Raw genomic sequence first — 230,686 nt, 5'->3', positions numbered from 1 at the left:
GGGTTGCATAGATGTCGTAGCCGAGCTTCTCGAACTTCTCAGCGATCGGAATTGCCTCCTGCTTGTCAGCCGGACGGACGGAAATGACGACCTTGCCGGTCTTCTTGTGCATGGCAAAGCCAGCACCGAGCAGACCCTTGTACAGAGCTTCCTTGAAGTCCTTGGCAACGCCCAGAACCTCACCGGTCGACTTCATCTCAGGTCCGAGCTGGGTGTCCAGATCACGCAGCTTCTGGAAGGAGAAGACCGGGACCTTGACTGCGTAGTAATCGCGCTCGGGGTACAGACCGGTGCCGAACTCCATGTCGCGCAGCTTCTCGCCGAACATGCAGCGGGTTGCCAGATCGATCATCGGAACGCCGGTGATCTTGGAGATATAGGGCACGGTACGGGACGAACGGGGGTTAACCTCGATGATATAGACCTGATTGTTGTACAGAACGAACTGGATATTGACCAGACCCAGAACCTTGAGGCTCTTAGCCAGCGCACGGGTATAGCGGATGATGGTGTCCTTATGCTTGGACGAAATGTGCAAGGACGGATACATGGAAATCGAGTCACCAGAGTGTACACCGGCACGCTCAAAGTGCTCCATGATACCCGGAATCAGGATGTCCTCGCCGTCGCAGATTGCGTCGACCTCGATCTCCTGACCCATCATATACTTATCGACGAGTACCGGGTTCTCGACCTTATGACGGGTGATGACCTGCATATACTCGCGGATATCCTGCTCGCTGTATGCGATTTCCATACCCTGACCGCCCAGAACGTAGGACGGACGAACGAGAACCGGGTAACCCAGACGGTCAGCAACGCTGACAGCCTCTTCCTCGGTAAATACGGTCTCTCCCTTGGGACGCGGAATGCCGCACTCTTCCAGGATCTCGTCGAACTTTTCACGGTCTTCTGCCGCGTCGATCGACCAAGCCTGGGTGCCCAGAATCGGCACGCCCAGCTTTTCCAGATGTGCTGCCAGGTTGATGGCGGTCTGACCGCCGAACTGTACGATCGCTGCGTCGGGCTTCTCGGCGTTGACAACACCTTCGACGTCCTCGGGCGTCAGCGGCTCGAAGTACAGACGATCAGCGGTGTCAAAGTCGGTGGAAACGGTCTCGGGGTTGTTGTTGATGATAATGGTCTCACAGCCCAGCTCCTTGAGTGCCCAGACAGAGTGAACCGAGCAGTAGTCGAACTCGATACCCTGACCGATACGGATGGGACCGGAACCCAAAACCAGTACCTTCTTCTTGCCGGTGGACGGCTTGACCTCGTTTTCGTCGTCAAAGGTCGAGTAGTAGTACGGGGTCTCAGCGTCGAACTCTGCTGCACAGGTATCAACCGTCTTGTAGACCGGCAGGCGCTTGAGTGCACCGACCTGCTTACCGGACAGCTGCTCGATGGTCTTGTCGAGGAAGCCCATCTTTTTCGCGCGCAGGTACAGCTCCTCATTCAGCTCGGAAGCCTCAGCCAGCTCGTGCTCCATGTCTACAATGTTCTTGTAGCCGTGCAGGAACCAGGTGTCGATCATGGTGATGTCGTGGATCTCGTCGATGGTCATGATGCCGCGGCGCAATGCCTCGCAGATGACCAGCAGACGCTCGTCGTTGACCTTAGCAACACCGGCCTTGATCTCCTCATCCGACCAAGTCTTGAGCTTGGGCATGATGAAGCTGTCCAGCTTCATTTCAACGCCGCGGATGGCCTTCATCATGGCCTGCTCGAAGGACGGTGCAATCGCCATGACCTCACCGGTCGCCTTCATCTGGGTACCGAGCGAGTTGTCTGCGTAAACGAACTTATCAAACGGCCAGCGCGGGAACTTGGCAACGATATAGTCGAGGGTCGGCTCGAAGCAAGCGTAAGTCTTGCCGGTGACCGCGTTCATGATCTCGTCCAGACCGTAGCCGATTGCAATCTTGGCGGTAACCTTTGCGATCGGGAAGCCGGTCGCCTTGGATGCCAGTGCAGACGAACGGGAAACGCGGGGGTTTACCTCGATGACTGCGTACTCGAAAGAGTTCGGGTTCAGTGCGTACTGTACGTTACAGCCGCCCTCGATGCCCAGCTCGGTGATGATGTTGAGCGCAGAGGTGCGCAGCATCTGGTATTCCTTGTCGGACAGGGTCTGGCTGGGTGCGACAACGACCGAGTCACCGGTGTGTACGCCGACCGGGTCAACGTTCTCCATGTTACAGATGGTGATGGCGTTGCCCTTGCTGTCGCGCATGACCTCATACTCGACTTCCTTCCAGCCTGCGATGCACTTCTCGACCAGGATCTCGTCGACACGGGAGTACATGATACCGGTCGCTGCGATCTCGCGCAGCTGCTCCCAGGTGTACGCGATACCGCCGCCGGTACCGCCTAGGGTGTATGCCGGACGGATGATGACCGGCAGACCGATCTCCTCGGTGAATGCAACCGCATCCTCGACCGTGTGTACGACCTTGGAAGCGATGCACGGCTCGCCGATCTTCTCCATGGTGTCCTTGAACATCTGGCGGTCTTCGGCCTTAGCGATGGTGTCCGGGTTTGCGCCCAGCAGCTTAACGCCGTACTCGTCGAGGAAACCGTCAGCGGACAGGTCCATTGCCAGATTCAGACCGGTCTGACCGCCGAGATTGGGGATCAGGGAGTCCGGACGCTCTTTCTTGATGATCTCCTTGACCGCGTCCAGGGTCATCGGCTCAATATATACCTTGTCAGCCATGGCCTTATCGGTCATGATGGTTGCCGGGTTGGAGTTTACCAGAACGACCTCCAGACCCTCTTCACGCAGGGCACGACATGCCTGAGTGCCTGCGTAGTCGAACTCGGCCGCCTGACCGATGACGATGGGGCCGGAGCCCAGTACCATGACTTTGTGGATATCTTTTCTCAGCGGCATTAGAACTGGCCTCCCTTGTGCTTGTCAATGTTTTCGAGGAATCGGTCGAACAGGTACGAGGTATCCTGCGGACCGGGGCAGACCTCGGGGTGATACTGCACGGTGAAGATGGGCTTGCCGATGTGCTCGACACCCTCGACCGTGCCGTCATTCAGGTTGACAAAGCGCACGCGTGCAATCGCCGGGTCAATGGTGTCGCCAACGACCGCGTAGCCGTGGTTCTGGCTGGTGATATAGGTGCGGTCTTCGTCGAGATCCTTGACCGGGTGGTTGACACCGCGGTGACCAAAGCGCATCTTCTCGGTCTTGGCATCGATGGCCAGTGCCATGAGCTGATGGCCCAGGCAGATACCGAAGATGGGCAGACCGGACGCGATGAGCTTTTTGAGCTCTTCTACAATGCCGACGTTTTCAGCCGGGTCGCCAGGGCCGTTCGACAGCATGATGCCGTCGTAACCGGCAGCCAGAATGTCCTCTGCCTTGGTAAAGCCGGGCAGGACGGTGACCTCACAGCCGCGCTTGCAAAGTTCACGGACGATATTGTACTTGACGCCGAAGTCCATCAGACCGATGCGGTACTTGCGCTCGCCCTGTGCCGGGTGTACCTCGGTCTCAGAAAGCGTAACCGACTTAACCGCATCCTTGACGACGTAAGACTTCATTTCCTCGATGGTCTTCTCGTCGGGCTCGTGGCCTTCGGTATAGATGACACCGTTCATAACGCCGCTGTTGCGCAGGATACGGGTCAGGCGTCGGGTGTCGATGCCCTGCAGGCCGACCACCTTCTGCTCCTTGAGATAGGCGTCCAGGCTCTTCTGGCAGCGAAAGTTCGAGGGATATTCACACATTTCACGCATGATATAGCCCGAAACCCAGCTCTTCTTGGACTCGCCGTCGTCGAAGTTGATGCCATAGTTACCAACCAGGGGGTAAGTCATGCACACCGTCTGGCCATAGTAAGACGGGTCGGTCAGAACCTCCTGATAACCGGCCATACCCGTATTGAATACGACCTCGCCGATGCTGCATCCCTCATAGCCGGCAGCCTTACCCTCGAACAGGGTACCGTCGGCGAGCAGCAGATACGCTTTCTTCAAATCTATCGTCACTCCTTGCAAACTTTACGATGGGGAAAGGGGAAAAATGGTTTAGCGGATGGCAGACACGATGTCGTCACGCATACGGATGGCCTCTGCGCGTGCAGCCTCCATGAAGTCTGCGCCGTCCTTGCCGGTCTTCTTCCAAGCGCACATGATACCGCGGGAAGAGTTTACGATTGCACCCAGACCGTCATTGTTGAAGGCATTTGCGATATCCTTTGCGGTCGCGCCCTGTGCACCGTAGCCCGGTACGAGGAAATATGCCTTGGGGATGATGGAACGGATGATCTTCTGCTCTTCGGGGTAGGTTGCGCCGACAACCGCACCAACCTGATTGTAGCCGGACGGAGTGTCCAGACCCTCACCCCACTTCGCAAACTGCTCTGCTACGCGAACAAAGAGCGGCTTGCCCTCCATGTCGCGGTTCTGGAACTCACCGGAAGACGGGTTGGAGGTCTTAACCAGAATATAGATGGCCTTCTCGCGTGCGCGGCACTCCTTCAGGAAGGGCTCGATGCCGTCGGTACCGAGGTAAGCGTTGACCGTGCAGGAATCTGCATTGTAAACCGGCAGCTCCTTGTCGCCGACCTTGGTGCAGCCCAGATATGCCTCAGCGTAAGCCGATGCGGTTGCGCCGATGTCGTTGCGCTTGATGTCAGCGATGACATACATGCCCTTCTCGTGCGCATAGTCGATGGTATTCTTGAGCACTTCTGCACCCTTGGGACCGAGCAGCTCATAGTATGCTGCCTGCGGCTTGATTGCGGGTACGATGTCGTGCAGGGCATCGATCAGGCTGATGTTGAACTGCTGCATGGCAGCCGCTGCTGCCTCCAGGGTTTCGCCGTAGCGCTCAACGCACTGGGATACAATAAAGGACGGAATATACTCCAGGCGTGCGTCCAGACCGGCAACAGTCGGGTTGTTCTTCTGGCGGATGCATTCAACGAGTTTTTGTACAGACATGATTTGTCTCCTTTCACACGGGCCGGAAGGCTGTCCGGCGCTGGTTGATGACTTTTATGAGAATCGACTTGCTATATTGGAATCTTACTCTGACGCGGCAGTCCCGGACTGCTTGACGATGGTCACCCGGTCTTCCCCGTCGGTCTCACGCAGACTGACGCATACGCGCTCGTTCTGGGAGGTCGGCAGGTTTTTGCCGACATAATCGGGTCGGATGGGCAGCTCTCGATGACCGCGGTCAATGAGGACAGCCAACTGGATGCGAGCGGCGCGTCCCATGTGGGACACCGCTTCGATGGCAGCGCGTACCGAGCGACCGGTATAGAGCACATCGTCCACGATGACCACCGTGCACCCGGCAAGACCGGGAATGTCGGGCAGCACCGGGGGCGCTGTGTGGGGCAGATCGTCGCGGAAGGGGCCGATGTCGAGCGGCAGGACGGGCGGGCGGAAGCCCTCGACCTCGCCGAGCTTATCTGCGATGCGTTCGGCCAGCGGTACGCCACGCGTCTGAATCCCGGCGAGCAGCAAACTGCGGCTGCCATGATTTTTCTCGATGATCTCAAACGCGATGCGGGTCAGCGCACGGCGGACGGCTGCTTCGTCCATGATTTCTGCTGTCTGCTGTAACACTGGCATACTCCTTTCCTGCTTATGGCACAAAAAAAGCTTCCTGCCCAAAGGCAAGAAGCCGCACGAAGCCATGCCTTGTGTGCGAATCTGGTGACACAAGACAATTTTTGCTCTCATTCGATCGTTCAGGCACTTTGGGAACTCACGGGTTCCGATTAAAAGTCTGATTACAGTTGTTCACTTATCGTTTGTATTATTATATCCTAGAATACCCGGTTCTGTAAACCGCCATTCTTACAAAAGCCAAACGAAATTGCTCGAAATTTTGTAAAATTTCGGCAACTAAAGAAATTTTGTTAGGTCATCGTAAATTTTTTCTGATTTTCCAAGGGCTAAATCACGGTCTGTACCGCCATACTAACAGCAAAAGGAGCGTGAAAAAACATGAAACTGACCCCCATTCTGTCCAGCATGGCCGCCGGTATGGCCGTCGGCGCAATCGCCTCTGCAATGGCTTCGAGCGCAATGTCCAGTCCGTCTGTCAAGCGCAGCGTCAAACAGGCCGCAAATCAGGTGACCAATACCGCAAAGCACATGGGCGATATGTTCTGATTTCCCCGATCTCAAGACCCTCCATCCGAAATCACGTGAAAAGAGGACGTTTACCCAAACGTCCTCTTTTTCTATCCCTGTCTCATGCGCAGTTTATCCCAAAGCGGAATGAGCCATGCACCGCAGGCGTTTCCCAGCGAACAAACGAGCAAAAATACGATGATTTTTCCAATCATTCCCTGCTGTACACCAAGCATCAGATAAAACATATCGGCGACCACGTGCTCAAACCCAGCAAGGATGAAAGCCGGGACGCAGAGTAAAATGCCGACAAACCGACCGAAATCTCCCTGCCAGGTGCGGAAGTGATCGACCGCAATGTACATGAGCAGACCGCACATCACGCCGAGCAGAAAGATCTGCACTGGAGACTCGGACAGCTTGCGTGCCGTCAGCTCACACGCCATCTCCCGATAGGCCGGTTTTGCATACGCAACCGCCAACGCCGTTACCGCACATCCAACGAGGTTTCCCAGCCAGATGACCAGCAGTTCCCCGATACAGACCATTCGATCATGCCGCGTCACTAGATACCCAACGCGGCCGGTAAATAACGCCATGCCACGGGTACAAATCGTGAAGAGCGCTACCGAAAACAGCACGGCTCCAAACGGTATCTTTCCGCTTCCCAGATAAATGGCACCGCTCACACCGATGAGCAGTCCGGCCAGTATGGACGAAACCAGTAATTCCAATTTTTTCACAGGCTGTGCACCTCCGCCGGTCTTTTTTTCTTATCCTATCACAGCTATACCGTGCTTGGCAACCACGGTTGACGGTGCCGTCCCACATTTGTATAATAAAGACCAGAACAGGAGGCAATCCACATGGATCTTACATATCAGGCCGGTGCGCTGTGCGACGTTCTGCGCGACCGCCAGCCGATCATTCACTGTATCACCAACTATGTGACAATCAACGACTGCGCAAACGCAGCCCTCGCCATCGGCGCATCTCCTATTATGGCCGATTCACCAGAGGAGGCCGACGCGGTGACCACACATGCGCAGGCGCTTGTCCTTAATATTGGTCAGCTGTCGCCGCGCAAGCTGGACGCTATGCTGCTGGCCGGTGCTCAGGCCAACCGCATGGGCATCCCGGTCGTACTCGACCCCGTGGGCGTAGGTGTATCCGCGCTGCGCACCTCGGCTGTGCGTCAGCTTCTGGAAACCGTCCATATTTCCATCCTGCGCTGCAACCGCTCGGAAGCCGCCTGCATTTATGGCATGCACGTCAACCAGCACGGCATCGACAGCGATCACTCCATTTCCATTTCGGACGGCGAAGCGCTGGCACGCGCACTCGCGGCACGCTATCACTGCACGGTTGCGCTGACCGGCGAAACCGACCTTGTCGCAAATGCCTTTCATCTATATCGACTGGAAGGCGGTCACAAAATGCTGTCCCGCGTCACCGGTATGGGCTGCATCGCTACCGTCCTGTGCGCCGCATTCGCAGCCGCTTCCGACGATCATTTACCTGCCGCGATTGCTGCACTGGGCGCAATCTCTGCCGCCGGCGAAATCGCTTTTGAGAAAGCCGGACATCTCGGTACAGGCAGCTTTCACATCGCGGTCATCGATGCGCTGAGCCAGATGGACGCGCAGACACTGTCTTCTCATCTCAAACTCACGGAGGTATCCCATGCGGACACTCAATGACCTGACCGGCTTTATCTTCGATCTGGACGGTACCCTGCTCGACTCCCTTTGGGTGTGGAGCGAAGTGGATGAAGTATTCCTGTCCCGCCGCGGTCTGCCCATCCTCCCCGACTATGCACAGTCCATCGCGCACCTCGGCTTTGCCGATGCCGCACGCTATACCATTGACCGCTTTGGCCTGGACGAAACACCCGAACAGCTCATGCAGGAATGGTATGACCTTGCCCACGCCGCTTACCGTGACCGCGTACCGCTCAAACCATACGCCGAAGAATTTCTGCGCAAACTTTGTGCACAGGGTGTGCATATCTCGGCGGCAACCTCATCCGAACCCGAACTGGTTCTGCCCTGTCTGGATCGTCTGGGCATCACCGGATTGTTCGACAATATCACAACCATCCACGAAGTGAACTGCGATAAGTCCTCCCCAGATATCTATCTGCTGGCTGCTGAGCGTATGGGCATTGTACCGAACCAGTGCGCCGTCTTTGAAGATATCCTGCGCGGTATCCAGAGCGCAAAATCTGCCGGTTTCTATACGGTTGCGGTGGAAGAACCCGCATCGGCACTCGATCAAATCGAAATCGAACACACCGCCGACCGCTATATCCACTCTTTCGCTGAACTACTCTAAACCACCGCAGCCCATAAACGGGTCCGGGCCTGCGGCCCGGCGCGGTCCAGCCGCGCAGGCTGGTCCGTCCAGGTGAAGCTTGGTCGCCGTCCGCAGACGGCGAAATCCCCTTTGAAATCCGGTGTCCGCCCCGGATTTCAAAAATACTTACCCAACAAAAAACCGCCCTCTCGGGCGGTTTTTCTTGCTTATCATCGGTTTACGTCGTATGATCGGGCATTCCTTCCCAGATGCGTCCAACACTCCATAACTTCAGCCCACCTTCATCGGTAAACTGATGCATGGTAATATAGACCTCTCCGCCATCCGGGAACGTCACCTTGAGATCTTGGTCAACTCCCTGACCAACCACAATCTGCTCACCAACGCGCGTCACCGGATACGTTTCCTCATCATAGAACATACAAATCGCCGCACGCAGCGCGTCTTCCGGTGTCTGGAATTTATCCGAGCGTTCCCGCATGTATTCCATGTCCGGGTTCACCATCAGCCCGGACACATCATCCGGATACAGCTGCAAAAACTGCTCTCGCGTCAAGCTGTCATCCCACGTCGCCTGCAATGCATCGCATCCGGTCACAACCGGGATGCCATCCTGCTCGCCCACGGTCAAACGCTCGGCATAACGGTACTGCTCCCCACCAGCTTCCAACTGATACACTACGGTCACACTGTCCTCGGTCAGGTCTCGCAGCATCCAGTCGGTCACATCCGGGCTGGAACCCCAGCCAATCTTCCAGAAAATGCGCAGATGATTGCCAAGCTGCTCCTGATCCTGTACAAACTGCTGCTGTAATGCCGTGCTCATAAACGGATAGCGGAACAGTGCATTTTCACGCAGATAGCCTTCCGCCCACTGATTTGCCGCCTGAATGACCGGCACAAACTGCGTCAGGTGTTCCTGCGGCTCGTTGTTTTCCGGCTCGACCACACCAGTCAAACGATAGCTGTCCGAACCTTCAACCGGATTATACTGCGGCTCATACTGGAAATAGATCATCGTGCCGTCGGCAAATTCATAAATAACCGCATCATCGCCCACATTGTACCGTCCGCCGGCAACCGGGAAATTCATATAGACAAGCGCTTCGGGCGAAGCAGCAGACACAGGCCGCTCAGGCATGCCGAGCCCAATGACATCATCTGCCGTCCAGCAAATCATATCCGGGTCATCCAGAACCATGGCCTGATCGATCGTGCAGTCGGCAATGCGCAAGCTGTCATCCTGCCAGCCAAAATTCAGCGTCTGCACCTGCGTGATGCCGCTGAACCAGGTTCGAGTTGTCTTTCCGCTTGCTGGCTCTGCCGGTTTACCATGCACGCGAACGGTCACTGTGCCAGTCTCGGCATCGACCGTATATTCAGCCTTGTCCGCAGTCATACCCATCGGCAGATTATTCAGCTCCATCAGCTTTTGCGCATCACTGTCCGCATACCAGCTGATATACTCTTCAAACATGGCCATCATGTCTTTGCCAAGCAAGGTCTTGGCCTGCTCTGCCGAGAGACCATCCACCTGTGCATTACACCAGCGCTGTGCCAATGCCTCCATCTGCTTCTGCGTCTCGGCATCGACCGGCTTTGCATCCTTCTGCACGGCCGTCCAGCGGTCAAACTTCCAGCCGTCTCCTTCTGGTCTGGTCAAAATGGAAATCTCCTGTCCATTGAAGAAGGTATAGTGGAACGTGGTCTCTCCCTGCTTTTCCAGTCGTCCACCGGTCAGTCCCAGCAGGGTTTCGATCTGTCCCGCTGCATCGTCCAGCATGGCCGGGCCGGTTTCGGGCAGACCCAGATCGCCATAGAGCATCTGGAAGGTGTCCAGATCGCGCACGCTGCACACGTCGGTCGGCTGCATGGTGCATGCCGCATCCACACTGTCCACATCCACTTTCAGCACGCCATCCTCCCGGATGAACTGCATCCACTGTACGGTATGCTGGTCAGGTACGGCCAGCGAGCTATGCAGTGCCTGCGACCAGTTTTTGACCACATACGCGCCTGCCCGCTCGGCATCGGGATAAACCGCATACGCCGTCACGTGCGGGTTGGCCTCAAGCAGTATCTTCTGCATTTCCTCCTGTGTGCGAGACGCAGAAACCTCCTTGGGCAAAACCGTAGTCAGCGTCTGTACATCTCCGTCCACAATCGCCTGTAAATAGGTCTCGGCTGTTGTGCGGATCTCCTGTTCGAGGGCCGCATTTTCCGTTCCCTTAGGCGTGACGGCAAAGCATCCGCCGACCAGTGTGAGTGCAAATGCAGCTGTCAGAATGAGCGCCACGCCGCGGCGCTTTTTATTGGGGCTAAATAACGCCTGCAAACGGGTTTTCATGGCTTTTCCTCCTCCCGTCAGTCTGGTTGTGAGCATGGTGCCGCCATACATCCGGCGAGCGACATCATTTAAGATACACTGTCCGTACTGTCTCTTTGCATCGGTGTCCAGTCCGTGCACGACCGACTGGTCACACGCGATCTCGAGATCCTGTGCGCCCTGCCACGTGAGCAGATGCACAACCGGATTGAACCAGTGCACGCACCGTGCAAGCAGAAAGACCATCTTGCACAGCACATCCTTATGCTTTGCGTGTGTAAGTTCATGCCGTAAGATGAGCGGCGCATCGGCAAGCGGAATACCGCCCTTGGGCAGGAGCAAAACCGGATGCACGAGTCCCACCAACATCGGCCCATCGGCCTCCGGTGTCTGCCGCAGCGGAATGCGCTGCCGCAGTCCCAGCCGTTCGCGCTCGCTCTCATAAATGCGCAGCAGTTCCGGGTCGCGCACATCACGCGCCGTGCAGCGCACGCGACGCACAAACCGCCGATAAGACAGCATAGAGCCTGCCAAAAATGCAGCTGCTCCAACCGCCCACACAAGCGCCAGAATTTCGTCAAACGCAATGGATTTCTGCGCCTCAGCGGTCACGATCGTCCCGGCAGGCATCCAATGCCGCTCGACGATCGGCTGCGGCTCTGCGATAACCGATTCGTTTTCCGTCCCGCTCGTCTCCGGGACGCTCTCACCCGTCTGCATCGTCTGCACCTCGACCAAGGTCGTCCGTGGTGTGACCTGAACGGGTGCGTCGGGAAAGCTATTCTGTACCGGAACAAGCAGCCGGACGGCAAAGATCACCCACAACGCACAGACCACTCTTGCCGGATACCGTCGGCGCAGAACAGCGCACAGGAGCAGGATGGGCAGCAATACCACCGAGGTGGTCAGGCTGACCTGAATGAGATTCCAAAAGATGGTCGTCATCTCTCATCCCTCCCCTGTTCGTCCAGAAAATCACGCAGTTCGTCGAGGTCTTCCCGGGTCAGCGCACCGGTGTGGGACAGCGACGCAACCAGATCACGCACCGAGCCCCGATAAAACCTGCGCAGCAGACTGACACTCTCGCGCTCTCCATAGTCATCCTGACTAACAAGCGGCGTGTAGACATTCATTTTCCCCTGCTTGTCACACTGTAAAAACCCTTTTTCACACAGTCTGGACAAAAAAGTCAGCACCGATGTTGTCTTCCACCGGTCAGCTAGGCGTTCGGTCACCCAGGCAGACGGCACCGGGCGCTCGGGTGCGCTCCAGACCTCCTGCATCACGGCCAGTTCGGCATCGGGCAGGCGTTTGGTCTCTCGCATATCTTCACCTCCTACATTTGTAGAACTTCTTAGGTTGGCTTTATTCTACATCCGTAGAATATGAAAGTCAAGCGCCTGCGGATGACAATACGGATACAAGAAAACCCGCAGGCGACCAAACTCGCTTGCGGGCTTTCCAGGGGAAATATTAAAGATAGGATTATGCCTGTTTCATGTCCCAGAGCTTGGCATCACCTGTGCCGCTCGTCCAGCGTACCCCCCAGGACGTGGGATAGCACCGGGTGGACATGCAGGTCGCGCCGCCGTCAACGAACACCTCAACCGACGAGGTATCGGCCAAAATGCGCAGGCTCATGGGAGCCGCACAGTGTGCAACGCGCGTGGTACGGCCTGCGCCGCCCTGCGGCACGGACAGGGTCAGTACCCCATCCTGCCAGTGCAGGCGTACGCTGTCGTGGATGGTCAGGTCAAACGGCTGGCCTGCGGTCTGATACTGCAGGTCAAAGGTCTTGACCGACTCGCTCACACCCGGTGTGACGGATAACTGCCGCAGCGTGCCGTGCAGTGCATTCAGCTCCGGAACCGGATTGCGCAGAATCTTGCCATCCTTTGCCGTCAGGACACAGGGTACGGTCATGCAGTGCTGCCAACCGTACGCCGTGGTGGGATTGGTATACTCTGCATCGGGCATACCCATCCAACCAAACTGAATGCGGCGGGTGCCGTCCAGGAAGGACTGGGGCGCGTAGAAGTCAAAGCCCTTGTCCAGCGCCTGGAACTCACCCAGTGTACAATCTCCGCGGAAATCCACATACAGCGGGAAATAACCGCAGGCGTAAACATTCTGGAAGCGGTCGTCAGTCTGTGCAACGCCCTGCGGCGATACGCACAGGAACCACTGACCATCGATCTCAAACAGATCGGGACACTCCCACATATAGCCGAAAATCTCAGGCGTGGTGATGGTGTTGCAGTGCGTCCAATGAATCTTATCCTCGGACTGGAAAATCAGCACTTCACCGCGATCTTCCAGCGTACGCGCACCCTGCACCATATAATACTTGCCGTCCATCTTCCATACCTTGGGATCGCGGACATGGCAGGTCAGACCGGCCGGATAGTCCTTGTTTTCCATCAGGCACTGCTTGGATGCCATAGTCTCGCCATCCTCAGAGATCGCCAGACAGGTATTGTGTCCGCGGCCGGTACGGATGTAATCATGGTCACCCTCGTGTTTGACGTTGCCGGTGTAATACAGGTACATCTTGCCGTCCTCGATGTAAGCCGAACCCGAGTAGACACCGTGGATATCATAGGGCTGATCGGGACAGAGCAGGATGGGCAGGTACTCCCAATGCACCAGATCACGGCTCTTGCAATGACCCCAGTGCTTGACACCGCCCGTGCAATCGAACGGGCCGTACTGGAAGAAGACATGGTAGTCTTCTCCGTACTTGCACAGGCCGTTCGGATCGTTGAGCCAGCCGGTCGGCGGCTGAATGTGGAAGGTCAGTCTGTGCGGGTCCTGGGCGGCCTTGGGGCCGTCCTCCCGCTCGACGCGTGCCGCCATACGCAGCAGGTCGCGCTGTAATGCATTGCTCATGTAAAAACTCTCCTTGTTCAGCGGCGCAGCGTCAGCAGCTGATCGCCCACCTGAACCGTACCAAAGTGACGATCAACCGAAGCAAAGTCCTCGCCGTTGGTGACGATGATTGCGGTGATGGTCTTGTATCCGGCAGCGCGGATGCCGTCCATGTCGAACGTCAGCAGGGTATCGCCTGCCTTGACGCGCTGGCCTTCGGTGACCGAGCCGGTGAAGCACTTGCCGCCCAGTTCTACCGTGTCTACACCGACATGGATGAGCAGCTCTGCGCCGTTATCGCAGGACAGGCCAACTGCGTGACCCATCTGTGCGCTGATAGTTGCGTCGCAGGGTGCGACAACCTTGCCGACCGTGGGCTCGATAGCGATGCCGGGGCCGAGCACTTCCTGTGCGAAGGTCTCGTCGCCGGTTTCGGTGAGCGATACTGCATTGCCGGTCAGCGGTGCAGTGATGGTCAGATCGTTTGCAATTCCCGCTGCCTTGGGTGCAGCTTCCACTGCCGGGGTGGATTCAGACGACTGCTGCGGTGCAGCCGGTGCGGTCTGGGGCTGGATCTGCTCGGGCTTGAGGCCGAACAGCCAGGACAGAACGAAGGCAACCGCTGCTGCAATCAGCATTGCGATGATGTACTGTACCGGACGGTGCAGGTGCAGCAGGATACCGAAGATACCGGTAACGCCGGTGCCGGTTGCGCCCAGACCAACGATCGAGGCGTACAGTGCACCGCATGCACCACCGATCGAACCGGCGATGAAGGGACGCAGGAAGCGCAGGTTGACACCGAAGATTGCAGGCTCGGTGATGCCCATGAATGCGGACAGAGAAGCCGGAAGCGCCATAGACTTGAGCTTCTTGTCACGGGTGCGCAGCGCAACTGCCAGAGCAGCTGCACCCTGTGCAACGTTTGCTGCCGATGCCAACGGCAGCCAGTAGGTCAGACCGTAGGTGCCGAGCTGACCAAGGTCGATGATGGTGTACATGTGGTGGATACCCGAAACGACCGTTGTCGCATACAGGCCGCCCATGACAAACGAGCCGAGGCCGAACGGAATGGCGATCAGCCACTGGATACCATTGATGATATGGGTCTCGATGGTGGTAAAGACCGGGCCAATCGCTGCCAGAGTCAGATAACCGGTGACGAAAACCGAGACCAGAGGCGTGACGAACAGGTCGAACATCGGCGGTACAACCTTGTGCAGACGCTTCTCGATGAAGCACATCAGCCATACCGCAATCATAACCGGGATAACGTGACCCTGATAGCCGACCAGCGGAATTTCATACAATCCACCGAATACCGGCTGCATGGTCTGAACGCCGTCTGTTGCGACCGTCCATGCGTTCTGCAGGTTGGGGTGAATCATAATCATACCGATAACCGCACCGAGGAAGGGGTTACCGCCGAATACCTTGGCTGCCGAATATGCAATCAGGATGGGCAGGAAGGTGTACGCCGTGTTGGCAAACAGCGTTGCAAACACATAGATCGAACTGCCGGTATCAATGTGTGCAAAACCGTTGTTGTTCATAAAGTTCAGGGCATCCATGATACCCATGAGGAAGCCCGAAGCAACGATTGCCGGGATGATGGGAACGAAGATATCGCCCAGGGTCTTGATGAACCGCTGGAACCAGTTGCCCTTCTGTGCTGCGGCAGCCTTGACGTCTTCCTTGCTGCCTGCCGTGATGCCGCCCTCCTTGACGAAAGCGTCAAACACCTTGTTTACAATGCCTGTGCCGAAGATGATCTGTAACTGACCCTGTGCCTCAAAGACGCCCTTGACGCCTTCACCGTTCTCCAAAGCCTGTTTGTTGACCTTCTTGTTGTCCGCAATGACCAACCGCAACCGGGTGGCACAGTGCGCCGCTGAGACTACATTTTCTTTGCCGCCAATTGCCGCAAGTACGTCCTTGGCTGCCTTCTGGTAATCCATCGTGACACTCCTTTCAAGTTTTCAAATTTCTTTCACCCTGTAATGTGGAATCGATTCCACATCCTATGCAATTATAATAGCACTCCTACTCCCTTCTGTAAATGGGACATATCTTCCAAACTTTACCCGGTCACTTTGCGCACTTTGACGGCTTCACGGGCAAATCGCGCAATTTAGCACACATCTATTTGTGAAAAATGCAAAAAAGACGGCTGCATCCCATTTTACAGGAATGCAGCCGATATTTCTTTTGTTGTTTTAGTGACCGGTGCTCTCTCTGCGCACGATTTCGTATCCAAGCTTGATCTGCTGGTGCATATCCACGCCATCACGGATGATCTCCAACAGGATTCTCGCCGCTTCTTCACCGCTCTTTTCATAAAAATAGTGTGCAGTTGTCAATTTTGGACGAACCAGTCCGGAAATTCGTGCATGACCGACACCTACGACCTTAACCTCGTCCGGCATCTTGATTCCCGCCTCATGCAGAGCTTCCATCGCGCCGATCGCTATGGAATCGGTTGCGCAAAAAATACCGTCAAATGCAGTCCCATTCTGCAAGAGATTCCGGCACGCCTCGGTGCCGCTCTCGACCGAGAAGTCACAGGTCTGCATCAGTGCGTCGTCCGCCGGTATCTCTGCCTCTGCAAGGGCTTCCAGAAAACCGTGCCGACGTGCCAGACCGGCCGCCTTATCGCGCGTTGTGACACCAAAATAGGCAATCTTGCGACATCCCGCTTCAATGAGTTCGGTGGTCAACGCGTGCGCTGCGCCCTGATCGTCGTGATACACACAGGAAGCGTCCGACAGGCACTGTCCCTCAACCACGACAGGCACCTGACATTCTCGAATGGCTTTGCGGTGTGCTGGCGTGAGCATGGTCGCAACCAGCAAAATACCGTCCACACGTCCTTTGCGGAATACTTCCAGATATTCCAGTTCTTTTTCTGCGTGGTTGTCGGTGTTGGCCAGCAAAAGCTGGAACCGGCTGTCACCCAGCACACGCGAAATACCGCGCACGATGCGTCCGATCGACTCGGAGTTGATACGCGGCAGAATGACACCAATCAGACCGCTCTGTCCGGTACGCAGCATCTGTGCCTGTCTGGACGGCACATAACCGGTCTCCTCGATCACGCAACGAATGGCTTCCCGCTTTTCTGCGCTCACATATCCGTCGTTGAGATAGCGCGACACAGCGGTCTTGGAAACGCCCGCACGGGCAGCGATTTCCGCAATCGTCATGCTTTCCCCTCCTTTTTTCCTCTCCATTCTCTCTTACTTCGACATTATTTTTATTTTAACATGCCCAGCCGCCGCCGTCAAACCAGCCCTTCCCCACCAGAACTTTTCCCGCTTTCCATTGCTTTTATCGCGCTGTCCTGTTAAAATGGAGGTAACAATTTCCGGTTTTCTTTCGAGGAGACCGGGCGGCGTGCGCCGCCAATTCCCATACTGGAGGTTTTTTCTTATGTATACACCCATCCGGCTGCCAAAATTGCTGATGCCGCGCGAAGGAATCGACCTGTCCAAGTGGGCGGTTATCGCGTGTGACCAATACACATCCCAGCCCGATTACTGGAACAATGCCGACGCGATTGTCGGTGATGCGCCCTCCACCCTGCGCCTGACGCTGCCCGAAGTCTATCTCGAACAGCCCGACGTCAAGGAGCGCACGGCAAAGATTCAGGATGCCATGCTGCGCTATCAGCAGGACGGCACGCTGACCGAGTACGAACCGGGTATGATGCTGGTCGAGCGCACCACCAAGTCGGGCACGCGCCGCGGCGTTGTCCTGTCCTTCGATCTGGAGGCGTACGACTATCAGGCTGGTTCCCAGTCGCTCATCCGTCCGACCGAAAAGACGGTCGTCGAGCGCATTCCGCCTCGTCTGGCTGTCCGTGAGGGTGCATCGCTCGAACTGCCCCACATCATGCTGCTGATCGACGATCCCGACCGCAAGGTCATTGAGCCGCTGTTTGCCGACAAGGACGCATTCCGCAAGGCATACGACACCGACCTTATGCTGGACGGCGGCCACCTGTCCGGCTGGTTCGTGCCCGAAGGCAAGGAGACCGCCGCACTGATCGAGCGTCTGAACGGTCTGGCCGATCCCGAGACCTTCAACAAGAAGTATGGCCTGACCGGCGAACACGCTGTTCTGCCCTACGCTGTCGGCGACGGCAACCACTCGATGGCAACCGCAAAGGCAAACTGGGAGCGCATCAAGCAGGGTCTGTCCGAGGAAGAGCGTCAGGATCATCCCGCACGCTTTGTACTGGCTGAGGTCGTCAACATCCACGACGACAGCCTGGAAATCGAGGGCATCCACCGCGTCCTGTTCCACATCCACCCGCGTGAGGTCTTCCAGGCTGCGGACGATTTCTTCCGTCTGCACGGCGGCATGGCTTACTGCGGCGATCCCAAGAGCGCACCGAGCACGAACGTCCAGTCCTTCCCGTGCATGTTCCACGGTGAGCAGGTCACCCTGTGCATCGTTGACTCGCCCTGGGCTCTGCCGGTCGCAACCCTGCAAAACTTCCTGGATGATTTCCTGGAGAAGAACCCCAAGTCGCATATCGATTACATCCACGGCGCAGACGTTGTTCGTGAACTGTCTCAGGATGCGCGCAATATGGGCTTCCTGCTGCCTGACCCGGCTAAGGAAGACCTGTTCCGTGGTGTCATTCTGGATGGCGTCCTGCCGCGTAAGACCTTCTCCATGGGCGAAGCACAGGAGAAGCGTTATTACATGGAGGCACGCAAGATTGTAAAGTAAACCACCGCACCCCTAATTGAAGTTTCGATCAAACCTTTTCAAAGGTTTGCGGAGTCTTGAGGCAGAGCCTCAAGTCGCCATCCGCAGATGGCGAAACTCTCCTCTTGATTTTCGCAAAGCGAAAATCAACCAAAAGAGAAAATAAAAGCGCGTCCTGCAGCCCGTAGGCCACTATCCTCATTCTCACGCCGTGCGTGAGTAAAAGGAGTGTGACGCGCAATCTGTGGAAAGACCGTCCTTTCGGACGGTCTTTCCCTTTTGTTTGTTTTGGTTGAAACCCGGGCCGGATGCCGGGTTTCAAAAGGGGATTTCGTGTCCTGCGGGACACGACTCAGGGCGCTGCCCTGAGAACCTGCAGCCTTTCGAGAAAGGCTGGCGAAAGCTTTATTTCGCCTGCGGGCGGGATCAGACGACCGCAAGACGCTTCATTTCTTTTCCCGATAAAAAACCTGTTCCTTCTTGATAAACGCGGTCATATACTCTGCATCTCTCCACTGGGACTGGAACGATTCCAAGGTTTCCAGAAAATCCTTCTGATCTTCCACCGGAACGCTCACGCGGCTCTCCCACTGGCTTTCATCCAAATTCAGCGGTTTTTCAAACACATCGCCGGTACGATTGGGCCAGCGCTCGTCATCGCCGCCATGCACATGATAGCGGTAAATAGTCGGCGTATAGTCTGCCATCTGATCAATCGCCGCACGGACAAACAGCGGTGCCGCTGCATGATCGCCGTGTACATCATCCTCATTCGTGACATAGATCGTACCTGGTCGGATATCCTCAAGCACACCACGCACGTCTGCAAGCACAGCCAGACGGGTATACGCCGCATGTGCACCCCAATGCGCAAGGTGATATTCCTTTCCACCGTCCGGGTGATAGGTATGTGCGCCGACATGCGACGGAACCAGCGTCTGATCGCCTTCCTGCCACAGTCTCCACAGGAAACTGACCTCACGCGGCATACCGGTATCTGCATAGCCCAGTGCGATCATGTGGTCTTCGGGTACACCCAGATGGGTCAGCGCCTTGCGGCTCTCGTGCCAGCGCGTTTTCGCCACTTCCGCACCCTCATAGTCACCATTGGTCAGAAAAACGACATAGGTATGCTCGGGCTGCTGACGAATGATCTCATACGCACCCAAAATCTCATCGTCCTGATGCGGTGCAAAAATTACAATATCCTGCTGCATATTTTGCAACACCTCTCTTGCCTTATTGTACCGCCATTATACCCGCGCCGGGTGCATGTGCGCAAGTCAATTTTTGTTTCCTGCAATCCACTTAAGCAAGGAAAAGAAAAAGACCGCTGAACGAATCAGCGGTCTTTTCAGTGGCAGCCGGACAAGGATTCGAACCCAGACAAACAGAGTCAGAGTCTGTCGTGCTACCATTACACAATCCGGCTATCAAGCGCCGCTCTCTCAAGCGGCGTATTTTATTATAAATGCACTCGTTCAAAAAGTCAAGCCTTTTTTGAAAAATTTTTTAAGACTCTTCTTCCTGCGAATCGTACTGTCCAAGCACGCTGTCCATAAGCTGTACCAGTTCCAGAACACTGCGGAACGGCGTGACCGCGCGGTCATCCATCCACTGGATGTTGCCCTGCCAGCTGGCATTCTGTCGGAACAGGACACTCAGACGAAAGCTTGCAATCGGCTTGTCTGCGTTCACGCTCTTGTGCGCAGTCGTCACACGATGCGCGGTTCCCGCCTTAAAGCTGCGCATACTGGTCGCACGCGGCGGAAATACCATGGAGTCGAGCAGCTCTTCCACCAGAAAAATCATCTGGGTCAGGTTGGAAAAATAGCGTCTGCCCTTAAAAAATGCGTTTTCCAGATAGCCTTCCAAGTTCTTGCCCTCATAGGACAGGATATGGATGATGCTGGTTTTCATCTCATAAGGCACAAATTGTTCGGTCGTCATATCTGTTCTTCTCTCCTGTCTATCTGCTGGGTTGTGCGCGCTCTATTTATTTACCGTCCCATACGCCGTGCGAGCTGCTCGGGTGTCATTGCGCAGCGCAGAGCGGTCTCCGCCGTAATGCGTCCGGCCTTGTACAGCCGTAAAATGGACTCGTCCATCGAAATCATGCCCTCAGCCGCCGAGGTCTGAATGACCTGATCGATCTGGTGGATACGGCTGTCGCGAATCATGCTGCGAATCGCGTTATTGAGATGCATGATCTCGAATGCCGGTGCCTGACCGCCGCCAATCGTGGGCAGAAGCTGCTGCGAAATAACCGTGCGCAGCACCATTGCCAGCTGTACGCGGATCTGCTGCTGCTGGTTGGGCGGGAATACGTCGATGATACGGTCCATCGTATTGACCGCACCCACGGTATGCAGCGTAGAAATAACCAAGTGTCCCGTTTCCGCTGCGGTCATAGCAATGCGGATGGTATCCAGATCTCGCATCTCACCGAGCATAATGACATCCGGTGCCTGACGTAGACTGGCACGCAGAGCGGTCACATAACTGTCAGTATCGGTCGCAAGCTCGCGCTGGCTGACGATACTCTTGACGTCGCGATGCAGATACTCGATCGGGTCTTCGATCGTGATGATATGTGCGCTGCGCGTGCGGTTGATGGCATCGGTAATACAAGCCATCGTGGTCGACTTACCGCCGCCCGCCGGACCAGTAACCAGTACAAGACCGCGCGTCATCGTGGCGATCTTCATGACCTCATCCGGAATTTCCATCTGTTCACGATCGGGCACCGAAAAGCTGACCGTTCGAATGACTGCCGCGAGCGAACCGCGCTGACGATACGCGCTGACACGGAATCTCGCCAGATTCTTGACCGAAATCGAAAAATCATCGTCACCCGTCTGCAAGAAGTGTTCCATCGACCGTCCTGCCAGCGTATACAACGCCGAAACCAGCTCATTTGCACGCTCCGGCATGACCTTTTCCTCATTTTCCGGTACAATCTCACCGTCGATCTTGAACGACACCGGCATACCGGAAACGATAAACACATCGGACGCTTTTTTATCCATCGCGCGTCCGAGATATTCCAAGATCAGTTCCATAAACAGTCTCCTCCTTACACTACGCTGCGCCGCCGTCCCAGACGGCAATCGACTGATCGGCCTGCCAGTCTCCGCTGTATGTCAGCTCCCATTTAAGAATATCATAGCTTTGATTTTGAAGCAAGAGGATGACCGAAAGGGTCTGATTTTCGCCCGCTGGGACGAAAAAAATTGCCTGCTGACCTTCTGCGTCGTTCGTATATGCAATCGCAATTCCATCGATTTCCTGCGCTCTGCTTCCCTGTCCGAGCTGCGCGGCAATCGCAGTCGCCTGCGCGTCGGCTGCATAGTAATCGGCTGTGTGCTGCGCAGTCGCCTGTGCCAGTTTGGACTCACCCACTGCAGTCGACAGCGTGAGCACCGAAAAGACCGTCAAACACAAGACCGCAAAGATCATTACCAGCGACACCGCGCCGCTGACCGTTCCGCCCCGCCTCATGGCTGCACCTCCGCTGCCAGCTGCAAGGCAAACAAGGTCTCATCGCTGCCCGTTTGCTGCACAGACAAATCTGCTTTGCGGTAACCTTCGGCAGGCTGCTGCGTAATGGTCATCTGGTATTCTCCCTCCGCCTGTACCGGCTGCCAGTCGCTGTCAAACCAGAGCACCAGCGCACCGTCTTCCGTGCAGGTGCCGTCCAAGTCCTGCGCCAGTCGCTCCAAATCTCCCTGTACCGTCTTGTATCGCTCGGCCGTGTTCTGCGACACGGTCACGGCCTGTCCCAGCGCCGCGCTGTCACGCGATACGCGATCAGCCTGCACGAACAATCCCACACAAATCGCCGCACACAGCGCGAAAACACCGACGGCGATCACAAGTTCAATCACCAAAAGCCCCGATCTACTGCTGCGCACGGTCATCCACCTCACTTCTCAGATTGATATACGCCTGCTGTGTCCGACCGCTCGCATCGGTATACACAAGTTCCAGCCCACCGTCTGCCGCCTGCGCGGTCAGCTGCCGGGCTTCCACGATGGGTGTGCCCTCAGCGGGCGAAAAATCATTCAGATTGCTGCAAAACAGTTCCATGAGCTGACCGTCATAGACGTAAAGCGCGGTCACATAGCGCTCACCGTCATATTCCTGTGCCAGCACAACGGCATCTACACCACCGAACTTCTGCACAGATACGCCATCTGCATGGTCATTCGCATGAATCTTTGCCGTAATGTAAGACACGCCCACGCGCTGCGCTGCACTGTCCTCGACGCGCTGCTGCACGCCGCGGTAAACTCTGGCACCCATCACCAGCGTCAAAAGCATGGTCATGGCAAACAGACAGGTCAAAATGAGCGCAGCAATCATGCTGCCGCCGCCCCGCTTCATGGCTGACCTCCAATCTGGATCACCGTGATGTCCGGCATGATGTTGGACGCGAACACCTCATAAAACACCGCATAGTTCTCTTCATCGACCATCGCGCCATAGTGTTCCTTGAGGTATTCGTAGCTCTCGGGGTATGCACCTTCGACCGCGTAACAGCTCACCGCCGCACGGCGTACAGCCTGCTCTGCCAGCAGTCGGCCTTCCTCACCCGAGGATGCAGCCGTCTGGCGCACGCCCTGCACCATCCAGACCGCTGCGGCGACAAAGACGCACACGCCAATCACACCGGACAGCCAACCTCTCTTTTTGGGTCTCATGCTGCGTCTCCTCCCTTAACCGATGGTGGACATGACGCTCATGAGCGGCAGCATGACCGACAGCAAGATCACACCGGCAAGCAGCGCGGTCAAAATAACAATGGTCGGCTCGATCGCACCGATGTAGCCATCGATCCGACGCAGGGTATCTTCCTGCATACGCTCTGCGACCTGTTCCAGCGTCTCAGCCATCGAACCGGTGCGCTCGGACAGCGCAAGCAGACGGCCATCACGTGCGGAAAACAGACCGCTCTCGGACAATGCCTGTGCAGTGCTGCCGCCGTCGGCGATCTTCTGGACGCACAGCGCGGTCTTTTCATCGATCTGCTTGGCACCACCGCACAGCTTTCCAGCCAGTTCGGCCGCCTCGTCCATCATCAGGCCACTCGCTGCCGCCATCGCCATCGCAGACGCGAAACGTGCTGCCGCAATCTGGCCAAATACACCGCGTCCACCCAGATGGAAGCGCACAAAGCCGGTCACACGCGCCCGCAGTACCGGTACGAGCAGCACGATCAGTGCCAGCACAACTACAACGCCCAGCACAATCGCGATACCCAGTCCCGCACCGCTCAACACCTGTCCGATGTGCATCAGACGGGCTGCCATCGGCGACATCTGTACGCCAATCTGTGCAAAGACGCGGCTGAATACCGGCAGAACCTGCGTAATCAGCAGAAAGACAACCGCCAGCATGACACAGAACAGGGCAATCGGTACCGCAAACGCACGACGGACATCATCGATCATACGATCCTGTCTGGTATAGTGCGCGGAAAGCGCGGGCAGTACGTCCTGCAGCCGTCCGGTCTGCTCGGCCAGCGCGACCATATCGGTCATGTAGTCGGGAAAGGCTTCGGTCTGCCGCATGGCCTGCGCGAGCGGCATGCCTTCCTCTGCATGCGCACACAGCGGTGCAAGCCACGCCTTGGTGCGTCGATCGGTCTCATCCTCCAACAGCATGTTCAGTCCGTCGGCAATCGGCAGACCGGACTGCACCAGCTGATACAGTTCCTGACAGAAAATCGCCAGTTCTGCCGCCGGAATCTTGCTCTGTTTGCTCAAAATACAACTCCCCTTATATCAAAGATATTTGTGTATCATCCCAAGCGCGCACAGGCGGGCACAGTTCCAACCGTACCCGCCCAATGCATCCTATTTTAATATAAGTATTTCGCCTGATAGTTAGCGCCGTTGCCAATGTACTTCATAATTGCCTGACTGGAATTGTTGCTGGACGCGAACGTCGGGTCCATGAGCTTCCACTCCTGTCCGTCAAAGTAGATGGCTGCATCAATCCAGCCCTCTTCCTCGGAATATACATTGATCCACGCGTGATAGACCGAACCGGTATAGCCAACAACCAGCTTGGTCGGAACCTCCTGACTGCGCAGCATGGCCGACATCAGCGCTGCATAGTCAAAGCAAATGCCCTTCTTCTTTGCCAGTACTTGATCGATGTCGGGCAGGTAACCACTCTGCACCTTAGCAGCCAGCAGACGGTCATAACTGATGTTCTGTACGACATAATCATAAATGGTCTTCACCTTTTCCAGGTTATCGGTCATGCCTGCGGTCAGTTCAGCCGCCAGGGCCACCGCCTGGCTGTCTTCGGTGTAGTTTACGTACTGATTGGGACGCAGGAAGGGTGCAAACTCATCCTTGAGCGTCACCTCAAAGGAGGTCGAAAGCTCCTTGCTGTACTTGGTGTCCTGAATGTTCTTAAACACCTCGACCGTGTACTTGCCATTGCCGTCGGACAGTGGGAAGGTCTCATAGGTGTCGTTGCCAGTCAGATTGTACGTGTACGTCGTACCGCTCGGGCCAGTGACGCGCACCTTGAGCTTCTTGTCCGTATTTCCAAACTTAACCATGATGTATCCATCGGTCTTATTGGACATATCCACAGTTGCCGAGCCCGACTTCTTGACACTGCTGCCCGAGGCAACCGGTGTCAAAACTGTGCTCACAGCCGGCGATCCGCTCAGCGGAACACTGTCATCAATCAGGCCGCCCAGATCAACGGTCTCGCCCTCTTCCGCCTGCTGTACCTGTTCGCTCTGCGCCGTGCTCTGATCATCCTGCGCCGTGCCGCACGCAGTCAAGGTTCCTGCCGCCAACAGCAGCGCCGCAATCATTCTCTTCATCTTCATTGTGCCTTCTATCCTTTCCAATGCAAAATTTCTGTAAAATAAAGGTTATATTTTTTGTGTCACTAAATTCATTTTTATAAATCATAACACCTTTTTATATTTTTGTAAAGATTTTCTGTTTGTACCTTTATCACAGATTTTTTCCATTGTTCCCCTGTATTTCTATTATTTTATCACCACATTCTTATGAATTCAAGCAAATCCGCATAATCACGCAATATTTCAGCTTTTGTTACACATAAATATGCTATATTCTGCTTTCGCGCTCATACCTATCCTGCAAATAATGATATGGCATCGAACATTGTATATACTTTGAAACAATCATTTGCAATTTTGCAATATTGATAACCTCTTTCTCTCCATTGGGCTTAAATCCACACTCAATCGGCACATCACGCACTTTGACAACATGCACAGAATATGGCATAATAATACTATATTTGGTTATGCCAACCGCATATTACTGACAATTCCTGACTTGTCAGTTTAGCTGAGAAAGAGCGTATAAGAAATGACAAATAAGAATCAACTACAATCCATAAAAGATCCTCAACGAAAAATCCGAAATATGACCCTTATAGTAGCCTGTACCATAGGGTTCTTCGTGGTCACCGCAGTTGTTCTGCTCACACTGCTCAATCACGTCATGCTTCAGCAGACGCGGCAATATCTCGGAGAGATTTCCAACCAGTGCCGGACGGCGATTGAAAAGCAAATCGAAGGCGATTTGCTGACCATTCAAGGCGTCTCGGCGTTTTTTGATGATACGCTGGATGAACAGAGTATCATCGAGCGTCTGGAAACTGAAAACAACCGCAATTCCTTCATTCGTATGAGCTATATCGATCGAGACTATCGGGCAACCGTGGTTGATATCGACGGTTCGGTCTATACCGATGTCGATATGTCCGATCAGCCAGTCATCGAAGCAGCCATGAACGGTACGTTGGGACTGTCCGACATTATGCACGATCGTCTGGCCGACAAAGATATCGTTCTGTACGCGACTCCGGTCTATCAGGACGATGAGATTGTCGGTGTTATGGGAGCCACTCGCTCGGTGGACTCTTTTTCCACCATTATCCAGCAGCCGCTGTTCGGCACGCATGGACTTAATCTAGTCATTCGCCAGAACGGTGAAGCCATTCTGGCACTCGATGAGATCTTGCAGGAACAAGGCAACTTCCTGGAAATGATCAACTTCGACAGCCAGACCCGTAAAAAACTCGAGCAGGCCATTGCCACGCAGAGCGCCTACACGTTCTCGTTTGAGGATTCCGGACGGCAATACTGGGGAACCATCAACACGCTTGGCTATAACGACTGGTATTTGGTGAGCGTGGTTCCTGCCTACTACATCAATCAGGGCTATCAGCAGATGATGTTTGTGTTCATCGTGACCATTCTGCTGCTGATCGTAGTGTTCTCGTTCCTTCTGCTCTACACCAATCACATCCGCCATGTCAGCACCCAACGCATCGAGCACCTGGCATATTACGATGACATCACCGGCGCGTATAACACCCATAAATTTATGGAACTCGCTGCCGCACGTCTGAGTGAAGATAAAAACTATGCGCTGGTCCTGCTCGACCTGCACGGATTTAAGTTTATCAACGCCTCCTTCGGCTTTTCGGTCGGTGACCGTCTGCTGTGCGGTGTATCCGATATTCTCTCTCGTGCGCTCGGTGCAGATGAAATTTACTATCACCGTTTTGCCGATCAGTTTGGCTTCCTTCTGCACACACAGGATGAATCGGTCATCCGCAAGCGTGTCACCGCAATCATGGATGCAATCAGCGCCTTCGAGCTGGTTCCGGGCGACAGCCACCCCATTCACTGCTATTGCGGTATCAAGGTCAATCAGCACGATTCCAAGGAACTGAACATCGGCCTGATGCAGGACCGTGCCGCAGCTGCACTGGCACAGGTCAAGAACCTGCACGGCAACCACCTTGCTTTCTACGATCACACCCTGCTTGAGCGTGCTCAGCATAAAAACCATATCGAACAGCACATGCACGCTGCGCTGCGCAATCGCGAATTTATCGCTTACCTGCAGCCCAAATACGACCTGCACGCCGAACAGATCGTCAGTGCTGAAGCACTGGTGCGCTGGCAAAGACCGGATGGTTCGCTGGTACCGCCTGGAGACTTCATCCCGATCTTCGAGCAAAACGGCTTCATCACCCAGCTTGATCTGTATATCTTCGAAGAGGTATGCCGTACCCAGCGCCGCTGGCTGGACGAGGGACTTCCCATCGTTCCGATCTCGGTCAATCAGTCCCGTCTGCTGTTTTATCAGAAAAACTATCTGGAGACCGTTCACGGACTGGTATCCAAGTATGACCTTGACCCCAAGTATATCATCATCGAGGTCACCGAGAGCCTTGCAACCAACAAGGCAGAAGAAATCGCATCGGTCATTTCCGGACTGCATACGCTGGGCTTCTCGGTATCTATGGACGACTTTGGTTCGGGTTACTCTTCGCTCAATGTCCTGCGTAAACTGTCCATTGACGAACTCAAACTGGATCGTGATTTTCTGTCCTCGACCGAACTGGAAGCCCGAAGCCGCATCATTCTGCGCAATATTCTGGAACTGGCACGCGAGCTGCACATCACTACCGTATGTGAGGGTGTCGAAACTCGCATCCAAGCCGATCAGCTCCGAGATATGGGTTGTGACATTGCCCAGGGCTACTTCTTCTCCCGCCCAATCGACATCGAATCCTTTACCAAGCTGGCATTCGGCACCGAATAAGCACAAAAAAAGCTCCGCTGCACGCGGAGCTTTTGCTTTTTATTTCTTCTGTTCCAAAAATCCTTCACCGTAAACCTCACTGGTCTCGGTAATCATAACAAAGGCATTCTCGTCCACCTCATGTGCGGCAGACCGTACTTTAAACGCCTGGGATTTATTGCACGCGCACAGCAAAACCTGTCGCTCGGAACCCGTATAGGTACCGATGGCGCGAATCAGCGTAGAACCCCGGTCAATCGCATTGGCAATCTTATCAGCAACCTCCTGTCCGTGATCGCTAATGATGATAATAAGCTTACCAGCACCGACACCGTACATGATCTTGTCAATCACGATCGAAGTCACGCCGGTGGCTACGATACCATACAGCACCGAATCAATGTTGCCAAATACCGGCCAACCCATCAAAATAATGATGAGGTCAATAATCATGGTAACCGCACCGAGCGACATGTGCGGCCGCAGAACCTTGACCGACATGGTGAGAAAGTCAGTGCCGCCGGATGACGAACCGCGCATATACAGCACGGCCAGACCGGCTCCGAGGAAAATACCCGAATATAGAGCAGCCAGCAGCGGACTACCGGTATACGGAGGCGAAACCGCAGGCAGTAAAAAGTCCACGAACAGTGTGCATACAATCATAGAACGCAGGCTTTTAAACAAAAACCGTTTTCCAAGCAGTCGGAAGCTGAGCAAAATAACCGGAATGTTGAATACCAGCGTCATAATACCGATGGGAAGTCCCCACAGATGATGGGTAATCAGCGCCAGACCGGATAATCCACCCGGTGCAAAATTAGCCGTCTTCGCAAAGGTATAGATACCCAGCGCGTAAAACAGGCCGCCGGCTATATCGGCCAGCACATCCCACATCAACTCTTTTGTCTGCTTTTTCAACAGCAACCACCTCCTGTGTCACAGACATATCCTATCGCAAGTCAGCCGTTCTGTCAATCCTGCCCCCTCGATTCGTGCCCTTACGTTCAAAAAAGTATACCTCGAAAGCCTTTACAAAAGCATACCCGTTTGCTATAATAAATAAGCACAAGCGTCCGTAGTTCAATTGGATAGAGCGTCAGATTCCGGTTCTGAATGTTGGGGGTTCGAGTCCCTTCGGGCGTGCCAAAAAGTCCTTGATCTCATCTTCACGATGGTTTCAAGGACTTTTTTTATTTATAAAATTTCTCTTTCCCATGAAAAAACGAAAGGCACCCCGACCACACGGCCGGGATGCCTTTCTTCAGAAAAGGGATTGTTTAATTTTGTTTATTTTATGCACTGAGATCTACCGAATGCAGTGTATCCACGCCCTCAGCTTCTAGTACCAGTACAATACCGTTATCGTCCAGCATCGCATAGTATCCGCCATTGCCGTCAGAAGCACCAATGGTGATGGTATAAGATGCAGTACCGTCCTCGGTCGTATAGCTGACCTTAAGGGTCTGCGGTGCATCCAGACCATAAGTCTGCTTACGTGCGGTATCGGTCACACCATAGTCAGCACACGACAGGACGTACAGATTACGCACAGCATTGAGGAAGGTGTCCATTGTGCTGTCCTGTTCGATCGTGCGCGTGCCCGATGCGTCGGTGATCTGCCACTTGGTGACTTCCTCTTCTTCGGTCTCGTCCTCGCTGTCAGACGCCTCGCTCGCCTCACTCTCGTCGGCAGAAGCAGTCTCCTCTTCGAGCACACGAGTCACCGTGGTATCTCCCCAAACGATTTCGGTCAGGGAATCCTCGGTTGCATACGGGATATTCTCGTACTCAATCCAACCATTCAAACCCTGATCAAGGCCCTCAGGCAGGTAAGCCGTCGTTGCATAGACCGTATCGTTTGCCTTCAAATAGGTCACGCTATCCTGCACGCTGGCGGTCACAGTCACGGTTTGGTTGCCATCGGACAACTCCATCGTATAGTCCGGGGCATCCAGTCCGTAATCAGCATCGGCGTCCGGATTGTCCAGCTTGCGGTCGGCCGTGATCTCTTCGATCTCGTCGACAAACTCCTGCACCGCCGTGCTATCGATCGGACAAGCCGCGTCATCGGCATAACTCCACGCATCGTCGGTCTTGGTCAGATGCCATGTACCCTCTGTGTTGGTGTAAGTCAGGTCTGTGACATCCAGATCGGTCAGTTCCTCGATTGCGACCGTCTCTTCTTCCTCGGTTTGCTGTCCTGCCAGTGCAATATACGCGCCGCCCAGCACGATAAATGCCGCGGCTGCGATACAAAGATTTCTCGTTTGCTTTTTCATACCCGTCTCCTTCTGCGCAGCCAGTGTGCCAGTCCGACACCGAGCACGCCGAGCGGGATGATGGCAATGAACAGCATACCCCATGCACCTGCGCCGGTAATGAGGTTATACGAGGTCGAAAGCGACTTGGCCGGAATGGAAATGTTGCTGACATCGTCAAAGTTTGCGGTCACAGCGTTCATAAACAGATCCTGATTGCTCAGGTTGCTAAACTGACCGATGATGCTGTCGTCGATCAGGCTGGCCGGCAGAACGCACATGGTCGCGGTCTGAGTCTCCGTCTCTTCTGTGGTTTCTTCGGTCGTCTCATCGGCTGCCGCATCGTTGGAAGTCTCATCGGTGGTTTCCGTGGTTTCTCCACTCTCCGCTGTTACCTCCTGCTGTGCAATCGCACCCAGCAGATACTGTCCCTGGGTCTGACCTTCGTTGGTCACCAGATAGCCATTCGTACTGGTCTGCATCACCGTGCTGAGCGTTACATTCTCAACGGTCGGGTCGGTCTCAAGCATACCTACCGCGTTATACAGCAGAATCAGGGAATCGCTCGTCATATCAGCCGTGATCGACGTACCGGTATAGATCTCTGGGAAGATGTCATAGCCGTTGCTGTAATAGCGCTCAGCATCGGCAATATAGCCGTTCTGGCGCTGCATGCCGTAGGCTGCAAGCAGTGCATTGAGGTTGGGCTGGTCATTCTCGGTCTGCGCGAGCAGGATGATGACGTTTCCGCCCTTGGCCATATAGTCCTTGATGGCCTGGGTTTCGGTTGCGTCCAGATCCTTCTGCGGTGCGTTGATCACCAGCAGATCGCAGTCTTCCGGAATGCCGCCGTCTACGACCAGATTGACCGTATCAGTGCTCAGATTGGCCTTATCAATGGCATCCTGAATACTCGAGCCCAGCGACTGTTCACCGTGTCCCTCGGTCGTGTAGATGACATGATCGGTCGGCGCGGATACGCTGACGATGGCTGCGGTCAGCTGACCTTCGCCGTCGAACGAATCCTCAACCGCTTCGTAGCTGTACATGGAATACGTGTGTGTGATGATCTCGCTGAACAGGATATTGCGGCTCTCGCCGGTCGCCTCACACGAGACAACGACTGTGCCGTCCTCGGCACCCAATTCCTGCGCCTCTGCCGGATGCAGTACCGGGTCTACCGTCTCAACCGAAATATGGCTGGACAGCGATGCGTACTCGTCCACCAGACGCTGAATACGGGTATCCAGTGAGTCCGGCTGAGAGACGATGGTCAGGGTGACATCCTCGCTCAGTTCCTCCATCGCCGTTTTGGTCGTGTCACCGATCTCAAACAAGCTGTTGCTGGTCAAATCCAGCATGCGGGTACTGGTCGGCAGCAGTCCCACCAGCATATTGACAACAATCAGAATGGCCAGCACGATGGCGGTCATACCTGCACTGTACGAACCATGCCGGAAACCGGCTGCGTGCAACGACTGCTTAATGGCAGCACCCGACGGACGCGGCAGAGACAGATGAATGCGTCTGTCCTGCGGTTTGGTCTGCGGCTCGGTCTGGCCTGCCTCATTCTGTTTCTTTCTCCCGAACATGTTATGCCCACCTCCGCTTCTGTAACGACTGCACGGTCAGGAAAACGCCAAAGAACGCCAGGCTGAGATAGCGTACAACCGCGGTCAAATCAAGCAGGCGGTAGTTTGCCAGCTCGACAAAGCCGGTATAGACGTCAAAGGTTCCCAACGTCTTGGCCATCAGTCCTTCAAACGTCGTGCTGCTGACCAGATATGCGATGATGAGCGCTACGGTCAGGATGACAAACACACCGACCGCAACATAGGGATTGCGTGCAAGCGCGTAGTAGAGAGCGGCAAGCAGGGCAACAATCACAATCATGCCGATGAGGTTGCCGCGCGCGCTGGTCGGGAAATACTCAGCCAGTGCATCCCACAGATAGAGCACGAGCAGTACGCCGAAGCTGGCAACCGCAGCAATGAGCTGGCTCTCGGTGATCGAAGACAGGAACATGCCAATGGCGATGTATGCACAGCCCAGCAGGAAGTACAAGCCAATCGCCGCCCAGTCACTTCCAAGGCTTGCCGTACCACCGGTCATGATAATCAGCGGGCATAAACAAAACAGCAGACACGGGATGGCGAACACTGCCACCATTGCAAAATACTTGCCCAAAACGATATCCCAGACCGTAACCGGTGCGGACAGCATGAGCTGTTCGGCATGGCTGTGACGATCTTCCGCAAAAGACTTCATGGTGAGAATGGGGACTGCAACCATGAGCATAAACAGCATATTTCCGATCGTGGCCGAAAAATACGGGTAGCCGTTGACCAGATTCAAAACCATAAAGTAAATGCCTGTCACCGCGGTCAGCACCGCGATAAACACCGGGCCGAGCATGGTTTGAAAGTACGAGCGTACTTCACGTGAAAAAATGGCTTTCATGCGCCCGCCTCCTCTCGCTCAAGAACCAGTTCTGCATCGGTATGGTCATCGGTCAGCTCGAGGAAGATTTCCTCAAGCGATGCCTTTTCCCGCTCGAGCTTGAGAATGGGCTTCTTCGCCTCGGCGCACGCATAGAAGAAATCCTCGGTGACGCGGTCGTCCACCGCGCCGAAGCGCAGTTCGGTTTGACCGGCACGTGCACCTGCGCTGATTTCAACCGGAATGCCGGGCAGCATCGCGCTGCACAGTGTGCGCATCTCTTCCGGCGTTGCCCGCACGCTTGCGCACAGTGCACCGCCTGCGTGCAGCTGCGCCTCCAGATTTTCCGGGGTATCGCTCGCGACCAGCTTGCCGTGAGAGAGAATAAAAATGTAGTCACAGACCGCGCTGACCTCGGACAGGATATGCGAGCTCAAAATCACGACATGCTCTTCGCGCAGCGAGCGGATGAGGTCGCGGATCTCGAGAATCTGTCTGGGGTCAAGACCGACGGTCGGCTCATCGAGGATGACAACATCCGGATTGCCAAGCAAGGTTGCGGCCAGTCCCACGCGCTGCCGATAGCCCTTGGACAGCGTGCGGATCAGGTGATCCTGCTCTTCCAGCAGGCCGGTCTTGTTCATCGCCTGCACCACTTGCTGTAACTGTTCGAGTCTGGGGACTTTCTTGAGCTTTGCCGCAAAAGTCAGATATTCTCGCACAGTCATCTCCGGGTAGAGCGGCGGCAGCTCGGGCAGATAGCCGATGCGCTGTTTGACCTTTTCCGGCTCCTGCTGCAAGTCCATACCGTCCACGATGACCGTGCCGCTGGTCGGTGCCAGACAGCCTGTCATAATGTTCATCGTCGTACTTTTTCCTGCGCCATTCGGCCCGAGAAAGCCGTAAATCTGCCCTTTCTCTGCCGAAAAGCTCAAGTGGTCGACCGCCAGATAACCGCCGTACCGCTTGACCAAATCTTGTACTTCAATCATTTTGGGGTTCCTCCCTCCGTAGTCCTTATGGCTATCTTATCGTTCAATTAAGGAGATTGGATGACCGCTCTATGTACAATCCGGGTAGATTGTGTGTACATTATAAGGCGTTTCGGCAACAAAAAAAGGAACTCCACAAAAGTGGAGTTCCGGTACTATGCATTTAGTTTTCCGTATCCCAACCGGGCACATGATCTTCATCGTGCCAGTAGTCGAGTTCTTCCGGCTTCATGCCAATGTGACTTGCGAAGAATACAGGGTCCTTGCCCTCCTTGCGCTGACGGTCGTAGTCGGCCAGCACCTTGAGCGCCTGATTGCCCAATACCAGAATGGCAAAGATGTTCACGATCGCCATGCAGCCCATCAGGATGTCTGCAAGGTTCCAAACCGTGTCAAAGCTTGCCTGGGCGCCAAGGAAAATAGCAGCAAGACAGGTCAAACGGAAGACAAACAGCAGGCGCTTGTCGTCCTTGATAAAGCGCAGGTTGGACTCGGTGTAGTAGTAGTTGCCCACCAGACTGGAGAATGCGAAGAAGAAAATCGCAATGGTGATGAACAGGATACCAATCGGGCCGAAGGTGCCGCTGACTGCGTCCTGAACATAGGTGATGTCCTGCGAAACCGGTACACCGGAAACCATCAGGATCATCGCGGTGGTCGAGCAGATAACCAGCGTGTCAAGGAATACCGACAGCGTCTGGATCAGACCCTGCTTTGCCGGGTGAGAGACAGCTGCCGAAGCCGCCGCGTTGGGTGCAGAACCCATACCAGCCTCGTTGGAGAACAATCCCTTCTTGATACCGGTTACGACCGCACTGCCGGCAAAACCGCCGACGATTGCCTGTGCGTCAAATGCCTGGCTGAAGATCTCCTTGAATACGCCGGGAACAGCCGACAGATGGGTGAAGATCATAACCAGACCAATCAGAATATAACCGCCTGCCATAATGGGAACGATGACCGAGGTGATGAAACCGATACGGTGTACGCCGCCGAAGATAACCAGACCGGTCAGCGCCGCTATGACGATACCAATGATCATCGGCCACATGCTGTTATCAAAATCCGGGATATAGAACTTGATTGCGGTTGCAATGTTGTAAGTCTGAAGGCCGTTAAAGCCGTAAGCAAAGCAGGCAATCAGAAAGACCGAGAACAGGCATCCGAGCCAGCGTTTGCCGATACCGCGCTGGATATAGTACGCCGGGCCGCCGCGGAAGGAATCACCGTCCTTGACCTTGTAGAGCTGGGCGAGTGTAGACTCGATAAATGCGGATGCGCCGCCGATGACTGCCATCAGCCACATCCAGAACACCGCACCCGGGCCGCCGGTTGCAATTGCCGCCGCAATGCCCGCGATGTTGCCCGTACCAACACGCGAAGCGGTGGAAATCATAAGGGCCTGGAAGGATGATACCTGTTTGACACCGTCATCATCGCGCGACTTCTCCTTGAGGATGCGCATAACGTCGCCGATGCGCCGGATCTGGACAAAACCCGTCCGGATGGTGAAGTATACACCCGATCCGATCAGCAAAAAGATCAGAATGTAGGTGTACATGAAGTTGTTCAAGCTTCCTAAATACTCGTTCAGCATTCAGTTCCTCCTATCTTTTTTCCGTGCATAGTACATCTATCATACAGGAAAGCCGGAAAAATTACAAGGATGAATCAATTATCTTCTTTAGCTTGTCCGAAAAACTGGCAAAGTATCCGAACCCGGACAAAGTTTTCTAGCCAAAGCATACAAAAAGAGCCCTGCATTTTGCAGGACTCTTTGTCAGATTCATGCGGAGGTCAGCCGCAGAATAATCACTGGAATTCCTCGATCGACTTGCTGATCGTGTGTGCAATCGGCTTCCACTCGATCTTGCGGAAGAGTGCGACAATCGCGATCGGGATGTAGGTGAAGATAAACAGCGGGAAGGTGAAGGTGTAAAGCACCTTGCGCGCTGCCGTGGTGTTGATGTGCTTCCACTCGGTGATTACCGTAACCGCGCCGAAGAACAGCAGGGTCAGATAAAATCCGCCGAAGGAGGACAGAATAGACGACAGGGTGACGCGAACCACGCTGACTGCCACCGGTGTGCTCAGCAGTGCGCTGACCAGCAGGAAAGCGTTGACCGCAACCGAAGCCAGCGTCAGAAGCATGGCCGGTGCAACGGTCATCAGCATGTCGTAGCACGAGAAGCTGCGGCGCTTCACCACACCGCCGAACAGCTTGCGTCCGTAGCGTGCGAATACCTGATAGAAGCCCTTCGACCAGCGCAGACGCTGATTCCAGGACTGTTCAAAGGTGACCGGCTGCTCGTCATAGAGCACAGCGGTCGAACAGTAGCCCACACGCTCGCCCTCGCAGGCGCAGTCGATGGAGAACTGGATATCCTCGGTCAGCAGATGATACTTCCAGCCGCCGCGTGCACGCAGTACATCGCAAGCAACCAGGAAACCGGTGCCGGACACCGCACAGTTGGTGCCCAGGATCATACGCGAATTGTTCAGGAACTTGGATTCACGCAGGAACCACAGTGCGCTGCCTGCCGAGATCCAGTTCGAGTCGAAATTCTTGGAATTTCGGTAGCTGGTGATGACGCGATAGCCGCTGTCAAAGACCTTGTTCATCTCGGCCACGTAGTTGCGGTCGAGCAGATTGTCGGCATCGAAAATGAAGTAGCCTTCATAGCCTGCCGATGCGTATTCCTTCTCAATGCGCTGGAATGCGTAGTCGAGCGCATATCCCTTGCCGACCTCGGTGCGGTTGAAGCGCTTGAATACAATCGCGCCCGCGCGTTCGGCAACCTCTGCGGTATCGTCGGTGCAGTTATCCGCAACCACGAATACGTCTAAGAGTTCTGCTGGGTAATTTTGCATTTTTATGCTGCGCACCAGTTCGCTGATCACTGCCCGCTCATTGCGTGCGGAAATGATGGCCGCAAACTTGTGCTGTTTCTTTGCCTCAGGCATGGGCATACGCTTGCGATCGTGCCAGAGCGCTGCGACGACATAGAACAGCTGATAGGCATAGAACACGGTGAACAATGCAAAAATCAGCAGGTTGAACCCTTGTATGAACTGTAACACTTTAATTCCTCCAAATGGCCCCGCCATATCCGGCTCCGGCAGCGTTTGCCGTGCCTAATTGTACAATCCTCAATCTTTTCCGCCTGATATTATACCATTTATTTGCGCAGAGGCAACAAGCATTTGTGCCAAAAGCGCACCATAAAAATGACAAAGTATCGGCAAGTTGTGCATTGCATTTTTGAAATCCAGATGAACCGCACAGATAGCGGTCTGATTTTCGCCAATTTCTCGCGTCGTTCTTATCCATTATGCACAAATCCCTGTTTTCATTTTGTCTCCTGCACAGACTGCGCAGACGGTCGATTTTTGCCGGTCACGGCCGACAGCACGATACCCAAAATGACACCAACGATGGCCGGCACCACCCAGCCCAGGCTGTCCCCATAGAAGGGCAGCATGCGCAGCGCACCCATGCCGGGCAGCGCAACGCCAAGACCGTCGAGCGATGCCAGCACGCTGACAACACCGGTCAGCAGGATGGACACCGGATAAATGAGCGTAAAGCGTCCGATGAACGGATGCGCGAATGCCAGCGCGATGAGCACGATGGCGACCGGATAAATGGCACCCAGCACCGGAACCGATACCTTGAGGATTTGGTTTAAGCCAATGTTCGAAATGAGCATGCTGACCACAGCAAAGAATACCGCCCAGGTTCGATAGCCCCAGAACGGGAAGATCTTGGTGAAATAGTCGCTGCAGCACGAAATCAGGCCGATGCAGGTGTTGAGGCAGGCGATGGCAAAGATGAGCGCCAGAATGATAAGTCCACCCTGCCCGAACAGTTCGAGCACGATCGAACGCAGCACCTCGGTGCCGTTTGCCGCACCCGAAAAGATGGTGCCCGACTGCACACCGATGTAGGTCAATGCGCTGTAAACGGCCAACAGAACGATACCCGCCAGCACGCCCGCGCGGCAGGTTTCTCCGACCACCAACCGGTTATCTTCCACGCCTTTTGCCCGGATATTGAGGGCAATGATAAAACCAAAATTAAGCGCTGCAATGGTGTCCATGGTCTGGTAACCTTCTAAGAAACCGGTAACGGCAGGGTTCTTGACATACGCACCCACAGCCTCACCCGGTGCATCAAAGGTATGCAGCAGGCAGCCGACAAAGACGACCAGAATGAGTGTCAGCAGCGCAGGGCCAAGCAGCTTGCCCAATCGATCGGTCAGCTTGTCCGGTCGGAGCGCCAGTGCCAGCGCAACCGCAAAAAATACGATCGAATAGATCAGCTGCGCCGTGCCATTGGAAATTCCTTCGGGCAAAAACGGTACGGCCGCAATCTCAAACGAAGTCGTCGCCGTACGCGGGATGGCCAAGCAGGGACCGATGGACAGATAAATTAAAAAGGTAAAGACCGACGCGAAGATCGGATGGACACGTCCGGCCAGAACGGGCAGACCGTCCGACTTTGCGACCGCAATAACACCCAGCATGGGCAGGCCGACCGCACTCACGCAAAAGCCGATGAGCGCCGGAATGGCCGACGTGCCGGCCTGTTCACCCAGAAACGGCGGAAAAATCAGATTGCCCGCTCCAAAAAACATGGAAAACAGCGTCAGACCGACCAGCAGGCGCGATTGTACATTTAATTTCATTCGTTGGTTCTCCCTTGCGCATCCGCGCAGTCCTGTAAATATTCGGTGCGGCTTTTGGACAGACACACCTCATCAAAAATTCTGCCGTCCCAGGTACGAGATGCCGCGCGCAGTCTGCCCTCGTATCGCATGCCGAGCTTTTCCAGCACGCGCTGAGAACGAGTATTGTCGGCATAATAGTACGCCGAGATGAGCTGTACCCCCATCTCCTCAAAAGCCTCAGCACAGACGACCTTTGCGGCCTCGGTCGCATAGCCCAGTCCCCAATACGGGGTACCCAGCCAGTAGCCCAGCATGCGAGCGTTGGGATTGTCTCGCTTGGGGTCAGCCATCAGGCCGATGGCGCCGATCAGACGACGGTCGAATCCGCGCACGATTGCCCAGGTATCCGTCCCCATAAAGACCGTGCGCAGCACGTCCTCGCTTTCCTGCACGCTCTCATGCGGTTTCCAGTCGGTCAGACGGCTGACCTCGGGATCACTGCACAGCTCATAGAGCGCCGGTGCGTCATCCATCGTAAACGGGCGCAGGCACAGACGGTCGGTCGCCAGATATGTCAGACCAGCGATTTGATGCAGGGCATCGCCCAGTGCGTCGATGATAATGTCTGCCGGGGTCAAATCCTGATTGCCCGAATCCGGGTTGCGCAGCGCAATACAGGTCATGCCTGCCGCCTTGGCTGCGCGCACGCCGTTGGACGAGTCCTCGATGACGATGCAGTCTTCGGGCGGCACGCTCATGTGCGCCGCTGCCTGCAAAAAGATGTCGGGTGCGGGCTTGGGATGCTCCACGGTCTCGCCTGAGATCAAAAATTCAAAGCAGCCGTCCAGACCGAGTGCCGTAACGACTTCGGTGATCTCGTACATAGGCGAGGACGAAGCCACCGCCATGCGATAGCCGCGACGCGCCAGTGCGCGCACAAGCTCGGGCGAACCGTCGACCGGGGTATGTCCGCGTTCTTTCAAAAATTCGATCTTTTGCTGGGTGTAGGCCTGATGCAGTGCATCGGTCTGGCCGTTCAGTCCAAAGTCACGATCGAGCGTGCTCCAGAAAAAAGTCGTGGTCGAACCGATGAATTGGGTGTAATATCCCCAGTCCATCGTCCGCCCGACTGCGCGGTCGAGTACTCGGTTGAGCGCCTCATAATGCATGCGCTCGGTGGCGACCAGCACGCCGTCCATATCAAACAGGATGGTTTTCATAGTTTTTCCACTCCTTTCTCTCTTCTTCCGATTTGATTTCACTTTATCATACAACATTTTTATGCGATACGCCATAGCCTGCACCACTTTTCGTATACTTGCATAAGAATGAGATATCTGAGAGTTTTTTTACGCTGATTTTTGCATCAAGGAGGCACCAATCTATGCCAAGCATCTACTTATCTCCCAGCACACAGGAGTTTAACCTGTTCTATGACGGCGCGGGCAGCGAAGAATATTATATGAACCTAATTGCCGACGCGATGGAACCTTATTTGACCGCTTCGGGCATTGTCTACACCCGCAACACGCCGGAAATGACCGCAGCCACCTCCATCCTCGCCTCCAATGCCGGAACCTACGACGCACATGTCGCTCTGCACTCCAACGCCGCACCCGAAAGCCTTGCGGGAAAGCTGCGCGGCATCGACATCTATTATTATCCCGGTTCCGAGCGCAGCCGTCGTCTGGCTGATGCCATGGTCGCCCAACTGCGCGAGATCTACCCCCTGCCCGACAAGGTACAGGCACGCCCGACCACCTCGATCGGTGAAGTCTCCCGCACCCGTGCCCCGGCTGTGCTGGCCGAACTGGGCTATCACGACAACCCGGACGATGCGGCCTGGATTCGCTCCAACATCGTCCCCATCGCCCGCCGTCTGGTCATGGCATTGACCAACTATTTCGGCATTCCCTTCTTAGAGCCCGAACCCATCCTGAGCGCGACGGTCGATCTGGGATTCGGCAATCTCAACATTCGCTCCCGTCCCTCACTCGCCGCACCCATTATCGGTCAGGCGCCGGACGGTGCACAGGTCAGCGTACTCGGCTCGTGGAACGGCTGGTATGTCATCCGCTACGGCAACATTGAGGGCTACGCCCGCTCGGAATACATCACGCTCAATTACTCCTGATCCCTGTTCACTTTTCCGCCGACTTCCTGCCCATGCTCTGCCTTTGTTCTGTTCTTTTTGCACAAAAACGCAGATTTTACCGATTCATCCCCAAAAAGTATTCTTGCAAATTGTCATCCCCTGTCGTATAATAATGTACACTATGGAGGTGGATCGGAATGTACAAGATTCTTGAAAAAAAGACACTCAATGCAAATACCAAGCAAATGGTCATTGACGCGCCGCACGTTGCCAAGAAGGCACAGCCGGGTCAGTTCATCATCCTGCGCGTGGATGAGGACGGCGAGCGCATCCCGCTGACCATCGCTTCTTACGATCGCGAAAAGGGCACGATCATGATTATTTTCCAGGAGGTCGGCGCTACCACCAAGAAGCTCGGCCTGCTGAATGAGGGCGACTGCCTGCACGACTTTGTTGGTCCGCTCGGCCGCGCATCCGAACTGGAAGGCCTCAAGAAGGTCGCTGTTGTCGGCGGCGGTCTGGGCTGCGCGATCGCTTACCCGCAGGCAAAGGCGCTGCACGAGATGGGCGCTGAAGTCGATCTGATCGCTGGCTTCCGCAACAAGGACATCATCATTCTGGAAGACGAAATGCGTGCTGCCTGCACCAACCTGCATCTGGTCACCGATGACGGTTCCAACGGCCGCAAGGCGCTGGTTACCCAGGTGCTCAAGGAGCTCATCGACGCAGGCAATCAGTACGATGCTGTCATCGCCATCGGCCCCATGATTATGATGAAGTTCGTCGCTGAGACCACCCGTCCCTACGGCATCAAGACCATCGTCTCCATGAACTCGACCATGGTTGACGGTACCGGCATGTGCGGCGGCTGCCGTCTGTCGGTCGGCGGCGAGATCAAGTTCGCCTGTGTAGACGGTCCGGACTTCGACGGCCATCTGGTCGACTTCGACGAGTCCATGCGCCGCAGCGCGATGTATAAAAAGCAGGAGGCTCACGCCGTCGAGGCACACGAGTGCAACCTGCACAAGATGGAGGTCAAGTAATCATGGCGAATATGTCTCTCACCAAGGTCCCGATGCCCGAACAGGACCCCAACGTCCGCAATAAAAACTTCGAGGAAGTTGCAACCGGCTATACCGCTGAAATGGCAATCGAGGAGGCAACCCGCTGCCTCAACTGCAAGAACAAGCCCTGCGTCTCCGGCTGTCCGGTCGGCGTACAGATTCCTGAGTTTATCGCTCTGGTCGCAGAGGGCAAGTTCCTCGAGGCCGCTGCCAAGATCAAGGAAACCTCCGCGCTGCCCGCTGTCTGCGGTCGTGTCTGCCCGCAGGAAAGCCAGTGTGAGTGCAAGTGCGTCCGCGCCATCAAGGGCGAAGCAGTCGGCATCGGCCGTCTGGAGCGCTTTGTCGCAGACTATGCGATGGCACACGACACCGCTGAGATCGTAAAGCCCGAGCCCAACGGTCACAAGGTCGCTGTCGTCGGTGCTGGCCCTGCCGGTCTGACCTGCGCAGGTGATCTGGCACGCAAGGGCTACGCTGTCACCGTCTTTGAGGCACTGCACACCGCTGGCGGCGTTCTGATGTACGGTATTCCGGAATTCCGTCTGCCCAAGGCCATCGTGCAGAAGGAGATCGACAACCTCAAGGCGCTGGGCGTTGAGTTCGTCCTGAACTTCGTTGTCGGTCGTTCCGAGACCATCGACGATCTGTTTGCAGACGGCTACGAGGCCATCTTCGTCGGCTCCGGCGCTGGTCTGCCCACCTTCATGCACGTTCCGGGCGAGAACTACAACGGCGTTTACTCGGCAAACGAGTACCTGACCCGTGTAAACCTGATGAAGGCTTACAAGGAAGACGCTGCAACCCCGATTCTGCGTGCAAAGCGCGTCGCAGTCGTTGGCGGCGGCAACGTTGCCATGGACGCAGCTCGTTCGGCAAAGCGCATGGGCGCAGAGGAAGTTTACATCGTATACCGCCGCGGAGAGGCTGAGCTGCCCGCACGTCTGGAAGAGATCCACCACGCCAAGGAAGAGGGCATCGTCTTCAAGTTCCTGACCGCTCCGGTCGAGGTTCTGGGCGATCCCGATACTTATCTGGTTACCGGCATGAAGTGCCAGCAGATGGAGCTCGGTGAGCCCGACGCATCCGGCCGCCGTCGTCCGGTACCGGTAGAAGGTTCCGAGTTCGTTCTGGATCTGGACGCTGTCATCGTGGCAATCGGCACCAGCCCCAACCCGCTGATCCGCTCGACCACTCCGGGTCTCGAGACCAACAAGCGCGGCTGCATCGTAGCCGACGACGAGCACGGTATCACCTCCAAGGATGGTGTATTCGCTGGCGGCGACGCAGTCACCGGTGCAGCAACCGTTATTCTGGCAATGGGTGCCGGCAAGCGTGCTGCGGCTGCAATGGACGAGTACGTTCAGAACAAGAACAAGTAATTTCCCCGTTTGGGTCACAAAAAAGCAGAGGCAAAATCGCCTCTGCTTTTCTTTTTGTATGAAAAATCAGTATGCAATGACTTCGTAGCCGTCATCGGTGACCAATACCTGAATTTCCCACTGTGCCGACGGCAGTTCGTCGTCGGTATAGATCGTCCAGCCGTTGTCACTGTCCTGGAAAATGTCAGGCGCACCCATGTTGACCATGGGCTCAATGGTAAACATCATACCGGGTGCCATTACCATACCGGTGCCGGCCTTGGATGTATAGCTGACCCACGGGTCTTCGTGGAACTCCAGACCCACGCCGTGACCGCCGATCTCACGTACGACCGAGTAGCCGTTGGCCTTGGCGTGATCGTTGACCGCCTGACCGACATCGCCCAGCAGACCAAAGGGCTTGACCTGTTCGAGACCCTTCTCGACGCATTCCTTTGCCACACGCACCAGCTTCTCCCACTCAGGCAGTACCTTGCCAATGCAGAACATACGCGAGGAATCCGAGTAGTAGCCGCCTACGATGGTAGACACATCGACATTGATGATATCGCCGTCTTGCAGAATGAGTTCCTCGGACGGAATGCCGTGGCAGACCTGATTGTTTACCGAAGTGCACACGCTCTTGGGGAATCCCTCAAAGCCCAGCGGTGCAGGAACACCACCGAGGCGCAAGGTCTCCTCGTATACCCAGCGGTCGATCTCAGCCGTCGAGATACCCGCGCGGATATGCTCTGCGACGTAATCGAGCACGGCAATATTGACCTTTGCACTGCGGCGAATGCCCTCGATCTGCTCCGGGGTCTTGATGAGCTTATGCGGCGGGATGACATGGCCTTCCGCTTTGAGTGCAGACAGCTTTTCATCAAAATCCGCGTGGCATTTCTTATATTTCTTGCCGCTGCCGCACCAGCAAGCGTCATTTCTTCCAAGTTCTGACATGATCGCAACACCTTTCCTATCAGATCACGGACGCAGCTGCGCCCAGAAAAACGGAGAACCGGCACAGCAGCCGGTTCCCCTTCCATTCAAACTTAGAGCAGATGCGCACGCAGTTCCTCGCCGGACTGAGCGCACAGGTAAGCCGGTGCGATATCCAGCATAGTCTTGCCGCCGGTCTGACCTTCCTTGTTCATGCGGTAAGCCGCACGTGCACAGGCAACCAGAACCGAGCCGGTGAACTCGGGGTTGGAGTCCAGCTTGAGGCTGTACTCGATGATGTGCTTGCGGGAACCGTCACCAGTCTTGCCGGCACGGATGACAAAGCCGCCGTGCGGCAGGCCTGCATGGTCGCGCTGCAGCTCTTCCTCAGAGATAAAGTGTACGGTGGTCTCGTACTCGTCGAAGTAGTTGGGCATGGTCTTGATCTCGTTCTCGATGCGAGCCAGATCTGCGCCTTCCTCTGCAACAACGAAGCACTCACGGGTGTGCTTGTCGCGGGTGGTCAGCTCGGGATTCTTGCCAGCGCGAACCGCCTCAACCGCAGACTCTACCGGGCAGGTGTACTGACGTGCATCCTTAACGCCCTCGATGCGACGGATCGCATCCGAGTGACCCTGGCTGACACCACGGCCCCAGAAGGTGTAGTCCTTGCCCTCAGGCAGGATTGCGTTTGCGTAGACACGGTTGAGCGAGAACATACCCGGGTCCCAACCGCAGGAGATCAGGCCGATCTTGCCAGCCTTCTTCGCAGCTGCATCAACGGCTGCAAAGTGCTCCGGAATATGTGCATGGGTGTCGAAGCTGTCGACGACGTTGAACATCTCGGCATACTTGGGGGTCATCTTGGGCAGGTCGGTTGCGCTGCCGCCGCAGATGATCATAACGTCGATCTGCTCCTTCATCTTCTCTGCGTCATCGGTGTGATATACCGGCGCACCAGATGCGACCTTGAGCGAAGCCGGATCGCGGCGGGTGAATACGCCGACGAGTTCCATATCAGCGTTCTGAGCCAGTGCGGACTCTACGCCGCGGCCCAGGTTGCCGTAACCTAAAATACCAACTTTAATCATTGTTCATCTCTCGCTTCCATATAGATTTGAACCGACCGTTCCTCAGAACGGCGGTATGGATTGCATTCTGTTTTTATTATACCGCATTTCACAAAAATGGAAAACGGCTGTGTGTTAGTCAAAGAAAACAAATTTTACTATACGAAAACGGTCATTCTTGTCAGAATTGAAAAGCGTGTCTGATCTACGATTATAAAGTCATCAATCTGATGATTTTTCAGTGATTTGTCGTCGTGTTTTCAGATGGTGGACTTCTCTTTGCGGTCGCTGAGCACGGTGACCAAGACCGCGCCCAGTACGCATACACAGCCCAGTGTGCTGCGCAGGTTCATGCGTTCCCCGAGGAACAATGCGCCCGATACCACGCTGCCGATGGGCTCAAACAGGCAGAAAATGGCAGCCGTCGGCGCACCAAGCACCTGAATACCGCGCTGGAGCAGCCAAAATGCCACAAACGAAGTGCACATGGCGATGATGAAGGTATAGAGCATGGCGCGCGGCGGCAGAACAAAGACAATCTGGTGCGGAATCTGGTCGACAATCAACACGGCAAGGGCGTTAAACAGGCCCATATAGCAGGCAACCTTAGTGCCGTTCATGTTGCGCAGATCGGTCTTGTCCATGCCGGTCAGGTAGCAGGCGTAGGTCACTGCCGAGGCCAGCGCCAAAACCAGACCGGGTACTGCGTCCGCACCGGCTTTGTCGGCAAACAGCATCACGCCGACCAGTGCAATGACCAGCGCTGCAATCTTTTCCCGTTTGAGCTTCTCGCGGAAAACCACAAAGCACAAAACTGCGGTCACCATCGGATACATGAAGTGCAGCGTTGTCGCCGTGCCGACCGAGATATAGGCATAGGACTGATAGAGCATGAAGGTAGTCGACGCACGAAACGCAACGCCGACGAGCAGCATGAGCCCCAGTTCCTTTTTGGTCAGGCCGAACGGAATCTTTTTGACCAGCATGACGATGAGCAGCACGGGTACGACCAGCAGGTTGCGATAAAAGGTCAATGTATTGGCATTACTGCCCATATCGAACGTCTGGCTGGCCAGTACGGGTGTGACACCGAATAGCAGTGCTGAGATGACGGTATACAGCACGCCGCGTGCCTTGTGTGCGCGGAATGCGCGATCGGATAGCATTGGTGTGTTCATATCGTTTCCCCTTTTTCCTTCTTTCACACCATTATAACGCACCCATTTCCGTCCTGCAATCATCATTTCACGCGCTTGCCAACTGCCGTCGTGACGTGCTACAATGACAGCAGACAGCCCGAGAAAGGATGACCCTGAATGGATCTCACATTATTAGAAAAACAGAGCTTTTGGCCGCATTTATCGCCCGAAGACCAGCAGCGCGTGCGTGAACAGGCATTGACCGCGCACTTCTCCGCCGGACAAGCCGTAAAGATGGGCAGCTGCAACTGTATCGGCCCGCTGTTTGTCGTGCGCGGCATCCTGCGGGTCTATCTGCTCAGTCAGGACGGACGCGAGGCCACGATCTACCGTCTGCGTCAGAACGATGCCTGCATGCTGTCGGCTTCCTGCGTGCTCTCGGCGATTACCTTTGATGTACAGATCGACGCCGAAACCGACTGTGACCTCATCATTATCCCCACCTCGTTGTTCTCCGATCTCATGTCGCATAATCTGTACGTAGAGAACTATGTGTATCGCAGCAGCACCGAGCGCCTGTCCGATCTCATCCAGGCCGTTGAGCGCATGTTCTTCCTGACCCTGCGCCAGCGTGTCGCCGCTTTCCTGATTGATGAATCGTCGAGCACGGGCAGCGATCATGTGACGCTGACACAAGAACAGCTCGCCAAAGCCATCGGTTCGGCGCGCGAGGCGGTCAGCCGTATTTTAAAACAGCTTTCCGCCGACGGCAGCATTGAAGTCTCGCGCGGCGGCATTCGCATTCTGAATAAGAGCCTGCTGTACGCAGAATTGCAGGCTGCCGATCTCTGATTCGGTCGAAAAAGTGAAAAAAACTGTGTTTGGTGGTTAAACTTTGCGTGCGTCTATGGTATAATACATTTGATAAAGAGAGTTAATCGCATTTATGCCGTCAGTCCCCGACTGACGATCCAATAGAAAGGAAGATTCCCTTATGACCAAACAGGAACGTGCGCTGGAAATCATCGAGCGCCTCAAGCGTGAATACCCCGACGCGACCTGCACGCTCGACTATAACGAGGGTTGGAAACTGCTGGTCAGCCTGCGTCTGGCTGCACAGTGCACCGACGCACGCGTCAATGTTGTTGTAGAAAAATTGTACGAAAAGTTCCCCGATGTTGCTTCTCTGGCCGCGGCAGATGTGGACGAGATTGAAAAGATCGTCCATCCCTGCGGACTGGGCCCGAGCAAGGCGCGCGATATCAGTGCCTGCATGAAGGTACTGCATGACCAGTACGACTGCGGCATCCCGCAGACCTTCGAAGAACTGCTCAAACTGCCCGGTGTGGGACGTAAGAGCGCCAATCTGGTGATGGGTGACGTGTTCGGCAAGCCCGCCATCGTGACCGACACCCACTGCATCCGACTGGTCAACCGCATGGGACTGGTCGACGGCATCAAGGAGCCCAAAAAGGTCGAGATGGCGCTGTGGAAGATCATTCCGCCCGAGGAAGGCAGCGACTTCTGTCACCGTCTGGTCTATCATGGCCGTGATGTCTGCACCGCACGCACCAAGCCGCACTGTGAAATGTGCTGTCTGCGCGATATCTGCCCGCAGATTGGTGTATAATTAAATAAAAACAGATCGCCCGCTCGGCACTTGTCCGAACGGGCGATTTTCATTTATTCGGGATGATAAATTTGGAAACTGTCCTTGCCGCGGCGTTTGACCGCATAGAGTGCGGCATCCGCCTTGGGATACAGCTCGGCAAAGGTCGTACCGTCTATGGGTGCACGTGCGACACCGATCGACGCACTGATCGACAGCGAGGTATCTCCCTGCGTGTAGGTCTTGCGCAGGGCCTGTCCCAGCGCACCGGTCAGCTTTTCGATCACCGCATCGCTGTCCAGATGCTTGAGCAGGATGACAAACTCGTCACCGCCCAGACGCGCGATCAGGTCGTCCCGTCGGAACTGATGACGCAGCGCATCGGCTACATCGCGCAGCACCTCGTCGCCCTTGGTATGACCCATGGTATCGTTGATCTCCTTGAAGTGGTCAAGATCCAGAATCAGGAAGGCCTGCATGCGCTCGGGCTCGCTTCCCAAGTACAGATCGACCCATTCCTCGAAGGTCTCACGGTTAAACAAGCCGGTCAGGAAATCGTGCTGCGAGCGGCGGCTCAGATGAATGGCCTGCTGCCGACGGCGCTCGATCTCCATATCCTTCTGTTTCTGCTCCTCGTAGTTTTCCAGAACACCGACCACGCGCGTGTCTGCGCCCAGTCGATAAACGTCGAGCAGCATGACCTTAAACCAAGTCATCTCACCGAACATGCGCAGCTGTACAATCTCCGGTTCTCCGGTCTTGGCGCGCATCAGGTCGGCATAGGTTTTCTGGTAAGTACCATAACAGGTTGCATCCAGTTTTTCCTGCGCAAACAGTACAGACGGTCGGATATCCGCAAGATTCAGCGTATAGTTTCCACCTTCAAAGCGCGGACTGTGCAAAATAACCTCATGCTTGGGCAAATCGGCTTCGAACGGAATATCCTTGGTCTTTTGGAGCACTAGCTGGAACATACGATTGTGCACTTCCAGTGTGGTGTTTTTGTCGCGGATCATATAGTAGACACGTCCGATGTAGAGCAGCGGAATCAACGCGCCCGCGAGCAAGCACAAGAGAATCTGCACCAGCATGTGCAGCGAAATCTGCCGCATCGAGCTGGCATATTCGGTAATGTTCTGCTCGGGCAGCGCAGAAAAGACATACCATTGGTTGATGCCGATGGGCTGATAGCTGACATAGCGGCCATCGTCTTCATATGTACAGTAAAACGTGCCGCTTTCTCCCTGATGCATGTTCTCTGCGATCTTGTCGGCTGTCGTGGTATCGTGGTAGTCATACCGTTCCAGTTCGGTCCACAAGTCGGTACTGCCATCTGCCCACGCGTCTGCACTGTTGGACCGGGTAATATAATTTCCCTGACTGTCAACAATCTGGAAATAGCAGTCGCCCTCGGTCTCCCACTCAACGTCGTACAGGATATCTTCAATCAGATACCGTCCATACAGTATGCCTGCAATTTCCCCGCGCTGATGCATCGGGATTGCCAGCAAGAGGTATGGTTGTCCTTCCTTATTATAAGCAGTATCCGAAATATAGCGATTGCCCGCCAATACCTCCTGAACAAACTGTACATCATAGATATTGGCTGCTTTGCCGTTGATATTACGCGCATTTCCCTGCAGATCAACAACGCCCATGTCGGAAAAGTCGGTCTTGGTTACAACCAATTCCAGCTTCTCCATCACGCCGTCTTCGAGCAACTCCTGTTCGGGTTCAATGAGAATCTCAGCGTTCTCCAGAATCTGAAAACATGACTTGATTTTTGTATCAAAGGTTCGGGTGAAATATCCGGCAAGCTGGCTGACGCTGGACATATTTTGCGCATAAATCACCTGATACATTTTTTTGCTGAAGTGAAAAAAGGACAGCGTCGTGAGCACGGCAATGACCGCCAGACCTAACGCAGTCAGGCCGACAATCTGCCGCAGATTGGTTCTCAAAAAAGAGGTGCGCACGTCGGGATGTGTCCGCTGCATACCGGCCCTCCTTTCAAGCTCGGAAAAAATGTGTTGAATTTGTAGTTACACCTACATTATAGCGTTTTTCTGTATCCAACGCAAGAGACGTCTGCACATAAAAATACAAATTTTATCCGCAGTAAGTCCCGGGAATTGCTGAAAACGGTCTGTTTTTTGTCGATTGTCTCAAAATTACTCAAAACGGTTGCATAAACAACCATTTTGCGCCACAAAGTCCCCTTCCCGACACTTGTCCGACCACTTCCCGACAGGCGATTTCTGGCCGTGCCGGTTCTGCCCGACAGTTTGGTTTCTTTTCTGCATGACATTTTGCACAAACTGTGATAGGATAAAAGCATGGAAACACATCCACATACAAGATTAGAAAGGAATCGGTTGCATTGGCGATCAATAAACATATGCAGGCAGCGCTCAGACTTCTGTCTTATCCCGCTGCCGCAGACCTCGAAAAGGTCTATAAAATTGAGCGTGCTCTGTACACGCTCAAATCCTCGCCGCTCTCTCCCCTGTATCACCTGTGGGACCAAAAGATCGAGTCCATCGACGGTACGCCCATCCGAGTACGCATCTACACCCCCAAACAGCAGACCAGCAGTCAGCTGCTGTTGTTTTTCCACGGCGGCGGCTGGGTGTTTGAGAGCGTGGACACCTACAATCAGGTTTGCAAAGCGCTGGCCAAGGCAACCGGTTGCCGGATTGCCTCGGTGGAGTACCGCCGCGCCCCTGAGTTTCCCTTCCCGGTCGGTTTGGAGGACTGTTACGCAGCAGCCAAGGCCATTTACGCCAATCCCGAACAGTTTGGCGTGCAGCCCGAGGATATCACCCTCATCGGCGACAGTGCCGGCGGCAATCTGACCGCTGCGGTCTCGCTTTTGGCGCGTGACCGAGGTGATTTTACGGTCAGCCAACAGATTTTGATTTATCCGGCAACGGCTGCCGATCACTCGGAGTCCTCTCCCTTCCCGTCTGTACACGAGAACGGCGAGGGATATCTGCTGACCTCCTACCGTGTGCAGGAGTTTATGCGCCTGTACGCCGGTCAGGACGACAGTGCATTTACAAATCCGTACTTTGCACCGCTTTTGATGAAAGATCTCAGCCATCAGCCGCGCACGCTGGTCATCACAGCCGAGTTTGACCCGCTGCGCGACGAGGGCGAAGCCTATGCCGCTGCGCTCTCCCGTGCCGGTGCGCAGGTTTATCTGCACCGCATGCCCGATGCCCTGCATGGCTTTATTTCCCTGCCCGCTCGCTTCGTGCAGGTACAGCGCGCGCACGCGCTCATTGCAAAATTTTTGGGAGTTGATACCGTATGCGCAGACAACACAAACCGGACTGGTACCGGTTGGACAACGCAGCTAAAATTTTCCCGCCGACGGTTCACGGGGCGGACACCGCGGTCTTCCGACTGACCTGCGAGCTGACCCAGACGGTCGAACCGGCCGTCCTGCAAGCCGCACTCGACCGCACGGTCGAGCAGTACCCCAATCTGCGGACGGTACTGCGGCGCGGTGTGTTTTGGTACTATTTAGAGCAGACCGAACGCCATGCTCGTGTCGTACCTGAGCATGCTCCGCCGTGCTCACCGCTCTACGAGGACAGCCGTTCTTCTCTGTTCGAAGTCAGCTATTGGAAAAATAAGATCAATTTTGATGTGTTCCACGTCGTTGCGGACGGTGCGGGCGCCATCGAAATGCTGCAGACACTGGTGACCGAATATGTGTCGCTTGCGCACGATTTAGACCTGTGCCAGCCGCCCAGAGCCGCGATGGATGAGCGCATGGAGGATGGTTTTCAGAAATACTATAAGTCGGACGGACGCAGCAGCAAGCGCGAACGCAAGCCGCGTGCCTATCGCCTGCCCCACCGCGGCGGTGATCTCAAGGTTTATGAGGGTGTGTGTGATGTCAAGCAGGTGCTGGACGCTGCCCATCGGTACAATACGACGCTGACCGTCTATCTGGCCGCTGTCATGTTCCAGGCAATTCACGGCGGTATGTATGTCCGTGACCGCAAAAAGCCGGTCGTGCTCACCGTCCCGGTCGATCTGCGCTCTTACTTTCCCTCGCACACTGCGCGTAACTTTTTCAGCATCATCCGCGCTTCTTACGCATTCAACGAGCGCAGCGGTGAATTTTCCGACATTTTGGAGCAGACCGCTGCCGCGTTCAAGCGCGAACTGACTGCGGAAAATCTGGCTGCACGACTCAACACACTGGCAGCGCTTGAGCATAACTTCCTCCTGCGTCCCATTCCGCTCTTTATCAAATATCCGGTCTTGCTGCTGTCCGGCTTGATTTCCGACGTTGGCGAGACGGCTGCACTGTCCAATATCGGTAAATTCCAGCTGCCCGACGCGGTCGCACCCTATGTCAAGGGATTCGGCGTTTTTGTCGGTACCGATGCCCTTCAGCTGTGTACTTGCAGCTACAACGGACAGCTTCATCTGGGCTTTACCACCACCATGCGTGACCCGTCGGTCATTCGCCGCGTCTTTGCACGTCTGACGCAGGACGGCGTCTCGCTTGAAGTCCGCAGCAACACCATGTACGGGGAGGGATCGTAAATGCAATATTGTCCGCTGTGTCAGGTCAAGGTTGCAGGCAGCAAGCGCTGCTGTCCGCTGTGCCGCGGCAAGCTGACCGGTGAACCTGACCCGCAAAGTGAGATTTTCCCGCAGGTTGTCGCCCCGTACCGTCGGGCTCGTGTTGCGCGGCGCATCATCACGCTGTGCGTGCTCATCGTGATTGCCTGTTCCATTCAGGTCGAGACCATTTGGCATCCCTCGAGCAACTGGCCCTATCTGGTCATTGCCGCATCGCTGTGCGCATGGCTGGCTGTCATGCTCGGCATTTCCCGCCGTCGTCTGCTCATGCAGAACCTGACCGCGCAGGCGCTGCTGTTTTCCATTTTGTCAGTTGCGTGGGACATTGGCACCGGCTGGCACGCCTGGTCGATTGAGTGGGTAATTCCCATCCTGCTACTCGGCGGTGTCGGTGTGCTGCTCCTTCTGAAACTCATTCTGCGTGTCCCGATGGTGGATGCGGTTGGCTGGATTGGTGTGCTGTCCATTCTGGGATGGATTGCGCCGATTGTGCTTATGCTGCTCGATAAAGTGCAGGTCAAGCTGCCCAGCATGATTTGTTCGGGTGGTTCGTTCCTCACCCTGGTGATACTTGTGGTATTTTTCCACCGGTACATGCGTGATGAGGCTGCGAGAAGATTTCATTTGTAACAATTACAAAATAGAAAAAGTCCGCAGAAGCATTCTGCGGACTTTTGGTTTTTGCGCCATCTGAAGATGGCGCTTTTGTTTTTAGTTTGGTTGAAACCCGGGACGGACACCGGGTTTCAAAAGGGGATTCCGGACTCTGCGGAGTCCGGCTCAGGGCGCTGCCCTGAGAACCCGCAGCCTTTCGAGAAAGGCTGGCGAAACTTTCAATATTGGGTGCGGAGATTATTTTAAGAAGCCTGCGATGATACGCTCTTCTGCTTCCTCAGCGGTCAGACCAAGCGTTTCCAGTTTGAGCAGCTGTTCACCTGCGATCTTACCGATGGCTGCCTCGTGAATCAGCTGTGCATCCAGATGGGTTGCATCGAGTGCGGGCTGTGCATTGACGCGACCATGATCGGCCAAAATAGCATCACATGCCGAGTGACCGGTGCAGCGGTTATTGCCGCGGATGGAGGAGACAAACTCCTGATAGGACTCACCCTTTGCGACCGAGCGCGAAACCACGTCAGCCGAGCAATCCTCGCCGTCCAGCGACACGTCAAACACAGTCTTAGCCCATTCCTTGCCATCGGTCAGGATGCGTTCACGCACGATGAGCTTTGCACCCTTCTCCAGCTTACCGGTCGTGCTGCGCTCGGACACATCTACGCCGCGCAGCTGCACGGTATCCATCTCGAGGACAGCGTTTTCCTTCAAATAGATATCGGTGATGGGGTCGATGCGCTTGAGGCTGCCCGTACCCGTACCGATATGCTTTTCCTGATACAGGACATGTGCACCCGGCTCGAGGAAAAAGCGGTGAATACCGTTGTGACGGGCTTCGCCTTCATTATCCGCGTGTACGCCGCAGCCTGCGACGATCACGACATCGGCATCTGCACCGACAAAGAAATCGTTATATACCAGATCATTGACGTCGCTATGGGTGACGCAGGCCGGGATATATACGGTCTCGCCCTTGGTACCCGGATCGATGCGGATATCCAGACCAGGCTTTCCGTCTTCCTTGGATGTGATCTTAATGTGCTCAGACGACTGTCGTCCAGCGCACTGACCATCCTCACGGATGTTAAACGCGCCCTTAAAGGAGCCCTTGAAATCTGCGACCAGGCGCAGAAGCTGTTCGGTTACGTTATTCATACGGAAGCACGCTCCTTTCCAAGCGGACAGCGCGGCGTGGACTCATCGGCCAGCAGCATGGGCAGAATGAGCGAAGCCGGGCCGGCCTGACGGACACGGCCGTCGGCAATGACAACGATCTCGTCTGCGATGGACAGAATACGCTCCTGATGCGAGATAACGAGCAGCGTGCTCTGACGGGACGCACGCAGATCCTGGAAGGTCTCGACCAGACGTGCAAAGCTCCACAGGTCGATACCGGCTTCAGGCTCGTCGAAGATGCACAGCGGTGCACGGCGTGCCAGAACAGACGCGATCTCGACGCGCTTCATCTCACCGCCCGACAGGCCGGAATCCAGCTCACGACCGATATACTCATCGGCGCACAGACCGACGCGGCCGAGCAGATCGCACAGTTCATCCTCGCTCAGTTCGTGTCCGGCTGCGATTTCCAGCAGATCACGCACGGTCAGTCCCTTAAAGCGCACCGGCTGCTGGAAGGCATAGGCAATGCCCAGACGTGCACGCTCGGTGATATTGAGATTAGAAATGTCCTTGCCGTCAAAAATAATCTTACCCGAAGTCTGGGTATGCAGTCCGGCGACGAGCTTTGCAAGCGATGTCTTGCCGCCGCCATTCGGGCCGGTGACAACGACCAGCTTGCCGTCTTTCGCGGTCAGACTGACGTCCTTGACGATATCGGTTCCGTCCGGCAGCGACCAGGCCAGATGTTCCAGGGTCAGCATATAATCAAACGCCTCCTATGTTGGCTGTAAATTTCTGCTCTTCTATTATAATTGAGCAGTCATTCATATGTCAAGCGACACCGCTCGGCAGAATGGACAAAAATAGACGATTGTGGTATCATATCCCTGTCAAAAGCAATTCGACCACGGGCAGGGCTTTCCTCTGCCTCAATTTTTCACATAGAAACGAAGGTGTAACACAATGGAAAACATCATTATTATTGGTTCCGGCCCTGCGGGTGCTGCGGCAGCGCTGTACGCTGCGCGTGCAGGACTCAAGCCTCTCCTGCTGTCGCAAGGCATGGGTGCGCTGGAAAAAGCCGAGCGAATTGAGAACTTTTACGGCATCCAGCCCATGAGCGGTGCCGAGCTGCACGCACAGGGCGAAGCACAGGCCGAGGCGCTGGGCGCACGCATCGTGCGCACCCAGGTTCTGGGTGTCTCGGGATTTGACACCTACACGGTAACCACGACCGACGGCGCTTATGAGGCCATCGCGGTCATTCTGGCGACCGGTGTCAAGCGTGCCGCACCGCCGATTGCCGGTCTGCGTGAGCTCGACGGCCGCGGCGTGAGCTATTGCGCCGTATGCGACGCCTTTTTCTACCGCGGCAAGCGCGTTGCCGTGCTGGGCAGCGGTGATTACGCACTGAGCGAGGCCGAAGAACTGGGCATGGCTGGTTCGGTCACCATTCTGACCGGCGGTGCTCCCCAGACCTTCAGCAAGCCCTGCCCCTACCCGCTGGACACCCGCCCGATCGAGGCGATTGTCGGCGAAGAACAGGTGGAGGGCGTGCGCTTTGCCGACGGTGAGACTCTCCCGCTCGACGGTGTGTTTATCGCACTGGGCACGGCAGGCGGCAGCGAGATGGCACGACGCATCGGCGCAGCACTCGACGAAAAGGGCAACGTGCAGGTAGACCGCGAGATGCAGACCGCTCTGCCCGGTCTGTTCGCCGCAGGCGACTGCACGGGCGGCCTGCTTCAGGTCGCCAAGGCCGTACACGACGGCACGGTTGCCGGTCTGTCTGCCATCCAGTACGTCCGCACCTATCGCAAGAACCATCCCGAACTGTGACTTGGTCACGGATAAATCCATACGAATGCGGTATACTGATACCAACATCAGGAAAGACTGATTGCAAAGATTGTAATTTACAGACCGAAAAGGAGTCGATAGATATGGCAAAGCAGATCACCAAGCAGAACTTTGAGCAGGAAGTTGTAAACGCAGGCAGCCCCATCCTTCTGGACTTTTGGGCAACCTGGTGCGGTCCCTGCCAGCGTCAGGGCCCGATCATTGACCAGATGGCAGCAGACGGCCTGAACGTCGGCAAGATCAACGTTGACGAGCAGCCCGAACTGGCTCAGCACTTCCGCGTTATGAGCATCCCCACCCTGGTTATTGTCAAGAACGGCAAGGAAGTACAGCGTGCAGTTGGCCTGCATGCCCGCGAGCAGCTGGAAGAAATGCTGCGTAACGCATAAACCATCCTGAGATACAACAAAAGCCGGACATTTGTCCGGCTTTTTCTCATTTATTCAGCTTGATCGTCTATCTTTTTTGTTAAAACCAGCACGGTTTCTACATGTTTTGTGCGCGGGAACAAGTCAAACGCCCGCGCGGTCTGCGCATAATAGCCGTACTCGGCAAAACGCTTGAGATCACGCGCCAGCGTTGCCGGATCACAGGAAACATAGACGACCTTAGGCGGCTGCATGCGCGCGATGGCCTCCACTGCCTGTTCGTCCAGTCCCTTGCGCGGCGGGTCGACGGTCAGCACGTCCGGGCGCTCTCCCCGCTCGGCCAGCATCATAGCTGCCTGACCGGCATCGGCACAGATAAAGGACACATTTTCCACGCCGTTGCGTGCGGCATTCTCCTTCGCATTCTCGATGGCCTCGGGAACGATCTCGACACCGATGACCTTGCCTGCCTTGGCAGCCAGCGCAAGCGTAATCGTACCCGCACCGCAGTACAGGTCAACGACTGTCTCGCCGCCGTGCAGGTCGGCCAGTTCCAGTGCGCGCGCATACAGCTTTTCGGTCTGGGCGTGATTGACCTGATAGAAAGCATGCGGCGACAGCTGGAACACGTTGCCGCACAGGCTGTCCTGCAAGACCGGCTCACCCCACAGCGTAACAGTATGCTGTCCCAAAATGACGTTATCGCCGCGCTTATTGATATTGACCACGATACCGACCAGCGACGGTTCAGCCTTGGTCAGACGTTCGATCAGATCATCCGCCGCAGGCAGCTTGCTGCGCGTGGCAATCAGGCACAGATGAGTTTCTCCGCTGACCGCACCCGTGCGCACATAGATATGCCGGATGAGTCCCTTTCCGGTCTTTTCGTCGTATGCGATCACGTTATGCGCGTCCATCCATGCACAGACAGCAGCCGCCAGACGGTCAGCCCGCTCGGACTGAATTAAACAGCGGTCGGTCTTGACGATATCGTGACTGTGCGGACGGTAAAAACCCGTGTAGGTGCCGTGTGCATCCTGTCCGACCGGATACTGCGCCTTGTTGCGGTAATGCGTCGTCTCGTCCGCGCCGGTGATGCCGTCCAGAATACCCGGTGTACCGCCCAGATGGGACAGCGCATCATCTACCTTTTTGAACTTAGCGCGCAGTTCGGCCTCGTAGGAAATGTGCTGGAAGCAGCAGCCGCCGCACTTTCCCGCAACCGGACAAGCCGGCTCGATGCGGTCGCGCGAAGGGATGATGACGCGATCCAGTCGGCCAAAGGCCATGCGCTTGTTGACCTTGACGATGCGGATGTCGCACTGGTCACCGACCGCGGTATTGGGTACGAAAACTGCCATGCCCTCGATCCGCGCGACACCGCTGCCCTCAGCTGTGTAGTCCACGATCTCTGCGCGGTAAATTTTGTTTTTTTGTATTGCCATGGTGGGTCTCCTTCTATCCTGTGCTCGATTCGGCACGGATGTGTAAGGTTCCGGCCGTTTATCTGGTCATTGCTCCAAAAAGTGTGATAGGATCAGCAATATTATAGCATATCGCCCGCCAAATAGCCAGACAGCAAAAAGCCCGGATCGTATCAGATCCGGGCTTTTCATGTACTTAGACCTTGGGCAGCAGTTCCTGTTCGATGGCAACATCGACCGTCAGGCCGGAGAAGCCAACCGCAGCGAATGCATCGATAAAGCGGGTCGCCGAAGCAACCAGCAGCGAAATATTATCTGCGACAAAGGTGATGACCTTTTCGAGGTCCAGGCTGGCATCAACCAGCGTGTTATGCTTGAGGTAAATCTGACCAGCAGGCTGGAAGAAGCCAAACTGACCGAGTGCGGAAAAGTCGTTGCAGTAACGGCAAGCCTTTTCTACCTGTGCCTGATTCTGCTCGGGCACGTTGTTAAAAAGGGTGACAAAGAACTGCAGCAGGCCGCTGTTCTCATCGGGAAGCGAAATCGGAATGAAGCACGCCTCAATCGTTGCCTCCTTGGCAACCTTTCCCAGACGCTGGCTCTCAGCGCGCAGCATCAGCGGGGTGTGTTCGGTCTGCTCGATGAGCTCGGAACGGAAACCGTTCTGACCCAGCACATCGTTCATGCAGCCTAAAATCTGTTTCTGCTTATTTGCGTCCATGGGTTATCCTTTCTTAATACCAATATCGGTGCGGAAATGTGCCTTCTCAAAGTGAATCTTGTGCACATCCGCATACGCCTTCTGGATGGCCTCATCCAGAGTCGGCGCAGTTGCAGTCACGCCCAGTACGCGGCCGCCGCTCGTCACGATCTGGCCGTCCTTCAGGCTGGTGCCCGCATGGAAGACAAAGGAGTCGGTCACATCGTCAAGACCGGTAATTACCTTGCCCTTTTCGTATGCCTTGGGGTAGCCGCCCGATGCCATGACCACGCAGCAAGCTGCGTCGTCCTTCCACTTGATGTCGATTTCTTCCAGCTTCTCGTCGATGACCGCGTTAAAGATATCGTACAGGTCGGAGTCCAGTCGGGACAGCACAGCCTGGGTCTCGGGATCGCCAAAACGTGCATTGTACTCGATGACCTTGGGGCCCTTGGGGGTCAGCATGAGACCAAAGTACAGAACGCCCTTGAACGGACGGCCTTCGGCTGCCATCGCGGCAACGGTGGGCTTGAAAATGGTCTCCATGCACTGTGCAGCGATGTCCTCAGTGTAGAAACGAGAGGGCGAGAATGCGCCCATACCGCCGGTGTTCGGGCCTTCGTCGTGATCGTAAGCACGCTTGTGATCCTGCGCCGAGGGCATGGTCTTGAGGTGCTTGCCGTCAACGAATGCCAGAACCGACACTTCGGGACCGGTCAGGTATTCCTCGATGACCACGCGCGCGCCTGCGCCGCCGAATGCGCCGCCGTCGATCGCGTCCTTGACTGCCGCAATGGCGTCTTCTTCGGTCATCGCAACCGTAACACCCTTGCCGAGTGCCAAACCGTCAGCCTTGACGACGATCGGTGCGCCCTGCTCCTTGATGTATGCGATGGCAGATGCAGAGTCCTCGAATACCGCATAACCCGCGGTCGGAATGCCATACTTGTGCATGAGGTCCTTGGCAAAGGACTTGGAGCCCTCGATCACGGCTGCGTTCTTGCGCGGGCCAAAGGCGCGGATACCAGCTGCCTCGAGCGCATCAACCATACCGAGTGCCAGCGGGTCATCGGGTGCAACCATAACCAGATCGGACTGGTTTGCCTTGGCAAAAGCAACTACGCCGTCAATGTCAGTGGCCTTGATGTCCACGCACTCTGCAACCTGCGCAATACCGCCGTTGCCGGGTGCGCACCAGATTTTATCTACCTTGGGGCTCTTCGCGAGCGTCACGCAGATGGCGTGCTCACGTCCGCCGCCGCCGATTACCAGAACTTTCATTGATGTTCCTCCTTTTTCCGGGTAAACAGACCCATCAGGGTGCAGGCTGCACAGACCAGTGCAAAAACGCATGAGAGCAGCAGATCAATCTGTCGACCGACCTGCACAAGCCCGGTCAGCGATACGATTTCCAGCACGGCAAACACACCTACTGCAATCGTACTGTATACGTTCGCGCGGTGCATCCAGACATTGCCGTCCTGCTGCAAGGCTGCGGTGCCGTTGGCGATACCGATATAGCCGAGCAGGCGTGCGATCCATGCAAATGAGCCTGTCCAGTGGGAGGCCACCAGTAAAACAAAGCCGAGCAGGCAGCTCTTCCCACCTGTTTTCCGATCCATAACCTGTTTGTTCTCCTTCTATAACAACAGAGCGGGTAATCCCGCTCTGTTTTGGTTTGGTGCATCGTCAGACCTTACGGTCTGCAATCTTTTAGTGATGGAACAGGCGCGCACCGGTGAACGACATGACAATGCCGTACTTGTTTGCGGTCATGATGACATGATCGTCGCGGATGGAGCCGCCCGGCTGTACGATATACTGTACACCGGACTTGCGTGCGCGCTCAACGTTGTCACCAAACGGGAAGAACGCGTCCGAACCGACGGTCACACCGGTCTGGGTAGCGATCCACGCCTGCTTTTCCTCGCGGGTCAGCACTTCGGGCTTGACCTTAAAGGTATTCTGCCAAACGCCCTCTGCCAGAACATCCTCGTACTCGTCCGAGATATAGATATCGATGGCGTTATCACGGTCGGGACGGCGGATACCGTCGACAAACTGCAGACCCATTACCTTGGGATGCTGGCGCAGATACCAGTTATCTGCCTTCTGGCCTGCCAGACGGGTGCAGTGGATACGGCTCTGCTGACCAGCGCCAACACCGATGGTCTGACCGTTCTTAACATAGCAGACCGAGTTGGACTGGGTGTACTTGAGCGTGATGAGCGAAACGATCATATCACGCTTTGCCTCGTCGGTCAACTCCTTATTGTCGGTAACGATGTTGTTCAGCATGTCAGCATCGATCTTGAGGTCGTTGTGACCCTGCTCGAAGGTGATGCCGAATACGTCACGACGCTCGATGGCCTTGGGCTCGTAGTTCGCGTCGATCTTGACGACGTTGTAACCACCCTTGCGCTTGGTCTTGAGGATAGCAAGGGCTTCGTCGGTGTAGCCGGGTGCGATGATGCCGTCGGATACTTCGACTGCCAGCAGGCGTGCGGTGTCTGCGTCGCACTCATCGGACAGAGCAACCCAGTCGCCGTAAGAGCACAGACGGTCGGCACCGCGTGCACGTGCGTATGCGCATGCGATGGGTGACAGCTCACCCTCAACAAAGTAGATGGCCTTTTCGGTATCGCTCAGCGGATAGCCCAGCGCTGCACCAGCGGGCGAAACATGCTTAAACGATGCCGCAGCCGGATAACCGGTCGCCGCCTTGAGCTCGCGCACGAGCTGCCAGGAGTTGAATGCATCCAGGAAATTGATATAGCCCGGACGGCCGTTGAGCACCTCGATGGGCAGCTCTCCCTCGTCCATAAAGATACGTGCGGGCTTCTGATTGGGGTTACAGCCGTATTTCAGCTCTAATTCTTTCATGTTTTTGCTGCCTCCGCTTACTTCTGATGCTTGTTCTTGATGACGGTCTGGGTCTCGCCGGTCTTGCGGTTGATGTAGCGCACAAAGAGCGAAATCTTATTGTTCTCGTCCAGTGCATTCCACAGCTGATCGGCATAGGTGTCGATGGGGGTATCCTCGACAAGGACGCACTTAGGCTCACCGCGGAAGAAGGGCAGCGGGTTGCCGTCGCACATGTAGGTATGAATGAAGTGACCGCGTCCCTTGACCGGCTTGTCATACTCGAAGAAGAAGCGCTTGCAGGCATCCGGGTCGCTGTGGAAGTACTTGAGGATGGACAGCGCGTAGGAACCGTCTTCGTTCATCACCGCAGAGATACGGGAGGTGAAGTTGGGCTCGTCGGGCTCGAAGCGACGGGTGCGCAGTGCATCAATGTAGCTCTTGCCCTCGGCCAGTGCGTCACGGATGGTGTCGGTCTGGTCACCGTTGGTCACGATGGTGCGGCCGCCGTAAACACGTACCGGATGGTAGATGATGAGCGACGGGTCGGAGCACTTGGAGGGGTCGAATGCCTCGGTGCGGATGCCGTCCTCGGTCTCGGTGAATACACGGTTGCGGCTGTTTTCGCTGCGGCCCATGATGAAATATACCATAACCGAGGTGTCACCGTCGGGCGTGGTACCCATCATCAGGCCACGGCCGGGATAGGTATTGCCTTCCAGCTCTTCTGTGATATGAAAAACGTTGGAAAAATCGGAAACGAACATGCTAGACATAGAAAATGCCCCTTTCAGTTATCATTCAATGGTCACACGGTCATCTTGAACGTGCAGCTTGCCCTGACAGAACAGACTGACCGCACGCGGCAGCAGAATGTGTTCGGCCTGCGCCATGACGCGTTTTTGCAGCGTTTCGGGGGTATCGTCCGGCTCGATCTCGACCGCCTTTTGCAGAATGATCGCGCCGCCATCCACGACCTCGGAGACAAAGTGCACGGTCGCACCGGTCACCTTGACGCCCTTGCGCAGTGCAGCTTCGTGCACGCGCAGGCCGTAGAATCCCTCGCCGCAGAAGGACGGGATGAGGGACGGATGGACGTTGATGATCTGATTTTGCCATTTGTGGCAGAAGGAATCGGGCAGGACGGTCATAAAGCCGGCCAGCACGATCAGGCCGATACCGCGTGCCGTCAGCTTTTCATGCAGCGCCGCACCGTACTGCTCGGCGTCCGCGAAATCGCGGCGGCGCAGCACGTCGGTCTCGATTCCCGCCTTGGCCGCGCGCTCGAGTGCGTACGCGTCCGGGTTGGACGAGAGCACAAAGTCCAGCTTGCCGTCCTTGATCTCACCGCGCGCCTGTGCGTCGATGAGGGCCTGCAAGTTGGTGCCGCCGCCCGAGACGAGAACTGCTATCTTGGTCATATCGCTCTCCCCTTCTCGTCTTATCGCAGCTGGATACCCTTTTCACCGGTCACGCACTCACCGATGATGTAGCCAGTCTCGCCTGCGGCTGCGATGGCAGCGAGCGCCTTGTCTGCGTCTTCCTTGGCAACTGCCATGACCAGACCCAGACCCATATTGAAGGTGTTGTACATATCGCGCTCCGGGATGTTGCCAGCCTTCTGAATGACGCGGAAGATGGGCAGAACGGGAGCAGCTGCCTGCTCGATGGAAGCGCAGATATTGTTCGGCAGCATACGCGGAATGTTCTCATAGAAACCGCCGCCGGTGATGTGGCTGATGCCCTTGACATCCACGCCGTTCTCCAGCAGGGTGTTGACCGTCTTGACGTAGATCTTGGTCGGGGTCAGCAGTGCTTCACCGATGGTCATGCCCAGCTCGTCGCTGTAACGCATGACCGACTTCTCATTGACACCCAGGGTCTTGCGCACGAGCGAATAGCCGTTGGAGTGTACGCCGGAAGAAGCGACACCGATCAGCACGTCGCCAGCCTGCATGCGGCTGCCGTCGATCATCTTGGGCTTGTCGACCATACCAACCGAGAAGCCTGCAACATCGTACTCGTCCTCGGGATAGAAACCGGGCATCTCAGCCGTCTCGCCGCCGATCAGCGCACAGCCTGCCTGACGGCAGCCCTCAGCGATACCGATGACGATGTTTGCGACGCGCTCGGGAACATTCTTGCCGACTGCGATGTAGTCGAGGAAGAACAGGGGCTTTGCACCGCAGCAAGCGATATCATTGACGCACATTGCAACGCAGTCGATGCCGATGGTGTCATGCTTATTCATCAGGAAGGCCAGCTTGAGCTTGGTGCCCACGCCGTCGGTGCCGGAAACCAGCACCGGCTCCTGCATTCCCTTGAAATCGGGTGCGAACAGACCGCCGAAACCGCCCAGGGTACCGATTACGCCCTTGGTAAAGGTGCTCTCGACGTGGGGCTTCATAAGCTTGACAGCCTCATAACCTGCAACCACGTCAACGCCTGCGGCTTTATAACTTTCAGAACGACTCTCGATCATAAAAATCTCCCTTCAAAATCATGCAGGGCCTATCGGCCCGGTACGGACGGCAGAAAACGCTGCCATCCGTCCTCTCTCTGACCAAATCTTACTGAATTTCCATCTCAAAAATGTTTTTTTCTACGCTCTCAGGTACCGGCATGGGATAAACGCCGGTAAAGCAAGCGTCACAGAAGGAGCACTTTGCGCCGACTGCAATCTTGTTTGCCGCCTCGACCGACAGGAAGCCCAGCGAGTCAACACCGATGATCTTGCGCATCTCCTCGACCGTGCGGTTATGTGCCAGCAGCTGATCGCGGTCGGGAATGTCGGTGCCGAAGAAGCAGGGATGACGGAACGGCGGTGCGGAGATACGCATGTGTACTTCCTTTGCGCCTGCGTCGCGGATGAGCTTGACCAGACGAGCCACCGTGGTACCACGCACGATGGAGTCATCAACCATGACGACGCGCTTGCCCTCAACCGTGCGGCGCAGTGCGTTGAGCTTCAGACGTACCGAGCGCTCACGCTTGTCCTGACCAGGCTGGATGAAGGTACGGCCAATATAACGATTCTTAATCAGACCCACGCCGTAGGGAATGCCTGAATACTTGGCATAACCGATCGCGGCAGGGATACCGGAGTCCGGGACACCGATGACGACATCGGCCTCGACCGGGTGCTCCTCGCACAGATAACGTCCGGCCTCCTGGCGAGCTTCGTCGACCGAAGCGCCGTCGATGACCGAGTCGGGACGTGCAAAATAAATATACTCAAAAACGCAGGCTGCGCTCTTCTCTCGAATGCCGCAGTGCAGCGAGCGAACCTCGCCCTTATCGACAACAACGACCTCGCCCGGCTCGATATCGCGGACGAACTCTGCGCCCAGCGCATCCAGTGCGCACGACTCAGACGCGAAGATGACCGCGCCGTCCTCGCGCTTGCCCATGCACAGCGGACGCATGCCGCGCGGGTCACGAGCTGCGATGAGCTTGCGGGGAGACATGACGACGATGGAATACGCGCCGATGATCTCCTTCATGGCCTCGACGACCGCCGCCTCGATGGACGGGGTGATCAGGCGCTTGCGCACGATGGCATAGACCAGCGCCTCGGTGTCCGAAGTCGAGCGGAAGATACCGCCGCCCATCTCCATCTGTCGGCGCAGCTCAGGTGCGTTGACCAGATTGCCGTTATGTGCAACGGCCAGATTGCCCTTGACGTGGGTGATTGCCAGGGGCTGCGCGTTCTCACGCGAGGGCTGACCGGTGGTCGAGTAGCGGACATGGCCGATCGCCATATTGCCCTGCATGCCGTCCAGAATCTTCTGGTTAAAGACGTCGTTTACCAGACCGACGTCCTTGTGGCAGCGAATCACGCCCTTATTGCACACGGCGATGCCGCAGGCCTCCTGACCGCGGTGCTGAAGGGCGAAGAGTGCGGTATATGCCTCGTGTGCCGGGCTAGCCGGTACGCCTTCGGGTACATAGATACCGAATACGCCGCATTCCTCGTGAACCGCGTCGCTATCAAACGGCGTGCGCGGCAGCTTCTTCATTTTATACTTCATGCTTTTCTGCAACCTCTTAAAACAAACATATCAGGTGGAAAGAAAGGGAGCGTTCCAGCGGCCGCAGGTCGCCGAAACGCATCCGATTGTTTTTCCGTGTTCTGCTCTTACTTGCCCATGACGCGGCGCATGATCTCCTGGTATGCCTCCTCGACACCGCCCAGGTCACGACGGAAACGGTCCTTGTCCAGCTTCTCGCCGGTGGTCTTATCCCACAGGCGGCAGGTGTCGGGAGAGATCTCGTCAGCCAGAATGATCTTGCCGTCCGGAGTCTTACCGAACTCCAGCTTGAAGTCAACCAGAGTGACGTTCAGGTGATCGAAGTAATCCTTCATGACCTCGTTTACCTTGAATGCCATTGCCTTGATCTCATTGATCTCGTCCTCGGTTGCCAGACCCAGAGCCAGTGCATGGTAATCGTTGATCAGCGGATCGCCCAGATCGTCGTTCTTGTAGGAGAACTCAATGGTCGGTGCCTTGAACACGATGCCTTCCTCAACGCCGTAGCGCTTTGCGAAGGAACCAGCGGAAATGTTGCGGATGATAACCTCGAGCGGTACGATGGAAACCTTCTTGACGACGGTCTCACGCTCGGAGAGCTGCTCAACGAAATGAGTCGGTACGCCCTGCTGCTCGAGCAGCTGGAACATGTGATTAGACATGACGTTGTTGATAACGCCCTTGCCCGCAATCTGACCCTTCTTCTGGCCGTTGAATGCGGTCGCATCGTCCTTGTAATCTACAATGTACAGATTCGGATCGTCGGTTGCGAATACCTTCTTAGCCTTGCCTTCGTACAGCTGTTCTTTCTTCTGCATGATTCCATTCTCCTTTTATATCTGGTAAATTAAAAAAAGCAAATTGATCGACCCCGGTGCGCTCAGGCGAACTGTGCGCGTACCTTTTCGTCCTTGGCAGCAACCTCATCGGCCATGTCTGCCTTAAACTTGGTCAGCTGATCGGAAAGTGCTGCATCCTCGATTGCCAGCATCTGTACTGCCAGGATCGCAGCGTTATCTGCACCGTCTACTGCAACGCAGGCAACCGGAATGCCCTTGGGCATCTGCACCATGGAAAGCAGGCTGTCCAGTCCGCCCATCATCGAGGTCTTGATCGGTACGCCGATGACCGGAAGCGTGGTATACGCCGCGATGACGCCGCCCAGATGTGCTGCCTTGCCGGCCGCCGCGATGATCACGCCGAAGCCGTCTGCGCGGGCATTCTTTGCCAGCGTCTCAGCTGCTGCCGGGGTGCGATGGGCCGAAACGACGCGCACTTCATAGGGTACACCGAACGCATCGAGTCGCTTCATGCAGCCTTCCATAACCGACAGATCGCTGTCCGACCCCATGACGATACAAACCTTTTTCATAAGTTTCCTCCTGGCTCCAAAAAATCTTTTTTGCCTAAAAAATAAAATGCAGGCGCGGTTCTTCACCGCTTCCTGCATTTATTCTTAAAAGTATGCAATTCTGCCCTGAAAGCCTGCACGATGGGCTAAGAAGACCGTGCTTTTGGGTACGAAGGTGCGACCGCAGGACGGTTTTGAACCGTTCAGCCAAACATAATTCATGCCGTCACGACCTTTCCCCACGGAATCCGGGCAGTTTATGGAAAACCATTGGTTTCCTCTTGATTCTATTGTACATACCCGGTTCGGGTTTTGCAAGAGAGGTTACCAAAAATCGTACAATTCCACAAAAACGTCCGGACCGCACGCGGTCAGGTTGGTGCGAAACGACTTACCGTCCGGCCTCTGCCGCCTCGATGAGCGCAGCCGCACCGCGGCTGTTCTCGTGCTCACGCTCGCGCAGCAGGGCTGCAGTGGCACGCACTTCCTCGTCGAGCTTGCCCGAGACGCACTCATCGATCAGCGGGCGCAGCTTGTCCGCCGTGACTTCTTCGATCTGAATGCAGGTACGCGAACCGATATATTTGAGGAAGCCGTCGACCTTGATGTCGTAGCTCATACCGATGACCGGTACGCCGCGGCCAGCCGAGAACATCAGCGAGTGCAGACGGATGCCGATGACCGTCTTCATGCGTGCGAGCATGCCGATGGTCTCCTCGATGGGCAGACGGCGCTCGACCATATAATGCGGACAGTGCAGACGGTCAGCGATCATACGCGCCGGGGTCAGGTCGCTCGGGAACTCAATGGGTACAAAAACTGGGATGAGTCCATAGGTCTCGTATGCGTACTCTGCCGCCTTGACGATCTCGTCCGCGACCGCTTCCAAACCGTTCCAGCTGCGCAGACCAAAGCCCAGATACTTGCCGTCCACCGGAATGCCCAGATCTTCCATCACCTGATCCATCTGCGCCTCGCTTGCCGGGTGCAGAATGATGGTCGGGTCAGCTGCCAGCTTGATCTCGGGTTCTACAATGCCCATGCGGGTCAGCTCACCGCGGGACAGGTCATCACGCAGCGTGATGAGGTCGACCGAGCGGTTGATCGTGCGGGTCGTGTGCCTGCGGTTGCCCGGTCGGCGGATGGGGCCGATGCCGCAGCCGTACATCATAACCTTACAGCCCAGCTTTTTGGCTGCATCGAGCGTAAACAGGTAATATTTGAGCGACCGGGTCGAGGTCACGTCCTGCATGAGGCTGCCGCCGCCGTTGATGTAGAGCACCGAATGGCAGAATCGCCACAGCACGGCAAAAATATTGAAGGTGTACACCGCATTGGTGCGATAGAGCAGACGGGTCTCGTCCGGACGGCGCGACATGACCGTGATCGGACGGTCGGGGTCATAAGCGCGCATTTCCTGCACGATACCGCGCAGAATCGCATCGTCACCCGCGTTGCCCTTGCCGTACGCACCGCAAATCACAATACCGTCGCGTCGGGTCTTGGGCTTGTGATACAGGCGCAGCAGCTTCTCATAGTTGGCTTCCTGCGTGCGGCACATGGTGTCGAGCGAGTATTCACGCGTCGCCTTCTCATACAGACGATCGGCAAACAGCTTGCGGCGTGCCGGGTCTTTGCCAAACTTGATGAGCTGCTGGGTCAGCGTCTCGTGGTCACGCGGCTGGAAGATATAGCCGTTTTCACCCGAGTCAATCAGCTCGCTCATACCGCCGACATCCGAGCAGATGGTCGCACAGTGCTCCAGAACGCCCTCCAAAATGGAGTACGGGAAGGTCTCGGACACCGAGGTCAACAGGTTGATATCCATGGACGCAAAAAACTCGTTGACCGGCGATACCCAACCGCAGAACGTCACACGGTCGGCAACGCCCAGGTCTTTCGCCAGATCGCGCAGCATTTTTTCGTCCTCGCCATCGCCCGCGATGAACAGACGCAGCTGGGGCACTTCCTTGACCGCTCCTGCAAAGCCACGCACACAGGTTGCGATATCCTTGACCGCGGTCAGACGCGCAGCAATGCCGCACAGCACATCGTCGGGCGCGATATCTACGTCCCAGTGTTCCTTGCAGTAAGCCGCACGGTCAACACCCTGCATCGGATTGCCGAAATCCATACCATTATAGATGGTGAAAATCTTTTCCGGGTTGAAGCCGCGCGAAATGAGCGTGCGCGCCATACGGTCAGCGACCGCCTGATGGAAGTCCAGAAAGCGCAGCGCGATGGTGTTTGCCAGACCGTTTGTCCACTGCTTGAGCGGATTGCCCAGATAGTCATAGCGATAGTCGGAGTGTACGGTGGTCAGTACCGGAATGTTCATCTTCTTGCCGCGCAGCATCGCACCGACCAGATTGGCCTTGCCGCCGTGACAGTGAATGACGTCAGGCTTAAAGTCCGCGATGATCTTGCGCACCTCATCCCGGCAGTACAGCGGGTTAAAACTCGGAATGACGCGCACGTTGATGCCGTTCTTTGCGGCTTCACGCGGGAACGGGCCGTCGCGGAATGAGATCAGCATGACCTCGTTGCGCTCACGCAGCGCCTGAATGAGCGTCATAATATGGGTCTTTGCGCCGCCGACATCGCCGCCGCCCATCATTTGTAAAATTCTCATGCAGTTCCTCCATGATTGTTTTCTCGTATCCATACCCTATTATACACAATTCCTGCCCGATTGCAATTTCTGTCCCGAGGTGTTATACTAAAAAACAATCAAAAACCTCTGTCCGACACAAAGGATGGTGTATTATGAATTATCGAACCGCTTATTGGCTGTCTATTTTCCTGTGGCTTGCCGGATTCATTCTCCTGATTCTCGGAGGCATTTCCGCGCTTAGCGCACGCGTCCAATGGCCGATGTATCTGGGGTTTCTTGCAATCGTTGCAGGCATCGCAACCGACTTGCTGTTCTACCGCTGTCCGCACTGCGGTAAATCTCTAATCAGTGTCCGGGGTTCGATTCCTTCCTTCTGCCCATTTTGCGGTCGGCCGCTTGATTAGACTATGTTTCAAAAAGGATTCTGCCCATGTCTGAAAAAAACACGATGACGCGCAACGCCATGTTGTTTTTGCCCGCCAAGCTCGCCGAGGGCGTGCTGCTCATGGCGATGTCGTCGCTCTACTCGCACATCCTGACCAAATCGGCGGTTGGTCTGTTCAACGCGACCAACATGATGGTCAACTTTACTTTTCTGCTCATCGCGGCGTGGATGTCCAACTCCAATACCCGCTATGTGGCCGAAGAGTACAAGAAAGACCGGGCTGCCCGCCTGTTCTCGACCATCGCCCCCATCTATGTCCTGCTGTGTGCGGTGACCGGTGCGGTCTGTATCGGTATCTACCTGTTTACACGTGAGACCTATTATCTGCTCGGCGCGGTCATGTTCTGTACCTACTCGGCGTTTACGGTGCTCAACAACACGATGGTACAGCTGTCCATCATCCGTCCGGCCATCATCCTGAGTCTGACTTCGGCTTCACTCAAGCTGCTGCTCGCCATTCTGTTTGTCGGCGGCAAGTCGGGCTTTGACTCCCCGACACCGGCACTTCTGGCAAACATTCTGGCCGACGGCATCGGCTCCATCGGTGCGGTCATTGCGCTGGGTATGCCCCACGTTGTCCGTCTGCGCCGATTCTCGCAGGAAATGCTCAAAAAGCTGCTGGCGTTTGGTGTACCGCTCATGGGCGTTGCACTGTGCACGGCACTTCTGAACCTGATCGACCGTTTTCTGGTTCTTGGTATCTATGGCGACGAGGTATTCGCGGTCTACTCGAGCAACGTGTCCATTCCGTCGTCCATTTTCAACATGCTGTCGGTCGGCGTACTGCGCGGTGTCTATCCCGCTGTACTGCGCGCATGGCGCGAGTCCGGACGAGACGAAGCCCGCGGACTGCTCAACGCCGGTGTGCGTCTGTACATGCTGGTCGCCTTCCCGGCTGCCTTCGGTCTGACCGCAGTTGCGCTGCCGTTTACCCGCGTGTTCTTCGCCTCGGGCTATGATGCCGGTGCACCGGCCATCGGTCTGATGAGCTTTACCATGGTCTTTATGGGTCTGACCGAGTACGCAAACAAGGGCTTTGAGCTCGAGCAGAACACCCGACCGGTCATCTTAAACAGCGCGCTCGCCACCATCATCAAGATCGTGTCCAGCGTCGTCCTCATCCGTGCCATGGGCTTTATGGGTGGTGCGGTCGGCTCGGTCATCGCACTCGCGTCCTACTTCCTCATCACGTCCATCCGCGTGCGCCGCTACTTCATGTGGCATGTGTCCATGAAGTCCTTCCTGCGCATCTTCATCTCGGCTGCCCTGTGCGGTGTGGTTGCATTCGCCTGCACCCTGCTGCCGATGGGCAACCTGTTCCGTCTGATCATCGCCATTGCAGCCGGTGGTCTGACCTATCTCGTCTGCATCGTCCTGTCGGGTGAGGCACGCGAGGAAATGACAATGCTCGTCAAAAAGCTGCATCGTTCGTGAGATTTCGCTTGAAAAGTGTTGAGACAAATGTTATGATAGATATTAACCTAATTTCTTACTTTGACAAATTTCAAACACATACAATTTCCGGGGGTAATGATTGATGCAGTTATTGGAAAATGCCATTTTGGAACGCGGCCGCGTCAAGGACGGCGATGTGCTCAAGGTCGACGCTTTCCTCAATCATCAGATGGACGTTTCGCTGATCAATGAACTGGGCAAGGAGTTCTTCCGCCGCTTCGGTGACCGTGGCGTCACCAAAATCCTGACCATCGAGGCTTCCGGCATCGGAATCGCATGCATCACCGCGCAGCATTTTGGTGTTCCGGTGGTATTCGCCAAGAAAACACAGTCGCGCAACATCGACGGTGAAGTCCTGACCTCGCAGGTCACCTCCTTCACCCACCAGCGCAACTACGACATCATCGTTTCCGCCCGCTTCCTCAGCCCGGACGATCGCGTTCTGCTCATCGATGACTTCCTCGCCAAGGGCAGCGCCATGCTGGGCCTGATCTCGCTCGTGCGCCAGTCGGGTGCAACCATCGTCGGCGCTGGCATCTGCATCGAAAAGGGCTTCGATGTCGGCGGCAAGGCCATTCGCGATCTCGGCATCGATGTGCAGTCGCTCGCTGTCATCAAGGAAATGCGCGACGGCCACATCGTCTTCGATCACGATACCGCCGCAGACTGATCTTCTCAGATCTCCAAGGGGTTTCCGGTTTGGAAGCCCCTTTTTGTGCGTATTTTTTTGCCTTTGGGCTTGATAACACGGGCATTTGTCTATATAATAAGAAAGTAACATTTTTTGAAAATCATAAATCCAGATAGAGAGGCGTAAACACTATGGAGTTTATCAGCACCCCCAAGCAGTATATCGACGCGGTCGAGGATGCTGCCGCTTCGGTCGGCAAGTCTGTCTCCTTCCGCGGCACCGTGCACCGCGTGCGCGATATGTCCGATTTTGCCTTTGTCGTTGTCCGCGTCAACCGCGGCCTGATTCAGTGCATGTTCTCGGGCGAGATCGATGGCATGACCAAGGCCGACATCAAGGACGGCATGGTCGTCGAGGTTTCGGGCAACGTGCGCGAAGAGCCCCGTGCAGAGCACGGCTTTGAGGTCGTTCTGACTTCGGTTCGCATTCTGTCCCGTCCTGCTGAGCAGATCCCGGTTCCGCTGGGCAAGAAGTACCTGGGCATGACCCTGGACGCCGAGCTGCCGCTCCGTCCCATCACCCTGCGTCATCCCCGCAAGCAGGCGATCTTCCGCATTCAGGCTGCCATCGCAGACGGCTTTGCAGAATACATGATCAGCCAGGGCTTCACCCACATCCACACCCCCAAGATCGTTTCTGCCGGTGCTGAGGGCGGTGCGAACATCTTCAAGCTCGACTACTTCGGTCAGCAGGCTTACCTCGCACAGTCCCCGCAGTTCTACAAGCAGTACACTGCTGGTATCTTCGGCCGCGTCTTCGAGATCGGCAACGTATACCGCGCTGAGCGTCACAACACCTCCCGTCACTTAAACGAGTACATCGGTCTGGACTTCGAGATGGCTTACATCGATTCCATGTACGATGTCATGGAGATGGAGACCGGTATGCTCAAGTACGTCATCGAGTACGTACAGAAGCACTGCAAGGAAGAGCTCGAAATGCTGGGCTCCAAGCTGCCGGTCATCGACAAGATCCCGACCGTCACCTTCACCGAGGCTAAGGAGATCATGCTCGAGAAGTTCGGTCACAAGTCTAAGAACCGCTATGACCTCAACCCCGACGAGGAAGTTATGATGTGCCAGTGGGCAGAAGAGACCTACGGCTCTGAGTTCGTCTTCGTCACTCACTTCCCCTCTGCAAAGCGCCCGTTCTACGCAATGGACGATGCAGAGAACCCCAAGTTTGCTCTGTCGTTCGACCTGCTGTTCCGCGGTCTGGAAATCACCACCGGCGGTCAGCGTATCCACGACTACCACGAGCAGGTCAAGAAGCTCGAGGATCGCAAGATGGACGTCTCGCTCTTCGAGTCCTTCCTGATCATGCACAAGTACGGCATGCCGCCGCACGGTGGTCTGGGTATCGGCCTCGAGCGTCTGACCATGCAGCTGCTCGGCCAGAAGAATATCCGCGAGGCTTCCATGTTCCCGCGCGATATGACCCGTCTGGAGCCGTAAAATCTCATACACCGATCCAAAAATCCGCTGGGCTTCCAGCGGATTTTTTTGTCACTTGTGACCACTTGTCTGCCCTTGCCCGTGCACATGCGTGATACCCAAAGTTCACACAATCGACACATTTCCGGTTTCTGTAAACATCGGCCAAAATGTAGGAAAAGTCTTTTCAAATTGCATTGAAACTCCAATTTTCCGGTGCTATACTTGTCCTCGCTGGCGTGAAACACAGATTTTCACGCAATTTTAACGCAACCAAATCAGGAAAAGGGGTAATCCAAATGCATAAGCACAGCAGAGTTTTTGCCGGTGTACTCGGCGCCGCACTGGTCGCCGGTTCGATCTCTCCGGCATTCGCCGCAGACTACAACGACGGCAGCGTCATCGGCAATCAGGCCGACTGGAACGCCTGGGTCGAGGAGTGGAAAACGGTCGCAACCGACTACACCAAGGTTTCTCTGACCCCCGGTGCAGACGAAACCCAGCTGAACTTTGCCTGGTACAGCAAAGATGAGTCCGGCAAGCAGGCAACGCCTGTCGTGCACTTCGGCACCGACAAGAACGCACTGACCGCTTACACCGGCAAGGCTTCCGCAGTCGACACCAGCCTCACCGACGGCGTCGCTTACCACACCAATCAGGTAACCGTCACCGGCCTCAAGGAAAACACCACTTACTACTACACCGTTGAGAAGAACGGCGTACAGACCGAGCCTGTTGTCTACAAGACCGGCAGCTTCTCCAACGTCAAAATGCTGTATGTCGGTGACCCGCAGGTCGGCGCATCCAAGGGTCAGACTCAGGGCAGCGACGCACTGGTCGCAGATGCAGGCGCTGCAAACACCGCAGCCCGCAACGACAGCTTTGGCTGGAACCGCACGCTGGAAATCGCAACCGCACAGAACCCCGACCTGAACTTCATCATTTCGGCCGGTGACCAGGTCAACAAGACCGGTAAGGCAAAGGAAGAGGAGTACGCTGGTTATCTCGATCCGGATGCACTGGCTTCCCTGCCGGTTGCAACCACCATCGGCAACCACGATTCGCTCAACGCCGACTATGACTACCACTTCAACAACCCGAACGAGACCGACAACGGTCAGACCGAAGCCGGCGGCGACTACTACTACTCTTACGGCCCGGGCCTGTTCATCGTGCTCAACACCAACAACTACAACGCTGCTGAGCATGCACAGACCATCGAGGAAGCAACCAAGGCTTACCCGGATGCCGCATGGCGCATCGTAACCATCCATCAGGATATTTACGGCTCTGGCTACGATCATTCGGACACCGACGGTATGATCCTGCGCACCCAGCTGACCCCCATCTTTGACCAGTACGACATCGACGTTGTTCTCCAGGGTCACGACCACACGTACAGCCGCACCAAGCTGCTCTACGGCGACGGTCAGGAGCATGACAGCTACTCCATGCCGCTCAACGAGGACGGTTCCGACTACGACTGGGATCACGCAAAGAATGTTGAGACCGGCGAGCTGTACACCCTGTGGCCGGAAGACGGTGACGCAGAGGGTCAGGCTTCCAAGCAGGCATTCGTCGACGGCAACCAGTGCTATACGATCGAGGATACCACCGGCAACACGGTTGTCAATCCCGAGGGTACCCTGTACATGACCGCAAACTCGGCTTCGGGCTCCAAGTTCTACGAGCTCATTGCCACCCAGCAGGACTATGTCGCAGTCCGCAGCCAGAACTGGCTGCCCAGCTACTCGGTCATTAACCTGAGCGAGGACGCTTTCTCCATCGACACCTACCAGATCACCGAGTCCGGCAAGACCGAGAAGATCGACGAGACCTTCACCATCCGCAAGGATGACACCCAGCCCGAGACCCCGGTACAGACCAACATGACCCGCGCAGACGTTGTCACTGCACTCTACGAGGCAGCTGGCAAGCCGTCGGTTGATGCCGTCGCACACTTCTCCGATGTCGCATCCGACGCTTCCTACGCAACCTCTGTCGCATGGGCTGCACAGCAGGGCATCGTAATCGGCAACGGTGACGGTACCTTCAAGCCCGAGGCTTCCATCACCCGCGAAGAGCTGGCTGTTCTGTTCTACCAGTACGCACAGAAGACCGGCAAGGAAGTTTCGGCTGACGCTTCCAAGCTGAGCGCATGCGCAGACAGCGCAGCCGTTTCCACCTGGGCAAAGGACGGCGCAGCTTACGCCCTGACCGCCGGTGTCCTGACCGCCAAGGACGGCGCTTTCCAGCCGACCGGTACGGTAACCGCTGACGATCTGGCCGCAGCGCTGGCAGCACTCTAATCCGGTTCAAATCCCTTTTTTATCATTCTCCTTTGGCCTCCGCCCCTCGGATGGCCAGCCGCCCCGCAAGGGTCTGACCCCTGCGGGGCGGTTTTTCCATAGTCACCATGAAAGCGAGGATCTTCCCGATGAAAACCGACTCTCTTGCAGCCCGCATCCTGCGCCGCTGGGCGCCTCCCCTGCTGCTACTCATCCTGTTTTTGGGCTTTGTCGTCCACATCAATCAGGTGGACAAGGTCGAGCTGATTGCCCGAACCGGTCAGACCTTTGAAAAAGGTGTGGTCACCGAGATCTTACAGGACAACTTGCAGCCGGACGGCAGCCGCGTGGGTGAACAGCGCGTCAAGGTACGCATGACCACCGGTGTGCGCGAGGGTCAGGAGATCGAAACCACGAGCAGCTCGGGTTATCTGTTCGGTGCGGGCTGCACTGAGGGCATGAAGGTCATCGTGATGCAGAGCGTCGCGGGTGACACCACGATTTCCAGCGTCTACTCGCAGGATCGCGGCATGGTCATCGTGATTTTCGCCGCACTCTATCTGGTCGTCCTGTGTCTGGTCGGCGGCAAACAGGGTGTCAAAGGTGCGCTGGGACTGATCTTCACCTTCCTGTGCATTCTGTACGTCTATCTGCCGCTCGTGTACAAGGGATGGTCTCCCTTCTGGGTGTCGGTTCTGGTCTGTGTCATCACCACCGCAGTGACGCTCTACCTCATCGGCGGCCCGACCAAAAAGACGCTCATCGCCACCGGCGGTACGGTGGCCGGTGTCATCATCGCCGGTATCTCGGCCTCGCTTTTCAGTCTGGCATCGGGTATCACGGGATGGAATGTCTCGGACATTGAAAGCCTGCTGACGCTGTCCAACACCAGCGGTGTTCAGGTCGGCGGTCTGCTGTTCTCCGGTCTGCTCATTTCCAGTCTGGGCGCGGTCATGGACGTTGCCATGTCCATTTGCAGCGCCATCGGTGAGCTGTACGCCCACGACCCCAGTCTGTCCCGTCGTGCGCTCTTCCGCGCCGGTATGCACGTCGGACGCGACATGATGGGCACCGACAGCAACACCCTCATTCTGGCCTTTGCCGGCGGCAGCATCAGCATGCTGGTGCTCAATTACGCCTACGATCTGCCGCTCTTACAGGTACTCAACTCCAACAACATCGGCATTGCCGTCATGCAGGGTCTGTCCGGCAGCTTCGGCATCGTGCTCGCCGTACCGGTCACCGTTCTGCTCGCCGTCCTGCTCTACCCGCACGGCAAGCAGCCGGAGACTTCCAAAGAAGCATGAAAAAACGCCCGGAGGGATTTGATTCCTTCCGGGCGTCTTGTATATGCGGGAAAATTATTCCTCGATCTCGAGGTAGTCAGCCAGATCCTTGAACAGAGCGGTCGGGTCAACGTCGTCCTCGACAACGATCTGCAGGGGCTCGTTCAGAGACAGCAGGAACATACCAAGCAGGGACTTTGCATCTACCTGGCCGGACTTACCGAAAATCCAAATGTCGTAGCTGTATCGGGATACGATCTGGTTAATCTTCTGAATGTCTTCAGTATTTTTTACTTTAATCTTTCTGGTCATGGAATGTTAGCCTCCTTTAAAGCTTGTTCTGATGATCTCTGCTTCCATTATAGTATGAGTCCACCAAAAAAGGAAGTATTTTTTTGCGAAAAACCTATTTTTGTCAAAGGCTTGCCCGGAAGCAGATGAAACCCTTTTCTTTTGTACTTATTGCACAATATAATTGTAAACTTTTTGTGCATAACGCCATGTCAGAAAGTGACATCTTATGGTTCATGCCGTTTGAGCCATACCGATACGATACCACAGAGCAGACCGCCCGTCGCATACACCGCCGCAGCGACCCGCCCGACATCGCTTCTGCCGTTGCCATTGCCAAGGAACAGGTACAGCAGGAAAATAATGGTTGCCGCCATCATAATAATGCCGCACAGTCTGCCCGCCAGAATGTCCCGCGGGTCACTCTGCGCTTTCTCCTCCTCGATCACCGCCTGATTGTACGATTCCTCGACCTGATACTTGGCGTGATCGAGTGCGCCATAGACCAGAAGCCCCACGCCGACCGCTACCAGGACAAGCCCAGCACCGTCCGCCAGCTCTCCGAACACATAATCAGCGGCAATCCAGACGAGCAGCGCGGACAACAGCAGACCGATGCCGCAGACGATGAAGATGGGAAAACGTCGGCGTGCAGCCGCCAACACCTCGGGTGTATAGAAGGGTTCAATGTGCGGATGCTCTTGCTGGTACTGACCGTGCCAGATGCCCGACAGAACCAAGATCAGCACGCCCGGAATCACCAGCGCAAACAGCGCCAGTCCGGCAAGGTCAAACCGCGTACTGATGAGCGCATCCAGCATAGCCGCACCAGCCACGCCCAGAATACACAGCGTCACGCCCACCGAGATCATGCGCGTGCGTCGATTCATGTGACGGTCATACCCTTCGGTGTCCGTGCGCTTTTTCTCGCACACGCTGCCCTGCAGCAAGGTGTCCAAATCGCATCCGAACATGCGGCTGATCTGCAAAATTTTTTCAAGTTCTGGAAAGCCGTTATCCGACTCCCACTTGGACACCGACTGCCGAGTCACTTCCAATTTTTCTGCGAACTGCTCCTGTGTCATACCGCTCTCGGTGCGCAGGAACCTGAGATTTTCTCCAAAGCTCATGTGCTCGCCTCCTTGTGTTTTGTGCCTCTATCTTACCGTTTTCCTCGTGCAACTTCCAGAAAATCCGCGTTGCGTTTGCGTTTTTCCATGTAAACTTTGGGTTGCACCGCATTTTTTGCATGGTTTTCTCTCCCCATCATACCACAAATGCGCCAGCACCAAAAGAGACAAAAAAGACCGCCTTCCACGAAGGAAAGCGGTCTGATGTAATCAGCGGATAAAGTTGGTAAAGGTACGCTTGTGGGTCTCGGGCGGATCGATCTTGCCCTTGGCTGCATCGATGACCTTGACCGTCCATGCGATATTGCGTGCCAGCTTGGCCACAACTTCCAGACCCTCGGTGTCCTGCTGTACCTCGCCCGGGTCTGCGCCGTGTACGGCACCCCAGTAATCCGAGGTCACAATCAGCATCTCCATAGCGTCCATGGTGCCCAGCAGCTGCTGGTAGGTCTCCATACCGCCCGAACGGCGCAGGGTGCACAGCGCAGCGCCGACCTTGTGGTGCAGCTGGTTGTCGCCGCAGCCAGCCGCCAGCATCAGACGGTCGAGCACACACTTCATGCTGCCTGCGATACCGCCGTGATAAACCGGGGATGCCAGCACGATGCCGTCGGCCTCGATGCACTTGTCGATGATCTCGTTGACCATATCACCGGTCTGGACACAGTGCAGCGAGCCGGTGTTCAGGCAGTGATAGCACGCCATGCAGGGCTTGACGTTTGCGCCCGGCTGGAGTACCTCGAACTCGATGCCTTCGCGCTCGAACTCCTTGGCCATGACCTCCAGGCACTGTGCAGTGTTGCCGCCCTTGCGGGGCGATCCATTGATGGCTACAACTTTCATCTCTTTATCCTCCATCATTGAAAAAAATCATAAAGCGCGGCTGCCCGCGCAACCATATCAATCGGTCTTGTGCTGCCGTTCCTCGTCCAGCACATGATTGAGCACACCGCCCAGAATGAGCGTCGTGCTGGTCAGATACAACCAGAGCATGAGTACGATAATCGCACCGATCGAGCCGTACAGAATGCTGTAACGACCCATATTGTCCACATAGTAGGCAAAGCAGCGCGTGAGTACGACCCAGCCGACAAGCGACACACCAGCGCCCGGCAGGGCATCCCGCCAGCGGATGTGCACCGGCGGTACCAGACTGTACAGCACGATCAAAAATCCCAGCGCAATGACAATCGCAACCGGATAGGACAGGTAATGCAGCCGGGTTGCTCCGGCTTCCAACATGGGGAACCATCGGGTGATGATCTCCAAAAAGCGCTGTCCGACCACAATCAGCAGAATGCTCATGCCCATCAGCAGCAGCAAACCAGCAGTCAGAATCAGCGAAATCATAACCGTACCCACCGGCCCGCGGTGCGGCTCGTTGCGATAAATACGCTGCATCGAGTAAATGATCGATCGCACCGCACGCGACAGAAAATACAGCGTCAGCGCACTGCCGACCATCAAAGGCTGTACCGCATCCTTGCTGCCCAGATAATTGAGGTAGCTCAGTACGATGTCCTGCACATCATCAGGCAGGAACCTGGTTGCATCCAGAATGGTGACCTCGGAAAAGTTTGCCATACCAAGCAAAGAGTTAAGCACCATGAGCAGCGGAAAGAGGGAAAAAAGCAGAAAAAATGCCAGTTCTGCCGCAGCATGCGACACGCCATCCTTAAAATATCGCTCAATCAGCTGCACCAAAACGCGCAGCGGTCCCCGGAATCTCCTGTGCATGGGTCACCGCCTTTCTTCCCATTATTTTACCAGCTTGCCGACCGTTTGACAAGGCATATCCTGTCGCCCGGTCTTTGTCTTGTAATTTGTCTCTATTTATGATAGGATGAAACCATCGAACATGATTTCGCACGATAAGGAGGCCGTCCCATGCTCGTCGATATCCCCTACGATCCCGCGCACACCTGCTGTTTTTCCGGCAGCCGACCGGAAAAATTAGGCTTTGACTGGCAGCGCGAACCCTATTTTTTCGACGTTCTGCGTACCGATCTGCGCACGGCCATCCGTCACGCGGTTGATCTGGAATATCGCCGGTTTATCACCGGCATGAGCCGTGGATTCGACCTTTGGGCAGCCGAGGAAGTCATAAATTTGCAGCGTGAATTCCCCCATCTTGAGCTTATCTGTGCCCTGCCCTTTCACGGTATGTCATCTCACTGGGAACCCTACTGGCGTGAAATGTTCACACGCGCACACGAGGGCGCAGACTACGAAGTGTACCTGTCCGACCGTTTCCTGCCCGGATGCTACCACGCACGCGACAACTATATGGTGCAGCAATCCAGCCGAGTCATCTGCTGGAACAACGGCACCTCGGGCGGCACCGCCTACACTTGCAAATACGCCGAGCGGCGCGGTGTCACGCTCGACAACATTCACCGCCCCTATTATAGCCTTTCCTCCATGCCGTAAACACAGCACCGGATAGTCTGTGTATTTGTGCATAAATCATACATCAGGCAAAAAAAGATCCCAGACCGAATGGTCTGGGATCTTCTCGTTTTCTTACTTGTTCAGAACGGTCTGGATGTAGTTCTTTGCAACATTCAGAACGTATTCCTGGCAAGCGGAACCGGTCTCCGGATTGAAGTCCTCACCGTAGATACCGGTGTTGGACAGAATGCGGATGCCCAGATACGGTACATCATAGGTCTTGCAGACCTGTGCAACCGAGTTGGACTCCATCTCCTCACAGGAAGAGCCGTTCAGCTCGTGCAGGAACAGCATGCGGTCGATCTGGTTGTTCCACTCGTCGCTCGACGAGATCACGCCCTTGACAACCTTGCCCTTGTTGTAGGTCTCTGCGACTGCCTGTGCGCAGTTGAGCAGAGTCTCATCGCCCGGATACTTGACTTCCTTAACGAAGGTCTTCTGGTTCTTGTCGTATGCGTAAACGCCATTCATGGTCATAGCCTTGTAGTCTACGCCTGCGCCCTTGGCAGAAGCCTCGGTCATCCAAGCAGCGGACGGAACGGTGGTCTCACCCAGAACGATGTCGAAGGTGTGCAGCTCGGGATCGTGGCCGCCAGAAGTACCCTGGTTGATGACTGCTACAGGGTTAAAGTACTCCATTGCCAGAGCGGTCGAAGCGCCTGCATTGGCCAGACCCTGCTCGGTGCGGGATACGACAACCGGGTAGCCGTCCAGCTGACCTGCAACATAGTACCACTGGCCGATGGTGTACTCGGTGGTGTCGGTCAGTGCCTTGACCATATCCTGCATCTCGATGTCCATTGCACCCTGGAGCAGGATCGGACGCTTGTCCGACTTGTAGTCAACAACAACCGCAGCGTCAGCCTTCTGTACGTCCTGCTTCTTGAGCACGTTGTCGATGTAGGTCTTTGCAACGGTCAGAACGTATTCCTGGCAAGCCGGGCCGCTCTCCGGGTTGAAGTCCTCGCCGTAGATACCGGTATTGGACAGGATGCGGATACCCAGGAAGGGTACGTCGTAGGTCTGGCAGATCTGTGCAACTGCGTTGGTCTCCATCTCCTCGGTGGAAGAGCCCCACAGCTCGTTGAGGTACAGCATGCGGTCGATCTGGTTGTTCCAGGAGTCAGCAGAAGAGATAACACCGGTCACAACCTTGCCCTTGGTGTAGGTATCAGCAACCGACTGTGCGGTCTCGAGCAGGGTCTTGTCTGCCTTGTACTCGAACTTCTTAACGAAGGTCTTCTGATCCTTGTCGTATGCGTAAACGCCAGCGGGCTCGATTGCCTTGTAGTCTACGCCTGCGCCCTCAGCCGATGCAACCGACTTGGTAGCCGATGCCGGAACGCTGGTCTCACCCAGAACGATGTCGAAGGTGTGCAGCTCGGGATCGTGGCCGCCAGAAGTACCCTGGTTGATGACTGCGATCGGGTCAAAGTGCTGCATTGCCAGTGCAGTGGTAACTGCTGCATTGGAAATACCCTGCTCGGTACGGGATACAACAACCGGATAGCCGCCCAGCATACCGCGTACGAAGTGATAGTTGTCGATGTCAACGGTCTCGGCATCGGTCAGCGCCTTGACCATGTCCTGCATCTCGATGTCCATTGCGCCCTGGAGCAGCAGCGGACGTGCATTCTCATAGCCGGTAACAACGGTTTCACCCTTTGCTGCCAGCGTAACGGTCAGGCTTGCCTCGTCCCATGCAACGTCGTAGTCCATTGCCTCAGCCAGGAAGCGAACCGGTGCGTAAGTACGGTTATCCTTCTGTACGGCAGCGGTGTCCATGGTCAGCTCCTCGGTCACCGGGTCCTTGCCCTCTTCGGTGACGACGTGCTGGTACTTGTTGGAATCGATGGTGAAGACGACCGATTCATTGCCGCGGGTAAAGGTCGCGGTCTTGGCTTCCTCGTTCCATGCGACTTCCAGATCCATCGCGTTTGCAATGGTGCGCAGCGGCGTCATGGTGCGGTCGTTCTCGTCCTGGTACGGCATACCGAGCTCGTCGTTGAATACAACGGCCTCATATTCCCCCGTGGTCTTGTCCTGTACGCGGACCGAAATGCCTGCCTTCTGGGTATCGTCTGCCGCAAATGCAGACATCGTGCCCATACCAGCCAGCATCGAGACCGACAGAACGCCGGATACGATCTTCTGGATCTTCATTCTTACATCCTCCTTATTGTCTGGACAAATTTGTCCACGTGGGGTACATTATAGGCGAAAAATATTGTTTCTGCAATGCGGTTTCTCAAATTTTGTCATTTTTACAACGATTTTGAATTGGTCAGACAATAAAAATTTGCATAAACTTGCTTTTTTCACAATTTTTTTGTGCAAGTCGTATGATCTTATCCCACGCTGTTTAAAAAGTCGGTCAGCTCGGCCGCCAGACGCGCGGGCGCCTGCTCGTTGACCTCATGCCCCACGCCTGCAACCCAGTGCAGCTCGGCTGTTTTCACACGGCTGGCCAGCTCCTGCGCCGCCTTTTGATTGGCACGATCTTTTCCACCGCACAAAATCCGAACCGGAATGTCAATCTGCTGCAATTTGCGGGTGAAATCCAGCTGCATCATCGAACGGGTCAGCCTGCGCATCTGCTGCCGGTCCAGTCCGGTTTCTTCGAACGCCGATGCAGGCAAAAGCCGAAAGATAAAGTCCTGCATGACCATGAGCCGTTTGGGCATGCGGTATTGCGGCGCAATCAGGCACAGCGCACCAACCTTTTGCGGATGCTCCAAGGTATAGTGCAGCGCGAGCACCGCACCGAGAGACAGTCCGCACAGCGCAAACGGTGCGTCAAACTGGGCACAATAGGACGCAAACTCTCGATACAAGTCATCATATGTACCGTCTTGAAAAAATTCCGACAGATTGGGCTGTTCGGTGTGTATCTGTTCGGGTAAATGTTCGCGCACCTTGTCCCACGCGGATGCCTGTTGTCCAAGTCCATGCAGCAGCAAGCAGTTCATCGTTTTCCCTTCCTTTCCGATACAAAAAAGCCCCGCAAAGCGTTTGCTCCGCAGGGCTTGATTCATGCTATTTGTTTCTGTTTGTTCAGTCTACCTTGACCGTCCAGCCCATATCGTCCGGGATCTTGCCCCACTGGATACCGGTCAGCGTATCGTACAGCTTGTGGGTGATCTCACCGATCTTGCCGTCATTGATGTAAGCGACATCGCCCTCGTAGCGCAGCTCACCAACCGGAGAGATGACAGCCGCAGTACCGGTGCCGAAGACTTCCTCGAGCTTGCCTTCCTTGGATGCCTTCATGACATCAGCGATGGGCAGTCGCTCCTCGGAAACCGGGATGCCCCACTTCTTGAGCAGCTCAATGCACGACATACGGGTAACACCGGGCAGAACGGTACCAACGCAGGGAGCAGTGTAAACCGTGCCGTCGATCTTAAAGAAGCAGTTCATGGAGCCGACTTCCTCAACGTACTTATGCTCAACGCCATCCAGCCACAGGGTCTGCTCGTAGCCCAGATCGTGCGCCTTGACCTGCGAAATCAGCGAAGCTGCGTAGTTACCGCCGCACTTGGTAAAGCCGGTACCGCCCGGGCATGCACGGGTGTACTCGTCCTCGACGAAGATCTTAACCGGGTTGATGCCGGTGGAGTAGTACGCGCCAACCGGCGAGCAGATGATGATAAACTGATGGGTTGCCGACGGACGAACGCCCAGATGCGGCTCGGTCGCAATGACAAACGGACGGATGTACAGACTGGTGCCCTCCTGATGGGGTACCCAATCCTCGTCGGTCTTGACCAGCGCCTTGACTGCCTGAATAAAGTCCTCGGTCGACAGCGACGGCAGGCACATACGATGGTTGGTGTTCTGCATACGCTCTGCGTTGCGGTCGGGACGGAACAGCTGCACCGAACCGTCGGGCAGACGGTATGCCTTCATGCCCTCAAAGGACTCCATTGCATAGTGCAGAACCATGGCAGCCGGGTCGAGTGCGAGCGGCTGATAGGGCACGATGCGTGCGTCATGCCATCCCTGACCCTCGGTGTGGTCAACGATGAACATGTGGTCGGTGTAGTATTTGCCAAAGCCCAGAGCCGATTCGTCGGGCTTTTCTTTCTTGTTCTGGGTCAGTTCGTAGCGGATGTCGAGCATGATAATTTCACTCTTTTCTGTTAAACTATGGTAAAGGATTGTTTTTATTTTATCCCTTTTTATTTGACTTTTCAAGTGCAATTTTCGTTTTTTTCATAGATGTTGTTCGGAATCATCGGAAAGCTGTTCGTCTTTTCCGGTCTCTTCCCAATGTTCCAGCCGCCAGGCTTGCCACCAATTCCCTAAGAACAGGCAGATCAGACCGGCACAAATAAGCAATACGGAAATCCGGCTGATTTCCGTGGATTCCGTGTTCATCCCCAGCAGTAAGCCAATCATTGCAGGCACCGCACCAAAGAAGGGAATGGCCGGCGCAAAAATTCCCCATCGGCGGCGGTCGGCTTCTTGCATCTGACGCTTATGGCACTTATAGATGGCGTAATCAGTCTCGATCTGTGCTTCCTCCTCGTCACTCATGCCATCCATCTGGCGTTTTTGCCAAATGCCATACAGGATGACACTGAGCAGCGCAGCACCAAGGAGCAGACCTGCGAGCACACGTACAACGGATACAATCGGCAATAGCATCACCAGTATGCCGTCTAAGAGCAACAGCAGCAAGCCCAGCCAGGGCATGACCGGTGCAAAGGCTCCGAACTGCCCACGACAATACCACTGTGCAGCATACGCCCGGAACGCATTTTCTTCATGCTTCTCCTCAGGAATCGCATCGGGCAGCGTACGTACCCACATGACAATCGCAACTAAAATGTAGGTGACCCCATCACGGTTATCTGCCAGCAGATTCTTAACCCCATAGGCAATCATTGCACCGCCAAACAACAGGTGCAAAATCAGCTCTTTCCAGCTTCTCACCTTCATATCGTGCACCGCCCTTCTCTTAACCGAGATCAGCTATGATTTCTTCTTGCGCGGTGCGGGCAGCTCCTCATACATCGCCCGCAGCAAATCGGCCAACTGCTCCCGGTCTTCCAGATTTTCCACCAACAGCATGGCCTTTGCGCCCTCATACGGGACAGCGAGCGGCGCGTCGGGCAGACATACTTTGGCTGCACGCACCGGTTTTACCAGCAAACGGTCATCATAGATACCGCCTACGATCTTGCCGCGATAGTACAGGATAAATTCTCCCATCATCGCACGGTATGTAATCTCTTGGAGTTCGGACAACTGTTCCAGAACAAAATCAAGATATGTTTTGCTCGATGCCATGACGCACCTCTCTTTCTTTGACCCTATTCTATCACACCCCCTGCCCTGCTGCAAGGCTGGTCGTTGCGCCCCAATGACTGCCGTGTTATAATGATGATATCTATGAGCCAAAGGAGGAACCTACGCATGAAACGCCCGCTCAGCCGGCTCATCTGCCTGATTTTGTGTATTCTTTTGACCTGCGGCTGTCTGTTTACCACCAGCTTTGCCGCAAACGATGATATCACCCTGACCGCGGTCAACGATTCCTTTTTACCCCTCTCGTCCTCGACGATGCCCGTCCGCCGCGGCGGCGCACAGTACGTGCCCTATTCGGTCTTTTCGGGTACGCTGGGCATCTCAGGGTCTTACAATTCGTCCGATCAAGTGCTCACCCTGTCCAATGGCGAGACCTCGCTGCGCTTTGACCTCAGCCGCGGTACGGTATACGATCAGAACATGAACAGCTACACCACTCCGGCCTACTGGATTAACAGCACCATCTATGTACCGGTCAAGCTGGTGTGCGGCAAGTTCAATCTGACCTACTCCAACATCCCGGCCGCCGCCCCCATCCTGCGTATCTGCAACAGCTCGGCTTCGCTGTCCGACTCGTCCTTTGTGTCCTCTTCGACCAACACCATCCGCAGTATGCTGGACGCGTACAATGGCCAGAGCAGCGGCTCGTCCGGTTCGTCCCGTCCCTCGGGGTCGGACAGCGACGCCATTCCCACGCCCATCGACCCCACCACCGGTCAGCCCACCGACACCCCGGTTATGAAGCCCAGCGCGGTTTATCTGGCCTATGTCGGTGCACCGGGTAAGAATACCGAAGCCATTTTGGATGCGCTGGACGCCGCAGGCATGAAAGCTGCATTTTTCGTCCCCGCAGACGGCACGACACTGGATGAAGATTTGCTGCGCCAGATCGTCGGACGCGGTCACACGGTCGGCTTCACCCTGCTGTCCTCGGCACTGACCATGCCCGAAAAGCTGCGCGTCGCCAACGACACCCTGTTCCACGCGACCGGCACGGTCAGCCATCTGGTCTGCATCTCGGACGGCTCGGAACACCTGAGCGCGACCCAGCAGCAGGAACTTCTGGACAGTGGCTACCGTCTCTGGGATGCCTCGCTGGACAGCCGTGACCACTCGTACGGCCCTGCTGCTGCCGCGCAGACGGTCACAACCGCACTCAGCCAGACCACGGCACCGGTTGTCATCCGCATGGGACAGTACACCGCGACCGCACGCACGACCGAACTGGTCTGCGCCTATCTGAGTACCTACTCCATCCCCGTTCAGACCATTACTTTCACCCGTTCCCCGGTCAACAACATCACCTAACCCGCGCTTCTAACACAATTCCACCGTCGAATCTGCGAAAATTCGGTCGTGCTGGAAAAAATATAGACCGTATATCCCTCCTGTGCTGTTGGGCAAACTTCCTGTAAGAAGACAAGCCAGGAGGGATTTGTCATGCAAAGCAAAGTGGAAATCTGCGGTGTCAATACCGCGTCCCTGACCGTCATCCCAGCAAACGAGATGACCGATCTGCTGCGACAGGCGCACGACGGCAATACCGCAGCGCGGGAAAAACTCATCCGTGGAAATCTCCGTCTGGTGCTCTCGGTCATCCAGCGTTTTCACGGACGCAGCGAGTCGGTGGACGATCTGTTTCAGGTCGGCTGCATCGGTCTGATCAAATCCATCGACAATTTTAATTGTGATCTCAATGTGCGCTTTTCTACCTACGCTGTGCCCATGATTATCGGTGAAATTCGCCGTTACCTGCGCGATAACAGCGCAATCCGCGTCTCGCGCTCCATGCGGGACACCGCTTATCGTGCCCTGCAAGCCAAAGAAGCATTCATCCGCGAGCACCAGCGCGAACCCACCATCACAGAACTTGCCAAGGCACTCGACATGAAAAAAGAAGACGTTGTATTCGCACTCGACGCCATCTCCGACCCGGTCTCACTCTATGAACCGGTCTGGGGCGAGGAAGGCGACGCACTGTGCGTCATGGATCAGGTGGGCGATACCAAAAACACCGATGAGCATTGGCTCAATCAAATCGCACTGAAAGAAGCCATCAGCAGCCTGTCCGAGCGCGAAAAGCGCATCGTCCACATGCGCTTTTTCGAGGGCAGAACCCAGATGGAAGTCGCGTCCGCTATTCATATCTCACAGGCACAGGTGTCTCGTCTGGAAAAAGGCGCACTCGCCAGAATCCGCAAACAAATTTAAAGCACCGTATTTTCCCGCCGCAGGCGAAACCAAAACAAAGACCGTCCGATCGGACGGTCTTTTATGTTTCCTCATCTTCAAAATAAAACAAGTCTTCGAACTTCTTATCCAACGCAATGCATAAAACCAGCGCCAACTTAGCAGTCGGGTTAAACTGTCCGGTCTCGATCGAGCTGATCGTCTGACGGGATACACCCACCAATTCCGCAAGCGCACCCTGTGACAGGTTTTTTTCCGCCCGCGCCGCTTTGAGACGGTTTTTTAAAATCAGCTGATCGTCCATTTTCTCACGCTCCTATGAGATATTTTACCAGATTATAAATCAATAAAGCAAGAGACACCGCAAAAATCCAGATCTGCGACTTCTGCCCGCGGATGACCCACCGATACAGCGCACAGCCTGTGCTGGTGCACCAGAACATCGCCAGAATATCATGGTATTCCTCGCCGTGTACAAATTTCCATGCCAGCAGAAAGATACCGACCAGCATCGTGATGAGCACGCTGAACGACTCGCCTTCTATGCGAATCTGACGCTCCATTTCGTCCTGATTTTTGTTCTCTTTCCGGCTCTTTTCCAAAATGCGTTCCTTGTCCATGATAATCCTCCTATCTCAGTGTGTGCCAAGTTTTCTTGACATCATTAGAATAACACTGCCAAGTTTACTTGTCAACAGTTTTTTGACAAGTTTTCTTGACATTCGGAGCCAGATACAAAACCGAGATTTATACATGCAAATCTGTGTTATTTAACAGTTTTATAACACATTCTACGACATATCATGCTATATTGGTATTTATGCTAAAATACGATCATGTCAGGAGCTATGTTATGTCTGATTTCTTTATGCGCTGCGACACCCCACACCCACAAGCCTTTTCCATGCTGGATACCGGACATGTATTCCTTTTGCTGGTGTCCTTGCTGGTACTCTCTCTGCTGCTGTTCTGGACTGCACACGCACCCAAGCGCACACAGCACCGTCTGCTGTATGCGGCCAGTGTGCTCGTTCCTCTCTTGGAGCTCTCGCACTCGGTCTGGATGTACCTGACCGGCACCACACGCCTCGTCCAGCTGCTTCCCCTGCATCTGTGCGGTCTGCAAAGTCTGTTTATTCCGCTCTCGATCTTTACGCGATTCTCGGTCTTTAAGGACTTTGTATTCGCAACTTCCCTGCTTGGCGGTATCTTTGGTACCGTGCTCCCGGCAGGTGTAGCCGACTATTACCCGCTGTTCTCCTTCCAGACCATCCAGACAATCATGCTGCACGGCCTGCTGATCTACGTGCCGCTGGCACAGATTTTGTCCGGACGGCATCGTCCCGATCTGCACCGCTTCCACCACGTCCTGTGCCTGTTCCTCGCCGTTGTGTTTGTGGTCGGTTTTATCGATTTCCACTTTGATCAAAACTATATGTTCCTCTTTGCGCCCCCGGAAGGCACGCCGCTGGTATGGGTATTTGACGCATTCGGACGACAGATCTATCTGCTTATCACTTTCCTGCTTTTGAGCAGTGCAAGCGTCCTCGTTCATCTCCCCTTCTGCCGCCGGGCTGCGCTTCCCGTTCATTCTCATCAGCATAATTAAGTGCAAATAAAAAACCTGCCAAGCGGCAGGTTTTTTTTGATTTCTGCGCCGTCTGCGGACGGCGCTTTTGATTCTTTTTTTGGTTGATTTTCGCAAAGCAAAAATCAAAAAGGGAATTTCGCATCCTGCGGGATGCGACTCAGGGCGCTGCCCTGAGAACCTGCAAACCTTTGAAAAGGTTTGATCGAAACTTTATTTTGCCTGAGAGCGGGATTTTTCCTTACAGTGTGATCTGCGGATTGGGCAAATCCTCATCCTTCAAAATCGCACCGATCGACGGAATAGTACGAGACAAATAACGCTTGGGATCGCTCAGACCGGCCTCTTCAGTGCGCACAGCGCGGGTAATCGTATGCTTTGCACGCAGTACCATGACCTGAACGCCCTGAGTCGAGCGTGTTGCCTTGATATCCAGCATACCCGCTCGCATAGTCATCGCACGATTTGCCGTCGAGAACAGCGTCAGCTCGGTCTCCTCGTCCACCGGATAGAAGAACGCAACCGCGGGCGACTTATCCGAATATGCACCGGTCAGGCGGCGGCGATTGGTCTTGGTCTCAAAGCTCTCGAGCGAGAATCTTGCGGCCTTACCGTTTTCAAATACAATCACCATGCTGCTCTTGTAGTCACCCGGCAGGAGTGCGAATACCGGCGTCTCGCCCTCGTCCATGCCCAGCTTTGCGGGCAGGTAATCGCCGAGCACTGATGCCTTGCAGTCGTCGAAATCATGCAGCCGCGCCTTATACGCTTGCTGCTTGTTGGTCAGGAACATGATCTCGGTCTTGTTGGTGGTCTCGGTCTCCCAGATCACCGCGTCGCCGTCCTTGAGCTTGTGCTCGGCTGACATACGCCACGAAGCCGGGGTAATCTTCTTGAAGTAGCCGTCACGCGTCATAAAGACAAGTACCGGATAATCCTCAATGTGGTCGGTCTCGTCGAAGGACTTGACCGCACCCGCGCTCACGATCTCGGAATGGCGCGGTGCGGGATACTTCTTGATGACCGCTTCCAGTTCCTTGACGATGATATTGCGAATCTTGGCCGGGCTGCCCACGATACTCTCGAGCTTCTGAATCTCAGCCGCCAGTGCCTCGGTCTCCTGGGTGCGCTTTAAGATATATTCCTTGTTGATGTGACGCAGCTTGATCTCGGCAATAAACTCGGCCTGCGCTTCATCAATGCCGAAGCCGATCATCAGGTTGGGAATGACCTCTGCGTCCTCCTCGGTCTCGCGGATAATCTGAATGGCGCGGTCGATATCGAGCAGAATCTTTTTCAGACCTTCGAGCAGGTGCAGCTTATTCTTCTTGCGGTTCAGGTCAAAGTACACGCGGCGGCGAACACAGCCCGCACGCCATGCCGTCCACTCGTCGAGCAGTTCACGCACGCCCAGCACGCGGGGCATACCCTCGATGAGCACGTTAAAGTTGCACGAGCACGAGTCCATCAGCGGAGTCAGACGGAACAGTCGATCCATGAGCTTGTCCGGGTCGGTGCCGCGCTTTAAGTCAATGGCGATCTTGAGGCCGCTCAGATCGGACTCATCTCGAATATCGGAGATCTCGCGAATCTTACCCGCCTTGACCAGCTCGGCTACCTTGTCAATGATGGCCTCGATGGTGGTCGTATACGGAATCTCAGTGATCTCGATAAGGTTCTCTTTCTTCAAATACTGCCACTTGCCGCGCACCTTGAACGAGCCGCGTCCGGTCTCGTAGATCTTGCGCATCTCGGCCTCGTCCAGGATGATCTCACCGCCGGTCGGGAAATCGGGCGCGGGCAAGGTGGTCATAATGTCATGTTCGGGGTCTTTGATGCAGGCGATCGCCGTACGGCACACCTCGTGCAGGTTAAAGCCGCAGAACGACGACGCCATACCGACCGCGATACCAGTATTGGCCGAGACCAGAATATTCGGGAAGGTGGTCGGCAGCAGGGTCGGCTCCTTCATGGTGCCGTCGTAGTTGTCGATCATATCGACCGCGTCGCAGTCGATATCCCGGAACAGCTCGATACAGAACGCGTCCAGCTTGGCCTCGGTGTAACGCGGTGCAGCGTATGCCATATCACGCGAGTACACCTTGCCAAAGTTACCCTTGGAGTCGACAAACGGCGTCAGAAGCGACTCGTTGCCGCGGGTCAGACGGACCATGGTCTCGTAAATGGCCGCGTCGCCGTGCGGATTTAACTTCATGGTCTCACCGACGATGTTGGCCGACTTGGTGCGGTTTCCGGTCAGCAGACCTTTTTTATACATGGTATAGAGCAGCTTGCGGTGGGAGGGCTTAAAGCCGTCGATCTCCGGGATGGCACGCGACACGATAACGCTCATAGCATAGGGCATATAGTTTGTGCGCAGCGTCTCGGTGATGGGCTGCAGCGTCGGTTCGAGCGGCGGTTCCACCGGGCGTTTCTGGGTGATTTCTTTCTTTTTCGCCACGAAAAACGGGCCTCCTTGTTCTATCATAGCTGCCGCCTGCCGTTTCCGGCTGCGGCGCATGGTGCAAATTGGGGAAAAAACTGCCGCAAGCGCGGCAGTTCATACACAGGCATTAAGAGATATCCGCGAAATCCAGGTACTGTGCACCGTTCTCCGCGATGTACTCCTTACGTCCCGACAGGTTATCGCCCAGCAGCAGTTCAAACATGTCTGCGGTCGCCTGCGCATCCTCGGGGGTAATGCGAATGAGTCTGCGGGATGCCGGGTTCATGGTGGTTTCCCACATCATGTCGGCCTCGTTCTCACCCAGACCCTTGGAGCGCTGGATATTGACCTTCTTGCCTGCCAGCTTTTTGAGAATGACCGCCTTTTCGGCATCGTCGAACGCAAAATAGGTCTTGTCCTTGCAGGTGATCTCATAGAGCGGAGACTCTGCAATGTAGACGAAGCCCTGTTCGATGAGCGTCGGCATGAGGCGATAGATCATGGTCAGAATGAGCGTGCGGATCTGGAAGCCGTCCACGTCGGCATCGGTACAGATGATGACCTTGTTCCAGCGCAGACCAGCCAGATCGAAGGCGGACAGGTCTTTGTTCGCCTTGGTGCGCACTTCGACACCGCAGCCCAGCACGCGGATGAGGTCGGTGATGATATCATTCTTAAAAATCTTATCAAAATCAGCCTTGAGGCAGTTCAAAATCTTACCGCGCACGGGCATGATCGCCTGAAATTCCGAGTCACGTCCCTGCTTACACGAGCCGAGCGCCGAATCGCCCTCGACGATGTACAGCTCACGGCGCGAAGTGTCCTTGGTACGGCAGTCGACGAACTTCTGCACGCGGTTGGCCACGTCCAGACTGCCCGACAGCTTCTTCTTGATGTTCAGACGGGCACGCTCGGCCTGCTCACGGCTGCGCTTGTTGATGAGCACCTGCTCGGCAATCTTATCGGCCTCGTCCTTGTTCTCGATGAAGTAAATCTCCAGATTTTCCTTCAAGAACTCGGTCGTCGCCTCCTGCACAAAGCGGTTGGTGATGGCCTTCTTGGTCTGGTTCTCGTAGGACGTCTGGGTCGAGAAGCAGTTAGTGACCAGAATGAGTGCGTCCGCGATATCCTGGAAGGTCACACGGCTCTCGTTCTTCTGGTATTTGTTGTTCTGCTTGAGGTAAGCGTCAATAGCCGAGACAAAGGCCGAGCGCACGGCCTTATCGGGTGCACCGCCATATTCCAGCCACGACGAGTTGTGATAATACTCGGTGCGCGCGCCTGCTCGCGAGAAGCAGAACGCACACGACAGCTTGACGCGGTATTCTTCCTTGTCTGCGCGGTCGCGTCCCTGACGCTCGGCCTGATAGAACTGCACCGAGGTCAGCGCCTGCTCGCCTGCCAGCTCGGAGACATAGTCCACGATACCATTCTGATAGCAGAACTCGGTCGTCTCGAACTTGCTGCCGCTCTGGTCGCGCAGAACGAAAATCAGACCGGCATTGACCACAGCCTGACGCTTGAGCACGTCCGTATAGTAGTCGAGCGGAATGTTGATATCGGTAAAGACCTCAAGGTCGGGTCGCCAGTGGGTGCGCGTACCGGTCTTTTTGCTGCTGCACGGGGTCTTGATAAAGCCCTCGGGCGTACCGGTCTTGTTCTCACCCTTCTCAAAGTGCAGTTTGTACTCAAATCCGTCGCGCCACACGGTCACGTCCATATATTCGGACGAATACTGGGTCGCACAGGTGCCCAGACCGTTCAGGCCCAGCGAGAACTCATAGTTCTGTCCCTGATTGTTCTTGTACTTGCCGCCTGCGTACAGCTCGCAGAAGACCAGTTCCCAGTTATAGCGCTCCTCGTTGGGGTTCCACTCGATCGGGATACCGCGTCCCATGTCCTCGACCTCGATCGAGCCGTCGGCGTATCTTGTGACCGTGATCTTGTGACCATAGCCCTCACGCGCCTCGTCAATGGAGTTGGATAAAATTTCAAAGACAGAATGTTCGCAGCCCTCCAAGCCATCCGAGCCGAAAATAACGCCCGGACGCTTGCGCACGCGGTCGGCGCCCTTGAGGGAGGAAATACTGTCGTTGCCGTATTGGTTTTTTGCTTTGGCCATAATATGACACTACTCCTGTTTTTGATTCACAATTGGTTCTATTATATGCCATCTCAGCCATTTTTGTCAAATGGGATGTACTTTTTTGCCCTTCCTTGCCGTATGTTCTATCAAATCCTGCACCTTTCTAATATTCCTTCCCTGCCCTGCCGCACAGTATGCGAGGGCGTAAAAAAAGTTCAACGCCCGAACCTTGCGGCTCGGGCGCTGAACTCAAAAAGTAAGGATGAAAAAAGAAGGGGGATAGAAAGAAAAAGGTATCATGAAAGGAGTAGGTCACTCCTGGGGTTGGCATTGCCTTGCTCCGGCCGTACAGGGGGAATGCACGGCCGAAAGGCAATTTTGAAGGGGTAAGAAAAAAGTAGGGGGATTGGGGTAATCAGCCAGGAACGAAAAGATGGGGGAAATCTCTTGTTCTTGACTGTCTCTATTGTATCTTAACATTGTGTCGGAATCTTGTCGGAATTATGACAGATTTTTTAACGTTCTATGAAGATTTTATGAACGGAAAAAAGCAAAACACCGAAGTACGAAATGTACTTCGGTGTTGTCAAGAAAGCTTTCTTATCTGAACTTACGCTTCTTAGCGCGAGCAGCCTCAGACTTCTTACGGCGCTTTACGCTCGGGCTCTCATAATGCTCACGCTTGCGGAGCTCGGAAAGCACACCAGCCTTTGCACAGGAACGCTTGAATCTTCTCAGAGCGCTGTCCAGAGACTCGTTTTCCTTGATATGGACTTCCGACATCGTTTTCCCTCCCTCCGCGCGTTCGGCTATATCCAGAACGCTTGCGCTTCTATTAGGCGGTTCCGTTTGCTTTGAAACGGGCAAACCCATCCCAATAAAACCGTAAGATTATTATACTGAATCGCCGGTATTCTGTCAAGAGTAAATTTCAAAGAAATCCGATCTTACAAAATTTTATTTTACGACCAGATTGATGATCTTATTCTTAACGACGATGGTCTTGACGATATTCTTGCCGGCAACGGCATTCTTGACCTTCTCGTCTGCCAGTGCGGTATCGATTGCCAGCTGCTGCTCGCAGTCCATGGGCAGCTTGACGGTCGACTTGAGCTTACCGTTGACCTGTACGCCGATCTCGATGGAGGACTCGACGGTCTTGGACTCGTCGAATACCGGCCAGCTCTCGAGCGACAGCACGGTGTCATGACCCAGCATCTGCCACAGCTCTTCGGTGACGTGCGGTGCAAAGGGGTTTGCCAGCTTGAGCAGGGTCTCGTACTCTGCACGATTGACGCCCTTGTCGTAGAACTGGTTGACCAGGCTCATCAGCGCTGCAATTGCAGTATTGTTCTTGAGGTTCTCGATATCCTCGCCGACCTTCTTGATGGTCTTGTGGATAATGGTCTCGTTCTCCTCGGTGTAAGCGTCGCCGTCCTTGACCTGCTCGTACAGGTTCCAGATACGCTCGACGAAGCGGCGGCAGCCCTTGATCGAGGTGGACGACCACGGTGCAGCCTTCTCAAAGTCACCGATGAACATCTCGTACAGACGCATGGTATCTGCGCCGTAGGTCTCGACGATCTCGTCGGGATTTACGACGTTGCCGCGGGACTTGGACATCTTCTCGCCGTTCTCGCCCAGAATCATGCCGTGCGAGGTGCGCTTTGCGTAGGGCTCCTTGGTGGGCACAACGCCGATATCGTACAGGAACTTATGCCAGAAACGGCTGTACAGCAGGTGCAGCGTGGTGTGCTCCATACCGCCGTTGTACCAGTCTACCGGGCTCCAGTACTCCAGTGCTTCCTTGGAGCACAGCTCCTTGTCGTTGTGCGGGTCCATGTAGCGCAGGAAGTACCAGGACGAACCAGCCCACTGGGGCATGGTGTCGGTCTCGCGCTTTGCCGGACCGCCGCAGCACGGGCAGGTGGTATTGACCCAATCGGTCATCTTAGCCAGCGGGGACTCGCCGTTCTCGGTCGGCTCGTAGGAATCGACCTCGGGCAGAGTCAGCGGCAGCTGATCTTCGGGCAGCGGAACAAAACCGCACTTTTCACAGTGTACGATCGGGATGGGTTCGCCCCAGTAACGCTGACGGGAGAATACCCAGTCACGCAGCTTGTAGTTAACCTTCTGGTGACCGATGCCCTTCTCTTCCAGCCATGCGATCATCGCCGGGATAGCATCCTTGACCGTCTTGCCGTCCAGGAAGCCGGAATGTACCAGAATACCGGTCTCGTCCTTTGCGGTGAATGCAGCCTTCTGCACGTCCTCGCCGCCTGCTACGACCTCGATAATCTCGCAGCCGAACTTCTTTGCAAACTCCCAGTCACGGTCGTCGTGTGCCGGTACTGCCATGATGGCGCCGGTGCCGTAGCTCATCAGAACGTAGTCCGATACGAAAATCGGGATTTCCTTATCGTTGACCGGATTGATCGCACGCACGCCTTCCAGACGTACGCCGGTCTTGTCCTTGTTCAGCTCGGTACGCTCGAAGTCGGACTTGCGTGCTGCTTCTTCACGGTAAGCGCGAACATCCTCGATGTTAGACAGCTTGTCTGCCCACTTCTCGATTGCCGGATGCTCGGGCGAGATAACCATGTAGGTTGCGCCGAACAGGGTGTCCGGACGGGTGGTGTAAACGGTCAGGGTGTCGCCCTCGGTGGTCTTGAAGTCGACCTCAGCACCAGTCGAACGGCCGATCCAGTTCTTCTGCTGGGTCTTGACGCGCTCGATGTAGTCTACGTCGTCCAGATCGTCGATCAGACGCTGTGCGTACTTGGTGATGGCCAGCATCCACTGGCTCTTGGTCTTGCGGACAACCTCGGAGCCACAGCGCTCACATACGCCATTTACGACTTCCTCGTTTGCCAGAACACACTTACAGGAGGTGCACCAGTTGACTGCCATCTCCTTCTTGTATGCCAGACCCTTCTTGAACAGCTGGAGGAAGATCCACTGGGTCCACTTGTAGTAGTTCGGATCGGTGGTGTTGATCTCACGCGACCAGTCGAAGGACAGACCGAGCGACTTGAGCTGGCTCTTGAAGCGTGCGACGTTGTTCTTGGTGACCTCTGCCGGATGAATGTGGTTCTTGATAGCAAAGTTCTCGGTGGGCAGGCCGAATGCGTCCCAACCCATCGGGTAGAGCACGTTATAGCCCTGCATGCGCTTCTTGCGCGCTGCGATATCAAGCGCGGTGTAGGAACGCGGATGGCCTACGTGCAGACCCATGCCGGACGGGTACGGGAACTCGACCAGCGCATAGAACTTGGGCTTTGTGTAATCATTGGGCGCGACGAAGCATTCCTTCTCGTCCCAAATCTGCTGCCATTTTGCTTCGACAGCCTTGTGATCGTACTTATTCAACGGTATAACCCCCAATGCTTTCATCGGGCGGCACGGCTTCACCCGTACCGCCCGCTGCAAAATCTAAAATAAATTACTGAACTTCCTCGTCCTGCACGCCCAGCTCCTTGAGCGAAATCGGCGTGCCATCCTTCCACAGGTTCTCCAGATTGTAGAACTTGCGTGCCTCGGGTACGAATACGTGCACCAGAACGCTGCCGTAGTCGAGCAGAATCCAGGTCGAGGACTCAAAGCCCTCGATGTGGTGCGGGGTGATGTCGTGGTCGTACTTGAGGTGATATTCTACGCTGTCTGCCAGCGCCTTAACCTGGGTGGTCGAGGTCGCGGTGCAGATGACGAAATACTCGGTCAAAGAGGTCAGGTGCTCAACGTGCAGAACGTCGATCTCCTTGCCCTTGCGCTCCAAAAGCGCCTCACAGATATATCTTGCTGTCTCCTGTGCGTTCATTTACGCTCTCCTTTTTATCAATCTTATGCTTCCGGGTCTCCTGCGACCGGAGCCTCGGGCTCCGGCTCGGACGGGGTGGACTGACTGCTGTCAGAACCCGCGTCCGAAGAAGATCCGCTTGTATTGCTGTCCGAACCGGTGTCCGAGCCGCTGCTCGATCCACCGCTCGATTCACTGTCCGAGGAATCCGAGGAGCTATCCTCGCCGCTGCCCGAATCGGACGACGACTCCGAATCGCTGTTATCCGACGAGCTGCTGCTGTCAGACGAGGAATTATCCTCCGAATCCGAGGTATCCGTGCTGCCGCTGCTCTCGCTGTCCGGCTCTTCGGTCTCCTCGTCTGCCTCTTCCTGTCCGCTGTAATCGTACTCATCTTCCTCGCTCGAGGTATTCTCGCGGCGTACGCCGTCCGGCGGGGACTCGATGACATCCAGCGACGTGATGGGCTTATCATACGGGTTAAAGTAGGTGTTTACAAGCTCGAGCGTCTCTGCCTCGTTCGGGAAGAAGAAAGACAGATAAGCGTCGCTGCCTGCATACGAGCTTGCCGGATAGCCCGGCAGGGTAAACATCTGGATGTTTGCGGTATCTACCTGCATGGCCTGATTTGCCATCCAGACGATCTCACCCAGAGTCAGATCGGTCTTTACATTGTTGAACACCGCTTCGGCAATGGGCTTTGCCTTGAGGATATTCTCGGGCTTTAAGATCTGCTCGGCCAGATACTTGAGGAACTCCTGCTGCTTCTGAATACGGCTCTCATCGCCGCCGTCATAGCCCTCGGTCTGCAGATAAGTGTAACCGGGATCGTTATGACGCCAGCGCAGGAACTCAACGACCTGCTCGCCGTTCATGTGCTGCATACCAGGTTCAAAGTAGATATACAGATCCTGTACCGGATCGTTGTAGATCATCTTAAACGGTACGTTGTAATCGATGCCGCCGATGGCGTCAACGATCTGCGCGATGCCGTCGAAGTTGACGACGATATACTTATCCGGTGTAAATCCGATGACTTTTTTAACTTCCTTTAAGGTATTGTCAATATCCTGATGCGAACCGTAAGCCGCGTTGATCTTGCGGCTCGCGCCCGTGCGGTTATTGTTGCACATGACGTCACGCGGGATATTGAGTACATTGACCTTATGGTTCTTGGTATCAAAACCGACGACCATCATGTTATCGGTACGGGTCTCATCGATATCGGTTGCGCACACGAGGAAGGTAAAGTAATCGCTGATGCGCTGGCCGGGATCGACGGTCACCGCGTCACCATTTTCGGTGTCGACGATGGTCTTGTCGTTCTCGTGTACCTTGATCTCGGGCGGCTTGATAAAGTGCACGGCAGCAAAGGCTGCGCCCGCAAGCAGAAAAGCGATGATGGCAAAAATCAGCAGAACCATGCTCTTTTTGCTGCTTTTCTTCCCTTTTCCCTTGGTCTTTTTCCCGCCTCCTCCAGCGTCCTGAACATCGGTCAGATGATAGTCCGGATCGCCGTCATAAGGGGTATAAACGGACACATCTTTTTTCTTCTTCTTGTCTTTTTTGCTCCGTTTGCTGGCTTTGCTGCCAAAGATCTTCATGCTTTTTACACTCCGCTTCCTTCCGCGCCAAACTTGCGCTGTACGCCTTGCCGAATGAGCGCATTGCGGGCAGCCATGGTATCGGGATGGATGAGTTTCCCGCGGCTGAGCAGATCGTAGAGCGACTGATCGAAGCAGTACAGCAGCGCTTCATCGATATCGGTCTTGGCCAGTTCTCTGGCAGGCTCTACGCCGTCAAAATCCCGTGTTTCCTCGATGTAATCGGCAAGATAGATGATTTTGTCGAGCAGCGTCATGTCTGCTTTGCCGGTCGTATGGCAGGCGATGGCATCGACGATATCCTGCGGTGCGCCGTACTCATGCTGAGCGATGGCGGCGGCTGTTTTGCCGTGCAGCATTTTCCACTCGATTTTTTCGATATCACAGGGTATTATACCGTATTTATCGCATAAATACAACTGTTCTTCTTTAGAAAGTCGTTTTGTTATGTCATGCAGCAGTGCCGCGAAAGCGGCTTTTTCCACGTCTCCGCCGAACCGTTCAGCGAGCATTTTGGCCGCTCGCTCACAGCCGAGCGTATGAGTATAGCGATAGCCGGACAGACGAGATAAGATGGACTGTCGTTCGAGTTCTGTACATAACATAACAAAAACCGCCTTTCAAACTGTCATTTTATTCGGAAATTTTTCATATAACCGATTTTCCCGGATGTATGCCGCAACCGGCGGCGGGGTCATTTGTTCAAAGAAGCCGATGCGGCGCACGTCGGTCGACGAGAGCGGAAGCACCGGGGCATCGATGAGCGAAATTTTTGCGTTCATCGTGTGCCGCAAGAGCTCTGCCTTATCGCGCAGCGCCTGCTGATCGTTCACATCGCGTGCGACCACGGCCAGACGTGCCAGACGCGCGATTTCCTCGGGTGCACGCCAGCACACGTCGAAGGACAACAGCATATCGGTGCCAACGATCAGGGTCAGGTCGTCATATCCCGCATCGTGCAGCGCGTGCAGGGTGTCGACCGTATAGCTCGCACCGCCGCGGCGCACTTCGATGTCGCACAGCTCGGCCCAGTCATACGGCTCGGCCATCAGGCGCACCATCTCGCACCGCTGCTGGGCCGTCGCGCTGCCCTCGGGAATCTTCTTGTGCGGCGGCAGGTTGGTCGGGATGAAGAGCACCCGGTCCAGTCCGAGTGCCTCCCGCACGTGCTTTGCCGCGGCCAGATGACCGTTGTGCGGCGGGTTGAACGTCCCGCCGAGCACTCCTGTCTTCATCGCTTACTTCTCCAGTACGATCTTGCGCTTGTCCGGATCGGAGGACTGGCGGTACAGCACAAACTTGGTGCCGATGCACTGTACACCGTCGGCTCCGGTCGCCTCGCACAGCGCCTCGGATACGGTCTTGGGCGTGAGCATCGCGTTTTCGAGCACCTTGCCCTTGACCAGCTCATGGTTCTCCAGCAGAACCTCGAGCTGAGAGATGACACCGTCGGTCACGCCATCCTTGCCGATGTGCAGGGTGACGGCCAGGGGGTTGGATAACTTGCGCAGATATGCGCGCTGTTTACTGGTCAGCATAAATTTTTCTCCTGTTTTCGTAAATTATTTGAGTCGTTTGCTCAGGGCGTTCGCCAGCTTTTGCAGCGCACGTCCCCGATGGGAAATCTGATTTTTGGTCTGCTGGGACAGCTCGCCAAACGTACAGTCGTATTCGCGTACATAGAACAGTGGATCGTAGCCGAAGCCACCCGTGCCGTGCAGCTCGGTCAGGATCTCACCCTCGCACTCGCCGCGCACGTTGATTTCCTGTCCGTCGGGCAGCACGCAGCAGATTGCGCACACAAAACGCGCCTGCCGCTCGCACTCGTCAATGTGCTCCATGTTCTTGAGCAGGAACAGGTTGCGGTCGTTGTCCGTGCCCGGGCAGTACCGTGCCGAGTAGACACCCGGCGCACCGTCCAGTGCGTCAACTTCCAGTCCGGAATCGTCCGCAATGGCGGGCAGTCCGGTGTGTGCATGTGCTGCAAGCGCCTTGATCCGCGCGTTCTCCTCGAACGTAGTGCCGTCCTCAGCCGGTTCCGGAGCATCGTCGGGCAGAGCCACAACTTCGATGCCCAGTCCACCCAGAATGGCCGACAGCTCGTCCAGTTTCTTCTTGTTATGAGACGCCAATACAAACCGCATGATTTAGTCCTCCATTGCCGCACGCTGCGCCGCGCACAGCACTGCGTTGCCCGTGCTGCCCAGTGCCAAAAGCTGGGTCAGCTCGTCCTTGCTGAACGGTCTTCCCTCACCTGTGCCCTGAATCTCGACGAACTCGCCCGAGCCGGTCATAATGAGGTTACAGTCTACAATCGCGTGAGAGTCCTCGGCATAATTGAGGTCGAGGACAGCCTCATCCTCGAAAATACCGGCAGAAACCGCCGATACGGTGTCGGTCAGCGGCATTTTTTCAATCACACCGCTGTCGACCAGCTTCTTGCAGGCAATCCACAGGGCGACATAGCCGCCAGTGATGGACGCGCAACGCGTACCGCCGTCGGCCTGAATAACATCGCAGTCTACCACGATCTGACGCTCGCCCAGTGCCTCACGATCGACGACCGCACGCAGCGCACGTCCGATCAGGCGCTGAATCTCAGCCGAGCGGCCATTGAGCTTGAGCTTGGAAATGTCACGCGGCGAGCGCGTGTTGGTCGCGCGCGGCAGCATGGAATACTCGGCGGTGACCCAGCCAAGGCCGGTGTCTTTGAGGAAGGGTGGTACCTTCTCCTCGACCGTCGCGTTGCAGATAACCTTAGTGTTGCCGCAGGAAATCAGTACCGATCCCTCTGCATGCATGGTGAAATCCTTGATGATCTGAATGGGGCGCATCTCGTCTGCGCGTCTTCCGTCTGGCCTTGTCATGATTCCATATCCTCCACGGGAGGCAGCAGCGCCTCCAGAAATTCCGAACGATTAAAGTCCATCAGGTCGTCGATGCCCTCACCGACACCGACCAGCTTGACCGGGACACCCAAACCTGCCGAGATGGCAACCACGATACCGCCCTTGGCCGTGCCGTCGAGCTTGGTCAGGATGATACCGGTGAGCTTTGCCACCTTGTTGAACGACTCAGCCTGATAGACCGCGTTCTGACCGGTGGTGGCATCCAGCACCAGCAGGGTCTCGCGTGCTGCGCCGGGCAGCTCACGGTCGATGATGCGGTCAATCTTGCCCAGCTCGTTCATCAGGTTCTGCTTGTTGTGCAGACGGCCTGCGGTGTCGATGATGATGACATCCGAGCCGCGTGCTTTGGCTGCCGCGATCGAGTCAAAAACAACCGCTGCCGGGTCGGAACCCTCGCCGTGGCGCACGATGTCGGCACCTGCGCGCTTGGCCCAGATCTCGAGCTGATCGGCTGCCGCTGCGCGGAAGGTATCGGCTGCCGACAGCATGACCTTCTTGCCCTCTGCCACATAGCGGGAAGCAATCTTGCCGATGGACGTGGTCTTGCCCACGCCATTGACGCCGATGACCAGGATGACCGCCGGCTTGGTGTCCAGATGCAGCTCGGTGTCGTGGTCCATCATGTCGGACAGCACGTCCTTGAGTACACAGCGCAGCGCAAGCGGGGTATCGATGCGCTGATGCTTTGCGATGTCTTCCACCTTCTCGGTGGCCTCGGCTGCGACCGTCGCGCCGATGTCGGACAGAATGAGCGCCTCTTCGAGCTGCTCGAGCGAGTCGGCATCGATCTTGACGAAGGTGCTCATGATGTCGCTGAACTGCTCGCTCACCGCGTCGGTGGTGCGCTTGAGTCCTTGCTTGATCTTATCAAAAAATCCCATATTTTTACTCCTTTACGGATATTTTTAAGCGATAGTCCCCTGGAATTTGCGCTCGGCCTCGGCCAGATTGAGCATCAGCATACGCGACACGCCCTGCTCCTGCATGGTCACGCCGTAGAGCATGTCGGCCTCCTCCATCGTACCGCGTCGGTGCGTGATGGCGATGAACTGGGTCGCACCCGACAGGCGGCGCAGATACTGCGCGTATCTGGCGACGTTCACATCGTCCAGTGCGGCCTCGATCTCGTCGAGCACACAGAACGGTGTCGGACGCACCTTGAGGATGGCAAAGTAGAGCGCGATGGCGACAAATGCCTTTTCACCGCCCGACAGCAGGGTGATGGTCTTGACCGCCTTGCCCGGCGGGCTGACCTTGATGTCGATGCCGCAGTTTAGGATATCTGAGGTGTCGGCCAGCTGCAATTCGGCATGACCGCCGCCAAAGATCTCGGTGAAGGTCTCACCGAAATAGTGGTTGAGCTTGGCAAACTCCGAGGCAAAAATCTCCTTCATGCGCACGGTCAGCTCGTCAATGACCTTTTGCAGCTCGCGCTGCGCGGTCTCCAGATCGTCCTTCTGCGTGCGCAGGAATTCAAAGCGTTCGGTCAGCGCAGCGTAAGCCTGCGGCGCGTCCAAGTTGACGTTGCCCAGCGTGCGCATCTGCGTGCGCAGCGTATCGGCCTGACTGCGCGCCGCGGCCGGGTCGGGCAGTTCGATCCGAATGGCTTCCGCCGGGGTCGGTGTCAGCTCGTAAGTCTCCCACATCTTATCCAAGATCTGGGTCTCCTCGTTTTTCAGCTGCACGCCCAGTGCCGTCAAGCGACCATTTTCCCGCTCGAGCGACAAAATCTCATCGTTTCGGCTCTGCGCCTGCCGGTCGACCTTGGTGCGCTCGGCCTCGATGCGCATGCGCTGGTCGCTTTGCGCCCGCAACAGCTCGTGCAGACGGTCAAGATCCTGTCCGCCGTCCTGCTGCATCTGCCGTGCTTCGGCCAGCTGCTGCCGCATCTGCTCGGCTTCCTGCTCAAATCGCACGACTGCCTGCTCGCTCGCATTCAGTCCAGCCGCCATTTCACTGCGCAGACGTTCCAGATTTTCAGCCGCACGCTGTTCGGCGGCAAATTCGGTACGATTTTCCGCCTGCGCGGTGCGTACCTGCTGCATCTGCATGATGCAGTCGTCGTGCGCAGCCTCCCAGGCATTCTGGCGCTCGTCCAGCGTCTGCCGTTCGGCGGCAATCTGCGCGAGCGCCGCCGCACAATCGGACAACCGCTGTTCGGTGTCCGCGATGGCCTGCTCATATTGTGCCCGGGCTGCGTCCAAATTGTCGCGCTCGAGTCGGAAACCTTCCAATCGGGTGCGCAGGCTGTCCACCTTGGCACCGCGCTGTGCGACCACCGTCTGCAAGCGCGTGTGCTCCTGCTGTTGGTTCGCGCGTTCGCCCTCGATGGCACGGCGGTCATACTCAACCGCGGCCAGCTCACTTTTGGCAGTATGTACCGCCTGCTCGGCCTGCTGTCTGGTCTGCTCCAGCTCTTTGGCCTTGGTTTCCAGCGTGTGCAGCTGGGACTCACGCGCCAGCACGCCGGTCGATTTGGACATCGAACCGCCGGTCATCGCACCGCCTGCCTGGATGGTCTGGCCGTCCAAAGTGACGATACGGAAACGGTTGTGGTATTTTTTCGCAATGTTCAGCGCCGCGTCCATGTCCTCGGCCACGACCGTACGCGCAAGCAGGTTCTGCACAACGGCACGATATGCAGCCGAACTTTCAACCAGCTGATCGGCCGTACCGCACACACCGGGACAGGTTTCCAGTCCGCTCTCCTTGAGACTCATAGGACGGATGGTATCGAGCGGCAAGAAAGTAGCGCGGCCGCCGTCGGTGCGTTTGAGGTACTCAATCGCCCGCTTGCCGTCCTGCGGCGTGTCCACGACAATATGGGACGCCGCCGCACCCAGTGCCGTTTCGATCGCTGTGATAAACTTAGGTGATACGGTAATCAGCTCGGACACCGGGCCATGAATGCCGGTCATCCGACCGCTGTCGGCCTGCTGCATGATGCGCTTGACCGCACGCGAAAAGCCCTCGTAATCGCGCTTCATCTCGCGCAGCATGCGGATACGGTTGCCGGTGTCGGTGACCTCTGCGGTCACAGCTGCCAGCGCTGCGGTACGCTCTTCGACCTTCTTCTGTCGAATCTCAGCCTTGCGCGCCACGCCTGCCAGCTGATTTTCCGCCATTTCCAGCGCCTGACAGCAGGCATCCAGCGCATTTTGCTCGGCAAGCAGGGCTTGCTGCTCGGTTTCGAGCTGCTGCTCGGCCTGTTCGATGTCCTGTGCAATATTGCCCTTGCGGCTGTCCATGCCCGAAAGTCCGGTCTGCGCCGCGGTACGGTCGAGTTCGGCGGCAAAGCGCGCCTTTTCCTGCGCATCCTGACGGATTTGCAAGGCTTCCCGCTCACGCCGCAGCGTCTCGGCCTGCTGCTGGGCATCTGCTTCCTGCGCCTCTAAATCGCGCAGTGTGTCGATATATCCCTCATACGCCGCTTGCAGGACGGCCTGCCGTGCGGCATGTTCGGCGGTCTGCGCGTCCAGCGTGCCCGCCTGCTCATTCTGTCTGGCGCACTCGCGGCGAGCGCGCTCGATGTTGTCTGCGTTATTTTTGAGATTGGCCTCAAGCACCGCGCACCGGCTGGCCAGATCGGCGCAGCTCTGCTCGGCCGTGCGAATCTGCTGGCGCAGATCGTCGGCTGCGGCATCGGCACGGTGCAGCGCATTTGTCAGCTGCTCGGACTGTGCGTACAGCTCGGCCTGCGCGCTCTTGGCGGCATCCAGCTGCGCGCTGCACTGTGCGGCATCAGTCTGGTTCTTGTCCATCTCGCCTCGCAGACCGGTCAGACGTTCGAGCCACAGCGACACCTCGAGTGCGCGCAGCTCATCGCGCAGGCTGAGATACTGCTGTGCCTTATCGGCCTGCTCTTTGAGCGGCCCTGCCTGATTTTCCAGCTCGGTATACACATCCCGGATGCGTACCAGATTGTCCTCGGTGGCTTCCAGCCGCCGGGTGGCCTCCTCCTTGCGATAGCGGAACTTGGTCACGCCAGCCGCTTCCTCAAAGATTTCGCGGCGATCCTCGCTTTTGAGCGACAGAATCTCGTCAATGCGTCCCTGTCCGATGATGGAGTAGCCGTCCCGTCCCAGGCCGGTATCCATGAACAGTTCGTGGATGTCCTTGAGACGGCAGGGCTTTTTATTCAGTGCATATTCACTCTCGCCCGAGCGGTAATACCGCCGGGTGACCATGATCTCAGTATAATCCGAGCGAAAAACATGCTCGGCATTGTCCAGAATCAGCGACACTTCGGCAAAGCCGACCGGTCGGCGCTTCTGGGTACCGCTGAAGATGACGTCTTCCATCTTGGCGCCGCGCAGGCTGCGGGTGGACTGTTCACCCAACACCCAACGGATGGCGTCCGAGATGTTGGACTTGCCGCTGCCGTTGGGGCCAACGATGGCGGTCAGTCCACCGGCGAAGCGGATCTCGGTGCGGTCAGGAAAGGATTTGAATCCCTGAAGGATCAAACTTTTTAATATCATGCAATAACCCCATACAGGTATAGTTTCAGTTAGTATAATTTTATCACCAATCGACCGGTGAAGCAATGCGCAGACGGCATATTTTGCGGTTTGTTCAAAACCTTTGCCCGGACTTGACCGATTCGCATTTCACCATACAGAACGATACACGAAAAAAGACCAACCGTTTTGGCTGGTCTTTTGCAGCTTTTTTCCTGTTTACGCCTTGCGTACGCCCATCAGCTCGAGCGCCTGCTTGGCCGCCATCTGCTCGGCTTCCTTCTTGCTCCGACCGGTGCCCTGCGCGAAAACATTGCTGTTGAGCAGCAGCTCCATGGTGAACACCTTGGCGTGATCGGGGCCGCTCTCGCCTGCCAGACGGTATTCGAGGGTCTCCTGACGGTTTTTCTGCACGATCTCCTGCAGCTGGGTCTTGTAGTCGGTGAACGCACCGCCCTTGCGTGCTTCCTCGGCCTTGCGCGGGATGAAGCTGAGCACAAATGCGCGGGCAGGCTCGATGCCGCCGTCGAGGTAGATTGCGCCGAGCAGTGCCTCGACCGCATCTGCCAGGATGGACGGGCGCTGTCTGCCGCCTCCCTGCTCCTCGCCGTGACCCAGGCAGATCTCCTTGTCAATGCCAAGCTCCTGGGCGATTTCATACAGTGCATGTTCACATACCACCGCCGCGCGCAGCTTGGTCAGCTGACCTTCGGGCAGTTCGGGGAAGTGGTTGTAAAGATAGTCGGCTGTGACAAAGCCGAGTACGGAATCGCCGAGAAACTCGAGCCGTTCATTGTTCTGCAAATGCCGCATACGCTGCTCGTTGGCGTAAGACGAATGGGTCATCGCCTTGCGAAACAGAGCCGGATTGCGGAATCGGTAGCCGATTCGATCCTGTAACATAACGTCTCCCTTTCTATTTTCCTCGTATTTTTTGGATTACAAGGCCGGAACCCGCAGGTCCCGGCCCGTTTTTTATTCGTCGTCCTGAGCGCCGATCAGATCGACCACATCGCCGACCGTTCGAATCGAGCGTGCGGCTTCCTCACCGATCTCGCCCACGTCAAATTCTTCCTCCAGGGCCATCATCATCTCGACAAGATCGAGCGAATCTGCACCCAGATCTTCTTCAAAGGAAGTCTCCAGCGTGATCGTTTCCGGTTCTACACCGAACTGCTCGCTGAGCAGCTCACAAAGCCGTTCAAATACCATGGTTTCGCCTCCTCACCTGTCTCAAGATATTTTGATGATAGTGAGGATTTGAGCGCTTGTCAACCCCTTTTGAAAAAATTGCAAAGAGGAACTTTATTCAGCGGTCATGTGCTGGACGTTCTGCTCGATCGCCTCGATCATGCCGCTCTTTTTGTACTCGATCGCCTGACGGATGGCGTTCATAAACGCGGTCTCATTGGACGAGCCATGCGCCTTGATAACCGGACGGGAAATACCGATGAAGGGCGCACCGCCTACCGCATCCTGATCGAACAGCGAGCGGAAATCATCCATGCCCTTCTTGCAGGCCAGATAGGCAAGCTTTGTGCCCAGATTTGCGGTAAAGACATCCTTGATGGCACCCGCCATAAACTTTGCAACGCCCTCGATGGTCTTGAGCATGACATTGCCCGCAAAACCGTCGCAGACAGCGACATCGCACGCGCCCAGCGGTACATCACGACCCTCGACGTTGCCGACAAAGTTAATATGACCGGCCTCGCCTGCCGCCTTGAGCAGTGCATAGGCTTCGCGGCGCAGCGGGTCACCCTTGGAGTCCTCCGAACCGTTGTTGACCAGACCGACACGCGGGTTTGCGATGCCCTTGATCTTCTGCATGTAGAGCGAACCCATCACGCCAAACTGCAGGAGATATTCGGGAGTGCACTCGGTGTTTGCGCCTGCATCGATCAGCAGTACCTGACCGCCCTTGCAGGGCATGACCGGTGCGACCGCACCGCGGCGCACGCCCTTGATGCGCTTGCAGAACAGGGTTGCACCCGACAGCAGCGCACCGGTCGAACCAGCGCTGACAATCGCGTCAGCCTCGCCCTTCTTGACCAGATTGAGTGCCACTGCCATGGAAGACCGCGGCTTTGCACGCAGAACGGTGGCCGGGTCGTCGTGCATGTCTACCAGATCGGGTGCATGCAGGATGGTGATACCCGGGGTGTTCTCAGCATTGTGCGCCTTGAGTACCTCGCGAATCTTATCCTCCTGTCCGACCAGAATGATTTCCTCGTGGTAGTTCTGTGCGGCACGCACCGCACCGCAGACAACGGCCTCGGGCGCGTTGTCGCCGCCCATCGCGTCTACTGCAATCTTCATCTCAGCTCAAACTCCTTTTTCATGGTGTCGATCACTTCGAGCGCACGCTCGGAGATTTTTGCATTTTTCTCGCGCTTGCCGCGAATCTTATAGCCCAGCGGGTCGATGATGCCAAAGTTGATGTTCATGGGCTGGAACTTTGCCACGGTCTCGTTGGAAATGTAGCGGCCCAGTGCACCGATGGCGGTTGTCGACGGGAAGTCGGGCGCGTCCTTGCCCAGAATCTTGCAGGCAGTCGCCAGACCAGCCAGGAAGCCCGAAGCGTTGGACTCCATATATCCCTCAACACCGGTCATCTGTCCGGCAAAGCGGATACGCGGGTCGGCACGCAGGGCAAAGTTATGATCGAGCAGACGCGGCGAGTCCAGGAAGGTATTGCGGTGCATGACACCGTAGCGCACAAACTCGGCATTTCTCAGCGCCGGAATCATGGTAAAGATGCGCTTCTGCTCACCCCACTTGAGGTGGGTCTGGCAGCCGACCAGATTGTACAGGCTGCCCTGCGCGTTATCACGGCGCAGCTGAAGTACAGCGTAGGGATCGCGTCCGGTCTTGGGGTCGGGCAGACCGACCGGCTTCAAGATACCGAAGAGCAGGGTGTCGTGTCCGCGGCGTGCGTTGACCTCGATGGGCATGCAGCCCTCAAAGACCAGCTTGTCCTCAAAGCCGTGCACCTCAGCCTCTTCGGCTGTGGTCAGTGCTTCCCAGAACGCGTCGAACTCCTCGCGGGTAAACGGGCAGTTGATGTAGTCCGGGGTACCCTTGTCGTAGCGCGATGCAAAATAAGCGTGCTCCATGTCGATGGACTCAAAGGTCACGATGGGCGCTGCCGCATCGAAAAAGTGCAGGAAATCACCGCCAACGCGGGCATGGATGGCATCAAACAGCGCATCTGAGGTCAGCGGACCGGTTGCCACGATGACTTCGCCCTCTGCCGGCAGTTCGGTCACCTCACCGGGTACAACTGTGATATTGGGATGGTTTCGGATGTGCTCGGTGACGCGGCGTGCAAAGGCTTCACGGTCAACCGCGAGTGCACCGCCCGCTTCAACCTGGGTCTCGTCCGCGCAGCGCACGACCAGACCGCCCAGACGGCGCAGCTCTTCCTTGAGCAGGCCGGATGCGTTGGTCAGCTCGTTCGAGCGCAGCGAATTGGAGCAGACCAGCTCGGCAAAGTCCGCCGAATGGTGCGCCGGGGTCATCTTGTCGGGCTTCATCTCGTGGAGCTCGACCGCGATGCCGCGCTCGGCCAGCTGCCAAGCCGCCTCACAGCCGGCCAGACCGGCTCCGATTACTGTCACTTTGTTCATACTTCCTCCGTCTCCGCCTTCTTCGTGGTCTTGCGGGTGGTCTTCTTCTGCGGTTCCTCACCCTCAGCCGCTGCCTTCTTGGTCGTCCGACGGGTGGTCTTCTTGGGCTCTTCGCCCTCAGCAGTCTCGGCCTTCTTGGTCGTCTTACGGGTGGTCTTCTTGGGCTCTTCGCCCTCAGCAGTCTCGGCCTTCTTTGTCGTCTTACGGGTGGTCTTCTTCTTGGGCTCCTCACCCTCAGCCGCTGCCTTCTTGGTCGTCTTACGGGTGGCCTTCTTCTTGGGTTCCTCGCCCTCGGCATCTTCGGCCTTCTTGGTCTTGCGCGTCGTCTTTTTGGTCTTCTTCTCAGCTTCTTCGGCTTCCTTGGCCGCTGCACGCTCTGCCGCCTTAGCTGCACGCGCTTCACGGCGCTGACGATTCTTTTCGGCCTCCTCAGGCGATACGCCTTCCTTGACCAACTCCTTATAGGTACAGCCCTCACGCAGGCACACGTCGGTGACTTCCTTGGAATCGCGGTCGGTGTGACGGAACAGCGACGAGTCGCAGACTGGGCACTTGGTCTTGAGCGGCTTATCCCAGGTGATAAACTGGCAGGTCGGGTAGGTCTCGCACGAGTAGTAAACATAGCCGCGTGCAGACTTTTTCTTAACGACCTTCGCGCCGCAGGTCGGACAGGATGCACCGGTATCCTCGCTCATGGGTTTGGTGTTGGTGCACTCCGGGAAGCCCGGGCAAGCCAGGAACTTGCCGAATCGGCCCGACTTAATGACCATCTTACGGCCGCACTTCTCGCAGACAACGTCGGTTTCCTCGTCCGGGATCTTGATGCGGGTCTTGTCCAGATCCTTCTCAGCCTGCTCGAGTGCACCGGCAAAGCCATCATAGAAGGTGTGCAGCAGCTGCACATAAGCGACCTTACCCGCTTCGACTTCGTCAAGCTGGTTTTCCATGTTTGCGGTGAACTCGTAGTCGGCCACCGACTTGAATTTATCGACCAGCAGACCGGTGACGCCCTCGCCGAGCGGGGTCGGACGCAGGCTGCGGTTTTCCTTGCTGACATAATCGCGGTCAATGATGGTCGCGATGGTCGGTGCATAGGTGGACGGACGGCCGATGCCCTTCTCCTCCATCGCACGGATGAGCGAAGCCTCGGTGTAGCGTGCAGGCGGCTGGGTGAAGTGCTGTGCCGGGTCGATCTTGTCCGCCGTCAGGCTGTCGCCCTCATCAAATGCGGGCAGCGGCTTGCCGGACTCACTCTTTTCGCCCTTCTCGCTCTGCTTATCATCATCGGTGCTCTCCTCGTAGACCGCAGTAAAGCCCGGGAAGGCAACCGTATGACCGGACGCACGGAAAATATGTCCTTCGCTCGTGATATCAGCCGAAATGGTGTCCAGAATCGCGTCTGCCATCTGGCAGGCAACAAAACGCGACCAGATGAGCTTATAGAGCTTGTACTGGTCAGGGGTCAGCTGGTCGCGTACTGCCTCGGGCTCGATCTCGACGTTGGACGGACGAATGGCTTCGTGCGCGTCCTGTGCTGCGCCCTTGGTCTTAAATACGCGCGGCTTGCCCGGATAGAACTGCTCGCCGTAGCGCTTCTGAATGTATGCAGCAGCGGCAGCGGTTGCCTCGTCGGACAGACGGAGCGAGTCGGTACGCATGTAGGTGATTAGACCGGTCAGGCCGTACTCGCCGCCCAGCTCAACGCCTTCGTACAGTTCCTGTGCTACGCTCATGGTGCGTCTGGGCACCATATTGAGCTTGCGCGATGCTTCCTGCTGCAAGGTGGACGTTGTAAACGGAGGTGCAGCCGACTTTTTCTTCTTGCCTTTCTTGATGGTGGACACGAGGAACGGCTTGCCGGTGACCTCGTCCACGATCTTGCGGGTCTGTTCCTCATTTTTCAGCTCGACCTTGCCGTCAGGCTCGCCATAGTAGCGCGCGGTGAAAGTGCCGCCTGCCTGTGTGCGCAGAACGGCCTCGATCGACCAGTATTCCTCGGGCTGGAACGCACGGATTTCCTGCTCACGATCGACAACCAGACGGGTTGCGACCGACTGGACACGTCCAGCCGACAGGCCGCGCTTGACCTTGCGCCACAGGAAGGGTGACAGACGATAGCCGACGATGCGGTCGAGGATGCGGCGCGCCTGCTGCGCGTCGACCAGATCAACGTCGATATCGCGCGGATGCTCGATACCGTAGTGCACGCCCTTCTTGGTGATCTCGTTGAAGGTCACGCGCTTGTATTCTCCGTCCTTGAGATTCAACAGGCTCTTAAGATGCCAGGAAATCGCCTCACCCTCACGGTCGGGGTCGGTCGCCAGATAAACAAAGTCTGCTTCCTTGGCAGCCTTGCGCAGTTCGGAGATGATTTTATCTTTTCCCTCAATGGGGCCGTATTCCGGTTCAAAATCGTGCTCGAGATCGACACCCATGGTCTTTCTCGGCAGGTCACGCAGATGTCCCATCGAGGCTTTGACCACATAGTCGCTGCCCAGATACTTGCCAATGGTCTTTGCCTTGGCCGGGGACTCTACGATTACCAGTTTGGACATAGTATTCCTCCACTCATGTGTTTCTATCGGAAACGGGGCAAAAATGCCCTCGAAAGTGTTCAAAAGTTAAGGTTTTCGCACAGACTGCACCGTCCGCCCTTGTGCTGGGCGATGCCGTCCAGCTCGAGCAGCACCAATGCGGCCGCGACCTCGGAAGCTGGCAGGCCGGTGGCCTCGCTGACCGCGTCGACCGTGTCCGCGCCCGCTGCGATCGCCTCGGCAACCGCACGTTCGCTGCCGCTCAGTCCCTCGGGGATGCGCGGCCGAGCGGTTTTCGGCGGCTCGGGTTCCGGTACAATCGGTAAATCGGGAATTTTCAGTGGTTCTAACGGCGCAGGTTCGGGTTGTTTGCGTCGCTGAATGACCTGATAAGGGCGCACCGGCGTATCGTCCCACATGCTGTCCTTGTGATCGTCCCGCAAAAATACCGTGCGCACAACGCCTGCATTGGGCTTTTGGCGCAGCATGGGCGCAAGCGCGTCCACAATATCCATCGGGCCGGTCACCAGACGGGCGCACTCGTCGCGAATCAGGCGATTACAGCCCGCCGAACCGGGTACATCGAGCGGTCCGGGCACAGCAAAGACCTCCCTGCCCTGCTCAAAAGCCTGTCGGGCAGAGATGAGCGCACCCGAGTGCAGCGGTGCCTCGACGATCAGCGTCGCCGCGGCCAGTCCACTCATGATGCGGTTGCGGATGGGAAAGCGAAAGCCTTCATTCGGTGTACCGGGTGGGTTCTCACTGATGACCGCACCGGCCAGCATGATATCGCCCATCAGGTACTTATTTTCGGGTGGATAGCACAGGTCAACACCGCCGGCCAGCACGGCAACCGTCGTGCCGTCGGCTTTCAGACAGCCGCGATGGGCTGCGGTGTCGATACCGCGTGCCATGCCCGAAATCACGGTAAATCCGGCCTTGGCCAGCGCCGCGCCGAAGCGCTCTGCCATGCGCAGACCGTAAGCCGAACACGACCGCGTCCCGACGATGGTCACGCCCGGTGCGCGGTCAAAATCGGGCAGTGTTCCCCGGACGTACAGCACAGCCGGCGGATCGGCGATCTCGCGCAGGCGGTCGGGGTAAGCACTGTCCTCTATGGTGATGATTTGAATTTTCTTTTGCTCGCAGACGCGCAGAATGTCCTCTGCGCGGGAGAGATCCTTGTCACACAGCGCATTGATCTGACGGGGTTTGAGTCCGGTCTGCATGAGCTGCTCGCGTGTCGCACCGTACAAAAATTCCGGTGTGCCGAACGAGGTGGTCAGCTTGCGGATGGTCTCGGCGCCCAGATCGTCCCGGGTGGTCAGCCACAGCCAGTATACGCGCTTTGACATGGTTTATCCTCCTTTTTTAGTCATCTCCCAGATCAGAATGGCCGCGGCAACACCCGCATTGAGCGATTCGGCGCGTCCAGCCATGGGAATGATGAGCTTGTGATCACACAGGTCGAGTGCGGCCTGTGTCACGCCGTTGCCCTCGTTGCCGATGATGACCGCCGAGCGTTCGGGCAGTCCTTCGGGCGGCAGCGGGACGCTGTCGGGCTCGAGCGCTGCGGCATAGACCGGGACGCCATGCTGCTGCAAAGCATCGATGGCCTCGGCAAGCGGCATCTGACAGACCGGCTGCCGGAAGGCCGCGCCCATGGTCGCACGGACGACCTTGGGTGCGGTCGGGTCGGTGCAGCCCTCGCACAGGATGACCAGATCGAGCGCGAATGCGTCGGCGGTGCGCAGGATGGTGCCCAGATTGCCCGGGTCTTGCAGACCGTCGAGCAGGACAGCGCGGCGCACAGACGAGAAATCGACCGTCTGACGCACCGGTCTCTCGCACGAGAACAGCACACCCTGCGGGGTCTCGACATCGGTTGCCAGGTCAAACAGCGCTTTCTCTGCCGTCAGGAGCGACGCGCCCTGCGCCGCTGCACGCGCCAGCAGTGCATCATCGCACGCCGTACCTGCACGCACGAGCACCGCACCCACCCGGATGTCCGAGTCCAGCGCTTCGCCCAGCATTTTTTCGCCCTCGCAGACCATCTCACCGGTCTTGAGGCGATATTTCTTTTCTCGCGCCAGCCGTGCGAGGTGTTTGAGCGTCGCATTCTGGCGGCTTGTGATCGCAGTAAACTCCATGTAACCTCTTGAATGAAAACAATATGCCGAAAGCCTGCGGGTTGATGCACAACACGCAGGCTTACTATCGGTTCTCAGTACTTGCCGCAGGGCGGTTAATACAGCTTAGCGCCTGCCGGAATGCGGTCGTCTACCATCAGCAGGTTGAGTCCCTCGTGTCCGTCCTCCTCGTGGACGGCCGAGATCAGCATACCGCACGAATCAATACCCATCATCTTGCGCGGCGGCAGGTTTACGATCGCGATGGCGGTCTTGCCGATCAGCGCTTCGGGTTCATAATACTCATGGATGCCGCTCAGGATGACACGGTCGGTACCGGTACCGTCATCCAGAACGAACTTGAGCAGCTTCTTGCTCTTGGGCACGGCCTCACAGTGCTTGATCTTGACCGCACGGAAGTCCGACTTGGAGAAGGTGTCGAAGTCGACCTCGGTCTCAAACAGCGGCTCGATCTTGACCTTGGAGAAGTCGGGCTTAGCAACTTCTGCCGATGCCTCGGTGGCAGCAGCAGCCGGTGCAGCCGGCTTTTCAGCCTCTGCCGAGCGCTCGCCAGCCAGCGGCTTCATGGTGGGGAACAGCAGTACGTCACGAATGGAAGCCGAGTCGGTCAGGAACATAACCAGACGGTCGATGCCCATGCCCATACCACCCGTGGGCGGCATGCCGTACTCGAGTGCGGTGACAAAATCGGTATCCATCATATTTGCCTCATCGTCGCCAGCCTCGCGCAGAGCAACCTGACGCTCAAAGCGCTGACGCTGATCGATGGGGTCGTTGAGTTCGGAGAATGCGTTGCACAGCTCACGGCCGTAAACAAAGCACTCAAAACGCTCGGTCAGGCGCGGGTCAGATGCCTTGCGCTTGGCCAGCGGCGAAATCTCAACCGGGTAATCGGTGATAAAGGTCGGCTGAATGAGGTTCTCCTCAACATACTCGTCGTAGCACTGTGCCAGCAGGTCGCCCCAGCTGTCCTTGTTCTTCTCGATCTCCAGACCGCGTGCCTTGACAGCTTCGAGTGCCTCTTCCGGGCTCATTGCCATGAAGTCCAGACCGGAATACTCCTTGACTGCGTCTGCCATGGTCATGCGCTTCCAGCCCTTGGAGAAGTCCAGCTCGGTACCCTGGTAGGTGACCTTGGTGGTGCCCAGAACCTTCTCGCAGACATGTACGACCATATCCTCGGTGATGTCCATCATGCCCTGATAGTCGGTGTATGCCTGATACAGCTCGATGGTGGTGAACTCCGGGTTGTGGCGGGTGTCCATGCCCTCGTTGCGGAAGATACGGCCGATCTCGTAGACCTGCTCGAGGCCGCCGACGATCAGACGCTTGAGGTGCAGCTCGGTTGCAATACGCATGTACATGTCGATGTCCAGCGCATTGTGATGGGTGATGAACGGACGTGCTGCCGCACCGCCCGGGATGGTGTTGAGGCAGGGAGTCTCAACTTCCATGAAGCCGCGGCCATCCATAAAGCGGCGGATCTCACGCACGATTGCCGAGCGCTTCTCGAAGGTGTCACGTACCTCGGGGTTGATGATAAGGTCAACGTAACGCTGACGGTAGCGCATATCGGTGTCCTTCAGACCGTGCCACTTCTCGGGCAGCGGAATGAGGTTCTTGGACAGCAGGGTCAGCTCGGTCACCTTGACCGAGATCTCACCCTTCTGGGTGCGGAATACCTCGCCGGCGATACCGATGAGGTCACCGATGTCCATCTTCTTAAAGCCCTTGTAAACGTCCTCGCCCAGTGCGTCACGGGTGACATACAGCTGGAGACGGCCATAGCGGTCGGACAGGTCTGCAAAGGATGCCTTGCCCATGATGCGCTTGGACATCATACGGCCAGCCAGACGGACGGTCTGACCCTCCATCTCTTCAAAGCGGTCCTTGATATCGGTGGTGAAATTGGTGCGGTCAAAGCGTACCTGCTCAAAGGGGTCTGCACCAGCTTCCTGAAGCTCGCGCAGCTTATCGCGGCGGATGCGCAGCAGTTCGTTGAGCTCTGCCTGCGTCGGCTCGGCTGCCGGCGCGTTCTTCTGTTCGTTTGCCATGTTCGATCTTTCCCCTTTTCTGTCTTACTTGATGATTTCGATGACCTTATACTGGATGGTGCCGGCCGGTGCCTCGACCTCAACGATCTGACCAACCTTCTTACCCAGTACAGCCTTGCCGAACGGAGACTCGTCCGAAATCTTGCCGTCCATCGGGTCAGCTTCCTGCGAGCCGACAAAGTGGTACTCCTCCACCTCGCCGAACTCTACGTCCTCTACCTTGAAACGGCAGCCGGGGGAAACCTCGTCCTGACCGTACATATCGTCGGTGATGACAACAGCGTGTGCAATGATATTCTCGACCTCAGCGATACGGGAATAGAGCTTGCCCTGCTCGTTCTTTGCCTCATCGTACTCAGAGTTCTCGGACAGGTCACCAAACGAGCGTGCTTCCTTGATCTGCTCGGCGACCTCCTTCTCACGGACGGTTTTGAGATATTCCAGTTCTTCCTTGAGCTTATCCAAGCTTTCCTGCGTCAGTTTAAATTCCTTCGCCATGTGACAAATCCCTCTCTATGATAAATTTTTGGGTATTAAACCTATGGAAACCATTACACCTTATTATATGGACTCACAATCACGATGTCAAGCGAGCCGGGATGAAGTTTCCGAACTTTTTGCATTTTTACCAGTTTACACGCGACGTTTTTGCCCGTACTTTTACGCCTTTCGCTAAGATAGCGCATTTCGTGCAGCGATGAGCTGATCGTCGTCTTCCGGGGCGAGGAAATAGAAATCCTGCGCCTTTTCTGCTGGCAGATCGACCGAAATATCGGGCGTGACACCGGTACCGATCAGGCTTTTGCCCTGCGGGGTAAAGTATTCGTTGTCCGACAGGCGTAGCGCCGAGCCGTCCGACAGCGGATAGGTGCGCTGGGAATAGCCCTTGCCGATGGTCTGCTCGCCAACAACGATGGCCTTGCCGTACTCCTGCAAGGCGGCAGCGAAGAACTCGGCTGCCGAGATCGAGTCGGCGTTGACCAGTACGGCCATGGGCAGATCGAGTGCTTCCGCGTCCGAGGAGTACACCTTTTCCGTGCCGTCCTTGGCGCGCAGGGTCATAATCGTGCCCTCGGGCAGCAGCGGATCGAGCATGTTGGCCAGCACCTCGACCGATCCGCCCGGATCGTTGCGCACGTCAAAGATCAGCTTCTGTGCACCCTGGTCCAGCAGCTCATTCAGCACCTTCTCAAACTGCTCGTCGGCGTGCTGGTGGAAGTTGTAAATGTAGATGTAGCCGGTCGTGTCGTCGAGCATCTTTCCGGTTACCATAGTTGCAGTGACCTCGCGCCGCTCGATGGCCAGAGTCTCGGTCTCGCCGGTGTCCGCGTGCCGGATCATCACCTGTGCGTCGGTGCCCTCATCGCCCGCAATCGCGTCGATGACCGCCTGATAGCCGTCCTTTTCCAGCGTCTTGTCTCCCGCACCGACGATCTCATCGCCGTGCTTGAGTCCGGCCTCCTCTGCGCCCGAACCCTCGTACACTTCGATGATGCGCAGACGGTTTTCCTGCTGATCATACGTCGTGTACACACCGATGCCGAAAGCCTGTCCTTCGAGCGAGGTGGTATAACTCTCGTACTCCTCCTTGGACATGTAGCTGCTCCAGCGGTCGCCCACGCCGGTGACAAAGCCCACACAGGCCATATCGACCGCATCCTGCACGTCGTACTCGCCTACATACAGGTCATCTACCCGCTCGCGAATCTCTCCGAGTTTGCCATAAATGGCGTTATTGGCTTCATAGTCGGGCAATTTGTTCTGATAATAGCGATTCATCACCAGATAGGACGCATTGAACGCGGTCGCCGCGCTCAGCACACACAGCACGACCGCTGTGCCCTTGGAAATGCCTTTGCTCATGCCTTTGCTGTTTCCTTTCGCTTTATTTTGTACAGACAGACAAAACCGGGGATAGAGGATAGCCCCCTTTCCCCGGTTTGTGTGATTGTGCTTAGATTACGGGCTGACGTAGTCGAGCGGATCGACGACAGAACCGTTGCGGTAAACCTCGAAGTGCAGGTGGTTGCCCGTCGAGTTACCGGTCGAGCCGACCGTACCGATCTGCTGACCGGCTGCAACCGTGTCACCAACCGATACCATACGGCGGGTCATGTGCGCATACGCGGTCATCAGACCACCGCCGTGGCTGATTACAACATAGTTGCCGTAGGACGACGACAGGTAGCTCTTGACGACCGTACCCGATGCCGCCGCAATGATCGGATTACCCTTACCCGATGCGATGTCAATGCCCTTATGTCCGCTCTGCCATACACCGGTAATCGGGCTGACACGTCCGCCGAAATACGAGCTGATGTATGTATAGGTCGGACACGGCCAGATCATCGAACCCGAGCCGCCGCTCGAATAGCTTGCACTCGACGAAGAAGACGAGGACGAGCTCGAAGACGAAGACGACGAAGACTGCTTCTTCTTTGCCGCAGCCGCAGCAGCTGCCGCTGCTTCCTGACGGGACAGCTCTGCGATCTCGTCGCTGATCTGTTCCTGCTCAGCTGCCAGCTGATCGCTGACCTTCTGTGCATACGCACTGTCGTTTTCAACCTTGGCCAGCAGCTCGGTCAGTTCGGCCTTATCGTCCTCCAGGCCCTGCTTTTCTTCCTCCAGGGACTGCTTGTACTCCTGCTGCTGCTTGCGGTCGGATTCCAGCGACTTCTCCATCTCCTGAATGCTGTCGCGGATGGCGGTATACTCACCGACAACGCCCTTGTCGTAGTCCATGATCTGGCTGACGATCTCGATGTTGTCCAGCATATCGCCGAAGCTCTCCGAGTTGAGCACGACTTCCATATAGGAAGTATCGCCGTTCTCATACATGACACGAATGCGCGTCTCAAACAGTTCCTGCTTTTCTTCAAGATCCTTTTCGGCCTGCTTGAGGTTTGCCTTGGTCTCCTCGATGGACTCGGTCAGCGCGTCAATCGCCTGCTCGGTCGCATCAATTTCCTGCTCGGTCAGGTTAATCTTGTTGTTGAGTGTTCCAATCTGCCCCGTATAGTTATCCTTCTGCTCTTCATATTCGGCAAGCTTTGCCTCGACCTCTGCCTTCTGGCTCTTGATATCGGCCAGCTTATTGTTCAGTTCGGTCTTGCTCGCAGCCATCGCCATACTCAGCGCACCGAAGATGGTCGAACCGATCATCAGTACAGCCAATACCCCCGCAATGATGGCTGCAATGATGCGGTTTCGTTTTTTGTGGTACATGGGAACTCGCTCTCCTTGCTGAAAATTAGTTGAAGTAGTTCATCGGATTTACAGTCGAACCGCCGACATACACCTCAAAATGCAGGTGCGGGCCGGTTGAGTTGCCGGTCGATCCGACCGTGCCGACCTGCTGGCCGGCTGCGACGCGCTCTCCGACCGAAACCAGACGGCGTGTCATATGCGCATACGCTGTCATCACGCCACCCCCATGACTGATGACAACATAGTTGCCGTAAGAAGAAGAAAAATAGCTCTTGACGACCGTACCCGATGCCGCCGCAATGACCGGATTGCCGCTCGATGCCGAGATATCCAGTCCCTTATGCAGCTTGCGTGTGCCGCTGATCGGATGGGTACGATAGCCGTAAGGCGAGCTGATACGGTTGTACGACGGGCAGGGCCAGGTCATCGAACCGCTGTACACCTTACCGCCGCCTCCGCCGCCGCTCGAAGAAACCGCAGCTGCTTCCTGCCGGGACAGCTCCGCGATCTCGTCGTTGATCTGTTCCTGTTCGCGCAGCATGCGCTCGGCCTCGGCCTTTTTCAGCTCGATGTTACTGTCAACCTTGGCCTTGAGTGCCTTGTACTCCTTTTTCTGCGCTTCGATCTCTTCGTACGCGACCTTGAGATCGTCGGCGTAGTCCTGCTGCTGCTTGCGGTCGGACTCCAGCGAAGCCTTCTGCTGCTCGATGCTGAGCTTCAATGCCTTGTACTCCTCAACGACCTTTTTGTCGTAGTCCATGATCTGGCTGACGATTTCCATGTGGCTGAGCATATCGGAAAAATTCTCCGAGCTGAGCAGCACTTCCATGTAAGTCGTGTCGCCATTCTCGTACATGACACGAATGCGCGTCTCGAACAGCTCCTGCTTGTCGTCCAGCTCCTTGACCGTCTCGTCCAGTTCGACCTGCTTTTCCTCGATGTCCTCGGTCAGCGTGTCTATGATCTTCTGGGTGGTGTTGAGCTGGGCACGGGTGGACTGAATCTGATAGTCCAGCGCCGCAATCTTTTCGCTGTACTTCTCGGCCTCGCCCTCGAGTGCCTTGACCGCTGCATTCGCCTCGGCTCTCGCGCTTTTGAGCTCTGCCAGTCGGTTTTGCAGCTGGCTCTTGCTCGCGGCCTCCGCGGTCGGCATGGAACCCGTTCCGGGCAGCATGCCTGCCATCAGCGCCGCGATGATACCGGCTGCCGTGATTTTTCGGATGGTCTTATTCACTGGCCAGTCCCCTTATACATCCATAAATCTGCGGATGGTCAGAGACGAACCGCCCACGCCGACGATCACGCCTGCACCGGCAAAGATACCCAATACGTAGAACATCAGGCCCTGGAACTCTGCCATGGTGAACTGCGGCAGGTTGTCCAGAATGAAGCCGGACAGCTGCTCGTACAGCGCCCATTCCAGACCGAATGCAATCGCACCGGCCAGCAGGCCAAGCACCAGACCCTCGATGACGAACGGCCAGCGAATGAACCAGTTGGTCGCGCCGACCATCTTCTGAATGGAAATCTCGCGGCGGCGTGCCAACATGGCCAGCTTAACCGTATTCGCGATGATAAAGATCGAGATCAGACCCAGTGCGACAACCAGAGTAACCGAAATTGCCTGGAACATGCGCTGGAGCTGGATGAGGCGTGCGACAACTTCCTCGTTTGCCACGGCATTGCCGATGCCGTCCACGCTCTCGAGCGCTGCCTTGGTCGCTGCGACCTTGGACGGGTCCTTCATGGTGATGTGGAAGGCGTCGCGCAACGGGTTGTTGGAGGAATCAAAGCCGTCGAGCAGGTCGGCATTCTCGCCCAGCTCCTCGCGGTACTCCTCCAAAGCGGTGTCCTTGTCCTCAAACTCCGCCTTTGCGACGTTATCGACCTGTAATATGGTCTTTTCCATATCACGCGCCTCTTCGGTCGTGTACGTATCTTCGATATAAACAACGATCTCACTCTCGTTCTGGAGCTTGACGATGTTTAAGTTAATGTCATAGGAAATGAGTGCGGTCGTGCCGGTGATAATCAGACAGACCACGATCACACTGACTGCTGCAAAGCTCATAAAGCCATGCAGAAAAATATTCCGGAAGCCTTCCTTGAGGAAGTATCCGATACTACTCTTCTTCATACGTGTAATACCCACCTGTCTGGTCGCTGGCGACTTCGCCCTTGTTGATCATAATAACGCGCTTGCCGAACTGGTCAACCAGCTCTTTTGCGTGGGTTACGATGAGGACGGTGGTGCCAAGTTCGTTGATCTTCTCGAAAAGGACCATCAGTTCGAGCGAACGCTCGGGGTCCAGGTTGCCCGTGGGCTCGTCCGCGATGATGACGCGGGGGTTATTGACCAGTGCACGCGCGATTGCGACACGCTGCTGCTCACCACCCGACAGCTCGACCGGACGGCAGTCTTCCTTGCCGATCAGTCCAACCAGCTCGAGCACATAGGGCACGCGGTTTTTGATGGCCTTGCCCGACGCACCGATGGCGCGCATGGCGAAAGCGACGTTTTCATAAACCGTCTTGTTTTCGATCAGACGGAAATCCTGATAGACAACGCCGAGCGTACGGCGCAGATAAGGAATCTCACGCTTTTTGATCTTGCCAATGTTAAAGTTGTTGACGAGGACGCGGCCTTCGACCGGACGTACCTCGGCAGTCAGCATTTTGATGATTGTGGATTTGCCCGAGCCCGACGCGCCGACCAGAAAGACGAACTCGCCTTCCTCGATGCGGAACGTGACTTTGTTGAGCGCGCGGCAGCCATTGTCATACACCATGCTGGCTTCTTTTACGCTAATCACGGTTCAGTTTCCCTCCCTTTCCTGTGTGCAGTCTACCACTTCTGATAGACGTAATCCGCCCGGGATTTGTTCCCAACTCCCAGGCGAAAAACAGATTTTTGTTGAATTTTTAGAAGTTGCCTTCCTCACGGCTGGACAGGTATTTGCGTACCATGAGCGCAACCTTGAACACAATTGCATGGTCGAATTCACGCAGGTCGAGGCCGGTCAGCTTCTTGATCTTTTCCAGACGATAGACCAGCGTATTGCGGTGTACGAACAGCTTACGCGAGGTCTCGGATACGTTCAGGTTGTTCTCGAAGAACTTCTGGATAGTAAACAGCGTCTCCTGGTCGAGCGAGTCGATCGAACCGCGCTTGAATACCTCGGTCAGGAACATTTCGCACAGGGTGGTCGGCAGCTGATAGATCAGACGGCCGATGCCCAGGTTTTCAAAGCTGACGATGGACTTCTCGGTGTCGAATACGCCGCCGACTTCAATGGCGATCTGTGCCTCCTTGAAGGACTTTGCGATGTCCTTCATCTGAGAGGAAATCGAACCGATACCGATGATGCACTTGACGAGCAGCTCGGACGACAGAGCCTCCTCAATCTGCTTTGCCAGCTTGATGAGGTCCTTGGGCTCGCTGCTTGCCTTGACTTCCTTGACCACAACGATGTCGGACTCGCTGATATGCAGGACGAAATCACGCTGCTTGTCCGGGAACAGACCGGAAATCACGTCGATTGCCGCAATGTCCACACGCTCGAGCTGGCGCACCAGGAAGACCACGCGCGGCACATCGTTTCCGAAGTGCAGCTCACGCGACTTGATGTAAATATCACCCGGCAGGATGTTGTCCAGAATGATATTCTTGACAAAGGTTGCCTTGTCGTGCTTTTCGTCGTACAGCGTCTTGATGTTGTTGATCGCGACCGAAGCCAGTGCGCATACCGAGCGCGCAAGCTCATCCTCGCCCTGTACGAATACTGCGTACTCGAAACGGGTCGAACGGTCAGCGACCGAGCGGTAGGTATATCCGCCGAAACGAATCATATCACCCGCGTAGCCCAGTTCGGTCACTGCGTCCTCACGCATCTCACCGATGCGGGGCAGATCGGTACAAGCGATAACCGCACCGGTTGCATCTACGATACCGATTGTGCGATCCACCGTATCCTTCATCTGCAGAATAATCGACTGGAACAATCTGGAAGCCATATCCATCACCTTTCCCTTTTTTGAAGATCAATCTTTTTTCCGCCCGTAACCTGTGTGCTGTATCTGCCGCCGCACGCTTCGGCAACCTATACAACAAAAGATTTCTCATTCTATCTTTTTTAAGAAATTATACCACAGGTTCGTCCATTTTTACACAAAAATTTTCATGAATCTTTGTATATTTTTCCAATCCGACGCAAAATCCCATATTTTTGCGTCAACTGCCACCCGAAACTGCCGCAAAAAGCGCCGCAATTTCTTCTTCGGTCAGCGGCCGATACTGCCCGCGCGCCAGTGCCGCGTCCAGCACAAGCGGCCCCATGGACAGTCGCTCGAGTGCCTCGACATGCCCGCCGACAGCGGCGACCATGCGCTTGACCTGATGGTACTTGCCCTCGCGCAGCACAACGAACACCTCGGTCAGACCGTCCGGCTGCACCGCTCCCACGGTCAGCTCGGCCGGACGGCATTTTGTCCCGTCCCCAAGCGTCAGACCGTTCGAGAACTGCTGTACCGCGTCATCTGCCAGTGTGCCCGACACCAGCGCCCGATACCGCTTGTCCACATGTCTGCGCGGCGAGGTCAGTGCGTGATTGAGTGCACCGTCATCGGTCAGGAGCAGCAGGCCCTCGGTGTCCTTATCCAGCCGTCCGACTGGTGCCAGACCGTCGCGCTCACGCTCGGGCAGCAAACTCAAGACCGTTTGCTGGGCCGCGTCCTCGGTTGCCGAGATCACGCCCATCGGTTTGTTGAGCATAAAATACCGCTCGCGGCGCGCACGCAGCGCCACACCGTCGACACAGATGGTGTCCACGTCGGCATCCACCTTGCAAGCCGGATCGCGGCAGGCTGCACCGTTGACCGTGACTCGTCCGGCACGAATGAGGCCGCCCACTTCCTTGCGGCTGCCCGCACCGCGGCTCGCCAGCATCTTATCCAGACGCTCCCGCGCCATGCACATCCCTTCCTTTCCTCAGATACACATAGCGTACCACTTTTTTGCACTTTGCACAATAGCTCCAGCAAAAAAAACCGAATTTCTTCGCTCACTCTTGTTAGTTTTTTACAACGCCTCTGCTTACCTTCCACAAACATGCACAAAATCCTTCAGGTATTTTTTACGATTTGACCGGCTCGTTTGGTGTAACCATAGCGGAAATTTCCGGTAAAACAGCGAAAAGCCAGACCGATTTTTCCGGTCTGGCTCGCATTTTTTCGCGATTATTCGCCCTCGGACGGTGTCTGCGTCTGATCGCCCGCCGAACGATCTGTAACCGCTCGGACAAAACCGTCTGCATCTTCCGAGCAGATATCCGCCGCGATTAAGTTGTCCCGGTAGAGCACCAGATTGGCCGTGACCCCGGTTTCTCCGCTTGGGTCGTTGCGCACCTGATAGACGTACAGCTGGCATTTCCTGCCCTGATAGCGGGTCAGATCCAGCCCCTGTGTCTTTTGCAGTTCATTGTAGCTCTGGTAGGCCGCGTCGAAGGTATCCGGGATGCGCACGTCCTGTTCGGACACCGGGTTTTCATCGACTTCCCAGCCATATCCCCGCAAAAATGCCACGCGGTCATCGTTCGTCTTGAGCTTACACGAGATACTGACCTCGGCTGCCGTGCTGGCGGTATCCGCTTCCCCGCCCAACAGCCAACAGCCCGCACCCACCACCATCGCACAGACCGCCAGCAGGCCGACTACCAGTTTTCTGCGGGTCAGTTTGGTCGCATACATTACCATAAATCCCAACGCCTCCCATCGCGTATCCTTACCACAAAGATATGGACGGGCAGGCCGATTTAGAACCACAAAAAAGAAGGACATCCACTGTTTTGGATGCCCTTCTTGCAAATCCCGTGCAGGCCGTGCGCTGCCCGCACGGAATCAGGGGGACTTTTTTGTAATCAGACTCAGTCGCCCAGTGCCTCCAGGCGAGCCTTGTTGTCGGCGATGACCTTCTCCTGTACCGGAGCCGGTGCCTCGTCGTAGCGGATGAACTCGGACTCGAACGAGCCGCGGCCCTGAGTCATCGAGCGCAGGGTGATGGCATAGTCAGACAGCTCTGCCATCGGTGCCTCGGCTAGAATCTCCTGCTTGCCGCCGTCAACCGGGTTCATACCCATGATACGGCCGCGGCGCTTGTTCAGATCGCCGATGACATCGCCCATGTAAGCGTCCGGAATCAGAACCTTGAGCGAGCAGATGGGCTCAAGCAGAACCGGGGATGCCTGCGGGATACCAGCCTTGTATGCCAGACGAGCAGCCATCTTGAAGGACAGCTCGTTGGAGTCGACATCGTGGTAAGAACCGTCGGTCAGGGTAGCCTTCAGGCCGACCAGCGGATAGCCAGCCAGCACACCGTGCTCCATGGCCTCGCGGATGCCCTTTTCAACTGCCGGCCAGAAGTTCTTCGGAACCGAACCGCCGAAGATGCTCTCTGCAAAGACGAAATCCTGATCCATGCAGGGCTCGAAGTCCATCTTGACGTGACCATACTGACCATGACCGCCCGACTGCTTCTTGTGCTTGCCTTCAACCGATACCTTTTTGCGGATCTTCTCGCGGTACGGCACGATGGGCTTGGACAGCTCGACCTCAACGCCGAACTTGTTCTTGAGCTTGGAGCAGATCACATCCAGATGGATATCGCCCATGCCCGAGATCAGCATCTGCTTGGTCTCGGTGTTGTACTCGGTGGAGAAGGACGGGTCTTCGTCGCGCAGACGAGCCAGACCGGTTGCGAGCTTTTCTTCGTTGCCCTTATTCTTGGGTGCGATGCCCTGTGCATAGCACGGCTTGGGCGGCTGTACCGGGTCGAGGTTGACCTTACGAACCGACATAGACAGCGTATCGCCAGTCTTGGTGGTTACGAGCTTTGCAACTGCGCCGATATCGCCGCAACCGATTTCGGTGACCTCGGTGGTCTTCTTGCCGCAGATCTCGTAGATATGTGCCATCTTCTCGTTGGCATCTGCACGGCGGTTTACCAGAGTCATATCCTGCTTAACCGAACCGGAGAATACCTTGAAGTAAGAGAATCTGCCGTACTGGTCGGCAACCGTCTTGAAGATCATAGCTACAGTCGAGCCGTTGGGCGTGCAGTTAATCTCGATCAGCTCGCCCTTCTCGTCCTCGCAGACCTCAACCGGTGCTTCGTCGGGAGACGGCATGTAATCGGCAATGCCCTTGAGCAGTGCGTAAGAACCGATACCGGTTGCAGCGGTGCCGCAGAATACCGGTGCGATGACCAGGTCCTTGACGCCCTGACGGATGCCGGCGATCAGCTCTTCGTCCGAGAACTCTTCGCCTGCGAAGTAGCGCTCCATCAGCTCTTCGGACAGCTCTGCAACGTTCTCGCACAGTGCTGCGCGGTGCTGATCGATACGGTCTACCATGTTCTCCGGGATCGGGATCTCGACGCGCTTGGTGCCGTCCATGCGGTATGCCTTGCGGATTACACAGTCGACAACGCCGACGGTATCACGATTGCCCTCGAAGATGGGCACGACGATCGGGCAAACCGAAACGCCGAACTGCTTCTGCAGCTTATGCAGCGAAGTATAGTAATCGGAGTTTTCCTCATCGATCTTGGAGATGTAGAACATGCGGGGCATCTTGCGCTCTTCCGCACGCGCCCATGCCTTCTCGGTGCCGACACCGGGGCCGGACTTACCGGTTGCAACGATCAGCGCGGACTCGGACACGCGCAGTGCCTGATTGACCTCGTTTTCGAAATCGAAGAAGCCTGGGGTGTCGAGCAGGTTGATCTTGCAGTCGTTCCATACGACCGGTGCAACGGCGGTCGAGATGGAGAACTGGCGCTTGATCTCTTCGGGGTCGAAATCACATACGGTATTTCCATCGGGTACCTTACCGACGCGGTCGGTAACCCCGGCGGTGAATAACAGGCTCTCGACCAGCGAGGTCTTACCGTCGCCGCCGTGACCCATGATGCATACGTTTCGGATCTTGTTTACCGGAAATGTCGCCATAATTACACACTCTCCTGCCATTTTGTTCTTTCGCTTGCGCACATTGGAGTCGATTACTCCTTGTTCGTAATTATAACCCACTATCGCGAGAATTGCAACCGATTTTTTATGCAGTATGCACATTTTTACTGAGATATGAAAAACACCGCCCTTTCGGACGGTGTTTTTTTGCACAATTTTTACTTCTTAAAGTCCCTTTCTGGTATGGAAAGTGACAAAAAACGACGGAATGTACCAGAGAATGAGATAAAGCAGCACATTTCTCGGCGTGACCGCCTCAGGATGGCCGGTGAAGGCCAGATAGAACATCAGAAGCAGGCCGCAGATGCCACCGACCGCACCCAAAATCAGGTTGGAGCGCATTGCGCCGGACAGCTTGTCTGCCGACTGGTGTACCTGTGCAAAGGGCACAATGCCGTCGCGCGACAGGATTGCGCAGACACGGTCGCCCATGGTGTAGGCAGACGAGGTCACGGCAGCGACACGGTCGGAAGCGACCTCACCGATGCGTCCGCGGCGGGTCTCGAACATCTTCTGCACCATCTCAGGCGAGATGTTGAAGTCACGGGTTGCCAGCTCGGGCATCACCTTGAGGCGAATGAGTGCCTGCAAAGCGCTGAAGGTCTGTGCGTTGGAGTGATAGGTCAGCTGGATGACACCCGCAGGCTGGCCGTTGATAACCACATAGACACCGGTCTCGACATCTCTGCCCTTCTTGGGCTCCTGTACCGGCATGCCCATGCGTGCCATGTACGCAGCTGTGCCGACCAGTACGGTATCCGCACCGATCTCGCCCGACAGACCGCCCATATCGTAGACCTTGATGTTGGTCGCACGTGCCGGACGACCGTACTGCTCACGCAGCGCCTCGGCCAGCAGCTTGCCGATCTCCATGTCGTAGCCGTCGGTGACGGCAACTGCATAGGACAGCAGCTTTTCCGGGGTGTAGCCGCTGTGTGCGCGCACCTCGGTGATGGTGACCGTTCCACCCGGGAACAGATCGGTGTCCTGAATGACCGCACGGCGTGCCTTGCGCACGCGGAATGCGGCCTGACCGCCTGCCAGGGCTGCGCCCTCGGACAGCAGACGGCGGGAAACATGGTAGTAAGCACGGCCAAACGCGCACAGGATGGGCAGCGGGCTGACGATGGTCAGCATGGCCGACAGATTCCAGAAGAAGTAGCTGATATCCTGACGTACCAGCGAGACGACAACCGACAGCACAATGCAGGCTGCCAGCATGATGGGTGCGTAGACCTTGGCAAAGCGCTCGGTTGCGTCCGGACGCTCGAGCTCACGCTGGAACTCGGTGCGGTCGCTCAGGCGCGACTTGACCGTGCGGCGGGCATGGTCGTTGCTGTCATGGTGATAGTAGACACCCATCGGGTTTTCGTGCAGGGTGAGTGCCTTGTATGCACGTGCACGGCCTGCACAGCGGTTCTTCTCCTCGCGGATGGCTGCGTACAGCAGCAGGATGCAGATGGAGGAGTACGGCAGAACGCCAGCCCAACCGCCGATGATGAAGGACATACAGTGCAGAATGGTGGCCATATTGGCAATCGCGACGAGCGAAGCGCGGTCAGCCTTGCCGGTGACCAGATTGTAGAAGCCCGAACCGACCACGTCAATGCCGATCAGCATGGCGATAATCTCAAAACCGACCTGTACGAGCATGAACAGGCGCGGATTGGAAGCGAAGCTGATGAGGCTGGGCATGGGCAGAGCCAAACTCTCGGCCATGGTCAGATAAAGCGAAATCAGACCCAGAATCAGCACCGGAATGGCGCGTCGTCCAAGGTTCTTGGAACGGCGATTGTTCAGCACCATGGCCTTGCTCGGTTCGATCAGCTCTACATCGTCCTCGTCCTCATCGCGCATACGTGCCGCCTGACGGGGCATCTGCTGCTGTGCTGCCGGACGCTGCTGCGCACGGACAGGCTCTCCCTCCTGCTCTGCCTGCGCAGGCTGTGCTGCCTGCTGTGCGCTCTTGCGCTGCACGCGAATTTCCTGCTGCTGCATGCCGGACGCCGTGCGCGGTACACTGCTCTGTGCAGCCGGGCGTGCCGCCTGCTGCTTGGATGCAAACTGCGGGGGTGTTGTCGCGTGTGCCGCGTGCTCAGCGTTGGCCTCGTCGACCACACCGCTGACCTCGGCTAAAATATCGTCCAGATTAAACGTGCGCCCACCGCTTGTGTTGCGGCTCTCCTGCGCCTGCGGCGCTGCCGCAGCCTCGGCCTTCACCTGGCTCTTGGGCTCGGGCACATCCTCGCCGAGCAGCTTACGAATGTCGTTAAGCTCGGCGGTATCGAATTTGTTGCTCATTTCTCTCCTCACTTCCCATAAGTCCGACGGCGAACGGCCTCAAACAGCAGTACTGCCGCCGCATTTGATGCGTTGAGCGAATTGACCTTGCCACGCATCGGAATGCTCACAATAAAATCACACTTCTGGCGCACCAGACGGCTGATACCCTCGCCCTCGGAACCGATTACGATGGCGGTCGGGCCGGCAAAATCGGCCTCATACAGGCCAACCGTGCCGTCAGCCTCGGCACCAAACACCCACACGCCGCGCTCCTTGAGCTCGTCAATGAGTCCGGCGAGGTTGACCGTCTTGTGCACGGGCATATAGGCCAGCGCACCGGCCGATGCGCGTGCCGCAACCGCGGTCAGACCAGCTGCGCGACGCTTGGGGATAATCACACCGTGTGCGCCTGCGGTCTCAGCCGATCGGATGATCGCGCCCAGATTGTGCGGGTCTGCGATGCCGTCGCAGATGACGAACATCGGCGCCTCTCCCTTATCCGCCGCGTTCTGAAACAGGTCGTCAAGGCTCGCATAAGCGTGTGCCGCTGCCTGCGCGATGACACCCTGGTGATTGCCGGTCGTGCTCATGCCGTCCAGCTTGCGTCGGTCGCACTCGACCACCGGTACCCCGCGCGACTTTGCCAGCGCGATGATATCGCCCATGCGTGCGCCCTGTGCCACGAATACTTTATCGCAATCCTGACCGGATCGCAAAAGCTCGGTCACCGCGTTGCGGCCCTCGAGCAGATTATTATCTTCGTCCGCTTCCCGATTGGGACGGAATTTTTTTCCATTCGGATTGTGCATCTCAAATTCTCCTAAAAATAGAATTTCCAGTCTGGTTTTTATTATAGCACACCCGATTCGGCTGGTTCAATGTCCATTCGATGAATTCATCAAATTGTTACCTGTTTGCCTTCCGATACGGCAAAAATACCCCGATACGCACAAAAAGACGGCTCCCAAAACAGGAGCCGTCCCCGCTTGCCTTCCGGTTTCCCGGAAAGGGCAATCCGATGCCGCGCAGCCGGGGGTCGACTGCCGCTGCAAGGGTATATTTTCTTACATGTTGAAGAACTTCTGATGGATCGCACGGACTGCCTTTTCGCTGTCCGCCTCGTTGATGAGAACCGAGATCTTGATCTCAGAAGTGGAGATCATACGAATGTTGATGCCGGCGCTTGCCAGAGCCTCGAACATCATCGCAGCAACGCCCGGGTTGGAAGCCATACCAGCGCCAACGATGGAGACCTTTGCAACGGTGGTGTTGATGGAAACGTCTTCGAAGTCCAGGCCTTCCTTGTTTGCGTTCAGGATCTTGCCGACTTCCTCAGCCTTATCCTCGGGGATGGTGAAGGTGATGGACTTGCGGCCCTTCTGACCAACCGACTGCAGGATAATGTCAATATTAACCTTGTGCTTTGCCAGGAGCGAGAATACCTTAAACGCTACGCCCGGCTCGTCGGGCAGGTTGATAATCGCCACGCGGGCGCAGTTATTGTCACGGGCTACGCCGCTTACATTCATTTTCTCCATGTCAGAACCCTCCTTGACTTTGGTACCCGGATTGCGGGTAAAGCTGGACACGACTTCCAGATCGACGTTGTACTTCTTAGCCATTTCGACCGAGCGATTGTGCAGAACCTGCGCGCCCAGCGTTGCCAGTTCGAGCATCTCATCATAAGTGATTGCTTCGAGCTTGCGTGCGTCGGGAACGAGGCGCGGGTCAGCGGTGTAGACACCGTCTACGTCGGTGTAGATCTGGCACAGGTCTGCGCCGAGCGAAGCTGCAATGGCAACCGCGGTCGTATCCGAACCGCCGCGGCCGAGCGTCGTGATGTCGTCCTGCTTGTTGATGCCCTGGAAGCCGGCGACGATGACGATACGGTTGCGGTCCAGCTCAGAGCGGATGCGCTCTGCGGTCACCTTGCGGATGCGTGCCTCGGAGTAGTTGATATCGGTCTCGATACCTGCCTGCCAGCCGGTCAGCGAGATGACCGGGAAGCCCAGCTTCTGAATCGCCATCGCCAGAAGCGCCATAGAGATCTGCTCGCCTGCCGACAGCAGAACGTCCATCTCGCGCTTGGACGGGCGGTCGTTGAGCTCGGCCGCCTTGGCGATGAAGTCATCGGTCGTGTCACCCTGTGCAGACACGACGACAACCACCTGGTTGCCCGCCTTGTATGTAGAAGTAACGATGTCCGCAACGTTTTGCAAACGTCCGGTATTGGCGACCGATGTGCCGCCGAACTTCTGTACAATCAAACTCATTTTCTTTCGTATCCTCCTCCGGGACCTGTCTGCCAGTCAGACGGGCCCTTACGATGCAAAATTAGAACCGGGTTACGGTTGCGCCGACCTCATCACAGGTCAGGCGAATGGGCGTCCAGTGCGGGAAGTTCTGTTCGCAGTACATCTGCGCACGGGACAGGTAGGTCTTATCCGCAGAATCGACCACCGCAATGATGGACGGGCCCGCGCCCGAGATGAACGCACCGAGTGCGCCCATGCACTTGGCTGCGTGCACGACATCCCGGCCGCCCGGGATCAGATCAAAGCGGTACGGCTGGTGCAGGCAGTCGCCGACCGCCACGCCGACGTTTTCCAGCTTACCGGTCGTGAGAGAGCCGGCGAGCAGGGCTGCACGCGCCAGATTGAAGACCGCGTCATGATGCGCGACCTTCTGCGGCAGAGCTGCACGCGCCTTTTCGGTGGACAGCTCAAAGTCCGGAATAAAGGTGATAAAGTCGACCGTACCGTTCATGGGTACGCGCACGCTCCACACCTTGCCATACTCGAGCAGCGCGACACAGAAGCCGCCCAGGATGGCCGGGGTCGAGTTATCCGGATGTCCCTCGATGGATGCCGCCAAGTCGATGATGTTCTCCTGGCTGAGCGGGTCACCGAGCAGCGCGTTTGCGCCCAGAATACCGGCGACCGTGCAGGCCGACGAAGAGCCCAGACCGCGGGTCTGCGGAATTGCGCAGTCCTCGACGATCTTTAGGCCGCTCAGCGGCTTGCCACAGATATCATACACCTTTTTGGCGCATTGGTAAATCAAATTATTTTCATCTTTCGGAATATCGTCACCTCGCACATCTGTGATGTCGATATGATCGGATTCTTCCATCGTAATGACGTTATAGAGGTCGAGTGCGATGCCGATGCTGTCGTAGCCCGAGCCCATATTCGCACTCGTCGCCGGTACCTTGACCGTTACTCCCATCTGTCTTTTCCTCCTTCTGCTCACAGTACACGCATCGCGCCTTCAGCCTGCGGCAGCTTCTCACGCAGCTCGGCTGCGGTCATGGGCACGGTCAGCGCCGCACCTGCGACCGTCTTGGCTGCAAGCTCTGCCGGTACTTCGCCGCGCACGTACCATGCGCTCTCCAGCTGATCGATGGGCAGCAGCAGCTTCTGCGAGCCGTCGCCCCACTCGACCGGACGGCGCTTCTCGCGGTGTGCGATGGCGTCCATCATGTCAGCAACGACAGCCGAAGCGGTTGCATGCTTGCCTGCGCCCTGACCGTAGAACATGACCTCACCGACCATGTTTCCGGTTACAAGGATGCCGTTGAATACGTCTTCGACGCAAGCCAGCGGGCTGGTCTTGGGTACCAGATGGGGTGCAACAAATGCAAAGATCTTGCCCGACTCGGTGCGCTTTGCGCGGCCGATGAGCTTGATGACATAGCCAAGTTCGCTTGCAGCGGCAACGTCACCCAGCGTAATGCCGCTGATGCCCTGGCAGGAAACTTCGTCCGGATCGATCTTGTCGCCGAACGCCAGGTCGGACAAAATGCAGATCTTACGGCAAGCGTCGTGGCCCTCGATGTCGGCGGTCGGATCGTTCTCCGCATAGCCCATCTTCTGTGCCTGACGCAGTGCGTCGTCAAACGCAACGCCGTTGTGAATCATCTGGCTGAGGATATAGTTCGTTGTTCCGTTGAGAATGCCGCAGATCTCCTCGATCTGGTTGGCTGCGAGGCACTGCATCATCGGGCGAATGAGTGGGATACCGCCGCCGACCGATGCCTCAAACAGGTAGTTTACGTTGTGCTCCTTGGCCAGTGCCAGCAGTTCTTCACCGTGGACTGCGACCAGCTCCTTGTTGGAGGTGCACACGCTCTTGCCTGCCTTCAGGCAGCGCTTGGAAAACTCATAGGCTGCACCCACGCCGCCCATGACCTCTGCAACGACGCAGACTTCAGGATCGTTCTCGATGACCGAGAAGTCGGTCACAAACTTATCTGCATAGGACAGCTTGGAGAAGTCGCGCAGATCGAGTACATACTTGACCTCGACTTCCTCGCCGACCGCCTTTGCGATCTGTGCAGCATTCTGTGCAAAGACATCATAAACGCCCGACCCGACCGTGCCGTGACCCATGATTGCAACTTTTAACATAACGAAATCCTCCCTTTATGATTATTCACTTGCCACCACTTCAATATGCAGGACGCCGTCAAGCGCCTCCGCGCGCTGCATGAGCGCGTCTACCGTGCACTTCATCTCTTCGGTGCGTGCGGCAATGGTAACGGCTGCCTGACCGCTCATGGGAATGCTCTGATTGATCGTCAGGAGGTTGGCGCCCACGCGGGCGAACAGCCCCAGGATGCTCGAGAGCACACCCGGCCGGTCGGAGAGCATGAGGTGGAAGGTGATAATACGGTCATGCGCCGCCTCGTAGAAGGGGCGAATGCCGTCTTTATACTTGTAGTATGCCGACCGCGACAGGCCTACACTCTGCGCGGCTTCACTTGCGGTGCGGACGCGGCCGGCCTTGAGCGCGGCGTTTGCCCGGACGACTTTCTGAAATACCTCGGGCAGCAGCGCACGCTCCACAAGGTAGTATTTGGGTTCATTTTCCATGTTGTCCTCCATGCAAATACATCTGTCTTTCTCGCGCTTCATAAGCATACCATAGAATGCCCGCGAATGCAAGTGCGTTTTCAAGTTTTTCCACATTTTTTCGCGGATTTTTTTGCGTATCACCGGATATTGCAGACATTTTCTTTCGTACGCTTACTTGTTTTAGTGAAATGAAGTGCAAAACCTGCCTGGCGGACGATTTTTTTGTGCAAAATGTCTACGGACATTTGTGCGCACCAAACGCACACAAAAAAAGCACGCATTCAGTCATATGACCGAATGCGTGCCTGTGTGATTTTGTGTCTTACAGACCGAGTTCCTCATCCTTGGATTCGGGAATGGATGCTTCTTCCTGCGGCTTTGCAGGTTCAGCGGTCTCGGGCTGCTTGTCGAGCTGCACCTTGTTTGCCGTGCCCTTGAGCTCAGCCTCGGACGGGGCAACCCGATCGGGTACGTCCTCGCCGTTGTACAGCTTGCGGAAGGTATCGCCGTCCAGGGTCTCGTTGCGCAGCAGATACTCGGCAACGCGCGTCATCTGCTCGAGATTGTCCTCCAGCAGCTTGCGGCAGCGGGTATTTGCCTCCTGAATCAGGCGATGGATTTCCTCGTCGATCTCAGCAGCCTTGGCATCCGAATAGCCCTTGCCTGCGGCAAAGTCACGGCCAAGGAAGATCTCGCCGCCCTGTACGTCATAGTCGACCGGGCCGATCTTATCGCTGAAACCGTAGTTGATGACCATTGCACGCGCCATTGCGGTCGCCTGCTTGATGTCACCGTAAGCACCCGTGCTCACGTCGTCCATGGTCAGCTCCTCGGCAACACGGCCAGCCAGGCAGACAACCAGATAGTCTTCCATGTAGCGGCGGGTGCGGTATGCCTTGTCCTCCTCGGGCAGCGGCATGGTGAAGCCGCCTGCACCGTTGGAACGCGGAATGATGGTGACGTGGTGAACCGGGTCCTGCGTGGGCAGAACGTGGAAGGCAATGGCATGACCGGCCTCATGGTAAGCGGTCAGCTTCTTGTCCTCGTAGTTTACCACATGGGTCTTCTTCTCAACACCCATAACGACCTTGAGCAGCGACTGCTCAATCTCCTCGAGGGTGATGAACTTCTTGTTGCGGCGGGCAGCCAGCAGCGCTGCCTCGTTGAGCAGGTTTTCCAGATCGGCACCGGTAAAGCCGGCAGTCGTCTGGGCGATGGACTTGAAGTTTACGTCCGGGTCAAACTGCTTGCCGCGTGCGTGTACCTTAAGGATGGCCTCACGACCGATGACATCAGGTGCACCGACGTAGACCTGACGGTCGAAACGACCGGGACGCAGCAGCGCGTTATCCAGAATGTCCTTACGGTTGGTCGCTGCGATGACGATAACGCCCTCGTTTGCACCGAAGCCGTCCATCTCGACGAGCAGCTGGTTGAGCGTCTGCTCGCGCTCGTCGTGACCGCCGCCAAGGCCAGCGCCGCGCTGACGGCCAACCGCGTCGATCTCATCGATGAACACGATCGCCGGTGCGTTCTTCTTGGCCTGCTCGAACAGGTCACGGACACGGGATGCGCCGACACCGACATACAGCTCGACGAAGTCCGAACCGGAAATGGACAGGAACGGCACGCCGGCCTCGCCTGCAACCGCCTTGGCAATCAGCGTTTTACCGGTACCCGGAGGGCCCACCAGCAGAACACCCTTGGGAATGCGTGCGCCGATATCGATAAACTTCTTGGGGTCCTTGAGGAACTCGACGATCTCCTGGAGCTCTGCCTTTTCCTCGTCTGCACCGGCTACGTCGGCAAAAGTGACCTTTTTCTTGTCATCGCTCGCCATCTTAACACGGGCACGGCCAAACTGCATCGGATTGCCGCCGCCTCCGCCCTGCTTGTTCATCATAAAATACCACAGCAGGCCGAACAGAACGAGGACGATCAGATAGGGCACAAAGCTTGCCCACCAGGGCATCTCGACCGTCTTGTAGGTATACTCCTTGAGGATGCCGGCATCCTTCTGCTCGCGGATGGTCTGACCGAGGTCAGCGTAGAAGATGTCGCGATAGGGCACCTTCGCGGTGACGCGGGTCTTGCTCTCATCGTTCAGCTCCAGCGTGAGCGTTGTGTCGTTGTAGGTGAATTTCTCAACCTTTTGTTCCTCGAACAGTGTCACAACCGTGGAGTACGGTACTTCCTGACTCTTGTTGCCCACGCTCAGCATATAGCTGACCGCGCTCAACAGCAGCAGGATAATGATCAGATAAAGGCCGAAGCCTTTCATTTTCCCTCTCAAATTGGTTTCCAACTCTCCTTTCATGTACGCGCCCGGACGGGCGCACGGTCATTCGCCGCCGTAGACAGACGGCTTGAGAATGCCGATATACGGCAGGTTACGATATTTCTCCGCATAGTCCAGACCGTAGCCGACGACAAATGCGTCAGGAATCTCAAAGCCCAGATAATCGACCGGAACGTCGACCTTGCGGCGCTCGGGCTTGGACAGAAGCGTACACAGGCGGATGGATGCCGCGCCGCGTGCCTTCAGAATCTTCATCAGGAAACTGAGCGTCACGCCGGAATCCAGAATATCCTCGACGATGATCAGATGACGACCGTCGATCTTGCTGCCGATGTCCTTGATGATCTGTACTTCGCCCGTGGTCTTGGTGCCCGCGCCGTAGCTCGAGACCGCCATAAAGTCCACGTTGCAGGGAATGGTGATCTTGCGGGTCAGGTCAGCCATGAAGACGTAGGAACCCTTGAGCACGCTGACGACCAGCGGGTTCTTGTCCTCGTAGTCCGCACTGATGCGTGCGCCCAGCTCTGCGACCTTATCGGCCAGCTGCTGCTCGGAAAATAATACTTCCTGAATGTCGTTTCTCATCATCTTTATAACCCCTCAAAACGGAATTCGAGTATCTTACCGCCGCGCGGAACGCGGCTTTGGTCTATGCCGACCCCCTGGGCCAGGATGACCCCGTTCTGGTCGGCGATCACAGCCAGGCGGCTGCGCACTGACAGCGGTACGGACAAATCGGCAAAGAGCCGCTTGAGCTGCCGTGCACCGCGTGCCCCGGGGAGCGTCAGCCGATCTCCGGGTGCCGCCGGGCGGACGGCCAGCGTACCAAAATGTATTGTACCACAATCTGCCAGAAAAGTATCGCACGTTTTGTGAAAAACTTCGCCTGGTTTTTTTGTGTTTACAGTCAATATGGTGGATGAATCCCACAACCGGCCGCGAAACCCGTCGAACAGAGGCACGGACGCGCGTTCCGGTTCAAACAGAATGCGCAGTCTGCCCTGCTCGCGGTAAGCGCGAAAGCCTGCGGGTAAATTGCAGCACCGGTCACCGCCCGGCGCAAGCAGTCCGGTCATCAGACCGATGTGCCGCTCGGACACCTGCTGCATGGGCACGCCTGCACGGCGCAGGAGTGCGGTAAGCATGCGGCTCTGGATGGCCGGAAGCTGATCGAAGGCGGCAAGTGCAATGCCTTCCGACGGACTTCCCTGCCCCAGTGCACGCTCGGCTAGGATACACAGTGCGTCGTCATCCCGGCGCAGCTGCTCGGCCAGCCGGATGGCCGCACCGGTGCAGCCCGGGTTCACCGTGCGCAGTGCGGGTACGACCGTGTGCCGGATGCGGTTGCGGGTGTAGTCGAGTGACAAATTGCTGCTGTCCACGACGAAGTCCTGTCCGAGGCCGGACAGGTACGCCTCGACCTCGGCACGGGTCGCCGTCCACAGCGGGCGAACGATCTCGCCGCGCACGGGCGGAATGCCCGCCATGCCGCGCGTTCCCGTCCCGCGTGCCAGATGAAAGAGCATGGTCTCCAGATTGTCGTCCGCTGTGTGCGCGGTTGCAATCCGGGTGATGCCCTGCCGTGCAGCGCAGCCCGACAGACGTGCATAGCGCAGCTTGCGTGCCGCGGTCTCCACACTCTCGCCGGTCTGGGCGGCATAGGCCGTCGCGTCCTCGCGCTCGAGTGTGAGCGGTACGTCCAGTTTTATGCACAGGCTGTGGACAAAATCCGCATCCCGCTCGGACTCCTCTCCGCGCAGACAGTGATTTAAGTGGTACGCCCGGACGGGATAGCCCAGCGCACGCAGCACGCACACCAGTGCCACCGAATCCGCACCGCCCGACAGCGCAGCCAGAACCGGCTGTCCGGGACGTAACATATCATACCGCGCAATGGTGTGTGCGGCTTGTTGTTCCAGGTTCATGAGTGAATCCGATCACGCGACGAGAACGTCGTATACTGGCCGATCCATTGCAGCTCGACCGTGCCGGTTGCACCGTGACGGTTCTTCGCCAGAATGATTTCAGCGACATTTTTGTCGTCGCTCTCGGCGTCGTAGTAGTCATCGCGATAGATAAACATAACGATGTCGGCATCCTGCTCGATCGCGCCCGATTCTCGCAGGTCGGACAGCATGGGACGCTTGTCGGCACGCTGCTCGGCCGCACGGGACAGCTGGGACAGGCAGACGACCGGAACATTGAGCTCCTTTGCCATAATTTTCAGGCTTCGGGAGATCTCCGCAACTTCCTGTACGCGGTTCTCGCTGCGCTTGCCGCCCGACTGCATCAGCTGGATGTAGTCAATGACGATCAGGCCAAGGTTTTCGCCCAGTCTGCGGCACTTTGCCTTGATCTCAGCGACGGTAATGGCCGGGTTGTCATCTACATACAGATGGGTCTTGGCCAGCACGCTGGTCGCGCGGGCAATTTTAATCCAGTCATCCTGGTTGAGACTGCCCGTCTTGAGCTTGTGCGAGTCCAGCAGCGCTTCACTCGCCAGAAAACGGGAAGCCAGCTGGTCTTTGCTCATCTCAAGCTGGAAGACAACCACGTCCTTGCCCGAGGACTTGGCCGCATTGAGCGCGATGTTGAGCGCGAATGCGGTCTTGCCCATACCGGGACGAGCCGCGACCAGAATGAGATCAGATTTGTTGAGGCCGGTCAGCGCAACGTCCAGGTCGCGGAAACCGGTCGACAGACCGGGGATATCGCTGTCCGAGCGGCTGCGCTCATCGAGCTGTGCATACAGGTCCATGATGACCGACTTGAGCGGAGATAAGCCCTTGATCTCGCGTCCCTGACGCACCGAGTAGATCTTCTGCTCGGCAAGCTCGGCCACCTCTGCCGCCGAACCGCCGCCGCTGAACGCCAGATTCTGAATTTCAGCACCGGCGTTTGCGATGGCGCGCAGCATGCTCTTGTCGCGCACGATGGATGCGTATTCCTTGACGTTTGCCGAGGTCGGGGTGACTTCCATCAGCTGCATGAGGTATGCGCGTCCGCCGGCCTCGTCGTAATAGCCCTGCGCCTTGAGTCGATCGAGTACGGTGACCGGGTCGATCTTGAGCGCGGTGTTAAACATGGAGTAAATGGTCTCGAAGATGCGCTGGTGCTCCTCGGCATAAAAGTCCTCGGGGCGCAGCAGTTCGATGACCTCGGCAATGCAGGCCGGGTCGATCAGCATGGAGCCGATGACCGCCTGCTCTGCCTCCAGACTTTGCGGCAGCTGCCGTGCGAGCAGTTCGTCTGCCACGATATCTTACGCCTCCACGACGTCTACGGTGATCTCCGCGACGATTTCCGGATACAGCTTGGCCTTGACGATGGTGGTGCCGAAGGTCTTGATCTGCTCCATAACGATCTTATTCTTGGGAATGTCCATGCCGTGCTGGGTCTTGAGGCACTCGGATACTTCCTTTGCAGTAACTGCGCCGAACAGACGGCCGCCTGCACCGCCCTTGGCCGAAACCTTGACGCGAACGGTCTTGAGCTTTGCAGCGTACTCCTGTGCGGCAGCCTTCTCGACCGCTGCGCGATGTGCAGCAGCCTCATCGGCCTGACGCTTGAGATTCAGGTTGTCAGCGGTTGCAGCGACAGCCAGACCGCGGGGCAGCAGGAAGTTTCTGCCGTAGCCCTCGCTGACCTCGATCATGTCGCCCTTCTTGCCCTGACCCTTGACGTCCGCTTTCAGAATGACTTTCATTGTGTGTTCCTCCGTGGTATTGATAAGAATTTTAAGCTGTGTAAATGCCATCAAATGGATGGTCAGTCATTGTTCTGCTCATCCTGCTGATAGCGTTGGATGGCGCTGAGCGTGTCGACTTCGACCTCTCGCACCGATCCGTGCATGATCTGCGCACCGGCAGACGAGTGATTGCCGCCGCCGCCCAGATACTCCATAATAAGCTGTACGTTGACCGTACCGTCCGAGCGTGCCGAGACCAGCACATCGTCGCCGCTTGGGAAGACAACGATGGACGATCGCACGCCGTTGATGCCGAGCAGGCTGTCCGCCGCCTTGGCTGCGGTCACGCGGTCAACCTGATCCTTGGTGACTGCCAGAACGATGCCGTCCCCGCAGTCTCGTGCGCCTGCGATGATACGCTGACGCGCGATATATTCGTCAAAGCTGCACTGGAACAGCTTCATGACCTCGCTCATGTCCGCACCTACACGCTTTAAGTAGGCAGCGGCTTCAAAGGTGCGCACACCGGTCTTGACCGTAAAGCCCTTGGTATCCAGATAGATACCGGCGAGCATGCACTCGGCCTCGGCCTTCATGACCTCGCTGGTGGGCACCATGTACTGTAACATCTCACTGACCAGTTCACAGGTCGAAGATGCGTAAGGCTCATGCAGATTGAGCGCAAAATTCTCGATGTAGTTGGCCGCACGACGATGATGGTCGATGACGGCAACCTTGTTGATGGACTCCAGAAGCGGCTGGGATTCCACATAATCCGGCCGGTTAGTATCGACCACGATGAGCAGCGTATTGAAATCGCAGCGCACCATCGCGTCATCGGGCGAAATGAGGATATCCTGATACTCGGGCACGGCTGTGATCTTGTTGATCAGGTCGTGCGCCATGTTGCGCTCCTGATTGATGACGATATGCACGGGCTTGTCCCGATGGCGCACCGCGCAGGCCATACCGACGGCTGCGCCGAATGCGTCCATATCGCTCATCTTGTGACCCATAATCATAACACTCGACGAGTCGCGAATGAGCTGTACAAGTGCGTTTGCAACCACGCGCGACTTGACCTTGGTGCGCTTTTCCAGCTCCTTGGACAGTCCGCCGAAGAAATCGAAGTTATAGCGGGTCTTGATGACCGCCTGGTCACCGCCGCGTGACAGCGCCATATCCAGCGCGACACCGGCGTTTCTCCAGTTTTCCTCGTAGCTCTCGCCGTCCTTGCCGATACCGATGGACAGGGTCGCCAGAACGCCTGCACGGCTCTGAATCTGGCGCACACTCTCGAGTACGCTGAACTTCTTCTGCTGAAGTTTGGCAAAGTCGTTTTCTTCCAGCACAAAGACGTACTTATCACGGTCGTACTTGCGCAGAAGTGCGCGGCTCTCCTTGGTCCATTCGCTGATCTTCTTGTCGATGTCAGCCAGAATGCTGGACTTTTCCGAGTCGGTCGCGTCCTTCATCAGCTCCTCGTAGTTGTCAATGGAGATGATGGCGACCACCGGACGGCTGCGCATGTACGCGTCGCGCAGCTCGATGAGCTCGGTGCACGGCACCAGATAAATGAGCATAAGGGTTTCGCCCGCGTGGTCTTCTCCCGATGCGAGCAGGTTGCCGAACACCCAAAAGATATTCTTTCCGATTCGCACCTCACCCGGGTACTGCGCCTTGCCCTCGACCAGCCAATGCGTCTCGAATTCGGGTGCCAGATCGGTCAGCTTCTCGTTGAGTGCTGAATCGAAATGCCCGGTCGCTTCGCAAAATGCGTCGTTTGTCCAAACGATCTCACCGGTTGCCGCCTGTGCGATGGCGGTCGGCATGGGGAACCGGGTGATAGACGGATGGGTCGCGCTGTCGATCGAGAGTGTTACGGTCTGCATGTACCGAATGATATCACGCCGGCGGGTGCGTTCCCGATACTGGTAGAGCAGGAACAGTAAAGCGTCCAACGCAACGCCGGTGACTGCGAACGGAACCGAGATATAGGCGCAGGCGAGCGCAAACAGCAGGAAAACAATAAAATAAAACTGATGTCCGGGCTGTAAGAGCTTTTTTAATCGCTTATCCAAAGCAGATGCCCTCCGTTACACATAATTATACAGATACAGTATACCAAAACCCTTGCGTAAAGTAAATGAGAAGTTGTCTTCTCTTTTGGAATATGTTAAGGTAATATGGTAGTTTACTTCTCAGGAGGATTTTTTATCATGCAGTTTTCGTTTTATCATACCAATTATAATGTGCGTGACCTCGACCGCTCGATCGCGTTCTATCAGGAAGCGCTGGGCCTGACCGAGCAGCGCCGCATCAACGCGGAGGATGGTTCGTTTATCATCGTGTACCTGGGCGACGGTGTTTCTCCCTTCCAGCTCGAGCTGACCTGGCTGCGCGACTGGGATCGTGCGTACAATCTGGGCGACAACGAGTTCCATCTGGCCTTCCACGTGGACGATTACGAGGCAGCACATGCAAAGCATCAGGAGATGGGCTGCATCTGCTTTGAAAACCCGGCAATGGGCATTTACTTCATCAACGATCCCGACGGATACTGGCTGGAAGTCGTTCCGCAGAACAAGTAACAGAAAAAAAGGTCATGTCGAAAAAGACATGACCTTTTTATTATATCCATATTATTTTTACAGCTTGCGATAGCCGCGCGGGGTGACAATCGCGTCGAGCGGGATACCCGCCGCGCAGGCCGGGCAGTTCTTGCCGTGGGCGCAGGTCTGATAGTTGGGGAAATCCGCACCGGTAAACAGGCTGACCACCGGTTTGCCGTCCAGCTCGGAGATATTGGAGAACAGTGCAGCGTTGCCCACAACGTGACCTCCGTAGTATTCCACGCACTCGGCGATCTGGCTGAGCGTCTGACCGGTCGAAGCCGAGGCCACCATGACAAAGACCGCCTTGCCGTCGATCATCGGGCGCAGATTGTCCGCAAAAATAAACTGGCCGTTGATGTTGGAATCGGGCTCGACCAAAAACAGGTCACGGCCGGTATTCATGCTCGAGAGCGACTCGCGGGTCAGCTCCTGCGCCAAATATGCGCCAATGTACTCGGTGCCCTCCAGACACAAAATGGTGTCCACCGGCATACCGGCCATGCGTGCGGCAAAACTGCGCGCCGCCGTCATCGCCAGACTCTGTTTATGCTTTAAGTCGGACATATCAATATAATAATTGATATGAGAGTGGTTGGTCGCAAAATGTCCCGGAATCGCATCGGCATACAGTCGGGATTTGACTTTGGAAAGCACACAAATAGGCTGCTGCATGGAAAAACCACCTTTCACTGTCCGTCTCTGAATTGTCTATATTTCTCTCTTATTATACTGCGTCCCCTGTTGCTTGACAACCGGTTATCCCTTGCGGTATAGATGAATCTGGAAGCTGATGGGCGTGGTCAGAGCGTCCCGATGGAGCAGGCGGTCGGCTGCCTCCTTGGGTGTCTTCCACGCATACGGGGTCATTTGATAGAGTGCGGCAATGTCCTGCGGGTCGGTCAGCGTGATGGTATCTTCTACGCACACCTCCCGCTCGAAGGTCAGACCGGGAAGGTCACGAATTTCGGTGGGATTTTCGTAGGGCTTTTGGTACAGCACTTCCTTCATGCCCCACAGGTGACGCGCGCCCGGTGTGACCGTGAGCAGCGTCCCACCCGGACGGAGTACGCGTGCAAACTCCTCGGCGCACATGGGGGCGAACAGGTGCAGCACCAGATCGACCGACGCGTCGGCCAGCGGCAGCTCGAACAGGCTGGCGATAGCAAAATCACCGCGCGGACAGGTGCGTCCGGCATGGCGCAGGGCGTAACGTGACAGATCGATACCGGCCAGACGGGCATCCGGGCAGGCATCCAGCACCGCACGGGTGTACCATCCCTCGCCGCAGCCTGCGTCCAGAATATCCTGCGGTGCACAGTCCGCTGCCAGCTTGGCAACCGTATCGCGCAGCGGCCCGTACCAGTTGCCCTCCAAAAATCGCGTGCGTGCCTGACACATCGCCGCGCTGTCGCCCGGGTCGCTGCTGCCCCGGCGATGCTGGCGCAGCAGGTGGACATATCCCCCGCGTGCCGCACGGTCAAAGCAATGTCCCTTGGGGCATCGGGCGTTTTTCTCGTCAAATGTCAACGGCTGTCCACACACCGAACAGCACAGTAAACTCTCTTTCATGGATTCCGCTTCCTTTCCAGCAGCACATCCAGCATCTCTTCTCCCGGTGTCAGCGGCAGATTGCTGGTGTGCATCTCGTCAAATATCCCACCTGCCGCAGATGTCCGGCTGTCGTAGAGTAAAAACGGTACCGGGTCGGCGGTATGGGTGCGCAGCGAAATGGGCGTCGGGTGATCGGGCAGAACGAGCAGACGGTAATCGACTGCGTTCTCGTCCAGCCAGCCGGTCAACGGGGTCAGCAGTCTGCGGTCGAAATACTCAATGGATGCGACCTTTTCGGGCAGACTGCCCGCGTGTCCGGCCTCGTCGGGCGCCTCGGTGTGTACAAATACAAAGTCCATCCCCTGCCGGGTCAGTGCATCGAAGGTGGCAAACGCCTTGCCCTCCCAGTTGGTGTGCAGCGTGCCGTCGGCGTGGGGCACGTTCAGCCATTCCAGCCCCATACCGCGTGCAATCCCCCGCACAAGCGGTACGCCGCCGGTCGCAGCACCGCGCAGGCCGGTGCACGTCGTGAAATCGGGCAGCACTGGGGTCGGCCCTCCGCCCCAGAACCAGACCGCGTTTGCAGGCAGTTTGCCCTGCGCCTTGCGCTCAAGGTTGACCGGATGCGCGTCCAGCACCTCGCGTGCCGCGTAGTACAGGCGTTCGAGGTCGTCGTCCTCAGGCTGGCAGGTGCGCAGATCGCACCCCAGCAGTCCGTCGGGTGAACCCCCGCCCGGGTGTTCCCGTCCGCGACGCAGCAAAAACGCGCGATACCCTGAACCGGGCACAAAACGGTGTGTATCATCCCCCAGCGCATCCTCCAGCGCATCGATGAGCTGGGCAGCCTCCTCGTCGGTCAGTCCGCCGCCATCGTGCGCGACCAGCCGGTCGCCATCCAGCGAGACAAAATTGCAGCGCAGCGCGGTGCAGCCGTCCAGATCAATCCCGCACGCCATCGCCTCAATGGCAGCGCGTCCGCTGCTGCACGCCGAACGCGGTGCACCGAGCAGGGTCAGCAGCGCACTCTGACTGCCCGGAATGCAGCCGGGTGGAATCAGGCACGTCCGTCCGATCACCGCACGGGCAGATAACCGCGCAAGGCACGGGGTATTGGCATAGCCGAGCGGCGTCATCCCGCATATCGCGGGCAGGTCGGCGCAGCCGTCGGCCAGTGCGATGATATATTTCAAATTTGACACCTGCTTTCTGTCTCCCAGGATGGTTGCTATCGTTATATTATATCGAATCTGGTTATTTTGTCCAGTATTTCCGTGCTTTCTGACACTTGACATTCATCGGGCGACAAGCTATGATAGACCCATCAACGCTTTTACATGATTTCGGCTGGTTCTCCGTGCTGCTTTTTCGCATGCTCGGGATTTTTATTTCGGCAATCGGCCAGAGATAGGAGATCTTATCTGCTATGAGCAAAACAAAACGCTTCCGCCTGTCCGCGCTGTCCTCCACGCAGATTATCCTGCTCGGATACGCGGCCATCATTCTGTTTGGTGCGATTTTGCTGTCCACGCCGCTCGCTTCCCAAGCGCGTGTCTGGACCTCTTTCCCGGATGCGCTGTTCACGGCGACTTCGGCCACCTGCGTGACCGGTCTGATCGTCGTACCGACCGCAACCTACTGGTCGCTGTTCGGTCAGCTCATCATCATCGGCCTCATCCAGATCGGCGGTATGGGCTTTCTGACCATGGCGGTCATGATTTTTGTGGTCAGCGGCAAGCGCATCGGCCTGCGCCAGCGATTCACCATGCAGGAATCCATCGGTGCACCCGCGCTGGGTGGCATTGTTCGACTGACCCGCTTTATCTTCAAGGGTGTTCTGCTGTTTGAGAGCATCGGTGCGATCATTCTTGCGACCCGCTTTATCCCCATGCTCGGCCCGGTGCGCGGTATCTATTACTCCATCTTTCACTCGATCTCGGCATTCTGCAACGCGGGCTTCGACCTCATGGCGGGTGTCGCCGGTGAGGGCTCCATCACCTACTTCGTATCCGACCCGGTGGTCAACATCACCATTATGCTGCTCATCATCATCGGCGGTCTGGGCTTCTTCGTCTGGGAAGATCTTTACCTGCACCATTTCCGTCTGGGACGCTGCCGTCTGCACACCAAGATCGTGCTTTTGATCTCCATTCTGCTGCTGACCATTCCGTCGCTCATGATCTTCTTCTTTGACCGCAACGTCGAAGCATTTTCTTATCTGAGCACGCCCGAGCGTCTGATGGCCTCGTTCTTCCAGTCCACCTCGGCGCGTACGGCTGGTTTTAACACCATTGACCTGAACATGATGACCCACCCGACCAAGATGGTTATGATTATGCTCATGCTCATCGGCGGTTCGTCGGGTTCGACCGCGGGCGGCATGAAGACCACCACCATCGCTACCCTTTTCCTGTGCATCCGCTCGTCTATGACCCGTGAAAACGAGCTGCGTGCCTTTGGCCGCCGTCTGGACGACAGCTGTCTGCGCAGTGCGGTCACCATCTTCTTCAGCTACATCTGTCTGTTTATGGGCGGTGCTATGCTGCTGACTCAGTTTGACGGAGTACCTATGATCAGCGCGATGTTCGAGACTTCATCCGCCGTCGCAACGGTCGGTCTGTCGCTCGGCATCACGCCCGGCCTCAGCCTGCCGTCTCAGCTCGTCCTCATCTTCCTGATGTTCTTCGGACGCGTCGGCTGTCTGACTATGGTATACGCGTTTGCCGAGTCCCATCACACAAACGCCGGTGTCAGCCGTCTGCCGCTGGAAAAGATCGCGGTTGGCTGATCTTGCATACAAAACAAAAAGCGACTGCCTGTGCAGTCGCTTTTTTTCATACCATTTCGGGCGTAATGACCGTGGTGGACACATATTTGACCGAAGTACGCGGCTTGCGGTCGTGCATGAGCAGGTCGTAGAGCATCATAATCGCCTCATAGACCTGGGCGGAAAACTCCTGTTCCAGCACGAAATCCAGTCGTCCGCCGCGCAGCATTTTGCGGTTGGTCGGAGTCAGGTCATTTGCAATGACGTGGATGTGACGGCGTACATGCGCCTGTGTGATGCCGTCGAGGCAGCCCAAAACGTTCTCGGTACTCATATAAATACCGGTCACGGTCGGGTGACTGCGCACATAGCGCATAACCGTGTCGTGCGTCAGGTCATATCGCTCGTAGCACTCGACGATCTCAAAGCGGTCGGACGTGTAGCCCAGTTCTCCCAGACGGCTGCAAAAGCCATCCACACGGCGGCGATGGAACTCCATGTTGCCGGTGACAATCAGGATATTGCCCTGCCCTGCCATTGCCATGTGCATCAGACCACCCGCGATGCGTCCGCACTGAATCTGGTTCTGTCCGACAAAGCACAGGCGGGCAGACTGCGGGATGTCCGAGTTATAAGTCATGACCGGGATACCAGCATCCTGAAAGCGGGCAAGTTCGGCCTGCATGACCACGTTATCAGGTGCATTGATGACCAGTCCGCGCACGCCCTGCTCGAGCAGCGCCTCGCAGCGCTTGATATATTCCTCGTTCGAGCGGCTGCGCAGCTCCTCGACCACCAGCCTGACCTCATGCGTGCCCAGCAGACGCGCAGCCTGGCTGATACCTCGTCGGGTCTGTTCGGTAAAGTAGGGCAATTCCCACTGGGGCACGATGACCCCGATGCGCAGCGCCGGGCTGTCGCTCTCGCTGGGTGCAATCCGGTATCCCATCTCCCGCGCAATGCGCTGCACCCTTGCGCGGACTGCCGGATTGACATGCGCACGGTTATTGATGACACGGTCGACCGTGCCGCGCGACACGCCAGCCGCCGCCGCAATCGACCGGATGGTCGGTTTGTTGGATTTCATCTGTCCATCCCCTGTCTGTCTTGGTCGGTGGACGACCGCTTCCAGGCCGTCCCGAATGTCTCCAGTATAGCACAAACCCGATTTTGGCACAAGGCACGGAAAACATTTCACCCGCTCGGGCGTTCTCTTGTCGCGTTCGACAAAAGAAAAGGGGCGCATCGGGCAAGTTTCACGAACTTGCAAAGAGCCGTTGACATCCCTGTTTTGGTGCGATAAAATAAGAATAAAGAAGGATTTACCCGAGTTTTTACCTATATTTTGTACACAATTTACCCCTGTATTTTTTCACTGGAGGTCATGAAAATATGAGGAAGATCAAGGTTGGTATCGCAGGTCTTGGCCGTCTGGGCAAGGTACACGCAAACAATATCGCATACAAGATTCCGAACGCTGATCTGACCGCAGCTTGCTCGATCGTTCCGGCTGAGCTGGAATACGCAAAGGAAAAGCTGGGTGTCACCGATGTTTACACCGATTTCCGCGAGATGCTGGAAAAGGCTGACATCGACGCAGTTGCAATCGTTACCACTTCGTCCGAGCACTGCTGGCAGATCGAGGCCGCTCTGGACGCTGGCAAGCATGTATTCTCCGACAAGCCGCTGGGCGTTGACGTTGCACAGTGCAAGCAGGCTGAGAAGGCTGTTGAGCGCCATCCCGACCTGACCTTTATGCTGGGCTTTATGCGCCGCTACGACAAGTCCTACGCTTACGCAAAGAAGAAGATCGAAGAGGGCGCAATCGGTACTCCCTACATGGTTAAGGCAACCGGCATCGACCCCGAGGCACACGTTGAGGGCGCAATCAAGTTTGCTGCAACCTCCGGCGGTATCTTCCTCGACATGGCAATCCATGACATCGACCTGATGCGCTGGTTCCTGGGCTGCGAGGCAACCGAGGTCTTCGCACAGGGCTGCACCTTCAAGCATCCGGAATTCCAGCAGGTTGGCGACGACGAGACCGCTATGGCTTGCTACAAGTTCGAAAACGGTGCAATGGGCTTCGTTCATGTTGGCCGTACCGCTCCGCACGGTTACCATGTTGAGACCGAGATCATCGGTACCGAGGGCTCGATCCGCATTTCCGCAATCCCGGAGAAGAACCAGGCTATGATCTTTGATGTACACGGTGCTGTTACCGAGTGCGTTGGCTCCTTCCCCGAGCGCTTCGACGAGGCATATCTGCTCGAGATGCAGGAGTTCATCGACTGCGTATGCGAAGGCAAGCAGCCGGGCGTCAATGTATACGACGGTACCAAGTCCACGGCAATCGGCTATGCAACCACCGAAGCATGGAAGACCGGTAAGATCGTTAAAATCGGCTAAACGACCACACGGCCGCCTCATACTCGGGGTGGCCTGATTTTTTTCGCGATACTGTGCGTTCCGCGCATGTACATGCATATACTCTCTTTTTGTGAAACCGACTGTGCAGACAGTCGGTTTTGCATTTTTGTCCATCCTGTGATATGCTGAAGAAAAAGAAGGCGCTGCCCTTTGGGGCGGCAGACTGGAGGAAGCAAAAATGGAAACGATTGAACAACAGGTGCGGGAGTTGTTCTGTTGGCTGTGCCAGACGCCGCACCCGTCCGGCGAGGAAGCTGCGCTGCGCGAGCGCATTGCCGACCGTCTGCGCGGTCTGGGACTGCATCCGTGGGCAGATACGCGCGGCAATCTGGTCTGTGACCTGCCCGGTCGGGAAGGCGCACCGCTGACCGCTGTACAGGCACATATTGACATGGTCTGCGCGGTGGGAAGTCCCGATTACGTGCCCAGCCGTGACCCCATCCGTCCGATTGTACGCGATGGTTTTCTGTGTACGGCGGGTGAATCTTCATTGGGCGCTGACTGCGGCGCAGGTGCTGCGGTCATGCTGTGGCTGGCTGAGCATCCTGCTCCCCAACGTCCCCCGCTGCGCCTGCTGTTCACGGTCGACGAGGAAGTCGGTCTGGGCGGCGCACGCGATCTTGACCCGGCGTGCGTGGATGGGGTGCGCTATCTCATCAATACCGACGGTTTCCACTGGGGACGTATTGTCATCGGCTCGGCCGGCGGTGTGCGTGAGCACTTCACCCGTGCACTGACCCATTCCAACGCACCCGAACTGCCCAACGGACGCGCTTATCGACTCAAAATCAGCGGTCTGCGCGGCGGACATTCGGGGTTTGACATTGGCAAGACCCGCGCCAATGCGCTAATTTTGCTCGGTGAACTGCTGCGCGAAACCCGTATGGAATCGCCGTTTGCCCTGATTGACCTGTCGGGCGGCACGGCGTTCAACGCTATCCCCTACGAGGCAACCGCGGATATTCTGACCATCGCCCCGGCACAGGATGCCATCGAGCAGATTTGGGACAAGATCTATGCACGAATCCAGAAAAATGACCCGGATGCACGACTGGAAATCCAAGATATCGACATCCCCAGCCGTGTCTGGAGCGGCGACACCGCAAGCGGTCTGCTGACCGTGCTCGGCGGTTTTGCCGACGGCGTATACGCAAGGCACCCGTCCGGTGTCGTGTCGGACTCGTCCAATCTGGGACATATCTACTATAAAGACGGTATGGTGTGCCTGGATGCCATGCTGCGCTGTATGGATGCACAGGCTGAACAAGCATTGCAGCTCAGTCATCGCACCGTGTGCGCGATGTGCGGATTTGCCGGTCAGATTGTCAGCCGCTACCCTGCTTGGCCTGCACAGGACAATGGCACTTTACAGACATTGGCCGCACAGTGCTACTTGGACGCCACCGGACAGGAGGCTGAAGTTACTGTGCAGCATGTCGGTCTGGAACCGTCTCACCTGCTTGCGAAGAATGAGCAAATGGAGTGTATTTGCGTGGGTATGGAACTGCTGGACTGTCATTCTCCGCAGGAACGTTGGAAATTGGACACGATTGAGCCGTTTGTGGAGATGATTCAGCGATTGCTGAGCCGCCTCAGCACTGCACCGCAGCCTTAATTAAAGTTTTCGCCGGCCTTTTTCAAAAGGCCGCAGGTTCTCAGGGCAGAGCCCTGAGGCGCGGCTCGCAAGCCGCGAAACTCCCCTTTTGAAACCCGGTGTCCGACCCGGGTTTCAACCCAAACGTACCAAATAGAAAGACCGTCCTGTTGGACGGTCTTTTCCTTTTGTTTATTTTGGTTGATTTTCCCGATGGGAAAATCAAAGAAGATTCCGCTCGCTGCGGCGAGCGGCTCAGGGCTCTGCCCTGAGAACCCGCAGCCTTTGAAAAGGCTGGCGAAACTTTCATTTCGCCCCGGGCGGGAATCCGTTACTCGCTTACAGCTGCGAGAAGATTTCTCCGATCGCGCCGTGAATCACCAAATTGGCCTTGGCATCTGCCGAGGTCGGAGTCTTATTGACCAATACCAACTTTTTACCCCGATAATAATGAATCAGGCTGGCAGCCGGGTAAACGGCAAGTGAAGTGCCGCCAATGATCAAAATATCCGCGTTCTGGATGTATGCAAGGCTCTTATCCAGTGTATACTCGTCAAGCGATTCCTCATAGAGCACAACATCGGGCTTAATGATACCGCCGCAGGTGCAGCGCGGTACACCGGTACCCTGTGCGATCTCCTCCACGCCGTACGGCTTACGGCAGCGCATGCAATAATTGCGATGCACCGAGCCATGCAGCTCCAGAACTTCCTTAGAACCTGCTTTCTGGTGCAGTCCGTCAATGTTCTGGGTGATGACCGCACGCAGTTTGCCCTGCTGTTCCCACTCAGCGAGTTTCCGGTGAGCGGCGTTAGGCTGTGCGTCCAGACACAGCATTTTATCGCGATAGAAGCGGTAAAACTCCTCGGTCTGCGCCATGAAAAATGTATGTGACAGAATGGTCTCGGGCGGATAGTCGTATTTCTGGTTGTACAGACCGTCTACCGAGCGGAAATCCGGGATGCCCGACTCGGTGCTCACGCCTGCACCGCCAAAGAAAACGATATTGTCCGACTGGTCAACCCAGCTTTTGAGTGTTGCAATCTGCTCGTTCATCGGACGCAGCCCTCCTTTTTGTGCGATGATGCGAATTATTCGGTGATGGTGATGAGGTTTTCCTTACGCGGTGCCGGAGTGCTCTCCTTGGCAGCGTAACCCAGTGCGATCGAGCCGATGACGATGTAGTCCTCGGGCACGCCGTAACGGGTCAGCAGCGGACGGATGGTCGGGTCATCGGTCAGCGGACGCAGCTGGTTAATCCAGCAGGTTGCCAGACCGAGCGAATGTGCTGCGAGCAGCATGGTCTGAATGGCAGCCGAGCCGTCCGGGAATGCGTGGATCTCGTCGCGCTTGTAGGACACGATAATATGGCAGGGTGCACCGTAGAAATTATACGCCGGGCCGCGGTTGTCAGCCTCTGCGACTGCACGCGCCAGTTCCAGGCACTTATCCGCGTTGCGGATGGCCGAAAAATGCCACAGCTGCTTGCCCATACCGGTCGGAGCCCACAGGCCGGCTTCCAGAATGGTCTCGAGGTCTTCACGGCTGACCTGCTGGGAAGTAAACGCACGGGTAGAACGGCGTGCGTGGATGGCGGAAAGAACTTCGTTCATCGGATAAACCTCCTAAATTCATGTGGTAATAAATACAGTATAGCCTGCCGGATATCGGATTTCAAGCCAAGGTGCACAAAATTACGGAAAGGGGCAAAATCTCTGGTGTTGCGCGCGAAAACATGATATAATATACCTTGATTCGTAATAATGTGATTTGGAGGAACTATGATTACCGTATCCAACGTCAGCTTGAACTTCAGCGGCGAACCGCTGTTCAAAGAAGTCAACGTCAAATTCACCGAGGGCAACTGCTACGGCGTCATCGGCGCAAACGGCGCAGGCAAGTCCACCTTCCTGAAAATCCTGTCGGGCGAGCTGGACTCGACGACGGGCGATGTTTCCATCAAACCCGGTACGCGCATGTCCGTGCTCAAGCAGGACCATTTCGCGTACGACGATTTCACCGTTCTGGACACCATCATCCAGGGCAATCCACGCCTGTATCAGATCATGCAGGAAAAGGACGAGATCTACTCCCACGATCCCTTCACCGAGGAAGACGGCAACCGTGCCGCTGAGCTCGAAGCCGAGTTCGCCGAGATGGACGGCTGGAACGCCGACACCGAGGCAAGCCAGCTGCTCGAGGGTCTGGGTCTGAACTCCGCAGAAGTGCTTTACCGTCCCCTGCGCACCCTGCAGGACTCGGAAAAGGTCAAGGTTCTGCTTGCACAGGCGCTGTTCGGTCATCCCGACATTCTGCTGCTCGACGAGCCCACCAACCATCTGGACGTCGATGCAATCCACTGGCTGGAAGACTTCCTGCTCGACTTTGAGGGCACGGTCATCGTCGTTTCGCATGACCGTCACTTCCTGAACAACGTTTGTACCCACATCGTTGATATCGACTACGGAAAGGTACAGATCTACGTCGGTAACTACGAGTTCTGGTACGAGTCCTCTCAGATGGTTCAGCGCATGATTCGCGATCAGAACCGCAAGAACGAGGAAAAGATCAAGGAACTGCAAAACTTCATCCAACGCTTCTCGGCCAACAAGTCCAAGTCCCGTCAGGCGACCAGCCGCAAGAAGCTGATCGAAAAGCTGACCGTTGAGGAGCTGCCCGCTTCCTCCCGCCGCTATCCCTGGGTTGGTTTCACCATGGACCGCGAGGCCGGCAAGGACATTCTGGAGGTTAAGGGCATTTCCAAGACCATCGACGGCGTAAAGGTACTGAACGATGTATCTTTCATCGTGCGCAAGGGCGATAAGATCGGCTTTATCTCGGAAAACGAACTTGCCATGACCACCCTGTTCCAGATTCTCATGGGCGAAATGGAGCCCGACGAGGGTACGTTCAAGTGGGGCGTTTCCACCTCCCAGTCCTATTTCCCCAAGGATAACTCGGAGTTCTTCAACGGCCACACTGAGAACATGCTCGACTGGCTGGCGCCCTACTCCAAGGACACGCTGGAGTCCACCCTGCGCGGCTTCCTCGGCCGTATGCTGTTCTCGGGCAACGATGTGTACAAGCCGGTTAACGTCCTGTCCGGTGGTGAGAAGGTGCGCATGATGCTCTCGCGCATGATGCTCTTCGGCTCTAACGTTCTGGTCATCGACCAGCCCACCAACCACCTCGATCTGGAATCCATCACCGCGGTCAACAACGGTGTCGCAGACTTCAAGGGCAACGTTCTGCTCGCCACCCACGACCACGAGTTTATGAACACCATCGCCAACCGCATCATTGAACTGCGCGAGGACGGCGTACTGGACAAGGAATGCACCTACGACGAGTTCCTGGAATTCCGTTCCCAGTACCAGAAGCGCGCATAAAAGGAGGCATCCTTATGGCAAAAGCGGTCATTGAATGTCCGCACTGCAAGCAGGAGTGCACCCGCACTCCGCTGACTCGCATCAGCCCCGACCGTGACCCGTCGGTGCGCAAAAAAGTACAGGACTTATCTCTCTTCCGCTGGAAGTGCCCCAACTGCGGTACCACCATGCTGGTCGAAGACCCCTGTCTGTATCACGATATTTCCGGTCAGTTCATGGTCTGGCTCGCGCCCGACGGCAAAAAGCCCGAGACCGGCAAGTTCGACCCGCTCGCAGGCTATACCCTGCGCTACGTGGACGATCTGAACACCTTCCGCGAAAAGATCAACATTCTGGAACGCGGTCTGGACGATCGCGCGGTCGAACTGATGAAATTCATCCTGTTCTTACAGCTCCAGCACGATCTGGACGTCGTCGAGCTGGTCTTCCACGACCTCGACGAGCGCACGGCAGAGTTCCGCTTTGCAGCGGTGCTGTCCGACGGCGCAGAACAGTACATCGCCATGCCCGGACTGACCTATCAGCGCATTTTGCAGGACGTGACCGAACGCCTGTACACCCCGCGCGACTTTGTCAAGATTGACACCGAATGGGCGGCAGAAGCACTCGAGCTGCTGCACGCCGAATAAAGGCAAAAAAACAGGGACGGCGTAAGCCGTCCCACCCTTGCCGCACAGTCCTGCGCGGTATGTTTTTTTATAACGGGAAGATGAAATGTCCGATCAGTCCCCCTGCGATGGCAAATACCAGCGTGGCGAAGATGATCTTGCGCGCGTGTCTGCGTCCATTCTCGTTGCCGAACAGAATCATATAGCCAAAGCCCGCACCGGTCGACAGACCGGCAATCAGACTGCCCATGCTGATGACACCGGTCGTGTACAGCTGGGTCAGCACAACCGACACCGCACAGCTTGGAATCAGGCCGATAATCGCGCAGATGATGGGCTGGAACACGCTGTCCTTGAGCATAAGCGTTGCCAAGCGGTCGGTTCCAATGCCATGAATGGCAAACTCAAGAACAAAGGTAATCACCAGAAGCAGAATGGTCGTCTCAAGCGTGCGTCCGAGGATGCCGCGAATGGGTCCATGATCGCAGCCACAGCCGCAGCCGTCGCCCATATCAAGCTCGATCTCATAATTCTGGTTCTTCTGCCGTCCCCACACAAAGCGCAGCACATAGCCGCCGACGACGGCAAGTACAAATTTCGAGCCAAACAGAATGGCAATCTCGGTGCCCGATGCACCCTCAGAGAGCAGGATGGGCAGCGCCTCATCCGACGTCGCCAGAAAGACCGCGACCAGGGTTGCCGGAGCCAGATAACCGTCGGAAAACAGCGCGGCAGCCGCTGCGGAAAATCCGCACTGCGGGACAAGTCCGGCCAAAGCGCCGACCACAGGGCCGAACTCGGCCGACTTTTCGAGTAGCGCCGGCGTCGAGCGCAGACGGTTTTCGATCCAGTAGAGCAGCGCGTAGACGACAATCAGGATCGGAATGGCCTGCACAACATCGGTTACTGTATGCTCAAAGGCATGTTCCAGAGCATGTAGCATGTGTTTTCATTCCACCTCACAATTAAGTTCCATCAACTTTGTTTTTCTATACGGTCTTTCATTATATCACAGCCGACCTGTGCTTTACAAGTTAGTCAAGGGCAATTTGCTGTGAATATCCATAATTTTGTTAAAAACTGCTGGAAATCCGGCATTTATGATAGGAGTATCCATGAGATTTCAAGATTTAAAGATTGATGAAGCGATCTTGAAGGCCATCCGTGAGATCGGTTACGACCAGCCGACCCCGATTCAGGAAAAGGCCATCCCGATCGTTCTGGAAGGGCACGACCTTTTGGGCTGTGCGCAGACCGGAACGGGCAAGACCGCTGCGTTCTCCATCCCCATGTTACAGCGTATGGGTCGCCCGCAGGAGGGCGAAGCACGCCCGGTGCGCGGTCTGATCCTGACCCCGACCCGCGAGCTTGCGTTACAGATTTACGAGAATCTGTGCCAGTATGGCCGCTATCTCGGCCGTATTTCGGCGGTCATCTTTGGCGGTGTGTCCCAGAATCCGCAGGTCGAAGCCATCCAGAATGGCGCCGACATTCTGGTCGCAACCCCCGGCCGTCTGTGGGATCTGATGGGTCAGAAGCTGGTCGACATCAGCACGGTTGAGTGCTTTGTCCTGGACGAGGCCGACCGCATGCTGGACATGGGCTTTATCAACGATGTCAAGCGCATTCTGAAGTTCCTGCCCAAGAAGCGTCAGACCCTGCTGTTCTCGGCAACCATGCCCGAGGAGATCGCCGAGCTGGCCAACAACATGCTGCACAAGCCGCGCCATGTATCCATCGTTCCGGCTGCAACCCCGGTCGAGCTGATCGAGCAGGGCGTATACTTCACCGACAAAAAGGCCAAGCGTGACCTGCTGCGCGCCGTGCTCGAAGAGCGCTCGCTGCCCCAGACGCTGGTCTTTACCCGCACCAAGCACGGTGCCGACCGCGTTGCGCGTGACCTGTCCCGCGCAGGCATCGCGGCCAAGTCCATCCACGGCGACAAGTCGCAGAACGCCCGTCAGAACGCGCTCAAGCAGTTCAAGGACTACAAGATCCCGGTACTGGTTGCGACCGACATCGCCGCACGCGGCATTGACATCAACGAACTGCCGCTGGTCATCAACTTCGACCTGCCCAACGTCCCCGAGACCTACGTGCACCGCATCGGCCGTACCGGCCGTGCCGGTCAGGAGGGCACCGCGCTGTCGTTCTGTGACCCGTCCGAGCTGCCCTACCTCAAGGACATCGAGGAGCTGACCCGCGTCGCCATTCCCGCACTCGAACCGCCCACAGGCATCGAGATGGCCGAGGCACAGACCGCTGCACGCTATGTGCGTCACGATCCCACGCTGCCGCCCGAGAAGCCTGCAAAGCAGGACAAAAAGGCAAAGTCCAACAACCGCCGCGGCAAGAAGAAGTCTGCCGAGCCGGCACCGGTCAAGGCAGAGCCGCGCCAGCAGGGACGCAAGAACGAGAGCGCAAAGGCCACCGCAAAGCCGGTACAGAAGGCCGAGTCTGCATCCAAGATGCAGCCCACAAACACACGCGGCAAGAAGCGCACCAACAACCTGTCTGCCGCCAATACACGCAAGAAAGCCGCTCCGGCTGAGCTGCCCGCACGCGAGCCCACAAGCACCCGCGCTGCGGTCAAGACCGCTCCCCCGCGCCGCAAGAGCGCTGGACGCGGCGGCCGTCCGATCATCGAGCCCGCTTACGAGAACATCACCACCATGCACCAGTCGTCGCGCAAGGGCGGCAATCGCCGCGGCCGACGCGAGGACGTTGAGACCCGCGTGGACGTGATGACCCCGCCTTCCGGCCGTCCGCTGGCGCCGAGCACGGCGGCTCGTATCCGCGCTAAGGTCGAGGCCAAGCTGGCCGAGCGCCGCGCCGCCCAGTCTTCGGGCACTTCGGCACAGTCCCGCGCCAAAAAGCAGGGCAAAGTGCAGCGCAAGCCGCAGACCCGTTCCGGTCGCGGCCGCGCACGCGGTTAATTCCCATCCCCGCTAGAGAGAGAGGAGTAAGCACATGAGCGTGTCACGGCGGATCAAGCTGTTTTTCACCATTATCATCCTGTTGGGACTGACGGTGTTCTACCCGTTTGTCGTTTACACCAGCAATCCCTTTGTCAGCGAACTGCGCACCCTTTGGATCTCCACGGCCATGGAGACCATGACCCATCAGTGGTTGGCAACCGCGTTCTTCCCCGCTGATATGGTCAGCGAGGTCGTGGGCGCCCGTCAGGCACTCTTTGAGAGCCAGAAGGATATCCAGTCCATCTGGGGTCAGGATGGCCAGACTGCCACCGACAAGGTCGATACCAACCTCAGCCCGGAAGATCAGTTCTACGCCCTGTTCGAGGAAATCGACCGCGCAAGCTGTGAGGCATTCTTCGCGGAAAATCCGCGTTACATAGAGGACGGTTACGACAAGATCAACATGGACTGGTGTGAAAAGGGTGAAGACACCGGCATCGTCACCAAGCAGGGTGACAAGGTTGTTGCCATCAACACGGAAAAGAGCCTGATGATCGTGCGTCTGGAACGCGAGGGTCTGCTGGGTACCGAGTACAATGGTTATCTGGCGGTCGTCAAGGACCCGTCCCGCGTGGAACTCGGCCTGTGCCGCGGCATGGGCAAGCGCGAAGGTCAGCGTATTGCCGATCTGGCCGACTACAACGAGGCCATTCTGGGCATCAACGCCTCGGGCTTCATCGACAACGGTGAGGTTGCTGAAGGCGGTACGCCCTACGGTTACGTCAAACACGACGGTGAGCTCATCCAGGGCGCATTCGGTCACGGTTACAAGATCATCGGTTTCGACGACCAGCACCGCTTCCTGATCGGTGACACCACCACCGCAGAGCAGATGGTCGACGCGGTCGAGTTTGGTCCGGCACTGATCGTCAACGGACAGAAGATCGAAGAGCTTGGCTCGGTCGAGAGCTTGCAGCCCCGTACCGCCATCGGTCAAACCGAAGATCTCACCGTGCTGATGCTGGTTATCAACGGACGCGGTCAGGGCAGCTCGATGGGCTGCCGCGGCGTCGATCTGCGCGACATTCTGTGGGATTACGGCGCTGTACAGGCCTGCAATCTGGACGGTGGCTCGTCCTCGGTTATGTACTATCAGGGACGCGTCATCAGCTCGCCCACCACGTCGACCAACAACCCTGAAGGCCGTCGACTGCCCAATGCCTTTATCGTCAAGTAAAGCGGTATGAAAAAAGAGGACTGTTTCCAGTCCTCTTTTTGTTTGCTCTCTTTTGCGGTTACAGAACGAACCAGAATACCACCAGATAATGCGCGACGCTTCCGGCCAGCACAAACAGGTGGAACAGCTCATGGAATCCCAAAACCTGCGACAGATTGGGCTTTTTCAAAATATAGATCACGCCGCCGATGGTGTACGACAAACCGCCGATCGCCAAGAGCGTGATGGCCGGTGCGGGCATGGACAGAACCACGTCAAAGCGGAAAATCACCGCCCAGCCCATCAGCAAATACAGGATGGTTCCCAGAAAGCGCGGTGCGTCAATCCAGATGAGCTTGACCGCGATGCCAAACAGCGCAATGCCCCAGATGACCGCGAGGAACAGGTACGAGCCCGGTGCCTGCATGTACTTGAGCACGATGGGCGTGTAACTGCCCGCGATGAGTACATAGATCATGCTGTGATCGAGCTTTTTGAGCACGCGCAGTACCTGCTCACCTGCTCGGGCGTAGTGATAGACCGCGCTGGCGCTGTACAGCGCGATGAGCGACAGGCCAAACAGCAGCACGGACAGCGCGGTCAATGCGTCCACACCTTTTGTCACAGCGCGTATGAGCATGATTGCCAGACCGCACGCGGCTGCAATCGCTCCGACAAAGTGTGAATAACTGGAAAACGGCTCGCGCGCCTTGATCAATATTCTTGGCATACAGGTTCCCTCCCGGAATCTCAATTACATAGTTTTAAAAACCATATTCTATCTTTTATATTACCACATTTCATTAAGATTGCAACTACCCTCTTGCAGTTTTTTTCACCTTGCGCTACAATGATAATGAGCTACGAGAGGGGGATCTCTATGAAACAGCTATCCGAACTGCTCGAAACCGTCCTGCACGACCGGGATATTACGCCCGATGCTGTGCCTGCATTGGACTTATATATGGATCAGGTTTTGACTCTGTTCAATGAGGGTCTTCAGGAAAACAAGCGCCATCCGGGCGACAAACTGCTGACCAAAACCATGATCAACAACTATTCCAAGGAAAAAATCCTGCTGCCGGTCAAAGGCAAAAAATACACCCGCCAGCACATCATTCAGATGCTGTGCATCTATCAGCTCAAGCAGATGTTGTCTCTGGCCGACGTCAAAGCGCTGATCGGACGCAATGACGTGGACTTTGAAGCCTGCTTCAACCGTTTTTTGGCGCGTAAAGATCATTTGCGCGACTCCATTCCCGAGCGTCTGACCGCCGATCTGGACATCGACCTGTCCGACCCCAACGAAGTCCTGACCTTCTGCCTGACCCTGTCCGCGACCGCGACCTACATGCAGCGACTGTGCCAGCAGATCATCGACGCACGCGCCGAGGCGCAGGAATAGTACATCAACACAGGAGCGGTATACCGTTCCTGTGTTTTCATGCGATAATATTTAGACAATCATCAAAATAACTGTTGACAAAACACAGCTTGTGTCCTATCATTTAGACAAAGATCGAAATATTATAGGAGGCGATCCTATGGGCTTTCAACAGACCTTTAAAGCGCTGTCCGATCCCACCCGCCGCGATATCCTGCGCCTGCTGCGCGATGGCCCACTCTCTGCCGGCGAAATCACGGCGCATTTCAACATTTCAGCCGCCACGATCTCACACCATCTGGCCATCTTACGCGATGCCGGGCTGGTGCTGGATGACAAGCGCGGCAAGTTCATTTACTACGAACTCAATCTCTCAGTCGTCGACGAGATTCTCGGCTGGCTGTCCGCTCTGAAAGGAGACGATTCCCAATGAAACGCATTCCAAAAATGCAGATTTTGGTATGGGTACTGGCCATCGTGCCCATCATCCTGACCGCTGTATTTTACCCCCGTCTGCCCGCATCCATTCCGATGCAGTGGGATTTCGGCGGTGAAGTGGGCTATGAACCCAAGTGGCATTTGTTCATCATCGCGGCACTGGCACCGCTGTTCGCCGTTCTCTTCCCGCTGATGCCCAAAATCGACCCCCGACGCAAAAGCTATGACAAGTTCGCACCCTCCTATCTGCTGTTTCAGGTGATGATGATGCTGTTTGTCATCCTCATGGTCGGTATCGTGCTGATCGAGAGTCTGCGTCCGGGCAGCGTCCGCGTCGGACGCACCATCTGCCTGTTCCTCGGCGTACTTTTTGCCGTCATCGGTAATATGATGCCCAAATTCCGTCAAAATTACTTTTGCGGCATCAAAACGCCCTGGACGTATGCCGATGAAGTCGTATGGACGCGCACGCACCGTTTGGCTGGACGGCTCATGTTCGCCGCCGGTCTGCTCGGCATCGTCTCTGCCTTCCTTCCCGGTGATGTGCTCATGGCGGTCGTATTCTTTGTCCCGCTCATCATCTCTGTCGTGGTTCCCGTTCTGATGAGCTATATCTGGTATCGCCAGCGGCACCCGCAAAATTAACGCATGATGCGGCATAAATCATCCGGTCTTTTTCCTGCGCTCGGCAGGATAAGAGGTGCCAATTTTTCAGGATTTCCTGCATTTTTCGCTTGGCCAGCCGGTAAAAAATGAATTTTCTCCTGCATAAGAAAAGTTTTTTAGGCAATTTGCATGATTATCCAGCACTCTCCCCGGTCGATTTTATCATTTCTTTCACTGTTTATCACGCAAAAGAAATTGATTCTAACCGGTTTGCGTGATAAAATAAAGGCATTCAAGAGAACCTGTTCGGATGCAGGGTGCATCCCAAAGCCAATCTATGGAGGTCGAAAATTATGTTCAAGAGCGAATATCTCAATCGCGTTTACGAAGGTCTGGCTGCACGCAATGCACATGAGCCGGAGTTCCTGCAGGCTGTACGTGAGGTCTTCGAGTCCCTCGAGCCGGTCGTTGCTGCACGTCCCGAAATCGAGAAGAACGGCATCATCGAGCGCATCGTTGAGCCCGAGCGCATCGTAAACTTCCGTGTTTCGTGGGTAGACGACGCTGGTAAGGTACAGGTAAACCGCGGCTGGCGTATCCAGTTTAACTCCGCAATCGGTCCCTACAAGGGCGGTCTGCGTCTGCATCCCTCTGTTAACCAGTCCATCATCAAGTTCCTGGGCTTTGAGCAGATCTTCAAGAATAGCCTGACCGGCCTGCCCATGGGCGGCGGCAAGGGCGGTTCCGACTTCGACCCCAAGGGCAAGAGCGACAACGAGATCATGCGCTTCTGCCAGTCCTTTATGACCGAGCTCCAGCGCCACATCGGTCCTGACACCGACGTTCCGGCTGGCGATATCGGCACCGGCGCACGTGAGATCGGCTACATGTTCGGTCAGTACAAGCGCCTGCGCAACGAGTTCACCGGTGTTCTGACCGGTAAGGGCCTGTCCTACGGCGGCTCTCTGGCTCGTACCGAGGCTACCGGCTACGGCGTTTGCTACTACATGAAGGAAATGCTGGCTGATATGGGCGAGTCCTTCGAGGGCAAGAAGGTCGTCATCTCCGGTTCGGGTAACGTTGCAATCTACGCTTGCCAGAAGGCTACTCAGCTCGGCGGCAAGGTCATCGCAATGAGCGACTCCAACGGCTATATCGTTGACGAGAACGGCATCGACTACAAGGTTATGCAGGAGATCAAGGAAGTCAAGCGTGCTCGCATCAAGACCTACCTCGACTACGTTCCCACCGCAAAGTATGTCGAAGGCTGCCGCGGCATCTGGTCTGTTGCCTGCGATATCGCGCTCCCCTGCGCTACGCAGAACGAGCTCAACGGCGACGAGGCCAAGACCCTGATTGCAAACGGCGTTAAGGCTGTCGCTGAGGGTGCTAACATGCCCTCTACTCCTGAGGCTGTTGAGGCATTCCAGGCTGCCGGCGTAAAGTTCGGCCCGGCAAAGGCTGCAAACGCAGGCGGTGTCGCTACCTCCGGTCTGGAGATGAGCCAGAACAGCCAGCGTCTGTCCTGGACCTTCGACGAGGTTGATGCAAAGCTGCATGACATCATGGTCAACATCTACAAGTCCTGTAAGGATGCTGCTGCTCGTTACGGCATGGAAGGCAACCTGGTTGCTGGTGCAAACATCGCTGGCTTCGAGAAGGTTTGCGACGCTATGCTGTGGCAGGGTATTGCATACTAATCCAAAGCGAGACCCAAAATTCCCATTGGATATACCAAGAGGAGAAGATCGACATCGATCTTCTCCTCTTTTTTGTTACTTATCAGTGTTGGTTTTCTGGCTCTTACTGTTTCTTATATCCGCACTTCGGGCAGACACCGTGCTCATTGAGTGCGATACCGCACAGCGGGCAGCGGTCGATCTGGTTGTGGGTGCTGAAGTCTGCCGAGGCTGCGTTGACACCGCTGGTAAAGGTGATCTTTGCAATATTCAGCTTATCCTTGAGCAGATCATAGACAATCTTGATCATGCCCTCTACGGTCAGCGTCTCCTTGGTGACCACCAGACGGCATTCCGGGTAAGCGGTTGCCAGCTCGGTCTTGAATGCCGGACCCTTCATCTGGTTCTGCGGTGCGCCGTCGCGGATGCCCTGCTCCTCGTATACCTTGAGCACCGCCGGCAGCAGCGGATCGTCCTCGCGCAGGATCAGTGCATGGTCAAAATTCTTGAGCACTTCCCAAGCGGTCTTCTGAATCTCGTTGCACGGGAAAACCATATTTACGCCGGGCTCTACCGAATCTTCTACCTCAATGGTCAAAACGCCGGTATGTCCGTGGAGATACTGGGCTTCTCCCTTGAATCCGTAAAATCTGTGGGCGTACTGCAAATCCAAAGTTGTGATACTTCTCATGGTATAGTCCTCCTTATTGTTATTCTGAGCCGTAGCTCTTGCGGACGAAGTGAAGTGTTGGATTCACCTCGGGCTTCCTTTTCAATATTGATAATCAATATTATCTTTGACAATAATATACCTGATCTTTTCCAGTTTGTCAACCGCTTTTTGAGAATTTTTCTCATTTACTTTTTTGCGTATAAAAACCTATGTTTTATGCATCAAAGATGCCACAACCGGGCTTTATTGGAAGAAAAACAAAAAAGTCCCCGGGTCGATTGCTCGACTCGGGGACTCTTATTACTTCGATCTTACAGCAGTTCCTTCTGATGGGTTGCGTACAGATACTCGTCGATGGTATTGATGATGCGATCTTCAACCAGCTCGACCGGATCGTTGACCAGCAGGCCCTCACGTACCTTGGTGTACTGGATGGGCATGAACTGGCTGAGCAGGTTGAGCGGGATGCCCAGCGTGCGCAGGTTGGAGATCAAGCGTTCCTTGGCAGCCTCAACAGCCGGGGTCGGCATGTAGTAACGGCAGCGGTCGGAGAACGAATACTTGCGCTTCATGCGCAGCTCGAGCTCGGTGCCCTGGTAGTGCTTGCGCCAGTGCTTGCCTTCCTTGAGCATCTCAGCCTCAAGTGCATCCTGGAAGCCGCTGGGGGTGATGTCGGTGCCGTAAATCAGCTCCTTCTCGATGTTCTCGAGTGCAAACATACCCTCGCGCATTGCAAAGGTCAGAGCCGGGCCAACCTTCAGGATGCCGACGCCGTCCTCGACCAGCTCGCGCAGCTTGATCTTGGTCTGGTAGTCGGTCGAGTGACCTTCAAATACCAGATTCGGGAATTCCTGAATGGAAGCCATCAGATCCTTTGCCTTCTCACGGTCGTACTCGGTGCAGCCGCTGTCCTTCTCCTCGACACCGGGCTGTACAACAACGCCGATGACGTTGTCCCAAGCTTCGTCCAGACCCTGCTCACGGAATGCCTTCTCAAAGGTTGCAACCGTGTTCTTGAAGTCCTCAACCTTGGTGACCTGTACGCCCTGATCGACTGCGCCAACAGCGCCGCCCGGGATCGGAACCTCACTGCCGACGATGTAGACCGGTGCGATCGCGTCCGGGTCGCTCTCGAGCAGCTTGTGGTAGGTGTCCTGTGCCACACGTGCCAGACGTGCGCCGCGCTTTGCGATGGTCTCGTCGCTCAGGCGGGTGTTCGGATCGTCAGAAGCGACCTTCATGCTGGTGTCAATGTGAATCTTGGTGAAGCCAGCGCCGACATAGTGGCGGATGAGCTCCTCAGCGTTCTCCATTGCCTGTGCCTCATCCATGCCGGCAAAGGTCAGCGGGCCCAGATGGTCGCCGCCCAAGAACAGACGCTTGGGATCAAAACCGACCTTGTCTGCGATGCCCAGTACGAAGTTCTTGAAATCCAGCGGGGTCATACCGGTGTAGCCGCCGTTCTGGTCACACTGGTTTGCCGTGCTCTCGATCAGCACGCACGAGCCGTCGCTCTTGCCGCGCTTGAGTGCAGCCTCAATAACATAGCCGTTTGCGCTGCATACCGAATAAATACCTACGTTCTTGCCCTGTTTCTGCAGTTCTACGATCTTCTTCAGCGGATTATGATTCATCATAATCACTCCTTCCCAAATTTTTGATGCGGTCACGGAACGCATCTGCGTCCCTTTGATTTTTTCATCCCGGCACTTGCAAAAGCGCAGACAGTCCGGGTATTTTATGCTATACTATTGATGTTGAAAATCCACCTTGTGTCTTTTCAAATTCACAGAAAAGAGGTCATTTATTATGCCATTGGTTACAACCAAAGAAATGCTCCTGCGTGCGCAGGCCGGTCACTATGCGGTCGGTGCATTCAATGTAGAAAACATGGAGATGGTGATGGCAGTCGTGCAGGCGGCTGAGGAAAGCCGCGCGCCGGTCATCATGCAGACCACTCCGTCCACCGTCAAGTACGCCGGTCTGGACTACTACCTTGCAATGGCCAAGGCGGCCGCAGAGCGTGCAACCGTTCCGGTTGCCATGCACCTCGATCACGGTGACAGCTTCGAGCTGGCCATGCAGGCACTGCGCACCGGCTACACCTCCATCATGATCGACGGCTCGCATGACTCCTTCGAGGACAACATCGCCCTCACCCGCCGCGTCACCGACGCCTGCGCACCCTCCGGTGTTCCGGTCGAGGCCGAGCTCGGCAAGGTCGGCGGCAAGGAAGACGATCTGGAAGGCGGCGACGGCAACCCGTTCACCGATCCCCAGCAGGCCAAGGAGTTCGTTGAGCGCACCGGTGTCGACTCGCTGGCAGTTGCCATCGGCACGGCACACGGTCTGTACAAGGGCGTGCCCAAGCTGGACTTTGACCGTCTGAGCGCCATCCGCGAGCTGGTTTCCATCCCGCTGGTACTGCACGGTGCATCCGGTGTGCCGGACGAGGCCGTTCGCGAGTCCATCCGCCGTGGCATCTGCAAGGTAAACTTTGCCACCGAGCTGCGCATCGCGTTCAGCGACGGTGTTAAGAAGTACCTCGCAGAAGATCCCGACGCATTCGACCCCAAGAAGTACTGCAAGGTCGGACGTGCCAACGTTGTGGCACTGGTCAAGGAGAAAATCGCTCTGTGCGGCTCGAACGGCCAAGCTTAAACAGATGTTTTACGAAAAAACCATCGTTTTTACGATGGTTTTTTCTTTTTTCACTTCATTTTGGAAAGTGCAACCATGTGCAGGATACTGCAATACAGACCAACAACGGCCAGCAAACCGCTGAGCACGTTGAGTCCCATAGAGTACTGCTCCATGTACGCATTGAGCACGATCAGCACCGCAAACAGCAGATACAGCACCGCCAGCGCGATGACCTTGCTGCGGCTCTTATTATCAATGATGTACTGCAGCGATGAGACACGGCGCTCAAAGTCTACATCCTCCGCAACTTCCAGCTTTTTGAGGTAAGACATGCGGAAGTAAACCTCGACCAGAACGGCGGTGATCACACCGGCCAGAACGGCCTGTGTCCAGGACAGGAAGGTGCCTGCACACAGGATGGCCGCGAACAGAATGATGACAAAGCGGTTCTGGAAGAACAGCATGCGGTTCTCATTCTGCTTGTGAATCAGATAACCCTGTTTGGTCAGTCGATCATAGTAGATCGTGCGCTTACGTTTATCGGTATAGACATTGCGCCCGGACAGGCGAATGGTCTCATGCGGTGTCGATTTCTTTCTACCCTTACTCATTTATTCCCCATCCAACATGCTTTTTCCTGCGCAGTAGGTCTGTACGACCTCGTAATCGCGATCCAGAACAACCAGATCGGCATCCAGACCAACCTTGATCGAGCCCTTGCGGTCAGCAACACGCAGGCACTCTGCCGGGTTCTTGGTGCAGGAATTGATTGCGGTCTCGATCGGAACCATAGCCTCCTCGATCAGCAGGCGCAGGCCCTTGTTGATGCACAGGGTGGAACCTGCCAGACCCTTGGTCGAGGTCAGGTGTGCGCTGCCGTCGGGGTAAATCTCGATCTCGTTGCCGCCGAACAGGAACTTGGAGCCTGCCGGCGAACCCTTTGCCATGAGGGCATCGCTGACCATCATGCCGTAGTGCGGTCCCTTGAGCTCAAAGAACTGCTTGAGGGCAGCCGGAGTCGAGTGGTTGCCGTCGCAGATGATCTCGCCGTACATGCTCTTGATGTTGTAAGCTGCGCCAACCAGACCATTCTGACGATGGTTGAAGGGCGACATGCCGTTGTAAACGTGAGTCATCGAGCGTGCGCCGTGTGCGCATGCCATAACAGCCTGGTCAAAGGTTGCAGCCGAGTGACCGATGCTAACAACTACGCCGGTTTCCGTGCAGTAACGGGTCAGTGCAAAGTCCTCGTCGTTCTCGGTTGCCATGGTGATATACTTAATCAGACCGTGTGCAGCTTCCTGATAACGCTTGAACTGTTCAACAACCGGTCTCTTGATGTGCTGCTCGGGCTGTGCACCCTTGTACAGCATGTCCAGGAACGGGCCCTCGAAGTGTACGCCCAGTACTTCTGCACCGGTGTAACCCTCTTCGACGACATTTGCCACGTTTTCCAGTGCCTTGGTCAGGACTTCCTCGCTCTGGGTGATGGTGGTGGGCAGCAGGCTGGTGACACCTTCCTTGACAATGCCGCGCAGCCACTTGCGCAGACCTTCGGGCTCTGCATCGTTGGTGTCAAAGCCAAACGCACCGTGACAGTGCACATCGATAAATCCGGGCAGTACCCACTGATCGCCGTAATCTACGTCGGCTTCCTTGGTGCCGTACGGGTAGATCTCTGCGATCTTTCCGTCCTCGACTACGATCTGCGCCGGTACAAACCGGTCAGCCATCCATACTTTTTTACTCTGAAGAATCATGTCGATCGACCTCCTAATTACTCTTGCCGCGTTGCCTGCTTTGCAGACTGGTATGCGCGATCGCGGCACGATATCGCGGGTTTTGTACCCCATTTTTCCGTTTGGCTTGCATTTTTCCCGCAAATCCATTAAAATAGATTCACAAGTTTTATGCATTCCCCATAAATCAGCAGGTAGATGACACAGGGAGATTTTTCGATTATGATTCACAACGTATCCGGGAGCAATTTCCTTGCTTTCGGTTCTTTTTATGACGAACCGGTCAGTACAGATCCATTTCATCTGATCTCACGGCTACAGATGGTGCATACCAAATCGGTCGACCAGCTCTATTCCTATCCGTGCGAGATTCATCTGGAACTGACGCAGGGCATTGCTTCGCTTCTGGTGGGCTCTTCTCCCCGACTCGAGGAGCTCAAGACCTTCCCCATTCACCATTATGTGAAGCTCAAACCAAATACGTATTTTAATCTCATCGTACACTCGGAGGAGATCGTTTGCAATCTCATTACGCCGAACGTGCATCCGACTGCCGTCAAACTTGCTGTTCCCTACCTATATCAGCCTTTTTTCTCTCCGTTTAATGTTCTGGAAATCTTCGACTCTTATGTCTCCCAGGTGACCGAATTCCATTTTCGCAGCACCGTTCACGATTACTATGAACTGTTCTACGTCATTGACGGTTCACTGACCCTGAACATGGCCGGGGACAGCCGCACGATTGAGGAAAACGACCTCATCATCTGTGGTCCGCACCAGCCCTATCCCCGTCAGATCAGCAGTGATACCTTCTGCAACTATCTGACCGTGGTCTTTGACATGGGAAACGCCGAGAGAATCCATTTTTTAGGACAAACCTTCTCCTGTTCGGAATCCATCCGCAGTGCGCTTGATAAACTCATCGCGCAGAGTCTGTCCCACTCCTACTATACCCAAACTCTTATGCTGTGCTACCTGCAGGAGGTCATCACCCAGCTCATGCAGCTGACCGACACCCTCTTGCAACCGCACAGTACGCCAACGTCACAGCAAAATTTCCAAAACGACTTGCTCCAGCAGATCTTAGCCTACATGAACAAGAAGGTTGCCGAGCCGATGACTGTGGAAGAGATCTGTCACAAATTCTTCATCTCACGTTCGTCCTTGCAGAGTCTGTTCAAGGCTCATCTGCATACCTCACCCAAAAACTACCTCATCAACATCAAGCTGCAAAAGAGCAAGGAACTAATACAGGAAAACCGGCACACGATCAGCGAGATCGCCTATCTGCTCGGTTTCAGCTCCATTCACTACTTTTCCAGACTGTTCAAGAAGTACTATAACATGTCTCCGAGTGAGTACGCCAAGCAGGTCAGTGAGATGAACAAATCTGAGGCACTCAGTCCTCCACAGACTGAATGCTATAACGAGAGATCTGAATGACGTTGCCCTTGCCGACCTCTACGTCAATGACATCGTCGCGAATCTTGACGATCTTGCCGTAGATACCGCCGGCAAAGAGGATCTTTGCGCCAACCTTGATCCCTTGCTGAAGCTTGGCCATCGCTTCACGGCTGCGCTTCATATTGCGTGCGGACATGATCGAAATGACCAGTGCGCATACAACGAACAGTACGCCAACCGTACCGCAGGCCCACAGGATTACTTCCCAATTCATGCTGTTTTGCTCCTTCTGCTGTGATACGCAACGCGGTGCAACCGCAGGATAATCCCCGCTGGCTGCACCCGGTTACCAGGCATGGTTTGCCCGCAAAGGGCAAACCATGCTTTTTTCTTTCTCTGATTCTTATGCGCGGGTGTACGGATACAGGGTAACACCCTTAACAACGCGGTTTACCTCACCGGTCGGGCACGGATTGTCCGGGGTGATGCCCATAGCCAGGGACTTGAGGACTGCCAGGGTCTGTGCAAACAGGATGTAATCCAGACCGAGCAGAACGTTCTCGTGCTCGCCTTCCAGACCGTAAACAACGGTGTAGTCAACCAGAGCTGCAACAGCGTCGTCAGCCTTGGACATAACAGCAACGATCTTGTTGCCCTTGCGCTGGCCGCTCATCTCCTTGATGAGGTCAACTTCGTACTGTCTGGTGTACGGGTCGTCGCTCAGGTAAACAACGGTGATGGTGTCATCATTGATGATGGACTTGGGACCATGACGGAAGCCCAGAGGAGTGTCATACATGGTAACAACGCCGCCGGCGGTCAGCTCCAGCATCTTCAGAGCGGACTCCTGAGAGGTGCCCTTCAGGGTGTTGCTGCCCAGGTAAACGATGCGATTGAAGTCGTACTCGTCGACGATCTTCTGTGCGATGCCGTACTGGTTGTCCAGGAAGGACTGGCCAGCCTCGATCATGGTGCGAACCTTTGCGATGGTCTCGTCCAGCTCGTCCAGATGGAAGCACAGGTAAGTTGCCAGATACATGTTCGAGAAGCTCGAAGTCATTGCAAAGCTCTGGTCATGGGTTTCGTCGGTCAGGTTGATTGCGTAGCAGTTATCGGTCGTTGCTGCACGCTTGGACAGAGCGCCGTCCTTGTTGCAGGTAACGAACAGATGGTATACGTGATCGCATACAGCCTCTGCTGCATCGATTGCGCCGACAGACTCCGGAGAGTTGCCCGAACGGCCGAAGCTGATGAGCAGGGTGGGCTTGGTGCGGGACAGGTAAGCCTCTGGGGTTGCAACGATATCGGTGGTGCCGTAGGACTTTACCTTATGGTTCATCAGGCGGGTCAGGTGCGGGAACAGTGCGTTGCCAACGAACTCACTGGTGCCTGCGCCGGTCAGAACGATATCGAAATCCTCGCAGGTAACAACCTGATCGATGAACTTCTTGAGCTCGTCCTTGTGCTCTGCGATCTGGCGGCAGGTCTTCTCCCAGGTTGCCGGCTGCTGATAAATCTCGGACAGGGTGAATACCGAGGAGGTTTCCTGCATCTTATCTTCGCCAATACCAAATACAGTCTTCATGATTATTACTCCTTTTCCTGTGCGGGTGGTCTCACCCGCAAGCTGTGATCATTGAAAAAATCTGTATGAATTTTCGTGTTTGAGTGAATCTTTTAGATTCCGTCGTCGCACTCTTCCTGCTGAACAGCCTGGAACTCGTACTTGAGTACCTGCTCGCTGCCGGTCTGCAGTGCGGTCTTAACCAGCTCCTCGACGTCGTCTTCAAACTTACGAGTCATGGAAACTTCGAGCAGCATGGGCAGGTTGGTGCCGCCGATAACTGTAACGTTGCCGCGCGGATAGCCGACCTCAACTGCGGTGCGGAACGGGGTACCGCCGACCAGATCGGCAAATACCAGGATGTGCTCGCAGTCCTTCAGATCGTCGAGCGCCTTGTTCAGCTCGCGGGACAGATCTTCCAGGCTGTAAGTGGGCAGGAAATCAACATAGCGGTAATCTTCCTGCTCGCCTGCGATGAGGTTGACCGAGCTGGTGATGCCCGAGCCAAAGTTTGCGTGTCCAGTTACTAATAATCCGATCATTGTTCTTCTTCTCCTATCTTCATTATCGAGATACCGTCATCAGGACAGTACCGTTTTCCCTGTCTGTGTCCGCTCCTCGAGCTGCTTCATCTGCTTTTCGAGCAGGGGCACATATACGGCCTGGGGATGGAAGCAAACCTTTGCGTTCTGATAATAAATCAGTGCGTGTTCGTCATCGCCCAGTGCTTCATACTGCTTGGCCACCATAAACAAGATGACGCCAAGCGCAAAGCCATAATAATGTTTCCCATTGATCTCATCGATCATTTCATCGATCAGGTCGGTTTTGTGGTCGATCATGACCGCATAGGCCTGCTCGCTGAACTTTACATACGCCGCATCCTGCACAGCCCGGATCCCTTCCAGCAGCCATGCCGCGTAAGTGCCCTTCCCCCGAATGAGGAAGGTGTGATAATACTGTTCGAGAAAGCTCTTTTTGTCTGCCGGATTCTTGTAGGTCGTCGCGATCATCTGCTTGAGCTTCTCCTCAAACGCCGCGGCATCCTCGCCCATGTACCGTGCACGCAGCTGGTACAGGTCGCAGGTGTACTCGCCCAAGATTCTGCGCGACGTGGCCATATTGGTCAGCCGCTCGACGGTCTCGCCGTCATTTTTGCGCAGACTCATATTGAGATTTCTCAGCTGAAAATTTTTGACCGCCTGTACGCCGACGTAGCCGACGAAGGCGAGAAAAATGATCATCGCCGTCACTGTGCTCACAAAATCACCTGTTTCTGTTTTCTAAAACATAGAGGGGAAATGCAAAGTTGTCATTTCCCCCCTTCATGTTTTCAATCGATTCTGCGGTCAAGTGACTGGCAGAACTTATGTTTTGAAATGGATTATTCCGGCATGGTTACGGTAACGCCAGACTCCTGGAGTTCAACAACAACCTGGTTCAGAGCGTCCCAAGCCTGCTGACCGGTCTTCTCCGGAGCAGCCGGTGCGGGGTACTCATACCACTCAACCAGCGGATTGTAGCCGCCCAGAATGGTGTTGCCGTCAGCGTCCATAGCCTTGGAGTCGCCAGTCCAGATACCGAATGCGCAGCCTACGATACCAACAACCAGGATCATCAGGATGCACTTAACAGGCGTCCAGCCCTTCTTGATCAGAGCGTAGATACCCAGAGTGATCAGCAGGGGCAGCAGCTTGGGCAGGATGCCGTCGAGCAGGCCCTGCAGGTTGATCGCAGGATTGCCGATGAAGATACGCAGCGTGGTGTTACCATAGTTTGCGATCAGACCGCCGACTACGAATACACCCAGGATGCTAGCTGCACGGGTGAATTCCTTCGCGTTGGAGGTCAGCATGGTGACAGCCTTGGTGCCCAGGCCGTAAGACCAGTGCATCAGCCACCAGCGGATCACAAACTGGAAGATATTGAATATCGCGAGGAACATGATGGCGCCGATGATGCTGCCGTCCATCGCCATGTTAGCGGTCAGACCAGCGGTGATCGGAACCAGGGTCAGCCAGAACAGCGCATCACCGATGCCGCCGAGCGGGCCAGCTGCCGAAATACGTACGGAACGGATGGTCTGCGTATCTGTCTTGTTCTGCTCGAGCGAGAGCACGATACCCATTACAAACGTTACCAGGAACGGGTGCGTGTTGAGGAAGTCCAGGTTATGTGCCATGGAAGCCTTCAGGTCTTCCTTGTTGGTGTGGATCTTCTTCAGACCGGGAAGCATTGCCCACAGCCAGCCGCAGGCCTGCATTCTCTCGTAGTTGAACGATGCCTGCAGGAAGCAAGACATCCATACCATCTTATTCAAGGTCTTGTTATCCAGCTGAGGCGCCGGGGTCAGATCTTGATACTTTTCAGGAATATTATATGCCATCACAGTCACCTCCCATGTTGCTTGCGCTCATGCCTGCGTTCTCCTTGATCTTGCTGTGGATGGTGAAGTCATAGATTGCAATTGCAATACCTACGAATGCACACAGGATCAGGGTTGCGCCGGACGTGGAGGCATTGGCGCTGCACAGCAGAGCCATAACGAAGCCTGCCAGCAGGAAGCCCCACATCTCCTTGGACATCATGACCTTCATCAGGATTGCGAAGCCGACGAACTTCATAGCGCCGCCTGCTGCATCCAGACCAGCCATTACCCAAGAGTAAGTGTAGGACAGGTTCTTCAGCGTCTCGCCCAGTGCCGAGCCGCCGTACAGACCAGCGACTGCCAGCAGACCGAACAGGGTGCCGAGGATAGCCATTTCGGTGAAGTTGATGTTGCGGATGCCCTTGACATCTGCATTCTCAGCGCACTTGTCAGCCTTAGCCATCATACCGGACATGATGGTGAAGGTCAGGGTAACTGCGTACTGGCCGAATACTGCGAACGGGATCGCAAGACCCATCGCCGCACCGACACCGTCTGCAGTTGCCTCCATGTTCAGAGAGACTGCGAATACGGTTGCCATGATACCACCCAGGATTGCGTTGGGGGGCTGAGCGCCGCCGATCGGCATGCTGCCGATCTGAATCAGCTGGTATGCGCCGCCGACGACGATACCGAGTTCAAAGTTGCCGAGGATTGCACCGATAATCGGGCAGGTTACGATCGGCTGATAAAGAGACTCCAAGAAGCTGAACTGGTCAATACCCATGATAAACGCGACCACGAAGACCAGTACCGCCTGGATTATGGTAATGTGTTCCATTTGTACTCCTTTCCAGGTCATCCTGGTTCAAGCAAAAGGTTTACTTGAACAGCTTATCAATACTTTCTGCAGGGGTGTCCGGAACTCGCTTGATTTCGAGCTCTACACCCAGATCCTGCATTTTCTTAAATGCAGCAACGTCGGCATCATCTACCGCAACAGACGTTGCAACCTGGCGCTTCCCATCTGCCATGTGCATGTTGCCGATGTTGACTTTCTTGATCGGTACACCGCCCTCAACCAGCTTGAGGACATCCTGCGGGGTTTCGCAGATGATGGCGATGTGCTGATTGGGAGAAGCCTTGTGGATGATGTTGATGGTCTTTTCGATGGTGAAGAAGCGGGTCTGAGCATAAGCCGGAGCCGCCATGTTCATCAGTCCCTGACGGAACTCATCCGCTGCGACCTTGTCGTTTGCAACGAGCAGCAGGTTTGCGCCAACGACGCCGCACCACTGGGTTGCAACCTGACCATGGATCAAACGGTTGTCAATTCTTGTCAATACAATATCTGGCATAAATATTTCCCCTTTCTTGCAGACTTGCGTGTGACTAAAAAATGTTTCCCCTCTCTTTCAAATTTTCTGAAGACGTTCATCCCGGGAAGCATGGGCCTGAACCGTTTTCCATTACACAAATTATTGTAGCAGAAGGTTCCTTTGATTTAGTTGCACTTTTCATCTGTTCTTTTGCACTTTTGATTTGTATAATTTTACAAATTTTTAAAAATTACAGCCGGAAAATTGTACCTAATTATCAAATGATGGTGAAGTTTTGCGCAAAATTGTCACATTTTGGACTTCTTTTTTCGATCTGTTTTTTTGTCTTTTATTGAACTTTTCACTCCGTTTTTCCTGAGTTTTAGCGAATTTTACTAACATTTTTAGCTATTTGTCAGATTTTTATCAAACCTTTCTGTTTTCCATTTTCCAGCTATTTTTCTGAAATTTGGACACTGTCCATCTTGCACGGACAGCCCCTCAACTTGTTTATACCAGACGGTCTCGACCGCAAATTTAACCGGTTTGCCTTTTTGGCTTTTCTGTGCTCTTCAGTTTGTTTCTGCTCTGTTGCGTTACCACACGAAAGTCCCCGGTTAACCGCCTGGATTCCAGCATTTTTTGCAGCGTTTTGCGGTGCGTCCAAGTGTCCAAACCCGACTGTTCCAGAAAGTCCAGCGTCTGCTTGGGAAAGCGAACGCCGCACATGGACAGCGCCCACGCCACGCCCATCCGTGCGTTATATCCCTGCGCCGGAACGCCCGCAAGTGCCTCAAGCGTGCGCTGTAAATCGCCCTGTCCTTCAAACAGCTCTAACGCCATAACTGCACCAAATCGTGCGGGAAATTCCTCCATACTGTGCAAATAGGGCTGAATAAAGTCCCACCAAGCTGCACGATCGGTTAGGTCAAATGAGGCGCACACACCGTCACACACTGCCCAGTTGTCAATCCGCGGCACAAAGTCTGCCGTGCGTGCAAACCGCTCATGCTGCTCCATGGGAGCGGTCGCGATCACAATGCCCCGGATCATGGTTTCCTCGTACCACGTGTCCGGCGTGGGGTCATCCAGCCACGCCCGCCAGTCACCGCGCACGATCTCCTGTGCCAGCTTGCGCAGCACCGGCATACGCACGCCCAGAATGTTTTCCTTGCCCGGAATCAGCCGCTTCTGAAACGCCTGATACCCTGCGTCCTGCGCCTGCTGCAGCCGTTCCGCAGTCACTTGTCTAATCATGTTACATCCTCCAGCAATCCAAGGTCGGATTTCCATTGCAGGACACGACGCACCGCGCTGTTGATCGTGTCCTCGTCGATCGTTCCCGCGTTCACCGCGTCCAGAACAGCCTGATACTGAGTCACAAAGTCACTCGAAAGCAGCAAATCATTGCCCGCCTGTACAGCTTGCACGGCTGCGTCACCACTGCCTGCCGTCTGCGTGATCGCTTCCATAGACAGGTCATCGGTCACGATGACGCCGTCAAAACCCAGCTCCTCGCGCAAAATCTGGTGCATGGTCGGACTGAGTGAGGCCGGATGGTTGGCATCAAAGGTTTCAATGATGTTGTGGCTGACCAGAACGGCGTCCGTACCCTGCCGAATGCCCGCCTGGAAGGGTAGAAAATCGCTTTCCCGGAAGGTGGAAGCCGGTCGGGTGTCGGTCACGAGCGCCGTGTGCGTGTCACCGTTGGACCCGTACCCTGGGAAGTGCTTGAGCACACTGCCAATTCCGTCCTGTTTCATCGTACGCACGACCACGCCCACATAGTCCGATGTATCCGCAGCATTTTTGCCGAATGTGCGCGCATACATAAAATCGTTTGCATTGGTGCTCACGTCGGCCACGGGTGCAAGGTTGACGTTGATGCCCATTTCCAGCAGAAAACGGTCTTTTTCGGCGGTATCCGCCTCAATGCCTTCCATTCCGCCTTGTGCATATACCTCCTGCGGCGACTCAAACGGCCAGCTGCGCAGCGTCTTGAACCGACTGGCGCGTACCACCGTACCGCCTTCCTCATCGGTTCCGATGAGCAGCGGGATGTCGGCTGCATCCTGATAAGACTGCACGGTTTGGGCGACTGCGTCACGCGTCTTGTCCTCAAAATCACGCGCAAAGAGCACATATCCTGCCGGGTTGTACTGCTCGATCAGTTCGACCGCACCGGTGTCCGGGCAGCGCACCCAAAACATCTGTGCAACCTTTTGCTCAAGCGTCATCTTCTCTATGATGCCATCCATCGGATGCGTGCCCAGCGGCGCAGTGTCGTCCGCGGACTCGGTGGTCGGTTCGGTCTCCTGCTTGGTCGATTCCGATTCCTCAGTCGGCTGGGTCTGTGCGGTATCCTGCACGGGCTGCTTTTCCGGCATGGTCGATTGCCCTGCCGGAAAGACAAACACAAACGCCCCGATGCTGACGATTGCCAGCAACAAAGCACACAACAGCGAAGTCTTGCGTTTCATTGCTTTTTCCTCCTTTTTATGGCTGTTTTTCGGATTCTATTATACCATAACCGCCTATGTTGTGTTATAATAATGAAAGATTTTCGCAAAGGAGCTTGACCATGAAACAACTCGTCGGGCGGTTCGCGCCCTCGCCCAGTGGTCGAATGCATCTGGGCAACGTGCTGTGCGCACTGCTGTCTTGGCTGTCCGCCCGCAGTCAAAATGGAGGGTATGTTCTGCGCATCGAGGACTTAGACCCCGATCGCTGCCCACGTTCCTATGCCGATCTCATCGAAGACGACCTGACCTGGCTGGGGCTTGACTGGGATGCCGGCGGTTCCAAGGGCGGGCCGGACGGCTCCTACTACCAGAGCGAGCGCACCGAAATTTACCAGCACTATTTTGATCTGCTCGAGCAAAAGGGATTGATCTATCCTTGTTTTTGTTCACGTGCTGCCCTGCACGCCGCCTCTGCCCCGCACCTGTCGGACGGTCGTGTCATCTACGCGGGCACCTGCCGGAATTTGACACCGGACGAGGTTGCACAAAAGCGCAAGACCCGCAAACCGGCGGCACGTCTGACCGTCCCCGACCGCACCATTACCTTTACCGATGGTTTGCAGGGCGAATGCACCGAACACCTGCCCACAGAGTGCGGTGACTTCATCATTCGCCGCTCAGACGGCGTGTTTGCCTACCAGCTGGCCGTCGTGGTCGACGACGCCCTCGAGGGTGTCACCGAAGTCGTGCGCGGACGCGATTTGCTGGGCTCAACCGCGCGTCAGATCTGGCTGCACGAGCTGCTGGGCTTCACCCCGCCGCAGTTCATTCACATGCCGCTGCTGGGTGACGTGGACGGACGACGACTGTCCAAGCGCGATGCTGACCTTGACCTCGGCATCCTGCGCACACGCTTTACCCCCGAGCAGCTGACCGGTGCACTGGCCTGCGCGGCCGGTCTGATCGACCGTCCCGAAGCCATCTCTGCCTGTGAGCTCATCCCGCTCTTCTCCTGGGATCGCGTTCCGCACGGCGATTTATGCCTGCCCGAGGGTATTTTCTGATCGTTTGCAGCATTGAACCCATCCCCCGGCTGTGCTATAATAGTTCTATAACATTTCTGTAAGGAAGCGAGACAACACTATGATCGACCGCATCAATCTGGATATCCTGCGCTGTCTGCGTGAGAACGCACGGTGCAAGGCGTCCGATATCAGCCACAAAGTGAATCTATCCGTTTCAGCGGTCATCGAACGCATCCGACGCATGGAGGCCGCTGGCATCATCCGACAATACACCGTGCTCATCGACCCCAAGCAGGTCGGAAACGACCTGACTGCGCTCATGGAAGTCAGTCTGGAACACCCCAAATACTATGATGATCTGGTCGATATGATTCGCCGTCATCCCAACGTTGCCGAGTGCCACTATCTGACCGGTGAGTTTGACTTCCTGCTCAAGATCGTGACCGACTCGTCGGCCAGCCTCGAGCAGATTCACCGTACCATCAAGAGCATTCCGGGCGTGTCGGCCACCAAGACCCATTTTGTCCTCAAGACCATCAAGGACGAGGTCGCCATGCTGCCCGATCATCTGGACTAAAAAAGCAGACACCGCTCGGTGTCTGCTTTTTCTTTTATAGATTGGGGTCGTATTCGCACTCGACCAATACCTGCTGTTCTCCATTCTCCCACCACTGCGCAACACAGAAATAATTGGCTTCCTGACCCTCATAGGGTACAAAACCAGCGTCCGCGTTGCTCAGATCGACAAAGAGCGTCGCGTCCTGCATCTTGTAAGGCTGACCGTTCCAGGTAATCTCAAAATCACCGAAGGCAATGACCGAGCCGATGCAGTCCTCAGCGGCTGCGTCCACCGGCGCGTCCACCAGGAACTTCGGGAACGACCACTCCATCGTCGTTTCCTTCATATCGCTCTGGAATACGCACTGTCCGTTCACGGTCGAACCCTGGAGGATGACACGGGTTCCCTCGCTTGCCGTGTTGATGACATTGCCCTGAAATTCACAATTCACAAAGGTAATCTGTGCGTTTTCTCCGCTGACCGTGACATCCTGCTCAAAAATCAGGTCACTCACGTCCTTCTGCTCTCCGTCGGCCAGCGCAAAGGTGTACTCGGTCGCCGTCTGCTTGCCGCCCTCCTCGCTCTCAGCTGTCTGCGTTTGGGTCTGCGCCTCGGCCTGCTGGTCTGTGTCGGTCTGACCGCCGCCGCAGCCGCCCAGCGCGAGCAGCAAACACATCGTCAAAAACAGTACTGCCATCTTTTTCATCTTTTTGTCCTCCATTTCTTCTTGCATGTTGTGTACGCGTGCCAGGATGGATGGATATTTTTATTATTGTATCACTTTACCAGAGAGAAATCAATGCAATTTTCCGGTCCTTTCTCCGGGCCTGTGGACCGCGATTTTGCTTTACAGTCTCCCCCGGTCTGTCGTATAATGGACATAAGAAAAACGGCAGTCCGTGCTGCTTGTCTAATGGAAAGGATGCGATCCCATGGCAGAAAAAAAAGTGTTCCATATCGGCGACCGTGCCTCGTTCTCCAAGACCATTTCTGAGAGCGATGTCTACGCGTTCGCAGGCATTACAGGTGATTTCAACGGTCTGCACATGAATGCAGAGTTTGCACGGCACACGCGCTATGGCAAGCGCATCGTGCACGGCAATATTCCGGCCAGCTTTATCTCGACCGCAATGGGCATGTCTCTGCCCGGACCGGGTGCGATCTTTGTCGATCAGAGCACCAAGTTCTTAAAGCCGGTCTACTATAACGATACCATCACGGCAAACATCCAGCTCATTGAAGCACGCACCAAGGGTGAATTTTACGTATGCACTATCAAGGGCGAATGCCGCAACCAGCACGGTGAAATTGTCATTGTCAGCGTCTGCCACGAAATGATCTCGATGGACGAGGTTGAGATCATACAGGACGACGACGAGGACTGATTCCCTTTCCAGCCACTGTCCCCGACCCGGGTTTTGCCCGTGGTCGGGTCTTTTTTTGCAAAAAAAGACCGCTGAGGATGATTCTCTCAGCGGTCTGCCTGTTTTTTACTTGAGCAGCTCTGCCCACAGGGCGGTATAGAGCTTGTTGGTCTCATCGGACAGGTTTAAGAAGGTTTCGGAGTTTGCAATCGCCTCGGCGCTCGGATAGTGTACCGGATCGTTCTGAATCTCCTCGGGCTGCATCTCGTAGACCTCGCGCTGCGGGCTGGAATAGCCGATGTATTCGGCGTTTGCCGCCGCCGCTTCGGTCGAGCACATGAAGTCGATGAACGCCTCAGCACCCTCGACGTTCTTGGCGTTGGTCGGGATGCACATCGCGTCGACAAAGAGGTTGGTGCCCTCCTTGGGGACATAGAACGCAAGGTCGGGGTTCTCGTCCATCATGGTCACCGCATCACCGTTGTAATACGGTGCGGCGTACAGCTCCTCGTTGGGCAGCTTTTCCAGAATCTGATCCATAAACAGGCCCTGGAAGGTGGTCTGCTTGCCCTTGGTGATGAGCGCTGCCGCCTCGCGCAGCTCGTCCGCGTTCTCGGTGTTCTGGCTGTATCCCAGATACCGAAGTGCAATGCCCAGTGCGTCGCGCGGGTTGTCAAACATGGCAACCTCTCCGGCGTACTTCTCATTCCACAGCAGATCCCACGAACCAATATCGGCCTCGTCGATGTACTTGGTGTTGTAGATCATACCGACCACGCCCCAAGTGTAAGGCACCGAATACTGCTGTTCGGGGTCAAAGGCAAGGTGGGTGTATTTCTCGTCGATGAGCGAGAAATTCGGGATATTGTCGTAGTTGATCGGCTGCACCATGCCCTCGTTGATCAGGCGTGCGACCATGTAGTCGGACGGGATGACCACGTCATAGCTCTCGGTCTTGAGACGGGAGTACATGCTCTCGTTGGAGTCAAAGGTCGTATACACGACCTTGTATCCGGTCTCGGCCTCAAACTGTTCGAGCAGGGACTCGTCCATGTACTCGCCCCAGTTATAGACGTTGACGATCTGTCCCTCGGATGCGCTGCCGCCCATCAGGCCGGCCAGCGGTCCACCGATCAGGAAGATGCACACAACACCGGCCAGCACGCACTTGCCGATCGGATGGCTGCGCTTTTTGTACACGGTCAGCTTTTTCTTCTTGTTAAGTGCACGGGTCTGACGGATGTTAATGACAATGAGCAGAATGAGGATGAAGACAAACAGGATGGTCGACACCGCGTTGATCTTGGGACTGATGCGGCGACGTACCATGGAGTAGATGACGACCGACAGCGGCTGGCTGGTATTGCCCGCTGTAAAGTACGAAACCACAAAGTCGTCGATCGAGATGGTGAAGGCCATGATCGCACCGGTCACGATACCCGGCATGATCTCAGGGATAATGACCTTCCAGAACGCCTGACGCGGGGTTGCACCCAGATCGAGCGCAGCCTCGTAGGCGTTTTTGTCCAGCTGTCTGAGCTTGGGCATGACGTTGAGCACGACATAGGGAATACAGAACGTGACATGCGCCAAAATCAGGGTCAGATACCCCTTTTCAAAGGCCAGAAAGCTGAACAGCAGCATAAACGATACACCCATGATGGTATCCGAGGACGACATGGGGATATTGTTGATGGTCAGATACACACCGCGTGTACGGCGGCCCATCTTCTGAATGCCGATGGCAGCCGCTGTGCCCAGGATGGTAGCGAAGATCGCCGAGATGACCGCGACGAAGATGGTCACATAGAGCGAATGCAGGATGCGCTCATCCTGAAACATCTGTACATACCAATCGAGCGTAAAGCCGTGCCAGGACACGCGGCTCTTGCTGTCGTTGAACGAGAACAGCATAAGTACGAAGATCGGTGCGTACAGCAGGATGAACAGGATGGCCATGTAAAATTTCTCAATGAACTTTTTCATCACAGCATCAGCCCCCCTTCTTCAGAGGAACCGTCATCAAACTTGTTCATTACCCACATGCACAGGAAAATGAGTCCCATCATCACGAGCGCAATGGCCGAGCCAAGCTGGGGATTGTAAGCGTTGCCCATGAACTCGAGGTCGATGAGGTCACCGATCAGCATGTACTTACCGCCGCCGAGCAGCTTGGAGATGACGAAGGTGGACACCGAGGGCACAAAGACCATGGTGATGCCCGAAATGACACCGGGCAGCGACAGCGGGAAAATGACGCGCTGGAATACGATGCGCATGGGTGCGCCCAGATCCTGCGCAGCCTCGATGATCTTGGGATCGAGCTTGATGAGCACGGTGTAGATGGGCAGTACCATGAAGGGCAGGAAGTTATAAACCATACCCAAAACGACCGCGCCCGAGGTGTTAATGAGCGGGATGTAGTCCAGTGTGTAGCCGAAATGGTTCTGCAAGAACGAGATCAGGCCGATCTGGTTCAAAAACTGATTGATAAAGCCCTTGTTTTCCAGAATGGACATCCAGGCGTAGGTGCGCAGCAGGAAGTTCATCCACATGGGCAGCATGATGAGCGTCATGTAGAGCTGCTGACGCTGGGGTGGCTGGCGTGACATGATATAAGCCAGCGGATAGCCCAGAATCAGACAGATGACCGTCGAGATGAGCGCCAGAACGAACGAGCGCACAAAAATCGGCCAATACTCGACGATCCCGGCGAAGTTTTCTGCCGTAAAACCGCCTGCACTGTCCGAAAAGGCGTACAAGACGATCAGCAGGATGGGGCACACGATGAAAACAACCATCCACACCCCATAGGGATATGCCATGTTCTTTTTCAACGTTTTTCCTCCATCTGTCCGCCTTCCTGTTCGGACTTGTGCATGATGTGGATATCAAACGGATCGACCGACAGGCCCACGGCCTTGCCGACCGTCTCGCACTGGGTCGAATGCACGGTAAAGGTGAAGTGCTCGGTGCGCACCATCATTTCGTAATGCACGCCCTTGAACACAATGGACTCTACAATACCGGTCAGCTGTGCCTGTTCGGTCGGGGTGATCTTGAGATCCTCCGGACGGATGACCACGTCGACCGGCGCCATCTCGCCAAAGCCCTCGTCCACGCAGACAAAGTCATGGGTGCAGAAACGCACCAGACGGTCGCGGAGCATGGTGCCCGGCAGGATGTTGGATTCACCGATAAAGTCCGCGACAAAGGCGTTGACCGGCTCGTTGTAGATATCGGTCGGGGTGCCAATCTGCTGGATGTGGCCGCGGTTCATGACCACGATGGTGTCCGACATGGTGAGCGCTTCTTCCTGATCGTGCGTAACATAGATAAAGGTAATACCGGTCGACTGCTGGATGCGCTTGAGCTCGAACTGCATTTCCTTGCGCAGCTTGAGGTCGAGTGCGCCGAGCGGCTCGTCGAGCAGCAAAACACGCGGCTCCATGACCAGTGCGCGGGCGATCGCGACGCGCTGCTGCTGTCCGCCCGACAGCGAGGTCACGTCACGGTTCTCGAAGCCCTTAAGGCCGACCAGCTCCAGCATGCGCGAGACCTTGCGCGCGATCTCGTCTGCCGGCATCTTGCGGATGTGCAGGCCGAAGGCGATATTTTCCGCAACGTTCAGGTGCGGAAAGAGCGCATAGCGCTGAAAAACCGTATTGATCTCTCGTTTATACGGCGGCACGTCGTTGAGGCGTTTGCCCTCAAAGAGCACGTCGCCCGAAGTCGGGGTCTCAAAACCGCCGATGATGCGCAGCGTCGTTGTCTTGCCGCAGCCCGAAGGGCCGAGCAGCGTAATAAATTCCTTATCTCGAATATAGAGATTGATCCCGCGAAGAATGGGTTCGCCGTCAAATTCTTTTTTGATGTTTACGAGGTCGATCAAGTGTTTGCTCAACCACGATGCACCCCCTATCTGAAATTACAATTACTCGTACCTTTTATAGTATAATCATTTGTGTCAAAAGTCAATAAAAACCGCGAAAAAACAAGTTTTTTCGCGGTATCTTTGCTATTTTTATGATTTTCTGACGTTCTCTCTGTTTTTCTCGTCCGTACACCTGTTTTTCTCTTTTTTTCGCGTGTGCGCAGGTGCTTTTTTCTGCCTGCTTAGTCGGCAAACAGCTGCACCCAGTAGGTGCGTCCGCCGATCGTCGCCTGACCAACGCCCATCCGTCCGAACGATGCCGACAGGATGTTCGCGCGATGACCGGACGAGTTCATCCACGCCGACACGACCGCCTGCGCGCTCCGCTGACCGGATGCGATGTTCTCGCCTGCCGTGCGGTAGCTCACACCGGCCTCGTTCAGTGCCGTCAGACCTCGCGAACCGTTCGGTCGGGTGTGCGAGAAGCTCTGCGCCAGCTCGGCAGCACGCACAGCGGCAGCGCGGTTCATGTTCGCGTCCAGTGTGAGTGCAGACAGACCGTTCTGTGCACGGGCGGCATTGACCTCGGCCAGCACAGCCTGTGCCGCAGACGAGGTACTGGTGCTTGTACCGCCGGTGCTGTTCGAACCATTTCCGATATTGTTCGAGCCATTTCCGCTGTTATCGGGCTGATTACCAGTGTTGTTCGAGCTGCTGCCCGGTTTTGTGATGCCGTACTGTGCGAGCAGCTGCTCCCAAGCGGTCTCAAAGTGCGAGGGTACGGCAGCCGTCTGGGGGACCGCTGCCGCCTGCGCGGCCGGAGCCGCAAACGCGCACAACAGTGCCGCTGCGGTCAAACACATCTTCTTTTTCATGGGGTATGTCCTCCGTATGTTGTGGTTTTGCCCTTCGGCTGCTCCATCATACGGGAAAATGACCTGCTTTTGCAATGGAAAAGTGCGGCAAGTTGGGTAAAATGATGCAAAAAAGCAGGGAAATCACCAAGGATTTCCCTGCTTTCCAGTCTTTTAAAGGGATTTTCGCGGAACTTTTGCCGCTTATACCGCGTCGTCAGACATGACCTTGACGTAATAGCGCCGCGTGCGCGGACCGTCGAACTCGGCAAAATAGACCGCCTGCCAGGTGCCCAGCACGGCCTTGCCGTCCTCGATGATGATGGTCTCACTTGCGCCCACGGTCATGCACTTGAGGTGCGCGTCCGAGTTGCCCTCCGCGTGCTGGAAGCCGCTGCGGATGGGAAACGCGCCGTCCATGCCCATGACCAGATCGTGACGCACGTCAGGGTCTGCGTTCTCGTTGATGGTGATGGCTGCGGTCGTGTGCGGACAAAAGACCACGCACAGGCCCGAGCGCACCCCGGAATCACTGATACATTTCTTGACAGCGGCGGTGATGTTGTAATAGCCTTGCCGGTCGGTATGCAGGGTAAAGGTCTGGGTTTTCATGGAACGTACCTCCTTTTTATGATTCGCTGCGGTTTTCGTGCAGATAGGTCGCTTCCAGATCGGACAGGTGCAGCTTGACGGCGAGCGGATAGCGCTCGTAGGCGTTCGCGATAGCGAAGGAACCGGCGCGTGCCGAGTCGTCAAAGCCACCCATATGCCAGCGAATGGCGACGGCCTCCTCGTTTTTGAGCTTCATAAAGCGTTCGATCAAAAAGACCGACTTTTCGCCGTGACCGTAGGGAAAACGGTCATTGACCACGTAGACCGGTACTTTCTCCCACACACCCGCGTCATTTTTGCGGTTGCGGTACTCGACATCGTAGAACCCGGCCTTGCACAGGTCGTGCAGCAGCGTACAGATCGTACAGCTTTCCAAATTGTCGGTCTCGGGGTCATAATGCTTATCCATCATGACATGGTACACATTCAGACTATGTTCAAGCAAACCGCCCTCGTAGGCCGCGTGAAACCGGGTGGATGCGGGAGCGGTGAAAAAATCGGTCGATTCCAGCCATTCCAGCAGCTTATCCGCACCCCGACGGGTCACATTCTGCCGGAACAGCTCCAAAAATTCTTCTTTCTTGTCAGACATGCTCGTTCTCCTTCCATCGTGCGGCCAGTGCGCACAGAGTGTCGGGTTGATTGGGGACAGTCTGATCGACGACCGCTGCCAGCAGGCGGCGCAGCACTCGTCCGATATCCGGGCCGGCAAAGCCCAGCGCACGGACGGTATGTCCGTCGATCGCCAGATCGCGCAGGCTCAGGCACGCGCCCGCCGCGCACACAGCGTTGACCAGCCGCTCGGTGATCTGCAATTCGGCCAAATGGATGGAAAAGGTATCCTGCCCGGTGCAGTCGGCTTTCTTGATGGCGAGCAGGCGGCGCACGTCCTCCTCACCCAATCGTGCCAAACGGCGGCGGACGATCTTCTCTTCCTGCCCCAGCGGATAGTCGTGCAGTTCGACCAGCGCACATACCTGCTCGCGCAGAGCATTCGACGCACGCAGACGGGTCAGCGCCCGCTCGGCGAGGTCCCGGCTGATGTGTGGGTGACCCTTGAAGTGTCCAACGCCGTCCGCATCAATGGTATAGGCGTGCGGCTTGCCGCTGTCGTGCAGCAGCATGACCCAGCGCAGAACCGGGTCGGCCGGGATGGCCTCGACTGCGCGGACGGTGTGTTCCCATACGTCATATCGATGATGCGGATTGTGCTGACACAGGCCAAACATGGGGGTAATCTCGGGCAGAACGGCGGCAACAATATCCGCGCAGCTGCGCAGCGCACGTCCGGCGTACGGTCCGGTCAGGATGCCGGTCAGCTCCTCGAGTACCCGCTCGTGTGCGATCGCTTCCAGCCGTGCAAGCTGACGGCGCATGGCGTAGCCGGTCTGTCGCTCGATGGCAAACCCAGTCTTGGACACAAAGCGCACACCGCGCAAAATACGCAGCGCATCCTCGGTGAATCGCGCGTCCGGGTCACCGACTGCGCGGATAAGACCGTTTTGAAGGTCGTTCTGTCCGCCGAAGGGGTCACACAGGCCGCGCTCCGGGTGGTACGCCATGGCGTTGACTGTAAAGTCCCGCCGCAGAAGATCGTCCTCGATGTTTGCGACAAAATCCACCTTGTCCGGATGCCGGCCGTCGGTGTAACCCTTTTCGGTGCGGTAAGTGGTGATTTCGAGTGCCATACCGTCAATCTTGGCTGTTACCGTGCCGTGCCTGAGTCCGGTCGGATGCACCTCATAGGCGGCAAGCGCCGCGCTTGCCTCGTCGGGCAGGGCTGAAGTGGTGAGATCCCAGTCGTGCGGTGTGACACCGCGCAGGCTGTCACGCACGCCGCCGCCGACCGCCCAAGCCGTATGGCCGTGGGCTTCCAGACAGGCAATGGCCTCGCGCACAGGCGCGGGCAAGTCGATCTTTCCGGAAAAACCGGTCAATTTCCCTTCCCCTTCTGCTTGAGGCGGTAGGAAGTGCCGTCGGGATTGAGTACAACCGTGTTGTCAAGCTGGGATTTGAGGCTGCGGCGGAAGCCTTCGATATACGCCTCGCGCAGCTCCTTCTGTTCTTTCTGTTCCTCCGGGGTCAGTCCCTCGGCCTTGGATTTACGCGCCAGTTCATTGATGCGTTCGATCTGTTCGTTTGTCATGGGAGTATGCCTCCTTTGTTCTGTTTTGTTTTTTTCTATTATATCAGGCTGGTTTGCCCCTGTCTATCTCCTTGACCGTGGATTCGGTGCATGATACAATAAAACAAGATTCACGATTCTACGTTCTGGAGGGATTCACGCATGAAAATTGAAACCCAATGCCTGCATGAGGGCTACAAGCCGGAAAACGGCGGCCCCAGCGCTCTGCCCATCGTGCAGTCCACGACCTATCGCTTTGACTCGACCGCAAAGATCGCGTCTCTCTTCGATATGCCCACCGAGTTTATGTACTCTCGCTTTGCAAACCCGACTTGTGACGCGGTCGAAAAGAAGATCGCAGCACTCGAAGGCGGCGTTGGCGCGATGCTGACCTCGTCCGGTCAGGCCGCTTCCCTGCTGTCTATTCTCAACCTGTGCTCGGCTGGCGACAGCTTCATCGCAGCGTCCACCATCTACGGCGGCACCATCAACCTGTTCGGTGTTACGCTCAAGAAGCTGGGCATCGAGTGCATCTGGGCCGATGCTGAGGCAGACGAGGCCGAGGTACAGAAGCTGTTCAAGCCCAACACCAAGGCAGTATTCGGTGAGACGCTGGCAAACCCGGCACTGACCGTATTCGACATTGAGAAGTGGTCGAACATCGCACACAAGAACGGTGTCCCGCTCATCATCGACAACACCTTTGCAACCCCCTATCTGTGCCGTCCGATCGAGTTCGGTGCGGATATCGTCATTCACTCGACCACCAAGTACATGGACGGCCATGCCGTACAGGGCGGCGGTGTCATCGTCGACGGCGGTAAGTTCGACTGGGCAGCCTCCGGCAAGTTCCCGGACTTCACCGAGCCCGACGAGAGCTACCACGGCGTTGTCTACACCCGCGAGTTCGGCAACATGGCATACATCATCAAGGCGCGCATGCAGCTGATGCGTGACTTTGGCTGCTATCCGGCAGCGCACTCTGCATTCCTGCTCAACCTGGGTCTGGAGACCCTGCCCGTTCGTATGCAGCGCTACTGCCAGAATGCCATCACGGTGGCCAAGCATCTGGAAGCTTCGGACAAGATTGCACACGTACGCTACCCCGGTCTGGAGAGCGACCCGCACCATGCACGTGCACAGAAGTACCTGCCGCTCGGCACCTCGGGCGTTATGTCCATCGACATCAAGGGCGGCCGCGAAACCGCTATGAAGTTCATGGACAGCCTGAAGCTTGCTTCCAACGAGGTACACGTTGCCGACATCCGCACCTGCGTGCTGCACCCGGCATCCGAGACCCATCGCCAGCTCACCGACGAGCAGCTGGTTGCTGCCGGCATCGAGCCCGGTCTGGTACGCCTGTCTGTCGGTCTGGAGAACGTCGAGGACATCATTGCTGACCTCGATCAGGCACTCGCCCAGCTCTAAGCGATCACATCCGATCGCCTAACCGGAGGTGTTTTCTTGCAAATCCGTTCCATCCGCGCGGAGGATCGCGACTTCTTCTGTTCGTCCATCCACGCGTTCTATCATTCCCCCGCCGTCTGTCACGAAATCCCCGCGCAAAATGCTGTGCGCACCTTTGAACTGCTCCTGCAGGGCTCGCCCTACGCCGACTGTCTGATTGCAGAGGACGATACCGGTCGGCCGGTAGCCTACTGCCTGCTCGCACTGACCTGGTCGAATGAGGCCGGTGGTCTGTGCGTCTGGCTGGACGAGCTGATGGTGGACGAGAGTCAGCGCTCCAAAGGCGTTGGCCGTGCCCTCATCGCTGCCGTGCAGGAAAAGTACAAAGACGCTGCACGTCTGCGTCTGGAAGTGACCGATGAAAACCCGCGTGCCGCTGCGCTGTATCGCGCACTGGGCTTTTCCGATCTCCCCTATCGTCAGATGACGATGGATCGCAAGGTCTGAACGCACGCCCATGCAAGGAGGGACTGCGATGTTTTTACTCTACTGTCTGCTCACCTTCGCACTGGCCGCATCCGTCGGCGTAATTGTCCGCTGTCTGGTCTCGGTACGCCGCGAGCCTTCCTACTCCAAGCTGTCCGCGATCACTGCGGCCATCCTGCTGTGTCTGATGCTCATGCTCATCGCGCAGCAGACCGGCCCCTCGGCCTTCGGCTGGTTCCAGCCCATCTTCGGTCGTCTCTGACGTCCTGCAAAACAACAAAAGCCGCCCATTCGGGCGGCTTTTTTCATACCAAAATGTGCGGTGATCGTTCAAACACCATCGGGCTGTGCGCGGCGCAGGGTGCGGGCAGCCGCACGGAATACGCACTGGGTCATCTCCCGTGCTGCGACCACCTTGTCAGCAGCGGTCACCACCCAGCCCTCCTTGGACTGCGGCATACGCAGTGTCAGCGGGAACATGTGGGTTGCAATGGCATCGCGCTGGCGATCGGTCAGGGCAAAATAGCGCGACGCACGCTTTGCGGCCAGCACACCGTGTACAAACCCGTGCATGTGGGTCAAGCGATGAATGCCGCGGTAATGGCTCAGAAAGCGCTTAAACCACTCGTCATGCCAGTCATAGCCAAAGAAATCATGCAGCAGCGCCGCACGCGTGACCGAAATGATGTCTTCTTCGCTCCAGTCCATCGCACACGCCATGCGGAACGCCATACGCGCAACCGCAACCGAGTGCTCGTAAACCGAATTTTCTACACCGTGATGCACAAACTGCCGAGTTTCCTCAAATAAGGGGTGCGTCAGAATGTCCGCCGTCACGGCTTCAAATGAAAGACCCATTGGAAGCGCCTCCTCTCCGTTTCTTCTAGTTTCATTGTATGCGATTTTCCCAAAATTCGCAAGCGTTTCGGTCGGAATTTCACAAATTTTTTATTCTACTGCCATTCCGGGTATGCTATAATAAGAAAAACCATCATCCGACAATTTTCGCCATGTATAAAGGAGTTCGGTTATGAAGAAAAGATTGCTGGCGCTCGCGCTGCTCCTTCTGCTGACAGGCTGCGGCTCTGCGCCATCCACCCAGGCGGATACGTCCGAACCACCCGAGGCAACCGAGCCGGTCGTGCAGCCCAATATCGTCTCCACTTTGGCTGTGTGCGGCGACGCGATGAGCCACATGCCCCAGACAAGAGATGCCTATGACAGTCAGGCCGGTGCTTATGACTACAAGCCGATGATCCGTTTCGCCAAGCCCTGGATCGAACAGGCCGACTATGCGGTGGTCAATCTGGAGACTACCTTTGCCGGCGGCCCGGATTACTCGGGTTTCCCGGCGTTCAACACACCAGACGCGCTCGGAGATGCGCTCAAAGACGCGGGCTTTGATCTGGTCAGCACGGCAAACAATCACTGTCTGGATCGTGGATACGACGGCATGGTGCGCACGCTGGATGTGCTGGACAACCTTGGGCTTGCGCACGTCGGCACCTATCGCTCTGCTGAGGAGCGCGCCGCGCAGAACGGTGTCCATGTTGCCGATGTGAGTGGTATCAAGGTCGCATTCCTGTCGTATACTTACGGCACCAACGGTATTCCGGTGAGTAAGTCTCATCCCGATACAGTCAATATTTTGCACACCGACTACATGAGTGATGCACAGGTTCTGGACACCGCGCGCATTGCCGACGATCTGGCCGCAGCCGAGGCACTGTCCCCTGACCTCATCGCTGTAATTGTACACTGGGGCGTGGAATATCAGACCACGCAGAATGAGCATCAGGAAGAGATTGCAGACTTTCTCTTTGACCATGGCGCCGACGTCATTTTGGGCAGTCACCCGCACGTCTTGCAGCCGATGGAGACCCGCACCCTGACCGATCGGGATGGTACAACGCACACCGGGTTTGTTTGCTGGTCACTGGGCAACTTTATTTCCTCGCAGAATGATGAGTATACCGACACGACCGTCGTGCTCAATCTGGAGCTGACCAAGAATCCCAATACCGGCGTGACCGATGTCACCAAGGTCGGATACGTCCCGCTGTACATGCTTGATCGTGAGCAGGAAGTGGGCGGCGAGCGCTTCACCCTGCTCGATGCGCACCGCGGCATTGAAGAATACGCCTCGGGCGACAGCAGCTATATCTCGTCCTCGACTGAGAAAAAGCTGCAAAAATGCGTGTCCGACTGTCACAAAATTCTGGGGGCAGACTACGATCAGGCAGCCTGAAGCCGAGCAAAGGCTCATTTTGTCGGAAAAGTCTCCCGCGCCCGTGGCGCGTATGAAATCCAGTAAAAAGTCGCGACATGTGCGTGACTTTTTACACAGCAAAATGTCCAGAATCGCTCATTTATGCGCGGTTCTGGACATTCTTCGTCCAAAGCGCTTTGCGCGGCGGACGCCTACTCGTCGAAAAACCGCAGTTTTTCGACGACATAAACAAAGCGCAGCTGTATAAGCTGCGCTTTTTATGTCCGGACATGCCAGCACCCCGAACGGGAGGGAGGCTCATTCGGGGCGCTGACAAAATCAAGGTATGAGAAGTAAAAAGAACATTGGGAATATGGGAACCATGAGTTACAAATCAAGGGGGATTTGCTTTCCTCGTCTTCCATTATAACGCCCCGGGCGTTCTTCCCGCAATAGTCAATTCTTACGACCTCATCCCCATATTTTTGTCTATTCTGCTTGTTTTTCTGTGCATTCTCTGTGCACACTTCTCCCTTTTATGCAAAATAGTCGGTCTCGCGACGTTCCCGGGTGGTTAATCTTTTGCGCGGGATGCAAATACACGTCGATCGGGCAGCTGAGCTAAGATAATGGCCGCGAATGCCAGCACGCAACCGGTCAGCTCACGTACCGACAGACGCTCACCGAGCAGTACCCAGCCAGCCAGTGCCGCAACCACCGACTCAAGCGACAGGATGAGCGACGCGACGGTCGGCTCGGTGTATTTCTGACCGATGACCTGCAAGGTGTAAGCAACCGCGCTGCTGAGCACGCCTGCGTACAGGATGGGTGCCCAGGCACCGAGCAGTGCATCAAAGGTCGGCTGCTCAATGAAGAGCATCGGAATCAGGCACAGTGCTCCGGCCGTGAAAAACTGGATGCACGACATGCGCACGCAGTCCACACCGGGCGAAAAATAGTCGATGATAAGGATATGGGTGGAAAATCCAACCGCTGCCGCGAGCACAAGCAGATCGCCCAGCGCAATGCCCGACGATTCGGTCATGCACAGCAGGTACATGCCGCACAGTGCCAGTGCGACTGCGCCCCACACCTTCGCACTCACGCGCTTACCGACCAGGAGGCCGAGTAGCGGGACAATCAGGATGTACATCGCGGTCAAAAATCCGGCCTTACCGACCGAAGTACGCGCGATACCAAACTGCTGCAAAACCTCGGACACCGCCAGCGATACGCCACAGCACACACCGCCCAAAATCGGCCATGCTTTGTTCTTGGGCGCAGACTCTTTGGTCTGGCTGCGGCTGTCCAGACGATCGAGCAGCGCGATACAGGGCAAAAGTACCACGCCGCCGATCAGGTTACGCACACTACTGAACGTAAACGGCCCGACATAGTCCATGCCCACCGACTGCGCCACAAATGCCACGCCCCAGATAATCGCGGTCAGCAAGAGCACTGCATTTGCACGCATACGAATAGATTGTTTCATGTCTCTCTCCCCAAATTGATATTCTCCGCTGCCTTGACAGCGCTGTCTTATATTATGTCTTATTTTTTCGATTTTGGCAAGAATTCCTGACAGATTCACCCGGCTTTCCATTGACATTTCCCCGCAGAATTGCTATACTGTTCACAACAAATGTAGTTTTTAACACTACATCAAAAAGAGATTGCCCATCCGCCGCGTGCGGATCGATGATATCGGTTATTTTAGGATGTGACATCTATGAACTTCAAAATCGCTGTTGATAGCTCCGGTGACCTGCACTGCGGCATGCACTGTGCCCCCGGTGTATCTCTCTCCATTGTTCCACTCACGCTGCACGCCGGCGATCTGTCTTATGTGGACGACGCTGCGCTCGACGTGCACGCCGCGCTCGATGCCTTGCAGGCGTCCGGCGCCGCAGTCTCTACCTCCTGCCCGTCTCCCGAGGCTTGGGCAAGTGTATTCCGTGAGGCCGACTGCACCTTTGCAATCACCATCTCTTCCGAGCTGAGCGGTTCCTATCGCGCCGCAGTCATTGCGCGTGATCTGGTGATGGATGAATTCCCGGACAAGAAAATTGCAATCATTAACTCTCGTGCGACTTCCGGACAGATGATTCTGCTCGCGCACAAGGTAAACGAGCTCATCGCGCAGGATCTGCCCTTTGAGCAGATCATTCATCAGGTCGAGGACTACAACCAGAGTCTGCATATTTACTTCACCCTGTGTTCGTTCGACAATCTGGTCAAGGGCGGCAGAATGCCCAAGCTGATGGGCACACTGGTCAAGAAGCTGGGCATGCGCATCATTGGCACGGCAGATCAGGGACGCATTAAAGTTGTGCACAAGTGCCGCGGTGAGCGCAGCACGCTGATGACGCTGCTCGATGACATGAAGCGCAGCTGTGATTTGAACGAGCGGCATGTTTACATTACCCATTGCCGCAATCCCAAGCTTGCCCTGACGCTGCAAAACCTGATTTTGGCCGAAGCGCCCGGTGCGAAAATTACCATTCTGCCGACGCATGGTATTACGAGCTACTATGCCGAGGAGCAGGGTATTATTATTTGTTATTGAGATTTGGATTGTACAGGAAAGGCTGTGCCGACGCGATCGGCACGGTCTTTTTTTGTGCTATAAGTGTGTATAAGAAAAAACCGTTCCCCGAGGGGAACGGTTTTGGTGTATTTGGTTGAATTGATTCCCGGGCCGGACACCGGGAATCAAGGGGGATTTCGCCGTCTGCGGACGGCGACGCAGGGCGCTGCCCTACGAACCCGCAAACCTTTGAAAAGGTTTGATCGAAACTTTATTGTTTACTGCTTGTCCATCATGCCACGCACGATCTTTTCCGCTGTGATGGGCAGGGTACGAACACGCACACCGGTTGCGCGCGCGACAGCGTCTGCAATCGCGGGCGACGGGGTGTTGATAACGACCTCACCGATGGACTTTGCACCAAACGGGCCGGTCGGCTCGTAGCTGCTCTCGAACTCGACACGTACCGTGCCGATATCCAGACGGCTGGGGATCTTATACTGCATAAACGAGTTGGACAGGTTGGTACCGTCGGCAGCGTATACGATATCCTCGTACAGTGCCATACCGATGCCCTGTACCAGACCGCCCTCAGTCTGAACGCGTGCCAGATTGGGGTTAATCGGCGTACCGCAGTCAACTGCTGCGACATAGTCGATCAGCTCTACATGACCGGTCTCAGGATCGACCTCGACCTCGGCTGCGCCTGCCATAAACGGCGGGGGCGATACCGGCGAGGAATGGCTGACGGTTGCAGAGAGCACGTCACTGCATCCGCACTGACCGCTGTATGCAATCGAAGCCAGATCGGCCGAGCGGGTCTCGTCCTCGAGCGAGAAGACGCGCTTACCATCAAATGCAACCTCTTCCTCGGTCAGGTTAAGCATCTTCGCACCCTGACGGATGATCTTGCCGCGCAGCTCCTCACAAGCGCGCACACAAGCCATACCGGTGACATAAGTCGTCGCGGATGCGTAAGAACCGGAATCATACGGTGCGGTGTCGGTATCGGATGCGTAAACTGCGATATCCTCCATGCGGCACTCCAGACAGTCAGCTGCCATCTGTACCAGAATGGTATCACAGCCGGTACCCATATCGGTACAGCCGAGCAGCATATTATAGGTGCCGTCATCGGACAGGCGGATGATGACCGCGCCGACGTCTACGTTGGAGATCGCCGAGCCCTGCATTGCCATTGCCATACCAACCGCACGGATGCGGCCGTTGGGCATCACGCGGGGCTTGATCTTTTCATCCCAGCCGATCATCTCACGCACGCGCTGTACGCAGCGATCCAGTGCGCAGGCGTTGGTCTTTTCGCCGTAGTATGCCGGCATGACCATGCCCTCGCGTACCATGTTCTGCATGCGCAGATCGATGGGGTCACGGCCGAGCTCGTCAGCCAGCTCGTTGACGATGGACTCAACCGCAAAGATACCCTGGGTCGCGCCATAGCCGCGGTATGCACCGGCAGACATGACGTTGGTATATACAACGTCGTAGCGGAAGCGGAAAGCTTCCTGCGTGCCCGAGTACAGCGGGATGGGCTTATGACCGGACAGGCCGACGGTCGTGGGACCGTGCTCACCGAATGCACCGGTGTTAGACAGAGTGTACAGATCGATACCGCGGATGGTACCGTCCTTCATGGCACCAATGCGCACGGTGACTTCCATCTCGTGACGCGGGCTGGATGCGATCATGGACTCCTCACGGGTGTAGATGATCTTTGCCGGGCGACCGGTCTTGATGGTTACAATTGCCGGATAAACCTCGGTAATGACCGTCTGCTTGGCACCAAAACCACCGCCGATGCGGGGTTTCATCACGCGTACCTTGGACTTCGGGATACCGAGTGCGATGGACAGGATACGACGGACGTGGAAAGGTACCTGGGTAGAAGAAATGATGTTCAGGCGGCCGTATGCGTCCAGCTGGGTAAAGGTGCGGAAGGTCTCCATCGGGGTCTGCTGGTTTGCCTTGGTGTGATAGGTGCGCTCGAGCACAACATCACAGCTTGCCAGCACGGCTTCGATATCGCCGTGGCCTTCCTGACCGGAAGCGCACAGGTTGCGCTTGTTATCTGCACCGACCGGGCAGTTTGCGACCCAGTTTTCCTCGGGATGAATCAGAACCGGGTTGTCCTTGGCCTTATGGAAGTCCAGAACCGGCTCGAGCACCTCGTACTTGACCTTAATCATGCGCAGCGCACGATCGACTGCCTCATCGGTCTCACCTGCGACAATCGCAACCGCGTCACCGACAAAGCGCACGCGACGGTCAAGAATCAGACGGTCATACGGAGAGGGTTCCGGGAAAGTCTGGCCAGCCATGGTGAAACGGTTCTGCGGAACATCCTTATAAGTCAGCACGCAGGCGATGCCCGGTACCTTCTTGGCGATGTCCACGTTGATGTCCTCGATCAGCGCATGCGCGTGGGGCGAGCGCAGAACTTTGACGATCAGCGCGTTCTGGGGAGCGATATCGTCGGTATAGACCGGCTGACCGGTGGTCAGCGCACGGGCATCCGACTTGCGCACGCCCGTTCCTACATACTTCTGGTTCATGCTTCCTCCTTTTCCGCCAGATACTTGCGGATGGCACGCAGCTGGCTGACGTAACCAGTGCAGCGGCACAGGTTGCCCGCAAGATAATTACGGATGTCGTCCTCGGTGGGGTTCTTAAGCTCACGAGTCATGCCGATGATGTTCATAATCAGGCCGGGACTGCAAAAACCGCACTGCTCCGCGCCCTCGTCGGCCAAATAGGTGCCGATCTCGGCAGCCTCACTCTGCAGGCCTTCCATGGTCTCGACCACCTTGCCGTCGATGCGAGCGGTCAGCGTCGAGCAGGACAGCACCGGACGGCCATCGACCAGCACGGTGCACAGGCCGCAGTTTGCGGTCTCACAGCCGCGCTTGACCGAGTAGCAGCCGCGGCTTCTGAGGTATTCGGTCAGCGGCTGCGCCGGATTGACCTCATCGGTCACCTTTTGTCCGTTGAGTGTATACGAAATCTTCATGCGTTAATCCTCCTCGATGGCAAGCGCCGCACGGCGCACCAGAACACGGCACAGATGTGCGCGGTACTCGGCAGAGCCGCGCAGATTGCTGGAAAAGGTCAGGGTGTCTGCGCAGCGATCGGCAAAGGCCTGTACCGCTTCGCCGTCCTCGCGTACCACCAGGGCTGCACGCTGCGGACGTGCACCGACTGCGCATACGGTCTGGTCAGCGGTGCGGCAGACCGCAACCGCCAGCACCGGGAAATCGGTGGCAGATGCGCGATGGGTCACATAAGCCGCCTTCTGTCCGCGCTTGGGCAGGCGGACTTCGACCAGAATGTCACGGTCGTAAGGCATGTTCACAAAGTCTGCAAGGGCAACCACACCAGCCTTATGCAGTACGACCTCCGCACCGAGCGAGAGGAACAGGGTGAGCGGATCGGAGAAACCAAATCGTCCCCAGATGCTGCCACCGATGGTGGCGCAGTTACGGAACTGCACGCCAACGATGTGACGGACACACTCGGCGATACAATCGCCAAAGTAAGCGGCGAGACCGGGATGGGTTTCAATCTGGCGCAGCGTGACCATGGCACCCAGCGCAAAGTATTCGTCCTGTTCGGTGATCTGATCGAGACCCAGTTTAGAAAGATCAATCGCGGTGGACATCATACGGCGACCCATCTTGAGCCAGCCGCAGCCGCCGAGCACAGTGCTCTTGGGTTTTTGGTTGAGTTCATATGCCTCGTCCAGGCTGGACGCGACCACATAATTTTGCGTCGTGAACATATCTGCTCCTTTCGGGATTGTTGCAATACAAACGGCTGGGCGGGCTGTCTGACTGCAAAAAAACCGCCGTTCGCGTCTTTTCTCTGTCAAAACCACGCGCACGGCCTATTCTCATCATATATATTAAATTGTACCATTCCCGCCGCTTGAATGCAATGCACATTTTCGACGGAAAACACCGCAAAACTCTGTCAATTCCCGTAAATTCTCGCTGTCCCGCCAAAAATACACCGCTCGCCCTCTGTACAATCGCTCCCCTGACCTGTATAATAAAACTGTACGACGAAAATTATACCACACGTAGGAGGACTGTCTTGAAATCTAACCTGCATTCCAAGCTCTACCGCCTGGTCGGCGGGCTTGAAGTGATCGTGGGCATCTGTATCCTGGTTGCAGTTGCGGCCGCAACTTTCGGCCTCATCGCTGACATCCACATCCCGACCATCGTCTCATCACCCGAATCCCTCCAAGCCTACCTCACCACTGCCATGACCATCATCATCGGCGTCGAATTCGTCAAGATGATTTTCAGCTACAACATCAACACAGTCATCGAAGTGCTGATGCTGGCTGTCGCACGTCAAATGGTGGTCACCCACACAAGCCCCGTCGAAAATCTCATCACAATCGTTTCGGTTTCCCTGCTTTTCGCAATCCGCAAATTCCTCTACGTCCCCCAGCTCGACCAGAACAAGCACGACATCCACGGCAGTCTGCTGCCTCACTTTATGCGCCGTGCTCTGCACCTCGACGAGCAAAAGGAACCCGAAGCCGATCTTGGAAAGGAAGAATCATCTACGCATGTTACCCAATGACCCCATTATTCTGCTCAGCTACATTAACACCAAACTGCGCGACGACTACGCCGATCTCGACGATCTGTGCATCTCGCTTGGCATCGATGCCGGTGACCTGTGCGGCCGTCTGGCGCCCCTCGGTTATACCTATAACCACAAGAACAATCGCTTTCAGTAAGAAAGGACGCGCATACCATGTTATATCCCATTCTGGATGCCGTCCGCGAAGCCGGACAGATCATCCTCAGCGCCCATGACGTACAGGTATCCTCCAAAGAGGGCATCGGCAACTTTGTCACCACTTATGACGTCAAAGTCCAATCCTTCTTACGTGAAAAGCTGCTGTCTATCGTCCCCGACGCCCACTTCGTCGGTGAGGAGGACAAGGTACACGACGATGCACTGCACGGTCTGGCGTTCATCGTCGATCCCATCGACTGCACGGCAAACTTTGTACGCGGCATGAAGCACTCGGCTGTCTCGGTCGCACTGGCGCGCGACGGCGTGCTCATTCTCGGCGCCGTGTACAACCCCTATCGCGATGAAATGTTCTACGCCGAACTGGGCAAGGGCGCATTTCTCAACGGAACCCCCATCCACGTTTCCGACCGCACCCTGTCTGAAGGCGTGTTCTGTATCGGCACCTCGCCGTATCACCGTTCCCTGCGCGAACGCACTATGACCATCGCCGGTCGACTCATGGAGCGTATGCAAGATCTGCGGCGCTTCGGCTCGGCCGCACTCGATCTGACCGACATCGCCTGCGGACGCGTCGAACTCGGTTTCGAGTGCATTTTACAGCCCTGGGACTTCGCCGGCGGTGCAATCATTCTGACCGAGGCCGGTGGACGGATTACCCAGCTCGACGGCTCGCCTATTACGCTTGACCGTCCCTGCTCCATCCTCAGCGGCAACCCGCTTGCTCACAGTGCATTCCTCGAGGAAAACCTTGCAAAATGAATTTTTCCACTCCGCCTTCCTGCATGGAGGGCAGATTTTTTTACCCAAATTTAGAGAATCTCCACTACTTTTATTCCCGACTTTTAGCACTATACACAAAACAAAATACTAAAATGCACAAAATCAGAATAATTCGTATAATCATTTTTAAACAATTTGCTTATAAATATTTGTGCAAAAATCTCAACCAAGCGAAATTTCATGCGCATATTTAACAAAATTGCGTGTTAAATGTTGCCTATTCTGCTGAATCAGCGTAAAATAGCATAACAAAATAAAAAAACCGGTCGCCGGCTCTCCCGATTTTTCGGGAATCGGCCTACTTCGTGAAAGGACTGAACATTCCATGAACCATAATTTTTCTCCCGCCATGCTCGGCGAGGGCTGGAATATGCTCAAGCATGCCGAGCGCGACCAATACTTCCTGGTTGCACCTGAGACGCAGCATCAGGATATGCGTCTTGTTTTGATTGAAATTATGACCCAGCTGCTCGCTGGCAAGCACATTGTCATGCTCGCACAGAGCCATACCGCTAACAGCCTGGGCGCTCTGCGCGCACTCTCCCCCGAGACCCGCATCCTCAAGCGCGGCAACGAGACCGCTCTGTTCGCAGAACTGGGCGACGTTCCCTCCGCTGAAATGCTGTGCGCACTGCCCCGTACCGGTGCATTCCGTCTGCGTTTCGCCGGTTTCGACGGCTCGGTTCCCGGTGAGCTCATCTTCTCCGGTCTGATCGAGAACGAATGCCCCGCTGATATCGTGCTCGACTGCACCTATCTGGCTGGTCGTCCGGCTCTCGGCATCACCCTCGCACCCGAACAGATGGAAGAGGACACCCTCGTAGACCTCGTCCGCCACGCTGTCGCAGATCACGGCGCTGCCCTGCGCATCGATTTCGCTTCGTAAGGTCAGCACCCTGCTGAAGTTTGGATCAAACCTTTTCAAAGGTTTGCGGGTTCTTAGGGCAGAGCCCTGAGCCGCGTCCCGCAGGACGCGGAATCCCCTCTTGATTCCCAGTGTCCGACCTGGGAATCAACTAAATAAAACCCACAAAAACCGTTCCTTGATCAAGGAACGGTTTTCTCTTTCTCCCCAACTTCTCTTACATATCTTAAAGTCCCACAACGCAAAAAAGCCTGTCCATTCGGACAGGCTTTATAGCTTGCTTTGTAAAAATTACTCCGCAGTGTAGGGCAGCAGGGCTACGTGACGTGCACGCTTGATCGCCTCGGTCAGCTGACGCTGATGCTTTGCACAGGTGCCGGTCATACGGCGGGGCAGGATCTTGCCGCGCTCAGACATGTAACGGCGCAGCTTAGCTACGTCCTTATAGTCGATGGCCTCTACCTTATCTACGCAGAAGGAGCAAACCTTTCTGCGGCGACGTCCACCGCGCTGTGCGCGCTCCGGACGGGGAGTAAATTCCTTCTTGGTCTCTTCCATTGTCAGGTACCTCCTTTTTTCAAAAATCAAAAGGGAACGTCGGAATCATCATCCAGCTCCGCAAAGTCCGAATCACCGACCGAAAGGTCGAAGCTCGGCGCGGGAGCCATCTGAGAACCCATATCGAATCCCTCGGGACGGATCTGCGAGCCAGAGTCATAGCTGCCGGCGTAACCGCCGTTCGTATCGCGAGACTTCTTGGTCTCACCAAACGAAATTTCATCAGCATTGATCTCGATGGAAACACGCTTATTTCCGTTCCTGTCTTCCCAGTTCCGCGACTGGATGCGGCCGACTACAATCGCGAGCATACCCTTGGTGAACCACTGCTTAACAAACTCGGCCTGACGACCCCATGCGACACAGTCGATGAAATCGGTCTGACGCTCGCCGTTCGGGCCCTTACGGTCGCGATCAATCGCGAGGGTAAAAGACGCAACAGCGGTGTTGGAAGCAGTATGGCGCAGTTCAGGATCTCGCACTAAGCGGCCCATGAGGATCGCTTTATTCAGCACGATTTCTCACCCGCCTTAGTCCAGGGCTACGATGATGGAACGCATCACGCCGTCCGTAATCTTGTAGATACGGTCGAGCTCAGCCGGGAAAGACGGAGCGGACGTAAACTGAATCAGGGTGTAGTAGCCCTCATGCAGGTCGTCGATTGCGTAAGCCATACGGCGCTTGCCCCAATCTTCAACCTTGTCTACGGTACCGTTCGCCTCTACGAGAGACTGGAACTTCTGCACCAGAGCAGAAATCTCCTCCTCACCGAGGGTGGGGTTGACAATGAAAAGAGTCTCGTACTTGCCAGTTACCTTTGCCATGTTTTTGCACCTCCTTTTGGACTTTGGCCCACGATCATACGCGTCGTGAGCAAGGATACTTCCTTATTATATCTGACTTTCTTAAATTGTCAAGCGATTCTTTGAAATTTTTTTGGTTTTTTTCGCAATATTGCTTGACGAACCTTTTCCCTTGTGCTAAAATATCATTGCTGTGCCGGACAGTCCACCGTCCTTGTGCAACTTCACAAAACAGCTGCTAGTATGGCTCAGTTGGTAGAGCAGCGCATTCGTAATGCGCAGGTCGTCGGTTCGAGTCCGACTACTAGCTCCAAAGTTTAACCGCTCTTTCTTCGGAAAGAGCGGTTTTTTTGTGTCCAAAAAACCGCATGGTAAAATTGCCCAAATTTTCTGCCTGATTTTTTCTCTTTTGTAAATGATATTTATTCTTGACTTTTGTTTCCTTCACTTGTATAATGACATCAGAAATCATTCCTAACATCACTTGACTTTCCGTTGTGTGTGCGGTCTGTACGATCGTTCCGTTCGGCAAAATCCTTTTCCGTGTACCGATTTTGCCAGCATCGTACTTCCGCAAATAAGCCGAGAAGAGAGGAAAAATATGTCCAAACACCTGCCCTTATCCGTCCGCGTCCCCATCGAACCGGACAACCCCAGCATTCTCCGTGTGGAGGAGAAATGCATCCGATGCGGCATGTGCAAGCAAGTGTGCACCGAGCGCATGGGCATCCACGGCACCTACACGCTGGCCGAAACCGGTGATCAGGCCATCTGTATTCACTGCGGTCAGTGTGCCAATGTCTGTCCGACCGACAGCATCATGGAACGCGACGCGCATCACGCCGTACAGCAGGCCATCGCAGACCCGGACAAAATCGTGATCGTAAGCACTTCGCCTTCGGTGCGTGTGGCACTGGGCGAGGCCTTCGGTCTGGAACCGGGTACCTTCGTAGAAGGAAAAATGGTCGCGCTGCTGCGGGCACTGGGCGTCGACTATGTACTCGACACCAACTTTGCTGCCGATCTGACCATCGTCGAGGAGGCCAGTGAGCTGATCGAGCGCGTTACGTCCGGCAACGCTCCCCTGCCCCAGTTCACCAGCTGCTGCCCGGGCTGGGTCAAGTTCGCAGAGCTCTATTACCCCGAACTGCTGCCCAACCTGTCCACTGCAAAAAGCCCCATCGGCATGCAGGGCCCGACCATCAAAACCTATTTCGCAAAACAGAAAAACCTCGATCCCCGCAAGATCGTGAACGTCGCGCTGACACCGTGCACAGCCAAGAAGTTCGAGATCGAGCGCGAGGAAATGTGCGCATCGGCCGATTACCATGGTATTCCCGGTATGCGGGACATGGATCTGGTCATCACCACCCGCGAGCTGGCGCGCTGGGCTAAGGAAGCCGGCATTGATTTTCACAGTCTGCCCGATGCATCCTATGATGATATCATGGGACGTGCGTCCGGCGCAGGCGTGATCTTCGGCAACACCGGCGGCGTCATGGAAGCGGCGCTGCGTACCGCCTACGAGTACCTCACCGGCACCCCGGCACCCGAGGCGCTCTACGACTTACAGCCCGTGCGCGGCTACGACGGCATCCGCGAAGCTACCCTGCACGTCGGTGAGCACGAACTCAACGTCGCAGTGGTCTATGGTACGGCCAACGCCCGCACGCTGATCGAGCGCATGAAAAACGGCGGCAAGCAGTACCACTTCATCGAGGTCATGGCCTGCCCCGGCGGCTGCATCGGCGGCGGCGGTCAGCCCAAAGACCTGCTGAAGGATGCCGACCAGATCCGTCAGAGCCGTATCTCCGGCCTGTACGCACGCGACGCTTCGCTGACCGTGCGCAAGAGTCACGAAAACCCCGATATCAAACTGGTATACGAGCAGTTCTACGGTCAGCCGCTGAGCGAAATGGCCGAAAAGATGCTGCACACAACTTACACCGATAGAAGCAACACGTTACATGTGAGAGGAGAACATATTATGAAAAAGTGGAAGTGCAAAGTTTGCGGTTACATCTACGAGGGCGAGTCTCTGCCCGCTGATTTCACCTGCCCGATCTGCAAGCAGCCGGCTTCGGCATTTGAGCCGATCGAGGAAGCGCCCAGCGCATCCAAGTACGCTGGCACCCAGACCGAGAAGAATCTGGAAGCTGCATTTGCCGGCGAGTCCGGTGCACGCAATAAGTACACCTACTTCGCTTCGATCGCCAAGAAGGAAGGCTACGAGCAGATCGCTGCCCTCTTCCTCAAAACCGCTGAGAACGAGAAGGAGCACGCAAAACTGTGGTACAAGGAGCTGTACGGCCTGGGTGACACCGCTGAAAACCTGCTGCACGCTGCCGAGGGTGAGAACTACGAGTGGACCGACATGTACGACGGCTTTGCCAAGACCGCTGAGGAGGAAGGCTTCCACGATCTGGCACGCAAGTTCCGTCTGGTTGCAGCCATCGAGAAGCACCACGAAGAGCGTTACCGTGCTCTGCTCCGCAATGTAGAGACCGCACAGGTCTTCAAGAAGAGCGAAGTCAAGGTATGGGAGTGCCGCAACTGCGGTCACATCGTAGTCGGCACCGAGGCTCCTGAGGTTTGCCCGACCTGCGATCATCCGCAGAGCTTCTTCGAAGTACACGAAGAGAACTACTAAGCCCATTTTGAGACCAAACCGTCTTTCCTAACCGGGAGGCACAGTGGATTTTATCCGCTGTGCCTCTCTTTTTTGTACTTACCGACCGTTGACATTTCTGTCTACTACATGTAGACTATAATTGTCTACAGGATATAGACAGAAAGGAAGGTGACCGTATGCAGGACTTCAAACTCGGTGCCGTCGAGTCGCGCTTTGCCGACCTCATCTGGCTGCACGCGCCCATCACGACGAGTGAACTGGTCAAACTGTGTGCGCAGGAGCTGAGCTGGAAGCGCACCACGACCTACACCGTGCTCAAGCGCCTGTGCGAGCGCGGGCTGTTCCAGACACAGGATAGCGTGGTCACGCCGCTGCTCTCGCGCACAGAATTTTACGCCCGGCAGAGCGAACAGTTCGTCGAGCAGAGCTTCGACGGCTCGCTCCCCGCATTTCTCGCCGCATTCACCACCCGCAAGCGCCTGTCCCCGGAGGAAATCTCCGAGATTCGCCGCATGATCGATGCCTGTGAAAAGGAGTGAGTGACATGACTGAGCTGTTTTTGTCCTTCGTCAATCGCAGTATCACCGCCGGATGGATGATTCTTCCCGTTCTCTGTCTGCGCTGGTGCCTGCGCAACTTCCGCTCCAAAGACCTCATCTGCATCCTGTGGGGACTGGTCGGGCTGCGCCTTGCCCTGCCCTTTTCCCTGCCCACGCCGTTCAGTCTGGTTCCCTCTGCTCAGACTATCCCGACCGATATCATGTATGCGTCCTCTCCCGCCATTGATACCGGCCTGAGCACGCTCAACCAAGCGGTCAATCCGATGCTCTCGGCCTCGTTCTCCCCCGACCCGGCCGCAAGCGCAAATCCGCTGCAAATCCTGCTCGCACTCGCCGCTCTCATCTGGGTGATCGGCATTGCGCTCTTTGCGCTCTATGCTCTCATCAGCTTGCTGCGCCTGCGTCACCGTCTGGCCGAGGCTGTTCCGGTGGGGGATAACGTATGGGTCTGCGATCACATCGCCTCGCCTTTCCTGCTCGGTCTGACGCATCCGCGCATTTATCTCCCGTCCTCGCTCGATTCCCAGACCGCAGCTTCCGTCATCGCACATGAGCATGCTCACCTAGTGCACCGCGACCCCATCTGGAAAGCCGTCGGTTTTGTCCTGCTCGCGCTCTACTGGTTCCACCCGCTCGTCTGGGTGGCCTACATCCTGTTCTGTCGGGACATGGAACTTGCCTGCGACGCACGCGCAACCCGCGACTTCTCCCCCGCCGAGCGCAAAACCTACGCCGAAGCGCTGCTGGCATGCAGCCTGCCCCACGCCGGACGGTCGTTCTGTCCGCTGGCGTTCGGGGAAATCGGGGTCAAATCCCGCATCCGTGCTCTGCTGCAAGGCAAAAAGCCCTCGCACTTGCTTGTAGTCGTGACCATCTCCATCATCGCGATTCTGGCCGTCTGTTTTCTGACCGATCCTGCCCAGCCCAAATCGACTGTGCCACTGCCATCGGATGAAGTCATATCTGACGCAATCCTAACCCACTACAACGCCCATTCGACCGAGGATCTGCTGTGTACCGAAAATCACGCCCCGCTTGCAACGGTATATCAGGAAAATTCTGATGGGTCGGTCGTGGTCACGAAATACCTTATGGTGCTGTATCTGGAACTGGCACGCGACGGCGATTGGTTCCGCGAGCAGAGCGGCAGCCACATTCCAACTGCTCTCACCTTCCACGTCCAGCCGGATGGCAGCTGCACGCTGACCGAATACTGGGAACCGGGTGACGGCAGCCTGTACGCTCCAGACATCCGCGCCAAATTCCCAGCAGATATCGCAGAACGCGCACTGGACACCCAGCGATACATCGACGAACAGATGAAAGCCTGTTACGATCAGGCAATCGCCTACTGGGGTTTGGAAAAGCAATGATAACATTCCACAAATGCAACAAGGTCATGCCGTTTGGCATGACCTTGTCGTCTTTTCGGGGGATTTTTATTTGATGGTTACGTTGCCTGTGCCCTCAGTGCCCATAGAAATGAGGTTTGCGTACAGCTTGTACGCGCCCGGATTGAGCGCCTGCAGCTGACGATCCCAAACAACTGCACTATAGGTATAGTGTCCGCCGTTCTCCATGTCCTTGTACAGGATAGCCGGTCTCATCTGACCTTCGGGGTCCTGACCTTCAAACAGTACGGTGTAGCCCAGTGCTTCCATCGCCTCAACCTGGCCGGCTGCTGCGGTGCCCGGCGTCCACTCGCAGCGCTGCTGGGTCCAGCCATCCCAAATGGATGCCTTGGACAGTTCGCCCTCGCGCTGCAGGTCGATCTTGTTGATGCCAGTGTAGAACGGAGTTGCTGCCGCTGCGTCGCTTACATAAACGTCGCAGTCTTCCTTGTTGATGTTGGAGTTGCCCAGGGTGAAGGGTACCGGTGCCAGCGGCATGGTGCCGTCCGACTGCTTCCAGTTCTGATAATGCAGTACCAGGTTACCGCCTGCGTTTGCGTAATCGATCAGGTTCTGCATCGAGCTGCGCAGTGCGCTGCTGACCGGGCTCTGGTCGGCCAGTGCGGTCTTGCCGATGATGATGGTATCGAACTGCTTTGCAAGTTCTGCACCCGACTTTGCGATATCCGAGGTGCTCAGCTCCTTGAGATTAGCTGCTGCCTTGTCCGCAGAGGAGTACATGCCCTTGATGTAATCATAGACGAAGTCGTCGCTGCCGCCCTTGAGGAAACCGATCTTGATATCGTCGGTAGGCAGCTGATACTCGGCTACCGTCACGTTCTGTACAGCCTTCTTGTAGTAGTTCTGCGTATTGATGTGGTCGTAATCGATGACTTCATAGCCCTCGGAGAAGAACTCGCCATTGGGCAGCGTCGCGGTGACGACCAGTGCAGTGCTCTTGTCCTTATAGGTCTTGGGGATGGTCACATCGAGGGTCACCGTGATGGTCTGATCCTCGGCTGCGATGGATACCGTCTTGGTGGAAACCTGAATACCCGAGGTGGTATCTTCGGGAACTGCGGTTACCTGAATGTCACCGGTTGCACCCTTGAGGTTGTTGCGGATGGTGACCTCAATCGTGCTGTGGATGTCCTCGCCCACATACTTGAGCATGGACGACTCGTTCTCAACCAGCAGCGACAGCTTGGGTACGACGCGCATTTCGGGTTCGTTCTCGATGGTGTAGGTCACGCCGCCGGTCTTAACGTCCATCTCGGCCTGAATGGGTGCATGCGAGTAGGGATCGGTGGGGTTGGTGGTGACACCAAAGACCAGATCTTCATACGCGTTCTGATTTTCTACCATTGCAGCGGTCATCTGTGCCGGGTCCTGATGGCCTTCTACACCGGCTGCCTTGGGCGTATTCGGGGTTGCACCCTCCTTGACGCCGCCGTTCGGATATGCATCGTTGGTGTACGGCTCATTGTACGGTGCATTGTACGGGCCGGTGTAGGTCTTGTAGCTCTCGGGAACCTTGACCTGACATACAAACTGCTTGCCAGCGTTGCGTCCGTTGGACTGAACGTTCTTAGCCGGCTGGCTGCTCACGATCTGCCAGCCAGAGGGCAGTACCAGGAATTCCGAAGCCGAGCTGGGCAGGGTGACCTCGCCGTCTGCGTCATTGCGTGCCCATGCGGTTGCGGTGACGGTCACGGTCTGACCCGGATGTACGTCGGTATCGTCTACGCTGATATCTACATCAATCGCATAGATTTCCTGCAGAACCTTGGTGATATGGTCGCGGATGCGGCGGGCATATTCCAGATTGTCCGCATCATCGGCGGGAATCTTGGCCTCGATCTGATCGAGTGCCTTGAGCGCATCGGTCAGCAGCTTGGCATTCTCGGTCACGTCCTTCTGGCTGAAGCCGTCCTGGAACTGCTCCAGATTGGTGACCAGAGTTTCCAGGGCATCGCCAGTCACCGGCTTTGCATAGCTCTTGCCGCTCTCAGCAGCCTTGGCCATGTCCGCACGGTTGTTCATCGAACCGGTGCCGATCGGGTTCCAGTCGCGCAGATCAACAACATCCAATCCGCAAAAGACCGTGGTGCTGAAATCGTTCTTGGTGACGTCCACACCGGGTGCAGCCTTTTTGAGGATGTATGCACGGTCGGACTCGCCCTTAACCGGGGTGCCGATCATCTTCTGGCACTTGTGCATATTGCGTCCCAGAATGCCCCACTCGTCATAGCTCATGCCCAGAACCGAGTCGTATGTACCGAGATCGAGGACAAGGTCGGAGACGGTCGGGTCTTTGCTGGACTTTGCACCAACGGCGGTGAATTCACCCTCATAGCTGTCAACAACGCTGTCGCTCGGCGTGGTCGAGAAGAACTTCTGCACCTGCCATGCAGACAGCGGCTTGCCATCCTCGTCATAGACCGTGTAGCTCTCGTCGGCTGCCAGATCCATGGCATACTCGATCAGCCAGCCCACTGCACGGTGCTGACCGTGGTCGGTGTTGGGCGCCTTGTGGTTGGAGAAAATGACCTGGGGACGGGTGGTACGGATGATCTTAGCCAGGTTGTAGCCCAGCACATCGATGCTGTAAATACCGTCTGCGCCGGTTTCCGGGTCACCCAGCAGCGACTCCTTGAGCGAAACTGAGTAGCCGAAATCGACTGCGCCGCCGTACATCTGCTCGGCCAGATCGAACATACGCGCCGAGTTCAGTTCCTGCGAACGCAGAACACCGAGTGCGCCGTACAGCTCGTTGCCAATCGAGTTGTCGCCGCCCTCGCCCCAGTTGATCGTCGTGTAGATGGTGTCCGCACCTTCCTGACGGTTGAGGTAAACCAGCAGCGAGTTGGTCTCATCGTCCGGATGTGCGCCGATAAACAGGACGCGCTTTAAGCTGTCCAGCTGATCGACATAATTGATGGTGTCGGTAATGCCCTTGTCCGGTGCGTACTGCAGCTCATTCAGACGCGCAGCGCCGGCCATGGGAACGGCAGACAGGGTCATCACTGCGGCGACCGCGCCCGCAAGGACTCTCTTATGCTTGATGCTCATACAATCTCCTCCTTCAAATTGCGATGGCTTTTGTGCCGTCTCCTCCTTCTCTGCATTCGGTCTTCCGTCCTGCGTTGTCCCCCGGAATCGACCGTCTGCTGGTTCTGGCATGATGTTGATTCTCAGTATATCGCACAGAAAATTCTTGTCAATGTCGCAAAAAATTGTATATTTTTGTCCTCGGAATTGTGCCCAATCTCTATCTCAAACTTTCGAGCTCGCTTTGTGCACTGTTTTTCGGCTTTTATTTAAATTCTTAAAATGTTTGCAGATGGATGCCCTCCTACACAGGGTCGTTTTCCGATACAAAGTTTGTATATTGCACAAATTCAGCAAAATATCGCCTTATTTCCGATAATATTGTGCTGGAATCCTCGAAGTTTCATAAAACAGCATCCGCCGTTGTTTTTGCATCATTTGTGCGGATTTTTCCCCTTTGACCCCGCGCATTCTTTTTGCTATACTGTTCTTGGCTGTATCCCATTTTTTATTGATCGATTCAAAAAAAGGAGTCCCGCTATGTCACGCCTTCCGCTTGTGGTTCGCCGTCTTCTCATGCTGTTTCTGGGCGTATGCGTCACCGAGTGCGGCAGTCAGCTGTTCGTCGCACTGGGTGTCGGTGCCGACCCGTTCATGATTCTCGTGCAGGGTATTTCCCGGCAGTCCGGCCTGAGTTACGGTCAATCGAGCACACTCATTATGCTCATCTGTCTGGCTGCAATCTTCCTCTGTGCCCGCGAACACATCCACGTTGGCACCATCTTCTGTATGTTCTGCCTGGGGCCGATCGTGGACTTTTACGCCTTCCTCTTTGGTCGCATCCTGCCCGTCCATCGCCCGCTCGCACTCACCGTTCTGCTCATTATTCTGGGCTGTCTGATCGTCTCGATCGGGGTTGGCATCTCGGTGCGCTCGGATGCCGGCGCGTGTGCAAACGACCTCATCCCGGTCATCCTGCACCAAAAAGTACATGGCTTGCAGCTGCGCTGGGCACGCATGCTGTGCGACGGTCTGTGCATCGTCGTCGGCTTTGCACTGGGCGGTACGCTGGGTATCGGCACGGTCATCGCCCTGACCCTGTACGGTCCCGGCCTGCAATTTTTCCTGCCGGTCGCAGGTGCCATTGCGGGCCGTCTGCGCCTGCCTGTACACGCTGTTTAACAATTTTTCCGTATTTCGCACGCAAAAATCACGTCCGGATCACCCTCCGGGCGTGTTTTTTTATAAAACGCTCTTACAATTTTCACAAAATCTTCTGTTTTCACCTGTTTTCGCGACATTTTTTCTTGACGCGTTCGAAAACGGGGGTATAATGAAACAGAACAGAAATTGGTTAAACCAATCTAATCGATACAACCGCCGCGCACATCACAGACAAAGGAGGAACACTGCATGGAGGAAGACCGCTATCAGGACGTATGTACCTACGTCCGACGGCTGATCGAACAGGGACAGCTGCGTCCGGGCGATCGCCTGCCCACCGAACGCGCACTGTCTCAGGATCTCGGCGTCAGCCGGGGCACCGTACGCGACGGTCTGCGTCTGCTCGAGAGCATGGGTGTGCTGGAGAGCAGACAGGGTTCGGGCAATTATCTGTCCGACCACATGGGACAATATTTGGCGCAATCGCTGCATTTTATGCTGCTTTTGGGGGAAATTGATTACCAGTCCATCAATCGCATGCGCCGCGCCATCGAGCTGCAATCCTACCGCATCGCCATCCAGACCAGCACCCCCGAACAGGTACAGGGTCTGTGGCGCATTCAGGAAGAGCTGGAGCGCACGCGCAGCGCAGAAAAGGACGAAGCCTTCCACGACGCGATCATCGATCTTGGCGGCGACCCGCTCATGCGCATTGTGTCCGATGCCCTGTCCGATGTCATTGGTCACCTGATTACACAATTTCTGACGCGCGGTGCGCAGGATCTTCTGCACCAGACGCTCGATACCCATCGCCGCATGATTGAATATCTGGAACAGCGGCGTGTGGACGCGGGCTGTGCAGCGATCACACGGCATTACGATATTATTGATACCGAAATCGCGCGCTGGCAGGCGGAAAGGAGAACGATATGAAACTGATCCGACAATTCGGCATCATTCTTGCCATCACCTTTGCCGGCGAGGTGCTCAAGGGACTGCTACCCCTGCCCATCCCGGTCAGTATTTACGGACTTTTGCTCATGCTCGTGCTGCTCATCACCGGCATTCTGCCGCTGGAAGCCGTGCAGGACGCAGGAAAGTTCCTCATTGAGATCATGCCGGTGCTGTTCGTCCCGGCTGCGGTCGGTCTGCTCGACAGCTGGCCGTCTTTGCAGGCCGTTCTGCTGCCGGTTTCGGTCATCACGGTCGTCACGACCATCTTTGTTATGGCAGTCTCCGGTCTGGTGACCCAGGCTGTCATCCGCCGCGAAAGGAAGCCTAAATAATGCACGATATCCTATCAAATGCGACCTTTTTCGGGGTCATGGTCAGTATTTTAAGCTATGAACTGGGACTGTTCATCAAGAAAAAGACCCAGTCCCCCATCTGTAACCCCCTTCTGATTTCCATTATTGTGACCATCGGCGTTCTGCTCCTGCTGCACGTCGATTACAAGAGCTATAACGCCGGTGCGCAGTACCTGAGTTATCTGCTCACACCTGCAACCGTCTGTCTGGCCATCCCGCTCTACGAGCAGCTTTCCCTGCTCGTGCGCAACGTCAAGGCCATCCTCATCGGCATCATCGCCGGTGTGCTGGCTAGCATCGGTTCGGTCTTTGGCCTGTGTCTGCTGTTCGGACTGGGACATGAATATTACGTCACCCTGCTGCCTAAGTCCATCACCACCGCCATCGGTATGGGTGTGTCGGAAGAGCTCGGCGGTATCGTGACCATTACCGTGTCGGTCATCATTATTACTGGTGTTATTGGTAATATCATCGCCGAGACCGTATGCAAACTGTTCCGCATCACCGACCCTGTAGCCAAGGGCATCGCGATTGGTTCGGCCTCGCATGCCATCGGCACGGCGCGTGCGCTGGAGATGGGCGAAGTTGAGGGTGCGATGAGCAGTCTTGCCATCGCGGTTGCCGGACTGATTACGGTTGCGGCCTCGTCGATTTTCGCAAACCTGATCTGACGGATATGGGAGGTTGATTTTATGGTCATCACGATTGGACGCAGCTGCGGCAGCGGTGGTTTGGAGATTGCGCAGAAACTGGCAGATCGTCTGGGTGTGCGCTGCTATGATGCAGACGCGCTGCTCGAGGAAGCCACCCGTGCGGGCTGTGCCGAGGAAATGCGGGCATTTCTGGCCGAGAAGCCGGTCAACAGCCTGCTGTTTTCCATTGCGGTTGAGAACAGTGCGCGCGGTATGGGACGGGTTCCCTTTACGCTCATGCATCAGATTGCCGAGCGCGAAGATTTTGTTCTGCTGGGACATTGCGGCAACTACGCACTGCGTGACCGCGACGATCTGACCACGCTGTTTATCCATGGCGGGCTGGAACAGCGTGTACAGCGTATCATGCGCACGCAGGACATGAGTGAGCGCGAAGCGCGGCGGTATATCCACAAGACCGACGAAGCGCGTCGGCACTTCCACGAGTTCTACACCGGAGAAGTGTGGGGCGAGGCTGAAAAGTACGATCTGACGGTCAACAGCTTTGCGCTGGGTGTGGATGCGACGGTAGAAATGCTGGAAGGGTTCATTCAGGCGAAAAAGGCGAAACAATAAATTAACGATAATTAAGTTGATTCCCGGGGCGAACACCGGGAATCAAAGAGAATTCCGGACTCTGCGGAGTCCGGCCAGCTTACGCAGCTGGATCGCGCCGGGTCGCAGACCCGGACCCGCTCGTCGCCTGCGGGCGGGTTTTCTCCGTAAACGAAAAAAAATCCCGACTGTCTGTTTGACAGTCGGGATTTTTCATTGCTTGCGTATCTCTTATACTTCCTCGATATGCCAGATATCCTTAGCATACTCGCGGATGGTACGGTCGGACGAGAACTTGCCGCTATTGCAAATGTTCATCCAACGCTTCTTAGCGAAGACCAGCTGGTCCTTGTAGTCTCTGGCGACCTGCTTCTTGGCCTCGAGGTAACGCTCGAAGTCGAGCAGGAGGAAGTACTGGTCGGGACGATGCCAGCTTGCGCCGTATACGATCGAGTCATGCAGCTCGCGGAAGATACCCGAACCGCCGTCGTTGAGCGTACCGTTGACCAGAGCGTCCAGAACGCGCTTGATCTTGTAGTCGTTGTGGTACATGCCGTTGGGATTGTAGTGCTCCTGTACCGAACGGATTTCGTCGACGGTTGCGCCGAAGATATACTCGTTGATGCTGCCAGCTTCCTCGACGATCTCGATGTTTGCGCCGTCCAGAGTACCCAGGGTAACCGCACCGTTTGCCATGAGCTTCATGTTACCGGTACCGGATGCCTCCTTACCAGCGGTCGAAATCTGTTCGGAGACGTCGGCAGCTGCGATGATCTTCTCAGCGTAGGAGACATTGTAGTTGGACAGGAATGCAACCTTGATCTTGCCGCGTACGCGATCGTCGCGGTCGATGAGAGCTGCAACCTCGTTGATGAGCTTGATGATACCCTTTGCACGTGCGTAACCCGGAGCGGACTTTGCACCGAAGATGAAGGTAGTCGGGGTGAAGTCGGTCAGGCTGCCCTCAGCGATCTCGTAGTACAGCTCGAGGATGGCCAGAATGTTGAGGAACTGGCGCTTGTACTCGTGCAGACGCTTGATCTGTACGTCGAAGCAGGTGTTCGGGTCGATGGTGATGCCGTCCTTCTTCTGTACGAACTCGGCCAGCTTCTGATGGCTATGCAGCTTGATCTCGCACAGCTCCTGCATGACCTTCTCGTCCTCGACGTACTTCTCCAGCTGCTTGAGCTGAGACAGGTCGGTCTTCCAGCTCTCGTTGCCCAGCAGACGGGTGAGCAGGTCGGACAGCTCGGGGTTGCACAGAGCCAGCCAGCGGCGCTGGGTGATGCCGTTGGTCTTGTTCTGGAACTTCTCGGGATAAATCTGGTACCAGTCACGCAGAACGTCGTTCTTCAGGATCTCGGTGTGCAGCTGCGCAACGCCGTTGATGTAGCGCGAGCAGTAGATAGCCATGTAAGCCATGTGCACGGTGCCGTGCTGCAGGATGTGCATGGAGTATTCCTTGTCACCGGTGATGCCCTTCTGGTGCAGCTCGCCGCCCAGGTACTGATCGAGCATAACGATGATGTGGAAGACACGCGGAATGGTGCGCTCCATCAGGTGCTGGCTCCACTTCTCGAGTGCCTCTGCGAGAATGGTGTGGTTGGTGTAGGAGAATACCTGCTTGCAGATATCGAGTGCGTAGTCGAAGGACAGGCCCTCACCGTCGGTCAGCAGGCGAATCAGCTCAGGAATCGAGATAACCGGGTGGGTATCGTTGAGCTGGATGGCATTCATCTCTGCGAAGTGCGAGAAGTCATTGCCATAGGTCTTCTTATACTTGCGGATGATGTCCTGCAGGGATGCGGAGCAGAAGAAGTACTGCTGCTTGAGGCGCAGGATCTTACCGTCATCGGTGGAGTCGTTGGGGTACAGGACGCGGGAAATGTCCTCTGCGCGGTTGCGCTCTGCAACTGCTGCGTCGTACTGCTGGGCGTTGAACAGGTTGAAGTCAAACGCCTGTACCGGCTCTGCCTGCCACAGGCGCAGGGTGCCGATGTTGGAAGTATTATAGCCGATGATCGGCATATCATAGGGTACTGCGACGATGGTCTGGTCAGCGAACTCTACGCGGACAGCCTCGTCCTCACGGCGCAGGCTCCACGGGTCACCGTAGCGGGTCCAATCGTCAGCTTCTTCCTTCTGGAAGCCGCCTTCGATCTTCTGCTTGAACAGACCGTACTTATAGCGGATGCCGTAACCGTCGAGCGGAAGGTTTAAGGTTGCGGCAGAGTCCAGGAAGCAGGCAGCCAGGCGGCCAAGGCCACCGTTGCCCAGTGCACAGTCCTCGACCTCTTCAAAGGCGTCGAGAGACGCGCCATTCTTTTCGAGCAGCTGACCGATCTCCTCGGTCATGCCCAGGCAGAGCAGATTATTATAAATCATACGTCCCATCAGGAACTCCGCCGAGAAGTAGTATGCGTGGCGGGTGTTCTGATGCTTCTCCGCACTTGCATGCCAACGGTCGGCAATGCCCGCCATCAGGGAGCGGGAAACTGCGGTGTGGAGCTGGTCAGGCGTAGCCTCGGCCGGAGTCGTCTGAAATTCGCTCTTCAGATACAACTCAACGGCTTCCAGCATCTTTTTCTTAGGCATCTGGATATCCCCTTTACAAGAAATTGATTTGTGCTCAGTGAAATGCGCACGAGTAAAGTTTTACGCACCGTCGGCCAACGCCCCCTTCACCTCAGGCCAGACCGGACGGCATTTATAATATAGCACAAAAAGAGGAAAAAAATCAATGGTCATACCAGATATATCCATGAAAGATCAAAAAAAGTCCATAGAATCTCAAAAAAATGTCAACCATTCTGTATTTTTTGCAATAAAAAAGCACGTATAAACGTGCTCTTTTGGTTACAAGATAAATTTAGCTGAACGGATGGGCGGGATGGCTGTGCAGTTCGGTTTCCAGGTGCCATAACTGGATGCGGATACGTGCGATCGCATAGTGATCGGTTATTTGCGCAAGCAAGCCGGTCATAATGTCAATCTGTTCTCTGATGTAGCGTTCATTGGACGAAGTCGTGGTCGGAGTCATACGTTTTCCCCTCACTTTCAATAGTCCGGCGGGCAGGAAGTGCCCATATTGCTTGCTATGTACTTGTCTTTGCCCGAAACCATTCTGGTTTCCTAATATGGTTTTATCTTACGCTCTTTCCGGTCCATTGTCAAGGCATTTACCACAAGTTTCCAGAATTTTCACAATTACTTTACGCGCCAAAATGTGACCGTTTTGTGTATTTTTTGTCTTTTTGTGAGTGATTAGTTTTTCCCTTTCGCACTTGGACGCACTAGCACAATATACGGCACAACCTCCCCTTTTCGCTTCATTTGTATCCACGTCTGTCAATGTGCACAAAAAAATTCCTTTTTATTTGACCAAACTAGGGCTTGACTTTTACGTCATACGAATGTATACTATTCTCGTAAACAATAAACAAACACCTCCCGCACGGCGGGATCTCATGTATAACAAACGATTCTTTTGAGTAAAGGAGTAATCATCATGGAACTGAATTTCTATCTGTGCAAGCACTGTGGTAATGTTGTAGAGAAGGTTGTCGATCATAAGGTACCGGTTATCTGCTGCGGCGAAAAGATGCAGCTGCTCGACCCCGCAATGAGCGAGGGCGCTGGCGAGAAGCATCTGCCCGTTCTGTCCATCGAGGGCAACCAGGTTAAGGTATCGGTTGGCTCTGTTGCGCATCCCATGGAGGAAAAGCACTTCATCGGCTTCATCGCTCTGCACACCGAGAACGGCGTTCAGCGCAAGAACCTCAACCCGGGCGACGCTCCCGAGGCTGTCTTTGCTCTGGCTGACGGCGACAAGGTCATCGCAGCTTACGCTTACTGCAACCTGCACGGTCTGTGGAAGGCAAACGCATAAGCACACACACCGAAAACATCATAAACTGATCACTTCTTCATGGGCACCGCGGTTTAAAACCGCGGTGCTTTTTTTGCGCTGACACCAACCTCATCCGCAGCGCATAGCATGACACAAAGTCAGGAAGTTTCCCCCCTCTCCTGCCGGAAACGGGAGAAAAAAAGCGCCGGACGTATGCGTCCAGCGCTTATGTTTGGCTTGTTTGCTCCGATCACGCCGCAGGCGCCGCGTCGAAGATCTGGGTAAACGGCTCGTCGTAGAGTGCATGACCGGTTTCCAGCGTACCGCCGTCTACCGTGATGAGCAGGCTTGCCGCACCGTAGTACGCGAGGAAGGTATCTGCGACCGATGCAATGACCATAGTCTCCCCTGCCGTACCGCTGCCCGACAGTGCCTCAGCAAATGCCGCGTTGACGTCAAGCGTCAGGTTGTTGCTATCGTCCTTGGTCAGCGAGTTGACCGCAACCTCTGCGGGCAGTACGCCCTGCTCGACCAATGCAGCCATGAGGTCAGCTGCCTCGTCCTCACCGCTGACCTTGATTTCGGTCTCGGTCGGTACAACCGACTCAGCCTGTTCGTCGGGCAGGTACAGCGTGACCGTCTTGGTCTCGCCCTGCTGCTCCTCCTGCTGAGTGGTCTGGTCATTGGGGGTGTCGGTCTTGCCGCAGCCAACCATGGCCGTGCACAGTGCAACGGCGCACAGCGCCGCGAGTAATCTCTTGAACATGAATTTTCAACCTCCTTTGGTGCTTCATGTGTTCCTATTATATCAGACGTGCGCCCAAAGGTAAAGCGCACTCACCGCTGCTTGCCCAGGAAAAACAAGGCAACGGTACCAGGGCCTGAGTGGGCACCGATGGACGGGCCGACAAAGTTGATGAGACAATCGGGGATGCCGAACTTCTCCTTCACCTGATCGCGCACGTACTCGGCATCGGCCAGACAGTCGCCATGCGAGATGAAAAAGGTCTTGTTCTCGTAGTCACCGATTTGCTCGCCCATGCGCTTGACCAGATCGTCGAGCGCACGCTTTCTGCCGCGCATCTTGCCGACTGCAACCAGCTTGCCCTCGTCATCGACGTGCAGCACCGGCTTCATGTTCAGCATGGAACCGACGATCGCAGTCGCCTTGGACACACGTCCGCCGCGGTACAGGTGGAACAGGTCGTCGACCGTGAACAGGTGGACGACGTGCAGGCGGTTTTCTATGCACCAGTCGACGGTCTGCTGGAAGCTCTGTCCTGCATCACGCATCTGCACGGCAATGTGCACGAGCAAGCCCTGTCCGAGCGACGCGGCGAGCGAGTCCACAACCACAATCTGCTTGTCCGGGTGCTGTTCCTGCAATTCCATTGCCGCAATGCGTGCGCTCTGATAACTGCCGCTCAGGCCAGAGGAAAAGGCAATGTGCAGCACACAGTCGTGCGTCTCGAGCGCCTGCTCGAGCACCCGGCGTGCCTCCTCGGGGTTGACCTGCGCGGTCGTCGGCATCGCACCCGCGCGCATCCGTGCGTAAAAGTCCGCGTCAGGCATGGGATGGTGGGCATCATATGTCTGTCCGTCTACGGTATAACTCAAACTCATCAGACCTACGTCATGTTCCTTCAAATAGGTCATCGGCAGATCGCTGTTATTATCGGTCGTAATCGCAAACATAAGGATTCTCCGTTTCCGGCTGGAACGCCTAGCATTTGTTTCATTATATCATAAGGGCGCGTCAAAAAGCACTCCTGTTTGTAAATTTTCCCTCTGACAGCCTGTGTCCGGGCGCGTCCGGTTAGGAGGCTCCCCCTTGGTCACGCTCACTTCCCTGCACATCGCCTATATCGTCATCACGGTCGCCGTACTCGCTGCGCTCCTGCTCAAAAAAGAGATCGTCCTGCCCTGTGCACTGGGCATCCTCATCATCGGCTATCTCTACAAAGGCAGTCTCATCGGCGCCGTTCAGACGCTCAATAATGCCATTATCCACTCGTGTGTCGAGCTGCTCAGCATCATCGTGGTCATCGCGCTGGTTGTCGCCATGAGTCATGCCATGATTGCCGTCGGTGCCGATCAAATGCTCATGCGTCCGGTCGGACGCATCATCCGCACGCGCAATACCGCCTTCTGGGCCATCGGTCTTGCCATGCTCATCGTATCCTGGCTCATCTGGCCCAGTCCCGCGGTCGCGCTCATCGGTGCTTTGCTGCTGCCCGTCGCCTCCCGCGTCGGCCTGCCTGCTATCTGGGCAGCGGTTGCCATGAACCTGTTCGGCCACGGTGCCGGCCTGTCGTCCGACTTCTTCATCCAAGGCGCGCCCGATATCACCGCCACGGCCGCCGGCGTGGACACGGTGACGGTCATGCGCGCCAGTCTGCCCCTGTGGGCAGTCATGTGTATTACCACCTTCGCCGTCGCATTCTTCCTCATGCACCGCGACCTCAAGCAAAATCCCAGCCTTGCCACCGTCGAACTGCACGACTTCAGCCGTACCATCGAGCGCCCGCGTCTGGCAATCACCATTGCCGTCCTCATTCCGGCAGCTCTGCTGTTTGATGTCGGTCTGATGGTGCGTTTTGGCATCACAGGCGGCGACGCGACTGCGTTGGTCGCAGGTACGGCACTCATCCTCATGTCCATCACCACCATCACTGACCACGGCGTCAGAAATGCACTCGAGATCGCCACCGATCACCTGCGCGACGGCTTCATCTTCGCCATCAAGATTTTCGCACCGGTCATCGTCATCGCAGGCTTCTTCTTCCTTGGCAGCGAGAGCTTTGCCCAGACCGTTCTGGGCCCAGATGCACGCGGTCTGCTCAGTGATATCGGCCTGTGGCTGGCCGAGCACGTCCCGCTGTCCCGCGCTTCTATCGCCGTTCTGGAAACCGCCGTCGGCGCAATCACCGGTCTGGACGGCTCGGGCTTCTCCGGCCTGCCGCTGTGCGGCGCACTCGCGCAGACCTTCGCCGCGACCGGCTCGGTCGATGTCGCAACCCTCGCCGCACTCGGTCAGATCTCGACCGTCTGGGTCGGCGGCGGCACCATCATCCCCTGGGGCTGTGTCCCGGTCGCTGCCATCTGCGGCATCAAAGCCGCCGATCTGGCCAAAAAGAACCTCATCCCGGTCGTCTGCGGTCTGGCCGCGACTACGATCGCCGCCATTATATTGATGTAACGATGTTTAGTCGGTCAGTTCACGGTAATTTCGCATGACCGCACGCGCAAACTTCTGACACGCTTCGCCCGTGCGCTCGTCGAACGGCTCCCCGTGCACCGCGGTATTGGAAAGAATGCGCACGGTCAGAAAGGGTACGCCGTAAGCCGCACAGATCTGCGCCGAAGCTGCCGCCTCCATCTCCTCGGTCATGGTACCCCAGTTTTCATGCAGCCACGCGATGCGGTCGAGCTCGTTGTTCCACACATCGCCCGAACCGATCGTGCCCTGTACGACCGTGCTTTCCGTCCAGCAAACCGCAGCCGCTGCGCGTACCAAGTCCGCATCGGCTGCAAAGACCGTCTTTTTCTCTCCGTCACCCGGCTGCGTGTTGGCAATCTCCAAACCGAGCGGCTCACCGCAGACCGGGTCCATGCCCGCACCACGCGCCCGCTCGGGCGTGCGTACCGCACCCATGTTGATGACCTGCGCACCGATGACAATGTCACCCGTGTGCAGGTCGGGTGCGTGTCCGCCCGACGTGCCCTGATTGAGCACCGCACACGGCGCAAAGCGCTCGATCGCAAGTGCCGTCGAAGCCGCCGCATTGGCCATACCCTGATTGGTGCGCACAATCACCACCGGATATCCGTCCAGCTCTCCCTGCACACACTTCCAACAGCCGAGCGTCACCAACTCGGCGTTCTCCAATGCATCGATCAGCCATAATGTCTCGGCATCCATTGCCCCTGTACATACAATCGGTCTCATAAAATCTCTCCATCTTCTAAAAATCTTCAAAGGATGCTTCATTATATCACAGAATCTGTAAATTTTCACACTTACTCTGCATGACAGGTTGTGCTATACTGGTACAGGATATAACATTTGGAGGGATTTTCTTGTTACCTGTTGGTGTGATTGCAAACTCTGTTGCCGTCGCAATAGGCGGTGTGGTCGGTGCGGCCATCGGCCCCAGCCTGCCCGAGCGTATTCGTACCTCTCTGCCGACCGTCTTTGGTTTTTCGTCCTGTCTGATCGGTATTTCTCTCGCCGCCAAGGTGGTCAACCTTGCTCCAGTCATCCTGTCCATGATCTTGGGTCTGCTCATCGGTGAACTGCTGTTTTTAAGTACACGGATCGAAAACGGTATCCGTACCGTGCAGAAAAAACTACACTTTGAGCTCGGCGACGCCGATTATATGGAACGCTTTACCACCCTGCTGCTCCTGTTCTGCGCCAGCGGCACCGGCGTATTCGGTGCGCTGACCGAGGGCATGACCGGCAACAGCAGTATTTTGCTCGCCAAAACCATTCTGGATTTCTTTACCGTCATCATCTTCGCCTCCACCATGGGACGCTTTCTCTCGGTGATCGCAGTCCCCCAGTTTGTCGTCATGCTCACGCTCTTCTTACTGGCTCGCGTGATCTATCCCCTCATGTCCGCCGATATGACCGCCGACTTTTCTGCCCTCGGCGGAATCCTCACCATGATGGCTGGATTTAACCTGCTGCGCATCAAGCAAACTCCGGTTTTGAACCTGCTCCCCGCCTTCCTGCTCTGTCCAATCCTGAGCAAATTATGGAGCATGGTTTTCTGAGCAAAGCAATTTTTCAAAGAAATCTAAAAAAAGTGTTGACACCAGCTCGGGACTGTGATATTATAATGGAGCACCACACGAGAGCGTGTGATACAAACCAGATATCGCAGGGTAGAGCAGCTGGTAGCTCGTCGGGCTCATAACCCGGAGGTCGCAGGTTCAAGTCCTGTCCCTGCACCCATTAAAAAGCACTGATTCGTTTGAATCGGTGCTTTTTCTTTTATCTTTTTGCTGGGTAAGGCAGAATCGTCATCCTGTGTTGACCCCTAATCTGACCCCTTTAAAATTTTGCTTGTATGAAATTGTCGGATATGTTATACTAAAACTTGAGAGAAACATTACTTCGGGTATAAGTGGATACTCCACAAATGTCTCGTGATGGCCCGTTACGTTACATTGTGCAGTGTACCAATCCATGAATCCCGCTACAGTATTTAAAATTGAATCAAAAAATAGACATCTTGGGTGTTTATTTTTTGTACTCTTTTTTAGATACGTAGCGGGATTCTTTTGTTTTTAACGGGCAAATTCACGAGAATAGGAGAATAAAAAATGTGCACATCCACCAATGACCTGGCTCTCATCCTGAGTGCCCCCCAAGTTGCCGAATTCCTCGGAATCTCACGCAGCTTGGCATACCAGCTATTTCGGCAGAAAGACTTCCCCACCATTCAGGTCGGCCGCCGCAAGCTGGTACGCCGCGAGGCTCTGCTGGCTTGGCTCGACGCACACACCCAGGGACGTGAGGAGGTTGTAAGCAATGAAAACGAGACGGCCTGAAGGAAGCATCCGCCGCCGCGCGGATGGTCGCTATGAGGTACGGGTACAGACCGGCATCAATTACAATACCGGTGCCCCGATCCGCAAATCCATGTATGCCCACACCGAGGAGGAGGCCCAGCGCCTCCTCTACGGACTGCTGGCCGATCCCAGCCAAGCCATAAAGCACGTCGATGATGACTGCACGCTGAACGAGTGGTTAGAATGCTGGCTGCGGACTTATGTTGCCGATCACGTGAAACAGTCCACCTTCACCAGCTACCGTACATACGTTCAAAAGCACTTCGCGCCAGTACTCGGTCAGTGTAAGCTGCGCGACTTAACTCCTCGAAAACTGCAAGAGTTTTACAATTTCAAGCAGAAATCCGAAGGATTAAGCCCAAAAACTGTTATCAATATGAACCTCTGTCTGCACAAGGCACTCAATCAGGCTGTGAGTGAAGGACTTCTGAAGTCCAACCCAGCTTCTTCCCTCAATCTGAAACGAGGCCGCAAGCCGCAGATCACCGTCTTGACCCGTGATCAACAGGCTCGTTTGCTGGAAGAGAGCCGGAAACACCGGTATGGCGTATTCATTCGTCTGACACTCGCCACCGGCTTGCGTATCGGTGAGGTCTGTGGTCTGCGCTGGGACGATATCGACCTGTCCGGCGGGGTGCTTTATGTGCGTCGCTCTCTTGGCAGACTCAGTAAAATGGAGGACAATCCTGTGGGAAATCGCACGGAGCTCGCACTTTCCGATGTCAAAAGTGAGAATTCCCGCCGCAGCATTCCCCTTCTGCGCGGAATCTGTGCCGATCTGGAAGTTTGGCGCAACGTGCAGCGGCGTGACATTGATCGCATCGGCGCTGATGTCTTTGCGCATCCCGAGATGGTGCTCACGAATGAGTTCGGCGGACTCATCGAACCGAGAACGCTGTCTGACTATTATCATGCGATTCTCAAGGCTGCCGATCTGCCCCATTTCACCTTTCATGCCTTGCGTCACACCTTCGCGACAAGGGCACTCGAGCAGGGTATGGATGCCAAGACCCTGTCCACGCTGCTCGGGCACTACTCGGTGGCGTTCACGCTCGACACCTACACACACGTGCTCGATGACCAAAAACGTTCGGAAATGGCACGATTGGAAGCACTGTTTGATCTTTAATGGAGGTTCTATATGAGCAAGAAACATCGCATGTTCCAGGAGACGCCCCGAAAAGGCAAAACCACAAAGCTGGCTGACACCACTCCTGAATTTCCCTACCCCGAGCTTATTCAAGCTATTTGGGCCGGTGAATCAAATTCCATCATTGTGGTCGATTCTGGCCCCAGTGACAATGAAAAGGTAATAAAATATTGCAAACAGCTTACTTGTTATCCTGATTTTCATAAATGCGGAAAGAATATATCCACAGATTCCGGCATCGTGCTTCCCGGAATTGCTATCTGGAAACGTCCATTCGCGCTGCAAATCGCTCAAGATGTGACTGTGCGATATAAAATTCTGAAATTTTATTACCAGCAGTACCTCATAACATATGCCATTCCGGTATCGAAGGCTGACTCCCTAACCTCACTGCCGCAAATTGAATGTACGCCAGACGAGATCAAGGCGATTCTGCGTGCAGCGGATGTCTTGTCGAAGCCCTCATTAAAAGAAAAACCCCATAGAATATCATCACCCGTTGCCAACGATATTGCGGCGCATCGCGACGCGTTTGCTTCTCACTCCACAGTGGATCTTCCCGCAAGACTTCTGACCCTCATGCAATCCGATGACTACATACTTGCTCTCGTTGCCATCTGCGCCGATGTACACTACCGGGCAATGCACTCACAGCCGAAACTCCCCGACGTTTTGTATAATTTTGTCGGAGAATCCAGACAGCAGGGCTGGCGGGATCAACTTCTCAATCTGTTTACGGCGTTGAACTTTTCAACCTCAACTGATTGCACACACACCCGACCACTGATCACACAGGTAAAAGATCCCAACGACCTCAAACGCTGGCACAACGGGCCGCGAGATCGCCTTCACCTGATCTCAACTGCAACCGGCTCCCTGCTCTGGTCATTGATCGAATGCTTGAGTGATCGAGAGAACCATTCCCAATGCGGAAGAAGATCCTCTCCACTGCATACAGTTCCCATTACACTCTGTAGCAGCGCCTTGTGCTCACCATACGCTTTCGATTTCGATCTTACGAAAAATTCGAAATCAATTGGCCCCGATGACTTCGACTTAATTCGTGAAGCAATGTGTAAGTTTTTGCAAGATCAACATCTTCAAACTGCAAAAATGCTTTTCGATCGCCGCATGTCATCCCCAACATCTTACAGAATGATTCCTCGTGTTATGTGGTTTGAATCGTTGGAGCAGGCTTTCATCGATTGTATTTTTGGAGACCATCCTGCATACAACGAGGCCTGTACCCTCTTGGCGAACACAACCTCAGCCCAACTAGAGCAGGCGACCTTGCGTGAAGAAAGTCTCGCCCGCGCGCTCGAGTTGATTGCACATCCGGCGTGCTTCGCAAAACATCTCATCCCCTGTCCCAAAACATGGGAAGACGCACTAGGTGCTCTGTGCAATGATGCCTATGCATTCCACAAGCGTTTCCAGAAAGGTAAACATCGAGGATGTCAAGCGCTTGCCTTTACCTCTGACTCACTCAAGCGCCTACTTCATACCGTGTCATGCAACGAATCTTTGTTTGATTCTTTTCTGGAAAGGGCTGCCGCACAAGACCTTCTTCTTGATCGCTCTGAGGTGCTCAACATCGGTGGAGAAACACGCCGCGTCATTCTTTTCCGCTTGAACGACGAAAGCCTATCTCTCGCAGAAAAGTGATGAAATTACGCAATTACAAAGTTACACTCACATTGGAGGTTTCTTTATGTGTCAATTATTGATAGATCCCAAACTGCGCCATGCCCTGCAAACACTCGGTGTTGTGGAATTACGCCCTCATCAGCTGGGCGCTTTCATCTCCATCGACCGTGGACACGACGTACTGGCATTGCTGCCCACCGGCAGTGGTAAATCCCTGCTTTTCCAGCTTCCCGCACTGCTGGATCCTCCCGGTGCGCTCACGCTGGTCATCTCTCCATTGCGTGCCTTGCAGGATGATCAAGCGACCACGCTGCAAGCTCATGGCATTTCGACGGCTCTGCTCAACTCAGATCTTTCCGAATCCCAACATGCGGAGATATTGTCTGCGTTCACCCAGGCCGGAGGCATCCTGTATACCACGCCCGAGCAACTTTGCCGCGACGATGTCCGAAACGCTTTGCAGTGTAGTTCACTCCGCCGCGTTGTGCTCGATGAAGCCCATGTGATTGCCGAAGCCTCGGATTACTTCCGTGCAGCATACATGGATCTCGGTTCATTTATTGAAGCTTTCCCTCAGGCCCAGCGCATTGCGTTGACCGCAACCGCAACCAAGCAGACCCGCAAACGAATCATCCGGCGTTTTCAGCTGCGTGATCCGGACATATTTACGGTTCCCATGCGGCGCAACAATTTGCATCTCCATGTCAAAAAAATTGCATCTCCTGCCAAGTCGCTGCACCTTACTGCAAATGATTTACTATATCGTGGAGTGGAGAATGAACTGATGGGGTGGTGGGAGAATCGCTCGGGGAGTGCCATCGTATACTGCGCCACCGTAGCCGAGACACAAACGCTCGCTGCATGGCTCAAGAGCAAGAATTGGAAAGCGTTGTGCTTCCACGGAGAGCTGTCTCAAAAGAAGCGCAAACGCGTTCTCAATAAGTTCAAAACGAAAGATCGCTCCCTCGTTGTTGCGACAACAGCATTCGGCCTGGGAATCGATAAACCCAACGTCCGCCTTGTCATACACGCCGGACTTCCACTAACTATGGATGACTACGTCCAGCAAATCGGACGAGCCGGACGAGATGGAAAAAAATCCCGCTGTGTTCTGTTCTATCGTCCTGAAGACTTTGCCCGCAATAAACAAATTTTGCTGCACGGAGCATCTGAACCAGATCGTCAGTCGTACTATTTGACCAATCGCTTGGATGCCCTCAAAGACTTTGTATCGGCCGATTGCTGTCTGTGGAAGATCATAGAAAAGTACTTCGGGGAATATCCTCACAAATCTTGTAAACACTGCTGCGTTTGTAAACGGCACTTATAATTCTCAGAAAGGGCACCGAACGATTCCGGTGCCCTTTTCGACATTAAGCAAGCGATTGCTGCACGAATGCTTCGAGCGCGGCGAGCGGGATACGATATTCCCGCCCGACCTTGAGCGCAGCCAGCTCTCCGCTTTGAATCATGCGCCGCACCTGCACCCGACTGGTCTGGAGCAGCGCGGCAACCTCTTTTACAGTCAGCAAACGGTTCATGCCCACGGATCTTCCTCCCAGGCATCCGAGTCGTGATTGCGACCTTCATAATACAGCAAGTTGTGCAGACGGCAGATGTCATATTTGACGAAGCCATACACACCGATCTCATTTCGGCGGGGCTGTACATTGTGTGTCTCGCATGCAGCTTTCAGCTCGCTTTTGCTCATCTCAAAGAGTTCACAAGTACCCTTGATTGTATAAAACTCTTCCAACTGTTTGTAATTGATGTATGGTACTGACATAAGATTACCTCCTAATAACGCGATTTACGATCTTTCAAATTGATGTACGTATCGCGTGCTATCTGCATTTACCTTATATCATTGTTATCCATTTGAATTTATAATTCGTTGCGATTTCTGCCAGAATCCTAGTGTGATTGCGCAGTTATTTCATTTTTTGGTACGGAATCACAACCTCACCCTCTGAAATCATCCGAAGTAAAGATACTGGTCCGGGGATTTGCTGGGCGCAGAAGTTCTTCCATAACGGAATGGGGCTGAACCCCAGTCTATATACTCTTCGGAGCAGATCGTTTACCGCAAATCCTTCGCACTCCATTTCCTCCAATACCTGATCGACCGACTGCTTGCGCTGCATTCTACGAGTAAGTTCCAGCATCATTTGCTTGGCTTCATCCTCGTATTTTGAACCCATAATCCGCTTTTCGATCTCCTCGATCTGACAGAACTGAACATCGGCAAAGCACTGCTCGAAGTGCTTGCAGATACGTTTTTCGCTTTTCTGCATCAGATACCATAACAATTCACTCGGGTTATCGGTACCCAGCTTCTTTTCCAACCCACGTAGCACAGAACGCTGATACTGTACCTCAAATCGCAAAACACCCTCGGGTAAGTCCTCATAATCGACTCGCAAACCTTGTTCGGTTGCCTGGTAGGTCTTATCGTAAATGACCAGACTATGGGTACCGCACTGAAACTTGATGTAGTGCTTGTTGTACTTGTTCGCCTTCTTCTTGTCCTTTTCTTTGCGGGATACGCGCTTGTACTTTGGCGGTGTAGGTAGTTTTCTCAATACACGGACAACCTCGCGAAAGATTTTCTTATGGTCACAGCGGATATTGACGCATAGATCGACCCGACTCAGATAATAATCGTCCAACTGATCATTGAATGCTGATGGCTTCAAAAGTGCATGAAACGCCGCTTGAAGCTCGGCAATACTGGACTTTTCAGGCGGGAAAATACCGATGTAGGATGCATTCGGATCGATGACCTTACGTGGATTGACTACCATGCGTACATAATAGCCACGGCTGTTCTCCTGATCGTGTGCGTGCTCCAATGTGATACGCAGACCATTTGCTTCATACTGTGATACCCGATGTACGCCTTTCGACTCTTTGTAAACACAGCCCTTGGAAAAAACCTTGCTTTGATCGTACAGTTTTCCTTTGCAGTAATTCCATTCACTCTTTGTCAGTTTTCTAGATATTTCAAAGGTATGGACGGAAAATCCATCTGCCTCTAACATAAAACGTGCTTTTCTTGTAACAATCTTACCCATTACAAACAGTCCTTTTTTGCTAAAATATTGTTTATTGAACTGTCTGATCTGTGTGTAAAAAAATACCCCCTTATTTCTGTGCTATAACATAGGAATAAGAAGGTATATGAGGATTTTTATGTACTT

The 230,686-nt window shown here is 55.8% G+C and carries 215 protein-coding genes and 4 tRNA genes (1 of these 219 cut by a window edge); 69 read left to right on the top strand and 150 right to left on the bottom strand.

Annotated elements, in window-relative coordinates:
* From carB to pyrR, 4 genes are all read right to left on the bottom strand, one after another.
* Positions 1–2,893, bottom strand: partial view of a carbamoyl-phosphate synthase large subunit gene (gene carB / locus B5F17_RS01090; protein ID WP_087369956.1) — the 5' portion only. The gene continues 302 nt to the left of window position 1, outside the view; the window shows 2,893 of its 3,195 coding nt (coding positions 1–2,893); its start codon is at positions 2,891–2,893; the stop codon falls past the left edge of the window.
* On the bottom strand, positions 2,893–3,990 hold the full coding sequence (locus tag B5F17_RS01085; RefSeq protein WP_206396666.1) for a carbamoyl phosphate synthase small subunit: 1,098 nt from the start codon (positions 3,988–3,990) through the stop codon (positions 2,893–2,895). The genes carB and B5F17_RS01085 overlap by 1 nt, the downstream gene beginning before the upstream one ends.
* A gap of 51 nt (positions 3,991–4,041) precedes the next feature.
* Positions 4,042–4,959: an orotidine-5'-phosphate decarboxylase gene (gene pyrF / locus B5F17_RS01080; RefSeq protein WP_087369954.1), complete on the bottom strand. Its 918-nt coding sequence runs from the start codon at positions 4,957–4,959 to the stop codon at positions 4,042–4,044.
* 84 nt (positions 4,960–5,043) lie between these two features.
* The gene (pyrR, locus tag B5F17_RS01075) at positions 5,044–5,598 is read right to left on the bottom strand and encodes a bifunctional pyr operon transcriptional regulator/uracil phosphoribosyltransferase PyrR (protein ID WP_016148183.1); all 555 of its coding nucleotides are present in this window, start codon (positions 5,596–5,598) and stop codon (positions 5,044–5,046) included.
* A 378-nt stretch (positions 5,599–5,976) separates the two neighbouring features.
* Between pyrR and B5F17_RS14755 the strand changes: the two genes are divergently transcribed.
* On the top strand, positions 5,977–6,144 hold the full coding sequence (locus tag B5F17_RS14755; RefSeq protein WP_016148184.1) for a hypothetical protein: 168 nt from the start codon (positions 5,977–5,979) through the stop codon (positions 6,142–6,144).
* A gap of 71 nt (positions 6,145–6,215) precedes the next feature.
* Here B5F17_RS14755 and B5F17_RS01070 read toward each other — a convergent pair whose 3' ends face one another.
* On the bottom strand, positions 6,216–6,848 hold the full coding sequence (locus tag B5F17_RS01070) for a formate/nitrite transporter family protein (protein WP_087369952.1): 633 nt from the start codon (positions 6,846–6,848) through the stop codon (positions 6,216–6,218).
* A 123-nt stretch (positions 6,849–6,971) separates the two neighbouring features.
* Between B5F17_RS01070 and thiM the strand changes: the two genes are divergently transcribed.
* Together thiM and B5F17_RS01060 are read left to right on the top strand one after the other, a co-directional pair.
* Positions 6,972–7,805, top strand: a complete 834-nt coding sequence (gene thiM / locus B5F17_RS01065; protein ID WP_087369949.1) for a hydroxyethylthiazole kinase — start codon at positions 6,972–6,974, stop codon at positions 7,803–7,805.
* A complete protein-coding gene (locus tag B5F17_RS01060) occupies positions 7,789–8,439 on the top strand; it encodes an HAD family hydrolase (RefSeq protein ID WP_087369947.1) in 651 nt (216 codons plus the stop codon). Before thiM ends, B5F17_RS01060 begins: the two co-directional genes overlap by 17 nt.
* A 199-nt stretch (positions 8,440–8,638) precedes the next feature.
* Here B5F17_RS01060 and B5F17_RS01055 read toward each other — a convergent pair whose 3' ends face one another.
* The 5 genes from B5F17_RS01055 to B5F17_RS01035 all read right to left on the bottom strand — a co-directional run bounded on the left by B5F17_RS01055 (position 8,639) and on the right by B5F17_RS01035 (position 16,818).
* Positions 8,639–11,692, bottom strand: a complete 3,054-nt coding sequence (locus tag B5F17_RS01055; protein WP_087369945.1) for a M56 family metallopeptidase — start codon at positions 11,690–11,692, stop codon at positions 8,639–8,641.
* Entirely contained in the window at positions 11,689–12,072 is a 384-nt protein-coding gene (locus B5F17_RS01050; RefSeq protein WP_016148189.1) for a BlaI/MecI/CopY family transcriptional regulator, read from the bottom strand. The genes B5F17_RS01055 and B5F17_RS01050 overlap by 4 nt, the downstream gene beginning before the upstream one ends.
* Before the next feature lie 160 nt (positions 12,073–12,232).
* Complete coding sequence (locus B5F17_RS01045; RefSeq protein ID WP_242968684.1) at positions 12,233–13,636, bottom strand: glycoside hydrolase family 32 protein; 1,404 nt, start codon at positions 13,634–13,636, stop codon at positions 12,233–12,235.
* A gap of 17 nt (positions 13,637–13,653) precedes the next feature.
* Entirely contained in the window at positions 13,654–15,573 is a 1,920-nt protein-coding gene (locus tag B5F17_RS01040) for a PTS sucrose transporter subunit IIABC (protein WP_087369943.1), read from the bottom strand.
* A 258-nt stretch (positions 15,574–15,831) separates the two neighbouring features.
* Positions 15,832–16,818 carry a LacI family DNA-binding transcriptional regulator gene (locus B5F17_RS01035; RefSeq protein WP_087369941.1) on the bottom strand — a complete coding sequence of 329 codons (987 nt, stop codon included), beginning with the start codon at positions 16,816–16,818 and terminating at the stop codon, positions 15,832–15,834.
* A gap of 226 nt (positions 16,819–17,044) precedes the next feature.
* Here B5F17_RS01035 and B5F17_RS01030 point away from each other — a divergent pair, with 226 nt between their 5' ends.
* Positions 17,045–18,352, top strand: coding sequence for a DUF1015 domain-containing protein (locus tag B5F17_RS01030; RefSeq protein ID WP_087369939.1), 1,308 nt, complete (start codon positions 17,045–17,047; stop codon positions 18,350–18,352).
* 425 nt (positions 18,353–18,777) lie between these two features.
* Here the strand turns inward: B5F17_RS01030 and B5F17_RS01025 are convergent, their stop codons facing one another.
* From B5F17_RS01025 to B5F17_RS00980, 10 genes are all read right to left on the bottom strand, one after another.
* Complete coding sequence (locus B5F17_RS01025) at positions 18,778–19,548, bottom strand: PIG-L deacetylase family protein (RefSeq protein WP_087369937.1); 771 nt, start codon at positions 19,546–19,548, stop codon at positions 18,778–18,780.
* 141 nt (positions 19,549–19,689) lie between these two features.
* A tRNA-Gln gene (locus tag B5F17_RS01020) sits at positions 19,690–19,763 on the bottom strand.
* An 80-nt stretch (positions 19,764–19,843) separates the two neighbouring features.
* Positions 19,844–20,281, bottom strand: coding sequence for a hypothetical protein (locus B5F17_RS01015; protein ID WP_087369935.1), 438 nt, complete (start codon positions 20,279–20,281; stop codon positions 19,844–19,846).
* A gap of 50 nt (positions 20,282–20,331) precedes the next feature.
* Positions 20,332–21,393 carry a type IV pilus twitching motility protein PilT gene (locus B5F17_RS01010; RefSeq protein WP_087369933.1) on the bottom strand — a complete coding sequence of 354 codons (1,062 nt, stop codon included), beginning with the start codon at positions 21,391–21,393 and terminating at the stop codon, positions 20,332–20,334.
* Between the two features lie 19 nt (positions 21,394–21,412).
* Positions 21,413–21,832 (bottom strand): hypothetical protein, encoded by a 420-nt coding sequence (locus tag B5F17_RS01005; RefSeq protein WP_016148197.1) that lies wholly within the window; start codon positions 21,830–21,832, stop codon positions 21,413–21,415.
* A complete protein-coding gene (locus B5F17_RS01000) occupies positions 21,829–22,245 on the bottom strand; it encodes a type IV pilus modification PilV family protein (protein WP_143287644.1) in 417 nt (138 codons plus the stop codon). The genes B5F17_RS01005 and B5F17_RS01000 overlap by 4 nt, the downstream gene beginning before the upstream one ends.
* Positions 22,232–22,717 carry a DUF4860 domain-containing protein gene (locus B5F17_RS00995; protein ID WP_087369929.1) on the bottom strand — a complete coding sequence of 162 codons (486 nt, stop codon included), beginning with the start codon at positions 22,715–22,717 and terminating at the stop codon, positions 22,232–22,234. The genes B5F17_RS01000 and B5F17_RS00995 overlap by 14 nt, the downstream gene beginning before the upstream one ends.
* Positions 22,714–23,034 carry a hypothetical protein gene (locus tag B5F17_RS00990; protein WP_016148200.1) on the bottom strand — a complete coding sequence of 107 codons (321 nt, stop codon included), beginning with the start codon at positions 23,032–23,034 and terminating at the stop codon, positions 22,714–22,716. The genes B5F17_RS00995 and B5F17_RS00990 overlap by 4 nt, the downstream gene beginning before the upstream one ends.
* A 15-nt stretch (positions 23,035–23,049) precedes the next feature.
* Positions 23,050–24,099 (bottom strand): type II secretion system F family protein, encoded by a 1,050-nt coding sequence (locus B5F17_RS00985; protein ID WP_016148201.1) that lies wholly within the window; start codon positions 24,097–24,099, stop codon positions 23,050–23,052.
* Between the two features lie 95 nt (positions 24,100–24,194).
* A complete protein-coding gene (locus tag B5F17_RS00980) occupies positions 24,195–25,187 on the bottom strand; it encodes a transglutaminase family protein (RefSeq protein WP_242968683.1) in 993 nt (330 codons plus the stop codon).
* 571 nt (positions 25,188–25,758) lie between these two features.
* Here B5F17_RS00980 and B5F17_RS00975 point away from each other — a divergent pair.
* Positions 25,759–27,954 carry a bifunctional diguanylate cyclase/phosphodiesterase gene (locus tag B5F17_RS00975; protein ID WP_162608039.1) on the top strand — a complete coding sequence of 732 codons (2,196 nt, stop codon included), beginning with the start codon at positions 25,759–25,761 and terminating at the stop codon, positions 27,952–27,954.
* A 39-nt stretch (positions 27,955–27,993) separates the two neighbouring features.
* On the opposite strand, the gene B5F17_RS00970 is transcribed toward B5F17_RS00975, so the two are convergent.
* Complete coding sequence (locus B5F17_RS00970; RefSeq protein ID WP_016148204.1) at positions 27,994–28,854, bottom strand: YitT family protein; 861 nt, start codon at positions 28,852–28,854, stop codon at positions 27,994–27,996.
* Between the two features lie 151 nt (positions 28,855–29,005).
* Here B5F17_RS00970 and B5F17_RS00965 point away from each other — a divergent pair.
* Positions 29,006–29,082, top strand: a tRNA-Arg gene (locus tag B5F17_RS00965).
* Positions 29,083–29,228: 146 nt separating this feature from the next.
* Here B5F17_RS00965 and B5F17_RS00960 read toward each other — a convergent pair.
* The 8 genes from B5F17_RS00960 to B5F17_RS00925 form a co-directional block, all read right to left on the bottom strand.
* Entirely contained in the window at positions 29,229–30,215 is a 987-nt protein-coding gene (locus tag B5F17_RS00960; RefSeq protein ID WP_162608038.1) for a DUF4340 domain-containing protein, read from the bottom strand.
* Positions 30,212–31,786, bottom strand: a complete 1,575-nt coding sequence (locus B5F17_RS00955; RefSeq protein ID WP_087369923.1) for a GldG family protein — start codon at positions 31,784–31,786, stop codon at positions 30,212–30,214. The genes B5F17_RS00960 and B5F17_RS00955 overlap by 4 nt, the downstream gene beginning before the upstream one ends.
* 1 nt (position 31,787) lies before the next feature.
* Positions 31,788–32,654, bottom strand: a complete 867-nt coding sequence (locus B5F17_RS00950; RefSeq protein ID WP_087369921.1) for an ABC transporter permease — start codon at positions 32,652–32,654, stop codon at positions 31,788–31,790.
* Complete coding sequence (locus B5F17_RS00945) at positions 32,651–33,625, bottom strand: ABC transporter ATP-binding protein (RefSeq protein WP_087369919.1); 975 nt, start codon at positions 33,623–33,625, stop codon at positions 32,651–32,653. The genes B5F17_RS00950 and B5F17_RS00945 overlap by 4 nt, the downstream gene beginning before the upstream one ends.
* Positions 33,626–33,788: 163 nt before the next feature.
* On the bottom strand, positions 33,789–35,222 hold the full coding sequence (locus B5F17_RS00940) for an alanine/glycine:cation symporter family protein (protein WP_087369917.1): 1,434 nt from the start codon (positions 35,220–35,222) through the stop codon (positions 33,789–33,791).
* Positions 35,223–35,437: 215 nt separating this feature from the next.
* Positions 35,438–36,706, bottom strand: a complete 1,269-nt coding sequence (locus B5F17_RS00935) for a glycosyltransferase family 2 protein (protein WP_242968682.1) — start codon at positions 36,704–36,706, stop codon at positions 35,438–35,440.
* 269 nt (positions 36,707–36,975) lie between these two features.
* On the bottom strand, positions 36,976–38,313 hold the full coding sequence (gene brnQ / locus B5F17_RS00930) for a branched-chain amino acid transport system II carrier protein (RefSeq protein WP_087369913.1): 1,338 nt from the start codon (positions 38,311–38,313) through the stop codon (positions 36,976–36,978).
* Positions 38,310–39,515, bottom strand: coding sequence for a GNAT family N-acetyltransferase (locus tag B5F17_RS00925; RefSeq protein WP_162608037.1), 1,206 nt, complete (start codon positions 39,513–39,515; stop codon positions 38,310–38,312). The genes brnQ and B5F17_RS00925 overlap by 4 nt, the downstream gene beginning before the upstream one ends.
* Positions 39,516–39,679: 164 nt before the next feature.
* Between B5F17_RS00925 and B5F17_RS00920 the strand changes: the two genes are divergently transcribed.
* From B5F17_RS00920 to gltA, 3 genes are all read left to right on the top strand, one after another.
* A complete protein-coding gene (locus tag B5F17_RS00920; RefSeq protein WP_087369910.1) occupies positions 39,680–40,429 on the top strand; it encodes an N-acetylmuramoyl-L-alanine amidase in 750 nt (249 codons plus the stop codon).
* 158 nt (positions 40,430–40,587) lie between these two features.
* Entirely contained in the window at positions 40,588–41,433 is an 846-nt protein-coding gene (locus B5F17_RS00915) for a sulfide/dihydroorotate dehydrogenase-like FAD/NAD-binding protein (protein ID WP_016148240.1), read from the top strand.
* 2 nt (positions 41,434–41,435) lie between these two features.
* Entirely contained in the window at positions 41,436–42,833 is a 1,398-nt protein-coding gene (gene gltA / locus B5F17_RS00910) for an NADPH-dependent glutamate synthase (RefSeq protein ID WP_087369908.1), read from the top strand.
* A gap of 66 nt (positions 42,834–42,899) precedes the next feature.
* On the opposite strand, the gene B5F17_RS00905 is transcribed toward gltA, so the two are convergent.
* From B5F17_RS00905 to B5F17_RS00895, 3 genes are all read right to left on the bottom strand, one after another.
* Entirely contained in the window at positions 42,900–43,772 is an 873-nt protein-coding gene (locus tag B5F17_RS00905) for a methionyl aminopeptidase (RefSeq protein WP_087369906.1), read from the bottom strand.
* 92 nt (positions 43,773–43,864) lie between these two features.
* Positions 43,865–44,842, bottom strand: a complete 978-nt coding sequence (locus B5F17_RS00900; RefSeq protein WP_016148243.1) for a diaminopimelate dehydrogenase — start codon at positions 44,840–44,842, stop codon at positions 43,865–43,867.
* A 239-nt stretch (positions 44,843–45,081) separates the two neighbouring features.
* Positions 45,082–45,999: a DMT family transporter gene (locus B5F17_RS00895; RefSeq protein ID WP_162608036.1), complete on the bottom strand. Its 918-nt coding sequence runs from the start codon at positions 45,997–45,999 to the stop codon at positions 45,082–45,084.
* A 138-nt stretch (positions 46,000–46,137) separates the two neighbouring features.
* Between B5F17_RS00895 and B5F17_RS00890 the strand changes: the two genes are divergently transcribed.
* Complete coding sequence (locus B5F17_RS00890) at positions 46,138–46,812, top strand: Crp/Fnr family transcriptional regulator (RefSeq protein ID WP_087369902.1); 675 nt, start codon at positions 46,138–46,140, stop codon at positions 46,810–46,812.
* Between the two features lie 142 nt (positions 46,813–46,954).
* Positions 46,955–47,590, top strand: coding sequence for an endonuclease III domain-containing protein (locus tag B5F17_RS00885; RefSeq protein ID WP_087369900.1), 636 nt, complete (start codon positions 46,955–46,957; stop codon positions 47,588–47,590).
* Between the two features lie 53 nt (positions 47,591–47,643).
* Here the strand turns inward: B5F17_RS00885 and B5F17_RS00880 are convergent, their stop codons facing one another.
* A complete protein-coding gene (locus B5F17_RS00880; RefSeq protein WP_087369898.1) occupies positions 47,644–49,566 on the bottom strand; it encodes a sensor domain-containing diguanylate cyclase in 1,923 nt (640 codons plus the stop codon).
* A gap of 383 nt (positions 49,567–49,949) precedes the next feature.
* On the opposite strand from B5F17_RS00880, the gene B5F17_RS00875 reads away from it, so the two are divergent.
* The 3 genes from B5F17_RS00875 to B5F17_RS00865 are packed head-to-tail and all read left to right on the top strand — an operon-like array spanning position 49,950 to position 52,804.
* On the top strand, positions 49,950–50,981 hold the full coding sequence (locus tag B5F17_RS00875; RefSeq protein ID WP_087369896.1) for an alpha/beta hydrolase: 1,032 nt from the start codon (positions 49,950–49,952) through the stop codon (positions 50,979–50,981).
* Positions 50,882–52,135, top strand: a complete 1,254-nt coding sequence (locus B5F17_RS00870) for a hypothetical protein (protein ID WP_087369894.1) — start codon at positions 50,882–50,884, stop codon at positions 52,133–52,135. Before B5F17_RS00875 ends, B5F17_RS00870 begins: the two co-directional genes overlap by 100 nt.
* Positions 52,136–52,804 carry a DUF6320 domain-containing protein gene (locus B5F17_RS00865; protein WP_087369892.1) on the top strand — a complete coding sequence of 223 codons (669 nt, stop codon included), beginning with the start codon at positions 52,136–52,138 and terminating at the stop codon, positions 52,802–52,804.
* A gap of 222 nt (positions 52,805–53,026) precedes the next feature.
* Here the strand turns inward: B5F17_RS00865 and B5F17_RS00860 are convergent, their stop codons facing one another.
* On the bottom strand, positions 53,027–53,944 hold the full coding sequence (locus B5F17_RS00860; protein ID WP_016148251.1) for a SufB/SufD family protein: 918 nt from the start codon (positions 53,942–53,944) through the stop codon (positions 53,027–53,029).
* On the bottom strand, positions 53,941–54,669 hold the full coding sequence (locus tag B5F17_RS00855) for an ABC transporter ATP-binding protein (protein WP_087369889.1): 729 nt from the start codon (positions 54,667–54,669) through the stop codon (positions 53,941–53,943). The genes B5F17_RS00860 and B5F17_RS00855 overlap by 4 nt, the downstream gene beginning before the upstream one ends.
* A gap of 202 nt (positions 54,670–54,871) precedes the next feature.
* On the opposite strand from B5F17_RS00855, the gene B5F17_RS00850 reads away from it, so the two are divergent.
* On the top strand, positions 54,872–55,747 hold the full coding sequence (locus B5F17_RS00850) for an NAD(P)/FAD-dependent oxidoreductase (RefSeq protein ID WP_087369887.1): 876 nt from the start codon (positions 54,872–54,874) through the stop codon (positions 55,745–55,747).
* A gap of 104 nt (positions 55,748–55,851) precedes the next feature.
* The gene (gene trxA / locus B5F17_RS00845; protein ID WP_087369885.1) at positions 55,852–56,157 is read left to right on the top strand and encodes a thioredoxin; all 306 of its coding nucleotides are present in this window, start codon (positions 55,852–55,854) and stop codon (positions 56,155–56,157) included.
* 50 nt (positions 56,158–56,207) lie between these two features.
* Here the strand turns inward: trxA and rlmD are convergent, their stop codons facing one another.
* The 12 genes from rlmD to B5F17_RS00785 form a co-directional block, all read right to left on the bottom strand.
* The gene (rlmD, locus tag B5F17_RS00840) at positions 56,208–57,581 is read right to left on the bottom strand and encodes a 23S rRNA (uracil(1939)-C(5))-methyltransferase RlmD (protein ID WP_087369883.1); all 1,374 of its coding nucleotides are present in this window, start codon (positions 57,579–57,581) and stop codon (positions 56,208–56,210) included.
* 175 nt (positions 57,582–57,756) lie between these two features.
* A complete protein-coding gene (locus B5F17_RS00835; RefSeq protein ID WP_016148256.1) occupies positions 57,757–58,281 on the bottom strand; it encodes a hypothetical protein in 525 nt (174 codons plus the stop codon).
* 3 nt (positions 58,282–58,284) lie between these two features.
* Positions 58,285–59,541: a phosphoribosylamine--glycine ligase gene (gene purD, locus B5F17_RS00830; RefSeq protein ID WP_087369882.1), complete on the bottom strand. Its 1,257-nt coding sequence runs from the start codon at positions 59,539–59,541 to the stop codon at positions 58,285–58,287.
* Positions 59,538–59,882 carry a hypothetical protein gene (locus B5F17_RS00825; protein WP_087369880.1) on the bottom strand — a complete coding sequence of 115 codons (345 nt, stop codon included), beginning with the start codon at positions 59,880–59,882 and terminating at the stop codon, positions 59,538–59,540. The genes purD and B5F17_RS00825 overlap by 4 nt, the downstream gene beginning before the upstream one ends.
* Before the next feature lie 91 nt (positions 59,883–59,973).
* Entirely contained in the window at positions 59,974–61,143 is a 1,170-nt protein-coding gene (locus B5F17_RS00820; protein WP_087369878.1) for a phosphoribosylaminoimidazolecarboxamide formyltransferase, read from the bottom strand.
* 17 nt (positions 61,144–61,160) lie between these two features.
* Positions 61,161–61,898 (bottom strand): IMP cyclohydrolase, encoded by a 738-nt coding sequence (locus B5F17_RS00815; RefSeq protein ID WP_087369876.1) that lies wholly within the window; start codon positions 61,896–61,898, stop codon positions 61,161–61,163.
* A 21-nt stretch (positions 61,899–61,919) separates the two neighbouring features.
* Positions 61,920–62,543 (bottom strand): phosphoribosylglycinamide formyltransferase, encoded by a 624-nt coding sequence (purN, locus tag B5F17_RS00810; protein ID WP_016148261.1) that lies wholly within the window; start codon positions 62,541–62,543, stop codon positions 61,920–61,922.
* 20 nt (positions 62,544–62,563) lie between these two features.
* Complete coding sequence (purM, locus tag B5F17_RS00805; RefSeq protein ID WP_087369874.1) at positions 62,564–63,604, bottom strand: phosphoribosylformylglycinamidine cyclo-ligase; 1,041 nt, start codon at positions 63,602–63,604, stop codon at positions 62,564–62,566.
* An 88-nt stretch (positions 63,605–63,692) separates the two neighbouring features.
* Entirely contained in the window at positions 63,693–65,153 is a 1,461-nt protein-coding gene (gene purF, locus B5F17_RS00800; RefSeq protein ID WP_087369872.1) for an amidophosphoribosyltransferase, read from the bottom strand.
* 107 nt (positions 65,154–65,260) lie between these two features.
* On the bottom strand, positions 65,261–65,971 hold the full coding sequence (gene purC / locus B5F17_RS00795) for a phosphoribosylaminoimidazolesuccinocarboxamide synthase (protein WP_016148264.1): 711 nt from the start codon (positions 65,969–65,971) through the stop codon (positions 65,261–65,263).
* Between the two features lie 62 nt (positions 65,972–66,033).
* Positions 66,034–66,525, bottom strand: coding sequence for a 5-(carboxyamino)imidazole ribonucleotide mutase (gene purE, locus B5F17_RS00790; protein WP_016148265.1), 492 nt, complete (start codon positions 66,523–66,525; stop codon positions 66,034–66,036).
* Between the two features lie 370 nt (positions 66,526–66,895).
* Positions 66,896–69,136 (bottom strand): glycosyltransferase family 4 protein, encoded by a 2,241-nt coding sequence (locus B5F17_RS00785; protein ID WP_162608035.1) that lies wholly within the window; start codon positions 69,134–69,136, stop codon positions 66,896–66,898.
* Between the two features lie 134 nt (positions 69,137–69,270).
* Between B5F17_RS00785 and B5F17_RS00780 the strand changes: the two genes are divergently transcribed.
* The 6 genes from B5F17_RS00780 (at position 69,271) to B5F17_RS00755 (ending at position 76,737) form a co-directional block, all read left to right on the top strand.
* Positions 69,271–69,522: a TFIIB-type zinc ribbon-containing protein gene (locus B5F17_RS00780; protein ID WP_016148267.1), complete on the top strand. Its 252-nt coding sequence runs from the start codon at positions 69,271–69,273 to the stop codon at positions 69,520–69,522.
* Between the two features lie 26 nt (positions 69,523–69,548).
* Positions 69,549–70,997 carry a lipopolysaccharide biosynthesis protein gene (locus B5F17_RS00775; RefSeq protein WP_087369868.1) on the top strand — a complete coding sequence of 483 codons (1,449 nt, stop codon included), beginning with the start codon at positions 69,549–69,551 and terminating at the stop codon, positions 70,995–70,997.
* A gap of 103 nt (positions 70,998–71,100) precedes the next feature.
* Complete coding sequence (locus B5F17_RS00770) at positions 71,101–71,688, top strand: xanthine phosphoribosyltransferase (RefSeq protein WP_016148269.1); 588 nt, start codon at positions 71,101–71,103, stop codon at positions 71,686–71,688.
* Positions 71,689–71,840: 152 nt separating this feature from the next.
* Positions 71,841–73,163, top strand: coding sequence for an aspartate--tRNA(Asn) ligase (aspS, locus tag B5F17_RS00765; protein ID WP_016148270.1), 1,323 nt, complete (start codon positions 71,841–71,843; stop codon positions 73,161–73,163).
* 278 nt (positions 73,164–73,441) lie between these two features.
* On the top strand, positions 73,442–75,451 hold the full coding sequence (locus B5F17_RS00760; protein ID WP_016148271.1) for an S-layer homology domain-containing protein: 2,010 nt from the start codon (positions 73,442–73,444) through the stop codon (positions 75,449–75,451).
* A gap of 107 nt (positions 75,452–75,558) precedes the next feature.
* A complete protein-coding gene (locus B5F17_RS00755) occupies positions 75,559–76,737 on the top strand; it encodes a YibE/F family protein (RefSeq protein WP_242968681.1) in 1,179 nt (392 codons plus the stop codon).
* Between the two features lie 54 nt (positions 76,738–76,791).
* Here the strand turns inward: B5F17_RS00755 and B5F17_RS00750 are convergent, their stop codons facing one another.
* The 4 genes from B5F17_RS00750 to B5F17_RS00735 form a co-directional block, all read right to left on the bottom strand.
* Positions 76,792–77,028 (bottom strand): HPr family phosphocarrier protein, encoded by a 237-nt coding sequence (locus tag B5F17_RS00750; protein ID WP_016148273.1) that lies wholly within the window; start codon positions 77,026–77,028, stop codon positions 76,792–76,794.
* A 206-nt stretch (positions 77,029–77,234) separates the two neighbouring features.
* Positions 77,235–78,137: a helix-turn-helix transcriptional regulator gene (locus B5F17_RS00745; protein ID WP_087369864.1), complete on the bottom strand. Its 903-nt coding sequence runs from the start codon at positions 78,135–78,137 to the stop codon at positions 77,235–77,237.
* Between the two features lie 210 nt (positions 78,138–78,347).
* Positions 78,348–78,980, bottom strand: coding sequence for a flavodoxin family protein (locus tag B5F17_RS00740; RefSeq protein WP_087369862.1), 633 nt, complete (start codon positions 78,978–78,980; stop codon positions 78,348–78,350).
* A gap of 57 nt (positions 78,981–79,037) precedes the next feature.
* Positions 79,038–79,838, bottom strand: coding sequence for a YihY/virulence factor BrkB family protein (locus tag B5F17_RS00735; RefSeq protein ID WP_242968685.1), 801 nt, complete (start codon positions 79,836–79,838; stop codon positions 79,038–79,040).
* A 186-nt stretch (positions 79,839–80,024) separates the two neighbouring features.
* Here B5F17_RS00735 and B5F17_RS00730 point away from each other — a divergent pair, with 186 nt between their 5' ends.
* Entirely contained in the window at positions 80,025–80,567 is a 543-nt protein-coding gene (locus tag B5F17_RS00730; protein ID WP_087369860.1) for an SLOG family protein, read from the top strand.
* Between the two features lie 93 nt (positions 80,568–80,660).
* Here B5F17_RS00730 and B5F17_RS00725 read toward each other — a convergent pair whose 3' ends face one another.
* From B5F17_RS00725 to B5F17_RS00705, 5 genes are all read right to left on the bottom strand, one after another.
* Positions 80,661–82,751, bottom strand: a complete 2,091-nt coding sequence (locus B5F17_RS00725; RefSeq protein WP_087369858.1) for a phosphorylase family protein — start codon at positions 82,749–82,751, stop codon at positions 80,661–80,663.
* Between the two features lie 185 nt (positions 82,752–82,936).
* Positions 82,937–83,557 carry an alpha/beta fold hydrolase gene (locus B5F17_RS00720; RefSeq protein WP_162608034.1) on the bottom strand — a complete coding sequence of 207 codons (621 nt, stop codon included), beginning with the start codon at positions 83,555–83,557 and terminating at the stop codon, positions 82,937–82,939.
* 85 nt (positions 83,558–83,642) lie between these two features.
* Complete coding sequence (locus B5F17_RS00715; RefSeq protein WP_087369854.1) at positions 83,643–84,710, bottom strand: branched-chain amino acid aminotransferase; 1,068 nt, start codon at positions 84,708–84,710, stop codon at positions 83,643–83,645.
* Between the two features lie 93 nt (positions 84,711–84,803).
* Positions 84,804–85,532, bottom strand: a complete 729-nt coding sequence (locus B5F17_RS00710; protein WP_087369852.1) for a hypothetical protein — start codon at positions 85,530–85,532, stop codon at positions 84,804–84,806.
* A gap of 33 nt (positions 85,533–85,565) precedes the next feature.
* Positions 85,566–85,883 carry a TfoX/Sxy family protein gene (locus B5F17_RS00705; protein ID WP_087369850.1) on the bottom strand — a complete coding sequence of 106 codons (318 nt, stop codon included), beginning with the start codon at positions 85,881–85,883 and terminating at the stop codon, positions 85,566–85,568.
* Between the two features lie 126 nt (positions 85,884–86,009).
* On the opposite strand from B5F17_RS00705, the gene B5F17_RS00700 reads away from it, so the two are divergent.
* Entirely contained in the window at positions 86,010–87,209 is a 1,200-nt protein-coding gene (locus B5F17_RS00700; protein WP_087369848.1) for a stalk domain-containing protein, read from the top strand.
* A 132-nt stretch (positions 87,210–87,341) separates the two neighbouring features.
* Entirely contained in the window at positions 87,342–88,112 is a 771-nt protein-coding gene (gene sigG, locus B5F17_RS00695) for an RNA polymerase sporulation sigma factor SigG (RefSeq protein ID WP_087369847.1), read from the top strand.
* A gap of 61 nt (positions 88,113–88,173) precedes the next feature.
* Here the strand turns inward: sigG and B5F17_RS00690 are convergent, their stop codons facing one another.
* Together B5F17_RS00690 and B5F17_RS00685 are read right to left on the bottom strand one after the other, a co-directional pair.
* Entirely contained in the window at positions 88,174–88,395 is a 222-nt protein-coding gene (locus B5F17_RS00690) for a helix-turn-helix transcriptional regulator (RefSeq protein ID WP_016148284.1), read from the bottom strand.
* 4 nt (positions 88,396–88,399) lie between these two features.
* Entirely contained in the window at positions 88,400–88,711 is a 312-nt protein-coding gene (locus B5F17_RS00685) for a DUF6442 family protein (RefSeq protein WP_087369845.1), read from the bottom strand.
* 233 nt (positions 88,712–88,944) lie between these two features.
* On the opposite strand from B5F17_RS00685, the gene B5F17_RS00680 reads away from it, so the two are divergent.
* A complete protein-coding gene (locus B5F17_RS00680) occupies positions 88,945–89,700 on the top strand; it encodes a YwaF family protein (RefSeq protein ID WP_162608033.1) in 756 nt (251 codons plus the stop codon).
* Between the two features lie 220 nt (positions 89,701–89,920).
* On the opposite strand, the gene B5F17_RS00675 is transcribed toward B5F17_RS00680, so the two are convergent.
* The 43 genes from B5F17_RS00675 to B5F17_RS00465 all read right to left on the bottom strand — a co-directional run bounded on the left by B5F17_RS00675 (position 89,921) and on the right by B5F17_RS00465 (position 143,785).
* Positions 89,921–92,140 (bottom strand): DNA gyrase subunit A, encoded by a 2,220-nt coding sequence (locus B5F17_RS00675; RefSeq protein WP_016148287.1) that lies wholly within the window; start codon positions 92,138–92,140, stop codon positions 89,921–89,923.
* A gap of 112 nt (positions 92,141–92,252) precedes the next feature.
* On the bottom strand, positions 92,253–94,247 hold the full coding sequence (locus B5F17_RS00670; protein ID WP_087369840.1) for a DNA gyrase/topoisomerase IV subunit B: 1,995 nt from the start codon (positions 94,245–94,247) through the stop codon (positions 92,253–92,255).
* Positions 94,248–94,811: 564 nt separating this feature from the next.
* Positions 94,812–94,994, bottom strand: a complete 183-nt coding sequence (rpsU, locus tag B5F17_RS00665) for a 30S ribosomal protein S21 (RefSeq protein WP_016148289.1) — start codon at positions 94,992–94,994, stop codon at positions 94,812–94,814.
* 174 nt (positions 94,995–95,168) lie between these two features.
* Positions 95,169–97,604, bottom strand: coding sequence for a leucine--tRNA ligase (leuS, locus tag B5F17_RS00660; protein WP_040332869.1), 2,436 nt, complete (start codon positions 97,602–97,604; stop codon positions 95,169–95,171).
* A gap of 49 nt (positions 97,605–97,653) precedes the next feature.
* On the bottom strand, positions 97,654–98,028 hold the full coding sequence (gene rsfS / locus B5F17_RS00655) for a ribosome silencing factor (RefSeq protein ID WP_016148291.1): 375 nt from the start codon (positions 98,026–98,028) through the stop codon (positions 97,654–97,656).
* A 23-nt stretch (positions 98,029–98,051) separates the two neighbouring features.
* Entirely contained in the window at positions 98,052–99,611 is a 1,560-nt protein-coding gene (locus B5F17_RS00650; RefSeq protein WP_087369838.1) for an LCP family protein, read from the bottom strand.
* Between the two features lie 5 nt (positions 99,612–99,616).
* Positions 99,617–100,216 (bottom strand): bis(5'-nucleosyl)-tetraphosphatase (symmetrical) YqeK, encoded by a 600-nt coding sequence (gene yqeK, locus B5F17_RS00645; RefSeq protein ID WP_016148293.1) that lies wholly within the window; start codon positions 100,214–100,216, stop codon positions 99,617–99,619.
* A 15-nt stretch (positions 100,217–100,231) separates the two neighbouring features.
* Positions 100,232–100,846: a nicotinate (nicotinamide) nucleotide adenylyltransferase gene (gene nadD, locus B5F17_RS00640; RefSeq protein ID WP_087369836.1), complete on the bottom strand. Its 615-nt coding sequence runs from the start codon at positions 100,844–100,846 to the stop codon at positions 100,232–100,234.
* Positions 100,847–100,849: 3 nt separating this feature from the next.
* The gene (locus tag B5F17_RS00635; RefSeq protein WP_016148295.1) at positions 100,850–101,149 is read right to left on the bottom strand and encodes a YhbY family RNA-binding protein; all 300 of its coding nucleotides are present in this window, start codon (positions 101,147–101,149) and stop codon (positions 100,850–100,852) included.
* 24 nt (positions 101,150–101,173) lie between these two features.
* The gene (gene rdgB / locus B5F17_RS00630; RefSeq protein WP_087369834.1) at positions 101,174–101,755 is read right to left on the bottom strand and encodes an RdgB/HAM1 family non-canonical purine NTP pyrophosphatase; all 582 of its coding nucleotides are present in this window, start codon (positions 101,753–101,755) and stop codon (positions 101,174–101,176) included.
* 3 nt (positions 101,756–101,758) lie between these two features.
* A complete protein-coding gene (gene rph / locus B5F17_RS00625) occupies positions 101,759–102,478 on the bottom strand; it encodes a ribonuclease PH (RefSeq protein ID WP_087369832.1) in 720 nt (239 codons plus the stop codon).
* Entirely contained in the window at positions 102,475–103,401 is a 927-nt protein-coding gene (gene ftsY / locus B5F17_RS00620; RefSeq protein WP_016148298.1) for a signal recognition particle-docking protein FtsY, read from the bottom strand. Before ftsY ends, rph begins: the two co-directional genes overlap by 4 nt.
* A gap of 24 nt (positions 103,402–103,425) precedes the next feature.
* On the bottom strand, positions 103,426–107,001 hold the full coding sequence (gene smc / locus B5F17_RS00615) for a chromosome segregation protein SMC (protein WP_087369830.1): 3,576 nt from the start codon (positions 106,999–107,001) through the stop codon (positions 103,426–103,428).
* A 198-nt stretch (positions 107,002–107,199) separates the two neighbouring features.
* Positions 107,200–107,883, bottom strand: coding sequence for a ribonuclease III (rnc, locus tag B5F17_RS00610; protein WP_087369828.1), 684 nt, complete (start codon positions 107,881–107,883; stop codon positions 107,200–107,202).
* Positions 107,884–107,955: 72 nt separating this feature from the next.
* The gene (gene acpP / locus B5F17_RS00605) at positions 107,956–108,192 is read right to left on the bottom strand and encodes an acyl carrier protein (protein ID WP_016148301.1); all 237 of its coding nucleotides are present in this window, start codon (positions 108,190–108,192) and stop codon (positions 107,956–107,958) included.
* A gap of 93 nt (positions 108,193–108,285) precedes the next feature.
* Positions 108,286–109,299: a phosphate acyltransferase PlsX gene (gene plsX, locus B5F17_RS00600; RefSeq protein WP_087369826.1), complete on the bottom strand. Its 1,014-nt coding sequence runs from the start codon at positions 109,297–109,299 to the stop codon at positions 108,286–108,288.
* A complete protein-coding gene (trmFO, locus tag B5F17_RS00595; RefSeq protein WP_087369824.1) occupies positions 109,296–110,609 on the bottom strand; it encodes a methylenetetrahydrofolate--tRNA-(uracil(54)-C(5))-methyltransferase (FADH(2)-oxidizing) TrmFO in 1,314 nt (437 codons plus the stop codon). Before trmFO ends, plsX begins: the two co-directional genes overlap by 4 nt.
* Positions 110,606–113,164, bottom strand: coding sequence for a type I DNA topoisomerase (topA, locus tag B5F17_RS00590; RefSeq protein ID WP_087369822.1), 2,559 nt, complete (start codon positions 113,162–113,164; stop codon positions 110,606–110,608). Before topA ends, trmFO begins: the two co-directional genes overlap by 4 nt.
* A 59-nt stretch (positions 113,165–113,223) precedes the next feature.
* The gene (gene dprA, locus B5F17_RS00585; RefSeq protein ID WP_087369820.1) at positions 113,224–114,498 is read right to left on the bottom strand and encodes a DNA-processing protein DprA; all 1,275 of its coding nucleotides are present in this window, start codon (positions 114,496–114,498) and stop codon (positions 113,224–113,226) included.
* A 3-nt stretch (positions 114,499–114,501) separates the two neighbouring features.
* A complete protein-coding gene (locus B5F17_RS00580; RefSeq protein WP_087369818.1) occupies positions 114,502–115,293 on the bottom strand; it encodes a TrmH family RNA methyltransferase in 792 nt (263 codons plus the stop codon).
* Between the two features lie 95 nt (positions 115,294–115,388).
* Entirely contained in the window at positions 115,389–117,347 is a 1,959-nt protein-coding gene (gene lysS, locus B5F17_RS00575) for a lysine--tRNA ligase (protein WP_087369816.1), read from the bottom strand.
* Positions 117,348–117,371: 24 nt separating this feature from the next.
* The gene (gene greA / locus B5F17_RS00570; protein ID WP_087369814.1) at positions 117,372–117,845 is read right to left on the bottom strand and encodes a transcription elongation factor GreA; all 474 of its coding nucleotides are present in this window, start codon (positions 117,843–117,845) and stop codon (positions 117,372–117,374) included.
* Positions 117,846–118,019: 174 nt separating this feature from the next.
* Entirely contained in the window at positions 118,020–119,210 is a 1,191-nt protein-coding gene (locus B5F17_RS00565; protein ID WP_087369812.1) for a S41 family peptidase, read from the bottom strand.
* Positions 119,211–119,306: 96 nt separating this feature from the next.
* The gene (locus B5F17_RS00560; protein WP_087369810.1) at positions 119,307–120,572 is read right to left on the bottom strand and encodes a murein hydrolase activator EnvC family protein; all 1,266 of its coding nucleotides are present in this window, start codon (positions 120,570–120,572) and stop codon (positions 119,307–119,309) included.
* 25 nt (positions 120,573–120,597) lie between these two features.
* Positions 120,598–121,788 carry a murein hydrolase activator EnvC family protein gene (locus B5F17_RS00555; protein ID WP_087369807.1) on the bottom strand — a complete coding sequence of 397 codons (1,191 nt, stop codon included), beginning with the start codon at positions 121,786–121,788 and terminating at the stop codon, positions 120,598–120,600.
* 12 nt (positions 121,789–121,800) lie between these two features.
* On the bottom strand, positions 121,801–122,691 hold the full coding sequence (gene ftsX / locus B5F17_RS00550) for a permease-like cell division protein FtsX (RefSeq protein WP_087369805.1): 891 nt from the start codon (positions 122,689–122,691) through the stop codon (positions 121,801–121,803).
* Positions 122,678–123,367, bottom strand: coding sequence for a cell division ATP-binding protein FtsE (ftsE, locus tag B5F17_RS00545; protein WP_016148313.1), 690 nt, complete (start codon positions 123,365–123,367; stop codon positions 122,678–122,680). Before ftsE ends, ftsX begins: the two co-directional genes overlap by 14 nt.
* Before the next feature lie 109 nt (positions 123,368–123,476).
* Positions 123,477–124,568 (bottom strand): PucR family transcriptional regulator, encoded by a 1,092-nt coding sequence (locus B5F17_RS00540; RefSeq protein ID WP_016148314.1) that lies wholly within the window; start codon positions 124,566–124,568, stop codon positions 123,477–123,479.
* A gap of 217 nt (positions 124,569–124,785) precedes the next feature.
* Positions 124,786–125,523: a pseudouridine synthase gene (locus B5F17_RS00535; RefSeq protein ID WP_407922583.1), complete on the bottom strand. Its 738-nt coding sequence runs from the start codon at positions 125,521–125,523 to the stop codon at positions 124,786–124,788.
* A 266-nt stretch (positions 125,524–125,789) separates the two neighbouring features.
* A complete protein-coding gene (locus tag B5F17_RS00530; RefSeq protein WP_016148316.1) occupies positions 125,790–126,305 on the bottom strand; it encodes a DUF4830 domain-containing protein in 516 nt (171 codons plus the stop codon).
* A gap of 170 nt (positions 126,306–126,475) precedes the next feature.
* On the bottom strand, positions 126,476–128,557 hold the full coding sequence (gene fusA / locus B5F17_RS00525) for an elongation factor G (RefSeq protein WP_016148317.1): 2,082 nt from the start codon (positions 128,555–128,557) through the stop codon (positions 126,476–126,478).
* Between the two features lie 186 nt (positions 128,558–128,743).
* Positions 128,744–130,879 (bottom strand): hypothetical protein, encoded by a 2,136-nt coding sequence (locus B5F17_RS00520; RefSeq protein ID WP_087369801.1) that lies wholly within the window; start codon positions 130,877–130,879, stop codon positions 128,744–128,746.
* An 8-nt stretch (positions 130,880–130,887) separates the two neighbouring features.
* Complete coding sequence (gene rlmB / locus B5F17_RS00515; RefSeq protein WP_016148319.1) at positions 130,888–131,670, bottom strand: 23S rRNA (guanosine(2251)-2'-O)-methyltransferase RlmB; 783 nt, start codon at positions 131,668–131,670, stop codon at positions 130,888–130,890.
* A gap of 255 nt (positions 131,671–131,925) precedes the next feature.
* On the bottom strand, positions 131,926–133,134 hold the full coding sequence (locus B5F17_RS00510; RefSeq protein ID WP_016148320.1) for an aspartate kinase: 1,209 nt from the start codon (positions 133,132–133,134) through the stop codon (positions 131,926–131,928).
* A gap of 61 nt (positions 133,135–133,195) precedes the next feature.
* Positions 133,196–134,089: a homoserine kinase gene (gene thrB, locus B5F17_RS00505; RefSeq protein WP_087369799.1), complete on the bottom strand. Its 894-nt coding sequence runs from the start codon at positions 134,087–134,089 to the stop codon at positions 133,196–133,198.
* 20 nt (positions 134,090–134,109) lie between these two features.
* Positions 134,110–135,270, bottom strand: a complete 1,161-nt coding sequence (locus B5F17_RS00500) for a homoserine dehydrogenase (RefSeq protein ID WP_016148322.1) — start codon at positions 135,268–135,270, stop codon at positions 134,110–134,112.
* A 21-nt stretch (positions 135,271–135,291) separates the two neighbouring features.
* Positions 135,292–135,735: an ACT domain-containing protein gene (locus B5F17_RS00495; protein WP_016148323.1), complete on the bottom strand. Its 444-nt coding sequence runs from the start codon at positions 135,733–135,735 to the stop codon at positions 135,292–135,294.
* A gap of 304 nt (positions 135,736–136,039) precedes the next feature.
* A complete protein-coding gene (ftsH, locus tag B5F17_RS00490) occupies positions 136,040–137,998 on the bottom strand; it encodes an ATP-dependent zinc metalloprotease FtsH (RefSeq protein ID WP_087369797.1) in 1,959 nt (652 codons plus the stop codon).
* 60 nt (positions 137,999–138,058) lie between these two features.
* Positions 138,059–138,601, bottom strand: coding sequence for a hypoxanthine phosphoribosyltransferase (gene hpt / locus B5F17_RS00485; protein ID WP_040332940.1), 543 nt, complete (start codon positions 138,599–138,601; stop codon positions 138,059–138,061).
* Between the two features lie 5 nt (positions 138,602–138,606).
* Positions 138,607–139,896: a tRNA lysidine(34) synthetase TilS gene (gene tilS, locus B5F17_RS00480; RefSeq protein ID WP_162608032.1), complete on the bottom strand. Its 1,290-nt coding sequence runs from the start codon at positions 139,894–139,896 to the stop codon at positions 138,607–138,609.
* Between the two features lie 41 nt (positions 139,897–139,937).
* Complete coding sequence (gene dnaB / locus B5F17_RS00475) at positions 139,938–141,272, bottom strand: replicative DNA helicase (protein WP_016148327.1); 1,335 nt, start codon at positions 141,270–141,272, stop codon at positions 139,938–139,940.
* Between the two features lie 6 nt (positions 141,273–141,278).
* Positions 141,279–141,722 carry a 50S ribosomal protein L9 gene (gene rplI, locus B5F17_RS00470; protein ID WP_016148328.1) on the bottom strand — a complete coding sequence of 148 codons (444 nt, stop codon included), beginning with the start codon at positions 141,720–141,722 and terminating at the stop codon, positions 141,279–141,281.
* 62 nt (positions 141,723–141,784) lie between these two features.
* A complete protein-coding gene (locus B5F17_RS00465; RefSeq protein ID WP_087369793.1) occupies positions 141,785–143,785 on the bottom strand; it encodes a DHH family phosphoesterase in 2,001 nt (666 codons plus the stop codon).
* A 138-nt stretch (positions 143,786–143,923) separates the two neighbouring features.
* Here B5F17_RS00465 and B5F17_RS00460 point away from each other — a divergent pair, with 138 nt between their 5' ends.
* Positions 143,924–144,295 carry a VOC family protein gene (locus B5F17_RS00460; RefSeq protein WP_087369790.1) on the top strand — a complete coding sequence of 124 codons (372 nt, stop codon included), beginning with the start codon at positions 143,924–143,926 and terminating at the stop codon, positions 144,293–144,295.
* A gap of 57 nt (positions 144,296–144,352) precedes the next feature.
* On the opposite strand, the gene B5F17_RS00455 is transcribed toward B5F17_RS00460, so the two are convergent.
* From B5F17_RS00455 to B5F17_RS00445, 3 genes are all read right to left on the bottom strand, one after another.
* Complete coding sequence (locus B5F17_RS00455) at positions 144,353–144,991, bottom strand: type I phosphoribosyltransferase (RefSeq protein WP_016148331.1); 639 nt, start codon at positions 144,989–144,991, stop codon at positions 144,353–144,355.
* 84 nt (positions 144,992–145,075) lie between these two features.
* Positions 145,076–145,888 carry a methyltransferase domain-containing protein gene (locus B5F17_RS00450; protein ID WP_087369789.1) on the bottom strand — a complete coding sequence of 271 codons (813 nt, stop codon included), beginning with the start codon at positions 145,886–145,888 and terminating at the stop codon, positions 145,076–145,078.
* A complete protein-coding gene (locus B5F17_RS00445) occupies positions 145,885–147,069 on the bottom strand; it encodes a BPG-independent phosphoglycerate mutase family protein (RefSeq protein ID WP_162608031.1) in 1,185 nt (394 codons plus the stop codon). The genes B5F17_RS00450 and B5F17_RS00445 overlap by 4 nt, the downstream gene beginning before the upstream one ends.
* A gap of 224 nt (positions 147,070–147,293) precedes the next feature.
* Here B5F17_RS00445 and B5F17_RS00440 point away from each other — a divergent pair, with 224 nt between their 5' ends.
* Positions 147,294–148,655, top strand: a complete 1,362-nt coding sequence (locus tag B5F17_RS00440; protein ID WP_087369785.1) for a TrkH family potassium uptake protein — start codon at positions 147,294–147,296, stop codon at positions 148,653–148,655.
* A 46-nt stretch (positions 148,656–148,701) separates the two neighbouring features.
* On the opposite strand, the gene B5F17_RS00435 is transcribed toward B5F17_RS00440, so the two are convergent.
* Entirely contained in the window at positions 148,702–149,721 is a 1,020-nt protein-coding gene (locus B5F17_RS00435) for a LacI family DNA-binding transcriptional regulator (protein WP_016148335.1), read from the bottom strand.
* A gap of 305 nt (positions 149,722–150,026) precedes the next feature.
* On the opposite strand from B5F17_RS00435, the gene B5F17_RS00430 reads away from it, so the two are divergent.
* Complete coding sequence (locus B5F17_RS00430; protein WP_087369781.1) at positions 150,027–151,043, top strand: Gfo/Idh/MocA family protein; 1,017 nt, start codon at positions 150,027–150,029, stop codon at positions 151,041–151,043.
* Positions 151,044–151,242: 199 nt separating this feature from the next.
* Complete coding sequence (locus B5F17_RS00425; RefSeq protein ID WP_087369779.1) at positions 151,243–152,679, top strand: M20/M25/M40 family metallo-hydrolase; 1,437 nt, start codon at positions 151,243–151,245, stop codon at positions 152,677–152,679.
* Positions 152,680–152,997: 318 nt separating this feature from the next.
* On the opposite strand, the gene B5F17_RS00420 is transcribed toward B5F17_RS00425, so the two are convergent.
* Together B5F17_RS00420 and B5F17_RS00415 are read right to left on the bottom strand one after the other, a co-directional pair.
* A complete protein-coding gene (locus B5F17_RS00420) occupies positions 152,998–153,714 on the bottom strand; it encodes an NAD-dependent protein deacylase (RefSeq protein ID WP_016148338.1) in 717 nt (238 codons plus the stop codon).
* 35 nt (positions 153,715–153,749) lie between these two features.
* Complete coding sequence (locus B5F17_RS00415; RefSeq protein ID WP_087369777.1) at positions 153,750–154,271, bottom strand: nitroreductase family protein; 522 nt, start codon at positions 154,269–154,271, stop codon at positions 153,750–153,752.
* A 168-nt stretch (positions 154,272–154,439) separates the two neighbouring features.
* Between B5F17_RS00415 and B5F17_RS00410 the strand changes: the two genes are divergently transcribed.
* Complete coding sequence (locus B5F17_RS00410; protein ID WP_087369775.1) at positions 154,440–156,047, top strand: ABC-F family ATP-binding cassette domain-containing protein; 1,608 nt, start codon at positions 154,440–154,442, stop codon at positions 156,045–156,047.
* A 14-nt stretch (positions 156,048–156,061) separates the two neighbouring features.
* Positions 156,062–156,676, top strand: a complete 615-nt coding sequence (locus B5F17_RS00405; protein WP_016148341.1) for a CpXC domain-containing protein — start codon at positions 156,062–156,064, stop codon at positions 156,674–156,676.
* 67 nt (positions 156,677–156,743) lie between these two features.
* Here B5F17_RS00405 and B5F17_RS00400 read toward each other — a convergent pair whose 3' ends face one another.
* Positions 156,744–157,598, bottom strand: coding sequence for a putative manganese transporter (locus tag B5F17_RS00400; protein WP_087369771.1), 855 nt, complete (start codon positions 157,596–157,598; stop codon positions 156,744–156,746).
* A 172-nt stretch (positions 157,599–157,770) separates the two neighbouring features.
* Here B5F17_RS00400 and B5F17_RS00395 point away from each other — a divergent pair, with 172 nt between their 5' ends.
* Complete coding sequence (locus B5F17_RS00395) at positions 157,771–159,591, top strand: DEAD/DEAH box helicase (protein WP_087369769.1); 1,821 nt, start codon at positions 157,771–157,773, stop codon at positions 159,589–159,591.
* A gap of 34 nt (positions 159,592–159,625) precedes the next feature.
* The gene (locus tag B5F17_RS00390; protein ID WP_087369767.1) at positions 159,626–160,810 is read left to right on the top strand and encodes a phosphodiester glycosidase family protein; all 1,185 of its coding nucleotides are present in this window, start codon (positions 159,626–159,628) and stop codon (positions 160,808–160,810) included.
* A gap of 58 nt (positions 160,811–160,868) precedes the next feature.
* Here the strand turns inward: B5F17_RS00390 and trhA are convergent, their stop codons facing one another.
* Entirely contained in the window at positions 160,869–161,519 is a 651-nt protein-coding gene (gene trhA / locus B5F17_RS00385) for a PAQR family membrane homeostasis protein TrhA (RefSeq protein WP_087369765.1), read from the bottom strand.
* A 150-nt stretch (positions 161,520–161,669) separates the two neighbouring features.
* Here trhA and B5F17_RS00380 point away from each other — a divergent pair, with 150 nt between their 5' ends.
* The 3 genes from B5F17_RS00380 (at position 161,670) to B5F17_RS00370 (ending at position 163,256) form a co-directional block, all read left to right on the top strand.
* The gene (locus tag B5F17_RS00380; protein WP_016148346.1) at positions 161,670–162,194 is read left to right on the top strand and encodes a DUF1836 domain-containing protein; all 525 of its coding nucleotides are present in this window, start codon (positions 161,670–161,672) and stop codon (positions 162,192–162,194) included.
* Between the two features lie 139 nt (positions 162,195–162,333).
* Positions 162,334–162,606 (top strand): autorepressor SdpR family transcription factor, encoded by a 273-nt coding sequence (locus B5F17_RS00375; protein WP_087369762.1) that lies wholly within the window; start codon positions 162,334–162,336, stop codon positions 162,604–162,606.
* Entirely contained in the window at positions 162,603–163,256 is a 654-nt protein-coding gene (locus B5F17_RS00370) for an SdpI family protein (RefSeq protein ID WP_087369760.1), read from the top strand. Before B5F17_RS00375 ends, B5F17_RS00370 begins: the two co-directional genes overlap by 4 nt.
* On the opposite strand, the gene B5F17_RS15190 is transcribed toward B5F17_RS00370, so the two are convergent.
* On the bottom strand, positions 163,253–163,381 hold the full coding sequence (locus B5F17_RS15190; protein WP_275532102.1) for a hypothetical protein: 129 nt from the start codon (positions 163,379–163,381) through the stop codon (positions 163,253–163,255). The genes B5F17_RS00370 and B5F17_RS15190 overlap by 4 nt on opposite strands.
* A gap of 189 nt (positions 163,382–163,570) precedes the next feature.
* Here B5F17_RS15190 and gdhA point away from each other — a divergent pair, with 189 nt between their 5' ends.
* A complete protein-coding gene (gene gdhA / locus B5F17_RS00365; RefSeq protein ID WP_016148347.1) occupies positions 163,571–164,917 on the top strand; it encodes an NADP-specific glutamate dehydrogenase in 1,347 nt (448 codons plus the stop codon).
* A gap of 103 nt (positions 164,918–165,020) precedes the next feature.
* On the opposite strand, the gene B5F17_RS00360 is transcribed toward gdhA, so the two are convergent.
* Entirely contained in the window at positions 165,021–165,587 is a 567-nt protein-coding gene (locus B5F17_RS00360; protein WP_016148350.1) for a 6-carboxytetrahydropterin synthase, read from the bottom strand.
* Between the two features lie 293 nt (positions 165,588–165,880).
* The gene (locus tag B5F17_RS00355; protein WP_016148351.1) at positions 165,881–167,206 is read right to left on the bottom strand and encodes a class II D-tagatose-bisphosphate aldolase, non-catalytic subunit; all 1,326 of its coding nucleotides are present in this window, start codon (positions 167,204–167,206) and stop codon (positions 165,881–165,883) included.
* Positions 167,207–167,378: 172 nt separating this feature from the next.
* Between B5F17_RS00355 and fba the strand changes: the two genes are divergently transcribed.
* On the top strand, positions 167,379–168,230 hold the full coding sequence (gene fba / locus B5F17_RS00350; RefSeq protein WP_016148352.1) for a class II fructose-1,6-bisphosphate aldolase: 852 nt from the start codon (positions 167,379–167,381) through the stop codon (positions 168,228–168,230).
* 50 nt (positions 168,231–168,280) lie between these two features.
* Here the strand turns inward: fba and B5F17_RS00345 are convergent, their stop codons facing one another.
* A complete protein-coding gene (locus B5F17_RS00345; protein ID WP_016148353.1) occupies positions 168,281–168,823 on the bottom strand; it encodes a hypothetical protein in 543 nt (180 codons plus the stop codon).
* Positions 168,824–169,972, bottom strand: coding sequence for an N-acetylglucosamine-6-phosphate deacetylase (nagA, locus tag B5F17_RS00340; RefSeq protein ID WP_087369758.1), 1,149 nt, complete (start codon positions 169,970–169,972; stop codon positions 168,824–168,826).
* A gap of 300 nt (positions 169,973–170,272) precedes the next feature.
* Between nagA and B5F17_RS00335 the strand changes: the two genes are divergently transcribed.
* A complete protein-coding gene (locus B5F17_RS00335; protein ID WP_162608030.1) occupies positions 170,273–171,394 on the top strand; it encodes a helix-turn-helix transcriptional regulator in 1,122 nt (373 codons plus the stop codon).
* Here B5F17_RS00335 and yajC read toward each other — a convergent pair.
* From yajC to B5F17_RS00290, 9 genes are all read right to left on the bottom strand, one after another.
* Positions 171,351–171,629, bottom strand: coding sequence for a preprotein translocase subunit YajC (gene yajC, locus B5F17_RS00330; RefSeq protein WP_087369754.1), 279 nt, complete (start codon positions 171,627–171,629; stop codon positions 171,351–171,353). The genes B5F17_RS00335 and yajC overlap by 44 nt on opposite strands.
* A gap of 129 nt (positions 171,630–171,758) precedes the next feature.
* On the bottom strand, positions 171,759–172,940 hold the full coding sequence (locus B5F17_RS00325; RefSeq protein ID WP_087369752.1) for an SIS domain-containing protein: 1,182 nt from the start codon (positions 172,938–172,940) through the stop codon (positions 171,759–171,761).
* A 92-nt stretch (positions 172,941–173,032) separates the two neighbouring features.
* Positions 173,033–173,461, bottom strand: coding sequence for a PTS sugar transporter subunit IIA (locus B5F17_RS00320; RefSeq protein ID WP_087369751.1), 429 nt, complete (start codon positions 173,459–173,461; stop codon positions 173,033–173,035).
* 39 nt (positions 173,462–173,500) lie between these two features.
* The gene (locus B5F17_RS00315; protein WP_087369749.1) at positions 173,501–174,163 is read right to left on the bottom strand and encodes a hypothetical protein; all 663 of its coding nucleotides are present in this window, start codon (positions 174,161–174,163) and stop codon (positions 173,501–173,503) included.
* Between the two features lie 140 nt (positions 174,164–174,303).
* Positions 174,304–175,305, bottom strand: coding sequence for a PTS system mannose/fructose/sorbose family transporter subunit IID (locus B5F17_RS00310; protein WP_016148360.1), 1,002 nt, complete (start codon positions 175,303–175,305; stop codon positions 174,304–174,306).
* On the bottom strand, positions 175,295–176,128 hold the full coding sequence (locus B5F17_RS00305; RefSeq protein ID WP_016148361.1) for a PTS mannose/fructose/sorbose/N-acetylgalactosamine transporter subunit IIC: 834 nt from the start codon (positions 176,126–176,128) through the stop codon (positions 175,295–175,297). The genes B5F17_RS00310 and B5F17_RS00305 overlap by 11 nt, the downstream gene beginning before the upstream one ends.
* Positions 176,129–176,168: 40 nt before the next feature.
* Positions 176,169–176,645 carry a PTS galactosamine transporter subunit IIB gene (agaB, locus tag B5F17_RS00300; RefSeq protein WP_016148362.1) on the bottom strand — a complete coding sequence of 159 codons (477 nt, stop codon included), beginning with the start codon at positions 176,643–176,645 and terminating at the stop codon, positions 176,169–176,171.
* Positions 176,646–177,143: 498 nt separating this feature from the next.
* A complete protein-coding gene (locus B5F17_RS00295; protein WP_087369747.1) occupies positions 177,144–177,863 on the bottom strand; it encodes a DNA alkylation repair protein in 720 nt (239 codons plus the stop codon).
* Entirely contained in the window at positions 177,860–179,086 is a 1,227-nt protein-coding gene (locus tag B5F17_RS00290; protein WP_087369745.1) for a glycoside hydrolase family 3 protein, read from the bottom strand. Before B5F17_RS00290 ends, B5F17_RS00295 begins: the two co-directional genes overlap by 4 nt.
* Positions 179,087–179,187: 101 nt before the next feature.
* On the opposite strand from B5F17_RS00290, the gene gluQRS reads away from it, so the two are divergent.
* Positions 179,188–180,132: a tRNA glutamyl-Q(34) synthetase GluQRS gene (gene gluQRS, locus B5F17_RS00285; protein WP_087369743.1), complete on the top strand. Its 945-nt coding sequence runs from the start codon at positions 179,188–179,190 to the stop codon at positions 180,130–180,132.
* An 82-nt stretch (positions 180,133–180,214) separates the two neighbouring features.
* Positions 180,215–180,670: an Lrp/AsnC family transcriptional regulator gene (locus B5F17_RS00280; protein WP_087370128.1), complete on the top strand. Its 456-nt coding sequence runs from the start codon at positions 180,215–180,217 to the stop codon at positions 180,668–180,670.
* A gap of 34 nt (positions 180,671–180,704) precedes the next feature.
* Here the strand turns inward: B5F17_RS00280 and B5F17_RS00275 are convergent, their stop codons facing one another.
* The gene (locus tag B5F17_RS00275; protein WP_087369741.1) at positions 180,705–181,358 is read right to left on the bottom strand and encodes a hypothetical protein; all 654 of its coding nucleotides are present in this window, start codon (positions 181,356–181,358) and stop codon (positions 180,705–180,707) included.
* 226 nt (positions 181,359–181,584) lie between these two features.
* Here B5F17_RS00275 and B5F17_RS00270 point away from each other — a divergent pair, with 226 nt between their 5' ends.
* Positions 181,585–182,037 (top strand): MaoC family dehydratase, encoded by a 453-nt coding sequence (locus B5F17_RS00270; protein WP_087369739.1) that lies wholly within the window; start codon positions 181,585–181,587, stop codon positions 182,035–182,037.
* A 105-nt stretch (positions 182,038–182,142) separates the two neighbouring features.
* Here the strand turns inward: B5F17_RS00270 and B5F17_RS00265 are convergent, their stop codons facing one another.
* From B5F17_RS00265 to B5F17_RS00230, 8 genes are all read right to left on the bottom strand, one after another.
* A complete protein-coding gene (locus tag B5F17_RS00265) occupies positions 182,143–184,002 on the bottom strand; it encodes an extracellular solute-binding protein (protein ID WP_087369737.1) in 1,860 nt (619 codons plus the stop codon).
* Positions 184,002–184,853, bottom strand: a complete 852-nt coding sequence (locus B5F17_RS00260) for an ABC transporter permease (RefSeq protein WP_407922582.1) — start codon at positions 184,851–184,853, stop codon at positions 184,002–184,004. The genes B5F17_RS00265 and B5F17_RS00260 overlap by 1 nt, the downstream gene beginning before the upstream one ends.
* Positions 184,850–185,920: a spermidine/putrescine ABC transporter ATP-binding protein gene (gene potA, locus B5F17_RS00255; RefSeq protein ID WP_087369735.1), complete on the bottom strand. Its 1,071-nt coding sequence runs from the start codon at positions 185,918–185,920 to the stop codon at positions 184,850–184,852. The genes B5F17_RS00260 and potA overlap by 4 nt, the downstream gene beginning before the upstream one ends.
* A gap of 212 nt (positions 185,921–186,132) precedes the next feature.
* Positions 186,133–186,765 (bottom strand): CAP domain-containing protein, encoded by a 633-nt coding sequence (locus B5F17_RS00250; RefSeq protein WP_087369733.1) that lies wholly within the window; start codon positions 186,763–186,765, stop codon positions 186,133–186,135.
* Positions 186,766–186,948: 183 nt separating this feature from the next.
* A complete protein-coding gene (locus B5F17_RS00245; protein ID WP_016148373.1) occupies positions 186,949–187,356 on the bottom strand; it encodes a secondary thiamine-phosphate synthase enzyme YjbQ in 408 nt (135 codons plus the stop codon).
* A 16-nt stretch (positions 187,357–187,372) separates the two neighbouring features.
* Positions 187,373–187,948, bottom strand: a complete 576-nt coding sequence (locus B5F17_RS00240) for an HD domain-containing protein (protein WP_087369731.1) — start codon at positions 187,946–187,948, stop codon at positions 187,373–187,375.
* On the bottom strand, positions 187,941–189,293 hold the full coding sequence (locus tag B5F17_RS00235) for a CCA tRNA nucleotidyltransferase (RefSeq protein ID WP_087369730.1): 1,353 nt from the start codon (positions 189,291–189,293) through the stop codon (positions 187,941–187,943). Before B5F17_RS00235 ends, B5F17_RS00240 begins: the two co-directional genes overlap by 8 nt.
* Entirely contained in the window at positions 189,290–189,502 is a 213-nt protein-coding gene (locus B5F17_RS00230) for a DUF896 domain-containing protein (RefSeq protein ID WP_087369728.1), read from the bottom strand. The genes B5F17_RS00235 and B5F17_RS00230 overlap by 4 nt, the downstream gene beginning before the upstream one ends.
* A gap of 141 nt (positions 189,503–189,643) precedes the next feature.
* Here B5F17_RS00230 and B5F17_RS00225 point away from each other — a divergent pair, with 141 nt between their 5' ends.
* The 3 genes from B5F17_RS00225 to B5F17_RS00215 are packed head-to-tail and all read left to right on the top strand — an operon-like array spanning position 189,644 to position 191,636.
* The gene (locus B5F17_RS00225; protein ID WP_087369726.1) at positions 189,644–190,909 is read left to right on the top strand and encodes an O-acetylhomoserine aminocarboxypropyltransferase/cysteine synthase family protein; all 1,266 of its coding nucleotides are present in this window, start codon (positions 189,644–189,646) and stop codon (positions 190,907–190,909) included.
* Positions 190,910–190,945: 36 nt separating this feature from the next.
* Positions 190,946–191,395 (top strand): GNAT family N-acetyltransferase, encoded by a 450-nt coding sequence (locus B5F17_RS00220; RefSeq protein ID WP_162608029.1) that lies wholly within the window; start codon positions 190,946–190,948, stop codon positions 191,393–191,395.
* Between the two features lie 28 nt (positions 191,396–191,423).
* Positions 191,424–191,636: a hypothetical protein gene (locus B5F17_RS00215; protein ID WP_016148379.1), complete on the top strand. Its 213-nt coding sequence runs from the start codon at positions 191,424–191,426 to the stop codon at positions 191,634–191,636.
* 68 nt (positions 191,637–191,704) lie between these two features.
* Here the strand turns inward: B5F17_RS00215 and B5F17_RS00210 are convergent, their stop codons facing one another.
* Complete coding sequence (locus B5F17_RS00210) at positions 191,705–192,232, bottom strand: HD domain-containing protein (RefSeq protein WP_087369722.1); 528 nt, start codon at positions 192,230–192,232, stop codon at positions 191,705–191,707.
* Positions 192,233–192,404: 172 nt separating this feature from the next.
* Here B5F17_RS00210 and B5F17_RS00205 point away from each other — a divergent pair, with 172 nt between their 5' ends.
* Positions 192,405–193,622 (top strand): CapA family protein, encoded by a 1,218-nt coding sequence (locus tag B5F17_RS00205; RefSeq protein WP_087369720.1) that lies wholly within the window; start codon positions 192,405–192,407, stop codon positions 193,620–193,622.
* A 535-nt stretch (positions 193,623–194,157) separates the two neighbouring features.
* Here B5F17_RS00205 and B5F17_RS00195 read toward each other — a convergent pair.
* Positions 194,158–195,075, bottom strand: coding sequence for a DMT family transporter (locus B5F17_RS00195; protein WP_087369718.1), 918 nt, complete (start codon positions 195,073–195,075; stop codon positions 194,158–194,160).
* Positions 195,076–195,312: 237 nt separating this feature from the next.
* Here B5F17_RS00195 and B5F17_RS00190 point away from each other — a divergent pair, with 237 nt between their 5' ends.
* On the top strand, positions 195,313–196,149 hold the full coding sequence (locus B5F17_RS00190; RefSeq protein ID WP_087369716.1) for a DegV family protein: 837 nt from the start codon (positions 195,313–195,315) through the stop codon (positions 196,147–196,149).
* 239 nt (positions 196,150–196,388) lie between these two features.
* On the opposite strand, the gene B5F17_RS00185 is transcribed toward B5F17_RS00190, so the two are convergent.
* From B5F17_RS00185 to B5F17_RS00175, 3 genes are read right to left on the bottom strand one after another with little or no spacing between them, the layout of a single operon-like run.
* The gene (locus tag B5F17_RS00185) at positions 196,389–198,680 is read right to left on the bottom strand and encodes a xanthine dehydrogenase family protein molybdopterin-binding subunit (RefSeq protein WP_087369714.1); all 2,292 of its coding nucleotides are present in this window, start codon (positions 198,678–198,680) and stop codon (positions 196,389–196,391) included.
* On the bottom strand, positions 198,677–199,135 hold the full coding sequence (locus tag B5F17_RS00180; protein WP_016148385.1) for a (2Fe-2S)-binding protein: 459 nt from the start codon (positions 199,133–199,135) through the stop codon (positions 198,677–198,679). Before B5F17_RS00180 ends, B5F17_RS00185 begins: the two co-directional genes overlap by 4 nt.
* 3 nt (positions 199,136–199,138) lie before the next feature.
* Positions 199,139–199,903 carry an FAD binding domain-containing protein gene (locus B5F17_RS00175; protein WP_016148386.1) on the bottom strand — a complete coding sequence of 255 codons (765 nt, stop codon included), beginning with the start codon at positions 199,901–199,903 and terminating at the stop codon, positions 199,139–199,141.
* A gap of 314 nt (positions 199,904–200,217) precedes the next feature.
* Here B5F17_RS00175 and B5F17_RS00170 point away from each other — a divergent pair, with 314 nt between their 5' ends.
* The 4 genes from B5F17_RS00170 (at position 200,218) to B5F17_RS00150 (ending at position 202,567) form a co-directional block, all read left to right on the top strand.
* Positions 200,218–200,718 (top strand): phosphate-starvation-inducible PsiE family protein, encoded by a 501-nt coding sequence (locus B5F17_RS00170; protein ID WP_087369712.1) that lies wholly within the window; start codon positions 200,218–200,220, stop codon positions 200,716–200,718.
* Positions 200,705–200,878: a DUF4250 domain-containing protein gene (locus B5F17_RS00165; RefSeq protein ID WP_087369710.1), complete on the top strand. Its 174-nt coding sequence runs from the start codon at positions 200,705–200,707 to the stop codon at positions 200,876–200,878. Before B5F17_RS00170 ends, B5F17_RS00165 begins: the two co-directional genes overlap by 14 nt.
* Positions 200,879–200,895: 17 nt before the next feature.
* Entirely contained in the window at positions 200,896–201,660 is a 765-nt protein-coding gene (locus tag B5F17_RS00160; protein WP_087369708.1) for an inositol monophosphatase family protein, read from the top strand.
* A 346-nt stretch (positions 201,661–202,006) separates the two neighbouring features.
* On the top strand, positions 202,007–202,567 hold the full coding sequence (locus B5F17_RS00150) for a hypothetical protein (RefSeq protein ID WP_087369704.1): 561 nt from the start codon (positions 202,007–202,009) through the stop codon (positions 202,565–202,567).
* A gap of 270 nt (positions 202,568–202,837) precedes the next feature.
* On the opposite strand, the gene rpsR is transcribed toward B5F17_RS00150, so the two are convergent.
* The 3 genes from rpsR to rpsF are packed head-to-tail and all read right to left on the bottom strand — an operon-like array spanning position 202,838 to position 203,928.
* On the bottom strand, positions 202,838–203,104 hold the full coding sequence (gene rpsR, locus B5F17_RS00145) for a 30S ribosomal protein S18 (protein ID WP_016148392.1): 267 nt from the start codon (positions 203,102–203,104) through the stop codon (positions 202,838–202,840).
* Between the two features lie 26 nt (positions 203,105–203,130).
* Entirely contained in the window at positions 203,131–203,619 is a 489-nt protein-coding gene (locus B5F17_RS00140; RefSeq protein ID WP_087369702.1) for a single-stranded DNA-binding protein, read from the bottom strand.
* Positions 203,620–203,634: 15 nt separating this feature from the next.
* Positions 203,635–203,928 carry a 30S ribosomal protein S6 gene (gene rpsF / locus B5F17_RS00135; protein WP_016148394.1) on the bottom strand — a complete coding sequence of 98 codons (294 nt, stop codon included), beginning with the start codon at positions 203,926–203,928 and terminating at the stop codon, positions 203,635–203,637.
* A gap of 216 nt (positions 203,929–204,144) precedes the next feature.
* Between rpsF and B5F17_RS00130 the strand changes: the two genes are divergently transcribed.
* Positions 204,145–204,220, top strand: a tRNA-Thr gene (locus B5F17_RS00130).
* Here B5F17_RS00130 and B5F17_RS14750 read toward each other — a convergent pair.
* Entirely contained in the window at positions 204,212–204,388 is a 177-nt protein-coding gene (locus tag B5F17_RS14750) for a hypothetical protein (protein ID WP_162608028.1), read from the bottom strand. The two genes, B5F17_RS00130 and B5F17_RS14750, sit on opposite strands and share 9 nt — an antisense overlap.
* A gap of 120 nt (positions 204,389–204,508) precedes the next feature.
* On the opposite strand from B5F17_RS14750, the gene rbr reads away from it, so the two are divergent.
* The 3 genes from rbr to B5F17_RS00110 all read left to right on the top strand — a co-directional run bounded on the left by rbr (position 204,509) and on the right by B5F17_RS00110 (position 208,472).
* Complete coding sequence (rbr, locus tag B5F17_RS00120; protein WP_087369698.1) at positions 204,509–206,557, top strand: rubrerythrin; 2,049 nt, start codon at positions 204,509–204,511, stop codon at positions 206,555–206,557.
* 158 nt (positions 206,558–206,715) lie between these two features.
* The gene (locus B5F17_RS00115; RefSeq protein WP_016148396.1) at positions 206,716–207,078 is read left to right on the top strand and encodes a BlaI/MecI/CopY family transcriptional regulator; all 363 of its coding nucleotides are present in this window, start codon (positions 206,716–206,718) and stop codon (positions 207,076–207,078) included.
* 5 nt (positions 207,079–207,083) lie between these two features.
* Entirely contained in the window at positions 207,084–208,472 is a 1,389-nt protein-coding gene (locus tag B5F17_RS00110; RefSeq protein ID WP_087369696.1) for a M56 family metallopeptidase, read from the top strand.
* Positions 208,473–208,538: 66 nt separating this feature from the next.
* On the opposite strand, the gene B5F17_RS00105 is transcribed toward B5F17_RS00110, so the two are convergent.
* Positions 208,539–211,562, bottom strand: a complete 3,024-nt coding sequence (locus B5F17_RS00105; protein ID WP_162608027.1) for a PIG-L family deacetylase — start codon at positions 211,560–211,562, stop codon at positions 208,539–208,541.
* Positions 211,563–212,081: 519 nt separating this feature from the next.
* Between B5F17_RS00105 and B5F17_RS00100 the strand changes: the two genes are divergently transcribed.
* The 5 genes from B5F17_RS00100 to B5F17_RS00080 all read left to right on the top strand — a co-directional run bounded on the left by B5F17_RS00100 (position 212,082) and on the right by B5F17_RS00080 (position 215,280).
* Positions 212,082–212,723 (top strand): YczE/YyaS/YitT family protein, encoded by a 642-nt coding sequence (locus B5F17_RS00100; RefSeq protein WP_087369692.1) that lies wholly within the window; start codon positions 212,082–212,084, stop codon positions 212,721–212,723.
* 231 nt (positions 212,724–212,954) lie between these two features.
* Positions 212,955–213,638, top strand: a complete 684-nt coding sequence (locus B5F17_RS00095) for a FadR/GntR family transcriptional regulator (RefSeq protein WP_087369690.1) — start codon at positions 212,955–212,957, stop codon at positions 213,636–213,638.
* Positions 213,635–213,991: a CidA/LrgA family protein gene (locus B5F17_RS00090; RefSeq protein WP_087369688.1), complete on the top strand. Its 357-nt coding sequence runs from the start codon at positions 213,635–213,637 to the stop codon at positions 213,989–213,991. The genes B5F17_RS00095 and B5F17_RS00090 overlap by 4 nt, the downstream gene beginning before the upstream one ends.
* Complete coding sequence (locus B5F17_RS00085) at positions 213,991–214,683, top strand: LrgB family protein (protein WP_087369686.1); 693 nt, start codon at positions 213,991–213,993, stop codon at positions 214,681–214,683. Before B5F17_RS00090 ends, B5F17_RS00085 begins: the two co-directional genes overlap by 1 nt.
* Positions 214,684–214,704: 21 nt before the next feature.
* On the top strand, positions 214,705–215,280 hold the full coding sequence (locus B5F17_RS00080; protein ID WP_087369684.1) for a cytidylate kinase-like family protein: 576 nt from the start codon (positions 214,705–214,707) through the stop codon (positions 215,278–215,280).
* A gap of 210 nt (positions 215,281–215,490) precedes the next feature.
* On the opposite strand, the gene B5F17_RS00075 is transcribed toward B5F17_RS00080, so the two are convergent.
* On the bottom strand, positions 215,491–217,854 hold the full coding sequence (locus B5F17_RS00075) for a glycogen/starch/alpha-glucan phosphorylase (RefSeq protein WP_016148404.1): 2,364 nt from the start codon (positions 217,852–217,854) through the stop codon (positions 215,491–215,493).
* Between the two features lie 274 nt (positions 217,855–218,128).
* A complete protein-coding gene (locus B5F17_RS14570; RefSeq protein WP_162608026.1) occupies positions 218,129–218,299 on the bottom strand; it encodes a hypothetical protein in 171 nt (56 codons plus the stop codon).
* Between the two features lie 468 nt (positions 218,300–218,767).
* Here B5F17_RS14570 and B5F17_RS00070 point away from each other — a divergent pair, with 468 nt between their 5' ends.
* Complete coding sequence (locus B5F17_RS00070; RefSeq protein ID WP_016148406.1) at positions 218,768–219,148, top strand: desulfoferrodoxin family protein; 381 nt, start codon at positions 218,768–218,770, stop codon at positions 219,146–219,148.
* A gap of 211 nt (positions 219,149–219,359) precedes the next feature.
* Here B5F17_RS00070 and B5F17_RS00065 read toward each other — a convergent pair whose 3' ends face one another.
* Complete coding sequence (locus B5F17_RS00065; RefSeq protein ID WP_087369682.1) at positions 219,360–219,875, bottom strand: GerMN domain-containing protein; 516 nt, start codon at positions 219,873–219,875, stop codon at positions 219,360–219,362.
* Between the two features lie 71 nt (positions 219,876–219,946).
* Positions 219,947–220,804, bottom strand: a complete 858-nt coding sequence (locus B5F17_RS00060) for a DegV family protein (RefSeq protein ID WP_087369680.1) — start codon at positions 220,802–220,804, stop codon at positions 219,947–219,949.
* Between the two features lie 136 nt (positions 220,805–220,940).
* Here B5F17_RS00060 and B5F17_RS00055 point away from each other — a divergent pair, with 136 nt between their 5' ends.
* The gene (locus B5F17_RS00055) at positions 220,941–222,308 is read left to right on the top strand and encodes a hypothetical protein (protein ID WP_087369678.1); all 1,368 of its coding nucleotides are present in this window, start codon (positions 220,941–220,943) and stop codon (positions 222,306–222,308) included.
* Positions 222,309–222,314: 6 nt separating this feature from the next.
* Here the strand turns inward: B5F17_RS00055 and B5F17_RS00050 are convergent, their stop codons facing one another.
* Positions 222,315–223,058, bottom strand: coding sequence for a 5'-methylthioadenosine/S-adenosylhomocysteine nucleosidase (locus B5F17_RS00050; protein ID WP_162608025.1), 744 nt, complete (start codon positions 223,056–223,058; stop codon positions 222,315–222,317).
* A 131-nt stretch (positions 223,059–223,189) separates the two neighbouring features.
* On the opposite strand from B5F17_RS00050, the gene B5F17_RS00045 reads away from it, so the two are divergent.
* The 6 genes from B5F17_RS00045 to B5F17_RS00020 all read left to right on the top strand — a co-directional run bounded on the left by B5F17_RS00045 (position 223,190) and on the right by B5F17_RS00020 (position 228,816).
* The gene (locus tag B5F17_RS00045; protein WP_162608024.1) at positions 223,190–223,888 is read left to right on the top strand and encodes a DUF554 domain-containing protein; all 699 of its coding nucleotides are present in this window, start codon (positions 223,190–223,192) and stop codon (positions 223,886–223,888) included.
* Between the two features lie 105 nt (positions 223,889–223,993).
* Positions 223,994–224,069 (top strand) — tRNA-Met (locus B5F17_RS00040).
* A gap of 371 nt (positions 224,070–224,440) precedes the next feature.
* Positions 224,441–224,668 carry a helix-turn-helix domain-containing protein gene (locus tag B5F17_RS00035; protein ID WP_087369672.1) on the top strand — a complete coding sequence of 76 codons (228 nt, stop codon included), beginning with the start codon at positions 224,441–224,443 and terminating at the stop codon, positions 224,666–224,668.
* Positions 224,649–225,818 (top strand): tyrosine-type recombinase/integrase, encoded by a 1,170-nt coding sequence (locus tag B5F17_RS00030; RefSeq protein ID WP_087369671.1) that lies wholly within the window; start codon positions 224,649–224,651, stop codon positions 225,816–225,818. Before B5F17_RS00035 ends, B5F17_RS00030 begins: the two co-directional genes overlap by 20 nt.
* A 12-nt stretch (positions 225,819–225,830) precedes the next feature.
* The gene (locus tag B5F17_RS00025) at positions 225,831–227,504 is read left to right on the top strand and encodes a hypothetical protein (protein WP_087369669.1); all 1,674 of its coding nucleotides are present in this window, start codon (positions 225,831–225,833) and stop codon (positions 227,502–227,504) included.
* A 46-nt stretch (positions 227,505–227,550) separates the two neighbouring features.
* Positions 227,551–228,816, top strand: a complete 1,266-nt coding sequence (locus tag B5F17_RS00020; RefSeq protein ID WP_087369667.1) for a RecQ family ATP-dependent DNA helicase — start codon at positions 227,551–227,553, stop codon at positions 228,814–228,816.
* Between the two features lie 43 nt (positions 228,817–228,859).
* Here the strand turns inward: B5F17_RS00020 and B5F17_RS00015 are convergent, their stop codons facing one another.
* From B5F17_RS00015 to B5F17_RS00005, 3 genes are all read right to left on the bottom strand, one after another.
* On the bottom strand, positions 228,860–229,027 hold the full coding sequence (locus B5F17_RS00015) for a helix-turn-helix domain-containing protein (RefSeq protein ID WP_087369665.1): 168 nt from the start codon (positions 229,025–229,027) through the stop codon (positions 228,860–228,862).
* A complete protein-coding gene (locus B5F17_RS00010; RefSeq protein WP_087369663.1) occupies positions 229,024–229,272 on the bottom strand; it encodes a hypothetical protein in 249 nt (82 codons plus the stop codon). Before B5F17_RS00010 ends, B5F17_RS00015 begins: the two co-directional genes overlap by 4 nt.
* A 145-nt stretch (positions 229,273–229,417) precedes the next feature.
* A complete protein-coding gene (locus tag B5F17_RS00005) occupies positions 229,418–230,527 on the bottom strand; it encodes a hypothetical protein (protein WP_242968680.1) in 1,110 nt (369 codons plus the stop codon).
* Positions 230,528–230,686: the final 159 nt, after the last annotated feature.

Origin of the sequence: Butyricicoccus pullicaecorum, assembly GCF_002160355.1 — a bacterium.
Lineage (GTDB): Bacteria > Bacillota > Clostridia > Oscillospirales > Butyricicoccaceae > Butyricicoccus > Butyricicoccus pullicaecorum.
The sequence above is the reverse complement of the archived record's forward strand: the minus strand, read 5'-3'. Positions and strand labels throughout refer to the sequence as shown.

Excerpts from the sequence above, each read along its gene's own strand:
- pyrF (WP_087369954.1), bottom strand. The coding sequence starts at position 4,959 with ATGTCTGTACAAAAACTCGTTGAATGCATCCGCCAGAAGAACAACCCG.
- pyrR (WP_016148183.1), bottom strand. The coding sequence starts at position 5,598 with ATGCCAGTGTTACAGCAGACAGCAGAAATCATGGACGAAGCAGCCGTC.
- B5F17_RS14755 (WP_016148184.1), top strand. The coding sequence starts at position 5,977 with ATGAAACTGACCCCCATTCTGTCCAGCATGGCCGCCGGTATGGCCGTC.
- thiM (WP_087369949.1), top strand. The coding sequence starts at position 6,972 with ATGGATCTTACATATCAGGCCGGTGCGCTGTGCGACGTTCTGCGCGAC.
- B5F17_RS01060 (WP_087369947.1), top strand. The coding sequence starts at position 7,789 with ATGCGGACACTCAATGACCTGACCGGCTTTATCTTCGATCTGGACGGT.
- B5F17_RS01055 (WP_087369945.1), bottom strand. The coding sequence starts at position 11,692 with ATGACGACCATCTTTTGGAATCTCATTCAGGTCAGCCTGACCACCTCG.
- B5F17_RS01050 (WP_016148189.1), bottom strand. The coding sequence starts at position 12,072 with ATGCGAGAGACCAAACGCCTGCCCGATGCCGAACTGGCCGTGATGCAG.
- B5F17_RS01045 (WP_242968684.1), bottom strand. The coding sequence starts at position 13,636 with ATGAGCAATGCATTACAGCGCGACCTGCTGCGTATGGCGGCACGCGTC.
- B5F17_RS01040 (WP_087369943.1), bottom strand. The coding sequence starts at position 15,573 with ATGGATTACCAGAAGGCAGCCAAGGACGTACTTGCGGCAATTGGCGGC.
- B5F17_RS01035 (WP_087369941.1), bottom strand. The coding sequence starts at position 16,818 with ATGACGATTGCGGAAATCGCTGCCCGTGCGGGCGTTTCCAAGACCGCT.
- B5F17_RS01030 (WP_087369939.1), top strand. The coding sequence starts at position 17,045 with ATGTATACACCCATCCGGCTGCCAAAATTGCTGATGCCGCGCGAAGGA.
- B5F17_RS01025 (WP_087369937.1), bottom strand. The coding sequence starts at position 19,548 with ATGCAGCAGGATATTGTAATTTTTGCACCGCATCAGGACGATGAGATT.
- B5F17_RS01015 (WP_087369935.1), bottom strand. The coding sequence starts at position 20,281 with ATGACGACCGAACAATTTGTGCCTTATGAGATGAAAACCAGCATCATC.
- B5F17_RS01010 (WP_087369933.1), bottom strand. The coding sequence starts at position 21,393 with ATGGAACTGATCTTGGAATATCTCGGACGCGCGATGGATAAAAAAGCG.
- B5F17_RS01005 (WP_016148197.1), bottom strand. The coding sequence starts at position 21,832 with ATGAGGCGGGGCGGAACGGTCAGCGGCGCGGTGTCGCTGGTAATGATC.
- B5F17_RS00995 (WP_087369929.1), bottom strand. The coding sequence starts at position 22,717 with ATGAAGCGGGGCGGCGGCAGCATGATTGCTGCGCTCATTTTGACCTGT.
- B5F17_RS00990 (WP_016148200.1), bottom strand. The coding sequence starts at position 23,034 with ATGAGACCCAAAAAGAGAGGTTGGCTGTCCGGTGTGATTGGCGTGTGC.
- B5F17_RS00980 (WP_242968683.1), bottom strand. The coding sequence starts at position 25,187 with ATGAAGATGAAGAGAATGATTGCGGCGCTGCTGTTGGCGGCAGGAACC.
- B5F17_RS00975 (WP_162608039.1), top strand. The coding sequence starts at position 25,759 with ATGACCCTTATAGTAGCCTGTACCATAGGGTTCTTCGTGGTCACCGCA.
- B5F17_RS00960 (WP_162608038.1), bottom strand. The coding sequence starts at position 30,215 with ATGAAAAAGCAAACGAGAAATCTTTGTATCGCAGCCGCGGCATTTATC.
- B5F17_RS00955 (WP_087369923.1), bottom strand. The coding sequence starts at position 31,786 with ATGTTCGGGAGAAAGAAACAGAATGAGGCAGGCCAGACCGAGCCGCAG.
- B5F17_RS00950 (WP_087369921.1), bottom strand. The coding sequence starts at position 32,654 with ATGAAAGCCATTTTTTCACGTGAAGTACGCTCGTACTTTCAAACCATG.
- B5F17_RS00945 (WP_087369919.1), bottom strand. The coding sequence starts at position 33,625 with ATGATTGAAGTACAAGATTTGGTCAAGCGGTACGGCGGTTATCTGGCG.
- B5F17_RS00940 (WP_087369917.1), bottom strand. The coding sequence starts at position 35,222 with ATGCTGAACGAGTATTTAGGAAGCTTGAACAACTTCATGTACACCTAC.
- brnQ (WP_087369913.1), bottom strand. The coding sequence starts at position 38,313 with ATGAAATTAAATGTACAATCGCGCCTGCTGGTCGGTCTGACGCTGTTT.
- B5F17_RS00925 (WP_162608037.1), bottom strand. The coding sequence starts at position 39,515 with ATGAAAACCATCCTGTTTGATATGGACGGCGTGCTGGTCGCCACCGAG.
- B5F17_RS00920 (WP_087369910.1), top strand. The coding sequence starts at position 39,680 with ATGCCAAGCATCTACTTATCTCCCAGCACACAGGAGTTTAACCTGTTC.
- B5F17_RS00915 (WP_016148240.1), top strand. The coding sequence starts at position 40,588 with ATGTACAAGATTCTTGAAAAAAAGACACTCAATGCAAATACCAAGCAA.
- gltA (WP_087369908.1), top strand. The coding sequence starts at position 41,436 with ATGGCGAATATGTCTCTCACCAAGGTCCCGATGCCCGAACAGGACCCC.
- B5F17_RS00905 (WP_087369906.1), bottom strand. The coding sequence starts at position 43,772 with ATGTCAGAACTTGGAAGAAATGACGCTTGCTGGTGCGGCAGCGGCAAG.
- B5F17_RS00900 (WP_016148243.1), bottom strand. The coding sequence starts at position 44,842 with ATGATTAAAGTTGGTATTTTAGGTTACGGCAACCTGGGCCGCGGCGTA.
- B5F17_RS00895 (WP_162608036.1), bottom strand. The coding sequence starts at position 45,999 with ATGAACACACCAATGCTATCCGATCGCGCATTCCGCGCACACAAGGCA.
- B5F17_RS00890 (WP_087369902.1), top strand. The coding sequence starts at position 46,138 with ATGGATCTCACATTATTAGAAAAACAGAGCTTTTGGCCGCATTTATCG.
- B5F17_RS00885 (WP_087369900.1), top strand. The coding sequence starts at position 46,955 with ATGACCAAACAGGAACGTGCGCTGGAAATCATCGAGCGCCTCAAGCGT.
- B5F17_RS00880 (WP_087369898.1), bottom strand. The coding sequence starts at position 49,566 with ATGCAGCGGACACATCCCGACGTGCGCACCTCTTTTTTGAGAACCAAT.
- B5F17_RS00870 (WP_087369894.1), top strand. The coding sequence starts at position 50,882 with ATGCGCAGACAACACAAACCGGACTGGTACCGGTTGGACAACGCAGCT.
- B5F17_RS00865 (WP_087369892.1), top strand. The coding sequence starts at position 52,136 with ATGCAATATTGTCCGCTGTGTCAGGTCAAGGTTGCAGGCAGCAAGCGC.
- B5F17_RS00860 (WP_016148251.1), bottom strand. The coding sequence starts at position 53,944 with ATGAATAACGTAACCGAACAGCTTCTGCGCCTGGTCGCAGATTTCAAG.
- B5F17_RS00855 (WP_087369889.1), bottom strand. The coding sequence starts at position 54,669 with ATGCTGACCCTGGAACATCTGGCCTGGTCGCTGCCGGACGGAACCGAT.
- B5F17_RS00850 (WP_087369887.1), top strand. The coding sequence starts at position 54,872 with ATGGAAAACATCATTATTATTGGTTCCGGCCCTGCGGGTGCTGCGGCA.
- trxA (WP_087369885.1), top strand. The coding sequence starts at position 55,852 with ATGGCAAAGCAGATCACCAAGCAGAACTTTGAGCAGGAAGTTGTAAAC.
- rlmD (WP_087369883.1), bottom strand. The coding sequence starts at position 57,581 with ATGGCAATACAAAAAAACAAAATTTACCGCGCAGAGATCGTGGACTAC.
- B5F17_RS00835 (WP_016148256.1), bottom strand. The coding sequence starts at position 58,281 with ATGGACGCAAATAAGCAGAAACAGATTTTAGGCTGCATGAACGATGTG.
- purD (WP_087369882.1), bottom strand. The coding sequence starts at position 59,541 with ATGAAAGTTCTGGTAATCGGCGGCGGCGGACGTGAGCACGCCATCTGC.
- B5F17_RS00825 (WP_087369880.1), bottom strand. The coding sequence starts at position 59,882 with ATGGATCGGAAAACAGGTGGGAAGAGCTGCCTGCTCGGCTTTGTTTTA.
- B5F17_RS00820 (WP_087369878.1), bottom strand. The coding sequence starts at position 61,143 with ATGAAAGAATTAGAGCTGAAATACGGCTGTAACCCCAATCAGAAGCCC.
- B5F17_RS00815 (WP_087369876.1), bottom strand. The coding sequence starts at position 61,898 with ATGTCTAGCATGTTCGTTTCCGATTTTTCCAACGTTTTTCATATCACA.
- purN (WP_016148261.1), bottom strand. The coding sequence starts at position 62,543 with ATGACCAAGATAGCAGTTCTCGTCTCGGGCGGCGGCACCAACTTGCAG.
- purM (WP_087369874.1), bottom strand. The coding sequence starts at position 63,604 with ATGATCGAGAGTCGTTCTGAAAGTTATAAAGCCGCAGGCGTTGACGTG.
- purF (WP_087369872.1), bottom strand. The coding sequence starts at position 65,153 with ATGAAGTATAAAATGAAGAAGCTGCCGCGCACGCCGTTTGATAGCGAC.
- purC (WP_016148264.1), bottom strand. The coding sequence starts at position 65,971 with ATGCAGAAGAAAGAACAGCTGTACGAAGGCAAGGCTAAGAAGGTATTC.
- purE (WP_016148265.1), bottom strand. The coding sequence starts at position 66,525 with ATGAAAAAGGTTTGTATCGTCATGGGGTCGGACAGCGATCTGTCGGTT.
- B5F17_RS00785 (WP_162608035.1), bottom strand. The coding sequence starts at position 69,136 with ATGAGAATTTTACAAATGATGGGCGGCGGCGATGTCGGCGGCGCAAAG.
- B5F17_RS00780 (WP_016148267.1), top strand. The coding sequence starts at position 69,271 with ATGAATTATCGAACCGCTTATTGGCTGTCTATTTTCCTGTGGCTTGCC.
- B5F17_RS00775 (WP_087369868.1), top strand. The coding sequence starts at position 69,549 with ATGTCTGAAAAAAACACGATGACGCGCAACGCCATGTTGTTTTTGCCC.
- B5F17_RS00770 (WP_016148269.1), top strand. The coding sequence starts at position 71,101 with ATGCAGTTATTGGAAAATGCCATTTTGGAACGCGGCCGCGTCAAGGAC.
- aspS (WP_016148270.1), top strand. The coding sequence starts at position 71,841 with ATGGAGTTTATCAGCACCCCCAAGCAGTATATCGACGCGGTCGAGGAT.
- B5F17_RS00760 (WP_016148271.1), top strand. The coding sequence starts at position 73,442 with ATGCATAAGCACAGCAGAGTTTTTGCCGGTGTACTCGGCGCCGCACTG.
- B5F17_RS00755 (WP_242968681.1), top strand. The coding sequence starts at position 75,559 with ATGAAAGCGAGGATCTTCCCGATGAAAACCGACTCTCTTGCAGCCCGC.
- B5F17_RS00750 (WP_016148273.1), bottom strand. The coding sequence starts at position 77,028 with ATGACCAGAAAGATTAAAGTAAAAAATACTGAAGACATTCAGAAGATT.
- B5F17_RS00745 (WP_087369864.1), bottom strand. The coding sequence starts at position 78,137 with ATGAGCTTTGGAGAAAATCTCAGGTTCCTGCGCACCGAGAGCGGTATG.
- B5F17_RS00740 (WP_087369862.1), bottom strand. The coding sequence starts at position 78,980 with ATGAAAGTTGTAGCCATCAATGGATCGCCCCGCAAGGGCGGCAACACT.
- B5F17_RS00730 (WP_087369860.1), top strand. The coding sequence starts at position 80,025 with ATGCTCGTCGATATCCCCTACGATCCCGCGCACACCTGCTGTTTTTCC.
- B5F17_RS00725 (WP_087369858.1), bottom strand. The coding sequence starts at position 82,751 with ATGAAGATCCAGAAGATCGTATCCGGCGTTCTGTCGGTCTCGATGCTG.
- B5F17_RS00720 (WP_162608034.1), bottom strand. The coding sequence starts at position 83,557 with ATGAACTGCTTGCTGCTGCATGGACTTGGACAACAGGCATCCGCGTGG.
- B5F17_RS00715 (WP_087369854.1), bottom strand. The coding sequence starts at position 84,710 with ATGCTCGACATCCGCTACGAACTGACCCAGAACAAGAAAGAAAAGCCC.
- B5F17_RS00710 (WP_087369852.1), bottom strand. The coding sequence starts at position 85,532 with ATGAAGGTGAGAAGCTGGAAAGAGCTGATTTTGCACCTGTTGTTTGGC.
- B5F17_RS00705 (WP_087369850.1), bottom strand. The coding sequence starts at position 85,883 with ATGGCATCGAGCAAAACATATCTTGATTTTGTTCTGGAACAGTTGTCC.
- B5F17_RS00700 (WP_087369848.1), top strand. The coding sequence starts at position 86,010 with ATGAAACGCCCGCTCAGCCGGCTCATCTGCCTGATTTTGTGTATTCTT.
- sigG (WP_087369847.1), top strand. The coding sequence starts at position 87,342 with ATGCAAAGCAAAGTGGAAATCTGCGGTGTCAATACCGCGTCCCTGACC.
- B5F17_RS00690 (WP_016148284.1), bottom strand. The coding sequence starts at position 88,395 with ATGGACGATCAGCTGATTTTAAAAAACCGTCTCAAAGCGGCGCGGGCG.
- B5F17_RS00685 (WP_087369845.1), bottom strand. The coding sequence starts at position 88,711 with ATGGACAAGGAACGCATTTTGGAAAAGAGCCGGAAAGAGAACAAAAAT.
- B5F17_RS00680 (WP_162608033.1), top strand. The coding sequence starts at position 88,945 with ATGTCTGATTTCTTTATGCGCTGCGACACCCCACACCCACAAGCCTTT.
- B5F17_RS00670 (WP_087369840.1), bottom strand. The coding sequence starts at position 94,247 with ATGGCCAAAGCAAAAAACCAATACGGCAACGACAGTATTTCCTCCCTC.
- rpsU (WP_016148289.1), bottom strand. The coding sequence starts at position 94,994 with ATGTCGGAAGTCCATATCAAGGAAAACGAGTCTCTGGACAGCGCTCTG.
- leuS (WP_040332869.1), bottom strand. The coding sequence starts at position 97,604 with ATGAAAGCATTGGGGGTTATACCGTTGAATAAGTACGATCACAAGGCT.
- rsfS (WP_016148291.1), bottom strand. The coding sequence starts at position 98,028 with ATGAACGCACAGGAGACAGCAAGATATATCTGTGAGGCGCTTTTGGAG.
- B5F17_RS00650 (WP_087369838.1), bottom strand. The coding sequence starts at position 99,611 with ATGAAGATCTTTGGCAGCAAAGCCAGCAAACGGAGCAAAAAAGACAAG.
- yqeK (WP_016148293.1), bottom strand. The coding sequence starts at position 100,216 with ATGTTATGTACAGAACTCGAACGACAGTCCATCTTATCTCGTCTGTCC.
- nadD (WP_087369836.1), bottom strand. The coding sequence starts at position 100,846 with ATGAAGACAGGAGTGCTCGGCGGGACGTTCAACCCGCCGCACAACGGT.
- B5F17_RS00635 (WP_016148295.1), bottom strand. The coding sequence starts at position 101,149 with ATGCTGACCAGTAAACAGCGCGCATATCTGCGCAAGTTATCCAACCCC.
- rdgB (WP_087369834.1), bottom strand. The coding sequence starts at position 101,755 with ATGCGGTTTGTATTGGCGTCTCATAACAAGAAGAAACTGGACGAGCTG.
- rph (WP_087369832.1), bottom strand. The coding sequence starts at position 102,478 with ATGACAAGGCCAGACGGAAGACGCGCAGACGAGATGCGCCCCATTCAG.
- ftsY (WP_016148298.1), bottom strand. The coding sequence starts at position 103,401 with ATGGGATTTTTTGATAAGATCAAGCAAGGACTCAAGCGCACCACCGAC.
- smc (WP_087369830.1), bottom strand. The coding sequence starts at position 107,001 with ATGATATTAAAAAGTTTGATCCTTCAGGGATTCAAATCCTTTCCTGAC.
- rnc (WP_087369828.1), bottom strand. The coding sequence starts at position 107,883 with ATGTTACAGGATCGAATCGGCTACCGATTCCGCAATCCGGCTCTGTTT.
- acpP (WP_016148301.1), bottom strand. The coding sequence starts at position 108,192 with ATGGTATTTGAACGGCTTTGTGAGCTGCTCAGCGAGCAGTTCGGTGTA.
- plsX (WP_087369826.1), bottom strand. The coding sequence starts at position 109,299 with ATGAAGATTGCAGTAGACGCGATGGGCGGCGACAACGCGCCCGAGGCC.
- trmFO (WP_087369824.1), bottom strand. The coding sequence starts at position 110,609 with ATGAACAAAGTGACAGTAATCGGAGCCGGTCTGGCCGGCTGTGAGGCG.
- topA (WP_087369822.1), bottom strand. The coding sequence starts at position 113,164 with ATGTCCAAACTGGTAATCGTAGAGTCCCCGGCCAAGGCAAAGACCATT.
- dprA (WP_087369820.1), bottom strand. The coding sequence starts at position 114,498 with ATGTCAAAGCGCGTATACTGGCTGTGGCTGACCACCCGGGACGATCTG.
- B5F17_RS00580 (WP_087369818.1), bottom strand. The coding sequence starts at position 115,293 with ATGGAGTTTACTGCGATCACAAGCCGCCAGAATGCGACGCTCAAACAC.
- lysS (WP_087369816.1), bottom strand. The coding sequence starts at position 117,347 with ATGGCAAACGAACAGAAGAACGCGCCGGCAGCCGAGCCGACGCAGGCA.
- greA (WP_087369814.1), bottom strand. The coding sequence starts at position 117,845 with ATGGCGAAGGAATTTAAACTGACGCAGGAAAGCTTGGATAAGCTCAAG.
- B5F17_RS00565 (WP_087369812.1), bottom strand. The coding sequence starts at position 119,210 with ATGAGCAAAGGCATTTCCAAGGGCACAGCGGTCGTGCTGTGTGTGCTG.
- B5F17_RS00560 (WP_087369810.1), bottom strand. The coding sequence starts at position 120,572 with ATGTACCACAAAAAACGAAACCGCATCATTGCAGCCATCATTGCGGGG.
- ftsX (WP_087369805.1), bottom strand. The coding sequence starts at position 122,691 with ATGAAGAAGAGTAGTATCGGATACTTCCTCAAGGAAGGCTTCCGGAAT.
- B5F17_RS00540 (WP_016148314.1), bottom strand. The coding sequence starts at position 124,568 with ATGGCTTCCAGATTGTTCCAGTCGATTATTCTGCAGATGAAGGATACG.
- B5F17_RS00535 (WP_407922583.1), bottom strand. The coding sequence starts at position 125,523 with ATGGCGCGGGAGCGTCTGGATAAGATGCTGGCGAGCCGCGGTGCGGGC.
- B5F17_RS00530 (WP_016148316.1), bottom strand. The coding sequence starts at position 126,305 with ATGGTAATGTATGCGACCAAACTGACCCGCAGAAAACTGGTAGTCGGC.
- fusA (WP_016148317.1), bottom strand. The coding sequence starts at position 128,557 with ATGGCGACATTTCCGGTAAACAAGATCCGAAACGTATGCATCATGGGT.
- B5F17_RS00520 (WP_087369801.1), bottom strand. The coding sequence starts at position 130,879 with ATGAGCAACAAATTCGATACCGCCGAGCTTAACGACATTCGTAAGCTG.
- rlmB (WP_016148319.1), bottom strand. The coding sequence starts at position 131,670 with ATGCACAATCCGAATGGAAAAAAATTCCGTCCCAATCGGGAAGCGGAC.
- B5F17_RS00510 (WP_016148320.1), bottom strand. The coding sequence starts at position 133,134 with ATGAGTTTGATTGTACAGAAGTTCGGCGGCACATCGGTCGCCAATACC.
- thrB (WP_087369799.1), bottom strand. The coding sequence starts at position 134,089 with ATGGGAGTAACGGTCAAGGTACCGGCGACGAGTGCGAATATGGGCTCG.
- B5F17_RS00500 (WP_016148322.1), bottom strand. The coding sequence starts at position 135,270 with ATGTTAAAAGTTGCAATCATGGGTCACGGCACGGTCGGGTCGGGCGTT.
- B5F17_RS00495 (WP_016148323.1), bottom strand. The coding sequence starts at position 135,735 with ATGGAAAATGAACCCAAATACTACCTTGTGGAGCGTGCGCTGCTGCCC.
- ftsH (WP_087369797.1), bottom strand. The coding sequence starts at position 137,998 with ATGAAAGGCTTCGGCCTTTATCTGATCATTATCCTGCTGCTGTTGAGC.
- hpt (WP_040332940.1), bottom strand. The coding sequence starts at position 138,601 with ATGAGAAACGACATTCAGGAAGTATTATTTTCCGAGCAGCAGCTGGCC.
- tilS (WP_162608032.1), bottom strand. The coding sequence starts at position 139,896 with ATGTTACGTCCCGGACAGCCGGTTCTGGCTGCGCTGTCGGGCGGTGCG.
- rplI (WP_016148328.1), bottom strand. The coding sequence starts at position 141,722 with ATGAAAGTCATTCTGAAAGCGGACGTCAAGGGTCAGGGCAAGAAGGGC.
- B5F17_RS00460 (WP_087369790.1), top strand. The coding sequence starts at position 143,924 with ATGCAGTTTTCGTTTTATCATACCAATTATAATGTGCGTGACCTCGAC.
- B5F17_RS00455 (WP_016148331.1), bottom strand. The coding sequence starts at position 144,991 with ATGCAGCAGCCTATTTGTGTGCTTTCCAAAGTCAAATCCCGACTGTAT.
- B5F17_RS00450 (WP_087369789.1), bottom strand. The coding sequence starts at position 145,888 with ATGAAAGAGAGTTTACTGTGCTGTTCGGTGTGTGGACAGCCGTTGACA.
- B5F17_RS00440 (WP_087369785.1), top strand. The coding sequence starts at position 147,294 with ATGAGCAAAACAAAACGCTTCCGCCTGTCCGCGCTGTCCTCCACGCAG.
- B5F17_RS00435 (WP_016148335.1), bottom strand. The coding sequence starts at position 149,721 with ATGAAATCCAACAAACCGACCATCCGGTCGATTGCGGCGGCGGCTGGC.
- B5F17_RS00430 (WP_087369781.1), top strand. The coding sequence starts at position 150,027 with ATGAGGAAGATCAAGGTTGGTATCGCAGGTCTTGGCCGTCTGGGCAAG.
- B5F17_RS00425 (WP_087369779.1), top strand. The coding sequence starts at position 151,243 with ATGGAAACGATTGAACAACAGGTGCGGGAGTTGTTCTGTTGGCTGTGC.
- B5F17_RS00420 (WP_016148338.1), bottom strand. The coding sequence starts at position 153,714 with ATGAACGAGCAGATTGCAACACTCAAAAGCTGGGTTGACCAGTCGGAC.
- B5F17_RS00415 (WP_087369777.1), bottom strand. The coding sequence starts at position 154,271 with ATGAACGAAGTTCTTTCCGCCATCCACGCACGCCGTTCTACCCGTGCG.
- B5F17_RS00410 (WP_087369775.1), top strand. The coding sequence starts at position 154,440 with ATGATTACCGTATCCAACGTCAGCTTGAACTTCAGCGGCGAACCGCTG.
- B5F17_RS00405 (WP_016148341.1), top strand. The coding sequence starts at position 156,062 with ATGGCAAAAGCGGTCATTGAATGTCCGCACTGCAAGCAGGAGTGCACC.
- B5F17_RS00400 (WP_087369771.1), bottom strand. The coding sequence starts at position 157,598 with ATGCTACATGCTCTGGAACATGCCTTTGAGCATACAGTAACCGATGTT.
- B5F17_RS00395 (WP_087369769.1), top strand. The coding sequence starts at position 157,771 with ATGAGATTTCAAGATTTAAAGATTGATGAAGCGATCTTGAAGGCCATC.
- B5F17_RS00390 (WP_087369767.1), top strand. The coding sequence starts at position 159,626 with ATGAGCGTGTCACGGCGGATCAAGCTGTTTTTCACCATTATCATCCTG.
- trhA (WP_087369765.1), bottom strand. The coding sequence starts at position 161,519 with ATGCCAAGAATATTGATCAAGGCGCGCGAGCCGTTTTCCAGTTATTCA.
- B5F17_RS00380 (WP_016148346.1), top strand. The coding sequence starts at position 161,670 with ATGAAACAGCTATCCGAACTGCTCGAAACCGTCCTGCACGACCGGGAT.
- B5F17_RS00375 (WP_087369762.1), top strand. The coding sequence starts at position 162,334 with ATGGGCTTTCAACAGACCTTTAAAGCGCTGTCCGATCCCACCCGCCGC.
- B5F17_RS00370 (WP_087369760.1), top strand. The coding sequence starts at position 162,603 with ATGAAACGCATTCCAAAAATGCAGATTTTGGTATGGGTACTGGCCATC.
- B5F17_RS15190 (WP_275532102.1), bottom strand. The coding sequence starts at position 163,381 with ATGCAGGAGAAAATTCATTTTTTACCGGCTGGCCAAGCGAAAAATGCA.
- gdhA (WP_016148347.1), top strand. The coding sequence starts at position 163,571 with ATGTTCAAGAGCGAATATCTCAATCGCGTTTACGAAGGTCTGGCTGCA.
- B5F17_RS00360 (WP_016148350.1), bottom strand. The coding sequence starts at position 165,587 with ATGAGAAGTATCACAACTTTGGATTTGCAGTACGCCCACAGATTTTAC.
- B5F17_RS00355 (WP_016148351.1), bottom strand. The coding sequence starts at position 167,206 with ATGATGAATCATAATCCGCTGAAGAAGATCGTAGAACTGCAGAAACAG.
- fba (WP_016148352.1), top strand. The coding sequence starts at position 167,379 with ATGCCATTGGTTACAACCAAAGAAATGCTCCTGCGTGCGCAGGCCGGT.
- B5F17_RS00345 (WP_016148353.1), bottom strand. The coding sequence starts at position 168,823 with ATGAGTAAGGGTAGAAAGAAATCGACACCGCATGAGACCATTCGCCTG.
- nagA (WP_087369758.1), bottom strand. The coding sequence starts at position 169,972 with ATGATTCTTCAGAGTAAAAAAGTATGGATGGCTGACCGGTTTGTACCG.
- B5F17_RS00335 (WP_162608030.1), top strand. The coding sequence starts at position 170,273 with ATGGTGCATACCAAATCGGTCGACCAGCTCTATTCCTATCCGTGCGAG.
- yajC (WP_087369754.1), bottom strand. The coding sequence starts at position 171,629 with ATGAATTGGGAAGTAATCCTGTGGGCCTGCGGTACGGTTGGCGTACTG.
- B5F17_RS00325 (WP_087369752.1), bottom strand. The coding sequence starts at position 172,940 with ATGAAGACTGTATTTGGTATTGGCGAAGATAAGATGCAGGAAACCTCC.
- B5F17_RS00320 (WP_087369751.1), bottom strand. The coding sequence starts at position 173,461 with ATGATCGGATTATTAGTAACTGGACACGCAAACTTTGGCTCGGGCATC.
- B5F17_RS00315 (WP_087369749.1), bottom strand. The coding sequence starts at position 174,163 with ATGATCATTTTTCTCGCCTTCGTCGGCTACGTCGGCGTACAGGCGGTC.
- B5F17_RS00310 (WP_016148360.1), bottom strand. The coding sequence starts at position 175,305 with ATGGCATATAATATTCCTGAAAAGTATCAAGATCTGACCCCGGCGCCT.
- B5F17_RS00305 (WP_016148361.1), bottom strand. The coding sequence starts at position 176,128 with ATGGAACACATTACCATAATCCAGGCGGTACTGGTCTTCGTGGTCGCG.
- agaB (WP_016148362.1), bottom strand. The coding sequence starts at position 176,645 with ATGCCAGATATTGTATTGACAAGAATTGACAACCGTTTGATCCATGGT.
- B5F17_RS00295 (WP_087369747.1), bottom strand. The coding sequence starts at position 177,863 with ATGATTAGACAAGTGACTGCGGAACGGCTGCAGCAGGCGCAGGACGCA.
- B5F17_RS00290 (WP_087369745.1), bottom strand. The coding sequence starts at position 179,086 with ATGAAACGCAAGACTTCGCTGTTGTGTGCTTTGTTGCTGGCAATCGTC.
- gluQRS (WP_087369743.1), top strand. The coding sequence starts at position 179,188 with ATGAAACAACTCGTCGGGCGGTTCGCGCCCTCGCCCAGTGGTCGAATG.
- B5F17_RS00275 (WP_087369741.1), bottom strand. The coding sequence starts at position 181,358 with ATGAAAAAGATGGCAGTACTGTTTTTGACGATGTGTTTGCTGCTCGCG.
- B5F17_RS00270 (WP_087369739.1), top strand. The coding sequence starts at position 181,585 with ATGGCAGAAAAAAAAGTGTTCCATATCGGCGACCGTGCCTCGTTCTCC.
- B5F17_RS00265 (WP_087369737.1), bottom strand. The coding sequence starts at position 184,002 with ATGAAAAAGTTCATTGAGAAATTTTACATGGCCATCCTGTTCATCCTG.
- B5F17_RS00250 (WP_087369733.1), bottom strand. The coding sequence starts at position 186,765 with ATGAAAAAGAAGATGTGTTTGACCGCAGCGGCACTGTTGTGCGCGTTT.
- B5F17_RS00245 (WP_016148373.1), bottom strand. The coding sequence starts at position 187,356 with ATGAAAACCCAGACCTTTACCCTGCATACCGACCGGCAAGGCTATTAC.
- B5F17_RS00240 (WP_087369731.1), bottom strand. The coding sequence starts at position 187,948 with ATGTCTGACAAGAAAGAAGAATTTTTGGAGCTGTTCCGGCAGAATGTG.
- B5F17_RS00230 (WP_087369728.1), bottom strand. The coding sequence starts at position 189,502 with ATGACAAACGAACAGATCGAACGCATCAATGAACTGGCGCGTAAATCC.
- B5F17_RS00225 (WP_087369726.1), top strand. The coding sequence starts at position 189,644 with ATGAAAATTGAAACCCAATGCCTGCATGAGGGCTACAAGCCGGAAAAC.
- B5F17_RS00215 (WP_016148379.1), top strand. The coding sequence starts at position 191,424 with ATGTTTTTACTCTACTGTCTGCTCACCTTCGCACTGGCCGCATCCGTC.
- B5F17_RS00210 (WP_087369722.1), bottom strand. The coding sequence starts at position 192,232 with ATGGGTCTTTCATTTGAAGCCGTGACGGCGGACATTCTGACGCACCCC.
- B5F17_RS00205 (WP_087369720.1), top strand. The coding sequence starts at position 192,405 with ATGAAGAAAAGATTGCTGGCGCTCGCGCTGCTCCTTCTGCTGACAGGC.
- B5F17_RS00195 (WP_087369718.1), bottom strand. The coding sequence starts at position 195,075 with ATGAAACAATCTATTCGTATGCGTGCAAATGCAGTGCTCTTGCTGACC.
- B5F17_RS00190 (WP_087369716.1), top strand. The coding sequence starts at position 195,313 with ATGAACTTCAAAATCGCTGTTGATAGCTCCGGTGACCTGCACTGCGGC.
- B5F17_RS00185 (WP_087369714.1), bottom strand. The coding sequence starts at position 198,680 with ATGAACCAGAAGTATGTAGGAACGGGCGTGCGCAAGTCGGATGCCCGT.
- B5F17_RS00180 (WP_016148385.1), bottom strand. The coding sequence starts at position 199,135 with ATGAAGATTTCGTATACACTCAACGGACAAAAGGTGACCGATGAGGTC.
- B5F17_RS00175 (WP_016148386.1), bottom strand. The coding sequence starts at position 199,903 with ATGTTCACGACGCAAAATTATGTGGTCGCGTCCAGCCTGGACGAGGCA.
- B5F17_RS00165 (WP_087369710.1), top strand. The coding sequence starts at position 200,705 with ATGTTACCCAATGACCCCATTATTCTGCTCAGCTACATTAACACCAAA.
- B5F17_RS00160 (WP_087369708.1), top strand. The coding sequence starts at position 200,896 with ATGTTATATCCCATTCTGGATGCCGTCCGCGAAGCCGGACAGATCATC.
- B5F17_RS00150 (WP_087369704.1), top strand. The coding sequence starts at position 202,007 with ATGAACCATAATTTTTCTCCCGCCATGCTCGGCGAGGGCTGGAATATG.
- rpsR (WP_016148392.1), bottom strand. The coding sequence starts at position 203,104 with ATGGAAGAGACCAAGAAGGAATTTACTCCCCGTCCGGAGCGCGCACAG.
- rpsF (WP_016148394.1), bottom strand. The coding sequence starts at position 203,928 with ATGGCAAAGGTAACTGGCAAGTACGAGACTCTTTTCATTGTCAACCCC.
- B5F17_RS14750 (WP_162608028.1), bottom strand. The coding sequence starts at position 204,388 with ATGTTAGGAATGATTTCTGATGTCATTATACAAGTGAAGGAAACAAAA.
- rbr (WP_087369698.1), top strand. The coding sequence starts at position 204,509 with ATGTCCAAACACCTGCCCTTATCCGTCCGCGTCCCCATCGAACCGGAC.
- B5F17_RS00115 (WP_016148396.1), top strand. The coding sequence starts at position 206,716 with ATGCAGGACTTCAAACTCGGTGCCGTCGAGTCGCGCTTTGCCGACCTC.
- B5F17_RS00110 (WP_087369696.1), top strand. The coding sequence starts at position 207,084 with ATGACTGAGCTGTTTTTGTCCTTCGTCAATCGCAGTATCACCGCCGGA.
- B5F17_RS00105 (WP_162608027.1), bottom strand. The coding sequence starts at position 211,562 with ATGAGCATCAAGCATAAGAGAGTCCTTGCGGGCGCGGTCGCCGCAGTG.
- B5F17_RS00100 (WP_087369692.1), top strand. The coding sequence starts at position 212,082 with ATGTCACGCCTTCCGCTTGTGGTTCGCCGTCTTCTCATGCTGTTTCTG.
- B5F17_RS00095 (WP_087369690.1), top strand. The coding sequence starts at position 212,955 with ATGGAGGAAGACCGCTATCAGGACGTATGTACCTACGTCCGACGGCTG.
- B5F17_RS00090 (WP_087369688.1), top strand. The coding sequence starts at position 213,635 with ATGAAACTGATCCGACAATTCGGCATCATTCTTGCCATCACCTTTGCC.
- B5F17_RS00085 (WP_087369686.1), top strand. The coding sequence starts at position 213,991 with ATGCACGATATCCTATCAAATGCGACCTTTTTCGGGGTCATGGTCAGT.
- B5F17_RS00080 (WP_087369684.1), top strand. The coding sequence starts at position 214,705 with ATGGTCATCACGATTGGACGCAGCTGCGGCAGCGGTGGTTTGGAGATT.
- B5F17_RS00075 (WP_016148404.1), bottom strand. The coding sequence starts at position 217,854 with ATGCCTAAGAAAAAGATGCTGGAAGCCGTTGAGTTGTATCTGAAGAGC.
- B5F17_RS14570 (WP_162608026.1), bottom strand. The coding sequence starts at position 218,299 with ATGACTCCGACCACGACTTCGTCCAATGAACGCTACATCAGAGAACAG.
- B5F17_RS00070 (WP_016148406.1), top strand. The coding sequence starts at position 218,768 with ATGGAACTGAATTTCTATCTGTGCAAGCACTGTGGTAATGTTGTAGAG.
- B5F17_RS00065 (WP_087369682.1), bottom strand. The coding sequence starts at position 219,875 with ATGTTCAAGAGATTACTCGCGGCGCTGTGCGCCGTTGCACTGTGCACG.
- B5F17_RS00060 (WP_087369680.1), bottom strand. The coding sequence starts at position 220,804 with ATGTTTGCGATTACGACCGATAATAACAGCGATCTGCCGATGACCTAT.
- B5F17_RS00050 (WP_162608025.1), bottom strand. The coding sequence starts at position 223,058 with ATGAGACCGATTGTATGTACAGGGGCAATGGATGCCGAGACATTATGG.
- B5F17_RS00035 (WP_087369672.1), top strand. The coding sequence starts at position 224,441 with ATGTGCACATCCACCAATGACCTGGCTCTCATCCTGAGTGCCCCCCAA.
- B5F17_RS00030 (WP_087369671.1), top strand. The coding sequence starts at position 224,649 with ATGAAAACGAGACGGCCTGAAGGAAGCATCCGCCGCCGCGCGGATGGT.
- B5F17_RS00025 (WP_087369669.1), top strand. The coding sequence starts at position 225,831 with ATGAGCAAGAAACATCGCATGTTCCAGGAGACGCCCCGAAAAGGCAAA.
- B5F17_RS00020 (WP_087369667.1), top strand. The coding sequence starts at position 227,551 with ATGTGTCAATTATTGATAGATCCCAAACTGCGCCATGCCCTGCAAACA.
- B5F17_RS00015 (WP_087369665.1), bottom strand. The coding sequence starts at position 229,027 with ATGAACCGTTTGCTGACTGTAAAAGAGGTTGCCGCGCTGCTCCAGACC.
- B5F17_RS00010 (WP_087369663.1), bottom strand. The coding sequence starts at position 229,272 with ATGTCAGTACCATACATCAATTACAAACAGTTGGAAGAGTTTTATACA.
- B5F17_RS00005 (WP_242968680.1), bottom strand. The coding sequence starts at position 230,527 with ATGTTAGAGGCAGATGGATTTTCCGTCCATACCTTTGAAATATCTAGA.